We start from the raw sequence: 220,918 nt of genomic DNA, 5'->3' as shown, positions 1-220,918 counted from the left end.
AGCCCAGCGCACCCGGTCAGTGCCAGCAGCGGGACGAGGATCAGCGCTGATCCCTTGATGTTTCTTGACACGATCTTCCTTCTCTCTATGGACATCTCTTCCCGCGCGGGCCGCGAGGGGTGTGTTCGGTCGCACCGTTCGTCACGGTCATGCCGGGACGTCGCGCGCGACGAACGCCTGTTCTCCGAAGCCGGGTTCGCCCACCACCGTACCTTCGGCGAAGACCGTCTTACCGCGGACGAGTGTGCGCACGGGAAGGCCGGTGAAGGTCATGTCGGCGTACGGCGAGTAGCCGATCTTGCTCAGCACCTCGGAATTGGAGATCGTCCTCTGCGCGGTCTGGTCGACGAGGACGAGGTCTGCGTCGAAGCCGACGGCGATCGAGCCCTTCCTGGTCATGTTGAACACTCGTGCCGGGGCGGTTGAGCAGAGCTCGACAGCCCTCTCGAGCGAGATCTTGCCGTGGTGAACCGCATCCAGCATCATGCGCAGATAGAACTGGGCGGAGGGTGTTCCCGTCTGGGCCTCCCAGCCGTCCCGCCATCCCACTTCCTTCTCCTCGGCGGTGTGGGGCGCATGGTCTGTCGAGATCAGGTCGATGGTGCCGTCCGCGAGCCCCTCCCACAGTGCGGCCTGGTTCGATTCAGGTACCCAATAGGACAACGCATACGAACCCAATCGTTCGATGTTCGCCCAGTCATGGCCGAGGAAGAGGGCCCAGGGGTTCACCTCTGCACTGACCTTCTGGCCACGGGCCTTGGCGGCACGGATCAGCTCGACGCTGCCGGCGGTCTGAACGTGCAGCAGATGCAACTGCACTCCGGTCGCCTGCTGAAGCCGGAGGAGCAGCGCGATCGCGGTCTCCCAGATCACACCGTCGTGAGCGGCGTAGGCGCGTGCGTAGGCGAGCGCGTCGCGTTCTCCACGAGCCCACATGGCCGTCTCGATCTGGTGCATGAGGGATTGATCGTGAGGATGCACCATCAGCGGCACTCCCGCTCGGCTGCACGCCTCCATCGTCGCCAGCAGCTGCCCGTGATCGTGCACCCCGATTCCGGGCATGTGAGGATAATCCCTGCCCGTGTCGGTGACCATGAAGACCTTGACCGCGGCGATGCCCTTCTGGGCGAGCTTGGGGATCTCCTCGACGATCGTCCCCGCGGGATTGATGTTCCAATCGACGACTGCCGACCGCTCGTACAGGCGCATCATGTCGTCCAGGATCCGGACTGTGTTCGGCGGCGGGGACACGTTCGGCATGGCCAGTGTCGTGGTCACGCCCCCTGCGGCGCAGGCTCGAGTGGCGCTGAGAATGTCCTCCTTGTGCGTGAACCCGGGTTCGCGGTGATGGCTGTGGACATCGACGAGCCCCGGAAGGACCGTGAGCCCTGAGGCATCGATCACCTCATCTGCGGGCCAAGGCTCGCCGGGAGCGAGAAGCCCCACGATTCGACTGTCGCGAATGGCGATGTCGGCAGGTGCAGCTCCCCCGGGGGTCACTACTTTTCCTCCTGCGATCAGTGTTGTCAGTGGCACGCCCGCACCTCTTCCTTCGTTCGGCGTCGCGGTAGTGCTTCCCACCATGATGCATGGATTGCTATAACTAAAGGGATGAGTGATCCGTATTTGACATTGGCTGATCTCAGTTTGAGGGATGTGCAGGCCTTCATCGCAGTGGCGAGCACGGGGAGCTTCCGCTCCGCCGCGGGACAGCTGTTCACCTCGCAACCGGCGATCTCGCGCTCGGTGGCACGCCTCGAGGCGGACCTGGGGGTGCGACTTCTCGAAAGAGGCCCACGAGGAGCGACGGTCACACCGGCCGGAGAGGCGGCGCTGCACAGGGCTCGCGTGCTGGCCTCCGAAGTCGTCGCACTGCGGACGGAGGCACGGAACGGATCGCGGGCCACGATCCGTCTGGGAGCGGCAGCGACGGCCGCCGGTTCGTACCTGGCGCCGTTCCTGGCTCGGTGGATACCGAGCAACACGACGGTTCGGCTGCAGGTCATCGAGAACGGCTCCGCTCGTCTTCGCCATCAGCTGATCGCCGGAGAATGCGACATCGCCATCGTCGCGCCCCCGATCCCGCCGCAGTTCCATTCCCTTCCCATCGCTCGAGTGGGGATCAGGGCGTACTTCCCGGAGGGCCATGAGCTGGACGTCGACGACGGTCCCGTCTCGATCACGGACTTGGCGAAGTTCGATCTGCTCGTCAACGATCCGTCGTTCCTTTCGACACAGGAGCTGACGGCGAGTTTCGAGGCGGCTGGTCTCCACCCGCAGGTGGTCTATGAGTCCAGCAACGCGCATACGCTCGCCGCGCTCGCCGAGGCGGGTGTCGGGGTCGCCGTCTTCGCGTCTACCGTCGATGTCCGAGGCATACCGCTCGCGTCGCGCGCGATCAGGGATCGTGCATGGAACTCGCTCGGCTTCAGCTTGCGGGTCGCCTGGTCGGCGGGCCCGAGGACGCCGTCCTACATCCGAGAATTCGGCAGATTGATCTCGGAGTTCTCCCAGCAGGCGGCGGAAGGCACTGCTCCGCCTCGTGGCCAGGACTCGAATCGCGGATCGGGTGACGATACCTGATCGGGCAGCAGGATGGATGGGAGACGAAGAGACCCCGCCGTGAGGCGGGGTCTCTTCGAGGATCGCTCCCCGGCTTGGACTCGAACCAAGAACCTGCCGGTTTCAAGCCCATCGTGTCATTGAGCGCCCGCCGCGCGGCGAAGGGATCGGCAGCGTGACCGGCCGCTACGTCGTCGTCGATGAGCACGACGCCCCGGTGGTCGCGTTCGATGTGGCCTTCGACGCGGTGATGTGCCGCCGGACCAACGAGCCGGCCGTCGACGCGTGGGGCATCCTCGACACCGCAACAGGCGACGTGCACCGCTGACTTCTGCTGATGCTGGAGAGTGAGACCGATGCAGAACGATGTGATTCTGTCCCTCTTCGAGCAGTGGCTGACCGCGAGCTATCGCGCCAGCGGCACGGTCAAGTTGCGGATGCGGTACGTCCGGAAACTCGCGCGGCGGGTGCAGCTGACCCTCGCAACCGAGGATCACATCGAGCAGGCACTCGCCGAGACGCGCGAGCTATCGGCCGAGACGCGGCATTCGATCCTCGCGTCGTGGCGGCTGTTCTATCGGTGGGCGGTCGCCCGCAGGTACGTGCTCGTCAGTCCGACGCTGCTGATCGAGCAGATACCCGTCGCGGCGAGGATGCCGCGCGTCGTGCCGGATGCTGTCATCCAGCGCAGCATCCTGAACGCCACGCCGCGTGATCGGGCGCTCGTGCTGCTCGGCCGGTACGCCTGCCTGCGGCTGACCGAGATCGCCACGTTGCACATGCGGGACCGCCGCGGCGAGGTGCTGCTGATCCGCGGGAAGGGCGACAAGGAACGCTACGTCTACGTGAACGACCCGCTAGCGCTCGCGCTCGACGTGCTCGAGGAACGCCTCCCGCGCGGCCACTACTTCCCGGGCGAGACTGACGGACACCTGCACCCGCAGTCCGTCCACAAGATCATCAAGCGCGTCACCGGGTGGAATCCGCACGCGCTTCGCCACGCCGGCGCGACGGCCGCGTACCGGGGGACCGGTGACCTGCGCGCGGTGCAGGAGATGCTCGGGCACGCATCGCTGTCGACGACGCAGCGCTACCTTCACCTTGACGATGACGCCCGGCGGCGCGTCGCGGCCGCGACCGTGATCCAGCCGGGGAGTATGCTCGCGGCATGAGCACCGAAGAATCAGCCCGTCCGCAACGAGAGAACACGGGCTCGACCGGTGCAGAAGCTGTCGCATGGTGGATCGCCGGTATCGGGGCCGGCATCTTCGTGATCGCGATATTCGTGTTCTTCTCGGAGTCCTCGGACGTCTGGGGGGACACGAGCGGACCGCTAGCGTGGATGGTCATCGGCGCGACAATCGCTGGGATTGGCTTCGTCCCGGCGATCATCCTTACCGGCGTCCGGCAGCTGCTGCCCGCCGGACGCCGGTAGTTCAGCGCTGCGCGCCGGGCCGGTAGATGACGCCGACGCCGCCTCCGATGAGGCCCATGACGCCGGTGGCGACTCCGGTCGTGGCGACCACCTGCGGGGCGATGCCGGGTGTCCAGATGCCGGCGAGCCCGGATGCCAACAGCGAGGCCGCGGCGACGGCCAGGGTTGCCCAGTAGACGGCGTCGCGGACGCGCTTCGGGACATTGGGCCGGTAGGGCTCGCCGTCGAGCAGCGCGACGGGCGGGGTGTCGTCGGCGATCGCACCGGCGGCGATGAGTGCGGCGCGGCGGTCTGCACGGGTGGTGTCGGTCATGGTGTCTCTCCTATAGCTTGGTGGCGACGAGGATGATGAGGGTCGCGGCCGCGATGAGCGCAGAGGCGATGGAGGGCCACGAGGGGCGGATCGCGGCCTTAATCTCCTTGACGTCGCGCTCGACGGCGATGAGTCGCTCGTCGATGCGGGCGACGGCGGTGGCAGTGTCGTCGGTCATGCGTCGGCGTGCACGGTCTCGATGGTGAGCGCGGTGGGTGCGCACCGGGCGGATGCCGCGAGGACGGCGTCGAACAGACTCTTAGTTACCTCGATGGTGTCGCCGGTGTCGAGGCCGCGCGCGAACCTGTTCGCGTACGTCGCCCCGGACTCGGTCCACGGGACCGCCCAGGCGGTGCCGGGCACGAACAGCGCACGGCCTCCGACCGTCTTGGAGTCCTTCATCCAGTGCATCTGACGGACATCGTCCATGGTCTTTCCTTTCGGGAGGGGTGGCATCGTCGAGTCCTGACGACGCCGGTCGTTGGTCGGGACGTATTTGAAGTGCCACGGCTCGAAGTCGAACGGCCGATACCAGCCGTGCTCTGCCAGCACACCGACGATGCGCTCGTCGGTGTCGATCGCGATTCCGGTCTCGTGGGTCGAGGTTCCCGGGTAGGCGGCGCGCGGTGAGCCGTACTTGCGCCACGCTTCCCACTGCTCGGCGTTGGTGCGCCCGGCGTCCGTGATCTGGAGAGGGTGTCCGATGCGGGCGTCGACGCGGCGGATGCTCGCGGCCGCATCGGCGCGGAGCCATCCCCTGCCGTGGCCGAGGTCACTGGTCTGCATGCTGGGCCTCCAGGGTGCTGATGCGCTGGGCGAGGAGGTCGAGCCCGGTGGCGAGGATGTCGTTGTCGGCCTCCAGGGCGCGCACGCGGGCGTGGAGCTCGCCGGTGGCGGCCATGAGGTAGCTGATCATGTCGAACGAGTCGGGCCGGCCCTGGTCGTCGTAGACGACGAAGTTGGCGGTGCGGGGGTCGTCGTCGAGGTCTTCGGCTATGGGACCGTACCGGGTGACGTGCTCGGGGTCGTCGGTGAGGGTGTAGGACGTGATCGGGGCGGCGTCGAGCACGCCGGGCAGGTCCGGGTCCCGGTCGATGTCGGACTTGTACCGCTCGGACGACGCGCCCCGGGACACGCGCCCGTCGCCGTTGATATAGGCGACCGTGTACGACGAGCTCGCGGACGTCGAGTTGGGCAGGTAGAGGTTGCCGGTGACGGTGCCGCCGGAGACGGGGAGCGCGGCGACGTCGACGTATTGCTTGGTGGCGAGGTCGGTGGGCTCGACCGGATGCGAGGCGGTCAGGCGCGTGTTTTCCTTGTAGCGGACGATCGCGCCGGCGCGGATCTCGCCAGGGTCGGCGACCTCCGAGGCGGCGACGGCGCCGAGCGCTGCGCGGGCGGTGGCCGGGGTGGTCGCCCCGGTGCCGCCCTTCGCGACCGGGACCACGTCGCTCGTGCGCTCGGCGATCAGGTCGCGGGTCCGGTTGATCTCGGTGTCGAGGGTGCGGGCCTCGGTGGTCGCCCCGTCGACGATGGGCATGCCGGCCGCGACCGCGGCGTCTCCGATTGCCATGGTGTCTCCCTTATGCGAGTGGGTAGGTGGTGATGAGGGACAGCTCGTCGCCGGTGGCGATGGTGGTGCCGGGGCTGATAGCGCCGATGTAGATCCCGGCCTCGGCGACGTACCCGGTCACCAGCGGGCCGGTGTCCGCGGCCGCCGCCGGGTACCACATGCCCGGTGCCGGCGCCCACCCGGTCGAGAATGTTGCGCAGAGCGCGTTGGGGATGTTCCCGGACGCGCCGCCGCTTATCGCCGCGCCGGTGCGCTGCACCCGCACACGCGCCCATGCGACGCCGTTCTTCTTGCGGGCGCTCTGGGAGATGATGCTCCACCCGGACGCGGCAGTGAGAGCGGTGCCGGATATGTCGCCGAGCTCGTTGGAGTCCTCCAGCACGGCCAGGCGTGCACGGTCGGCGCCGACCGCGTCGGACACGGACCCCATGCCCATGTTCAGTAGGGCGCTGAAATCGTCGCGCTCGTCGGACTCGTCGTAGACGAGGATGCCGTTCTCGTCGAGGGTGCTCATTGCTCCTCCAAGGTGGGGTGCTGGTCGGCGATCATGCCGACGAGGTCGTTGATCATCACGCCGGGCGGGTACAGGTCGATCGCGCCGTCGGCGGCGTCGGCGACACCGGTGGTCGTGATTGTCATCGTCGCCGCGGCGAGGTCCCACTCGACGGCCTCGATGCGGCCGAGCTGGGTCGGGGTGGCCGGGAACGCGGCCGTGAAGGCGGCACCGGGGCGCATCGCGTAGTCGGTGACCTGGTCGACGTCGAACGATCTGCCGCGGCCGATCAGACGCTGCAGCCAGTAGCGGGCCGCGCCCGGCCCCGGGTACGGGGTCGACCGGTCGATGCGCTTGACGACGCGGGCGGTCTCCCCGGACGAGGCGATGTCGAACCGGGTGCGCCGGTCGCCGGTGTCCGGGTCGGTCCAGTCGTAGCGGACCACGACCGCGTCGGCGGTCTGCACGGTGTCGACGTCGACGTGCTCGACGACTCGTGTGGCACGGTCGAGGACGACCGTCTCGGGGCGTGTCTCGTCCCGGCGGGTGAGGGTCCACCGGCGGCGGGGATCGCACCGCACGACCAGGCCGGCGGCCTCGGCGACACCGCGCATGTAGTCCCACGCGGACACTCCCGGCTGCCAGATGATCGCCGCCGGTTCGGCGATCGGCGCGTCGACCGGGCCCGGCAGCAGCGCCGCACCGATCTTGCGGAGCGCGAAGTTCACCGTGTCACGCACGCTGAGGCTCCCCGACGTTTCGGGGGTGGTGGACAGCAGACGGTACATCACCGCGGTCGCCTCGTCCGTGTACGCGGTCAGCTGCACCGTCGCGGCCAGATGATCCACCTGCCGCGCCACGAGCGCGAGGTTCAACCGGGCGGCCGAGCCGTGCACAGTCTCGGTGTTCCAGGGGGTGAAGTAGGCGGCGGTCACGTCCGCGACCCGGCCGGCGAACGCGGCCGTCAGCGCGGCCATGCTCCCGCCATGATCCGCGGTGATCTCCGACACACGCACCGGGTCACCGACCGACTCCCGCACGTCCAGCACCAGCCGCACACCACCGCTGCGAGGGTTGAGGCGCTCGAGGTCGGCCTCGGACGCCGGACGCGGCACCGTCACCGTCGCCGTCCCGTACGGGTAGGTAGCCTCGGACAGGCGCACCCGGCCCTCGGTCGGGAAGATCGACATCGCGGCACCGCCCGAGATGACCGACGCCGAGACAGCGTGCGCACTATGCCGGGTCACGGGTCGACCTCCGTCGCCTCCACCGTCACGACCCAGATATCCCGGGTGTCCTCGTCCAGGGCGACCGTGACGACGGCGCCCTCGGCGAGCACGTACCGGCCGTTCACGAGCGCCCGCTCGTCGGAGACGAGATCCAGGTACGGGGCGGTGCGGTGCAGGTCCGCGCACCCGGCAGCATCCGCCTCGTCGGGGAAGATCAGCGTGAGCGTGAACGTGCGCGGGGCGGCGGGTCGATGCGTGACCTCGACACCACCGGCCAGCAGCTGGTGCACGACCGTGCGCGATTCCCGCTGCTGCTCCCACCCGTCGACCTGCACCGGGGCGAACGTCGACGCACCATAGCTGACCGTCGTGCTCATACGTCGCCTCCCAGCGGGGACACGTCCCAGTGACCGTGCAGAGTGAAGCTCTTGCCGTCGTTGTTGGTGATGAATTGGTTGATCTGGTTCTGTGCGTCGCGCAGCGCGGTCTTCACGATGAGGTTGATCTGCGAGCCGTCCAACTGCTCGACCACCTTGTCGGTGTCCTCCTTGAACTTGGACACGTCAGAGGACGCCTGCCCGGTCTCCGCGTCGATCACGATCTCCTGGCCGTCCGGCAGGGTCACCAGCACGTTGCCGAAGTCGTCGACGGCCCGGGTTGCGCTCGAGGCGCTGTCGATGGTGGACAGCAGGTACTCGGAGACTGCCCGGCTGGCGTCGGCGGCTTTCTCCCGGTTCTCGGCGTTGATGTCGCCGTACTCGCGCCACCGGTCGTTGATCTGCCGTAGCTCGCTCAGCTCGCGGGCGTTGTCTGCCTGCTTCGCGCCTCGGGCCTTCAGCTCGGCCTCGCTGGTGACCTTCACCTTCTCGGCCTGGTCGTCGTACAGCTGGCCGGTGCGATCGATCACCATGTTGAGCGCATCCTGATCTCCGGCGGCCGCGCGCAGCAGTGTCTGCCGGTCGAGGTCGAGACGCTTCGCGTCCTCCTGGATCCGCTTGTACTCGTCGGCACGCTCGGGGTTGAACTGGATATCGTTCATCTCGCCGATCACCGTCGCCAGGTCGATATAGTCACGACCACCCTCGACGGCGGCTTTCCACGCATCCGCGAAGTACTGGCGTAGCGCCTGCACTCGCTCGTTCTGCTTATCGAGCTCGGCGGTGATCGCGCCGAGACCGACAGCGCCGGCGGCGAGAGCGGCCGCGCCGGCAATCCCTGCGGGCCCGGACGAGGCGATGGTGGCAGCCAGACCACCGAGCGTGTCCTGTCCGACCTGGCCGAGGTCGGACAGGTCACCGCGGATGCTCGAGACTGCTTCGCCGAGGTTCTGCCCGACCTCCTGCGTGACCTCTTTCGCCGCGTCGCCCATGCCGCCGAATGCTTTGCGGCCGTGCACGTCGATGTCGTCGACGGATCGGCCGAGCTTCTCGGACTGCTGCTGCACGTCGCGCAGGTCGCCCTCGAGGTCGTTCAAGCTGCGGGACCCGTCACGGCCGGTGTCTTTGAACTCGTCGCCGACACGGCCGATCGCCCGCTCGGCGTCCTTCGCGTTGACACCGTAACCGCGCAGCGCGGCCTTGATCTCGTCGTCCGACTTGCCGGCTTTGCGGGCCGCGGCGACGAGCTTGGACGCGAACGAGTCGACCGTGTTGCCGGACTTGCGGGATTCGTCCGCGACACCACCGACCGCGTCCTCGAGGTCAGCGAACGCCATAGCGGCGTCGTTCGCGCCCTTCGCCGCGCCGGACGCGTTGACGCCGATGTCGATCTCGAACCGCTTACTTCCCGCCACGATCGATCGCTCCTTCCATGGCCTCGGCGACCGTCCGGTAGGCGGTCTGCGCGTACAGGGCCCACGCCCGCGGGATGAACTCGCGCACGGCCGGGTAGAACACCCGGCCGTCCTTGACGTAGTGCCAGAACTGCCGTTGCGTGCGGCGGGTCACCGACCCGCGGCGGGTGGTGTACGTGGCGTAGTCCTCCCGGTAGGCGCCGAAGTCCGTCTCGCGGGGGAACCTGCCGTTCTTCCCGGCGATGAGCTTCGCGCCCCGGTCGGACACGTACACGGTCGACGGGGTCACCAGCCGGTCGTGAAAGATCCGCTCACCGGGTGCCTTCTCGGCCAGCAGCTTCCGCCACTCGGGGACGATCACGGCTTTGGTCTGCGCGCGGGTCTGCTTCGCGAGCTCGCGCGGGATGGTGGCCATGACTTGCACGAGCGCCGTCAACGTCGCGCTGCGGCGCACGTCGATCTGCATGACCACCACCCCCGCTCAGACGGCCGGGACGGGACGAGGCTTGCCGACCACGCCGAGGGTCACGGTCGACGTGGCGACGGTGTTGACCTGCCCGCCGATCGACCCGGGAGCGATGAACACGTCGACCTCCCATCCGAGCCCGCCGGCCTTCGGCTCGAACAGCATCGTGACCTGCTTGCCCTCGTTGTCGTACAGGTACCGGGACAGGCTGCTCGCGGTCTCCCAGTCCTGCGCGTAGTCCAGCTGCGCACCCCAGGTCGTCGCGGTCGGGAACGTGAACGACGCATCAGGGCTGAGCCCGTTCCAGTTCACGGTGCCGCTGGACGGGGTGAACGTCACTCCCGATACATGCTTCTCGTAGTCCGCCGAGGCTTCCTCGAGCGAGATCGTCAGCTTGCAGTCCCGGAGGACGATCGGCTTGACATCGATGGTGGCCATGATGGTTACTCCTGTTCGGGGTTGGTGGTGATGACGGTGATGGACAGCCGCCAGCCGAAGTAGGCGTCCCAGAACACGGTCTTCGTGGCGGTGATCTCGTAGAACGTGTGCGAGGTCAACGCCGCCTCGTACAGGGCGGCGACCTGCTCATCGGCGTCGGCTTCGCCCTTGCGCACGTCGGTCTTGTTCGTCGCGATGCACACGTCCACGGACGCGGCGATCTTCGACGGCACCTCAGCCAGCGGCCGGAACGCCGTGTACTCGAGCCACAGCAGCGGCCGCGACAGGGTGTGCATCGACGAGGGGATGCCCTCGTCGACCTTCCACCGGGCCGGCAGGTGCGGTGCCAGCTGGTCGAGGACGTACCCGCGGACGGTCTCAGAGGGCATGAGGCTTCCGATCGACGGGGCGGATGATCTGCCGGATCGTCTTGTCCAGCGGCCGCGGCGTGAACGTGTACTGCCCGTCCACGCCGACCTCGCCGCCGGTGGATACCCGGCCGGCGTTCCATAGGTTCTTCGCCTGCTGCAGCTGCGCGAGGACGTACCGCGACGGCGGGTCGGGGACCGGCTGCCCGTCCTCGACGGGTGCCGGTGCGGGAGCGTAGGTGATGACCTGTTCGCGGGCGGCGTCGAGGATCATGCCGCACACCTCGAGGTTCTCGATTGGTGCGTCATCCCACGCGTCCAGCAGGCGTGCCTGCGCGTCCGCGTCGTCCACGGTGTACCAGGTGGTCATCGCCTACGCTCCCCGCTGCTCACGCCTCGTCGTCGTCGGCGGTGCCGATAAGCACCAGCGCCTCGGGACGCTTCACGAACGTCTGGAGGTAGCCGTGCACGGCCTTGTCGATGCCGCCTCGGGCGAGGTCGAGGGCGTCGACTTCGAGCAGGCCACCGGCGGGGCGGTCAAAGTCGATCGCGTAGGACGCGCCGACCAGGCAGGCGCCGGTGTCCTCGATGCCGACGTCGCCGTTGACGACCTGCACGTTGCCATCGACGGTGCCGGTGCCGCTGGTGGACAGGGCGATGTTCACGAACGCGGGCAGGTTCTGCTCACCGCCGGCGGCGTAGATCAGCTGCTCGTAGTCGACGTCGTTCGTGATCGCGAACGTCGGGGTGTCGCGGCGGCCGTCGCTCTTGCGCTTCTTGACGGCGAGGATGCCCTGGATCAGGTGCCCGAGCGCGGTCGGGTAGTTGTCCGGGTAGGCGGTGGTGGTCGGGGCGACAGGGTCGCCGGCGGTCGCGACCGCGTAGGCGAGGGCGGTGTCGTCCTGCCAGATCGAGTAGTCCTCCTGCTGGAGGCGCAGGAACGCGAGCACGAAGTCGAGTCCGCCGGGCAGGTCCCAGAACTCGCGACCGATGTCCTCACCCATCGCCCACCGGTCGAGGACGCTGCTGTGCTCGCTGACACGGCCCTTGTGCGACTTGATCGCGGTCTTGTTGCCGGACCAGGACCCGTCCATCGGGGCGTCGAGCGGGGCGGCGGAGGTACCGCGCAGCACCTTGTACCCCTTCTTCCCGCCGGCGGTGATCTCGTCGCCGGGGTTGAACAGGGTGATGTACTCCTGCACATAGGTGATGCCGGCGGCGATGTCGCCCATCCAGTTGGGCTGAATCGCGGCGCCCGCGTCCGAGGTCACGATGTCCTCGAGCGCGGCGAGGACCTCGACGGCCTTCTGGTCGTTGCGGTTGGCGCGCACGGCTGCGATCGCTGCGGCGATCTCCATACCGGACGGCCCGCGCGAGGCGAGCACGGCGGCGCCGCCGGCGGGTGCGATGGTGCCGGGGACGGCCCCGGCCTGGACGGTTTCCTGCTCGGCCACGATGGGCTCCTCTTCTGGGTCGGCCGAGACCTCGGTCTCGGTGGATGTGGTGACGGTGGTGGTCTTGGTGCCGCCCTCGACTTCCTCGGTCGTGGACTCTGACTCGTACACCCGCTTGTACTTGCGGCCGTCATAGTCGGTGTACGTGTACTCGGACTCGCTCTTGTCGGAGGCGATCTCGCCCTCGGCGAGCTCGGCGAGCACGCGGGCGGACGGGAACGCCCCGGCGACGACCTTCGCGGCCGCGGCGAGGATCCCGTTGCGGGCGACACGGTTCGCGTCGATGTCGGTCTTGAACTCGGCCGACAGGGCGGGGCGGGTGGTGTCGGCGAGGGCGGCGTCACCGGCCGGGGTCTTCGCGATCGTGAACGTGGCCATGATTCCCTGCGCGGTTTCCCACAGGCGGGTCGCCCGCCCGACCGGCTGGTAGCGGTCGTGGTCGATGTTCAGGCTGACCACGGACGGGTCGGCCGGTAGGGCGATCGATCCGGCCTGGACGGTGACCCGGCCAGCGTTGGTGTGCCCTTCCTCGCCGTACGGGATCAGCAGCCCGGTCATGGATCGGTCGTCGAGGTTCGCGAGAATCTCGCCGCCCTGGATGGTGATGTCGTGCATGGTCAGTCCTCGCTTGTCTGCTGCTCGGGTGGTGTCGGCACGGTCAGGAATCGGCTGGTGTCGACGCGGATGGACTCGCCCGGCGCGCACACGTCGTCGAGCGAGAGCCGGGCGGCGATCGCCGCGGCGTACTTGCGGATGCCGAAGTCCCAGACCTCGTTGCGCTGCGCGCCGTTCTGCACGCCCGTGTACCGCATCTCGGTGCCGCCGCCGGACCCGCCCTGCCGGACGCCCTCGAGCATCGACGCGGGCAGGCCGGCATGGTTGGCGAGGTCGAGGCGGTTCGCGTTGCGGCCGGTCTCGAACAGGTCGGTGGGAATCGCGCCGGACACGTCGACCTCGACGTAGGTCGGCTTCATCGCCACGGCGCCGCCCGCGGCCGACCGCGCCTCGATCCACTTCTGCCGGAACAGTTCCCGCTCGTTCCAGTCCCACTCGTCCCACACGTCCTTGTCGACGGTGAGGACGGTCTGCGCGATCGGGTTGTCGATGCGGTCACGGTAGGCGTCGGCGATGGTGCGGGCAGCTTTGATGTCACCGAGCGCGTCGACGAGCATCCCGTTCTTGCCGTAGCCGAGACGGATCGGGACGACCCGCTGCCGGTATCGCGGGTCGATCTTCGCGTTGACCCGGATGCCGCCGTCCGGGTCGAGGCTCCACAGCGCCCGGGGAATGTGCAGCGCGTCGGCGGGCAGGCCGTCCGCGCCGAGCTCGAAGCCGATCGCCGCCCACCCGGACATGAACAGGTCCGAGCAGACCGCCCAGCGCAGATCGTACGGCGGGATCCCCGTCTTCGTGTTCGTCAGCCACTCCGGCTGATCGGCCTTGCGAGTGTCGCCCTGGTAGGTGAACCAGGGCATGTCCGCGATGACGGAGCAGATCACGTCGTGCGCCCGGTCGACCGCCGGCACCCGGAACGCGGTGTCCCGGGTGACGGCGTCCGGCGCGACAGGCAGCGCGTCGGCGACGAACAGCGAGTGGATGCTGTCCTGCGGCGAGTACCAGGACAGCAGCCCACCCGTCACCGCCTGCGCGGCCGGGCCGAGGAACAGATCACGAAGGAATCCCACGCCCCGAGACTCAACCCGACATCCCACAGCTGAAAATCACACGGCGAGTCGCGCCTTCCGTTTCGCCTCCGAGAGCGCGTCCTGCGCCTGCGTAGATCCCGGGTGAGTACGCTTCTCGTGCGCGGCCGCGGCCTCCCACGCCTCGAGCTTCGTGAACGCCATGACATACCAGACCTGGCATACATCGCAGCCAACGACGATGCTCTCGCGGGTGACGTCGAGATAGATCATCAGGTGTCCTCTCAGAAGTGGAATGCGTCGGCGGGGTTGACGTGGGTCGGGGCGTCGGCGAGGAACCGCAGCGCGAGCGCGGCCGCCTCCAACGGGGTCACGTCCGCTTCGGGGTCATCCTTCGGCGGGCCGAACCGCCACGTGCCGTAGTTCCCGAACGCCTGCCGGGTCGCGATCCGCGCGGCCTTCTCCAACGCCGGGTGGTGGAAGATGATCAGGTCGTCATCCTCGAGGGCCTTCATCAGCCCGACCGCCGACCCCGGAATGTCGGCCGGTTTCGTCGCCTCGAGTTTCGGCCGCGGCGACGCCTTCGCGATCTCCTGCTCGGCGATCTGCTCCGTGTACCCGCGCTTGTCGTAGACCAGCGTCACCGGGCGCCGGCGCAACCGGACGAGCACTTCGCGGGCGAGCCCGGTCGTGCCCTGCTGCCACCACCACAGCGCGACCGCCCGCTTGCGCACGACCTCGCCAGTTGCCGCGGTCACCAGATCGCCGTCCTCTTCGTGCTCCCACGCGACCGCGAGGGATGCAGCATGCCCGAGGTGGTGCACCTTCAGCGCGGCCGCGAACCGCGCCGGCGGCTCAGGCGGGGTGCCCTTGCGCAGCGCACGCTCGAGCATCGCCGGCGGGATGATGACATCCGCCGCCCCCTCGAATCCGAACTGGCCGCCGTACTCGATCAGGAAGTCGTCCAGCGGTGCCCGGTCGAAGCTGCGCTTCGGCGCGTCGGTGAGGGTCGTGAATCCCATGCCTGGATGCGTCCGCTCGATCCACTCCCGCATCCGCCCGCCCGTCGCGCCGGTCTTCGGGTGCGGGACGTCCGGCTCCCACGAGACCAGCTCGGCACGGTCGACGTTCTCGGGGATCCCGTGCCAGGCGACCGCGGCATCCTCGTCGTGCAGGTTGTCCCACAGCAGCTGCTCCGTCCGCCACTTCGCGCCGGTCCCGGCGAGCACGAACTGCGCACCCGGCTTCGTGTCCATCGTCGGAATCACAGCCCGGATCACGTCCGCCCCCTGCTCGACGTCCGCCTCGCCGGCCTCATCCCCGAACGCCATATCGAACCCGCCGGAGCGGAACATGTCACCGTTCGGGGTGCCGACCAGCAGCAACGAACCGGTGTCACGGAACAGCAGCTGCTCACCACCCTTAGATAGTCCGATCTTGATCGGCGCCGTGCGCTCCTCGGGCCACAGCTTGAGCAGGTGCTTCACGATGTCCTCGCGGAACCGCTGCCCCGCCTTCGCGCCGGTCGTGAACATCGTCCACCCCACCGTGTAGTCCTCGCGCGACCAGCACCGCCCCAGCATCACAGCCTGCACAGCGGTCGTCTTCGTCGACCGGCGGGGCTCGAAGATCACGTTCATGAACTTCCCCGCGGCGAGCAGGTCCGCGATCATCAGCTGCATCGGCGACGGCCCGAACCCGAGATCGCCGGCGCGCTGACGTTCGTCGAGGCGCAGCAGCCGAGACCCCTGGATGAACTCGCCGCGCGCCTGCTCAGTGGTCACGAGCGCGTCGAGCCGGATCGGTGACAGGTGCTCGATCCGCGACCGCCACTCGAGCCAGTTCGCCTCCGACCACAGATCGGACAGAGTCGGGGTGACGGTCATGCGAACCTCCAGTTCAGGGGGAGAATCTGCTGATGGAGCCGAAGGCGGGGGTTGCGCCGACTCTCAAAAAAGACCGGCCCCGTCACCACGGAGCGAGCCCGTCGCCGCCGCGACGACCACCCGCCGCCGGCGGACGTGGAGTACTCGACGCCCGGCCGCGCCGCGCGTTGGTGATCGCCGCGCCCATGCGGCCGCCGTCGCGCCGGTTGCACCGCACGCACTCGGGTGCGAGGTTCGAGCGGGCATGCCCACCGGCCGGGTCGAGGTGCCCGACGTCGAACCGCATGCCCGGCTCGATCACGCATCCGCAGCGCCAGCAGCGGACCTCGGAGCCCAGCCGCCAGGCACGACGCACCTGCGCACGGACGATCCGAGCGTTGCGCAGATACTCGGGGTCCCGATGCTTGGTACTCATCGGTCCAGCCGGTCCAAGCAGTTGTCCATCTATTACCATTCACTCTCTTATGCGTAAGGGTGGAGTAGAGGTTGGACCGCTTGGACCAACCCGCTCCCCCACTGGGAACCCGCTTGGACCGCGCCTGGACCGCGGTCCTAGACCACCCGTGATATTCACGGCGAAGCTCGTCATTCTGTGGGGTGCGGGGAGCGGGACGGCGGCCGCCAGCCTGGACCACCCGCGCACGCCTGGACCGCATGACTCAGTCCTCCGTGGCCGACAGGGTGACGCTGATGCCCTGGTAGCGCCACGTGCGGGTGAAGCCGTCCCGGGGTCGGGACTTGGTCACGCCGAGCTGCTTGAGACGCATGCCCAGTGGCCCGGACGCGAGCGGGGTGTACCCGTTGCGCCGGCACCAGCCCTGGTAGCGGCGGTAGACGTCCGCGCACGCGCTGGACTCGTCCGGGCCCTGGTGCACGGCGTCGTCCTCGTCGAGCCACAGCATGAACGGGTCGGCGGCATCGTGCAGGCGGGTGGTGGCCTCACGGGCGACCTGCGGCGGGTCGAACCGGCCGCGCGCCATGAGCCGGCGCAGACCTTCCATCGCCCAGTTGAAGATCCCCGGTATGTCGTCGAACAGCACCTGCTCGTCGAACGGACCATCGCCCTCGACGCGCCGCGTGAAGTCGATGACCTCCCACCTGCGCCGCCACCCGATCGAGTTATCCGAGGTGCGGAAGAACTCGTTCGACGCGAAGATCGGCACCGCGTACGGGACGAACTCGAACGAGTGCCCGAACTTGCGGGACGCGTTGATCGAGTCACCGCCCGTGATCTCCTTGAGGATCTGCGGATCCTTGAGGAACGAGCTGGACAGGTCACCGCTGATGTTCGCGATCTTCCCGTACAGGCCCGACGTCGCGAACCGGTCCTCGACGAGCTGGTGCATGCTGATGGACGAGTAGTTGTCCTTGCCGAGCATCATGCGCAGCAGCCGCAGCAGTGTGCCCTTGCCGTTGCCGCCCTCGCCGTAGAGCAGGATGATCTTCTGCAGCGGGTTGCCGGTCATCATCGTGTACCCGATGACCTCCCACATGTGCCGGGTCAGGTCTTCGTCGTCGCCGAGCACCTGGCCGAGCCACCGGCGGAACTCGTGCGGGACCGCTGACCGGTCGTGCTCGATCGGCAGCTTGGTCACCGCGCCGAGCATCTCGTTATGCGGGGTGAGGTCGTCGTCCTGCCACCAGTAGATGCCGTTGTCGAGCACGATGTAGTCGAGATAGCCCCGCGGGAGGTCCGGGAGGCCGACCGCGGGCAAGTCGATGTTCAGCAGGTGCGCGGACGACTGCGACTCGATGTTCTTCGTGTACGTCGCGCCGAGCGCGGCCGCGCAGCGCCGGGTGATCACCCGCTCGTCGCGCACATAGACACCGTCGCGGTACTCGTAGAGTTCGCCGGCGAAGTCGCGGCCGAGCTTCGTCGGCTCATGCGCGATGTGATCCGCGAGCAGGGTCGCGTCGAAGCGGCCCGTGTCGGTGTTGATGAAGCTAGGCATCAGCACCCGCCGGGAGGCCGAACTCGCCGGGCACCAGCGTGCGCCCGTCGAAGGTCACCCCGAACGCTGCGGCGGGGATGGGCTCACGGATCCGCCACATGCTGTGGTTGCGCTCGTGGAATCCCGACGCTGCGCAGTCGTAGGCATGGTAGATGAACCCGGTGCCGCGACAGTACAGGCAGTTCGCCCCGGCCCAGTCCAGCAGCTCGTCCGTCCACGGGTCGCGGATCGACGTCCGCCCGGTCCCTATGCACGAGGAGCAGTACATGCATGCCGTCCACCTGCCCATCCCGTCGACGTACCCACCGGCGCCGACGTCGCGCCACTCCCGCGGCGCGCGACCGGACTCCCGGCATCCATGCGTCACGAGGTCACGGTCGGGATGCTTGCACCCGCGCGATATCGGTGCGTCCTCGTCGGGCAGCGCCCACTCGTCGCCGAGCAGGTCCAGCAGGTCACTCATCGCGACTCCCAACCTCGCGTACCGTGATCAGGCCGAAGTGCTCGGCGAGGTTGTGTTCGACCGAACGCCGACCAGCCTCGTCAAGGTCGGCAACGCTCGGCTGATCGGCAACGAGCTCCTGCCACCCACACTCCGAGCAGGCCGCATAGAGGCTCATCGCGTTCTCCGATCGTCGATCCAGCAGCCGAGCCTGTACGCGAGCCACGCACCGGCCGCGATGAGGATGTACACGCCGTTGATGATCATGAGCCGGCCTCATTCGCGAGGGCGTCGGCGAGGGCGCCGAGGCGGGCGCGGGCATCCATCAGCTGCACCTGCACGGCCTCGAGGTCGAGCCAGGTCGGCTTCTCGGGCGCGAAGCCGAGCAGGAACTCGGTCATGCGCACGTGCTCGAGCGCAGCGCGCACGTCGTCCCAGATCGCGACGTCGCGGTGCTCGGGGCGCGGGTACACCATCGTGTGCGTCCCGTCGTCGTTGTGCTGGATGTCGATCGCGCGTGTGATCGCCGCGACGCCGGTGTCGCACTCCCGGCAGCGCAGGAACGTCAGCGCGCTGTGGTTCTCACGCCGTCCGGCCATAGCCATGCTCCGTTCTCGTCTCGTCCTTGAGAGGCCCGCATGTGCATCTCGTGCAGTTCCTCGGGCGTGTAGTTCGCGGCCGCGTACCAGTGGTCCCGGTCGACCGTGAGCCGGTAGACCTCGGCCTCGAGCTGCTCGATCCGCCGACGCATGAACAGCCACGTCTCATAGCTGATGTGAGTGGACATGTCACGATGCCGGCTCCCACGGCTCGCGCGAGAGGATCGCCTCGACGGCAGCCGCCGAGAATCGTCTGTGGCCGGATGGGAGCCGGGAGGGGCGCAGCTTGCCGGCCTCGACGTATCGGGCAAGGGTGCTGCGGCTGATGCCGAGGGCGGCCATAGTCTCGGCAGGCGTGAGAGTTTGCACGTCGCGTATAGGAGCCATGCGAAGCACCGTAACATACACGTCGTGCATATCGTGTCATCTCGTGTCATTCATTGCGATATGACACGGTTTGACATATGATCGCGGAATGAGCAACGTCATCCAGATGCCGGAACGCCGGCCAGTGAATCAGCGCGTCGGGCTGAACGTCAGCCTGATCATGCGCATGCGCGGCAAGACGCAGGCTCAGTTGGCCGGGGTGCTCGGGATCACGCAAGCCTCCGCCAGCCGGCGCATCAGCGGAATGTCGCCATGGACCCCAGACGAGCTAGAGGCGACCGCCGCGTTTTTGAATGTCGCGATCGGTCGCCTCTTTGAAGAGCTCCCCGGCTTGGACTCGAACCAAGAACCTGCCGGTTAACAGCCGGCTGCTCTGCCAATTGAGCTACCGAGGATCATGCTCCCCGCGGGCGGGCCACTCGTTCAGCTTAGCAAATCCCACAGCGGGGGCCGAACACGGGCGACCTCCCGGGCGTGGCGCGCGTCCTGCTCAGAGGAGCTCTGCGCGCAGCGCCTCGGGGGACTTCGGGGAGAGCAGGCCGGGAGCCACGTCGAACGGCGTCTTCGCACCGTGATCGCCGGCGGACGCCAGGCGTGCGGCCGCACGGGCGTACGCCACCAGCACGCTCGCCGTGAACTCCGGGTTGGAGTCCAGCGCCAGCCGGAACTCGACGGTCTGCGTCGTGCCGGAGGAGGTCGTGCCGCTGCGGATCACGAAGCCGCCGTGCGGCGCTCCGGCGTGATCGCGGGCGAGCTCCTCGGCCGTGATGAAGTGCACGGTCGTGTCGTACGGCTCGAAGTAGTCCGGCATCGTCACGATCGCCTCGCGCACGGCGTCGGCGTCGGCACCGTCCTCCAAGACGACGAAGCACTCCCTGGTGTGCTTGTCCCTCGTGCTCAGGACGGGGCTCTCCCCGGCGCGCACGCGGGCCATCGCCTCCTCGGAGGGGATGGTGTACTGCACGCCGCCGGCGACGCCGGGGATCCGGCGGATGGCATCCGAATGCCCCTGGCTGAGGCCGCGACCCCAGAACGTGTGCGTGGCGCCCTGCGGGAGGATGGCCTCGCCGTACAGCCGCTGCAGCGAGAACAGGCCGGGGTCCCACCCCGTCGAGATGATCGCGGTGGTGCCGGCGGCTCTCGCGGACGCGTCCACCGCGGCGAAGTGCTCGGGGATGCGCGGATGCGTGTCGAAGCTGTCGACGAGGCTGTACGCGGAGGCCAGCTGCGGGCTCTGCAGGGGGAGGTCGCTCCGGGAGCCGCCGCACAGCACGAGGACGTCGATCTCGTCCTGCAGCCCGGCGAGGTCGTCGATCCCGCGCACCGTGGTGCTCTCCGACGCCGGGACGACGGAGGACGGGGCGCGCCGGGTGAACACGCCCGCCGGTCGCATGTCGGGGTTCGCTCCGATCGCGCGCTCGACGCCTCGTCCCAGGTTCCCGTAGCCGACGATGCCGACTCTGATCGGTTCTGCCATGATGTCTCAGCCCTCCAGATCGTCGACGCCGGGGACCCAGCTGCCCCCGCCGCGGGACCAGCCGCGCTTGCGCGCGATCTTCTGCACGGTCCGCCCGTCGGCCTCGGACAGGCGATCGACGTAGAGGATGCCGTCGAGGTGGTCGTACTCGTGCTGCATGATGCGGGCCCGCCACCCGTCCACCTCGATGCGTACGGGTGCGCCTTCGAGGTCCGTCCCGGTGACGAGCACGCGCTCCGAACGACGCAGCGGGAATCGCTCGCCCGGAAAGGACAGGCAGCCCTCCGACTCCTCATCCGGGTCGGGGGAGCCCGGCACGGTCGGCGCCATCCACAGCACCGGGTTGATGATCTCGCCGCGCCAGGGGCGTTCGTCGTCGTCCACGTACGAGTACACGTAGATGCGCAGCGACACGCCCACCTGGGGGGCCGCGAGTCCCACACCGGGAGCGAGATCCATGGTCTCGTACATGTCCGCGACGAGCGCGCGGACCTCATCGGTGATCTCGTCGACCTCGGCGGCGGGGGAGTGCAGCACGGGATCGCCCATGATACGGATCGGAAGAACAGCCACGCATCAACCCTACTGGGCCGCACCTGCCGGGTAGGGTGAGACAGTGCATCTAGGGGTGGAGTTCACGGCCGATATGGGCGATCAGCTGATCGGCGTCTTCCAGAACCCCGCTCTGCTGCTGGGCATCCCGCTCGCTCTCGCCGGGGCCGTCTTCATGTCCCTCGGAGCGCAGTATCAGCACCGCGGGGTGGAGAAGGTCGAGAGGATCACCGGCGCGGACGGCACGGCCGGCCTCAGCGCCGCTCAGATCAGAGGTCTCCTCACACGTCCCTCCTGGATCGTGGGCACGCTCATGCTGGGCTTCGCGATCGTCTGCCAGCTCAGCGCCATGGCCATCGCCCCGCTGATCGTCGTGCAGCCACTGGGTGCGGTGGCGCTCGTGGTGACGACGCTGCTGAACGCCCGCGTCTCCGGGCACACGCCCACCAGGAGGTCGCTGACCGCGATCGGCAGTTGCCTGGGCGGCATCTTCCTCTTCGTCGCACTCGCGGCGCTCTACGCCACCGAGCGCGAGATCAGCAACGAGGATCTGTTCATGATCCTCACGGTGCTGCTGCTGGTGATCATCGTGCTGGGGGCGTGCTGGCTGATCCTGCGTCGTCGCATGCGCGCGCTGTTCTACGTGACGGGGGCCGGCATCCTGTACGGCTTCGTCGCCACGCTCGCGAAGGCGGTGATCAGCCGCATCCAGTCCGGGAACTTCGAGTGGCTGACGGTCGTGTGCCTCATCGCGCTCATCGCCGCGGCGGCGGTCGGGGCGTACTTCGTGCAGACGGCCTACAGTTCGGGCCCGCCCGACCTCGTCATCGCGGGTCTCACGGTCATCGACCCCATCGTCGCGGTGCTCATCGGCGCTCTCGTGCTGGGCGAGGCGGATGCCGCGCCGGTGCCCGTGCTGATCATGTTCGTCGTCGCCGGCGCGATAGCCGTGTTCGGTGTGTTCGGTCTCGCCCGATATCACCCGCAGGTGCTCAGCGAGAGCCAGGAGTTGGGGATCCGGCGCGGCAGCGATGGCGCGGATGCCGGAGCCGGCGCCGCCGAGAGCGCGGCGGACCGTCACGATGCGCGGCGATGGGACGACCCGCACGGGCCGCGGTCCCCGGGGTCGGGGGGAGCGGGGCCTCAGTAGTCGCGGTCGATGAGGTCGGGGGAGACCTCGGATGCCGCCGCCTCGTCGACGAAGAACACCGTGCGACGGCGCCCTTTCGCTCCGGCGACGGGCACCGTCGCATAACTGGCTCCCGCCAGTGCGAGGCCCAGAGCGGATGCCTTGTCGGAGCCCGTCAGCACCATCCAGACCCGCTTCGAGGAGTTCAGCACGGGCCTGGTGAGGGTGATCCGCTCCGGGGGCGGCTTGGGGGAGTCGCGCACCGGCAGCGCTGCGACATCCGTCACCGTCACCTCCGGGCGGTCGGGGAAGAGCGAGGCGATATGACCGTCCGGTCCCACGCCCAGGAAGCACACGGCGAACGACGGCCACCCCTCGCCGGACTTGCTGAACCGGGCGAGCTCGGCGGCGTATGCGGCCGCTGCGTCGTCCAGGCTCAGTCCATCGGAGGGCGCAGCCGTCTCATGGATGTTCTCCGCGGGGATCGACAGCCCGTCCAGCAGCGCCCGTCGCGACTGCAGCGAGTTCCGGTCCGGGTCGTCACGTTCCACGAAGCGCTCGTCGCCCCACCAGAAGTGCACGAGCGACCAGTCGATCGTCTGGATGCGCTCGTCCTCGGCGGCTGCGGCCAGCACCGCGCCGCCCATCGATCCGCCGGTCAGGCAGATGTGCGCGATGCGGCCGTTGCGGGTCCGTGCGACCACACGGGTCAGGAACCGATCGGCGACCCGGGTGGCCAGAGCCGCCGGTGTCGACTCGACGACGACCGTTTTGACCGATCCGTCCACCGCCATGTGATCACACTCCCTTGTCCGCCGGGCCCAGCCGGGCCCAGCCCTCCGTGATGACTCGACCGTACAGCACATCGGCGTCGAGCCTGCGCAACTCCTCGGCCAGGCATTCGCGCAGGGTGCGGCGAGGCAGATGGAGGTCGTGGTCGGGCTGGCCGGGCTGGGTCAGCACGGCGACGCCCGGTGCCGGACGCTCCAGCAGGATGTCTCCGCCGGCGCGCGTCAGACGCACGGACTTGATGCCCTCCTGCCAGGTCTCCGGTGACTCGTAGGACCAGCTCACCGGGACGTCGAGGGCCATCCGCAGCCATGCGGCGAGCAGGGCCGTCGAGGGGGAGGCGGCGGAGCCGCGCACCTCGACGGCGGTGATGCGCTCGTACGGCGGCTGGTCCAGCACGGCGGCCAGCTGCTCGCGCCAGTGCGTGAGCCTGGTCCATGCCAGATCGGTGTCCCCCGGGACGTGGGTCTTGCCCAGCAGCGCGAGGCGATCGCGGACGTCGGGGGAGGTCGCCGCGTCGGTGATGCGGCGCTGCGCGATGCGGCCGAGGGGGGATGCCGCGGCATCCGTCGGCGCCTCGTCGGGCCACCATGCGACCACGGGGGCGTCGGGGAGCAGGAGCCCGGTGACCAGGCTCTCCTCGTTGCTCGCCGCTTCGCCGAACGCGCGCAGCACGACCACCTCGCTGGCACCGGCGTCCCCGCCGACGCGGATCTGCGCGTCGAGGTGGGATTCGCCCTCGCCCGTGATCAGCACGATCACGCGCATGGGGTGCTCACGGGATGCATCGTTGGCCGCGTCGATGGCGGCCTCCGCCACACCGTTGCGGGCGGCGATGAGCAGCGTCAGCACGCGCCCGAGGGCGACCGCTCCGCCCTCCTCGCGCACGTTCACCAGCTGCTTGGCGACCTGACTGACCGTGGTGTCGGGAAGGTCGATGATCATGGGCGTCTCCAGACTCGGCCGTCGCGGGCCAGCAGGGCGTCGGCGGATGCCGGGCCCCAGGAACCGGGTGAATACTGCTCGAGGGGTGTGTGCAGGGTCGACCAGTACTTCTCCACGGGGTCGAGGATCTTCCAGGAGAGCTCGACCTCCTCGTGGCGGGGGAACAGCGGCGGGTCGCCCAGGAGCACATCGAGGATGAGGCGCTCGTACGCCTCGGGGCTCGCCTCGGTGAAGGCGTGTCCGTAGCCGAAGTCCATCGTGACGTCCCGCACGTTGGCGCCGCTGCCCGGCACCTTGGACCCGAACCGGATGGTCACGCCCTCGTCGGGCTGGACGCGGATGACCAGGGCGTTCTGGCCCAGTTCGGAGGTCTGCGCGCGACCGAAGAGGTGCTCTGGCGCACGCTTGAACACGACGGCGATCTCCGTGACGCGGCGGCCCAGGCGCTTGCCCGTGCGCAGGTAGAACGGCACGCCCGCCCACCGGCGGGTGTCGATCTCCAGCTTGATGGCCGCGTAGGTCTCGGTGGACGACTGGGGGGCCATGCCGTCCTCCTCGAGGAAGCCGTTGACCTTCTCGCCGCCCTGCCAGCCGCCGGCGTACTGTCCGCGGGCGGTGGCGAGGGAGAGGTCGTCGGGAAGGCGCACGGCCTCGAGGACCTTCTCCTTCTCGGCGCGCAGGTGGTCGGCCGACATGCTGATCGGTTCCTCCATGGCCGTCAGCGCCAGCAGCTGGAGCAGGTGGTTCTGGATGACGTCGCGGGCAGCACCGATGCCGTCGTAGTAGCCGGCCCGGCCGCCGACGCCGATGTCCTCGGCCATCGTGATCTGGACGTGGTCGACGTAGTTGCGATTCCACAGCGGCTCGTACAGTTCGTTGGCGAAGCGCAGCGCGAGGATGTTCTGCACCGTCTCCTTGCCGAGGTAGTGATCGATGCGGAAGATCGAGTCGGCCGGGAACGCGTCCTCGAGCGCCTTGTTCAGCGCGCGGGCGGAGTCCAGGTCGTGTCCGAAGGGCTTCTCGATGACCACGCGCCGCCAGTGCGTGTCGTCCTCGTTCTGCGCGCCGACCAGCCCGGAGGCCCGCAGCTGCCGGGTGACCTCGGGGAAGGCCTTCGGCGGGATCGACAGGTAGTACGCGTGGTTGCCCATCGTGCCGCGTTCGACGTCGAGTCGCTCGACGGTCTCGCGGAGGCGCAGGAACGCATCGGCGTCGTCGAAGGTTCCCTGCACGAACCGGATGCCCTGCAGCAGCTGCTGCCAGGTCTCCTCGCGGAACTCGGTGCGAGCGTGCTCCTTGACCGCCTCGTAGACGACCTGGGCGAAGTCCTGATCCTCCCAGTCCCGGCGGGCGAAGCCCACCAGGGCGAAGCCCGGTGGCAGCAGGCCGCGGTTGGCGAGGTCGTAGACGGCGGGCATGAGCTTCTTGCGCGACAGATCGCCGGTCACACCGAAGATCACCAGCGCACTGGGACCTGCGATGCGATGCAGACGGCGATCATCGGGATCGCGGAGCGGGTTGTGCCCGCGTGAGATGGAAGCGGTCATCGGTGGGGTATCTCCAGATCTGGGATCACTGAGCGGCGGGCGACGGATGCCGGGCGCCGACGTGCGTCGTGAACGCGGCGCCGGGGCATCCGCTCCCCGCGGAAGGGGATCGCCGTCCGGCCACGCGCGGCGCGTCGAGTCGGGGGACGGAAGCCTCCGTCACGGCCCGCCTCGGGCGCGTCGCGCGCACCGGGACGATCATCGCGCGGCGGCCAGCCCCTCGGTGACCTGGGCGAGCAGGCCGTGCCAGGAGTCGATGAACTTGGCCACCCCTTCGTCCTCGAGCACCTGGGTGACATCGTCGAAGTCGACGCCGACGGACTTGAGGCCCGCGAACACCTCGCGGGAGGACTCGTAGGTCGAGGTCACCGTGTCGCCGGTGACGACCCCGTGGTCGTAGGTCGCCTCCATGGTCTTCTCCGGCATGGTGTTGACGACACCGGGGGCGACCAGACCGGTCACATACAGCGTGTCCGGCAGCGCGGGATCCTTGACGCCGGTGGACGCCCACAGCGGACGCTGCAGCGTGGCTCCGGCATCCAGGAGGGCCTTCGCCCGGTCACCGGCGAAGCTCTTCTCGTACAGCTCGTACGCGAGACGCGCATTGGCGAGGCCGGCCCTGCCCTTCAGCGCCAGCGCCTCCTCGGTGCCGATCGCCGCGAGGCGCTTGTCGGTCTCGGTGTCCACGCGCGACACGAAGAACGACGCCACGGAGTGGATGGTCGACAGGTCGATGCCGGCCGCCTTCGCGGTCTCCAGGCCCGTCAGGTACGCGTCGATGACCTCGGCGTAGCGCTCCAGGCTGAAGATCAGGGTGACGTTGACGCTGATGCCCGCACCGATCGCCGCGGCGATGGCGGGCAGGCCCGCCTTGGTCGCGGGGATCTTCACGAGCAGGTTGGGACGGTCCACGCGCTCCCACAGGTCCTTCGCCTGGGCGATCGTGCCGTCGGTGTCGTGCGCGAGATCGGGGGAGACCTCGATGGACACGCGACCGTCCACGTGGTTCGTGGCGTCGTACACGGGCCGGAACACGTCCAGCGCGTCCCGGACGTCCTGGGTGGTCGCCGCGAACACCGCGTCGACCGCGGATGCGCCGGACCGGGCCAACTCGTGGACCTGCGCGTCGTAGGACGTGTCGTCGGGGTTGGTCATCGAGTTCGCGAAGATCGTCGGGTTGGTGGTCACCCCGACGACGTTGCGAGTCTCGATCAGCTGCTTCAGGTTCCCGGAGTGGATCCGGGTACGCGACAGATCGTCCAGCCAGATGCTGACGCCCGCTGCCGAGAGGTCTTCGGTGGGTGTGCTCATGCGTTCTCCTTGATGCTCTCGCGAGCCGCCTCGACGACGGCCTCGGCAGTGATGCCGAACTTCTGGAACAGGGTCTTGTAGTCGGCGGATGCGCCGAAATGGTCGATGCCGATGGAGCGGCCACGGTCTCCCACGATGCCGCGCCAGCTGAGCACCGATCCCGCCTCGACGGACACACGTGCGGTGACGGACTTCGGCAGCACGGACTCCCGGTACGCCTCGTCCTGCTCCGCGAACCACTCCAGCGAGGGCGCGGAGACGACGCGGGCGTTCACGCCCTCGGCGGCGAGCGTCTCACGAGCGGCCACGGCGAGCTGGACCTCCGAGCCGGTGCCGATGAGGATCACGTCGGGCGTTCCACCCGGAGCTTCGGCCAGCACGTACGCACCCTTGGCGGTGCCGTCCGCGGATGCGAACTCGTCGCCGGATGCCGCACCCGTGCCGCGCGCGAAGTTCGGAACGTTCTGACGGGTCAGTGCGATGCCGACCGGTCCGCCGTGGCGGCGGAGGATCTCGAGCCAGGCTGCGGCTGTCTCGTTGCCGTCGGCGGGGCGCACCACCGTGAAGTTCGGGATGGCGCGCAGCGAGGCGATCTGCTCGATGGGCTGGTGGGTCGGGCCGTCCTCGCCGAGGGCGATGGAGTCGTGGGTCCAGACGAAGATGCTCGGGATGTTCATCAGCGCGGCCAGACGGACGGCCGGACGCATGTAGTCGCTGAAGATCAGGAACGTGCCGCCGTAGGCGCGCGTCCGCCCGTGCAGGGTGATGCCGTTGAGGATCGAGCCCATGGCGTGCTCACGGATGCCGAAGTGCAGCACACGACCGTAGGGACCTCCCTTCCAGTCGTGCGTCGACCACTCCTCGGGGATGAAGGACTCCGCCCCGGAGATGGTGGTGTTGTTGGAGCCGGCGAGGTCGGCCGAACCGCCCCACAGCTCGGGGAGCTCGGGCGCCAGGGCGTTGAGGATCTTGCCGGATGCGGCGCGCGTGGAGATCTCGGTGCCGCCCTCGAAGACGGGGAGCGCGCTCTCGATGCCCTCGGGCAGCGCCTCCGCCTCGAGCCGGTCCAGCAGCGCCTTGCGCTCGGGGTTCGCCGCCGCCCAGGCGTCGAACGACTTCTGCCAGTCCGCACGGGCCTCGGCCGCGCGTGCGCCGAGCTCGCGGGTGTGTGCGATGACGGCGTCCTCGACGACGAACGACTGCTCGGGGTCGAAGCCGAGGAGCCTCTTCGTGGCGGCGACCTCGTCGGCGCCCAGCGCGCTGCCGTGCACGGACTCGGAACCGGCCTTGTTGGGGGCGGGCCAGCCGATGATGGTCTTGAGGATGATGAGCGTGGGCTTCGCCGTTTCGGCGCGGCCCTGGGCGATGGCGTCGTCGAGCTCCTTCACGTCCTCGACGTACTCGCCGGTGCGACGCCAGTCGACCTCGAGCACCTGCCAGCCGTAGGACTCGTAGCGTGCGCGGACGTCCTCCGTGAAGGCGACGTTCGTGTCGCCCTCGATGGAGATCTGGTTGGAGTCGTAGATGGCGATGAGGTTGCCGAGCCTCTGGTGGCCGGCGAGCGACGACGCCTCGCTGGTCACGCCCTCCTGCAGGTCGCCGTCGCCGGCGATCACGTAGACGAAGTGGTCGAAGGGACTGGTCCCGGCTGCGGCATCCGGGTCGAACAGGCCGCGCTCGTAGCGGGATGCGTAGGCGAACCCGACCGCGGAGGCCAGCCCCTGCCCGAGCGGGCCGGTGGTGATCTCGATGCCCTTGGTGTGGTGGTACTCGGGGTGACCGGGGGTCAGCGAGCCCCACGTGCGCAGCGCCTCGAGATCGCTCAGCTCCAGACCGAAACCTCCGAGATAGAGCTGCACGTACTGGGTGAGGGAGGAGTGCCCCACGGAGAGGATGAAGCGGTCGCGTCCGAGCCAGTCGACGTCTGTCGGGTCGTGCCGCATGACCCGCTGATACAGCAGGTAGGCGACCGGCGCGAGACTCATCGCCGTCCCGGGATGGCCGTTGCCGACCTTCTGCACAGCGTCCGCCGCGAGGACCCTTGCGGTGTCAACCGCCCGACGGTCGAGGTCGTCCCACTGAAGATCTGCCACGGTCATACTCCTTCTGACACATTCGAAGGCGCCCGTATTCCTGCGCGCTCCGCGTCGTCACGGAGGAGAGATGATGCGCAAGGGGCACGCGAGTCGTTTCAGCATACAGTCGCGCAGGAGCGCGGCGGATGACCATTTCAGGTCTCGGGCACCCGGTCGGGGTGCTGCGCGGGCGACGGTCCGACACGCCGGTGCCATAGACTGGAAGGAGTGTCCGTTCGCCCGCAGAAGGAGAGGATCGCGATCTTGTCGACATCGCAGGCCGCTGTGACGGAGTACTCGTTCGGCCAGAGGATCCGCGGGTACTTCGCGCTCACCAAGCCGCGTGTCATGGAGCTGCTGCTGGTCTCCACCGTGCCGGTGATGTTCCTCGCGCAGGGTGGTCTTCCGAACCTGTGGCTCATCGTCGCGACGGTCTTCGGCGGGGCGATGAGCGCCGCGTCGGCGGCATCCTTCAACATGTATCTGGACCGCGACATCGACGTGCACATGAAGCGCACCGAGAACCGCCCGCTGGTCACCGGCGAGGTGTCCCCGCGCGGTGCGCTGGTGTTCTCGTGGGTCCTCGCGGTCGTCTCGACGGCCTGGCTGCTGGCCTTCACCAACTGGCTGGCGGCGTCGCTGTCGGCGTTCGCCATCTTCTTCTACGTCGTGATCTACACGATGATCCTCAAGCGCCGCACCGAGCAGAACATCATCTGGGGCGGCATCGCGGGCTGTTTCCCCGTGCTGATCGGCTGGACCGCCGTGACCGGTTCGCTGGACTGGCCGCCCTTCGTGCTGTTCGTCCTCATCTTCCTGTGGACCCCGCCGCACTACTGGCCGCTGTCGATGAAGTACCGCAGCGACTACGACGACGTCGACGTGCCGATGCTGGGCGTGACGCGCCCGGCATCGCAGGTGGGTCTGCAGGTGATCCTGTACGCGTGGGCGACCGTGGCCTGTTCGCTGCTGCTGGTCCCCGTGGGCGGGATGGGCATCGTCTACACGGCGTCCGCGCTGGTGTTCGGAGGATGGTTCATCTACGAGTCGCACCGGCTGTACAACCGTGCGCTGCACGGCACCGAGCCCCGCCCGATGCGCGTGTTCCACGCCTCGATCACCTACCTGACGCTGATCTTCCTCTCCGTCGCCGTCGACCCGCTGCTGCCGTTCTGACGGATACTTGCCGGCGCGCGCTGCGCGGTGGCGTCGTGATCAGCCCTCGGCGGGCCGCCGGAGCCGTGTGACGACCACCGTGTAGGCGGCGGCCGACAGCGCGGCGAGCACCATGTGGATGCCGAGCAGCACGGGCGGGAGTCCGGTGCGGGCCTGCAGCACGCCCACGGCGACCTGCACGAGGATCGCGAGGATGAGCACGAGCAGCCAGCCGCGCGGCGGCAGCCGCAGCGCCCATGCCGAGATCGTCAGCACCAGCACGAGCGCGGCGAGGAGGTAGCCGGGCCACGAGTGCACATGCGCGAGGGCGGTGGCATCGAAGCCGTCGCGCGTGATCGCCGCGTCCCCGGAGTGCGGTCCGGACCCGGTGGTGAGCACGCCCATCGCGATGGTCACCGCCAGGACGACCCCCGTCACATGGGACAGGATCGCGAACCAGCGCGGCACGGTGGCGACTCGCGCGTCCTGCGGCTGGTTCATGCGGACGAGGAACAGCGCGGTGACGCACACCAGCAGCAGCGAGGATGCGTAGTGGAACCCGATGATGAACGGGTTGAGATCGCTGATGACGGTGAAGCCGCCCATCACGGCCTGCGCCATCACGCCCACCAGCACCAGCCAGGCCAGCACCGCGAGGTCACGGCGCCGCAGGTCCTGGCGCACCGAGTCGACCGCACCCGCCAGCACCGCCAGCAGCAGCACGGCCGACATGAGGGCCGCCGCGGGCAGCGCCAGAGCGGATGCCGCGGCGTACACGCCGATGGCGACGACGACGCCGCCGAGAGCGAACCACACGGCCCGCACGACCGACCGGCGTCCGCTGACCGCGTACAGCGTCAGCATGAGCACGGCCAGCGCCAGCAGACCGACGACTCCCGTCATCGTGCGATTGCCGAACTCGATGGCACCGTGGACGCCCTGGATCTCCAGGATCGGGACGAGGGACTCGGGGGTGCACAACGGCCACTCGGAGCATCCGAGTCCGGAGCCGGTCAGGCGCACCGCGCCGCCCGTGCCGATGATGACGACCTCGGCGATGAACGACAGCCAGGCCGTGACGCGGAGGGCGCGGGGAAGGACGGGCCCTCGTACGAGTGCTGGTGATCCGGGCGTGCGGGTGTCGGTCATGGGTCCTCCGGCCCGCCGGTGCGCTCGGCGTCGACCGCCCGCTGATCCGATGGAACCTGTAGAATCGGGATGATTGCGACGGACGTGCACAGCGTCTCGCCCGTCACAGACAGTCTAGGCGCGACATGAGCGTCGAATGATGGGGCCCACCAGCGGCACCCGATCTCCGCACACTCGACGGGGATCAGGTGTGTCGGGGCGGATGACACCGTTGCGGCCCGTTTGAGGAGAGTGTGTGATGTCGGATGTGCTGATCGACCGCCCTGAACTGGATGGTCTGGGGGTGTACGAGTTCGGCTGGCACGATCCCGATGCCGCCGGAGCGAGCGCGAAACGCGGACTCAATGAGAATGTCGTCCGCGACATCTCGGCCCTCAAGGCCGAACCGGAATGGATGCTGAAGAACCGCTTGAAGGGGCTCGCGCTCTTCGATCGCAAACCGATGCCCACCTGGGGCGCCGACCTCAGCGAGATCGACTTCGACAACATCAAGTACTTCGTGCGTTCCACGGAGAAGCAGGTCACCTCCTGGGAGGAGCTCCCCGACGAGATCAAGGAGACCTACGAGCGCATCGGCATCCCCGAGGCCGAGCGTCAGCGCCTGGTCGCGGGGGTCACGGCGCAGTACGAGTCCGAGGTCGTGTACCGGCAGATCCGCGACGATCTCGAGGCACAGGGCGTCATCTTCATGGACACCGACACGGCGCTGCGCGAGCACCCCGAGTTCTTCGAGGAGTACTACGGCACCGTCATCCCCGCCGGTGACAACAAGTTCGCGGCTCTGAACACCGCCGTCTGGTCGGGCGGGTCCTTCGTGTACGTTCCCAAGGGCGTGCACGTGGAGATCCCGCTGCAAGCGTACTTCCGGATCAACACCGAGAACATGGGTCAGTTCGAGCGGACGCTCATCATCGCCGACGAGGGCAGCTACGTGCACTACATCGAGGGTTGCACGGCACCGGTGTACAAGTCGGACTCCCTGCACTCGGCGGTCGTGGAGATCATCGTGAAGAAGAACGCCCGCGTGCGTTACACGACGATCCAGAACTGGTCGAACAACGTCTACAACCTCGTGACCAAGCGCGCGATCGCGCATGAGGGCGCGACGATGGAATGGGTCGACGGCAACATCGGCTCCAAGGTGACGATGAAGTACCCGTCGATCTACCTGGTCGGCGAGCACGCCAAGGGCGAGACCCTCTCGGTGGCCTTCGCGGGCCCCGGTCAGCACCAGGACGCCGGTGCGAAGATGGTGCACCAGGCTCCGCACACGCAGTCGTCGATCGTCTCCAAGTCGATCGCGCGCGGCGGCGGCCGCTCCGGGTATCGCGGCGAGGTCCGCGTGGACCCGGGTGCGCACCACTCGTCGAACTCCGTCGTCTGCGACGCGCTGCTGGTGGACACGCAGTCCCGTTCTGACACGTATCCGACGATCGACATCCGCGTCGACGACGTCAAGCTCGGCCATGAGGCCACGGTCTCCAAGGTCAGCGCGGAGCAGCTGTTCTACCTGCAGTCGCGCGGCATCGAGGAGACCGAGGCGATGGCGATGATCGTGCGCGGGTTCATCGAGCCGATCGCGCGCGAGCTGCCGATGGAGTACGCATTGGAATTGAACAAGCTCATCGAGATGGGCATGGAAGGCAGCGTCGGCTGAGATGACGGCCCCTACACAGGCGCCCGCGGAGGCGCCGCGCACGAGTGCGCACATCGACCCTGCAGCGAAGGTCGCGGAAGCCGGTTTCGTACCGGTCCAGACCCGCTCCGAGCGTCCCAGATCCTTCGAACCCGCCGACTTCGGCGCGCCCACCGGCCGTGAGGTCAACTGGATGCACACCCCGGTCGCGCAGCTGAAGCCGCTCTTCGAGCCCGAGCCCGACGGTGCAGGAGTGACCTACTCCTTCAGCCACCGGCGGTACGTCCGTCCCGCGCTGTCGCGCGGCACGACCCCGCGCGGCGAGTTCTTCGTCCCCGAGGACGTCGTCTCCGCCGTGGCGTGGCAGGGCGCATCCGATGCGATCCACCTGTCCATCCCGGCGGAGGAGGAGGTCGCTGAGCCGATCGTCGTGACGATCGAGGGCACGGGCGGCCGCGCCGACGCGCACATCGTGATCGAGGCGCTGCCCCACAGCAGGGCGACGGTCGTGCTCCGGCATTCCGGCACCGCGCAGTACGCGCAGAACGTCGAGATCCTTGTGCGCGACGGCGCGAAGCTCACCGTGCTCAGCGTGCAGCGCTGGGAGGACGACGCCATCCATGCCGCCGCCCACCAGGCCCGCGTGGATCGCGATGCGGAGCTCACGCACTTCATCGTCAGTTTCGGCGGCGGTGTGGTGCGCGTCAACCCGAACGTCGAGCTGTCGGGCAGCGGCGCGCTGGGGCGGCTCTACGGGCTGTCCTTCGCCGACTCCGGTCAGCACCTGGAGAGCCAGGTCTACCTGCACCACAAGGGTCCGCACACCGTTGGAGACGTGCTCTACAAGGGTGCGCTGCACGGCTCGAGGGCGCGCAGCGTCTGGGTCGGTGACGTGCTCATCGGCCGGGATGCCGTCGGCACGGACTCCTACGAGGCCAACCGCAACCTCGTGCTCACCGAGGGTGCCCGGGCGGACTCGGTCCCCAATCTCGAGATCGAGACCGGAGACATCGTGGGAGCGGGCCACGCGAGCGCGACCGGTCGCTTCGACGACGAGCAGCTGTTCTATCTGCAGGCACGCGGGATCAGCGAGGAGGAGGCGCGCCGGCTCGTCGTGCTCGGCTTCCTCACGGAGATCGTGCAGCGCATCCGCATCCCCGAGCTCCAGGAGGAGCTGCTGGCCGCCATCGAGTCCGAGCTCGCGGAGCTGGACGCATGAGCGCGCAGCGCGTCTGCAGTGCTTCGGGCCTGGAGATGGACACCCCGCTGCGCGTGGAGCTCGACGGCATCGCGATCGCCGTCGTGAAGGACTCCGACGGGGAGATCCATGCCATCGGCGACCGGTGCACGCATGGCGACGTGTCGCTGTCGGAGGGCTTCGTCGAAGGCAAGACGCTGGAATGCTGGGCTCACGGCTCGGCGTTCTCGCTCGAGACCGGAGCAGCCCTCAACCTCCCCGCTTACGAGCCCGTCCCGGTCTTCGTCGTTCAGATCGACGGAGACGACGTGCTCATCGACCCCACTGTCACTAAGGAAGTCTGAATGTCTGTTCTCGAGATCCGCGACCTGCACGTGACGGTCGAGACCGATCAGGGCACGACGCCGATCCTCAACGGCGTCGATCTGACGATCAAGACCGGTGAGACGCACGCCATCATGGGCCCCAACGGCTCCGGCAAGTCGACCCTGGCGTACACGATCGCCGGCCACCCGAAGTACACCGTCACACAGGGCACCATCACGTTCGACGGTGAGGACGTGCTGTCGATGACCGTCGACGAGCGCGCTCGCGCCGGCCTCTTCCTGGCCATGCAGTACCCGGTCGAGATCCCCGGGGTGACCGTCACGAACTTCCTGCGCACCGCGAAGACGGCCCTGGACGGCCAGGCGCCCTCCATCCGGCAGTGGACCAAGGAGGTCAGGACCTCCATGACCAACCTGCGCATGGATCCGAAGTTCGCGCAGCGCAACGTCAACGAGGGCTTCTCCGGCGGGGAGAAGAAGCGCCACGAGATCCTCCAGCTCGAGGTGCTCAAGCCGAAGTTCGCCATTCTCGATGAGACCGACTCCGGTCTCGACGTCGACGCGCTGAAGATCGTGTCGGAGGGGGTGAACCGTGCGAAGGACGCGACGAACCTCGGTGTGCTGCTCATCACGCACTACACGCGCATCCTCCGCTACATCCGCCCGCAGTTCGTGCACGTCGTCGTCAAGGGCCGGATCGTCGAGGAGGGCGGTCCCGAACTGGCCGACCGTCTGGAGGAAGAGGGCTACGATCGGTTCCTCGACCCCGCCGACCCCGTTGAAGCGTAGGCTGACGTCATGACCGCAACGCTGAGCGACCAGAAGTACGACGAGGTCACCGAGGCTCTCAAGGACGTGATGGATCCCGAGCTCGGGATCAACGTTGTCGACCTGGGACTCATCTACGACCTCGCCTGGGACGACGAGAACGACGCGCTCGTCATCCACATGACCCTCACCAGCGCAGGCTGCCCCCTCACCGACGTGATCGAGGAGGAGACCGCGCAGGCGCTGGACTCGGTCGTGGACCGCTTCCGGATCAACTGGGTCTGGATGCCGCCGTGGGGTCCGGAGAAGATCACCGACGACGGGCGCGACATGATGCGCGCGCTCGGGTTCGCCATCTGATCAGACATGGGTCACGTCCGCACCGCGGACGTGACCCATGGGCATGGTGAGGGCCGCACGCGGACGCGGCGATCCACGAGACGAGACACGGGAGCACAGCCATGGCGACGCCGGTGCGGGCACTGCCGCTCGCGCAGCTGCGCGAGCGGAGCAGCGAGAAGTGGCGGGAGTACCCCGACGACGTGCTGCCCCTGTTCGTGGCCGAGACGGACTTCCCCCTGGCACCCGCGGTCACCACCGCACTCGAGCGCGCCGTGCGCATCGGCGACACCGGCTATGTGGCGTCTCGCACACCGCTCGCGGAGGCGTACGCGGGCTTCGCGCAGCGCCGCTTCGGGTGGACTGTCGACCCGAAGCGCATCCGCAGCACCGCCGACGTCAGCATGGGCGTCGTCGAGATCCTGCGTCGTGTCATCCAGCCGGGGGAGTCGGTCATCGTCACAACCCCCGTGTACCCGCCCTTCTTCGATCTGGTCGACGAGGCGGGCGGCGCGGTCGAGCGCGTGCCGCTGCTGGATGCCGGCACGGGCTGGGCCCTCGATCTGCAGCGCATCGAGCAGTCGCTCGCCGCAGGCGCCCGTGCCGTGCTGCTGTGCAATCCGCACAATCCCACCGGTTCGGTGCACTCCGCCGCAAGTCTGGACGCCCTCGCCCGCCTTGCGGAGCAGTACGGTGCAGCCGTCGTCTCGGACGAGATCCATGCGCCGCTCACCCAGCCGAGTGCATCCTTCACGCCCTTCCTCGCCAGCGGTGAGGCGGCGCAGCGCGTGGGCTATGCCGTCACGAGCGCCAGCAAGGCGTTCAACCTCGCCGGCCTCAAGTGCGCGCTGATGATCACCGCGGCGGAGGAGACGGCGTCCGTGCTGCGCCGGCTGCCCATCGAGGTGGAGTGGCGCACGGGGCAGTTCGGCATGCTGGCGGCCGTGGCGGCCTTCTCGCCGGAGAGCGATGAATGGCTCGATGGGCTGCTGGCCGCACTGGATGACAACCGGCGTCTGCTGGCCCGGCTGCTCGCGGAGCATCTCCCGGAGGCGCGTTACCGGATGCCGGATGCCGGTTACCTCGCGTGGGTGGATCTGACCGACCTGGGCTGGGGGCCCAACCCCGCCAAGCAGATCCTCCGACAGGCGCGGGTCGCCCTGCATTTCGGTCCCGCCTTCGGCGCCGAGGGCGCCGGACACGTGCGCGTGAACTTCGGCACGAGCCCGGAGATCCTCACCGAGGCGATCGAGCGCATCGGCCGAGCACGGGCCGCGATCTCCGCGGCCGCCGTGTGAGCGCCGCTCCGCCGCCGACGATCTGGGACCGCGCCCGTCTCGGCATCACCGTCGGCACGGTATCCCTGATCTTCCTCGCCGCTATCGAGGCGCTGGCCGTCACCACCGTCATGCCGGTCGTGGCCGAGGATCTGCACGGCGAGGAGCTGTTCGCCGTCGCGTTCTCGGCGACACTGGCGACGGGGGTGATCGGCATGGTGGGCGTCGGCGCGTGGAGTGATCGCTCCGGGCCCCGCGCTCCGCTGTACACCGCCGTCGCACTGTTCGCGGCGGGACTGCTGGTGTCCGGGTTCGCGCTCGACATGCACGTCTTCATCATCGGACGTCTCATCCAGGGGCTGGGCGCCGGCGGTCAGACGGTCGCCCTGTACGTGGTCGTCGCCCGCATCTACCCTCCGCAGCTCCACGGGCGCGTGTTCGCGGCGTTCGCGGCGGCGTGGGTGCTCCCCTCGATGGTCGGTCCTTTCCTCGCCGGCGCGGTGACGGAGTTCCTGCACTGGCGCTGGGCCTTCCTGGGTGTCGCGGTGCTGACCGCGACGGCGTTCGCGCTCGTGGCGACACGGCTTCGCGGTGTGCCGTTGGAAGCGGATGCCGGGGAGCAGACGGATGCCGGGCAACAGGCATCCGTGCGGACGCGGGCCGAGGGACGGTCGGCGGGGAACGAGGCCTCCTCGGCGCGGGAGGCCGGATCGGCCCGCATCGCCGTGCGGATGCTGCTGGCCGTGCTCGTGGCGTCGTGCGCGGTGGCCGTGGGGCTGGCGGCCGACGCGCCCGCGCCGACCGGCGCTCCGTTGGCCGTCGGCGCCATCGCGGTGATCGGCGTGGCCCTGCTGCCGCTGCTGCCCAAGGGGGCGCTGCGCGCGGCACCGGGGTTGCCCAGCGTCGTGCTCGTTCGAGGGCTCGCCGCAGGGGCCTTCTTCGCCGCGGAGGCGTATGTCCCGCGACTGCTCATCGACCGCTTCGAGTTCTCGCCCACCGTCGCGGGGCTGGCGCTCACGCTGTCCGCGCTCGGCTGGTCGCTCGCCTCCGCAGTGCAGGGCAGGTACGGTGACGCGCTGGGAAGCACGCGGATCATGTGGATCGCCGCGATGTGCATGCTCGCGGGCGTCGCGGCCGTGCTGTGGGTGAGCGCCGTCGGCGTCGATCCCTGGGTCGTCGTCACCTGCTGGGGCGTGGCGGGCGCGGGCATGGGACTGCTGTACCCGCGGTTGACGGTGCTGACGCTGGCCTACTCGACCACGGCGGACGAGGGCTTCAACTCCTCGGCCCTGTCGATCTCCGACTCCACGGGCTCCGCCGTCGCCATCGCCGTCGCCGGTCTGGGCTTCGTGCTCGCTCCCATCGCCGGCTCGGGGTACATCACGGTCTACCTGATCGCGGCCGCCCTCGTGCTGCTGTCTCTGCTGCCCGGGCTCAGGATGGGCGACCCTGCGCGCTGAGCACGTCGAAGGCGCGGACACCGGCATCGAAGACCCGATCGGAGTGCTCCGTGGGGTCTGCGGCATCCGCGGTGACCGCGCCGATGCTCTGCGCGTGCATACGCTGCTGGAGGAGCATCGTGTGGCCGAGGATGAACTCGAACAACGCGTCGGCGGCGGACCTGTCGTCCTGTGGGAGTGCCGCGAGCAGGGCATCCTGCGCGCGGTGCGCGCCCAGACGCAGGGCATAGGTGCTGAGCACCACCTCGGCGCCATCCCGGTACGACAGCAGCGCGTCGCGGATCGCGCCGGCCACCGCGGGCAGCGGGATGCCCGGGGCCGGTTCGGGGACCGGGCTCAGGATGCGATCGGCCACCGACGCGAGCAGCTCCTGCTTGCTGGAGAAGTGCCAGTACAGCGCGCTGGGCTGCACGTCCAGTTCGGCGGCGAGCCGTCGCATGGACAGATCAGGGAGGCCGACCTCGTCCAGCAGGTGCAGTGCGGTGCGCACCACGCTGTCGCGGTCGTGTCGTTCCGGGGGCATGGGGCAAGTATACTGAACGGTGTTCAGGTGAACAGTGTTCAGGATGCGCGTCGCGCATCCGGAAGGAGCAGCGCATGACCGAACCCACCCGCCCCCTCGGCGCCGACCTCGCGAGGATCGCGGTGTTCGCAGCCCTCGTCATCGTGCTCGGCACGGTCGTCGTCCCCGTGCCCGGAGGCGTGCCCATCACGGCCCAGACGCTGGGAGTGATGCTGGCGGGACTCATCCTCGGCGCGCGGCGCGCGCCGCTGGCGATCCTCGTCGTGCTCGTGCTCGCGGCGGCGGGGCTCCCCGTGCTCTCCGGCGGCCGCGGGGGACTGGGCGTGTTCGTGGCGCCCAGCGTCGGATACATGATCGGCTGGGTGGCCGGTGCGATCGTCATCGGCCTCATCGCCCACCACGGAAGGTTCACCTGGTGGAGGGCGGGGATCGCGGCGCTGCTGGGCGGCGTCGTCGTCGTGTACGCCTTCGGCATCCCCCTGCAGGCGCTGATCACCGGAGTGCCGCTGGGTCCGACGATCCTCTCCAGCCTGGCGTTCCTGCCGGGGGACCTCATCAAGGTGGTCGTGGCTGTGCTGCTGACGGTGGCCCTGCGCAGGGCGTACCCGCGCGCGTTCCCGGCGGCGCGGACCGTCCATGCGGGCTGACCCGACGCCGACGGGCACGGAGATCCGCTGTGAGGGCGTCGGGCTCACCGTCGACGACGCCGTTCTGCTGCACGACGTCGACCTGGCGCTGACGGCACGCAGGACCGCGATCATCGGCGCCAACGGATCCGGGAAGTCGACCTTCGCGCGCATGTTCAACGGCCTGCGTGCGCCGAACGCCGGTCGCATGCGCGTGCACGGCCTGGACCCGTCCCAGCACGCCTCGTCGCTGCGCAGGCACGTGGGCTTCGTCTTCACCAACCCGGAGGCGCAGATCCTCATGCCCACGCCCGCCGAGGACGTCGCGCTGTCCCTGCCCCACCTGTCGCGGGAGGAACGCGCACAGCGCGTCGCGGAGATCCTCGAGGAGTACGGGCTCGCCGACCGCTCCGACGTGCCGGCATCCGGACTCTCCGGCGGCCAGCGGCAGCTTCTGGCCATCGCCTCCGTGCTGGCCACCGAACCGGGCCTGGTCGTCGCGGATGAGCCGACGACGCTGCTGGACCTGCGCAACTCCCGTCGCGTCGGGGAGCTGCTGCTCTCCCTGGAGACGCCGCTCGTGGTGGTCACCCATGATCTCGACCTGGCCGCACGGTGCGATCTCGTCGTCTGGTTCGACGACGGCACGGTGCGGCAGCTCGGCGACCCCGTCGAGGTCACGGCGGCGTACCGCCGGAGCGCTGCATGATCTCGCTGTACCGCCCCGGTGCAGGACCGGCGCATCGGATGCCGGCGGGGGCGAAGCTCGCGGTGCTGGCGTTGTGCGCCCTCGTGCTGTCGTTGCTGCGATTGGGCGTCATCGTCACGCCGGTGGTGCTGCTGGTCGTGACTGCGCTGTACCCGGCGGTCGGACTCCCGCTGCGCGCGGCGGGGGAGGCATGGTGGCGGCTGCGATGGCTGATCCTCGTGCTGGGGGCGGCGCTGTGGATCTTCACCTCGACGCAGGAGGCCGTCACCAGCACGGGCCGTGTCGTCGCGCTGCTGCTGCTGGCGGAGCTGGTGACCCGCACGACGAGGATGGGCGACCTGCTCGACGTGTTCCGACGCATCGCGCTTCCGCTGCGCCGCATCGGCGTCGACCCCGAGGCACTGGCGCTCACGCTGTCACTGACCATCGCGATGATCCCCGTCATCGCCGGCCTTGCGGCGCAGGTGCGCGAGGCGCAGCGCGCGCGAGGGATCCGGCTCGGGCCTCGGGCGGTGCTCCCGCTGCTCGTGCTCACCATGCGCCACGCCGATGAGGTGGGCGAGGCGCTGGCGGCTCGGGGCCTGGCACGATGAGCATCCAGGTGGGCGGGTGGACCGTGCGCGGCGCCGTCGTCGACGCGCACACCCGCTGCGTGCACTACGGCAGTGAGCTCGACGTGGTGGCGATGAGGTCCCGGTGCTGCGGGGACTGGTACCCGTGCGTGCACTGCCACGACGAGGCGGTGTCGCATTCGCGCATGGTGTGGGAGCCGGAGGCCGTGCAGGAGCACGCCGTGCTGTGCGGGGCGTGCGGGACGACCATGTCCATCTCGCAGTACCGTGACGCTGAGGAGTGCCCGCTCTGCGGGGCGGGGTTCAACCCCGGCTGCCGGCTGCATCACGACCTGTACTTCGCCGGAGAGACGCTCCTGCAGGGCGACGAACTATACTGAGAGGCTGGCCGTTCGGCCGCCTCCCTCTCTGATGAACGGATACCGCTGTGCTCGCCGTGCATGACCTCGAGATCCGCGTCGGTGCACGTGTCCTCATGTCCGACGTGTCCTTCCGCGTCGCCGACGGCGACAAGATCGGGCTGGTGGGACGCAACGGCGCCGGCAAGACCACGCTGACCAAGGTGCTCGCCGGGGACGTCCTGCCCTCCGAGGGCAGGGTCACCACCTCCGGCGAGCTCGGGTACCTGCCGCAGGACCCGCGATCCGGCGACCCGGAGATGCTGGCGCGCACCCGCATCCTCGACGCCCGTGGCCTGGGCACGCTGCAGCTGGGCATCGCGAAGGCGTCGCACGACATGGCCTCAGACGACCCCAAGATCTCTGAGCGCGCCATGCGCAGGTTCGCCAGCCTCACCGAGCGCTTCGAGACGCTGGGCGGGTACTCGGCCGAGGCCGAGGCCGCCTCCATCGCCAACAACCTGTCGCTGCCGGATCGCATCCTCGACCAGCCGCTGAAGACCCTCTCCGGAGGTCAGCGCCGTCGCATCGAGCTCGCCCGCATCCTCTTCTCGGATGCGGGGACCATGATCCTCGACGAGCCCACCAACCACCTGGACGCCGACAGTGTCGTGTGGCTGCGCGAGTTCCTCAAGAGCTACAAGGGCGGGCTGATCGTGATCAGCCACGATGTGGAGCTGGTCGGCGAGACCGTCAATCGGGTCTTCTATCTGGATGCCAACCGTCAGGTCATCGACATCTACAACATGAACTGGAAGAACTACCAGCGCCAACGGGTGGCGGATGAGGAGCGCCGCAAGAAGGAGCGCGCCAACGCCGAGAAGAAGGCCACCCAGCTGCAGCTGCAGGCGGCGAAGTTCGGCGCGAAGGCGACCAAGGCCGCCGCCGCCCACCAGATGATGGCGCGTGCCGAGAAGCTGCTGTCGGGGCTGGAGGAGGTGCGGCAGGTCGACAGGGTCGCGAAACTGCGATTCCCGAAGCCGGCGCCCTGCGGGAAGACCCCGCTCATGGCCTCCGGACTGTCCAAGTCGTACGGGTCGCTGGAGATCTTCACCGACGTCGACCTCGCCATCGACCGCGGGTCGAAGGTCGTCGTGCTCGGCCTCAACGGTGCGGGAAAGACGACCCTGCTTCGCATCCTCGCCGGCGTCGACGAGCCGGACACCGGGGTGCTCGAACCCGGCCACGGTCTGAAGATCGGCTATTACGCGCAGGAGCACGAGAACCTCGACGTCACGCGCACGGTGCTGGAGAACATGATGTCGGCCGCGCCCGACATCACCGAGACCGAGGCGCGCAAGGTGCTGGGGTCGTTCCTGTTCACGGGAGACGATGTGCTCAAGCCCGCAGGCGTCCTCTCCGGAGGCGAGAAGACCCGGCTCTCGCTGGCGACGCTCGTGGTGTCGTCGGCGAACATGCTGCTGCTGGACGAGCCCACCAACAACCTCGACCCCGCTTCGCGCGAGGAGATCCTCGGAGCACTGGCGCACTACGAGGGGGCCGTCGTCCTCGTCTCGCACGACCCCGGTGCCGTGGAGTCCCTGAACCCCGAGCGGGTGCTGGTGCTTCCCGACGGTGTGGAGGACATCTGGAATCACGAGTATCAGGAGCTCGTCGAGCTGGCCTGACCTGCTCGCCGCGCAGCCTGCGCGACTTCGCAGGAATGCGTGCAGAACCCTGCGATGCTGTGCAGAACTGCGGAGGCGTGCGGCGTTGCGGATGTCGCTCAGCGATGCACGGCATCGAGCAGCGCGTCCTCAGCGTCGGCGTCGCGGTCGCGCCGACGGCGCGGCTCTCGCGGTGCGCGCTCCCCGGCATCCTCCTGGGCCTTCACGATCTCCGTGCGGATCGCGTAACCGATGAACGCGAAGCCCATCACGGCGAACAGGATCCACTGGATCGCGTACGACAGATGTGGGCCGGGATCCTGCGCGGGGGCGTCGAAGCCCCCCAGCGGATGCTGCGCGGCCGGTGTCTCGGAGACCAGCCACCCGTAGCCGCCGGTGATGAGACCCGGATTCACCTCATCGGCGATGGTCGGAAGGTGGATCGTGGGCACCTGACCAGCCGGCGCACTGCGACCGGATGCCGGCAGAGGCTCACCGGGGCGCATCCGGACGACGACCGTCACATCCCCCGAGGGAGCGGCGGCGACGGGCACGGGTGAGCTGTCCTCCGCGGGCGGCACCCAGCCGCGATCGACCAGCAGCACCCGCCCATCCGTGTCCTGGAACGGGACGAGCACCTCGAAGGCGCTGGTGCCTCCGTGCGGGCGGTTGCGCACGAGAATCTGCTGGTCGGCGAGATATCGGCCCTCCAGCCGCACCGGATGCCACTCGAAGGCGGGCCTGAGCAGTCCGTCGGAGTCCAGCACATCGCTGAGAGCCACCGGTGCGGCATCGTAGTTGTGCTGCACGAGATCGATCTGCGTCGCGCGCTGCTCGTTGCGATCGAACTGCCAGTTCGACAGGAAGGCGCACGTGATGGCGAACAGGATCGCCACGAGCAGGTAAGCGCTCCAGCGCAGCAGACGCTGCGTCACTCCGGAAGCCCCTCATGCACCTCGACGGGGAAGTCCCTGTTGCGCAGGTAGGCGCTGAGGAACCCGACGTGCTCATCGCACGCCAGCCAGATCTTGCGACGGTCCGCACTGTGGATGCGGGGATTGCGCCAGACGATGTGATGAGTCGCGGCAGCACGGCACCCTGCCCGTGCGCACTCGAGGGGCGCGCTCATGGCGTCGGTGTGCTCATGGTGCATCGACTCCGGTGTCCGTGCGTGGGCGCTCGTGGACGGTGATGACCTGTTGCGTGCGCTCCTGCGTCGCCATCTCGGAAGAGCTCGCCTCGACCTGAAGCACGGGTGACTCGATGGTCTGCGGCGTGCTGTCGCTGCCGGCATTGGCATACACGACGGCGATGTAGGGCAGGAAGACCGCACCCGCCGCGAACACGAACGTCCACCAGCCGACGGGCGCGACGACGGCCATCAGGATGAAGCACACCGTGCGGATGCCCATCGTGATCGCATAGTGGCGCACACGGCTCTTCGCCTCGTCCTGCGGTGATGGCGGGAGAGAGGTGACAGAGGGTGTGTTCCTGGTGCGTCTCACGGTGCCTCCAGCCTACGCCGTGTCGGGAGTGTCGGGCGACTCGCGCCCGCAGGTCGCGGTGCGTGCGGCGGAGTCGGCGATGACGGACGAATCGATAGGATGGCGGGGTCCATCATCAGAGGCAGGAGCCCCCATGAGCACTGACCGCGTCGTCCTCGTCACCGGCGGAAACCGCGGCATCGGCCGTGCGATCGCCGAGCGCTTCGTCCGCGACGGATACCGCGTCGCGGTGACCGCGCGCAGCGGCGAGGGGCCGGAGGGCACGCTGACCGTCCGTGCGGACGTGACGGATGCCACGGCCGTGGACGTCGCGTTCACCGAGGTCGAGCAGCAGCTCGGCCCCGTGGAGGTGGTCGTGGCGAACGCCGGCATCACCAAGGACACCCTGCTGATGCGCATGAGCGAGGACGACTTCGACAGCGTCGTCTCGACGAACCTCGGCGGCTCGTTCCGCGTCGTCAAGCGCGCGTCGAAGGGCATGCTGCGCGCCCGCTTCGGACGGGTCATCCTCATCTCCAGCGTGGTCGGCCTGTACGGCTCAGCGGGCCAGGTCAACTACGCGGCGTCCAAGAGCGCCCTCGTCGGATTCGCCCGGTCGCTGACCCGGGAGCTCGGCGGGCGCGGCATCACCGCGAACGTCGTGGCGCCGGGATTCATCGAGACCGATATGACGGCCGAGCTGCCCGAGGAGACGCAGAAGCAGTACAAGGCCGGCATTCCCGCCGGCCGGTTCGCCACCCCCGATGAGGTCGCGGGCGCTGTCGTCTGGCTCGCAGGCGACGACGCGGCCTACATATCCGGTGCTGTCATCCCCGTGGACGGCGGCCTGGGCATGGGGCACTGAGCCACCCTGGCCCGCCCTTGTCACTCAGGGCAGGAGGGGGATGATCGCCGAGAGGTCCTGAGGACCGACCACGAGTGCGGCGGCCTCGCGGACGGCCGGCTTGGCGTTGAACGCGAGTCCGAGGCCCGCCACCCTCATCATCTCCAGATCGTTCGCGCCGTCGCCGACAGCGATGGTCGCGTGCGCGGCGATGCCGAGATCCTCCGCCCACGCCCGCAGGGAATCGGCCTTGGCGTTCGCATCCACGATCGTGCCGTCGACCCGGCCCGTTAGCGCGCCGTCCGCCACGGACAGGCGATTGGCCCGCCAGCGGTCCACACCCAGCTCCGGTGCGATGTCATCGAGGATCTCGTGGAAACCGCCGGAGACGACGCCGACGACTCCGCCGCGCGCATGCACGGCCGACGTCAACTCGCGCACTCCCGGAGTGGGCTCGACACGAGCGAGGACACGGTCGAAGGCATCCGTCGGCACTCCCGCGAGTGCGGCGACGCGTGAGCGGAGGCTGGTGGCGAAGTCCACCTCGCCGCGCATCGCGGCCTCGGTCGAGGCCCGTACCTCGGCGCGGCGTCCGGCCTCGTCCGCGAGCAGTTCGATCACCTCGTTGCGGATCAGGGTGGAATCGGCATCGAGGACGATGAGGAAGCGAGCGGTCACCCCTCGAGCGTATCGGGCGCGCAGGATCCTGCGATCACGCGAGTCGGTCGCTGCAGGCGGTCCGCTCCCACCGGCCCGATCACCGGGCGATGAGGATCCCCTTCCCGACCACGGTGATACCGGATTCGGTGATCGTGAAGCCGCGTTCCAGGTCGCGCTCGCGATCCACGCCGACGGTGGCGCCGTCCTCGAGGACGACGTTCTTGTCGAGCACGGCGCGGTGCACCCGGGCGCCCTGCCCGACCTGCACGTGATCCAGGAGCACGGAGTCCGTGATGGTCGACCCGCCCGCGGCCATCGTCCCGACGCTGACGACGCTGCGCTCCAGGTGGGTTCCCGAGAGCACGGAGCCCACCGAGACGATGGAATCGATCGCATTGCCGATGCGGCCGACGGCGTCCCTGACGAACTTCGCGGGCGGCGTGTTCACGCTCTGGGTGCGGATGGGCCACGCCGTGTTGTACAGGTTGAAGATCGGCAGCGTCGAGATCAGGTCCATGTGCGCGTCATAGTACGAGTCGATGGTTCCCACATCGCGCCAGTACGAGCGATCGCGGGGCGAGGAGCCCGGTACTTCGTTCTGCTTCATGTCGTAGTAGCCGGCCTCACCGCGCTCGACGAAGTACGGGATGATGTCCCCGCCCATGTCGTGCCCCGAGCTGACGGACTCGCCGTCGGCCTCGACGGCGGCGATGAGCGCATCCGTGTCGAACACGTAGTTGCCCATCGACACCAGCACCTCGTTCGGAGAGTCCGCCAGCGGTGTGGGCGATGCGGGCTTCTCGAGGAAGTCGCGGATCCGACCGGTCTCGGGATCCGCATCGATGACGCCGAACTGCGACGCCAGGGCGAGCGGCTGGCGGATGCCTGCGACCGTGGCGCGCGCACCGGAGTCGATGTGCGCCTGCACCATCTGCTCGAAGTCCATCCGGTAGACGTGGTCCGCGCCGATCACCACGACGATGTCGGGCTTCTCGTCGTTGATCAGGTTCAGACTCTGCAGGATGGCATCCGCCGAGCCGGAGAACCAGCGCTTGCCCAGCCGCTGCTGAGCGGGCACCGACGCGACGTAGGAATCGAGCAGCCCCGACATCCGCCAGTTCTGCGAGACATGTCGGTCGAGGCTGTGCGACTTGTACTGCGTGAGCACGACGACCTGTCTGAGCCCCGAGTTGATGAGGTTCGAGATGGCGAAATCGATGAGCCTGTACTGACCGCCGAAGGGCACGGCCGGTTTGGCGCGGTCCGCCGTCAGGGGCATCAGACGCTTGCCCTCACCACCGGCGAGGATGATCCCGAATACCTTCTTGGGTGCGGACATGGCTCCACAATAGAGCGCACTCGGTCGGATGTACTACCGTGCACTCATGCGCGTCGACATCATCACCAAGGAGTATCCGCCGGAGACCTACGGTGGTGCGGGAGTCCACGTCGCGGAGCTCGTCCGCGCCCTGCGCGCGCGCGTCGATGTGCAGGTCCGGGCCTTCGGCGCGGACCGCTCCGAGCTCGGTGTGCACGCTTATCGCACGCCCGTCGAGCTCGCGCATGCGAACGCCGCCGTGCAGACCCTGGGCACCGATCTGACGATGGTCGGCGATGTCGCCGGCGCCGACGTCGTGCACAGCCACACCTGGTACGCGAACCTCGCAGGGCATCTCGCCGCGCAACTGCACGGCATCCCGCATGTGCTGACCGCGCACAGTCTGGAGCCGTTGCGGCCCTGGAAGGCCGAGCAGCTCGGGGGCGGGTACGCGATCTCCAGCGGCGTCGAGAGACTCGCCTACGAGAACGCCGCGGCCGTCATCGCCGTCAGCGCGGGAATGCGCGCCGACATCCTGCGCAGCTATCCGCAGGTCGACCCGGCGAGGGTGCGGGTGATCCACAACGGCATCGACGTCGAGCAGTGGCGCCCCGTGCGCGATCCGGAGCTCCTCGCGAGCATCGGCATGGACCCGGCACGACCGTCTGTGGTCTTCGTGGGGAGGATCACCCGGCAGAAGGGGCTGCCCTATCTGCTGCGGGCGGCGCGACTGCTGCCCCCGGACGTGCAGCTGGTGCTGTGCGCGGGGGCACCGGACACCCCGGAGATCATGACGGAGGTGCAGGAGCTGGTGCGCACGCTGCAGCAGACCCGCCAAGGGGTGATCTGGATCGAGCGGATGCTGCCGCGGGAGGAGCTGTCCGCCATCCTGACCGCGGCGACGACCTTCGTGTGCCCGTCGGTGTACGAGCCGCTCGGCATCGTCAACCTCGAGGCGATGGCCTGTGGCGCGGCCGTGGTCGGCACGGGCACGGGCGGGATCCCCGAGGTCGTCGAGGACGGCGTGACGGGTCGGATCGTCCCCATCGAGCAGGTGCAGGACGGCACGGGCACCCCGGTGGACCCGGATCGGTTCGTGGCCGATCTGGCAGCCGGGCTCATCGAGGTCACGGCGGACCCGCATCGTGCGGCGGAGTACGGGGTCGCGGGGCGCGAGCGCGCCAGGGACAGCTTCAGCTGGGCGAGCATCGCCGACACCACGCGCGCGCTGTACGAGGAGCTGGCGGCCTGAGCCGATAGGCTGGACGACATGTCGAGCGCCCTGGAGTTCACCGATGTCGTCGTGCGCCGTGAAGGACGTGAGATCATCGACCACGTCACCTGGCAGGTCTCGGAGGAGCAGCGCTGGGTCGTGCTCGGACCGAACGGTGCGGGCAAGACCACTCTGCTGCAACTGGCCGACACGCTCATGCATCCCACATCGGGCACGGTCGAGATCCTGGGGGAGACCCTCGGCCGCACCGACGTGTTCGAGCTGCGCCCGCGGATCGGCTTCGCCTCCACGGCGATGGCCCGTCGCATCCCGCGGGACGAGACCGTCCTGAACACCGTGATGACGGCGGCATACTCGGTGATGGGCCGCTGGAACGAGGACTACGAGGGCATCGACGAGCGACGCGCCCGCCGCGTGCTGGCCGACTGGCGGCTCGACCACCTCGCCAACCGGCTCTTCGGAACGCTCAGTGACGGGGAGCAGAAGCGCGTGCAGATCGCGCGCGCCGTGATGACGGATCCTGAGCTGCTGCTGCTGGATGAGCCGACCGCGAGTCTGGACCTCGGCTCGCGGGAGGAGCTCCTGCAGCTGCTGAGCGCATACGCTGCGTCCCCGACGACCCCGGCGATGGTCATGGTGACCCACCACGTGGAGGAGATCCCGGTCGGCTTCACCCACGTCCTGCTGCTGCGCGCCGGGGGCGTTGTGGCGATGGGCCCGCTCTCGGAGACGCTCACGGCGGAGTCGCTCACCGAGGCCTTCGGCATGCCGATCTCCCTCACCGCGGCGGGCGGGCGTTACGCCGCGCGCGCCGCGGGGTGATGCCGGGTCCGAGGCGGGTGGCGGAACTGGTAAGATAGATCCTCGGTGCGATCTGCGCCGCAGACTTCCCTCGCTCCTGGCACAATCCAGGGCACCACGTAAGGAACCCCATGAAGACTGACATCCACCCCGCATACCAGGCGGTCGTGTTCCGCGACCTCGGCTCCGGTGAGACCTTCCTCACCCGTTCCACCGTCACCAGTGACCGGACGATCGAGCTGGACGGTGTGGAGTACCCGGTGATCGACGTCGAGATCTCGTCGGCGTCGCACCCGTTCTACACGGGCAAGCAGCGCATCATGGACTCGGCCGGTCGCGTCGAGAAGTTCAACCAGCGCTTCAAGAACTTCGGCGGAGGATCCGCCAAGTAAGCAGCGTCCTCGAAGGCCCCGCCCCGGCGGGGCCTTCGCCGTGTCAGCCGCGGATCGGCCAACTGCCGTCGAGACTCTCGGCCGGGTCGAGACGACCGATGCGGACGAAGTACTCCGTGAGACTCGCCGCCTGATCCCGCGCCCAGGAGATCTGTCGGGTGTGGAGTTCGGCAGCGGTGCTCGGGAGGGAGAACGCCCTGGCCTGCGCGAGCGCCACACGACCGGCGGCGATGGCATCCGCCGATGCTTCGTGCGCGTCGTCCAGCGGCACGGCGTAATGCTCCGCGACCACGCTGAGAGTGCGCTTGCCCCGACGATACCGGTCGTAGGCCTTGTCGATCACGAGGGGGTCGATGATGGGCTGCGGGTCCTCCAGAGCGGGGATGCCGTGGCGCGCAGCCTCGTGTGCGAGCAGGGAGAAATCGTAGGAGGCGTTGTATGCCACGATCGGCATGCCCTGTGCGAACAGGGTGCGCAGCGCTTGGCTGACCTCGCCGACGACCTCTGCGGCGGGCCTGCCGTGCTCCCGTGCGTGCTCGGTCGTGACACCGTGAACGGCGGTGGCGCTGTCGGGGATGGGGACACCCGGGTCGGCCAGCCAGTCGCGCGCGGCGATCTCGCGCCCGTGCCGGTCGAGCACGCCGACGTGCGCGGTGACGATGCGGTCGGCCGCGACGTCGACCCCCGTGGTCTCGAGATCGAACACGCCCACACGTGTGAGCCAGCCGGGGAGCTGTGTAGGGGAGGTCATGTCGACCACCGTAGGGTGGGTCGCCGACATCGCGAGGAGGGCCCGCCGCGATGCCCCTACACTGTGCTGGTGACTGTGACGGTATGGCTCTCGCTCCTGCTGGCATGCACGGTGATCAGCCTGACTCCCGGGGCCGGTGCGATCAACACGATGAGCAACGCGCTCTCGCAGGGGTGGCGGCGTTCATTATGGGGCGTCCTCGGTCAGCAGGCCGCCCTCGTCGTGCACGTCGCGATCGTCGCGGCGGGGGTGGGGCTGCTGGTCGCCCGTTCGCCGCTGCTGTTCGAGATCATCAGGTACGCGGGGGCGGCGTATCTCGTGTTCCTCGGGGTCCGGCTCTTCGCGGCCGGGACGCAGGACCTCGACGCGGTCTCGGCCTCCCGTTCGCGTGAGCACGCGTGGTCGATGTTCCGACGGGGATTCTGGGTCAATCTGCTCAACCCGAAGGCGATCGTGTTCTTCCTCGCCTTCGTCCCGCAGTTCATCCGACTCGAGCACGACGCTCTGCCGCAGTACCTGGTCCTCATCGGCACCGTCGTCGCGGTGGACGTGCTCGTGATGTGGTTCTTCTTCGCCGCCGCGGCCAAGTCGTTCCGGCGCTTCACCCGGAGCACCCACGGTCGGCGCGTGCTCAATCGGATCTTCGGCGTGCTCTTCATCGCGGTGGCAGGGCTGCTGCTGTTCGTGGAATGAGGAGGATCCCGCGTCCGCTCGTTCCTCCTGCACATGTCGGCATCGCTCCGAGCTGTCCACAGGCCACGTGAACCGCGACCGTCGCGACGCGGTCGACGTGCAGGCTGTACTGATCCGGGACGGTCCCGGCGACCAAGGAGCAGGACATGAGCATCACCAACGACACCCTGACCATCGCGGGCAACATCGGCAACGATCCGGTCAGGAACGAGACGAGAACCGGCAAGCCCGTCATCAACTTCCGGGTGGGTTCCTCATCCGGATACTTCGATCAGCGCACCGGTGCGTGGGTCGACGGCGGCACCAATTGGTACGCGGTGGCCGCGTATGGGGCTCTCGCCGAGCATGCGAAGGCCTCCCTGCACCGTGGCGACCCGGTGATCGTCTCCGGCCGGCTCAAGGTGCGGGAGTGGGAGGCGAACGGCAGGAAGGGCATCGATGTGGAGATCGTCGCGGATGCCATCGGCCATGACCTCAACAGGGGCACCAGCGCCTTCGCGCGTCGTGCGCGGGCATCGGCCCCGCAGTCCCCGGCCGATGTCGGCTCGGAGAGGGGTGGCGCACCGACGGCAGCGGCACCGGAGGCGGAGGAGCCGGCCGCACAGGATGAGGATGCCTGGCGGGCGGCGGGCCTCGTCGACCCGACGACGCTCACCGGCCCGACGGATGCCCAGGCGGAGGCCGGGGAGCGGGAGGTCGACGGGGCTGAGGAGGACCTCTCCTTCGCGTGAGCGAGTGATCCGTCCCGGGGACGGCCGGTCGGAGGCCTCCGTGCGCTTAGACTTCTGAGCGTGCATCCGAGACCGTCCGTTCCCGCAGGCCGCGGGCGTGCTGTTGCGACCGCCTGCGGGATCCTGGTCGGCATCGCGCTGCTGAGCGCCTGCACGGGATCTCCCGCCCCCGGGCCCGCGGTGTCGGAACCCGCGCACACGGCGACGTCCATCCCGGCCACGCCGCCTTCGCGGGACACCGCGCCCGAACTGAAGCCGTCCGGATCGGCGACGGAGAATCTGCCGCTGTTCTCCGCGGTCGTCGCACGAGTCTGGGCCTCTGACGACCGCGACCACGGCCGCGCATATGTCGACGCACTCGTCGATGCAGGCTTCGAAAGGGATCGGATGCAGGTGACCGCCGATCAGAGCACGGTCCAGCGCGCGGCTGAGAGCATGCAGTTCTCCGTGGCCTGGGGCGACGAGGAGTGCCTGGTCGGGCAGGTGGGGCCGTCGACGGGGGAGCCCGTCACCACGGTCATGCCGCAGCTGGCCGACGGTCGGTGCCTGGTCGGAGACACGCGCCCCATCGACTGGTGATCTGCCATCCGGCACCGACCCGTGCACGACTCCGGCACCGACCCGTGCACGACTCCGGCACCGACCCGTGCACGACTCCGGCACCGACCCGCGCACGCGGAATCACCGGTCGAAGGCGGGTAGGCTGGTGAGTCGGCTCTTCGGAGCCGTTTCGCGTGCCCGCTGACTGAAGGAGACCTGCTTCGTGGCCGAGTACATCTATTCCATGGTGCGAGCCCGCAAGGCCGTGGGCGACAAGCTCATTCTCGACGACGTCACCATGGCGTTCCTGCCCGGTGCGAAGATCGGCATGGTCGGGCCCAACGGCGCGGGGAAGTCCACGATCCTCAAGATCATGGCGGGCCTGGACACGCCGTCCAACGGTGAGGCGAAGCTCACGCCCGGCTTCTCCGTGGGCATCCTCATGCAGGAACCCGAGCTCGACGAGTCCAAGACCGTGCTGGAGAACATCCAGGACGGGGTGGCCATCAAGGCGAAGGTCGACCGGTTCAACGAGATCTCGGCCCTCATGGCCGACCCCGATGCCGACTTCGACACACTGCTTGCGGAGATGGGTGTACTGCAGGAGGAGATCGACGCCGCCGATGGCTGGGACCTGGACTCCCAGCTCGAGCAGGCCATGGACGCGCTGCGCACACCGCCGGGGGATGCCGCGATCGCGCCGCTGTCCGGCGGTGAGAAGCGTCGCGTCGCATTGGCGAAGCTCCTGCTGCAGAAACCCGATCTGCTGCTGCTGGACGAGCCCACCAACCACCTGGACGCGGAGAGCGTGCTGTGGCTGGAGCAGCATCTCAAGGACTACAAGGGCGCCGTGATCGCCATCACGCACGACCGGTACTTCCTCGATCACGTCGCCGAATGGATCGCCGAGGTCGACCGCGGGCGCCTGCTGGGCTACGAGGGCAACTACTCCACCTACCTGGAGCAGAAGGCCGAGCGCCTGGAGATCCAGGGCAAGAAGGACGCCAAGCTCGCCAAGCGGCTCAAGGACGAGCTGGAGTGGGTGCGGTCCAGCGCCAAGGGGCGCCAGACCAAGTCCAAGGCGCGTCTCGCCCGATACGAGGAGATGGCGGCCGAGGCAGAGCGCACGAGGAAGCTGGACTTCGAGGAGATCCAGATCCCCGCCGGCCCACGACTGGGCTCCATCGTCATCGAAGCGAAGAATCTGCAGAAGGGCTTCGGGGATCGGAAGCTCATCGACGGTCTGAGCTTCAGCCTTCCGCCGAACGGCATCGTCGGCGTGATCGGCCCCAACGGGGTCGGCAAGACCACGCTGTTCAAGACCATCGTGGGCCTGGAACCGCTGGACGGCGGCGATCTGAAGATCGGCGAGACCGTCAAGATCAGCTACGTCGACCAGACCCGGGCCAACATCGATCCGGACAAGACGCTGTGGGAGGTCGTCTCCGACGGGCTCGACTTCATCACGGTCGGCAAGACGGAGATCCCCTCGCGCGCCTACGTGTCGAAGTTCGGCTTCAAGGGACCGGACCAGCAGAAGAAGGCCGGTGTCCTCTCCGGCGGGGAGCGCAACAGGCTGAACCTCGCCCTCACGCTCAAGGAGGGCGGCAACCTGCTGCTGTTGGACGAACCGACCAACGATCTGGACGTGGAGACGCTCAGCTCCTTGGAGAACGCTCTGCTGGAGTTCCCCGGCTGCGCCGTGGTCATCACGCACGACCGCTGGTTCCTGGACCGCATCGCCACGCATATCCTCGCCTACGAGGGCACCGACGAGAATCCCTCCCAGTGGCACTGGTTCGAGGGGAACTTCGAGGCGTACGAGAAGAACAAGATCGAGCGCCTCGGCCCGGAGGCGGCACGCCCGCACCGGACGACGCACCGCAGGCTCACCCGCGACTGATCCCTCGCTCCTCCGGGCGCCGCCGTGCGGAGCCCGGAGGAGCGAGGGCACGTCCTCACAGGAGTTCATGACGATGTCGACATCCTCATCGGAGCGCGTGCTGGCAGACGGACGCCTGCACGTGCCCATTCAGCTGCGCTGGGGCGATCTCGACGCGTTCAACCACGTCAACAACACCGCGATGCTCAAGCTCCTCGAGGAGGCGCGCGTGCGGGCGTTCTGGAAGCCCGCGCCGGGGGAGAGCGCGCCGGAGACGGCGATCCTCGACTCCGGTCTGTCCTCCGGGGTGCTCACGCTCATCTCCCGGCAGGAGATCGAGTACCTCGCCCCGGTGCCGTACCAGCGGCATCCGCTGGACATCCAGATGTGGTTCGGCAAGCTCGGCGGATCCAGCGTCGAGATCTGCTACGAAGTGCGGACGGATCCGGCCGCCGAACAGCAGGCGCTGTATGCGCGGGCGACGACGGTGATGGTGCTGGTGGATGCAGCCTCCGGAAGTCCGGTCCGGCTCACTCCGCCGATGCGGGCATCCTGGACGCCTCTTGTGGGCGAGCCGTTGCAGCACCGGCATCGCTGAGGCCTGCGGTCCTCACAGCTCCGGGACGCGCACCATGATCTCCTGTGCGACGGTGGCCAGCAGCGTGCCGTCCCGGCTGTAGACGCGGCCTTGCCCCAGACCGCGTCCGCCGCGGGCGCTGGGGGAGTGCTGCACGTACAGCATCCACTCGTCCGCGCGTCCGAACCGGTGCCACCACATCGCGTGGTCGAGACTGGCGACCTTCAGCCCCGGCGTCTGCCAGGTGATGCCGTGACGACGGAGGATGGACTCCTGGATGGTCATGTCGCTGAGGTAGGCGAGGGCGGCCCGGTGCAATCGCGGGTCGTCGGGAAGGGGGGAGCGCATGCGCATCCACACCGCCTGCTGCGGGACGCGCTCGCCCGCGACCTCGAGATGCAGCGCGCCGGTCACGTGCCGGATGTCCGCCGAGCGCTCCGCCAGCAGACGACCGGTGCCGGTGGGGACGGCGCCGATGAGCTCGTCATCGGAGGGGAGCGACTCCGGAGCGGGCACGTCGTCGGGCATCGCCTGGGCGTGCTCCACACCCGGATCCTCATCCTGGAACGATGAGATCATCGAGAAGATCGGCACGCCGCCCTGATACGCCTGCACGCGGCGCGTGGAGAACGATCGCCCGTCGTGGATGCGGTCGACCGCGAAGGTGATGCCCGCGGTGGCGTCCCCGGGGCGCAGGAAGTAGCCGTGCATGGAATGGGCGATCCGCTCCTCGGGGAGAGTGCGCTCGGCGGCGACGAGCGACTGCGCGAGCACCTGCCCGCCGTACACGCGGCCGGTGGGCATCGGATGGGAGATGCCGGTGAAGATGTCCTCGGTGGTGCGCGCCTCCGAGGCATCCAGATCCAGCACCCTGAGGAGGTTCCGGACGGATCGATCAGCGCTGTTCTGGGCGGTCACCTCATCAGTCTAGAAGCACGCCGGGGCAGAGACGGATGCACGGCGGGGGACGAGCATCCGAGCCATGCGCCTGGGAACGGGGATAGCGTGGAGGGGATGACCAGACCTCTCGTCCTCGCCGACGCCGAGACCGCGCGCGACGTGCTGACCTTCTCCGGCCGCGCCCAGCAGTCCGGGGCGGACGGCGTGCGCCTCCAGGCCGTTGACGGCGTGCTGGTGCTCACCTCCGCGGCACTCGCCCCTCAGGGCCTGTTCGACCAGACCCCCACGATCCTCGCCATGCGCATCGTGCGCGCCGATCCCGAGCTGAGCTGCGACATCGTCGTCGATGCGCTGACGGCGGGCGCCCAGGAGAACGAGCTGGTGCTTCCCGACACCGGTCGTGCGCCGGCCTGGGCGGGCGTCGCGCCCCCGCGGTCGGGCTGGCGACATGTCTCGGATCTTTCGGCCGGTGCGCTCTCCGAGCGCGCGCAGTGGGGCATCTCCGCGGTTGCACACGGCAGCCCGGAGGGCTCGGGGGAGGATGCGGTGCGCGCACTGCGCGCGAGGATCTGGGGCGAACCGGATGAGGATCTGGGCGGTCTGCCCCGAGGCGTCGCCTTCGCCGCTCACGCGTTCGGGTTCCTGTCCGGGGGAGAGCAGGTTCGCGTCACGGTGTCGGGCCGCTGGACGCGTCTCGCGCTGGCACGCGGACACGTCCTCAGCCGCGGGCCCGCGGTGGTGGGGCTCACACCCGTGCGACGCACGGGCCCTGCGCCGGATCAGGGCTGAGACGAGTCCGCCTCGCTGCCGGACGACGGCCCGCGCGGCGGGTTCTTCAACGAGGACGGCCGGTTGCGCTGGTGATGCCGGCGGCGGCGCGCCCCGCTTGCCGGCCGGAGAACAGGCATCCGCCGAGGAAGGTGCCCTCCAGAGCCCGGTAGCCGTGCACGCCGCCGCCCCCGAACCCGCTCGCCTCGCCGGCCGCGTACAGCCCTGGAACCGGTGCACCCGCCGCGTCCAGCGCCCGTCCGTCGAGGTCCGTCTGGATGCCGCCCAGCGACTTCCTGGTCAGCACGTGCAGCTTCACGGCGATCATCGGCCCCGCCGACGGGTCCTGCAGCCTGTGCGGGGCGGCGGTGCGGATGAGTCGGTCGCCCCGGTAGGCGCGCATCGAGCGCAGCATCGACAGCTGCGCGTCCTTGGTGAACTCATTGCCCACCTCCCTGTCCCGCGCCAGCACCTCCTGCCTGGCACGCTCGACATCGAGCGCGTCACCGCCGGGCATCCGCGCCATCCTCTCCAGGAGGGACTCGAGATCGTCCTCCACGATGAAGTCCTCGCCCTCGTCGAGGAACGCCTGCACGGGGCCCGTGGGGCCCTTCGCCAGTCGGGACTTCACCAGCAGCTTCACGTCCTTGCCCGTCAGATCCGGGTTCTGCTCGCTGCCGGAGAGGGCGAACTCCTTCTCCACGATCTTCAGTGAGGTGATGAACCAGGAGTGATCGTGTCCGGTGGTGCGCAGGTGGGCGAGGGTCCCCAGCGTGTCGAAGCCGGGGTACAGCGGCACGGGCAGGCGGCGTCCTGTGGCGTCCAGCCACAGCGAGGACGGCCCGGGCAGGATCCGGATGCCGTGCGCCGGCCACACCGGGTCCCAGTTCGTGATCCCCTCGACGTAGTGCCACATCCGGTCGCCGTTGATCAGACGCGCCCCCGCCGCCTCGGCGACCGCGTGCATCGAGCCGTCGACGTAGGCCGGAACACCCGTGAGCATGTGCTGGGGCGGGGTGCCCAACCGCTCCGGCCAGGCGGCGCGCACCAGATCGTGGTTGCCGCCGATCCCGCCGGAGGCCACGATCGTCGCCTCCGCCCTGATCTCGAAGTCCGCCACGACCTCTCGCGACGAGGAGCTCCCGCGGGGTTCGGCGCTGTCCGCCAGCATGTCGCCCCGGGCCCCGGTCACCGTGCCCGCGTCCACGAGCAGCTCCGTGACCCGATGCCGGGGGAGGACCGTCGCGCGGCCCTCGGACTCCGCCTGCTCGACGGCGGAGATGAACGGTGCGACGATGCCGGGACCAGTGCCCCACGTGATGTGGAAGCGCGGGACGGAGTTCCCCGGGCCGATGGCACCGCTGCCGCCGCGCTCGGCCCAGCCCACCACCGGGAAGAAGCCGACCCCGCGCTCGCGCAGCCAGCTGCGCTTCTCGCCGGCGGCGAACTCCAGGTAGGCCGTCGCCCAGCGTCGCGGCCACTCGTCCTCGGGCCGGTCGAATCCGGCGTTGCCGAACCAGTCCTGCGTCGCCAGCTCCAACGAGTCGTGGATGCCCATCCGGCGCTGCTCGGGGGAATCGACGAGGAACAGGCCCCCGAACGACCACCAGGCCTGTCCGCCGAGGTTCGAGCGCGGCTCCTGGTCGATGATCGTCACGCGTCGGCCTGCCGTCAGAGCCTCCCCGGCCGCGACGAGGCCGGACAGGCCCCAGCCGATGATGAGCACGTCCGTGTCGTGGGTGCGGGATGCCATGGTGACTCCTTCGTCGATGGGGATGGGTGATGCGTGCGGGCCGCTACGAGGTCAACCCCAGATCCGGGCGATGCGCGCGGCTCGGCCCGATCTCCGGGGTGGGCTCGAAGGTGTTCACGAGCATGTGCGCGGCGCGCTCGAGGTAGTCCCAGAACGCCGCATCGTGCATGGGGGACAGCTGCACGTCGTCCAGTGCCGTGCGCATGTGCGTGAGCCATCTGTCGCGGGCGTCGGGGTTGATGTGGAAGGCCTGATGCCGCAGCATCAGGCGCGGGTGCCCGCGCTTGTCCATGTACGTCGTCGGACCACCCCAGTACTGCTCGAGGAACATCGTCAGGCGCTCCGCTGCGGGGCCGAGGTCCTCCTCGGGGTACATGGGCTTGAGGACCGGGTCGAGGGCGACCTCCTGATAGAACACGTCGACCATGCGCTTGATGGTGTCGTGTCCGCCGATCTCGTCGTAGAACGTCATCTCTCCTCGTCTTCCTTGCTGTCGCCACCCGACCTCTTGCGCCTCCAGATGCCGTGCTCGGTGGGCCGGGGCAGTCCGGTGACCGGGTTCGGCCGGGTGCGCGGCGGGTTGGCGCCCCGCACGCGTCTGGCGCCGTCGAGGCCGGACGGGGTGACGGAGGTCATCCGCGGGATCAGCACGTCCTTGTCGGTGAGCGCGATGCGAAGCCTGCTGCGAAGCTCCTGGGCGACGTCGTCCATGGCGTTGGCGCGCGTCTTCATGACCACGCGCACGACGAGAGCATCACCGTCGATCGACTCCAGACCCCACACCTCCGGCCGCTCGATGATGCGGGTGCGCCACTTGGGGTCCGTCGCCAGCGCCTGCGCGGTCTCCATCATGGTCGACTCCACGAGCTCCAGGTCCGCGTCGGGCAGCACGCCCAGGTCTATGATGGCTCGCGCCCAGCCCTGCGACATGTTGCCGATGCGCGTCACCTCCCCGTTGCGCACATACCACAGGGTCCCGTTCACGTCGCGCACTTGCGTGATGCGGACGCTGACGTACTCGACGACCCCGGAGGCCAGTCCCAGATCGACGACGTCGCCGATGCCGATCTGATCTTCGGCGACGAGGAAGATGCCGTTGAGCACGTCCTTGACGATGTTCTGCGCGCCGAAGCCGAGGCCCGCGCCGACGGCCGCCGTGAGCAGGGTCAGCGAACCGAGCAGGCTGCTGTCGACGGTGTTGACGATGAGGATGAGCGCGACGACGACGAGCATCACGTTGATGATGTTCTGCAGGATCGAGCCGAGGGTCCGAGTGCGCTGGACGAGACGCATGTCCGCCAGCGGGGAGCGCTCCAGCGCCTGCGTGTCCTCGACGTTGGCCTTGACCTTCGCGCGGTTCACGATCCGCTGCACGATGCGGCGGACCACGATGCGCAGGACGAAGGCGATCGCCACGCACGCGACGATGATGACGGCGACGCTGATCGCCTTGCCGCCGATGGCGACGAGCACGGACAGCACGTCGCCCCACAGACCCGGGTCGGATGCGGGGCCGTCGGCCGCGGCGGGGAAGACGTTCATCACTGCGATGTTACCGAGTGGCGGGCCGCGCGGACTCGGCTCGGCCCGGTGCACTCAGTCCTCCGCGTCGCGGGACTGGGCGGCCAGAGCACGCTCGACGTCGGCGAGGTTCTCGTGCACGAGACGACGCAGCGCGGGTGCCGCTTCCTGATTGGAGGACAGCCATGCCCGCGTCGCATCCCGCAGCTCCACACTCGCGAGCGAGCGCGGGTACAGCCCCACGATCAGGTAATCGGCGATCTGGTAGGTGCGGCCCTCCCAGATCGGCACGAGCATGTCGAAGTACTTCTCGATGTACTCGCCCAGCACGTTCACGCTCGAAGGGTGCACGAAGCCGAGCGCCGTGGAGCGCACGATGGTGTTGGGGAGGTCGGCGTTGTCGATCAGCGACGCCCAGGCGAGGCGCTTCGCTTCGGCATCGGGAAGCGCGGCGCGCGCCTGCGCGGCGAACTCCGCGCCCTTGGAGGTGTTGTCGTTCACCAGGGCTGCATCGATCGCGGCGGCGTCGGTGGCGCCGGCTGCCGCGAGACCGACCAGCAGCGTCCAGGACAGGTCGGCGTCGATCTCCAGACCCGGCAGTGTCTCCTCACCGGAGCGCAGACGCCCGACGATACCCGCGTGCTCGGCGGTGACGAGCGTGTTCGCGAAGGCCGTCACGAGCTGAAGCTGACTGTCGCTGCCGGATTCGGCCTGCTGCGCGAGCGCCCACAGGCCGTCGGCGACCTTCTCCCGGGCGGCGGTGCGGTCGGCGGGGGCGACGTAGGAAGAAGCCGCCAGCAGCAGCTGGGACAGGGTCGTCCGCACGGTCGTCGACTCGGTCTCGCGCCCGATGTTGCCCAGCACGAGATCGATGTAGTCGGATGCCGCGCTCTCGGCATCGCGAGTCTGGTCCCAGGCGGCTCCCCACACGAGCGAGCGCGCCAGCGGGTCACTGATGTCGGACAGATGCTCGATGGCGGTGGCGAGCGATCGGTCGTCCAGACGGATCTTCGCGTAGGCGAGGTCCTTGTCGTTGAGCAGCACCATGTCGGGGCGCTGCAGGCCCTGCAGAGCCGGGATCTCGGTGCGATCGCCGTCCACGTCGACCTCGACATGATGCGTGCGCACCAGCGCGTCGCCGTCGAGGTTGTAGAACCCGATGCCCAGCCGGTGCGGGCGGATCGTCGGGTAGTCGGCAGGAGCGGTCTGCGTGACGGCGAAGCGGGTGATGGTGCCGGCCGTGTCCTCGGCGATGACGGGCGCGAGCGTGTTGACGCCCGCCGTCTCCAGCCACTTCCTCGCCCAGGTGCTCAGCTCGCGACCGCTGGTGGATTCGAGCTCGGTGAGCAGATCGCCGAGCTCGGTGTTGCCCCATGCGTGCTTCCGGAAGTACTGCGAGACGCCCGCGAAGAACGCATCGATGCCCACCCACGCGGCGAGCTGTTTGAGCACCGAGCCGCCCTTGGCGTACGTGATGCCGTCGAAGTTGACCTGCACGTCCTCGAGGTCGTTGATCTCGGCGACGATGGGATGGGTGGAGGGCAGCTGATCCTGACGGTACGCCCAGGTCTTCTCCATGGCGGCGAAGGTCGTCCACGCTTGGGACCATTCGGTGGCCTCGGCGGTGGCGATCGTGGAGGCCCATTCGGCGAACGACTCGTTCAACCACAGGTCGTTCCACCACTTCATCGTGACCAGGTCGCCGAACCACATGTGCGCGAGCTCGTGCAGGATCGTGACGACGCGGCGCTCCTTGACGGCGTCCGTCACCTTGCTGCGGAAGACGTAGGTCTCGGTGAACGTGACCGCGCCGGCGTTCTCCATGGCGCCGGCGTTGAACTCCGGGACGAACAGCTGGTCGTACTTGGCGAACGGGTAGGGCACGCCGAACTTCGATTCGTAGTATGCGAATCCCTCGCGCGTCTTGTCGAAGATGTAGTCGGCGTCCAGGTGCTCCCACAGACTCCTGCGGCCGTAGACGCCGAGCGGGATGATCCGTCCGGAGGCGCTCGTGAGCTCGGAGAACGTCGACTCGTACGGGCCGGCGATCAGCGCGGTGATGTACGAGGAGATGCGCGGAGTGGGCTCGAACCCCCACGTGGCGGTGTCGCCCTCGTCGTGCAGGATCGGCTCGGGCGTCGGCGAGTTCGACACGACCGTCCACCGCGCGGGTGCCGTGACGGTGAACTGGAACGTGGCCTTCAGGTCCGGCTGCTCGAACACGGCGAACATGCGGCGCGAGTCCGGAACCTCGAACTGCGAGTACAGGTAGACCTCGTCGTCCACGGGGTCGACGAAACGGTGCAGGCCCTCGCCGGTGTTGGTGTAGAGGCAGTCGGCGTCGACGATCAGGACGTTCTCGGTCTGCAGGCCGTTCAGTGCGATCCGCGAGTCGCGGAAGGCCTCGTTCGGGTCGATCTGCTCTCCGTTGAGCGAGATCTCGCGCACCTCGCGCGCGATGAGGTCGATGAAGGTCGAGCCCCCGGGCGCGGCGGAGAAGCGCACGACGCTCCGAGAGCCGAACACCTCCGGACCCTTGGTGAGGTCGAGCGAGACCTCGTAGGACTGCGTGTCGATGACGGCGCGCCGCTCCTGCGCTTCGTGACGGGTGAGGTTTTCTCCTGGCACAGCTGATTCTCCCAGTGGTGAGGGGTGTCATCCCGCGTCGGTGCGGCTGGCGCCGACGACGACCATGACAGCCTACGCCAGGCTCCGCTCCGTGTGGACGGCTCCGCGCCGGTTCATAGCCTGGGGTGGGAAAATGGGGGCCGTGACCCCGATTGACACGGATGCCGTTCCACACGCCTCTTCCGCCGCATCCGGAGGTGACGCATTCATCCTCGAACCCGTCGCGTACGACGGGATCCTGCTGGCCGGATTCGGCGGGCCCGAGGGCCAGGACGAGGTCATCCCGTTCCTGCGCAACGTCACCAGGGGCAGGGGCATCCCGGATGAGAGGCTCGAGGACGTCGCGCACCATTACCGTCATTTCGGTGGGATCAGCCCCATCAACGGGCAGAACCGTGCGCTGAAGGCGGCGCTGGAGGCCGAACTCGCCGCGCGCTCCATCGACCTGCCGGTGTACTGGGGCAACCGCAACTGGGCGCCCTATCTGGAGGACGCGGTCGCGGAGGCGGCGGCCAACGACGACACGACGCTGCTGGCCTTCGCCACGAGCGCATACAGCTCGTTCTCCAGCTGCCGCCAGTATCGCGAGGACTTCGCGCGGGTGCTGGACGGCACCCCCTACGACGGCGTGGTGACCATCGACAAGATCCGCCCCTTCTACGACCATCCCGGTTTCGTGCAGACGTTCATCGAGGGCGTCCATGACGCGGTCGCCGGGTTCATCGGAGACGGGATCCCCGCCGATGCCGTGCAGGTGCTGTTCTCCACGCACAGCATCCCGACCGCCGACGCCGAGCGGTCGGGGCCGCGGGACGTCGACTGGGGCGAGGGCGGGGCGTACGCCGCGCAGCATCGGGCCGTCGCGGCGTGGGTGATGGACCGCGTCGCGCAGCTGCTGCCTGCCGCGGCCTCCGTGCCGTGGGAGCTCGTGTACCAGTCGCGGTCCGGCCCCGCGTCGCAGCCCTGGCTGGAACCGGACGTCTGCGACGTCATCGCCGAGCTTTCCGGTCGAGGTCGTCAAGCGGTGGTCGTCGTTCCGGTCGGCTTCATGAGCGACCACATGGAGGTGCTCTGGGACCTGGACACCGAGGCGGCCGAGGCCGCCGCCGACGCCGGTCTGCGGTTCGTGCGGACGCCGACCCCGGGCGTGTCGCCCGCGTTCGTGTCCGGCATCGTCGATCTCATCCAGGAGCGCCTGGAGGGGCGACCGAACGAGGACCGGACCCGGGTCGCGTCCGTGGGCGGATCGTTCGACGTCTGCCGTCCCGGATGCTGCGAGAACGTGCGGGCCGGTTTCAAGCGCGCGGCTGCCGGTATCGCCCCGTAGCCTTCGGCATCGGCGACCGGAGCTCAAATAGGATGGGCACCATGCGCATCCATATCGCCACCGATCACGCCGGTCTCGACTTCTCCACCAGACTGCAGGAGCACCTGCGCTCCGCGGGGCACGAGGTGACCGACCACGGTCCCGTGGCGTACGACGCTCTGGACGACTACCCGGCCTTCTGCATCCGCGCAGCACAGGCCGTCGTGGCCGACCAGGCTGCCGGCATCGAGGCTCTGGGGGTCGTCTTCGGCGGCTCCGGGAACGGTGAGCAGATCGCCGCGAACAAGGTGCACGGCATCCGGGCGGCGCTGGTGTGGAACACCTCGACGGCGCAGCTCGCACGGGAGCACAACGATGCCAACGTGATCTCGATCGGTGCTCGGCAGCACACCTTCGAGGAGGTGACGTCGCTGATCGACGCGTTCATCGCGACGCCGTTCTCCGGAGAGGAGCGCCACGTGCGACGCATCGCCCAGATCGCCGATTTCGAGCGGGACGGCACGCTGCTCCCGGACCCGCGCGCCTGAGATGCCCGAGGGGCATTCCGTCCACCGCATCGCGCGGCAGTTCGATCGGAACTTCGTCGGGCGGCGAGTGAGCGCGTCCAGCCCGCAGGGGCGGTTCGCCGAGGGCGCCGCGGTGCTCGAGGGGCGCGAACTCGTGCAGGCGATGGCCGTCGGCAAGCAGATGTTCCTCGAGTTCGAGGAGGAGACCTGGCTGCGGGTGCATCTGGGACTGTACGGGGCGTGGGACTTCGCGGGGGAGATCCTCGTCGATCCGACGATCGCCTCCGCCAACGGCCGGATGGGGCAGACCAATCAGCGCGGCACGGAGCTGGCGGAGCCCATCCTCGACGGCGGTGGGGAGAACTCGTTGACCTCGATCGGGGCGCCCCGGAGAGCGCGCGTGCACGTGCGGATGTCGGAGCAGACCAAGGGGCTCGCCGATGAGGGCGCGGAGTGGCCGCCGCCCGTCGTCGGCCAGGTGCGCCTGAGGCTGCTGACGGCGTCGACCTGCGCGGATCTGCGGGGACCGACAGCCTGCACGCTGCAGACCCCCGACGAGATGGCGGCGACCGTGGCGAAGCTCGGTCCGGACCCGCTCGTCGGCGATCCCGCCGAGGGCGAAGAGCGATTCGTGCGGGTCGTGCTGCGCAAGCCCACTCCCATCGCGCTGCTGCTGATGGACCAGGCGGTCGTCAGCGGGATCGGGAACGTGTACCGGGCGGAGATGCTCTTCCGCGCACGGCTGAACCCGCACACACCGGGCCGACAGCTGCCCGAGGAGACGGCGCGGGAGCTGTGGCGCGACTGGGAGCGGCTGCTGGCGATCGGCGTCGAAACCGGTCAGATGATGACGATGGATGACCTCGCGCCCGAGCAGTACCGGGCCGCGATGGCCAACCGGGACGACCGGCACTGGGTGTACCATCGCGCCAGCCTGCCCTGTCGCGTGTGCGGCACGGAGATCGTGCTGGAGGAGATCGGCGCCCGCAAGCTGTACTGGTGCCCGTCCTGCCAGCGCTGAGGGGGCGGGAACCCATCTAATCTGGTCACATGCGCCAGAACCCGAGCTTCGCCATGACCGATCTCGTGGAGATCCGCCGCGTCATCTCGCAGAACCCGTGGGCGACGCCCGTCGCGACGGGGGGCGACGGGTCTGATCGTCTCGCACGACACGGTGCCGCTGGACCCCGTCCGAGACGACCTGACGATCGTCGGCCGGAGTCGGGCACCGTGGGGTTCCGGAGGACGCCCTCTCGCGTGTCCGCCAGGCGCAAGCTCGGTCAGAACAAGCCCGACGATGTGGTGGAGAGCGTGACCGCGGAGCTCGATGGCGGAGGGGAGTACGCGAATCCGGGCCCGGCCGCGGAGACGCGCCGCGCCCATGAGACCCGGCCGGCGCATCGCCGATGACGGGGGACCTGCTGATCCGGACGGTGCGGGTCGCGGGGCCGGGCCGGGAGCTGCTGCCCACGGCGGACCCCATCGACATCCTGATCATCGGTGGGCGGATCGCCGACATCGCCCCCGCGGGCGTGATGCGAACGACGGTCGAGGCCCTCGATGGCGACGGCCCTTGGGTGAGCCCCGGGCTGTGGGACCACCATGTGCACACCGTGCAGTGGGCGCTGCACGCGCAGCGGGTGCCGCTCGGCGGCGCCGCGAGCGCCGCCGAGGCGGTGCGGATGATGGCGGACGTCGCGCCGCTGCCGGACGGTCGCGTCATCGGAGCAGGGTTCCGCGACGGCCTGTGGCCGGATCGGCCCACCCGGGCTCTGCTGGACTCCACCACCGGCGAACGGCCCGCCTACCTCATCAACGCCGATGTGCACAGCGCGTGGCTGAACTCCGCGGCGCTGCGCAGGGAGGGCTTCGACGGGGCTGACGACGACGGCATGCTGCGGGAGGAGGACGCCTTCGAGATCTCCCGGCGTCTGAACGCCGCCGACACGTCCACGGCCGACGCCGCGGTGCGCGCCGCCGCACGGCGCGCCGCGGCGCGCGGCATCACGGGCCTGGTCGACTTCGACATGTCGTGGAACGCCGACGCCTGGCGGCGCCGAGCGGATGCCGGGTTCGATACCCACCGGGTGGAGTTCGCGATCTATCCGGACGGGCTGCAGCGCGCCGTCGACGAGGGTCTGCGCAGCGGCGCCGAGCTGCCCGGCACAGCGGGCCTCGTGCATGTCGGACCGCTCAAGCTCATCACCGACGGCTCGCTCGGCACGCGCACGGCCGCCTGCACGCAGGCGTACGCCGCGGACCCGGGGAACTTCGGTGTCCTGACCATCGAGCAGCCGCGGCTGCGGGAACTCCTCCTCCGCGCCGCCGCTGCGGGGATCGATGCGGCCGTGCACGCCATCGGCGATCGCGCCGTGGCATCCGCGCTGGACGCCTTCGCGCTCACAGGGGCGCGCGGGACCGTCGAGCATGCACAGCTCGTGCGGCACGCGGATCTCGCCCGCTTCGCGCGACTGGGGATCGCGGCCAGTGTGCAACCGGTGCATGCCGTGGATGACCGGGATCTGGCCGATGATCTCTGGCGGCATCAGCCGGCGATCGCCTACCCGCTGGCGACGCTGCTGGGAGCGGGCATCGCCGTGCGGTTCGGCTCTGATGCCCCCGTGGCGCGGCTGGATCCGTGGGAGGCGATCAGTGCCGCCGTGCACCGCAGCGACGACCGGCGCGAGCCCTGGCATCCGGAGGAGCGTATCTCGGTCGACGCGGCGCTGCGGGCCTCCAGCAGGCATGGCTCGGCATCCGTCGCAGTGGGCGCCGTCGCGGACCTCGTGCTGTGCGGTGCGAGCCCGCATACGGCGGACCCCGACACGCTGCGCCGGATGCCGGTCGTCGCGACCGTGCTCGGCGGGCGCATCACGCATGTCGGGGGATGACGGCCGTGAGGCGGGGCGCCGCGAAGGCGCCCCGGGCGCGGATCAGGCGGCGATGTGCGAGACGAGGAACCAGCGGTCCTTCTCGAGACCACGCTGGATCTCGATCGCGACGTCCTGACTGGTCAGGTCGACGGCGTCGAGGCCCTCGACGGCGGCCTTCACATCCGCGATGATTGCGTCAAGGTCGGAGATGACGGCGCGGACGAGCTCGTCGGACTGCGCGAAGCCGGCGGGGACGGCGGTGGCGCCGACCTTGTCCGCGATGGTGTCGATACGGGAGTCGACGGGCAGTCCGAGAGCGACGATGCGCTCTGCGGCGGCGTCTGCGAAGTCGGCGGCATGCGCGACGATCGTGTCCAGCAACTCGTGCACGCCCACGAAGTTCGCACCGCGCACGTGCCAGTGCGCCTGCTTGCCGTTCACGGTGAGGGCCTCCAGCCCCAGGACGACGGGGGAGAGGAACTGCGCCGTCGCGGCGGCGACGGTCGGGTCGACGGCGGTGGCGGGAACGGTCTGTGCCTTGCTCATGAAAACCTCCGGTGTGTGCTCAGCCGGATCTGCCTGTGCAGCGGGTCCGCTTGTGTCAACGCTACTGCGCGCAGGACATTCCGCAAGCAAGCGAAGGCAACGCTAACCATGTCGCGGATGCCTTCGATCCCGCTGCCCGCGATCCCGCTGGCCGGGCGGTAGTCTCGGCCGTATGAGCATCGCACAGACGGCATCCGTCATCGCCCTCCCCGGCATGTCCCCCTCCGTCGCCGAGGACGCCTTCGTCGCCGACGGGGCGCGCATCGTCGGCGACGTCGCACTGGGACCGCGTTCGAGCGTCTGGTACAACGCTGTGCTGCGCGGGGACTCGGCTCCCATCCTGCTGGGCGCCGGCAGCAATGTGCAGGACAACGTGTCCGTGCACGTCGACAGCGGGCACGGCGTGCGAATCGGCGAGCGCGTCTCGATCGGGCACAATGCGGTCGTGCACGGCTGCACCATCGGCGACGGATCCCTCATCGGGATGGGTGCCGTCGTGCTCAGCGGTGCGGTGATCGGCCGGGGTTGTCTCGTGGCCGGGGGCGCTGTCGTGCTGGGAGGTACCGAGGTTCCGGACGGGTCGCTGGTGGCGGGCGTGCCCGCCAAGGTGCGTCGGGCGCTGACGGACGAGGAGCGGGCGGGCCTCATCGAGAACGCCGAGATCTACCTCGGGCACATCGGTGCGCACGAGGCCGCGCAGACGCTCTGATCGACGGTGGGGCGGGCGGGACTTGAACCCGCGGTCGTTGGGTTATGAGCCCACTGCCTTCACCAGCTTGGCCACCGCCCCGTAGAGCATCAGCCTAGCGGGTGGCGCTTCCCGATGACATCTCAACGCACGAGTCGTCCGTGCGCGAGATCGACCAGACGCCCCAGCACGGGTCCGGCGCGCAGGCCGTTGTGCTCGTACTCGCTCGTCACCCACGGCGTCACACCGGGTAGCAGCCGAGCGGTCTCCAAGGAGAACTCCAGCGGCACGTACACGTCATTGACGTAGACGGCTGCGGCTCCCCGGGCATCCGATGCCTCGAGCGCGGCGCGGTCGTAGATCTTCGGCCAAGGGTGTTCGGCGAGCGTCAGCGTCACATCGCGCCACGGGCGGAGCGCCGGCACCGTCTCCATCCACTCCCGGCGCACATGCTCCCCGGTGAACAGCGACGTGTCCTGGGCGAAGTCGGCGGGCTCGACGCGCTCGGCCGACCAGCGAGTGGCGTGTCCGGAGGCGTAGCTGGACTCGTGGAACGCGAAGTACAGCGGGTTGCGGCCGCCGAACGGCATGGCGTCGGCGAGATCGTGGCGGAAGGCGTTGGAGTCCGGATCCAGCTCCAGCAGCGACCAGACCGTCTGCCAGCCGTCGTTCGTGCCGAGCGCCGAACCGACCGACCGCAGCCGAGAGGGCGAGACGACCTCGCCGTCCGGCAGCACGATGCCGCCGGATGCCGCGAGGTCGACCAGGCGGCGCATCCGGTCACGGTGCTCGGGGAAGCGTCGGTAGTAGCGCTCTGAGGCGTCACGCATCTTGGAATAGCACAGCGCGTACACTTCGTCGGGTGTCCGCTCGATCGTGCTGAGCCCACCGGTGAGGTACACGCGGTCCAGCGACGCGGCATCCGTCGACAGATACGCGAGCGTGGTGAAGCCGCCGAAGGACTGTCCGAGCACGTTCCACGTCGCAGCGCCCAGATGCTCGCGCAGCGCTTCCGCATCACGCACGATCGAGTCGGCGCGCAGATGCGTGAGGCGCTCGGCGACGGCATCCGATCCCCGGTCCAGATCGCGATCGCCGATGGGCGTGGAGCGACCGGTGCCGCGCTGGTCGAGCATCACGACCCGGTGGTCGCGCAGGGCGGTGTCCAGCCATGTCGGCGAGGTCGGGCTCTGGAACGCACGCGGCGCCTCATGCCCCGGTCCACCCTGCAGGAACAGCAGGTACGGCAGGTTCGTTCCACCCTCGCGGGAGACGACAGCGGCGAACACGTCGATCGTGCGGGTGTCGGCGGGATCGTCCCACACCAGCGGCACCGTGAGCGTGTGCTCCTCGACGGTGAGGGACTGCATGCGCCGGATCGTCGTCTTCGCCGGTATCACATCACGTTCCCGATGTAGGAGTACTTCACGAACACCTCTGCGGCGATGCCGGACTCCTCCAGCACCCCCTGGAGTGCGGTCATCATGTAGTTCGAGTCCCACCCCATGTAGAGATGGCAGCCCTCCGCGAGCGTGTCCCAGTGCCCCTTCCAGGCCATCGACTCGTAGAGCGGGCCGCCGTGGCGGGCGCTGTAGGCCAGCGCGGCGGGGCGATCGTCGGTCCAGGCGCGCCGGAACACGCGATTGAACAGCGCCCTGACGTCCTTCACCTCCCAGTGCTCGCCGCGGTACTCGCAGTAGTCGAACTCCCGATCCCAGCCCGCCGGCCAGCCGCGCCGACGCACGGCGTCCAGCACGGGGGTCAGCCCGTCGTCGTCGATCTCGCCGACGTCGGGGCGCGCCCAGATGCGCACCACGTCGGCCGTCAGCCGCACCGTCCGTGCGGAGATCGCCGCCGTGCTCCAGGCGTCGACGCGCGCGAGCTCGCGGTTCTCGGCGATCTCGCTGCGCGCATATGCCTGGGAGCGCTTGTCCGGGAAGGACGCCCCGAACACCCGCTCCGCCAGATCCTGCTCCAGCAGCGTGAGATTGCCCAGCGTGGGCGCCAGCGCGCGGTGGCTGTTCTGCTCGTCCTCGCTGTAGTCGCGCCAGGGGCGGACACCATCGCCGCTCCAGCCGTCCCCGGGCGATGCGGGGACGATGCTCTCCACATCGAAGCCCGCGGCGTCCTCGATGCCCTCGATCCTGCCCAGCACGTAGGCGGGGTGGGGGAGCTCGCCGTACTTGAGCACGGCGCTGACGCGTTCATCGGAGGGGGTGATGCGCGCGATCGCCCGCATGAGCTCATCGCGACCGATCGCCCGGGCCCGGCACAGCCGGGCGATCAGCCGGTGGGTCGGAAGGCCGACGATGGCGCGACGCAGGAACAGCGACTGCACCCACTCCAGCACTTCGATGAGCTCGTCGCGGCTGATCGCGCCCCGGCGGTGGTCGCGGTATGCGCTCATCACGAGGGGGTAGGCGGCGCGTCCGAAGGCGTTCACATGCTGCAGCTGCAGACGGATGACGGCATCGGCCTCTCGGCGGGGGTCGAGCAGTGTGCTGTAGATCTCGGCGGCGTCTCGCCAGGCGGCGGCGTCCGCGCGCAGCTGCTGGGCGCTCAGCCTCGGGAAGGACGCCCGGAACGCCGCGTAGACCCCGTGCTCGCCGTCCGCGTCGATCTCGCGTCCGGTCGTCATCACCAGATAATGGCGCCAGAACGCACCGATGGTCTCGCCGGTGCTCCGTTCGATCGGCAGCCAGAACTCCTCCTCGATGCGGAGCTGCTCGGTGTGCGAGAGGCCCATCAGGATGTAGTTGTGGATCAGTTCGTGATCGCGCAGCGGCTGACCGGTGGAGTTCAGACTCTCGAAGATCTGCTGGGCGTTGGCCGCCGCCCCCAGCGTGATCGAGACGTGCTCCAGGCGCTGCAGACCCCGCCAGATCCGTGCGGCCTCGTCGGCGTGCACCTGACTGCGGAAGAACGCGTAGTTGTCGTCGAACCGGGATTCGCGGTCGGCGTCGTCCCGGCGGTCCAGGACGACGGACTCGTACAGCTCGGCCCATGCGTGATGCGGGCGCAGCTTCGTGCGGGTCGGATCGTCCGCGCGCACCAGGACGCGCTCCAGCTCGGAGGCCAGGGCGGGATCCTGCTCGCGCACGGCGTGGTGGAGGGCAGCGATGAGCAGCATGATCGTCGTCACCCGCTGTTGACCGTCGATGAGGACCAGGTCGCCGCCGTCAGCGTCCTCGGCGGAGAGGATCGACCCGATGAAGTGCCGATGATCGTCTTCTTCACCGGCGACGGACCGCACGTCGGAGAGGAGCTTCTCGCACGCGCCGATGTCCCAGCGGTACTGACGCTGGTACACGGGGACGACGATGTTCGTCGTGGGATCGGCGAGCCATTCGACGGTGCCCGTTGCGGTCGCTTCGACATTGGTCGCCGTTGCCATCACTGCGTGAATCCTCCCATCGGCGCGGCGGTCGATCGCCGCCGCAGTGAAGTCTAGTCGCGGGGATCCGCGCCCTGTTCCCGCTCCCGGAATCGCCCAGGACCCCGATGTAGGCTTGCCTCAGTAGGACCTGTAAAAACGTGCTGGTCCGCTACGAAAGGACATGACTCGGATCATGGGATACATCAAGTCCGAAGCCCTCGAGGAAACCGGATTCGTCGTTCTCGACCGCTACGCCCAGGAGCTCGACCCCAAGGAGTGGTTGGACCTCGAGTACGTCGACTGGAAGTCCTCCGGCGACACCCGCTTCGCCCCGCTGGCGAGCGCCAAGGGCGACATCGAGTGCAACGGCTTCTGGAACCACAAGCCGCCGCGCACCGACAAGGACGGCGTCTGGATCGACTCGCAGGTGGAGAAGGCCCCCACCCTCGCCCGCCGGGCGCAGGAGCCGGGCGCGAACGTCGGGCGCTGTCGGGTGATCGAGCTGCAGCCGACGCCCTACGGCGACTGCCTCTACAACCTGCACCAGGATGACAACAACCGTCTCAACCCCGATGGCACCGGCTGGGTCGTGCGCGGGTTCTTCAACCTCACCGACGACAAGGACAGCTTCTTCGTGCTGCGTGAGAACCGCACCGACCCCAAGGGCGAGGTGCGCATCGCGCTTCCCGCCGGAGCACAGCTGATCATCGACACGCAGCGGCTGTGGCACGCGACGACCCACCTCGGGACGGAGCCGCGGTACAACCTCATCACCTCGTGGACCTCCGGGCCGGAGCTGGACGCGTACATCGAGAAGTACAACGGGACGAACAAGCACACGCAGGTCGAGGTCGCCCAGGACGTTCTCGAGCACGGTTACGCCGAGCAGGCTCGTAAGGATGCCGCGCGCGCGGCCTACTACGCGGCCAAGGGCCAGCAGGCCAAGCTCGCCATGAGCGAGGCCTGAACGCCGATCTCCGGTGGCGGCCCCGATGATCGGGTCGGGGCCGCCACCGGAGGTGGCTATCGGGCGGCTGGTCCCGCTGATCAGGTATCGAGCACGGCGATCGCCTCGATCTCGATCTTCAGCTCGGTTCCCACCAGTCGATCCACCCCGACATGCGATCTGCACGGGCGGTGACTGCCGAAGAACTCCGTGTAGGCCTCGTTGACCTCGTCCTGGGCATCCATGTCCGTGTTGAAGATCGTGACTTTGACGATGTCGAGGATCGTGCCTCCCGCCGTCTCGAGAGCGGTCTGGAGGTTCTTCAGACAAGCGGTCGTCTGCTCCTTCATGCTCGTCGGGACGCGAAGCTCGTCCTCGTCGTGCGGATGCTTGTGCACCAGTGGGAAAGCGGTGGCTCCTGAGAGGTAGACGGTCGTTCCGCTGACGGAGACCGCGGGACTGAACGGCATCTCGTCCGGATCCGCCCCGATCGTATGGAAGTTCTTCATGGTCATCCTCCTGAGTGCTATCCGACGATGACGCTCGAACTGCGTCCGGCCTCGTCGGAGGCGTCCTCCCCGGCGTCGTCCGTGCGGTGGCGGCTGAAGAGCTCCGGCTTGAGGAACAGGCAGATCACGGCCGCGACGATCGAGAAGACGCCCGTCTGGATGCTGCCGGCCGCAGCCCAGCCCCAGCTGGAGGCCATGGCGCCGATGATGTATCCCGCGAAGGCCGCAGGAACATACATGCTGGTCATGAACAGTCCTGAGGCGAGCCCCGAGAGCCTCTGATTGAGGGACTTCACGAACCCGCTGACGAGGTTCACGTATACGACTCCGCTGAAGGTCACGCCGAGGGCGAAGGAGAAGATGCCCTGGCTGATCGGGTCCGTCGGCCCGAGGAACATCAGGAATCCGATCACCGCGGTCGCCACATTCGAGGCCACCAGGACCCATCGCATGTTGAACCAGTCACCGAGATAGCCGCCGATGAGAGAAGCGAGCGATCCCAGCCCTGACAGGCTGAAGATGAAGCCGGCCGAGAGGGCCTCGTAACCGAGGTGCTCGCGCAGGAACGTGGGGTACATGCCGAGGAATCCGAATGTCACGAGGCCTCCGAGGGCGGTCGCCGGGATGAGGAGGTACGTGTTGTGGTTCCACAGACTGTCGGCGCCCCCGATGACCTTGGCCGACTCGTCCTCGAGGTGGAGGTGCCCGTCGATGATCCGCTTCGGCAGGAGCAACGTCCCGATGAAGGCGACGAAGCCCACCACGGCGAAGACGATCATCGGCACTCGCCAGGCACCGCTCGCCTCGAGCATCACCCCGCCGAGGTACGGACCGACGAAGGATCCGATCGCGAAGGCCGAGTTGACCGCGCCCATGGCCGCACCGCGGTAACGGCTGAACATGACGCCCGCGATGGCGAACAGCGCGGTCAGCTGCAACGACTCTCCGATGCCGCTCAGCACGCGATACGCGGCCATGTCCCAGTACTGCACCGACCAGATGGTCAGCAGCGTGCCTGCCGAGAAGATGAACAGACCGATGTTGAACAGATGCTTCTTCGAGTACCGGTGCAGCAGGTACCCGACCGGGAAGCCGGTCAGCCCCATCCCGAGGTACGAGATCGTCGAGATGAATCCCGCGTCGCTGAGCCCGAAACCGTACTCGTGCAGGATGTCCGAGATGAACACCGGGAAGGAGGTGCGGTCGATGGCGTTGATCACGTATCCGATGATCAGAACGGTGAATATGCCGAGGATGACGAGGGTGTTCTTGTCGACCAGCGTCCCATCGGACTTGTTTGCGGACGACGTTTGCGCATGCATATTGTCACATCCTTGTGTTCGTGGGGTTGCGCGACCCGACTCACCGAGTCGCGGCCACCACTGGGTTTTGGAGCTGCCCGAGGCCGACGATGTCAACGCTGACGTTGTCGCCGACTTCGAGGTATCGTGGGGCGTCCATGCCCCACGCCACTCCTTGAGGGGTTCCTGTGGCGATGATGTCTCCGGGTTCGAGGGTGATCGACCGGGAGAGATCGCTGATGAGCTCGGCGACGGAGAACAGCATGTCTCGAGTGACGCCGTTCTGCCGCTCCTCGCCGTTGACCGCGCTCGTGATGCGGAGCTTCTGAGGATCGGGAACCTCATCGGCGGTCACGATCCATGGTCCGCACGGCGCATACGTGTTCGCAGACTTGCCCAGGAACCACTGATTCCGCTGCTGCTGAATGTTCCGTGCGGTGATGTCGTTGAGCAGTGTGTATCCGAAGACATGCGACAGTGCGTCCTCGACGCTCACCCGGAAGGTCGGTCTGCCGATCACCACGGCGAGCTCGGCCTCGTAATCGAGGTGGTCCGTCAGATCGTGATCGAGGAGGATCGGCTGTCGATGACCGGTCAGCGCGGTGTGCGCCTTCGTGAACCAGATCGGATGCTCGGGCACTTTCGCGGGGACGCCTTCCGCCTTCGCGCCCTCTCGCACATGCTCCAAGTAGTTCTTCCCCACGCAGAAGATGTTCTTCGGGGGGATGACCGGGGGCAGCCACTCGATGTCCCCGAGCTCCCGTGCCTGCGCTGAGAGAAGTCGGACCTCGGCATCCTGCAAAGGATGCCGGATGATGTCCCGCACGGTGTGCGCAGCGTCTCTCCCGCGAAGCGCCGAGACCGGTGCGACACCGTGATCCGTGACGAGCGCTGCCGTCGGCTGCCCATCTTGGCTGATGGTCGCCAGTCGCATGGTCAGTCCTCTGTGAGGGCGAACAGCCGAGCAGGAGCCCCGTCACTCTGCTGCAGCTTGTAGAAGGCGGGGTACAGGAAGGCGTTCTTCCCCCTGAGAAGGTGGAAGTTCGTGCCCTGCTCGATGAGGAAGACGCCCGCGCCCAGCAGAATCCGGTGGACGATGAACTCCTCGGAGGTGAAGTCGGGCTGCCTCGCGCAGTACTCCTCGAAGAAGTCGAAGACGATCGCCTTCGGCTTCCGCGCGGCCAGCCAGTGCGCGGCCGACTCGTGCAGCCAGGGCGACTGCGTGTAGTAGTCGGGGAACTTCCCCCACATCTCATCCGACCAGCCGGTGTGCAGCACCGCGAGCTGTCCCGGTTGGAGTCCCGGGTCGGTTCGCCCGAGATCGTCCTCCGTGACGGCCTCCCCCGGCCCCTTGGTGAGCTCGAACAGCGCGGCACGTCCGCAGACGTCGTTCAGGGAGACATCGCTGGTCTTCGCGCCGTCTTCGTACACGTGCCACGGGGTGTCGAAGTGAGTGCCCGTGTGCACACTGTGACTGACGTGCGTGACCTGCCAGAATCCGGGGCCCTTGTGATGATGCTCCATCTGAAGCTGCTGATTCGTCGATGGCGGCCCGAAGGTGTCCGGCCCGATCGGCACGCTCAGATCAATCGGTTGACGATGCACCGTAGTCCTCCTCTGTCTCGTGGGTGATGTAGACGGTCGCGGCTCGGTCGATGTGATTCCGCATCCGCCCCGCGGCGAGAACCGGGTCGCCATCGCTGATGGCCCTGATGATGCTCTCGTGATGGCGATGAACCTCGCTGTCCCAGGCCTGGTCGGTGAGGTTGCTGAGACTCGCGACCGCGATACGGTCCCACACGCGGTTCAGCGCGTCGATGACGACCCAGTTGTCGCCCATCTCGGCGACCGCTTTGTGGAACCGCAGGTTCTGGAGGGCGGCGAGGCGTGCGTCCCCCTCCGCTGCTGCGGCATCCACCTCCTGGGCGAGCCGTTTGAGCTCTTGGATCTGAACCGGTGCGAGATACCCGTCTCGCATGCGCTCGGCGGCGAGGCTGGCAGCGAGGGCCTCGAAGGCGCTCCGGGCCCGATACACATCGCGCGCCTCCTTCTGTGAGAGAACGCTGACGATCTGATTCCGGCCCGATGCCTGCACGAGCCCGTCGTCCTGCAGCTTCCGAAGCGCCTCCCGCACGGGAGTGCGGCTCACCGTGTACTTCTCGCTCAGCCGGCGCTCGCTCAGGACCGCGCCAGGGGGGAACTCGCCATGGATCAGAGCATCTCGGAGCTGCAGATAGACCGAATCCGATGCGCTGAGTCCGTTGCGGTACAGGCCCGCCGATATCTTCATGGTATGCATGGTATTCGTGGTATACCACATCGTCAAGGGTAGGCTTTCCGAACAGAGGAGGACGAATGTCCCTGGCCTCAGCACTCGCGCTCGTCGCTGCGGGATTCGGTGCCGGTGTCATCAATACCGTCATCGGTTCGGGATCGTTGATCAGTTACCCGGCGATGGTGCTGCTCGGTCTGCCTCCGGTGTCCGCGAACATCGCCAACACGGTCGGACTCGTGCCGGGCTCCGTCGCCGGAGCCTGGGCGTACCGAAGGGAACTGCGGACGATACGACCGCTCTTGCTCCGACTCGGCGCGGCGTCCGCGGCGGGCGCCATGATCGGCGCGACGCTGCTCACCGTCCTGCCTCCGGCTCTGTTCCAATTCGTCGTGCCGGTGCTCATACTCGGCGCGGCCCTGCTCGTCTTCTTCCAACGCCGGATCATCGATGCCGTCAACCCCTCGCACGGCACCCGTTGGCTGCCTCTGCTCTGCGCGGTGTTCGCGGCATCCGTGTACGGGGGATACTTCTCCGCGGCACAAGGAGTGATCCTGCTCGCGGTGCTCGGTCTGTACCTCGCGGAGGACATGCAGGTGCAGAACGCGCTGAAGAACCTGCTCCAGTGCCTGGTGAACGTGGTCGCGGCGATCTACTTCGCCGCGTTCAGCCACGTCGCGTGGACCTGGGCTCTCTGGGTCGGCATCGGTGCCGTGCTCGGTGCGCTCGTCGGCTACCGGCTCGCGAGGAGGCTGCCCGCCCGGGTCTTCCGCATCTTCATCGCGGTGTTCGGAACGCTCGTCGCCGTGGTCATGGCGTATCTCGCATTCAACCCGATCGGCGGTTGAGGCCAGGCGTGGTCAACGGCTCGTTCCCCCTGGTGAGTCTCGTCGCGTGCTTGTCATTCCGTGGAATCTGAGTGATAATCGCCGTACAACCGCATAGTTCACCGTGCTCGTCGGAGCAGGATCCTCGGATCAGGTCGTAGGGGAAGACGCACCTGATGAAACGGAGAGATCATGGCGACGGGATACGCACGCGGAGTGGTGTACATCCACTCCGCACCACGCGCGCTCTGCCCGCACCTCGAATGGGCGGTGGGGCGCGCCATCGGTCGTGCGGTGAGCTTCGACTGGATCGATCAGCCGGTGCAACCCGGCACGCGCCGAGCCGAGTTCGCCTGGGACGGCCCGGTCGGCAGCGGGTCGGCGATAGCGACGGCCATCCGCGGATGGGAGCATCTGCGCTTCGAGGTCTCCGAGGACCCCAGCCCCGGCAATGACGGCGGACGCTGGCTGCACACGCCCGACCTCGGCATCCACTACGCGCAGACGGACACCGTGGGCAACGTCGTGATCGGCGAGGACCGCATCCGCTATGCGATGGAGATCGCCGCAGGGAACGTCGACGAGTTGCAGCGCGAACTCGACATCGCGCTCGGCGCAGCCTGGGACGAGGAGCTCGAGCCGTTCCGGCATGCGGGGGACGACGTGCGGGTGGTCTGGCTGCACAAGGTCGGCTGAGGCCCGGGTCGGCGCATGGCGGAGAAGACACGCGGAGGAGGCCCCGGTACCGGCATCCGGTGAATCGTCCCGGACGCGGGGAAGGCGAATCCTCCGCCGAAGACAGAAGCCCCCTGCGGGGAAGCAGGGGGCTTCGTCCTGCCCGGGATGACCGGGAGGCGATGTCAGGCGCTGCGGAACGCGACGACGGCGTTGTGCCCGCCGAAGCCGAACGAGTTGCTGATGGCCAGCAGGTCGCCGTCGCCCAGAGGCTGCGGAGACGTCGACAGCCTGAACGGCACGGCCGGGTCCGGCTCGGTCATGTTGATGGTCGGAGGGGCGACGCGGTCGCGCAGGGCCAGGACCGTGTACACCGCCTCGAGCGCACCGGTGCCGCCGAGCAGATGGCCGGTCGACGCCTTGGTCGCCGACACGGGGATCTCGGTGATGCGGTCGCCGAAGACGCGCTGGAGGGCCTCGAACTCGTTGGGGTCGCCCACCGGGGTGGATGTGGCATGCGCGTTGATGTGCGACACCTCGTGCGGTGCGGCACCCGCCTGCGCGAGGGCCGCTTCGACGGCGCGCGCCGCTCCGGCGCCCTCCGGGTCGTTCCCCGTGATGTGGTACGAGTCGGCCGAGACGCCGCCGCCGGCGAGGTACGCGTAGATCCTCGCGCCGCGGGCCTTCGCGTGCTCCTCGGTCTCCAGCACCAGTGCCGCACCGCCTTCGCCCATGACGAAGCCGTCACGGTCGATGGCACCGGGACGCGATGCCGTCGCGGGATCGTCGTTGCGACGGGAGAGCGCCTGCGCTGAGGAGAACGAGGCTATCGTGATCGGATGGATCGCGGACTCCGCACCACCGGCGATGACCACGTCGGCCAGACCGTCCTGCAGGTGCTCGTAGGCGTTGGCGATCGACTCGGTGCTGGAAGCGCAGGCACTGACGACCGTGCGGGCGAAGGCCTTCGCGTGGAAGTGCAGGGAGAGGTTCCCCGCACCCGCGTTGGGCATGAGCATCGGCACCGTCAGCGGCATGACGCGCCGGGGGCCCTTCTCCCGCAGGGTGTCCCAGGCATCCAGCAGCGTCCACACGCCGCCGATCCCGGTCGCCCAGTCCACGCCGAGGCGCTCGGGGGCCACGTCGGGGGAGCCGGCATCCTCCCAGGCCTCACGGGCCGCGATGAGTGCGAACTGCGTCGACGGGTCGAGCCGCTTCGCCTCGTGGCGGGGGAGCACCTCCTCCGGACGGACCATCGCCTCTGCGGCGAAACGGACGGGGAGCTGGTACTTCTCGACCCAGTCGTGCTGCAGCGTGCGAGTGCCGGACGTCCCCGCGAGCAGCGCGGCCCAGTTGTCGGGGGCCGTACCGCCCAGAGCGGACGTGGCGCCGATACCGGTGACGACGATGCGCTTGGTCATGAAGGTCCTTCGTGAGGATGGGTGTGGTTCAGGGAAGGAGGATGCCACGCCCCGTGCGGAACGGGGGTGGCATCCGCGGGATCACTCCTGGCCGGCGACGATGAAGTTGACGGCGTCGGCGACGGTCTTGAGGTTCTTGACCTCGTCGTCGGGGATGGTGACGCCGAACTTCTCCTCGGCGTTGACGACGATCGTCATCATCGAGATGGAGTCGATGTCGAGGTCGTCGGTGAACGACTTCTCCATCGCGACCTCGGAAGCGTCGATGCCGGTCTCGTCGGTGACCAGCTCAGCAAGACCTGCGAGGACCTCGTCGTTGGTGAGAGCCATGGTGTTTCCTCTTTCTCGGAATGGTTTCGAACCGGTGAACAGTCTAGGGAAGGCGCTCCCCTCAGGGGAGCACCACGACCTGCGCGCCGAAGACGAGCCCTGCGCCGAAGCCGATCTGCAGCGCCAGACCGCCGCTGAGCTCGGGGTGCTCTTCGAGCAGACGGTGGGTGGCCAGAGGGATGGAGGCGGCCGACGTGTTGCCCGTCGTCTCGATGTCGCGGGCGATGACGGTGGTCTCGGGGAGCTTCAGCTGCTTGGCGAACTGCTCCACGATCCGCAGGTTCGCCTGATGCGGGATGAAGGCGGCGAGGTCGGATGCCTCGATGCCGGCGCGATCGAGCGCCTCCTTGGCGACCTTGGCCATCTCCCACACGGCCCAGCGGAACACGCTCGGACCCTCCTGGCGGAGGGTCGGCCAGGGGGCTTTGCCGTCGCGGAACTCGGTGAGTGTGTGGTTCATGCCCACGAGGTCCGCCTTGGAGCCGTCGGAGCCCCACACCGTGGCGGAGATCCCGGGTGTCTCGCTGGGACCGATGACGACGGCGCCCGCACCGTCTCCGAGCAGGAACGAGATGCTGCGGTCGGTCGGGTCGACGATGTCGGACAGCTTCTCGGCTCCGATCACGACGGCGTAGTGCGCCGCCCCCGCACGGATGAGGGCGTCGGCCTGCGCGACGGCGTACGCGTAGCCGGCGCAGGCCGCATTGATGTCGTACGCCGCGGCCGGGTTCGCGCCGATCCGGTCGGCGACGATCGCCGACACCGAGGGCGTCTGCTTGGGATTGCTGATGGTCGCCACGATGACGAGGTCGATGTCGGCCGGATCGACAGCGGAGCGCTCCACGGCCTCTGCGGCTGCAGCCGAGGAGAGGTCGATCGCGGTGGTCTCGGGTACTGCACGGGTGCGTGTGATGATGCCGGTGCGCTGACGGATCCACTCGTCGCTGGAGTCGATCGGTCCGATCAGATCGTCGTTGGGGACCGCTTTCTCTCCGCGAGCCGCCCCGACCGCGTAGAGCCGGGTGTGGGCGGCGCCGGTCGCCTGCTTGAGCATGGTCATGCTGCTTCTCCGTTCAGCAGCGCTGCGGCTGCGTCGAGATCGTCCGGGGTCTTCACGGCGACGGTGGGGACGCCCTTCAGCCCGCGCTTGGCGAGGCCGACGAGGGCGCCTGCGGGAGCGACCTCGATGAAGCCGGTGATGCCGGCATCCTTCATGGAGTCCATGCACCGGTCCCAGCGCACGGGCGAGGACACCTGCGTGACGATGCGGTCCAGTGCATCGCGCCCGTCGGTCACGACGGCGCCGTCGCGGTTCGACCAGAGCGTGAGGGTCGGATCATGCGGGGTGAGGTCGTCGACGGCCGCGCGGAGCGTGTCCACGGCTGCGGCCATGTATGAAGTGTGGAACGCACCGGCGACCTGCAGCGGCATGACGCGGACTCCGCGAGGTGCGCTCTCCGCGAGCTTCGCGAGCCCCTCCAGCGCACCGGCTGCCACGACCTGCCCGGCGACGTTGTAGTTGGCGGGTGCGAGGCCGAGCTCATCGAGCAGCGCCAGCACCGCATCGGCGTCGCCACCGAGGACGGCGCTCATGCCGGTGGCGGCGTGGGCCGCAGCATCCGCCATCGCCCGACCGCGGATGCCGACCAGCCGCATCGCGTCGAGGCCGGGGATGACGCCCGCCGCCGCCAGGGCTGCGAGCTCACCGACCGAGTGCCCCGCGAGACCGTCGGGGTGTCGACCCGCGCGCAGCACGAGCTGTCCGCCCGCGATCATCGACGCGGCGACGATGAGCGGCTGGGCGATACGCGTGTCGCGGATGGTGTCGGCATCCGACCGGGTGCCGTGCAGGACCAGATCGACCTCCGCGGCTTCCGAGTAGGCCGCGAGCTGCTCGGCGACGCCGTCCAACTCGAGCCAGGGTGCGAGGAAACCGGGGGTCTGAGAGCCCTGTCCAGGGCAGGCGACGACGATCACTCATCCATCTTGCCAATGATTCCCGCGGCACGGTGGATGGATCATCACAAGAATCCTGGATCCGTTTGTGCGTGGCGCACAGTGATCGCGTGGCGGTGCGGGAGACTCAGCGGCGGCGCGCCACGGGCCGGCGACGAACCGGATCCGTCGTGCCGATCGAGCCGAGGATGAGCGCGGTCTGCAGGATCAGCGCCTCACGGGGGCCTGTCGCGTCCCATCCGATGACCTCGCTGACGCGCTTGAGCCGGTACCGCACCGTGTTGGGGTGCACGAACAGCTCCCGCGCGGTGGCCTCCAGCGAGCGGCCGTTGTCGAGGTAGCTCCACAGCGTGGTGACGAGGTCGGGGGAGTGCGTCTGCAGAGGGCGGAAGATCCGTTCGATGAGGGTGTGCTTGGCCAGCGTGTCGCCGGCGAGTGCGCGCTCGGGCAGCAGATCGTCGGCTTCGACAGGCCGCGGAGCACCGCGCCATGCCCGCGCGACGGCGAAGCCGGCGAGCGCCGCCCTGGCGCTCTGACCGGCGTCCACAAGGGCTGCGACGGGCGGACCGAGGACGATGTGCCCGGCGCCGAACGACGGTTCGAGCCGCTGGGCGATCTCGGGGAAAGGAAGCGCGTCCGTGTCGTCGGACTCCTTGCCCGGCACCCGGGCACGGCCGATGACGAGTACGAGACGGGACCCCTGCACGCCGATGAGCACGTCGACCGAGAGCCTGCGCGCCGTGCGGCGCACCTGGTCGACGTCGAACTGCGGCGGGGTCGTGCCGACCAGCACGCACACCTCGCCATGGCCGTGCCAGCCCAGCGCCGCGATGCGGCTGGGGAGCTCCTCGTCAGCCTCGCCGGTGAGGATGGAGTCCACGACGAGCGCCTCGAGCCTGGCATCCCAGAGGCCGCGGGCCTCCGCCGCGCGGGCGTACACGTCGGCCGCCGCGAAGGCGACGTCACGGGAGTACAGCAGGATCGCCTCGCGCAGCTCGTCGCCGCGACCGGCGACGCGCTCCTCCGTGACCTCGACGGTCACTCGGATCAGCTGCAGCGTCTGCTGCAGGCTGACGCTGCGCAGCAGCTCGCGCGGGGCTGTCGCGAAGATGTCCGCCGCGATCCACGGGGTCGAGGTCGGGTCCTCGTACCACTGGATGAACGAGGTGATGCCGGCCTGCGCCACCAGCCCGACGGCGGAGCGTCGGGCCGGCGGCATGTCGGCGTACCAGGGCAGCGTGTCCTCGAGACGCTTGATGGTCACCGTGGCGATGTCGCCGGATATCCGGCGCAGCCAGGCCAGGGTCGCGGTCTTGTCCATCACCGGTTTCGAGGATCCTGTCACAGGCTCAGCTCTCACCACCCGCGTTCCCGCTGGCACCCGCGTTCACATCGTGCAGCGAGTACTTGCGGATGGCCTCGGCGACCGAGGAGCGATCGACCTCGCCCTGATCGGCCAGCGCCTGCAGGGTGCGGACAGCCATGGACGGGCCGTCGATCTTGAAGAAGCGACGTGCGGCAGCACGCGTGTCGGAGAATCCGAAACCGTCCGCGCCCAGCGTGTAGTACGGGTTCGGCACCCAGGGACGGATCTGGTCCTGCACGGCGCGCATGAAGTCGCTGACCGCGATGACCGGACCCTCGGCGCCCTGCAGCTTCTGCGTCAGGTAGGCCGTGCGCGGCTCCTCCTCCGGGTGCAGGAAGTTGTGCTCGTCGGCCGCGAGTCCGTCGTGGCGCAGCTCGCCCCAGGAGGTGACCGACCACACGTCGGCGTTCACGCCCCAGTCCTTGCGCAGCAGCGCCTGGGCCTCCAGAGCCCAGGGAACGCCGACGCCGGAGGCGAACAGCTGGGCCTTGGGGCCTTCGCCGGTGCCCGCCGAGATGCGGTGCAGGCCGCGGACGATGCCGTCCACGTCGACGTCCTCGGGCTCGGCCGGCTGGACCAGAGGCTCGTTGTACACCGTGATGTAGTACATGACGTTCGGGTCCGGATGCTGACCGCCGTACATCCGCTCCAGACCCGAGCGCACGATGTGTGCGATCTCGTACCCGTACGCGGGGTCGTAGGCGACGGTGCCGGGGTTGGTGGACGCCAGCAGCGGGGAGTGGCCGTCGGCGTGCTGCAGGCCCTCGCCGGTCAGCGTGGTGCGCCCGGCCGTCGCTCCGATCACGAAGCCGCGGGACATCTGGTCGCCCGCCGCCCACAGTGCATCGCCCGTGCGCTGGTAGCCGAACATCGAGTAGAAGATGTAGATCGGGATGAGGGGCTCGCCCTGCGTGGAGTACGAGGTCGCCGCGGCGGTGAACGCGGCCACGGCACCGGCCTCGTTGATGCCGACGTGCACGATCTGGCCCTGCGGGCTCTCCTTGTACGCCAGAAGCAGCTCGCGATCGACGGAGGTGTAATGCTGACCGTTCGGGTTGTAGATCTTCGCGGTGGGGAAGTACGCGTCGATGCCGAAGGTGCGCGCCTCGTCGGGGATGATCGGCACGATGCGGTTGCCGAAGTCCTTGGAGCGCAGCAGATCCTTCAGCAGCCGCACGAACGCCATGGTCGTGGCGATCTCCTGCGTGCCGGACCCCTTCTTCGCCAGGGCGTAGGCGGAATCCTCGGGCAGGGTGATCGAGGTGTGCGCGGTCCGGCGCTCCGGGATGAAGCCGCCCAGGGCCCGGCGGCGCTCCAGCATGTACTGGATGGTCTCATCGTTCTCGCCGGGGTGGTAGTACGGCGGCAGGTAGGGGTCGGCCTCGAGCTGCGCGTCCGTGATGGGGATCTGCATGGTGTCACGGAACGTCTTGAGGTTGTCCAGCGTCATCTTCTTCATCTGATGGGTCGCGTTGCGTCCCTCGAAGTGCGGACCCAGGCCATAGCCCTTGACGGTCTTGGCGAGGATGACGGTGGGCTGGCCCTTGTGCTCCAATGCGGCCTTGTATGCGGCGTACACCTTGCGGTAGTCATGACCGCCACGCCGCAGCTGCCAGATCTGCTCGTCGGTGTAGTCCTTGACGAGGGCGGCGGCGCGCTCGTCCTTGCCGAAGAAGTGCTCGCGGATGTACGCGCCGGACTCGGCCTTGTACGTCTGGTAGTCCCCGTCGGGGGTGGTGTTCATGATGTTCAGCAGCGCGCCCTCGGTGTCGCGGGCGAGCAGGTCGTCCCACTCACGGCCCCAGATCACCTTGATGACGTTCCAGCCCGCGCCGCGGAAGAACGACTCCAGCTCCTGGATGATCTTGCCGTTGCCGCGGACCGGGCCGTCCAGGCGCTGCAGGTTGCAGTTGATGACGAAGGTCAGGTTGTCCAGACCCTCGTTGGCGGCCACCTGCAGCTGACCACGGCTCTCGACCTCGTCCATCTCGCCGTCGCCGAGGAAGGCCCAGACGTGCTGGTCACCGGTGTCCTTGATGCCGCGGTTGGCGAGGTACTTGTTGGCCTGGGCCTGATAGATCGCGTTGATCGGGCCGATGCCCATCGACACGGTCGGGAACTGCCAGTAGTCCGGCATCGAGCGCGGGTGCGGGTACGACGGAAGAGCATGCCCGAGGTGGGACTTCTCCTGACGGAATCCGTCCATGTCGGCCTCGGTCAGCCGGCCCTCGAGGAAGGAGCGGGCGTAGATGCCCGGGGAGGCGTGGCCCTGGATGAAGATCTGGTCGCCGCCGCCGGGGGCGTCCTGGCCGCGGAAGAAGTGGTTGAAGCCGACCTCGTACAGCGAGGCCGCGCCGGCGTAGGTGGAGATGTGCCCGCCGACGCCGATGCCGGGGCGCTGCGCGCGGTGCACGGTGATGGCGGCGTTCCATCGGATCCAGTGCCGGTAGCGGCGCTCGATCTCCTCGTCGCCGCCGAACTCGGGTTCGTTCTCGGGGGCGATCGTGTTGATGTAGTCGGTGGTCGGGACCATCGGGACGCCGAGGTGCAGATCCTTCGAGCGCTTGAGCAGGCTGAGCATGATCTCTCGCCCGCGGCCGTGGCCCTTCGCATCGACGAGCTCGTCGAGCGACTGCTGCCACTCGCCGGTCTCCTCCGGATCGCTGTCGAGCGGGCCCTGGGAGTACGGATCCTGATCGTGAACAGTCACGTGGAGCCTTTCGTCTTACTGGCAGGTCTTGCCAAGGAAACGGGATGCGACGTGGGGGAGCCTTGTCAGCTCGGCACAGCACGTCCTGTGCTCAGCCTATATCCGTTCACGATCGCCGTGCCGCATTCGGGGCAGCGCCCCGCCCCGGTAGACTCGGAGGCCTGGGGCCTTTAGCTCAGCTGGTAGAGCGCCACGTTTACACCGCTGGTGTAGGCACTTCAGGCCCGGGTGCGTCCGTCGCCAGCCAGGGCAGTACGCCGTCTTCGAGCCACTCAAGACGCGTCCCCGTCGCCCACGCGATGCTGATCAGCGCAGACCGCTTCGCCTTGCCGCCGTCTTCGTACTTAGCCAGGGTGTCGCGGTGCAGTCCAACCGTCGCCGCGAACGTCTGCCGGTCCTGACCGATGTGCTCGCGCGCCTTGCGGATGCGGTCTCCCGAGTGAAACGGGTTCTCGTACGCGGGCGTCTGTTCGATTGCGTGCTTGCTCATGATTCCCCCTGCCGGTCGGCGACCTCCCTAGGTCGACATGTGTCGATGCTACGACAACTTTGGAGATACCGCAATAGCGAGATTATGCGGCAGAAAGCGTCATAAGCCAGACATGTCGGGGAACCGACACTTGCGGATATTCGACTTCCCGCTAGTCTCAACACATGCCGAAAAACCGACAGAAGCTGATTTCTACGAATCAGGCCGCCAGTCTGCTCATCGAGCATCCGCGCACTGTGCAGCGGAAGGCCGAGCGCGGCGAGTACCCGGCCCAGAAGATGCCCGGCCAGCGGGGCGCGTATGTCTTCCGTGAAGCAGACATCGTCGCGATCATCTCGAAGCGACTCCGTGAAGCGGCGAAGCACACGGAGCACAGCGAGGCTGCATCGTGATCTCGCTACAGGAGACTCGCCACGGCTTCCGGGTCAGGAAGCCACAGCAGAACCCAGCGGGCGCGACCATCCGGGGTGAGTCGGACTTCACCCTCGACGGTAAAGCGTCGCCGGCCGATGCTCTGGCACAGCGGACTCCACGCTGGCGCGATGCCAGCCGGAAGGTAGCCGACTGGCTTCTTCGCCACCACCTGCACGGCGTTCGGATCCGCGCGGTTGAGGGGTTCGGCTTCGAGCACGAACCAGTACGTGCCGACCGGGGGGACGTGCTTCTGACGGAAGTTCGTGCCCTTGACGGCGACATCGTTCGTGCCGCCGTGGAGTTCGAGGTAGCGGGCCATGTGGCTGAGCCTACCGAGGGGGCGATGATCTCCCGGGTTGGGGAGCCCGGGCAGCGGACTGGGGAGTTCCGCGTCCGTGCGCAGGGGACTGATGGGGATCAGCCCCTGCGCACCGGATCGGCCCTAGTCGTCATCCAGTACGCGTCGCTCTTGCTGACCGTGCTGTGCCTCGTCGTCGTGTGGGTGTCGATGAGGGCGAACGGTGTTCTGCTGCTCGCCACGATCTTCTGCGCGGTGTTCGCGTGGTCATGCAGTGGGCGCCGGGCTCGGCGCTGACGTTTCGAGGGATGGGGATCCTGATGGTGAAAACGATGGTGGCCAAGAGTGGCCGGACGGTGACGCAGTACGAGGACGGGTCGATCTCGATCGGTCAGAAGCGCGGCTACTTGTCGCGTGAGGCGGCGTTCGACGCTGCCGAGTTCTTCGAGATGCTGCGCGACGAAGAGCGTGGGTGGTGGCGGTCACCGGCTGATCCGCACATGGTCTGCGTCGAGGGTCCGGCGGGCCGGGATGGTCGACGCACGGTGAAGGTGGTCGACGAAGACACGTTCGTGGCGGACCACCTCAACGACCGGGTGCTCGACATCACCCGCCCCACCGCGATGCAGCGCGCGGCGCGTGACTTCCTGCTCGCGCACCCGGTGCCCAAGCCGTGGCACGAGGCCGAGCCCGGCCAGTTCTGGCGGGTCGAGCACATGGGCCTGGTGGAGACGTGCCGTGTCGATGACGTCAACGAGCGGTACCGGTTCCGCGGTGTGGACGGTGGGGGCACGCACGTGGATATGCCGGTCACGCACCCGTCGATTACAGGCGCCGTGCAACTGGTCGTCTCGGAGCCGTCGTCGCAGGCGGGCCTCGCATCCATCAGGGGTGCGCTGTGAACGCCGAGACGACACCGGTCGCTGTCGTACTCGAAACCCGTGAGGGTGTCCCGCACCTGGGCGGGCGTCGGCGACTGGTCGATGACTTCACCGACGCCGCCGACGTCGTCGACGAGTTCGACGACGGGAAGGTGTTCGCGATCGAGGAGGTCGTGACGGACCCGCCGTTCCCTCCGGTGGACGCGATGACCGGGCCGGTCCCGGCATTGCTGCCTGGCTCCCGGATCGTGTTCTCGGGGTGGGGTCTGGTGGCGACGATCACCGGTGTGACCGCGCTCGGCGCGCTGATCTTCGGGGCGACGCTGTGACCGCCGTGCTGGGTGTCGACCCGTCGCTGACGGTGTCCGGCGTCGCGCTGGTGTCGTGGCACCCGGGGACGGACTTCCCGGAGCCCTCGTGGGACACGTGGCGGGGCCGGGGCGTGAAGCCGGAGGTCGAGTCAGCCGAGACGAATCGGGGCCGCATCCGGCTGATGCTGACCGAGATCCTCGCTTTCGTCCCGGCACGGCTCGCCCTGTCGGTCGTGGAGGGCCCGTCGATGGGATCCAAGTACACGCCCCTGGCTGATGAGCGGGCGGGGCTGCGGTGGATGCTCATCGACCAGCTGATGGCGCGTGGCCCGGTGGTGCTCGTCGCACCGACATCACGGCAGGTGCTCGCGCACTCCGACCCCGTCCCGCGTGGCACGACGTCGACGGTGCGGAAGCGTCTGGTGCTCACGTCGGTGCAGGCGATGGTGCCGGGCGCGAACGTGCCCGATCACAACGTGGCGGATGCCGTCGCGCTGGCCGCGGCTGGCGCGCACCGCCTGGGGCTGCGGATGCCCTACACGGCGAAGCAGGAGGCGGCTCACGCGAGGGTCGCGTGGCCGGTGGACAGCGGGCGGTCGCCCGCAGGAATGGGGATCTGACATGGAGATCAAGGCGACGGCGTTCAAGCGGGGGAATCCGCCGGAGGAGCGCAACGGCTTCTACGGTCTCGAGGAAGACCTGATCGAGAACGCTCAGGACGCGGCCCCGATCGTCGCGATCGTGACGTACCGACTGGACGAGGTCGTGTCGAAGGCGATCGCGGGGGAGACGTACCCGGTGGTCGAGACGTTCAGCATCGAGCCCCTGCACACGCCGGAGGCGATCGCCGCCGCGGTGAAGCTGCGGGACGCGGCGCTGAAGGCGCGCACTGGTATGGAGCAGCTGGACCTTCCGGAAGTCGAAGGCTGATCCGTGGGCGCGCAGGCAGAGATGAAGGGCATCGCCGCTGGTAGGTTCCGCCGCCGGCAGTTCGGGCGCGGTCACGCCTACTACCTCGACGGGGAGAAGCTTGACGGCGTCACGACGATGCTCGGCGACGGCGTCCGGAAGAAGGCCCTCGAGGAGTGGGCGGGGAACGTCACCGCCGACTACGCGGTCGACCACTGGGACGAGCTCGCTCAGATGCCGTTCTCGCAGCGTCTGGCAACGCTGAAGAAGGCCCGTTACGAGGTTCGCGATGCGGCTGCCCGCCGTGGCACGGAGGTGCACCGGTTGGCTGAGCTCACCGTGCAGGGGGACGAGGTCGCGGTCCCGGATGAGCTCGCCGGGCATGTCGAGTCCGCGGTCCGGTTCATGGACGAGTGGCAGGTCGAGCACATCGTCACCGAGGCGTCGTGCTGCAACATCGACGAGCGACTCGGCGGGACCTTGGATCTCATCTTCCGGTCGCCGCTGTTCCCGGGTCGTGTGTTCCTCGCGGACTGGAAGACGTCGAAGGACATCTACGGTGAGGTCGCGTTCCAGCTGGAGTGCTACGGCCGGTCGGACTTCTATCTCGACGCGGACGGCAACGAGCAGTCGATGGCGGCGCTCGGGATCACCGATCATGTCGCGATCCATATCCGTTCGGACGGCTACACCGTGTACCCGATGGAGCGGGGCGAGCAGGTCTGGAGGATCGCGAAGACGATCATCCAGAATGCGCGGAACACGCGGGACTCGGATCGGATCAGGTCGCTGCGCGGCGACGCGATGTACCTGCCGGGGGTGGCGGCATGAACGCCGAAGAGGCCCCGGAGCAGCCGGGAACCGATGTCGAGATCTCGACGCAGGCGACGGAGATCGCACCTGCACATCCGACCGGTGACGACGGTCAGGAGTGGGGCTCGGAGAGCCTGCTGCGGTTCGTTCGTGATCTGAAGCTGGCGTACCAGGCGGCGACGATGCTCGTCGGCACGTCATTCGTCCCGGCTTCGTACAACGGGAAGCCGACCGAAGCGGCAGCCGCGATCGTCACCGGGCAGGGCCTTGGCCTTGACCCTCTCGCGTCGCTGCGGTCGATGGACGTCATCCAGGGGACGCCGGCGTTCCGGGCGATCACGATCCGGGCCGTCGTGCAGTCGCATGGTCACGAGATCTGGGTGGAGGAGTCGACCCAGCAGCGCGCGATCGTGAAGGGCAGGCGTCGGGGTGACGCGAATGTGGTCACGTCGATGTGGGACATGGACCGTGCGCGGCGTCTTGGCCTCACGAACAAGACGAACTGGAAGGCGCAGCCGGAGGCGATGCTCGTCGCCCGCGCGACGGCGGAGGTCGGCCGGTTGATCGCGGCGGATGCGTTGCTCGGCATGGCGTACTCGATCGAGGAGCTCGAGGACGGCGTCGTGCCGGAGTCGACGTCGGCGCCGGTGGAAAAGCCGAAGGCGACGCGGACGGTCGCGCGGAAGTCGCGCACGTCGGCGCCGGTCGACGCACCTGAGCCGGAGCCCACGCCGGAGGAGCGGGAGGTTCTGCCGGACAACCCGATGCGGCTGACGCCGGAGGAGATCGCCGAGTACGGCATGGATGGCGGTGAGCAGGCATGATCACCGAGCGAGATCTTCCGATTCAGCACCGGATCCCGGCCGCTGTCAAGGCACGCACTCCGCTGGTCTACGGCTCTAGCGGTGAGGTCCTCGGGATCGACTACCGGCAATCACCGTTGGCGGCGCCCGAGGTGCGGGTGCCGGGCCGGATCCCGGTGCACGCCGTGCTCCCCGGGGACGGGATCCGTGCTGGTCGGGAGGTGGTGACCGTGCTGCGCATTCGTGGCGGCGCGGCCCCCACCGCCTCCGGGCATCTGATCTGCCGCACCGCGGCGGGCTGCGAGATCGCGTTCGAGGTCCGTCCGTTCGACCGGGTCGAGGTCGTCAGCGTGGGCGCGTTCACTCCGGCGGGTGTGCTGTGACCGGGCAGGAGATCATGACCTGGCCGAACGGTGAGGTCGTCGATGTCGAGTCGATCGAGGCGTACGCGGAGGAGGCGCGCTTGGTCGCGCACCCGCTCGATGACGGCACGATCCGCACGCCCGACTGGGTGATTGCGTCCCTTGCGGACGTGTCCCGGTGGGCGTCGCGGATGGTGCTGATCATCGAGAACGCGGAGACGTTGAAGCGGCAGGCGTCCGCCGATCTCGCGGATGCACGCGCTCAGGCGGTGTTGGACGCGGCGGGGTTTCCCGTCCGGGAGCAGGCGTCGAGGGTGCGGCTCGCGACGATGGAGCAGCGGAAAGCGTACGACCGGGCGGTCGTCGCGTTCGAGAAGGCCCGCCGTGTGGGGAACCTCCTCTCGGACTACACCGGCCGGGTGCAGTCGATCGGGAAGCAGGTCGAGCTGACGTACCGGCATGGGGGTGTGTCGTGAGCACGCTGCTGGACGAGGAGACGGTGGTCCTCGACGCGCTCGACTTCGAGATCCCGTGCGCGCGCGGCGGTCATGACGCCGAGTTCTTCGTCAAGTGCCGCGGGTGCGACCTGAACGCCGGGAACCTCTGCGCCCGTCACCTGGCCAACGTCCGCCGCAGGGTGGAGGACATCGTTCGGGCGGGGATATTCATCCCGCGGTGCGCGTTCTGCGGCCGGCCTGCGATGTCGTTCGACGAGGCGTACAAGGTGGTGCCGCTGTGAGGGCGGGGGAGTTCGCCGCGAAGACCGTCCGGCATGCGTTCTTCGAACGAGAGCGGGAGGCGTGCTTCCGATGCCGGCGCCCGCTCCGGTTCGAGGACCGCGGCATCGGGTGGTCCGCCCATCACCGGATCCCGCGCGGGTCTGGCGGGATCGGGGCCAAGAAGGGCAGCCCGTACGAGCTGCTCATCTCGGGGATCGCGAACTGCCTGATCCTCTGCGGGTCCGGGACGACCGGATGCCACGGGTGGGTCGAGGCGCACAGGGAACTCGCCCGGGATCACGGGCTGCTGATCCTCCGCCTGGGGATCGAACGGAGCCCGGCGGGGATCCGGGTCAAGAGGTTGGACGGCACGTGGTGGCTGCTCACGAGCGGCGGCCTGGCCGTGGAGTGCGAAGAAGGGATGGGGCGATGAGTAGGGCTGAGGGGTTCGCGGCCGTGCCGAACTGGATGATCCGCGACAAGCGGGTGCCGCGGAACGCCGTCCTCGTGTACGCGTCGCTGGCGTCGCGGTCGGGGCTGGGCGGCATCCACCCTTCGCAGGCGACGATCGCGGCGGAGTCGGGGCTGAGCGAGCGCACGGTGCGCAGCATGCTCCGTGAGCTCGAGGACTTCGGGGTCATCCAGAGGATGCGCCGCACCACCGGTAGCCGGGGTCGCGGGAACAGGCTTCCGGATGGGTACACGCTGCATCCGAATGGCCGTATCGACCTGGCGGCAGATTCTGCCGGTAGCAACTTCCAACCGGAAGACGAGGACGTGCAACCGGCAACCGAAGGGCATGCAACCGGCAAGGAGCTGCAAGGCACTCTTCTTATAGAGGTAGAACCCGTAGAGGTAGAACCCGGTGAGGTAGCGCCGCGCAAGCGCGGCTCCCGCATCCCGGAACCCTTCATGCTCACAGCCGAGATGAGGGCGTGGGCGGCAGCCGAAGTGCCCGGTCTCGACGTCGACGCGCACACCCGCGAGTTCGTGGACTATTGGCGTGCCGAGTCGGGCGCGAAGGCCACGAAGCTCGACTGGCTCGGCACGTGGCGGAACTGGATGCGCAAGGCGCACCGGTGGAGCCTGCCGAGGCAGGGCCGGCCGAGTCCGGATGACCGGGTTCGGGATGGCATCGATCGTGGTGCGCGTCTGGCCGCGATGGTCGGGCAGGAGGCCCTCGGATGAACATCCAGGAGACGAACCAGCTGCTCATCCGGATCCAGGTGATCGACAACCGGCAGATCGGGGATTCGACGGTCATCGCTTGGCATGAGCTCGTCGGGGACCTCGACTACGGCATGGCTGTGGAGGCGGTGAAGCTGCACCAGCGGGAGAGCACGGCGTATCTGACGCCGGCGCATGTCCGGGCGGGTGTGGAGCGGATGCTGCTCGCCAGCCTGGGTGAGCGGGAGGACGAGTGGGGGAACCGGATCGAACCGGATGCCGTCGCCCTCGCGGCGTATCGGTGTGCGGTCTCGGGGCGGAAGGAGATCGGATCGTGATGTCCGAGTACGTCGACGAGGCCCCGCCCGAGGACCCCTACGCGACGACACCGGCGCCGGTCGACACGGCCGTGTTGATCGAGCAGCGTGTGATCGGGGCGGCGATGCGGCACCCGCACCAGATCCCCGACATGCAGCGCGCGGTCACAGGCGGCGACTTCCACGACCTGCGGCTCGGCGCGATCTTCAACGGGCTGATCGGCCTGCACGCGACCGGCGCGCCGACCGACTACCTCGCCGTGTACGACCGCCTGCAGTCGTGGGACGTGCGCGGCATCGAACTCAACGACCTGTCCCGCTGGCAGGACGACACCACAGGCGACGGCGTGTACTGGGCCGGGCTCGTCCGTGAAGCATCCGTCCGGCGCCTGCTCGCCGACGTGGGCCAGCGCCTGCAGCACCCCGACACCGACCCGGGAGTCGCACTCGCCCGTGCACAGCAGGACCTCCGCACGATCACCGACATGCAGTCCGCCGGCGGGAAGTCGGTCCGATGGCTGCGAGACGTGCTCGACGTGCCGGAGGAGGCCGACGCGTACGACTGGGTGATCCCGGACCTCCTGGAACGGCAGGACCGGCTCATGCTGTCGGCGGCCGAGGGATCGGGGAAGTCGACGATGCTGCGGCAGATCGCGATCCTCGCGGCCGCTGGGATTCACCCGTTCCAGTTCAACCAGATCGACCCGGTCAACGTGCTCGTCGTCGACGCGGAGAACTCGGAGCGGCAGTGGCGGCGGGCAGCCCGAGGCCTGGCTGACACTGCAGCGCAGCGCGGCCGCCGTGATCCACGCAATCACCTGGCCCTGCACTGCGTGCCTGTGATGGACGTGACCCGGGCGAACGACCTGGGCCAGCTGCACAGGTGGATCGACGAGTGCGAGCCCGCCCTAATGCTGCTGGGCCCGCTCTACAGGGTCGCGGGCGGGTCGTCGCTGAACACGGACGAGGACGTCGCCCCGCTGCTGGCCGCACTGGACAGCATCCGTGAACGGGGCGTGGCGATGCTCCTCGAGGTCCACGCCGGTCATGCACGTTCGACGTCGGGTGAGCGTGAACTGCGGCCGCGTGGATCGTCCGCGCTGCTCGGCTGGCCCGAGTTCGGTCTTGGCCTGCGCCGCGACAAGAAGGTCGAGGGCCGGCATCCGACTTTCTCGCTGGTGCGTTGGCGTGGGGACCGTGACCGGCGCGACTGGCCGGACCGTCTGGTCCGCGGGCAGATCTTCCCGTGGGAACCGAGCTTCTGAGGAATGGGGATGGATATGGGACAGGAAGGGCAGGAGCGCACGCTGAGCGCTCCGAATGACATGGGTGTGGTTCGCACCGCTCCGAACGATTCGGGGCCGTCAGCGGCGCGCAGGGCGCGTCTGATCGATGGGGACGCAGCGGAGGCGTTCTGCCGGGAGCGGGCGGAGCGCATGAAATCGCCGATGGGTGCGGCGATCTATGCCGGTCTGGCGGATCGGATCAAGCGGGGCTTCTTCGCCCCAGAGGGGAGCGGGAAGTGATCGAGCGTGAGGAGATCAAGTTCCTGGCCGCGGCGGACTTCACGGACGACTGCCGGGTGTCGGTGCAGCTGCGCAAGCGCCGCACCACGATGACCGTCCCGGAGGCACGTGCGTTCCGCCGTGAACTGGACGTCGCGATCGGGGAAGCATCCCGCGCGGCGGACGACCTCCTGCACCGTGACGTGCCGCCGGCCGGGTTCGACATGCTGCTGGGGCCGGAGCCGACCGACGTGGAGGAACCATGAGCACCAAGTCATGCGCGGTCGATGGGTGCCGCCTCGCGTACCGGAGCGGCGGCTTCTGCTGGAAGCACCTGGCCGAAGCTCACGCTAACGGGTCGGTGGTTCGCGACCTGCGCTTCTCCGAGAACCGTCCCGAGCTTGAGCCAGTTGCGTGCGGGGTCGAGGGCTGTGAGAGTCCTGCGAAGTACCGGAAGAAGCGGCTGTGCAATGCGCACTACCTGCGGATCTGGAATCACGGGGATACGGCGCTACCGGCGCCGCTCACGCTGGCGGAACGTCTCGACGAGGGGATCGCCTCACGAGACGGCTGCTGGCTCTGGGGTGGTCCGATCTCGACAGCGGGGTATGGCCGCATCGGTAGTGAGTACGCGCATCGCATCTCCCACGAGGTCTACATCGGACCCATCCCTGATGGCTACCAGGTCGATCATCTGTGCTTCGTTCGCCGTTGCGTGAACCCCGCACATCTTGAAGCCGTGACCCAGGCCGAGAACCTGCGCCGGGAACGGTTGCGGATGTCGCGGCGCACCGATGGCACGTGGGAGAAGGCGTCATGAGCAAGCAGATCGCGGTGAAGGACCGCGTCCACGCCCCATCCGCGTACCCGAACCGTGGGTACTGCGGGACGACCGACCTGTTGAACGTCACCGAGGACTGGCGTTTCGTGACGTGCCCGAACTGTGCTGCTGCACGACGAGCAGACGAGGAGGCACGCTGATGCCGCTCTCATACCCACCCATCCGCCCGGTCGTCATCGACGGTGTGAAGCGCTGGACCGCCACCTGCCGCACCTGCGGGCAGGACGTCGTCCGCACACCGCAACTCACGAAGACTGCCGTCGAGGAGATGCGCCGCGTGCACGGCTTCGAGGCCGACTGCACCCGCCGGATGCCCTGCCGGGTCATCGGCTGCACCGCCGCGATCAGCCACCACCACCACACCGCCGCCGGCGTCGTCCTCGTCGACTGGTGCACATGCGAGGAGATGTCATGACCGGTAAGCCGCAAGTCTGCACGCATCACGGATGCGACCGGAAGCCCGTCGCCCGTCGCCTGTGCCGCAAGCACTACCAGGCCGCATGGAAGGCCGACGAGCTCGGCGTGCACAAGAAGTTGCCACCGCGCGTGAAGGACCCGAAGGTCTGCCCGCCGGAGCACAAACACGCCGGGTCGCTGGTCTGCTACAACCTACACCAGTGCAGGTGCGTGCCGTGCGTTGAGCACCGCGGTGAGGCTGACCAGCGGCGGAAGAAGGACAAGGCGTACGGCCGGTACGACAACGGCCTCGTCGACGTGACCCCGGTTCGGGAGCACGTTCTCATGCTGGGCGAGTACGGCATCGGCTACAAGCGTGTCGCGCAGCTCGCCGGGTTCAAGTCCTCCACGCCCGTGCGGACCATCATCTGGGGCCGGATGGACCCGGGCCCGAGGTTCGGGGAGATGCAGAAGCGGGTGAAGCGGGAGACGGCGGAGAAGATCCTTGCCATCCAGCCGGTGATCGAGAACCTCGCACCCGGGCAGAAGGTCGCATCTGTCGGCGCGATCCGCCGTCTGCAGGCGCTCGTTCATGCCGGATGGTCGATGTCGAAGCTCGCACAGCGTCTGGACCTGTCGCCGTCGAACTTCGGGTCGCTCATGGAGCGGGATGAAGTGCTCGTGTCGACGTGGATTGCGGTGCGTGACCTGTTCGTCGAGCTGTGGGATCAGGAGCCGCCGCACGCCGACTGGCACGACAAGACCGCCTACTCACGCTCGAAGCGCTACGCGCAGGCCCGCGGGTGGCTTCCCGCACTCGCGTGGGACGACATCGACACCGACCCGGCACCCGCCGTGGTCGAGGCGGACGAGACAACGAAGGGCGAACGGGTGCTGGAGGACGTCGAGTGGCTGCTGGATGCCGGGGAGCCGGTGACGCAGATAGCGCAGGCGGTGGGTCGGCGGCTCGACGCGATCGCGAAGCTCGCGGAACGTCACGGGAGGGTAGACCTCGCCCGTCACTTCTGGGGGAAGGCAGCATGACCCACCCGATTCCAGTGTTCACAGAGACTCTGCTCCATCCGGAGCCGTGGATGCAGTGGGCGTCGTGTGCCGACGTCGACCCGGACGCGTTCTTCCCGGAGAAGGGCGGATCCACGAAGGACGCGAAGAGCATCTGCGCCGGGTGCGCTGTGCAGGCCGAGTGCTTGGAGTACGCGCTGCAACACGATGAGCGCTTCGGCATCTGGGGTGGCCTGTCGGAGAGGGAACGCCGACGACTGAAGGGGAAAGCAGCATGACCGATATCAGCATGGCGATCGACCCGGACGCCGCACGCCGCCATTGGGAGCGCCGCCTGGAGTACCACCTGGGTGTGGTGCCGAAGCTGCTGGGTGCGATGCTGGCCCTCGCGGCCCCGTCCGTGGGGGTGTCGAGGGGCGGTTCACAGTTCGACCGGCCGCAGATCACCGGCGGCGGGTACTACGACAGCACCCCGACAGCGAACGTCGACGACCGGGCCGCGGCGGATGCCGTGTACCTGTGGTCACTGCTCGCCGAGTACGCCGAGTCCGTGTCGGAATGGCTCGGCGCTGGCACCCGCATCCCGGGCAAGTGCCCGGGGTCGTCGCAGGCCGCGCACGACACGGCCCTGCTGATCGTGGGGGTGCTGATCGACCATGCGACCGAGATCTGGGAGCACAGGGTGCTCGAGGACTTCGAGCAGGAGATGTTCCGTGAGGTGCGGCGGCAGCAGTACCGGTATCTGCCGTCGTGGGACGGGCTTCCGCAGCATGCCCGGGACTGCCTTGGCGATGCTGAATACCCGGGGTGTGCGGCTGAACGACGAGTCCGCGCGAGGTGGATTGACGACCCCGCAGGAGGCCTCAGGCCGATCCAGATCGTCACGTGTGGTGCATGCGGATATGTCTACAGATCAGAGTCGGAGGAGTCATGACCAGGCCATCGTGCACAGTCGAAGGATGCGGCAGAGCGCATGAAGCACGAGGCCTCTGCCACGCCCACTACCTACGCTTTCGCCGCCACGACGACGTCCAGGCGGATCGCCCAATCGGTGACGGAACGCAGGGATGCAGATTCCCCGGCTGCGACCGTCCGCACGACAGTCAGGGGATGTGCAGATCTCACCGCGCCCAGAGCGACCGGGGCGCGGAGCTGTCGCCCATCCGGAGATTTGTGTTTGGCACAGCGCGCGAGCGCTTCGAAGCGAGGATCGTCCGAGGTCCAGGGTGCTGGGAGTGGTCAGGGACCATCAGCAGCACGGGCTATGGCCAGGTAAAGATCGACGGCAGGCACGTGGCGGTTCACCGACTGTCGTACGAATTGCACGTGGGCCCCATCCCGGACGGGCTTGTGATCGACCATCTGTGCAGCAATCGCAAGTGCGCCAACCCCGCGCATCTCGAAGCCGTGACCCAAGCGGAGAACGTTCGAAGGGCACGTGCATGAGGGCTTCTGAGCGGGCTGTGAGGGTGCGGTGGGTGGATGACCCGAAGGGTGGTCCGAGGCCGCGGCAGGTGGCGGCGTGCCGGGTGTGTGGGCAGGTGTATGGAAGCGAAGGAGTCAATTCATGAGTGAGGACGCTATGGAGATCGCGCTGCCCCGCACCCGTGCGCATTTCAAGGCCGTAAGTGGTCCCTGCGGCTGCGGTTCCGCACGAACCCGAAGATCAAGGTGCCGACGAACAGGATCACACCGATGATCGCAAGCCAGAGGAGGCCATTGATGGCGAACCCAGTGACCGCCAGCACGGCCCACACCACGAGCAAGATGACGAGGACTGTCCACATGTTGGTCACGCTACGCGCATCCGCCGCGGATAGATACCGGTTCGCCGAAGGTCACCTGGCGCTGCCGTTCACCCGCGAGGGTCGGGGCTCTGGGAGGGGATATCGCGTGGCTTCAACGCCCGTGCACGCTTCACCTCAGCAGCACGGTCCTGGGTGGCCTGAGTGGGCGCGTATGGATGCCAGTGCCTCGCGACTGCTCGCACCCAGCTCGTGGACGGTTCCGGCGGGATCACGGCGAACGCCGGGGTTCCCCCGTCGTCAGCCCACCGGTCTGTTGCGCGTCTGTCCGAGTCATCATCGGACGGGGAGTGTCTGTTCATCTCCTGATCGTACGCGCCGAACATGTGTGCGTTCACAGTCGGGATTCGGTCGACGTCCTGCACGTATCTGGGCGACGTGCATCAACGGCGAGAACGGGAGCGAAAGATGTCGATGATGCTCCCGACACCCGACCCCGCGGCGAGACCGATTCCCACACCCAGCATCCGTCGTGCGACGGAGATTGCATGCGCACTGTCCACCACAGGGGCCCGAACGGAGTGGGGGTCTCACATCCCCCGATCGTGAGACCCCCTGGGGTCTGGACCCCCCATCTGCCAACCCTCCGGAGGCAGGAACATCAGGATGCGTCAGAGCCCGGCATCCAGCAAGCCTCAAGGCAGCATCTTGAGCAAATCTTGCGGAATACCGCACCCGCTCACGAACAGGAGCCTCCAGATGGCTGAGTACCTCACCTACCGGGAAGCCGCGAAGGTCACACGCCGATCGGTCGTCACCATCAAACGCTGGCGCCGCAACGGCATGCCGATGGGCTGGGAGATGCGGGACGGCCAACGACACCGCGTCGTCGACGAACGCATCCTCAAGACGTGGTGGCGTGAGCGGATGACCGCGGACCCCGTCTGGCAGGCACGACTACGCAAGATGCGGCGAGAACGCGAGGAAGCGACACGCCGGAACCACGATTTGCCAAGCTCCCGTTGAACCCCCGTACCTTGATGATCAGACAGGAATGACAGAAGCGCCCAGGTCACGCGACCGGGCGCTTCTTCAGTTCTAACGAGAAACTCCCGCACCTGCTGGTAACAGGCCGGGAGCATGACCGACTCGGGAAGGAGTCGATGTGATGAACGATAGCGCACTGAATAGGTGGCGTTCGAAGATCGAGAAGAACGACGACGGCTGTTGGATCTGGGCGGCATCGCTCGGGGGCGGCGGCTACGGCAAGTTCTTCTTCGATGGCGCGTACCGCTCCGCCCACAGGTGGGGATGGGAAGCGCTCGTCGGCCCCATACCGACTGGGCTGGATCTCGATCACCTCTGCCGGAATCGTCGCTGCGTGAACCCGGATCATCTGGAGCCGGTTACCCACCGCGAGAACATTCGTCGCGGCATGCAGTCGCGCGGCCGAGGTGATGTCGAGTCCAAGTGCCCATCAGGGCACGTTCGAACGTCCGCGAACACCAGGGTGGACAAGCGGTTCAAGTCGCTCGTCTGTCGGGATTGCGCGCGCGAGGCATTGCGTCGACACCGTGCTCGAGTCGGCTCTCGTTAGATCGTCGTTTCCTGTGGGTCCCCACCCCTCGGGCGGCCGGTTCCCAGTCCGGCCGCCCCACAGGCTCAACCCTCGGCGAGGATCTCGTTTACCCGCGCTCGCACACGCTCAACATCCAGATGAACATCGTCAGAGTCCGTCGACAGATCGAGCTCGACCGCGTCTGCTGTATCGAGTCCCTGCTCACGCAGCTGCTCGGCTACCGCTTGCGCTGTTTCCTCGTAAGTCGTCTCCATGAACATGTTCTTCAGGTCCTTGGCGAAGTCCCCAAACCCACTTGCGCTCATCTCCACTCCCATCTCGTCGGTCGTCCTGCTGAATGCAGGACGTGCCTATCGAGAATACGAGGGGCCGCCGACGTGGGAGCGAGCGCGGGTGTATCAACCCTGGTAGTCGGGGTTCGTCTTCCGGAACGTCACCGTCGACGCCCGCGACAACGCGTTCTTGTGCTCAGCGACAACCTCGTACTCGTCGTTCAGCATCTTCGCCATGTACTTCCGGCCTCGCCGGTCGGAGACCACGAAGTTCTTCGTGACGATCAGGTACGGGTCGCGCATGTTCTTGCCCATGCCCGCACACTATCGGCACCCACCGACGTTGACCAGGGGAGGACCGCATGGCCGCGATCACCAACCCACGAACCGGGCTCACCGTGCACGTCCCCGACGACGTCGCCGACTCCTACACGGGCCGCGGCTGGTCCCGCCCAGGCACCCCAGCACCCACGCTCGAGACGCTCACCATCCGCGAGCTACGGGCACTCGCAGACCAGCGTGGCGTCGACCTCACCGGCGTCCGACGCAAGACCGACATCCTCTCCCGCCTGTCATGAGCACCCAACGCGTCAACACCAGGGCATGGGCGAAGTTCAAGCGCGAGTTCTTCCAGCAAGGGAAGACGCTCGACGAGGCCGGAGATCCAGCCGCGAACTGCTGGCTCTGTGGGCAGCGCGTGGACTACACCGTCCCACCGAACTCGACGCCCGACTCCCACAACCTCGACCACTTCTACCCGGTCGCCTCCCACCCCAACCTGCAGCACGACCCCGCGAACGCCCGACACAGCCATCAGGACTGTAATGTGCGGCGAGGCAAGGATGCGCCGATGCCAGGCATCGGGATTCTGAGCCGTGATTGGTAGAATGAGAACGGCCCCAAACCAGGTGGTGGAACACCTGCCGGGGCCTGACCCTGAATCGAACTGAACTCGATTGGAGGGCTGCGATGCAGTCTACCGAACCCACCATCTGCACCATCGACGGATGCGAAAAGCCGGTGAAGCGCAAGGCGCTCTGCTACGGCCACTACATGAAGCAGTGGCGCTACGGCGATCCGCTCCACGTGCCGTTCAAGCCGAAGCATGATCTCCTGGGGGAGAGGTTCGGCGCATTGGTAGTGGCCGAGTACATCCCCGCTAAGCGGTCCGAAGGCGGGAGCTTGTGGCTTTGCCGATGCGACTGCGGAAGAGTCACGCGGGTGCGTACCGGCGACCTTCGGCGCGGCTCGGCGCAGTCCTGCGGCGGCGCGCATCACCGGTACCAAGACGTCATCGGGATCGGTGGTGCGCACGACCGCGTGAAGCGGATGCATGGTAGTGCGAGCCAGCACCGATGCGTCGACTGCGGCGGCCTTGCAGCGCACTGGTCGTACGACCACCGAGACGAGAACGAGCGGATCGACGACAAGCGCGGTCCGTACAGTCTCGACCCGGCTCACTACGAAGCGCGCTGCGTGCCGTGTCACAAGCGCTTCGACCTCGACTACCTGGCTCGCATCGCGTAGCCAGCCTCACCTCCGAAAGACCCCGTGTCGCCTTGTGCACCGGGGTCTTTCGCATGCTCGGGCAGGAGAGACGACATGGCCACTCCCGCATGGGTCCGCAAGCGCCGCCAGCGCGAGAGAGCGGAAACCGCCATCGGCCGCGCCGAGCTGCACCTCCAAGCCCTCGAACGCATCGAGAAGGAAGACGCCGAGGCAGCGAAGGAATGGACACCACGCCGTGGCATGAGCTTCGCCAGCGAGGGGTCATCATGAACCGCCTCGAACTATGGATAGCCGATGCCCCCGCGTGGGTCGTCGTGCCTACCCTCGTCGCCTCCGCTGCGCTCATCGCCTGCGCGGTGGGTATCCCGGTCGGTCTCTGGCTCGCAACCGCGCTCTGAGGCACGCACAGAGCCTTCCAGCACCACCCCACGAGGGGGAGGGGCGTCAACATCGCCAGAAGGCCCAACACACGGCACACCTCCCGCCCGGCCTCTTCCTCTCCCCCCGATTGTGGGGGCCTGAAACTACCAGGGGGTGACCCGTCATGGCGAAGGCCTCGCCGCGGCCGCACAGGGCCGCGTTGACGCGGATGTTGCGGGCTACTGGGCTCGCGCATGTGCCGGAGGAAGCTCCCCTCGTCGAGCTTCTCCGGTCGCTTGCTGACGAGCTGGACAACGGGGGCGGTTCGCGTCCTCGGATCGAGTACCGGAATGCGCTGCGGGACGCGCGCGCGGTTCTGAACTCGACGGTTCGTTCTCCTGTGCGGAAGGCGCCGGATGTGTCAGAGCCGGAGATGGACGAGAAGCCGGATCCGGAGCCTAAGCCGAATGACCTGGCCGCGTTCAAGCAGCGGAAGGGCATCAGCGCGTAGCCGAGGAGGGTCATGTCTCTCGTCCTCGAAGCGCCGGCGGTGGAGTCGTGGCAGACGCCCGAGTATCTGGCGGTCGTGAACACCGTGGCGCCGCTCAAGGGTGCGAAGCATGTCGGGTGCACGGAGCCCCGGATCGGGACTCCCCCGTTGCGCCCGTTGACGCCGGAGACGTCGCTCGGGTTCGAGGTGATCGAGTTCGCCGAGCAGATCCTGAAGGTGATCTTGTACCCGTGGCAGCGGGCGCTGCTGATCCGTGCACTCGAGCTGCTCCCGAACGGTGAGTACCGGTTCCGGCGGATCGTGGTGCTCGTCGCCCGGCAGCAGGGCAAGACGACGCTCGCCGGGGTGCTGGCTGCGTGGTGGCTGTTCGTCGACTCGGCTCGTCACCCTGACCGGGTGCCTCCGATGAAGTTCAAGGTCGTCGGTGTCGCGCAGACGCTCGACATCGCCCGTGAACCGTGGGATGTCGTGAAGCTGTGGTGCGACCCGAAGCCGGAGACGGCGGAGGATGCCGAGCTCGCGATCGAGTCGCTGCAGGACGCGACCGCGAAGGTCACGGACACGAACGGTAAGGAGCGGATCACCGCCCGGTCCCGCGCCCACTATGAGATCCGGGCGGCGAAGAACGCACGCGGTAAGCCGGCCGCGAAGGTCCTCATGGATGAGGGCCGGGAGCAGAAGGACTGGTCGGGCTGGAACGCAGTCTCGCAGACGACGAAAAGCTTCTGGAACGGTCAGCTGTGGCTGGTGTCGAACGCTGGCGACTCGACGGCTGTGGTGCTGCGGCAGCAGCGTGACGCGGGGATCGCTGACCGTGACGCGTGGAAAGAGTACGTTGAGAAGGGCTTCGTTTCCGCTGAGGAGTACGCGAACTCGCATGACGTGTCGTTGGGCCTGTTCGAGTGGTCGGCACCGGACGGGTGCGAGAAGGACGACGTCGCCGGGATCCTGCAGGCGAACCCTTCGATCGGGTACGGGGCGATGACTGTCGCGTCAGCGCTCGCTGACATTCGCGGGATGACGGATGCCGGGTACCGCACGGAGGTGCTGTGCCAGTGGGTCACGTCCCGGGTGGCTCCGTTCATGGATCCGAAGTGGGGCGACCTCGCGGATGCACCGAAGGTCGACGGACGTGGCGTCCTCGTCGCGGCCGGGTCGCAGATCAGCGAGGACTCGCACATGGTGATCGGTATCGACACGTCGTGGAACCGGTCAATGACCTACGTGTCCGTCGCCGGGTACCGGGATGACGGGCTGATCCATGTGGAGATCATCCGCATGCGTGCGGGCATGCTGTGGGTGGTCCCCGAGGTGAAGCGGATCGCCGAGGCGCAGGGCATCCGGCACGTCGCCGTCCAATCGCGAGGCTGCCCGGCGGCGGACTTCGTACAACCGTTGAAAGAGGCCGGGCTCGAGGTCGTCGAGATCTTCGGCACGACCATGCTCAACTCCGCGGGCCGGTTGAAGGACCGGGTACGGGACGAGCTGCTGCGGCACAGGGGGCAGCCGATCCTCGACATGGCCATGGCGAACGGTGTCGCGAAGCAACTGTCCGGGATGGACGTGTGGGACCGTGCCGGGTCCGTCGTGGATGTGGCACCGGCGGTCGCGGTGACGAACGCTGTCCTCGCATTGGAAACCACCGAGAAGCCCGAACCCCAGGCGAGCGCGTACGAGGACCACGACCTGCTCGTCCTGTGACCACATGGAGGTGAGCATGCGCGAGCTGAAGACGCTCACCGGGCGACCGGTGGTCGTGTGCACGGACGGTGCGACGCTGCGAGGCGTCGTCGAGTCCGCCACGCGGGCGTTCGTCACCCTCGTCGACGTCGAGGACGTTGACCGTCCGATCCCGGCGCCGATCGCTGGTGCTGTCCTCATCCCCGCCCGGCGGGTCAAGTACGTGCAGGTGGTGATCTGATGGCCTACTTCGAGACGCTCGCCGACCTGTCGGAAGGGCTCGGCGGCCGAGGTATCGAGGTCGTGGACCCGCCGGTTGACCTGCTGAACTGGGATGACCGGCTTGAGTACGGGCCGGCGTGGCGGAACCAGCCGTCCGTCCGTAAGGTCGTCGGGTTCATCGCCCGCAACGTCGCGTCGACACCGCTGCACCTGTTCCAGTTCAATGCCCAGTTCGATCGGGAGCGCATCCGAGAGGGCGAGCTCGCACAGCTGCTACGTCGCCCGTCGCGCGCACCGGCGATGACTGCGATGCGTTTTTGGGAACGGCTGATCATCGACGGGCTGCTGCACGACAAGTGGTGCGCACAGATCGTCCAGCATGAGGACGGGTGGGAGCTCGTCCGCATCCCCGCATCGCGCGTGAGCTTCGAGGGTGACTGGCTCGGCCGGATCGAGAAGGTGAAGATCACTCGGAAGGATGGCTCCACGTGGGATGCCGACCCGAAGAACTTCATCCTCGATGTCGGCTACTCGGAGCGGGGCACGAACGGCACATCGCCACTGCGCACGCTGCAGGCGATCCTCGACGAGTCACGAGAGGCAGTCGAGTACCGCCGGTCGATCTGGAAGAACGGCGCCCGCGTCCCGATGGTCATCGAACGCCCAGTCGCTGCCGGGAAGTTCGAGGAGTCCGCGTTCCTGCGGTTCAAGAACTCCTGGCGCAAGTTCATCAAGGGCGGCGGGGAAGAAGGCGGTACCCCGATACTCGAGGACGGGATGACGGTCAAGGAAGTGACTGCGTTCCGGCCCCGGGACACGCTCGATCTGGAAGGCCGGAAGCTGACCGACATCGAGGTGTGCTCGGCGTACTACATCGCCCCCGAGCTGATCGGCGCGCGGGAGGGCACGTTCTCGAACATCAAGGCGTTCAAGGACATGCTGTACGGTCCGAACCTCGGCCCGTACTTCACGGCGTGGGAGCAGGCACTGAACGCGTCGTTGCCTCCGCTACTCGCTCCGAAGGATGAGGTCTATATCGAGGCGAACATCGAGGCGAAGATGCGCGGCTCGTTCGAGGAGCAGATCGACTACATCTCGACAGCTGTCGGTGCCCCGGTGCTCACCAGGAACGAGGCGCGCAGCCGACTCAACCTGGCGCACATCGAGGGCGGCGACGAGCTGGTGACGCCGCTGAACGTTCTCATCGGTGGGCAGGCGTCCCCGCAGGACGGCAAGGCGCTCGACGATGTGCTGCTCAAATTCCAGCAGCGGCAGCGCGACGTTGTGCGGCGGCAGAAGCTGGCCGGCTCCACGGAATGGTGGGACCGGGAGCGCTGGGACAGGGAGCTGGTAGACGACCTCACGAAGGCCGGGATGGATGCCGAGCTCGCCGCAGAAGTGGCTCGCCGACAGAACGACAACGCGGAGGCGGAGTTCTCCGCAGGAGGGAGCGCGTCATGACGATGCTCACGAAGACGATCGACGTTGAGGTGAAGGCGATCGGAGACGAGGACTCCGGACTGTTCCAGGCGTACGCGTCCGTGTTCAACAACGTCGACTCGTACGGCGACATGGTCGTCCCCGGCGCGTTCATCGACGCGCTGAAGGAGTATGGCGCGAAGGGCGAGGGTATCCCGCTGTACTGGCGGCACCGCATGGACGACCCGTTCATGAACCTTGGCGCGACCACCGAGGCCCGGGAAGACGAGCACGGACTCTGGACGGAGTCGCAGCTCGATCTGACGAACGAGGCATCGAAGTACGCGTACAAGCTCCTTCTCGAGGGGCGGGTCCGGCAGATGTCGTTCGCGTACGACATCCTCGAGGCTTCATGGGTCGAGCGGAAGCCCGAAGACGGCGGGTCGTACTACGAGCTGCGCAAGCTCCTCATCCACGAGATCTCCATCGTGCCGGTCGGTGCGAACCAGGAGACCGAGATCCTCGCCGTGAAGTCCGCACGTGATGCGGCTGTCGCGGCGCTCATAGACGCCCGCCAGAAGGCGGACGACGCGGCACTGACCCCGGATGGGTCGGTGTCTGTGGACGACCAGGGAACGGCAGACGAGCCGACCGACGCCAACGCTGAGGAGCCCGACGGGGCCAACGCCGAGGAGCAGAAGTCCGGACCGTCCGCGCAGCACCTGGGGCTCATCAACATCTACGCGGCCCAGTAGGACCGCAGAAAGCGAGAGATCGATGAATCTCAAGGAACAGCTCGCGGCGCTCCAGAAGGAGCTCCTCGGCATGCAGGCGAAGGCGAAGTCGGAGAGCCGCGAGTTCACTGACGAGGAGCTGACCGAGATCGAAGCCAAGGGTGCCGAGATCACCGCGCTGAAGACCCGCATCGAGCGGATCGAAGCGTCGGAGAAGGCGCTCAAGGACCTCGTCGAGTTCGGCAAGTCCGACGACTCCGCCGAGGACAACCCGGCGGACTTCAAGGACGTGCCGCTCGGTGAGCGGTTCATGAAGTCCGCCCCGTACCAGGAGTTCGTGAAGGCGCACCCCTCCGGTGTCGGGCAGGGCACGCCGATCAACATCGGCACGGTCCGCATCGGCACGATGAAGGACTTCTTCGTCAACCGCAAGGCGCTCACGTCGCCGCAGGCCCACGTGCAGGACATCCGTGTCCCGATGGTCGACCTCGTCGACCGTCCCGCGCTGAGCCTGCTCGACCTGATCAGCCGTGGTCAGACCGGGGGCAACTTCGAGTACGTGCAGGTCGTCGGGGTCACCCGCAACGCTGCGATCGTGCCCGAGGCGACCGATGGTGACGACGACGACGCACTGAAGCCGGTGTCGGAGCTGTCGACGGCGCTCGCTGACGCGAAGGTCTTCACCTACGCGGACGGCTACGACGTCACCAACCAGCTGCTGTCCGACGCGCCCGCGTTCGCGACCTACATGGACCAGGAGCTTCGCTACTCGCTCGACGCGGTCATCGAGGACATCCTCCTCAACGGCACCGGCACGAACGGGCAGCCGAAGGGCCTCCTGAACACCACCGGTGTGCTCGAGACCGAGTACACCGAGACGGGCGCCATGGGCCTCGTGAAGGCGTCGCGCCGGTCGATCACGAAGGTCACCCGTCAGCAGGGCGGCACCGTGCAGGCGATCCTCGTCAGCCCGGAGGACGACGAAGAGATCGACCTCATGCAGGACGACAACGGTCGCTTCTACGGTGCTGGTCCGTTCAACTCTGGTCCGTCCACGCTGTGGGGTCGCCCGCGCGTCGTGTCGGAGCAGCTCGAGTCGGGTCAGTTCATCCTGGGTGACTTCCGTCAGATCGCGCTCCTCGACCGTGAGGGCCTGTCCGTGCAGGCATTCAACCAGCACAAGGACTACGCCCAGCGGAACATGACCTACGTGCGTGCCGAGCTGCGCGCCGCCCAGGTCATCTGGAAGCCGTCGCGCCTCGTCATCGGCACCAAGGGCACCGTCGAGGGCGGCACCGGCGAGGGTGACGACTGATCGTGGCTGGCGTGATGGTTACGGTCAACGGAGTCCGCTATCGGCGTGAGGACGCTGATCGGCTCGGTCTTCTGAAGAAGCAGGCGGCAACTCCTGTGACGAAGAAGCCCGCGGCGGTCAAGCAGCCGAAGTCGAAGGCGGTAACGCCGGCAACGAAGTAGGAGGTGGTGGGCGTGGCGATCGAACCCATCGTCAGCGAGACAACCCAGGTTGATCCTGGGTTCTGGCTCAAGGCGGCGAACCGGGCTGTCCGGGCCGAGTGCGGGTGGCACGTCGCGCCCATCATCACCGAAGAACTCGTTCTGGACGGCCCGGGCGGCACCACGCTGCTCGTGCCGTCCAAACGGGTCCGCGGCATCATCAGCGCGACCAGTGACGGGCGGGACGTCACCGACAAGGTGCGGTTCTCCCGCCGTGCCGGTGTGCTCACGTTGGAGTCGGGATGGTCGTGCGAGGTCGGCAGCATCGAGCTGAAGATCCAGCACGGGTACGACCTCGACGAGGTCCCGGACGTTGCGGCCCTGATCGTCACGCTGACGAAGCGTGCCGCATCCGGTGGGCCGGTCGTGCAGCAGGCGGTCGGGCCCGCGTCCGTGCGGCTCGCGACGGGCCGGGACGGTGCCGCCCTGGGTGTTCCACTGTTGGAGTCCGAGAAGGACGTCCTGGCACCGTACAAGCTCAACTGGGGGCCGTGATGTCGTGGCTCGACAACCTCGCCGGCGGGCCCACCATGGAGTTCCCCTTTGGGGAGTCTGTGTTCAGGGACAGGCGGCGGCCGGTGCCGAACCCGGCGAACCCTGACCGGCCCCTGCCAGGTTCTTGGGACGACGTCGATACGATCACGGTCGATGGGGCGTTCGTCGCGTCGTCGTCATCGATGGGGAGTGCGGATGCGACCCGGTCGGATGTGCTGACGGCGAAGAGTCTCTACTGCCACCCGGCATCCGATGTGAAGGTCGGTGACCGCATCCGGCGTGGCTCGGAGACCTACTACGTGCATGCTCGGCCGGAGGCTGATGTGAACCCGTTCACGGGGTGGCATCCGGTCGTGGAGATCCCGCTCGAGATGTCGGAGGGCTGAATCGTGGCGAAGGTCAACAACACGTTCTTCGAGGAGCTTGGCCGGTCGCCGAAGGTCGTCGCGTTGGTGAATCAGGTGCGTGACCAGGTCGCGGCGGCTGCTCGCGCGTCAGCGCCGGTCGATTCGGGCGACTACAAGCGGGGCATCATCGCGACAGGGAAGGTCGAGAAGAAGCGGTACGTCGGTCTCGTCGTCGCGACGGATCCGAAGTCGCTGCTGATCGAGTCGAAGATGGGCGTACTCGCGCGTGCATTGAGGAGCGTGGGTCATGGCCGCCGGTGACCCCATCGTCGCCTATGACGACCTTGAGCTGTTCCTGTGCTCCTGGTACCGGTCGCGGATTCTGACGCGTCCTGAGCCCGTCTGTACGGGCGTGCAAGTCGATCGTGTCGAGTTCGAGCCGCTACCGGAGAAGCTGATCGTCATCCGTGACGACGGCGGCCCGGAAACATCCGTCCTGACCGGTGAACGGTCGGTCGGCGTGTCGGTTCTCGCAGGCACCAGAGAGAATCCGTACCCGGCGAAGGAGCTCGCACGGATCGCGTATGCGCTGAGGTCGCAGATCCCGTCCACGGACCCGGGGAACCCGGTGTCGGCGGTGCTCGACTCCACCGCCCCGGTGATGGTCCCGGAAGCGCAGGAGCGTGCCCGGGTCTACTTCACCCTCACTCTTGCGGTCGCTGGTCGGCCGCTCTGAAACCCACCCACAACCATCCCAGGCCCTGCCTCACGGCGGGGCCTTTGTCGTGAAGGAGCAATCATGGTGGCAGACGCCGCTGGAAATGACATTCTCGCCGTTGGCGTCCCCGTCACCGGCTCGATCGGGTTCGCCCCGTTCGGAACCACGATCCCGACGCCGGAGGAAGGCGCAGACCCGGATCTGACGCTCGATTCCTCGTTCGTGAAGATCGGGCTCCTCAAGGAGGACGGTGGCCCGCAGTTCGCGTGGGCTGCTGACGGTGACCCGATCACGTTCTGGCAGGAGGGCTATTCGATCCCGTCCGGTCTCGCGAACGTCACTCTGACGATCACCGCCGCCGAGACACTGTCCGACCGGGTCCGGGAGATCATCGCGGGAATCGCGCCCGACTCGCACGGCTACTTGGAGATCGACGGTGGTGGGCACGCGACCCAGTGGGTCGTGTTCTCGGAGGAGATCTTCAAGAACGGTGCGATCCGTCGCCGTGTCGCCGCGAATGTGACCCTGGCGTCCTCGGAGGAGGACCAGAACACCCGTGGCGAGGTCATGGGCAACGCGTTGACGTTCAACATCCACACCTCGCCGGTGCTGCACAACAAGCACTTCGGTGAGTGGGTGCTGCCCCCGGAGGAGCCCGGCAACGGCGGCGGCACCGATCCCGGCGACGACGACTGACCCCGACTGCGGGGCGCTGTGACCGTGGGTGGCACGGCGCCCCGCTTCACCCACATCCCACCCACACCACCCACGAAAGGACACCCACATGAGCACCGAAGACGAGACCGCAGAGGTTGAGCCGATCCCCGTCCATGCGAAGGCACCGGCGCGGAAGCCGAAGCACATGGTCGTCGGCGACACGTTCTACACGCAGACCCCGGACGGGGAACTGCGGATCCCGCTCCGGTTCAAGACGAAGCTGCTGCGCGTGATCCGTGACCTGCCCGACGAGATCGACCAGCTGTTCGCGCTGCTCGACGGCCTGGGCGACAAGGCCACGTCCGAGGCTCTGGACGAGCTCGACATCTTCGACACGACCGAGGTCGCGGAGAAGTACTTCCAGGCGTGGCAGGAGAAGAACGAGGCACGCCTGGGGGAAGCGCAGCGCTCCTCGCGTTCATAGAGGAGCACCGGTCGGCGATCCGCTGGGACTTCCGACACCTGCTTCACCTATCCGTCGATGACATCGGTGGGCCGGTCACCTGGGGTGAAGCGATCGAACTGATCGTCGAACTCATGAAGGAGACCGGCTCCCACCTCGTGATGGAGCTCTCCGGCCTCACACGCGCCCTGTCCTGGGCGGATATGGCGATGGTTGTGCTCGCCGAGTCGTACCTGAACGCGAACCGAGACCAGAAGAAGCACCCGAAACCGGTGACGCTCTTCGAGATGTGGGAGAAACGCGACACGAACGCGGATGTGACGCCTGAGCGTCGCGCCGAGCTCGAGGCGCAGTTGGAGCGCCGCAGCGCGTTCCGGTAGAGGGGGTGGTCCTGTGGCCTCTGAGGTCGGCAACGGTCAGGTCGCGATCTTCCCCACGTTCAAGGGCTTCCGCCGCGGCGTGATGAAGGAGATCGAGGGGGCCGAGAAGGACGGATCTGCCCGGTTCCGTAAGGGCTTCTCGAAGTCATCCACGACCGCGGGCCGTGACGCCGGTGTCGGGTTCCGTAAGGGCTTCCAAACGGCGAACGCTGACCTCGGCAAGCAGGTGCAGGCAGACGTCACGAAAGCGGCCCGCGCCGTGTCCTCCGCCCGGTTGAAGGAGCAGGACGCAGCGGGGCGGGTGCGTGTCGCTGAGGCGCAGCTCGCGGAGGCACGCAAGAAGCATGCGGCGGACTCGTCGCAGGTGATCCGGGCGGAGGAGCGTCTCGCGTCCGAGGTCCGGAAGTTGGAGGCCGCGCAGGACGCTACCCGTTCCGCTTCTGACAGGCTGGCGGCCGCGCAGCAGCGCCTCGCCGGGACAGCGCCGGCGGTGGGCCGCGGGTTCGCGGCCGTGCGGAAGAACCTCGCCGATCTCATGGCCCCGGTGACGGCCCTCTCGAAGGGTCTCGGTGGGCTGGCGTCGAAGGCGTTCACACCGGTCCTGCGCAGTGTCGGTGAGTTCGCGAAGCGTGTGACCGGGCCGATGCGGTCCGCGATCGGCACCGCGGTGTCGGGGTTGCGTGACTTCGGTTTGAACGTCGCCAACCGGGTTGTGTCGCCGTTGGCGAACGCGGAGAACGTTCTGCGGGCGAAGTTTGGTCCGCAGATTCAGAAGCTGAAGGGTGCTCTCGCGCCGGTCGGCCGTGCGTTCAAGGGCGCGTTCGGTCTCGCGGGGCAGGCGATCAGCGGGATCGGGGCTGTGATGGGCCCGGTCGCGTCCGGTATCGGGCGTGTGTTCTCGACCGCGATGGACGGGGTGAAGCGTGTCGCCGGTGACGCGGCACAGTTCGTCGGGTCAACGTTCAAGGCCGCGGGTGCCGCGGTCGCCGCGACCCTGGGCATTGCTCTGACGAAGGGGTTCGGACGTCTTGAGAAGATCGATACTGCCCGGACGAAGCTGACCGCGCTGGGGAACAATGTCGAGGACGTTGACAAGCTGATGACTGCGGCGACCGACTCGGTCGATGGGACCGCGTTCGGCCTGGATGAGGCGGCGAACGCCGCGGCGGCTTTCGCTGCGGCGAAGGTTCCGATCGACAAGGTCGGTGCCGCGCTGAACTCCACTGCTGCTACTGCGGCGGTGGCGGGCACGGACATGCAGACGATGGGCGACATCTTCGCGAAGGTCGCCGCGACCGGCAAGCTCGACGGCGCGACGTTGATGCAGTTGCAGAAGCACCAGGTCGCGATCCTGCCGATGATCGCCGAGCACTACAAGGTGACCGGTGAAGAAGCCCGGAAGATGGTCTCCGAAGGCAAGGTGTCCTTCGAGGACTTCGTCGCGATCACGGGGCAGCTCGGTGATGCCGCGAAGGTCATGGGCACGTCGTTCAAGGGCATGGCATCCAACGTGGGTGCCGCGCTCAGCCGTATCGGTGCGGTGATCCTCGGGCCTGCGTTCGAGGGGCTGAAGACTGTGATGCCGGGCGTGATCAACGCCTTGAAGCAGGTGCAGCACGCTATCGAGCCGTTGTTCGCGACGTTGGGGGAGAAGGTCGCCCCGGTGTTCGAGCGGATCGGTGCCGCACTGTCGGGGTGGAAGTTCGACGGTTCGGGTCTGAAGGACATCGGCGCCGTGTTCGCACCACTGCTGCCCGTGATCGGTGCTGTGGCTGGTGCGCTCGGCGGGATGATGGCGCGGCTCCCCATCATCGGGAAGCTGTTCGCGGGCCTCAGTGGCCCCCTGGGGCTCGTGATCGGCCTGCTGGGGTCACTGACCCTGTTCAGCCCGGACACCCTGTCGAACGGGATCCAGTCGCTGGTCGACGGGGTCACCACGATGCTCCCGAAGCTGATCGAGGGCATCGCAGACACCGTCAGCCGGGTCGTCCCGGTGATCGCCGAGAGGCTCACGGAGAACCTGCCAGTCCTGGTGCAGGGCGCCGCCGACCTCGTGCTGGCTCTCGTGGACGCGATCGTCGCGTCCCTGCCGGCACTGCTCGACGCGCTCGTCGGGATCATCCCCGGCCTCGTCGGCGCGCTGTTGGCCGCGATCCCCGCGCTGCTCGACGCGGGCCTGCAGATGATGCAGGGGCTGATCCAGGGCATCGTGACCGCGGTGCCGATGATCATCACGGCGATCACCGACCTGCTGCCGACCCTGTTGACCACGATCCTCGGGTTCCTGCCGCAGATCATCGAATCCGGCATCAACCTGTTCCTCGGCCTGGTCACGGCACTGGTGGCCGCGATACCGCAGATCATCACGGCACTGCTCGAGGCGCTGCCTCTGATCTTCGAAGCGATCGTCGGCGCGATCCCGTTGCTGCTCGACGCAGGAATCCAGCTGTTCCTGGGCCTGGTCGACGCGGTGACGACGATCCTGCCGGATCTGCTGACCGCTATCGTCGACCTGCTGCCAGCGATCGTCGAGTCGCTGGTCTCGATGATCCCGACGCTGCTCGCGGCCGCGGTGGACCTGTTCACCCGGCTCGTACTGGCGATCCCGGTGATCCTGCCGCAGTTGTTGACTGCGATCGTGGGTATGCTGCCGCAGATCGTGTCGGCGCTGATCAGCCTCATCCCGACATTGCTCGTCGCAGCGATCGAGTTGTTCACCGCGCTGATCAAGGCGATCCCGGAGATCATCCCGAAGCTCATCGCGGCGGTCAAAGAGATGGGTCCGCGGATCGTCGATGCGGTGAAGTCCATCGGGCCGAAGCTGCTCGACGCGGGCAAGGCGATCATTCGGAACCTGATCGACGGTGTGAAGTCCATGTTCGGGAAGGTGGGCGAAGCCTTCGGCGGTCTCATGGACTTCGTGAAGGGATTCTTCCCGCACAGCCCGGCGAAGCGTGGCCCGTTCTCTGGGGCCGGGTGGACCCGGGTCCGTGAGGGTGGCGAGTCCCTGGTCGATCAGTTCCAGTCGGGTGTGGACGCGGCGAAACGGTCACTGCAGGTGCCGTTCTCGGCGGCGATGTCTGCGTCCGCGGGCGGATCACTAGGGGCGTCTACGGCGAGTGGTGGACCGGGGGTTCTCATCACGGGTGACGTGTACACGCGGGATGAGGACGAGCTGGTCCGGAAGTTGCAGCGCGCTCAGCGGGCCGCGTACTTCAGGTCGGGTGCTCTTGTGAGGGTGGGGTGATCGGATGCCGATCGTGCTTGCGGCGCCACCGGTCGCCCCGCCCCCTGGTGGGGTGTCGACCGGGTTGCGTATGCGGTGGACTGGTCATGATGGTTCCGTCTGGGATCTGAACGACTGGCGCGCTGGGGTCTGCCTGATGGTCGACGGGGTGACGGGCCTGCATTTCCCGACGATCGACAAGTTCACGTCGACGTCGCGCGCGGTGCCTGGTTTCCGGAACCGGGGGTGGCGGACCGCATCCCGTGACGTGTTCTGGCCGTTGTACGTGTACGGTGACGGGTCCGAGCTGTGGCGGGACGTCTACACGCGCTTCTTCAACACGATCCACCCGCAGAAGGCGGGCGTCTGGGAGGTCACCGCGGGGACGCAGACGCGGACTCTCCGTCTGACGGGCGTGTTCGGGGAGGAGCACCAGTTCCCCCGGGACCCGTACGCGGCCGGGTGGGCTGTGATCCCCGTGCAGATGGAACCGGAACAGCCGTACTGGGAAGGGAAGACGGTCCGGAGGGGCCCGTACTCGGCGCCGACCGGGTCGGACTTCATTCCTCCAGGGCTGGCGCCCACGTTCCATCTGTCCCCTGCGGCGACGTTCGCGTCGGCGACAGTCCCGAACGTGGGCGATGTGGACGCCTGGTTGACGTGGACGGTTGAAGGGCCGCTCACGGATGTGGTCCTCGGTGTCGGGAACGTGACCGCCACCGTGCCGTTCGAGATCGCTGCCGGGCAGACGCTGCGCATCGACACCGACCCCCGGAACGTGTCCGCACGCCTGGACGGGGTCGACGTGACCGAGCAGCTTGGGCTGCTGGAGTTCGCCGCGGTGCCGTCCGGTGGGTCCGTCCCGCTGACCGTGTCGGCGTCCGGTGCTGGTGGGATCACCGCCGAGCTCACACCACTGTTCTTCCGAGCGTTCTAGGGGGTGTCGTGGACGACGTCGTAGAGTTCGTGATCTTCGACCAGTCGGACGGGTTCAAGCGGCGGCTGGTGGCGTTGGAGTCGACGGCGGAGATCCCCGCGAACGGTGTCCCGTGGGCGGAGTTCACCCTCGATGATGACCATGAGGCGTTGCCGGCGATCAGCGTGGAGGGTGCGCGGTGCGCGTACAGGTTCCGTGGCGTCGAGTGGTTCCGGGGCCGGGTCGCGACGATGCAGGGGACCGGTCCTGTGGGGCAGACGACCGTCCGTGTGGAGGGCGACTTCCGGAAGCTGTGGGACTGGCAGGGGTGGCCGAAACCCACCGCTGCGGTCACTGGGCAGGACGTCGATTATGCCCGCTACACGGGCACTTCGGAGGATGTGTTCAAGGCGGCCCTGGCGGCGAACTTCACCCGTTTGGGCGTGCCGTGGACGGTCGCACCGTCGCAGGGGCGGGGGAGTGCGGCGAGGGCGGAGTTTCGGTTCCACCCGCTCGCGGAGAAGACACTCCCCGCCCTGGATGCGGACGACCTGATCGTCACCATCACCTACAGTCCCGACCCGGTCGTGGACGTGCGGGCTGCCGTGGTTGTTCCGGGGCTTCTGTCGGATCTGACGGGTGTGCTCGAGAACTACGACTGGTCCCGCACCGCGCCCGCCACCACACGGGTGGTGGTCGGCGGTGAAGGTGAGAAGGAGAACCGCCGGCTGTACCAGAAGATCGACGCGGCGCTCGAGGCGTCCTGGGGCGACATTGTGGAGACGTTCAAGGACTCCCGCATGTCTGACGAGGGCGCGGACCTGTCGATTGACGCGGACGAGACGCTCGCCGAGGGTGCACCGACAGCGAGCGTGTCTATGTCGCTGCTCGAGTCGGAACGGTTCCGGTTCGGGAGCACGTTCCTGGCCGGTGACCGGGTGCGGGTGGTCGTCGGCCCGCTGGATGTGACGGAGCGGATCACGCTCGTCAAGGTGACTGAGTCGCCGGGTGAGGGCGTGCTGGTGACCCCGGTGTTGGGGTCGGTGGATGACTCCCCGGACGCGGAGATCGGTGTGCAGGTCGCTGGGCTTGCACGTGGCTTGAGAGACGCTGGGAGGCGCTGATGATCACTTCGACGGGCTTCGAGGGCACGGTCGACTATGCGGAGTGGGCGACGCTCACCTCGCACATGGGCGCCCAGTACGGTGTCACCGGCAAGGACAGCTTCGCGGTATCGGCCGGGTCGGGTGACCGGGTGGTGAGTGTGCAGCCGGGCACGGCGGCGGGGCAGGGCATCCTGGACACGTCGGATGCGGTCGAGTCGCTGACGGGTGCCCCTGTCGCGTCGGGGAACCGGTGGGATCTGGTGGCGCTGCGGCGGGACTGGTCCACGTCGACGTCCACACTGGTGCTGATCCAGGGCGGGTCGTCGGCGTCGATCCCGGCCCGGTCGACATCGCCTGGGGTGGAGGATGATCAGCCGATCGCGCTGGTGCGGTTCTCGGCTGGGCAGACGGGCGTGCAGGAGGTCATCGACCTGCGGGTCTGGCACGGTGACGGCGGGTTGGCCGCACGGCACCCGCTGGTGCGCGACTACCTGACCAGGATCGGCACCCGCATCTGGATCAACGGTGTCACCTGGGTGATCGGGTTCGACGCGTCCGGGAACCAGACCTGGGTGCCTGACAGCGTGTATGTGGGGTCCACGCAGCCGCCGGTGGCGGAGAACCTCGTCTGGGTGAAGAAGCCGTAGGGGGTGGGTCGTGGCGACGAACAGGATCACTAGCAGCCAGGGCCCGTCTCCGTACGCGACGTTCTACCTCGACTGTGACATTGCGCAGACGGACACCACGAACCGGCGGTGGCTGCTGCGCGCCTACCTGCGCATGTCGAAGGCCTCCGGGTCGTCATATGGTGGCGGCGGGTATCAGACGGTGCGGGGCAACAACGCGGAGAAGGGCCGATTCACGCGGGACCCGTTCCTGCCGTCCGGGATCACGGGCTGGAACGAGGGCCCGTACGACTTCTGGGTGAACGCGAACGATGACGGCTACTGGGCTGGCACGTCAACGACCTACCCGCTGCGCATGGAACTGTCCTATGGGAACGTCCAGACCCTGCCGTCCGGGTCGATCACGATCCCGAAGATGCCGGCGAAGAACATCCCCCCGGGGAAGACCCCGGAACCTTCCGTGTCGGCGGTCACCGCGTCGTCGGTGTACCTGACCTGGTCGGCACCGTCCGCGGGGACGGCGGCGATCAGCGGGTACGACGTGCAGTGGAACACGTCGGCGTCGGAGTCGGGGGCGACCACCCAGTCGCAGGGCACGACACGGTCGAAGAGCATCAGCGGTCTGACGGCAGACACCGGCTACTTCTTCCGGGTGCGGGCGAAGTCGTCTGCGGGGACGGGTGCGTGGTCCGATTGGGCGGACGCTCGCACCCTGCCCGGTGTGCGGGTCGGTAAGGGCGGCCAGTTTGTGACCGGGGCCGCATCGGTCGGCAAGGCCGGGCAGTTCCCGGCGGCGCAGGTTTTCGTCGGCAAGGGCGGCGCGTTCGTGTCGCCAGCATAAGAGGAGCATCATGGTCGAGTTTCAGGACTACTTCGGCACCCCGATCGCATACGACCCCACCCAGGACCGCCTCGTCGCCGGTGCCGTGTTCACGGTCCACGCGGTCGACGACAAGAGCATGTCCACCCCGCTGGCCGTGTTCGAGCCGGGGTCTGGTGCGGCGATCACCGAGCTGCGTTCGTCGAGCGTGGGTGTGCTGCCCGACTTCCGTGTCGCCGGTGACCCGCCGCAGGTGCTGATCAAGTCGGGCACCTTCGTGACCTCGCTCACGTCCGTGTACGGGGCGGTGCTGCAGGCCGGCCTGGGGCCGGAGCAGGTGCAGGCTGCGATCGACGCGGGGACCGTGGCATCAGACGCCGCTGGACTCGCGACGACCGCCGCTGATGAGGCGACTGCGGCCGCAGCGGCAGCGCAGGCGGTGGGCGACACGAACGACTCCATCATGGCCGAAGTGGCGTCCGACCAGACCTCGGCGTTCTCCTCGCAGCTGTCCGCGACGTTCGTGGCGCGTGGGGAGAACTGGATCGACCCTCGCGACTTCGGGGCAAAGCTCGATGGGGTCGCCGACGACACCGCTGCGATGAACGCGGCGCTCGCGCACGCCGAGTCGGTCGTCACCGGGTACCGGAAGAACTACTGGTCTGGGAATGAGGGGGGTCCATGGCCGGATCTGCCGCTGCACCCCAGCGTGTACATCCCTCAGGGCACGCTCCGGGTCACCTCGACGATCGACGTCCCTGAGCGGGTGACGATCGTGATGGGCGCGAACGCAGTTATCAAGGCGGGTGCGGTGATCGCCGGGCCTGTGGTCCGCGCGCCGAATCTGGAAGAGCGCACCCAGTACCACACGGTCATCGTGGGTGAAGCCGAATCGGCCATGATCGACTGTGCGGGCCTCGCGGATGTCGGCGTGTACGTCCCGTACGCGATCGCCGCCCGGGTTGGGAATCTGACCGTTCGTGACTTCCGCGCGAACGGTGGCGGGTTCTGGTTCGGACGCGATAGCACGGCCGGTGCTGACCGTTCCTGGGAGATCATGTCTTGGAACTTGAACACCTGGAAGACCCGGAACACTGGCCCTGGCGAAGGCCAGCCGGCGGACGGGTCGGTCGGTGTCTGGTACCGCAGCGTCTCTGATTCCCACTTCCACAAGGCGCTCATCAACGGGGCTGCGACTGGTGTGCGCGTAGACGGCGAGAACAACGACATCGCATTCGTGCACGTGTGGAACACGGCAGATCAGCCTCTGGCTATCGCCTTCCAGGGCGGGCACCGCAACCGGTGGTCCCACTGCTTCGCGGATTCCGCCACACAGGCCGGGTTCGACTTCTCCAACGTGCTGTGCTCCGGAACGGTCATGGTCGCCTGCCACGTGCTCGGCGGGTATCCCTCCGATGGCACGTGTGTGGGAGTGAAGGTGCCTTCCGGGCAGACGTTCGTCGCGATCGGGACGACGATGAAAGGCGGACCGACGACCCGCCTCGCGAAGGCGTTCGAGGGCGACACGTCGCAGGCAACGATCTTCGGGTCTTACCTGTCGAGGTCCACAATCATCGACCAGACCTCTTTTGTCGAGTCGTTCGGGCAGTGGGAAGCGGTCACTCACATGCACGGCTTAGGGTACGACGTCGTAGAGGGCACTAAGCCTGCCTGGCCGTCAGGGTTCCGTGGGGTTCGGATCACCGGGCCGGTAGGCTCTCCGCTGTCGTCAGGGCTGTTGCTTGGGGGCGAAGACCCTACGCAGTACACCCTCCCTCCATCTACCCGCAGAATCGCCTGGTTCACCCCATCCAGCATCTCCGCAGCTCCAACCGGAGTGGCTGTGGGGCTCTACGCCAGGGGAGACGGGACTATGGCGGTCGCCAACAAGGACGGCATCCACCAGGTTCTGCAGCACCGGCGCAACAAGGTCGCCACGGGGAACATCACAGTGGGTGTCCTCGACGAGACGGTCTTGTGCGACGGCACGTTCACTGTCACCCTTCCGGCCCCGGCGACCCTGGGCGGTATCCCTCACACGATCCGTGTCCTCAACCGTGGCACCGGTGTGATCACTATCGCTACGGCTGGCGGGTCTGTGAAGGGCAAGACGTCGGTCTCGGCCGATGAGTGGGCCGAAGTACTCAACGACGGCGCGAACTGGTACTCGAGGTAGGTCAGTAGCCGCTGTCACGGATGACCCTGGCGGGGGCGCCGGCAACGGTGACTCCGCCAGGGAAGTCGTCTCCGACGACGCTGTTCGCGCCGACTGCGATGTGGTCGCCCAGGGTGATAGCCCCGTAGAGCACCGCACCGGGGCCGAGCCATGCGTCGTCTCCGATGACCGGGGCTGCGTCCTTGACGCTCCCGATGGTCACGTTCTGGTGGATGCGGCACCCTGCACCGATCCGTGTGTGCGGGTTGACGACGATCCCGCCCGGGTGGGCGATGCTCAACCCAGGGCCGAAGCATCCCGGGTGGATGCTCACCCCGATGACCTCACCGAGCCGACGCAGACGGACGACGCTGATCTTCGCCCACACTCGGCCCAGCAGTGTCCGCCGGTGCGCGAGGCGGTACTCCGTGAGTCTCAGTAGCCGTTCGAAGTATGCGGTGCGGTCCGTCACGCGGAAGTACCAGCGGTAGCGGGGAATCCCGAGCGCCTGAAGATCTGCTTGAAGGTACTGCGAAAGGTCACCCCTTGTGGCTATCGGCATGCCCGAAGCATATCGACGCACCCCACCCTGATTTCAGCCCCGCCATGTGTGGGGCTTTCTCGTACCCCAGGAATGGAGGCCCGACATGGCCCGATATCCGAACGGGCGTATCCCGTCGAGCATGCTCGTCACGGTCGGCCCGGAACAGGTGTTGACCCGGGCGACGGCGGCACGCTGGGCGGCGATGGTGAAGGAAGGGAAACGCCGACACGGGGTGACCCTCCGCATATCCAGCGGGGCGAACGGGTACCGCACCATCCAGAACCAGCAACAGGCTCGTGACTACTGGTGCGCCCGGGGGAACTGTGGGATGGCCGCATGGCCGGGCACGTCCTCGCACGGCGGGGAGTACAAGGGCCGCGACTGTCTCGCGATCGACGTCGCCAACTGGTCGGCCATCGGCTGGTCGAACTTCACCCGCCTATGCAAGGACTACGGGTTCCAGGCCGGGTATTTCGACGGCAACGGGAAGCCATACGAGCCCTGGCACATCATCGACTGGTCCCCGTACAGCATGCCCGCCACGGCAGGCAACGCAAGACCTATCAGCACTGATCCGGGAGACCCGGAGGAAGAAGACGACGACATGGCACGCAACGTGATCTACAAGACCACCGACCCGAAGTACAAGTTCCGTGCGGCGGTCACCAACGACGTCTCCGGGCTGTGGGTCGAGTTCGTGGACAACCAGGCCGGGACCATGAACGAACTCGCCCGCGCCTACCAGACCGGGGATGCGATCGAGGTCACCCCGTCCATGTTCGCCGCGGCACGTGACGCCGCCGCCGCAGTACGGCCCCGCTGATGCTCATCGTGGCAATCATTGTCGGCGGGCTCGCGGTCATCCTCGCCGGAATCCAGTTGCAGGCCGAGATCCGGGGGCACCTATGACAGAAGGCATCATCGTCGCGATCATCGGCGGGGCGGTCACCATCGTCGGCGGGCTCGTCATGTGGTGGCTGCGGCAACTCTCCCAAGAGATCGCCGCCCAGAAAACCCGCATCGAGAAGTTGGAGCACCGGGACAAACTCTCCTGGCTGTACATCCGGCGTCTCATCGACCACGCCTACCGTCACGGCGCGGTCCCCCTACCTGAACCACCTGCCGGGTGGCTCGAAGACGAATAGGAGACACCATGTCTACCCCCACACCTGACCAGCTCGGGTCCATCATCACCAGTGCACGGGCACGCAGAACCATTTACGCCGTGTACGTGCTGGGAATCATCATCATCGGTGCGGTGCAGGTTGGGTTCGCCGCCGCGCAGGTCGGTCAACCCGACTGGCTGACCGTGGCACTCGCTGTCGCTGCATACCTTGGCGTCCCTGTCGGTGGACTCGCCGCCGCAAACGCTGTCACTGTTAGTGCGCCGTCGCGTGACCAGATCCTCGCAGACTTCGCGCAACTCGACCTGGACGAGCAGAACGCCGACATTCAGGCCGCAATCGCCCGCGTCAACCACTAGACCCACCACACGCGTTCTGGCGCGATAAAACCCCCACCATGCCCAATGAGGCGTGGTGGGGGTTTTCGTGCGTTGTAGGCGATCCTGTGGCCGGTACCGGGATCGAACCGGTGACCTTCTCCGTGTAAAGGAGCTGCGCTACCGCTGCGCCAACCGGCCACCCGAGAGCCTACTACGCCGCCCGGCGACCCGAATGCTGAGGGATAGGCCGCGACGGTAGGGCGATGATCCCGGCGGTCTTCATCCGGTCCGACACGCGCGTGTAGATCTGCGTGGTGGAAAGATCCTCGTGCGTCATCAGCTCCTGCACGACCCTGATGTCGACGCCGTGCTCGACAAGCTCGGTCCCGAAACTGTGCCGTAGGGAGTGCGGTGTCAGGTGCGGGTCGGTGATCCCGGCACGCAGCTTCGCCTTCGTGATCAGGCCCGTCACCGAAGACGGCTGCATGTGCCTGGTCGGGTCCTTCCTCGCGGGGAACCACCACGAGTGTGGGGGCATCGATGCGGACAGTTCCGCGATCACCGGATGGAGCGGCAGCCGGCGTTCCTTCCTGCCCTTCCCGATCGTGACGATCGTCATCGAGAGCAGGTCGAGGTCGTCGCCGTGGACGCGTGCGATCTGTGACACGCGGAACCCTTGACGGTAACCGAGGAGGATCATCGCCCGCGTGCGCTTGTAGGCGCCGCTCGTGAGCATCGCATCCACCTGGTCGGGGGTGAAGGGGCGAGCCTCACCGCGCGGCACCTGGATCATCGGCAGCCGCGTGGACGGGTCGTCATCCCGCAGGCCCTCCTCTTGCAGGAAGCGGTAGAAGGCACGGATCGCGACCCGGTAGGTTCGCTTCGTGGCTTTCGAGATCCCCTCCTGTCCCATGAAGCGGCGCAGTGAGAACACGTCTGCTTCATGAAGCGTGGACGGGAGAGTCTTCGCGAGGCTGGTCAACACTGACCGGCGGTTCCGGATCGTGTTCTCGGACAAGTCCTGCGACCGCTGGTACTCGGTGAAAAGGGTCAGCAAATCGTCATTACTGTGCATGGTGACTCCAAGAAGGTGGGCGCCGGCTTCGGGTGATCGGCGCCTGATGCATCCGAACGTATATATCGGTTCGGATGCTGGTCGATGACCGACCCGCCCAGATTCCGCCCTACGAATGAGTGCGAGTCGTTCACGCGGCGGCGAGCGCGGCATGCGCTAAATGGCGGTGAGCGAGCACGGCTTCGGTGGCCGCTTCGGACTCCGCGAGCGTCGGCCTGTTGTCGCGGTCCTTCGCAAGCTCGGTAGCGAACTCGCGCGCGATGTCGATGCGGCCTCTCATGACCCAGTAGGCGATCCTCTCGTTGAGCACCTTGGTCGTGTCGATGGTGGGCATTATGCGGCCTTTCCGGTCCGACGCTGGCGGGCCTCACTGAGAGATACGATGGGGCTCGTGAAGCGCCCGGACTTCACCGTGGATGTCGTCGGTTCGAACCCGGCAGGGCCCACCGCCGCTCCGAGCGCGCCGTCAGCACTGCCGCGCGGGCCACATCCGCCGGGGCAGCTCGAAGAGCAGGCTCACCGGCATCCGTCGCCCCAAGAGCGCGAACACGGTCGCGATGCCGACGGTCGCGACGAAGATCACCGGGAGGCCGAGCGCGGCGCTCGTGATCCCCGCCTTCAGGGCCAGCCACCCCAGTGCCGCGAAGACGGGGTAGTGCGCGACGTAGTAGATGAGCGAATACTGGCCCACGAAGCGCACCGGCGCCAGCCAGCGAGCATCCGGGGCGATGGCCGTCAGCCGCACGAGGATCATGATCCCGAGCATGGCAGGCAACGCCGAGAGCGGTTCGTACCACAGCGGCTGGACTAGACCGGAGTACAGCGCGACGGCGATGGGGATGACCGAGAGCCCGGCCGCCAGCGGCACGCTCAGGCGGGATGCGTAATGGTCCCAGTGCTTCTCGATGAACGCGCCGAGGAAGAAGAACGGCATGAGGTAGAAGAACCGCTGCAACAGCTCGAGCTCGGCGGGGATGACGAACATGAGTACGAACGGCACCGCGACCAGTATCCACACCGGCACCCATCGCATCAGCAGCGCGAGGATGTAGTACGCGAAGATGAACTGCATGAACCACAGGTAGGTGTTCCAGAATCCCAGTTCCCAGGGCATGTACTCGCCCTGCCCGACGATGCGCTCGGAGACGGCGTAGATCACCGTCCACACGATGATGGGCCACACGATGCGGCGCACCTTGCCCCACACGTACTTGCCCGTCGGTGCATGCAGGGAGCCGGCGACCAGCAGGCCGGAGAGGAACATCAGCATCGGCATCCGGTACGGCGCGAAGAACGAGCTGAGGAACTCGAAGAAGCCCGGCACCTCACCGATGCGGTAGACGACGATCTGCGTGCTGTGATGCAGGATCACCAGGAGGATCGACAGGCCCCGAAGAAGATCCATCCAGCCGATGCGGCGGTCGTGTCGGTCCAGCGCCCGACTGATGTCGACGCCGTCGCGTCGAGCTGCGGCGGAGCGTCGTGCCCCGGCGCGTGTGGCGGGCCCCGTGGACGGTGCGGATTCGGTGTGCTCGGGCATCCGGGTCAGTATACGAGAGGGTCCCGAGCGGAACCGGAGGGGCGTCGGCGCGGTCGCCGCGGGATCCAGCACGACACGCGCTCACGGTACGCCTCGTAGGAGCTGCCGAACCGTGCGACGAGATCCTCCTCCTCCCACGGCCGGATGAGGTCGTTCCACACCAGCGAGCCGCACAGCGCGTACACGACGACGAGCCACGACCCGCACACGAGGCCCACCGCCACGCCCTGGGCGATGCCGGCCACGGCCATCGGGTTGCGCACCAGCCGGTACGGTCCGCTCACCACGAGCAGACGCGCGGTGGCGATCGGCAGCGGGGTGCCGTCGCCGCGGCCCGCCATTGCGACCGCCGCCCACAGGCCGAGCGCCGAGGCGGCGATCAGCAGCACGATCCCGACGATCGTCACGGCGGTCGGGAACGAGAGGCGCAGCCCCCAGCGCAGCTCGAGGAGAGCGATCACGGCGGGGAGGATGACGAGACAGACACCCCAGAACACCACGATCTGCGCACCTGTGCGCAGCAGGTGCGTGCGGGCGGGCGCGGATTCCGCCTCCCTGGCCCGGAACGGACCGATCAGCAGCCACTCCGAGGGGATCCTGTTCAGGTGGATCAGCAGCAGTGCGCCCACGGAGCACACCGATGCCGCGATCATGAGCACCGCGCCCCATCCGGCCAGTCCCGACGCCGTCGCATACAGGGCGGTCGCGGCCGTCGCGAGAACGGTCCACCCGGCCGCCACCCCGGTGGCGAAGCGGACGCGGCACGCGGCGAGAGCGGAGGCGATCACGAACAGCGGCACATCGAGCACGGCGACCGTTCCCACGGGGAGAGCGCCGAGGGTCGAGAAGCGGATGCCGGGGGAGAGCGCCACGCCCGCCCACCAGAACGCTCCCGCAGCAGCCTGCACAGCGAAGTACGCCCGCCCCCATCGGGCATTCAGCCGTGCGGTGAGGGTCACATCTCCTCGTGGGTGGCGGGGTTCCCGTCGAAGAGCCTACCGTCCGGGCGTCCCAGGGCGGTGATCGCCTCGACCTCGGCCGGGTCCAGCACGACCGATGCCGCGGCGAGGTTCTCGCGCTGGTGCTCCGCGGAGGACGCCTTCGGGATCGACACGACGCCCCGTGCGACGTGCCAGGCGATCACGACCTGCGCGGGGGTGATGCCGTGCGCGGCGGCGGTCCGGGTGATGACCGGCTCCTGCAGAACCTCCCGGGCGCGTCCCAGCGGGCTCCACGCGACGGTGAGGATGCCGCGCTCGGCGTGCAGGGCGAGGGCCTCCTCCTGCGGGAAGTACGGATGCACCTCGATCTGGTTGACGGCGGGACGGACACCCGTCTCGCCCTCGATGCGATCCAGGTGCTCGGCCAGGAAGTTGGAGACGCCGATCTGACGCACGGTGCCGCGCTGCTGCGCCTGGACGAGCGCCTCCCATGCCTCGACGTACCGGTCCACGCTCGGATTCGGCCAGTGGATCAGGTGCAGGCCGGTCGCCGGGGCGCCGAGCCGGAATCTGCTCTCCTCGATGCTCGTGCGCGCCTTCGCCGAGGAATGGTGCCGTCCGGGGATCTTCGTCGTCACGATGAGATCACCGGCGTCGATCCCGGATGCCGCCGCACCGGCGCCGACCGCCCCCTCGTTCTCGTAGTTGACAGCCGAATCGATGAGTCGGTATCCCAACCGGATGCCCTCGGCGACGGCTTTCGCGCCCGCTTCTCCGTGCAGACGGTACGTCCCCAGACCGATGGGCGGCAGGGTGAAGCCGTTGTGCGCTGTGAAGCGGATGGAATCGGTCGCGGAATCGGTCATGGCTCTCCTCGTTGCGGTCCTCCGACAAGCCTACGCGGCGACGCCTGCGACGATGGGAGCATGCAGCCCATCGCCTCGCCGGATGGCGACAGCCGGTGCCCGTGCACGAGCGGTGACGTGTTCGGCTCCTGCTGCCGCCCTGTCCTCACCACCGGTATCGCCCCGACCGCGCAGCGCCTGATGCGCTCCCGGTTCACGGCTTTCGCTCTGGGGGATGCCGCGCACCTGCTGCGCACCTGGCACCCCACGACGAGGCCCGCCGTGCTCGACCCGGACGGCGGGATCGAATGGCGCAGGCTGGATGTCCTGGACGTTCGGCGCGGCGGGCCGTTCGATGTCGAGGGGATCGTCGAGTTCGTGGCGCTGTACCGGCAGGACGGCGTGCGCGGGACTCTCCACGAGCGGAGCAGATTCCTGCGGGAGGGTCGGGCCTGGTTGTACGTCGACGGCGTCATCGTCAACCAGTAGGTTGGAGAGCGTGAAAGCCTCTCCCGAGAACCAGCGCACCCTGCTCGCGATCGCCGACCTCGATCGTCGGATTCAGCAGGCCGAGCGCGCTCGCACGCAGCCCCCTCAGGGCGCGCGGATCAATGAGCTCGCTGATGCGCGAAAGCAGCAGCTGAACGAGCTGACCGTGCTGGCGGGGGCCCTGGACGATGCACGGGCCGAGCTCGGCCGGGTGGAATCCGATGTGGCGCTGGCGACGCAGCGGCGCGACCGCGACGCGGAGCGCCTGACGTCCTCGACCGACCCGAAGCAGGCCCAGGCTCTGGAGAACGAGATCGATGCCCTGAGTCGACGGATCGACATGCTCGAAGACACGCAGCTGGAGGTCATGGCACGGGTCGAGGACGCGCAGTCCGCCGTCGACACGCAGCAGGCGCTGATCGACCAGACGCAGGCCGAGGGCGCCGCGTTGACGGCCCGGGCGAAGGCGGAGATGGCTGCCGCCGCAGAGGAGAGCACACGTCTCGCACGCGACCGGGCTGCGCTGGCCGGGACGGTCGCGGCGGAGCTGCTCGTCGAGTTCGAGAGGCGCTCGGCGCGCGACGGGATCGGCGTGGGACTGCTGCGCGCCGGCGTGTGCGAGGGATGCCGGATGGTGCTGCCCGGCACCGATCTGACGCGGATCCGCAAAGCCGCGCCCGATGATGTCGTCTCGTGCCCGGAGTGCGGTGCGATCCTCGTGCGCACGGAGGAGTCCGGGCTGTGACCGGCACCCGGAGCATCGTCGTCGCGCCATGACGCCGCCGGAGCCGCCTCCGCATGCCGTCGTCGGGCGTGCGGGGGATGGGCGGGGCTGGTCGATCGCACGGGTCGAGGATCCCGACGCGGACATCGTCGCGGAGCATGTCCCGGACGACGTGCTGGCAGTGCGCATTCGCGACCTCGAGGAGCGGTATGCGCCGCGCTGGATCGTGCGGAGTCTGCGCAGCTTCTATCCGCCGCTGCTCGAGCGAGGCATCCGGCTGCGTCGGGCGTGGGATCTCCTGCTGTGTCATGCGATCCTTCGTGACACCGACGCTCTGGACACGCCGCTGACGGCATCCGCCTCCTGGATGCGTGCCGATGCGATCCCTGAGGCGGGGGAGCAGCCCGGGCTGTTCGACGTGGTGCCGGCCGACGGCCGGCACGGTGACGGGTTCGACGACGCGGTCGCGCAGTGGCGCGCCCAGCGTGCCGCGCTCCGGCGCGCTCGCGATGGGCGACTCGCGCTGCTGTGCACGGCGGAGTCGACCGGGGCCCTGGTCGCCGAGGAGATGACGGCGGCCGGTGTGCCGTGGAGCAGGCGCATCCATGAGCGCATCCTCGAGGAGGAGCTCGGCCCCCGTCCGCTGCGCGGGGCGCGGCCGGCGAGGATGGCGGAGCTGGCGACGCTGATCGCCGCGCACCTGAACGACGAGTCCGTGAACGTGGACAGCCCGCCCCGGCTGCTGCGCGCGCTGCACCGTGTCGGCGTGTTCGTCGAGTCCACCTCCAAGCGGAGTCTTGCGGAGGTCGATCACCCCGTCATCGCGCCCCTGCTGGAGTACAAGCGGCTCGCGCGGCTGCACGCCGCCAACGGGTGGGCGTGGCTGGACGACTGGGTGCACGGCGACCGGTTCCGTCCGGTGTATCTGACCGGCGGGGTCGTCACGGGACGATGGGCGTCGTCCGGGGGCGGGGCGCTGCAGATCCCGCGGCTGCTGCGCGCCGCCGTCCACGCCGATCCGGGATGGACCCTCGTGAGCGCCGACGTGGCGCAGCTGGAGCCGCGGGTGCTGGCCGCGATGGCGCGGGATGACGCGATGGCGGATGCCGCGCGCGGCGCCGACCTGTACGAGGGCGTCGTGCGGTCGGGAGCGGTCGCCACCCGACGGGAGGCGAAGTACGCGGTGCTCGGTGCGATGTACGGGGCGACGACGGGGGAGAGCGGCCGGCTCGCACCCCGCCTGCGTTCGGTATTCCCTCGGGCCATGGGACTCGTCGACGCCGCCGCGCGCGTCGGAGAGGCCGGTGGGGTCGTCAGCACACTGCTGGGGCGCAGTTCTCCCCGCCCCGCTTCGTCACGGGTGGACGGCGCGCCGCGGGACGGCTCGCAGAGCATCGGGGAGGGGACGCCGGGCGACGAGTCTCGGGCCCGTGCGCGGGACCGAGGGCGATTCACGCGGAACTTCATCGTGCAGGGCACCGCGGCCGAGTGGGCGCTGGTGTGGCTCGCCGAGATCCGGCACCGGCTGATGGCGCTGCCGCCCGCATCCGTCCCCGCCCCGGCCTCGGGACCCGTGTTCGCGACACGACCGCATCTGTCGCTCTTCCTGCATGACGAGGTGGTCGTGCACTGCCCGGCCGAGCAGGCCGATGCCGTCGCGCAGATCGTGCGCGACGCGGCCGCGGCGGCGACCGCACGCCTGTTCCCCGGATTCGCCGTCGACGTGCCGCTGGATGTGCATATCGGCGACGATGCGGGGAAGTGACGCGACGGCGGTAGACTCGGCACACGAGCGGGTCGGCCGGACGGTCGCGTGGCGCGAGAGCGCACCGAGGAACGTCCGGGCTCCGCAGGGCAGGGCGGTGGGCAACACCCACCCGGAGTGATCCGCGAGACAGTGCCACAGAGAGAAGACCGCCGCCGCCTCCGGGCGGCGGTAAGGGTGAAAGGGTGGTGTAAGAGACCACCGGGGGACATGGTGACATGCCCCGCCAGGTAAACCTCGCCCGGAGCAAGACCAGACAGAGGATGTTGACGCGGCCCGCCGAGTCCTCGGGTAGGTCGCTGGAGCGGCACGGCAACGTGCCGCCGAGAGAGATGGCCGTCAAGGGAGCGCAGGCTCCTGAACAGAACCCGGCGTACAGGCCGGCCCGCTCGCCTCAGCCCTCCTGACCAGGTGTTCCCCGGTCAGGAGGGCTTTGTGGCGGGTGTCCGGCGTCGCGGTGACGGACTTGTGCCGGAGCCGGCTCTGAACGGTCCTCACCCACTCACCGCAGGGCTCTGCCGAAGGTGCGGCACGATGGTGACTCTTCCGGCACGGTTCCACCCCGGGAGTCGCACCGTCATGGACTCGGAGGGAGCGTCGACAGGCCGCCGCCCGAGATCGGACGGGCTCAGGAGCGCAGTGCGCGTCCCCAGGGCTCGGCCGGATCGTGGATCGCGACGGCGAGCGTCGTGTCCGACTGTCCGTAGTAGGCGAACCACTTCCCGTGGAACTTCACCAGGCCCTCCACGAACGTGACGTTCGAGACCAGACCGTTGAAGTCCTCGAACGTCTGCGGACGCAGCCACGGCTCCTGCAGACGGGCGATGACCTTCGTCGGGTCGTCGGGGTCGATGGCGATCTGGCCGCAGCGGTAGTCGACATCCACCGAACCGTCCGCGTTCACGGTCCTCGTCGCGCCGTTGGTGAGCATCACGAGCAGGCCGTTGTCGGTGAGGACCGGCGAGGTGCCGATCTCCACCAGCGACTCATCCCACGTGCCCGGCGTCGGCGAGTACATCGGCTCGGTGTCCGGCGTGCCCGGCGTCCAGTGGATGAGATCGTCGCTGGTGGCCCAGTAGATGCCGCCCTCGCCGAAGTACATCCACCACTTGCCGTGCAGCCGCACGGGAACGATGACGCCCGCCTTCGACCAGTTGAATCCGCGCGGATCCATGGTCTTGAACGTGTCGAAGTCGTCGAACAGCGGGCCGTGGCGGGTCCAGGTGCGCAGATCCGTCGAGGTCGCGAGGCACAGCTGCGCGCTGTGCCGGTCCCACCCGGTGTAGGTGAGGTAGTAGGTCCCGTCGATCTTCGCGATGCGCGGGTCCTCGACGCCGAAGCGCTCATAGTCCTCCTCGGGCGAGAAGATCGGGGCATCCTCCCGGGTGAAGTTCACCCCGTCGCCGGAGCGGGCCAGACCGATGTGCGAGACGATGTCGTCGGCGTGGGCGCGATACAGCAGCAGCACCTCGTCGCCCTCCACGAGGGCGGCGGGGTTGTAGAGGTTGGCGGATTCCCAGCTGTCGCCGCGCGGTCGCAGGATCGGGTTGTTCTCATACGGCGTGAACGGGCCGAGGGGGAAGGATGCACCGGTGAACATGCAGGCGCCTTTCGTGTTTTCAGGGGTGGATCAGCCCTTGACCGCAGCACCGAGATCGGTGGCGGTGAAGAACCGTTGGAAGACGATGAACAGCACGACCACGGGCAGCGCGAGCGCCGTCGCACCGGCGAGGATCGCGCCGTTCGGGTTCGCGGTGGACTGCGCCACATTCGAGATGTAGTTCGCCAGCGAGACCGCCAGCGGCTGCAGCGCGGCATCCTTGGTGATCAGGAACGGCCACAGGAACTCGTTCCACGGGCCGATGAACGTGATCAGCACGACCGTGACCAGAACCGGGCGGATCAGGGGCACCGCGACCGACACGAGCAGGCGGATCTCGCCGGCGCCGTCGATGCGCGCGGCCTCGAAGATCTCGTTCGGCAGCGCCTTGAAGAACTGCAGGAAGATGAACACCGCCGTGGTGTTGATCACGAACGGGAGGATCATGCCCAGATACGAGTCGCCCAGACCGTAGCCGCTCGTGATCTGCACGTACAGCGGGATCATCAGCAACTGGAACGGCACCATCTGCACGAGCAGCATGAGGACCCAGAGCACACCGCGGCCGCGGAAGCTCATCCGCGCTATGGCGTATCCGGCCAGCATCCCGAACACCACAGTGCCCAGCAGCACGCCGACGGTGAAGATCAGCGAGTTCAGCAGGGAGCCGAACAGGTCGATGCGCGAGTCGATGTTCGCGAAGTTGTCGAACGTCCAGCCACCGACCGGGAACAGGCGGTCGGGCGAGTTCGTCGGGTTCTGCTGGAACGCGCCGACGATCATGAAGTAGAACGGGAACACGAACGCCAGCGCGGCGATCGTGAGGGCGACCGCGCTCAGCACGCGCGGCAGTCTTCTGCGGGTGCGCATCATCGCTCCTGGGTTGCTCGGTTGGCGATCAGCGACAGGGCGCCGACGATGATGACGAGGATCATGCCGATCGCGGATGCCGTGTCGGGGTTCTGCTGCTGGATGCCCTGCTGATAGATCAGCAGCACGGGCGTCACGGAGGCGCCGTCCGGACCGCCGCCGTTGGTGAGCAGGTAGGGCTCGGTGAACAGGTTCGCTCCGGTGATGATCGAGAGGATCAGAACGAGTGCGGTCGCGTTGCGGACGCCGGGCACGGTGACGTTCATGAAGCGGGCGAACGCACCGGCGCCGTCCGTCTCGGCGGACTCGTACAGCTCTTTGGGCACGTTCTGCAGGGCCGCGAGGTACAGCAGGATGTAGAAGCCGAGCTGTTTCCAGGTCACGTAGAGCGCGATCATCGGCATGGCCAGGCCGCTGTTGACCAGCCATGACGGATCGGGGGCCAGCGGCCCCAGGAGGCTGTTGATCAGACCACCGCTGGAGAACAGCAGCATCCAGACACCGACCAGCGAGACGCTGGCGGTCAGGTACGGGACGTAGAACGCGACCCGGTAGGCCGCCACCCAGCGGATGCCGGTGTTCAGCGCGGCTGCGAGGACCAGCGAGAGCACGACGGTCAGCGGCACGTTGATGACGAGGAACACGAGGGTGTTGCGGAAGGCGCCGAGCACCTTCGGATCCGTGAGCACCTCGACGAAGTTGTCGAAGCCGACGAACGGCCGGTCGACCTGCACGCCCGGAGCGGTGAAGAAATAGTCGTGGAACGCGATGTAGATCGCGAAGAGCAGCGGGTAGGCGAAGATCGCGATGATGAAGATGAAGTACGGCAGGGCGAAAAGCCCGCCGAGCGGCTGCGCCCCGAGAATCCGGGTGCGCAGCCGCGTGCGGTTGGTCATCGGTTCACTCCGCGACGATGCCGTCGACCTTCTCGGCCGCGTTGCTGAGGAAGTCGGCGGTGGACTCCTTGCCGAAGATCACGGCCGCCGAGTACTCATCGCGGAACGCCTGCCAGGCCTCCACCGAGTTCGGGATGCTGGGGACGTCGGCGACGCGCTCCGCCTGGTCGGCGAAGGCGACGTAGTCCGGGTTGGCGGCGAAGTAATCCGCGTACGTGTCGACGAGGTCGGTGCGCATCGGCATCTGGCCGGTCGCCTCCAACAGCGCGCCGTCGTTCTCCTCACTCGTGGAGAACTTCAGGAAGTCCCACGCCGTGCCCTTGTTCTCGCATGTGGTGAACATCGAGACGCTCTTCGAGTCCGCGAAGGTGATGGGGGCGTCGCGGCCGTCGGACGTGGGGACCGGCATGAACCCGACGTTCACACTGTCGGCGTAGGAGGGGATCGCCCACGGACCGGCCAGCTGCATCGCCGTGGTGCCGGCGGACATCGCATCGTCGGTGGACTTCTCGTTCGGAGCGAGCTTCTCCTTGTAGACGGTGGCCCAGAAATCGGCGACTTTCGCGCCGGCGTCCGAATCGAACGTCGCCGCACCGTCCTCGACGAGGAGGGTTCCGTCGGTCTCAGCCAGGTAGAACGGGTAGAAGTCGAACCACGGCTGGAAGAACTCGCTGGTCGGCGCGGGCCAGATCGCGCTGTCCACACCCGAGTCCACGATCGCCCGGGCACCGTCGAGGAAGGCGTCGTAGGTGTTCATCTTCGGGTCGTCCGGATCGAGCCCGGCCTTGGCGAAGAGATCCTTGTTGTACATGACCATGACCGGGTTCGATTTCCACGGCAGCTGGTAGAACGACCCGTCGGTCTGGTACGACGAGACATCGCCGCCGCGAGCGGTGATGTAGTCGGTTCCACCGTCCATGGTGCTCAAATCGACGAGACCGCCCTGCTTGACCCAGCCGGAGACCGCGGCGGGGGCGATGTTGTAGACCAGGCACGGCGCGGTCCCGGCGGTGATGGCAGCCGTGATGGCCTCCTCCGAGGAGGATGCGGCCGGGATCTCCTGCGCCGTCACCTGCTGATCGGGGTGCTCGTCGTTCCAGGCGGCGACGACCGACTTGCCCCAGGCGAGCTCCTGCTCGTTGTTGGAGAGCCAGATCGTGATGTCACCGGTGCCGTCGGCGGAACTGGTGTCGGCCCCTCCCGACGAACAGCCCGCGAGGGCAGCCGTTGCCAGCAGCGTCACCGCTCCGAAGGCAGCGGTGGTGCGGATCCTCTTCATGATTTCCTCCTTGATGCGTCAGGGTTCGCGGGTGCCGAGGTGCTCGCCCTGAAGTGCACGACATTGCAGTCGATGAGCTCGGTCCTCGGCCGCGCGCCGAGGATGTCGGCGCGAAGCAGTCTGGCGGCGGCGCGACCGCGCGCCGCCGGATCGGATGACACGCTCGTCAGCGCGGGTGACATGTGTGCGGCGAGGTGGTCGTCGTCGAAGCCGGCGATCGCCAGCTCGCGGGGCACGGCCACGCCCTGCGACCGCGCGTAGGACAGTCCGGCGATGGCCATCGTGTCGTTGGAGTAGACGATGGCGGTCGGCGGTTGCGGCAGAGCGAGCAGCTCTGCGGTGCGGTCCCGGCCGCTGCCTGCCGTGAAGTCGCCCTCGCGGAGCAGCGAAGCGTCGCCGATCGCGTCGACGTAGGCATCCGCTCTGGCCTTGGAGTGCACGTAGTCCAGCGGGCCCGACACGTGGGCGATCCTCGTGTGGCCCTGTTCGTGCAGGTGTGCGATGATCTCGCGGACGGGGGCGCCGTCGTCGGTGCGCACGCAGGAGAAGTCGTGCTCCTGGTCGTAGGCGCCGACGATCACGGTGGGCACGCCGAGCTCCGTGAGCAACGGGACCCGCCAGTCTTCGACGCGCAGATCCAGCAGGATCGCACCGTCGGCGCGACCGTGCGACATGGCCCGGTACGCGCGTTCCTCGGCATCACGGTCGGCGACGACCTGCAGCAGAAGCGCAGTGTCCGTCTCGGCGAGCACTGATTCGACGCCGGCGATGAAAGCGGGGAAGAAGGAGTCGTTGGCGATGACCTGCGGATCCCGCGCGAGGACGACACCGACGGCGTTCGCGCGGCTGGTCGCCAACGAGCGCGCGCTCTGGCTGGGAACCCAGTTCAGCCGCTCGACGGCCGCGAGCACGCGCGCCCTGGTCGCCTCGGAGACCGGTCGGTTGCCGCTGAGGGCATGCGAGACCGTGGCCTTGGTGACGCCCGCTTCACGAGCGACATCGGCGATCGTCGGACGGGACATCGCACCTCCTGCGACCGGTGCATCGGATCTGTTGAACCGGTTTGAGCCTTAAGAATAAACCGGTTTGATCACGGTGTCAAAACAGCCGGGCCGCGGCGTCCCGTCTCCGATATCCGGTCGCCCGAACGGCGGACGCGGAAGGGGCCCGCTCAGTTTCTCGAACGGGCCCCTTCCGCGTCGGTGCGACGACCGCTGCTTAGTCCGCGGCCAGGGAGGCCGCGCCGATGATCCCGGAGGCGTTGCGGTGCACCGCTGCGACGATGGGGGTCTTCAGCTCCAGCAGGGGAAGGAATTTCTCCGGATGCTTGGAGACCCCGCCGCCGACGACGAACAGGTCCGGGCTGAAGAGGAACTCGACATGGCTGTAGAACTCCTGCAGACGCGCGGACCAGTCCTCCCAGGACAGGTCCTCGCGGTCCATCGCCGAGTACGCCGTCCAGCGTTCTATGGATTCGCCCTTGCGGTTGAGATGACCGAGCTCGGTGTTGGGGATCAGCACACCGTCGTACAGGAAGGCCGATCCGATGCCGGTGCCGAGCGTGGTGAGGATGGTCAGTCCCCTGGCATCCCTCGCCGCACCGTGGCGGGCCTCGGCGACGCCGGCCGCGTCCGCGTCGTTGACGAACGCGATGTGACGGCCCAGCCCGTCCTCGAAGAACTTCTCCGCCTCGAAGTCCACCCAGTCCTTGGCGACGTTCGCGGCGGACAGAGTCCTGCCGTGCTTGACGATCGCGGGGAAGGCCACACCGAGGGGCAGCTCGGAATCGGTCACGCCGAGGGTGCCCAGCACCTCCCGCACGGTATCCAGCACATCCGCCGGGCGAGCACCCTTCGGCGTGTCCACCCGGATGCGCTCGGAGTCGAGCGTGCCGTGCTCGAGGTTGACGATTGCTGCCTTGATGCCGGTGCCGCCGATGTCGACGCCGATTGCCTGCTGTGCCATGCGGAATAGCCTATCCAGGTCCCCATGCACGATTAGGATCGTGACAGATCGCGACGAAGGAGCGAGCATGTCCGACGGTGACGGGAAGTACTGGTTCAACCTCAGCACCCGAGAGGTGGAGTTCGGCATGCAGTCGCCGGCGGTGGATCGCGTCGGACCGTTCGACAGCGCCGAGGAGGCGGCGAATGCTCCGGAGCTGCTGCGCGAGCGCTCGCGCGCGTGGGCCGCCGATGATGCCGCAGAGGACTCCTGGGGCGCGCAGAGCACACCGAAGAGCGGAGACGAGGAGTGAGCATGGACAAGCAGCGCGACTTCGTTCTGCGCACCATCGAGGAGCGCGGCGTGAAGTTCGTCCGCCTCTGGTTCACGGACGTCATCGGCACGCTCAAGTCCGTCGCGATCGCTCCGGCCGAGGTGGAGGGGGCCTTCGCAGAGGGCATCGGCTTCGACGGGTCGGCGATCGAGGGTCTGACCCGCACGTTCGAATCCGACCTGCTCGCGCGTCCGGACCCGTCGACGTTCCAGATCCTGCCGTGGCGGGGCGAGGTCGATCCCACCGCGCGCATGTTCTGCGATCTGACCACGCCGGACGGGCGCCCCGCGGTGTCGGACCCGCGCAATGTCCTCCGCCGTGCACTCGCGAAGGCGGCGGACGCCGGATTCACGTTCTACACGCATCCCGAGATCGAGTTCTATCTGCTCAAGTCCGCGCAGTTCGGTGCGGACGGGCCCGTGCCGGTGGACTCCGCGGGCTACTTCGACAACGTCCCCGGCGGCACCGCGCACGACTTCCGCCGCAGCGCCGTGCGGATGCTGGAGGACCTCGGCATCTCCGTGGAGTACAGCCACCACGAAGGCGGCCCGGGCCAGAACGAGATCGACCTGCGGTACGCCGACGCCCTCACCATGGCGGACAACATCATGACCTTCCGCACGGTCGTCAAGGAGGTGGCGATCGAGCAGGGCGTCTACGCGACGTTCATGCCCAAGCCACTGAACAACCACCCCGGCAGCGGCATGCACACGCACCTGTCGCTGTTCGAGGGAGATGTGAACGCGTTCTTCGAGGCGGGCGCCGAGTACCAGCTGTCCCTCACCGGGCGGAGGTTCATCGCGGGCCTGCTTCGTCATGCCAACGAGATCGCCGCCGTGACCAATCAGTTCGTGAACTCCTACAAGAGGCTGTGGGGCGGCGACGAGGCGCCCAGCTTCGTGACCTGGGGGCACGCCAACCGTTCCGCCCTCGTGCGTGTGCCGATGTACAAGCCCAACAAGGGCCAGTCGACCCGCATCGAATACCGCGCGCTGGACTCCGCCGCCAACCCGTATCTCGCATACGCGCTCATGCTGGCAGCGGGTCTGAAGGGCATCGAGGAGGAGTACGAGCTGCCGCCGGAGGCCGAGGACAACGTGTGGTCGCTCAGCGACTCGGAGCGTCGCGCGCTGGGCTATGCCCCGTTGCCGGCGAGCCTGGACCACGCCCTGGAGTACATGCAGGACTCGGAGCTGGTCGCCGAGACCCTCGGGGAGCAGGTGTTCAACTACGTGCTGCTGAACAAGCGCAAGGACTGGGAGGCGTATCGCGGTCAGGTCACGCCGTTCGAGCTGCAGAACGATCTCGGGCTGCTCTGAGCGGCGGCCATGGCACGACCTGAAGCGTCCGTCTCGCTGTCGGCGCTGGCCCGGCTCGGCTTCGTCGAGCTGACGGCCGCGTCGGCGGCGCTGACCGAGCTGTCCGCACTGACCGGCATGGAGCGCTCCGACCTGGTCACCGGTCCGGCTCCGGCGGATCCGGACGGCGCGCTCGCCGGACTCCTGCGCATCGCCCGCCGGGACACCGCGCGCGTGCAGGCCGTGATGCAGGATCCGGATGCCCGCGTCGCGGCGTGGCGCGTGCTGGGCGTCTCCTCGGGACTCGCGGACTTCTTCGCCCGCAGACCTGACCAGTTCGAAGCGGCGGCCCTGCTGCGCACCGACGTGCCGACTCCGCAGGAGCTCGTGGCGCGTCTGCAGGCATCCGTCGACGCCGTGGAGGGCTTCGCCCGCGCAGCGCGTCCGGAGACGGCGCTGCGGGTCGCATACCGGAGATGCCTGGCCGAGATCGTCGCCGCCGATACGGCGTCCGCCGAGCCCGCAGCGGCGATCGACGCCGTTTCCGCAGCACTGGCCGATGCGGCGGCGGCGGCACTGGAGGCCGCCCTCGCCGTCGCACGCACCGCGGTGGCGGAGGCCTCCGGCAACCGGGACGAGGTCGTCGCCACCCGACTGGCGATCATCGGCATGGGCAAGGCCGGGGCGCGCGAGCTGAACTACGTCAGCGACGTCGACGTGATCTTCGTGGCCGGCAGCTCCGACGAGGACGTGCTCGGCGAACCCCGCGCCATCGACATCGCCACCCGGCTCGCTCGCGAGACCATGCGGGTGCTCTCCGGCATCGACGCCGAACCGCCGCTGTGGGAGGTGGACGCCGCCCTGCGGCCGGAGGGGAAGCAGGGCGCGCTGGTGCGCTCCCTCGCCTCGCACGTCGCCTACTACGACCGCTGGGCGAAGAGCTGGGAGTTCCAGGCGCTGCTCAAGGCGCATCCGATCGCCGGGGACGCGGAGCTCGGAGCCGCGTACATCGAGGCCGTGCAGCCGAAGGTGTGGCACAGCGCCGAGCGGGAGGACTTCGTCGAGAGCGTGCAGGCCATGCGCGAGCGCGTCACCGACAACATCCCCGCGGAGGACATCCCGTACCAGCTCAAGCTCGGGCCCGGTGGTCTGCGCGACATCGAGTTCACCGTGCAGCTGCTGCAGCTCGTCCACGGGGTCGACGACGGGAGCCTGCGCACCCGCGGCACCCTGACCTCGCTGGACGCCCTCGTGGCGGGCGGCTACATCGGACGCGCGGAGGGCGCGGCGTTCGCCGAGCAGTACCGCACCCTCAGGCTGCTCGAGCATCGACTGCAGTTGCACGAGCTCACCCGGACCCACCTCATGCCGCGCGACGCGGACGGGCTGCGGCGTCTCGCCCGCGCGACCGGGCTGGCTGAATCCGCCACCGCGCTGCAGACGCTGTGGGATGAGCTGCGGCGTGATGTGCGGGAGCAGCACGTGCGCCTGTTCTACCGTCCCCTGCTCGCCGCCGTCGCCTCGTTGCCGGCGGAGGAGCGCGTGCTCACCGCAGGCCAGGCGGAGTCCCGACTGGCGGCCATCGGCTTCCGCGACCCGGCGGGTGCGCTGCAGCACATCGCCGCCCTGACCTCCGGTCTCAGCCGCAAGTCCACCATCCAGCGGCATCTCATGCCGGTCATGCTGCGGTGGTTCGCCGAGGGCACCGACCCCGACTACGGCCTCGTCTCGTTCCGGCGCATCAGCGAGCGGCTCGGCGACACCCACTGGTTCCTGAGGATGCTGCGGGACTCCTCGGGGGCAGCGGAACGGCTCACGCGCGTGCTGTCGAGCTCGCGGTACGTCGGTGAGCTGATGGAGTGGATCCCGGAGTCCGTTGCATGGCTGGACAGCCAGAGCTCACTGCGGCCGCGAGGAGCGTCGGCCCTCGACGAGGAGGCGCGCGCCATCCAGACCAGGCACACCACGACCGGGGCCGCACTGCGCGCCGTCCGCGCGCTGCGACGCAGGGAACTGCTGCGCACCGCGATGGGAGCCGTGCTCGACCACATCGGGGTGGATGAGATGGCTCGGGCGCTCACCGACATCACCGACGCCGCGATCCAGGCGGCGCTGCGCGCGGTCCGCCGCGAGGTCGTCGCCCCCGAGGACGACGCACTGGATTTCTCGATCATCGCGATGGGTCGATTCGGCGGTGCGGAGCTGGGCTTCGGCTCGGATGCCGATGTGCTCTTCGTCTACGACCCGAACGGCGTGGAGCCGCAGAGGGCCCATCAGCTGGCATCCCGGATCGTCGCGGGGCTCCGCGAGCATCTCACCGACCACCGCGTGCCACTGGAGCTGGACGCCGGTCTTCGGCCGGAAGGCCGCAACGGACCGATCGTGCGGACCCTGGAGGCATACACGCAGTACTACCGGCGCTGGTCGCTGTCGTGGGAGGCGCAGGCCCTGCTGCGTGCGCGGGGGGTCGCCGGCAGCGCGAAGCTCATCGGCCGATTCATGGAGCTCGCCGACGGCATCCGCTTCCCCGAGCACATCTCCGCGCAGGACGTCCGTGAGATCAAGCGCATCAAGGCCCGGGTGGAGGGGGAGAGGCTGCCGCAGGGCGCGGACCCGCGTCGGCATCTCAAGCTCGGACCCGGCACGCTCAGCGATGTCGAGTGGATGGTGCAGGTGCTGCAGCTGCAGCACGGGCACAGGGTGCCCGATCTGCGCACAACCTCCACGCTGCAGGCTCTGGACGCCGCAGTGCTCGCGGACCTGCTGCCCGCGACGTCCGCGGAGCGGCTGCGCGAGGCATGGGTGCTCTCCAGCAGGCTGCGCTCGGCCATGACGCTGCTGACGGGGCGCACCCGTGACGTGCTGCCGACGGATCATCGTGAACTCGATGGCGTGGGCAGGCTGCTGGGGTATCCGGACAGAGGGGCGGTGCTGCTGGAGGAGGACTACCTGCGGATCACACGACGTGCCCGCCGGGTCTTCGAGAAGCAGTTCTACGGCTGACGCGCGGGAGCAGGGACAGGGCCCGTCGTCGCGAGCACGCGCCGTTCCCCTCCCTCGCAACGGGAGGCGCCTTCATACCCTCCCCGTCCTCGGCGCTCGGCGAGCTCGGGAGGAAGCGGTCTCCCGGTGACCGGGACGCTCAGACCCCGTAGTAGAGCTCGTACTCGAACGGATGCGGGCGCTGGGCCATCGGAAGGATCTCGTTGTCGTACTTGTACTGGATCCAGGTCTGGATGAGCTCCTCGGTGAAGACGCCGCCGTCGAGCAGGAAGGCATGGTCGGCACGCAGCGCCTCCAGGGAGTCCAGCAGCGAGTTGGGCACCTGAGGGATGTTCGCGGCCTCCTCGGGAGGAAGCTCGTACAGGTCCTTGTCGATGGGCTCCATCGGCTCGATGCGGTTCTTGATGCCGTCCAGGCCCGCCATCAGTTGCGCGGCGAAGGCCAGGTACGGGTTGCCGGACGCATCCGGCACGCGGAACTCGATGCGCTTGGCCTTGGGGTTCGAGCCGGTCAGCGGGATGCGGATGGCCGCTGAGCGGTTGCCGGCGGAGTACGCCAGGTTCACCGGCGCTTCGAAGTGCTTGACCAGACGGTGGTAGCTGTTGAGGGTCGGGTTCGTGAAGGCGAGCACGGCGTCGGCGTGCTTGAGCAGCCCGCCGATGTACCAGCGGGCGATGTCGCTGAGCTGCCCGTAGCCGGCCTCGTCGAAGAACAGCGGCTCGCCGTCCAGCCACAGCGACTGGTGGGTGTGCATGCCCGAGCCGTTGTCGCCGTACAGCGGCTTGGGCATGAAGGTGACGGTCTTGCCCCACTCCTCCGCGGTGTTCTTGATGATGTACTTGAACTTCAGCACGTCATCCGCCGCGCGGACCATGGTGTCGAAGCGGTAGTTGATCTCCTGCTGGCCCGCGGTTCCGACCTCATGGTGCGATCTCTCGAGGTGGAAGCCGGCATCGATGAGGCGCAGCGTCATGTCATCGCGCAGATCCGCCGTCTTGTCCACGGGGGAGACGGGGAAGTAACCGCCCTTGAACGGGGTCTTGTTGCCGAGGTTGCCACCCTCCTCCTCGCGGCCGGAGTTCCACGCGGCCTCCTCGGAGTCGATGCGGTAGAAGCTCTCCCCGGCGGTCACCGAGTAGCGCACGTCGTCGAAGATGTAGAACTCCGCCTCGGGCGCGAAGAACGCCGTGTCGGCGATGCCCGTCGCGGCGAGGTGCTTCTCGGCCTTCTTGGCGACCTGACGCGGATCCTTCGCGTAGATCTCGCCCGTGCGGGGGTTGTAGATGTCGAAGACCATGATGAGGGTCTTCGCCTCGCGGAACGGGTCGAGGTACGCCGTGGTGACATCGGGGATCAGCTGCATGTCCGACTCGTGGATGCTGGCGAAGCCCCGGATCGAGGAGCCGTCGAACAGCTGGCCGTCTCGGAAGAAGTCCTCGTCGACCGTGGACGCCGGGATGTTGAAGTGCTGCTGCACGCCGGGCAGGTCGGTGAAGCGGACGTCGAGGAACTTGACGTCGTGCTCCTCGATGAAGCGAAGGACCTCTGCGGCCTCTGTGAACATGTACGACTCCTGATCGGGTATCGGCTGGATCAACCTTACGCAGGTTATGCACTCGGAGTTTCTCAGCCGTGTCTGTCGTGTTTCGGGCATGTTACGTGTCCTCGGTAGGCTGGAGCGGTGAACGACTACCCCGGCGAACGCCTCGGACTGCCCGCGAGCGGACCGCGCAGCATCGCCCGCGTCGGGCGCCGGATCGGTGCGCTGGCGATCGACTACTTCGCCGCGACCGTCATCGCGATCGGCTTCCTGGGGTACGACCAGTTCGCCCTGCCTGCCGATGCGGGCTGGCGGCAGTTCGCGCCCATGATGGTCTTCGCGGTGCTGCAGATCCTGTTCATCCCGACGGCCGGAGGCAGCCCGGGGCATCGGATCCTGGGCATGCGGGTCGTGCGTTTCGGCGGAGGCTGGGTGGGACTGTGGCGACCTCTCGTGCGCACACTGCTGCTGGTGGTGGTCATCCCCGCGGTGATCTGGGACGCCGATCAGCGGGGTCTGCACGACAAGCTGGCCGGAACCGTGCTGATCCGCTCCTGAGGCGGCTCAGGTCCTTCCACGATTGCGGCGGCGAGTCTCGCGCGGGGCGCGGCCGCCCAGGAAGGACTTGGCCGGATCCACGACGAACCCGCGCCTCAGCACCTGGCGGCCGATCAGCATCCGGAAGCCCATCTCGTCCCGGTTGGTGAGAGTCACCTCGCCCTGCACATCGTGACCGACCAGCCGCATCCTCAGGACGACCACGATCCGGTGCTCGGCGTGGCCCGATGAGCTGCGCACGGCGCGACGGTCGTGAACCGGGCACTCGTGCGCCACGGCATCCGCCCTCGTCTCCTGCCAGGGGTGCACGGCGAACCGCACCCACTCCTCGCCGTCCCGAGTGAACTCGGTCACGTCGAACGCGTGCAACGACGAGGTCCGGGCGCCGGTGTCGATCTTCGCCTTGATCCAGTCGACGCCCAGATCGGGCAGGCTCACCCATTCACGCCATCCCGTGGTCGTGTTTGAATGGGAGGACCGGTTCACCCCTACATCCTGGCAGGAAGCATCTGTGAAGATCGCCGTCCTCTCGCGGGCACCGCAGTCGTACTCCACGCAGCGTCTTCGCGCGGCCGCGCAGCAGCGCGGGCATGCCGTGAAAGTGCTGAACACCCTGAAGTTCGCGATCGATCTGACCGCCGACGCGCCGGACCTGTTCTTCCGCGGGAGGCAGCTCAGCGACTATGACGCGATCCTGCCGCGGATCGGCAGCTCCATCACCTACTTCGGCACCGCGGTGGTGCGGCAGTTCGAGCAGATGGACGTCTACACGCCCAACACGGCCGACGGCATCTCCAGCGCCCGCGACAAGCTGCGTGCGAACCAGATCCTGTCCCGCCACAGCATCGCCATGCCGCCGACGGCATTCGTGCGCAATCGTGCGGATGTGCGTCCCGCCATCGAGCGGGTCGGCGGTGCTCCCGTCGTCATCAAGCTGCTCGAGGGCACGCAGGGGATCGGAGTGATCCTCGCGCCGCAGGTGAAGGTCGCCGAGGCCATCATCGAGACGCTGCACTCCACCAAGCAGAACGTGCTCATCCAGAAGTTCATCGCCGAGAGCCGAGGTCGTGACATCCGTGCGCTGGTGGTGGGCGATCGAGTCGTCGCCGCGATGCGGCGCGTCGCCGACGGAGACGAGTTCCGCTCCAACGTGCACCGCGGCGGTCGAGTGGAGCCGGTCAGCCTCGACCCGGCGTACGAGCAGACGGCCGTGCGCTCCGCGCAGATCATGGGACTGCGCGTGGCCGGTGTCGACATGCTCGAGAGCGATGACGGGCCGCTGGTGATGGAGGTCAACTCGTCGCCGGGCCTGCAGGGCATCGAGGCCGCCACCGAGCTGGACGTCGCCGGCGCCATCATCGACTACATCGCCGGTCAGGTGGCCTTCCCCGACATCGACATCCGTCAGAGGCTCAGCGTGTCCACGGGCTACGGCGTCGCCGAACTGGTCATCCACGCCGGTGCGGGACAGGTCGGAAAGCAGCTCGGGGACCTCGGCCTGTGGGATCGGGACATCACCGTCCTCACTCTGCACCGCGGCGTCGGGGCGATCCCCAATCCGCGCAAGCATGTGGTGCTGGAGGCGGAGGATCGGCTGCTGTGCTTCGGGAGGCTCGAGGAGATGCGCACGATGATCCCGGAGCGCCGACGTCGTCGGCCCCGTGTCCGACGCCTGCCGAAGGAGCCGCTGGGGGACTGAACGCCCTCCTGCTCCGGCCGGGTGCTCAGCGGGGGCGCGGTGCGCGCGCCTTCGCAGGGTCGATGCCCTTCGGAATGGGGAGGGAGGACAGCGACTGCGACACGGACTCGATCCGGCGGATGACGGCGGCCATCGTCGACTTGTCGATCGCCTTGGGAAGCTTCTTGATGGTCTTGGCCAGCTCCGAGATGTGCACATCGTCCTCACCGTGTCCGACGTACAGCACGGTCACCGGTACGCCGTGTGCGACGCGCTGCGCCTTCTGCCGCTCCTCGTTGACCAGACGCGTCAGACGGCCGCGGGAGCCCTCGCCGACGACGACGATGCCGCCGCGCCCGATCGCCCGGTAGACGGCCTCCTGCGTCTTCGGGTTGATGCCGACCGGGGTGTCCGAGGACTGCCAGTTGCGTCCCAGGCTGGTGCTGAGCACGTGACCGCCGGCCCCCGGCATCCCGTCGATCTTGGCGTACATGGCCTTCGTCGACAGCCGGGTCATGAGGAACATCGCTCCGAGGACGCCGAACATGAGGCCGGTGATGGCCCACAGCACCAGGGAGAGCACGGCACCGCCGCCGAAGACGTAGCCGAGGATCAGGCCGACCAGCACGCCGGCGATGAGGATGGCAAGCTGTGCCCAGGGCAGCCAGCCGTAGACCTCCCGGGTGAACCGGAACAGCGAACGGATCTGCGAGAAGAAGCCAGGGCGCTTCTCCGCTGCGGGAGCACTTTTTGCCATGCTCACAGCCTACCGAGTGAACGCCGTTCGTTCTCTCTGCACAACCGCGCCCCTGAGACGGGCTGTCCACAACCGCCGGGATGACGCTGTTCCGGTGTGATCGCACGCGCTGTCATGGACGCATGGACGACGCAGGGGAGTTCCCGGTGCCGGGGCTCGGATCGAGCACGAGCCCGGATTCCGATCCGGATGCCGACCGCGATCCGAATCCGGATGCGAGGGGGCCCTCCCGCATCGAGCTCGTGCCGGGGGCCCATCGGGTCATTCGTCTGCTGTACGGCACGGAGTCGCCGTACCCGGGAGCCCTCGTCCGCGACGGGGACGGGCAGCGGGTATGCGTCGATGCGGCGGCGGCCGAGACGGGGCTGTGGGACTTCGCGTCCGCGGAGCACGTCGTGGGAGTGCGCGACGTGCTGCGCACGGCCGACGGGCACGGAGCGCTGCTGCCGTGGTGCATCGAGCCCGTGGCGGTGTTCCTCGCCAGGCGGGAGGCCGCGGGGCGTCCGCTGAGCTCCGGGGAGGTGACGACGCTGGTGGGGAGCCTGCTGCGGGGGACGACCGAGGTCGGCGCTACGCCGCTTCGCGGACGCTGGTGGCTCGATGACCGCGCGCGACCGCTGTTCGCGCCGGGGGAGGGCGTGACGTGCGGGGAGGCCGCCGCGGGACTGGTCGAGAGGATCGGCGCCACCTGCTCGGACCGGGCGCTGCAGCGGGTGCTCACGAGGATTCGAGACGGGCTCGCCGATCATCGGGTGGTGCAGCGTGCCCTCGACGGCTGGGAGCGGGAGCTCATGGATCTGGCCGCGCCTCGTGCTCTGGAGCAGCGGGTGTACGCCCCGGAGAGGGTTCAGGAGATTCCGCTGCACCGTGCGCGAGGTCCGCAGGACCCGCGTGCGGGAGAACGCGGGTCTCCGCGGGAGCATCGGATGGGCGAGCGGCTCGCGCGGGCGGCGGAGGGAGTGCGAAGAGCGGTGTCCGCGCTCCGCGAACGAATGCTCGGACGCGGACGGCCGGTGGTGGGTTCCTTCTACGCGACGGAGCGACCCACCGCCGCGGATGCGCCCAGGACCCCGAGGAGGCGGATGCTCCTGGTCGCGGGAGCCGCTGCCGCTGCGGTGCTCCTGGGCGGTCTGCTGTGGCCGGCCGGCGGTGGGCAATCGTCCCCGTCTCCCGCTGCGGTGGCCGAGACGACGCGGCTCCACGCGCCTGCGGAGGGCGGGGCGGATCCTGAAGGGCGTGGATCGGCCCGAACGCCGTCGCCGACCGCTTCCATACCGACGGACCTCGCGCAGACCGCGCGGGCGCTGCTGAAGGAGGCCGCGCGGTGCACGCACGAGGGTGATCCGCAGTGCGCGAGGGCCGTTGTGGCCGGCAGCGCTCCGACGGTCTTGGAGCGAGTGGGGCCGGATGCCGACGGTCGGGATGCCGCGGTCATCGAGGACTACGGGGATGTGGCCGTGATACGACTGGCCGAGACGTCCGCGCGCAGCGAGCAGATGCTCGTCCTTGAGCGCGCAGAAGACGGATGGCTGGTCCGCGACGTGTACGACGTCGCCGACCAGCCATCCGAAGGAGGCTGAACGCGCTCAGATCCCGAGGTCTGCGGCGAACTGCGCGGACTCCAGACGGTTCTTGATCGCGGCGAGGAAGCGGGCGGCATCCGCGCCGTCGATGATTCGGTGATCGTAGGAGATCGCCAGGTACACGTAGGAGCGGACCGCGATGGCGTCCACGCCGTCGACCGTGACCACGCCCGGGCGCTTGAACACCACGCCCGTGCCGAGGATCGCCGACTGCGGCAGGAACACCAGCGGCGTGTCGAACAGCGCGCCGCGCGAGCCGGTGTTCGTCACCGTGAACGTGCCGCCGGCCAGCTCGTCGGGCTTCAGCTTGTTGTCGCGCGTGCGAGCGGCGAGGTCTGCGATCTCATGTGCGAGCTGTGCGATGTTCTTCGACGCCGCGTCCCGGACCACCGGAGTGAGCAGGCCTCGCTCGGTGTCCACCGCGATCGAGATGTTCTCCGAGGCGGGGTAGACGATGCTGTCGCCGTCGACGGTGGAGTTGATGATCGGGTAGGCCTGCAGCGCCTCCGCGGCGGCGAGGGTGAAGAACGGCAGGAAGGAGAGCTTGTCGCCCGTCTTCTGCAGGAACTCGTCCTTCTTGGCCGTGCGGTACGCGGCGAGCGCGGTGACGTCCACCTCGACGAAGGTGGTCAGCTGGGCGGTCTGCTGCATCGAGGCGACGGCGCGCTCCGCCACGACCTTCCGGAGTCGCGACATCTTCTGGGTCGTACCGCGCAGCGGCGACACCTCGAGAGGCGCCGGTGCCGGCGCGGGCGCGGCGGCACCGGCGGCGGGTGCCTGCGCCTTCGCCTCGGCGGCCTTGAGCACGTCCTCCTTGCGGATGCGGCCTCCGACGCCGGTGCCGGTGACTGTGGCGAGGTCGATGCCCTGCTGGGCGGCCAGGCGGCGCACGAGCGGTGTCACGTACAGCGTCTCGGAGGGCGCCGCCGCTGGTGCGGCGGGTGCGGGTGCCGCCGCCGGAGCGGTGGGGGTGGGGGCGGGAGCCGCCGGGGCGGGAGCAGCAGGCGCGGGAGCGGGAGCAGCAGGCGCGGGGGCGGGAGCAGCAGGCGCCGGGGCGGCGGCAGCGGCCGCAGGAGCGCCCGAGCCGATCCGTGCGAGCACGGCTCCGACGGCGACTGTCTCGTCCTCGGCGGCGAGGATCTCCTGCAGAGTGCCGGCGACGGGCGAGGGGATCTCGGTGTCGACCTTGTCCGTGGAGATCTCCAGCAGCGCCTCGTCGACGGCGACGTCGTCGCCGACAGCCTTCAGCCAGCGGGTGACGGTGCCCTCGGTCACGGACTCGCCCAGCTCCGGAAGCACGACATCGGTCGCACCACCGGACGCCGCCGGTGCGGGTGCCGTGGCAGCAGGAGCGGGGGCGGGCTCCGCGACGGGCGCGGGCGCCGTCTCCGCAGCGGGTGCGGCTGCGGCCGGTGCATCCCCTGTCACGGGGGCGCTCGTCCCGTCGCCGATGCGGGCGAGCAGCGCGCCGACCTCGACGGTCTCGTCCTCGGCAACGAGGATCTCCTCGATGATGCCGCTGACGGGCGAGGGGATCTCGGTGTCGACCTTGTCTGTCGAGATCTCGAGCAGGCCCTCATCCGCCTGCACCGATTCGCCGACCTGTTTCAGCCAGCGGGTGACCGTACCCTCGGTGACACTCTCCCCGAGTGCGGGAAGGACCACGGGTGTGCTCATGACGGAGTCTCCTTCAGAAATCTGTGACGCCCCAAGCTTAGTGACCCGGGCGTCCTGTTGGCGGTTCAGAGTGCGTGGAGCGGTTTTCCGGCCAGGGCGAGGAAGGCCTCGCCGAGCGCCTCGCTCTGGGTCGGGTGCGCGTGGATGAGAGAGGCGAAGTCCTCGGGATGCGCCTCCCAGGCGACGGCCAGCTGCCCCTCCGTGATGAGTTCGCCGACGCGGTCGCCCAGCAGATGCATGCCGAGCACCGGGCCGTCCTTGAGGCGCACCACCTTGACGGTGCCCGTCGTGCCGATGATCTCGCTCTTGCCGTTGCCGGCGAGACTGTACTCGTAGGCGATGACGGAGTCCCGTCCATGGGCGGCGACCGCGGCGTCCTCCGTGATGCCGACGGATGCGACCTCCGGGCTGCAGTAGGTGACGCGCGGGATCCGCGTCTCCGGGGCGGCGGGGACGTCCATCCCCGCGATGCGCTCGGCCACGGCGATGCCCTGCAGGAATCCGCGGTGCGCGAGCTGGAGTCCGGGAACGATGTCGCCGACGGCCCAGAGCCCGGGGACGCCGGTTCGCAGCTGGTCGTCGACGATGACGAATCCGCGGTCGAGCCTGACGCCCGCCTCGGCGAAGCCGAGGCCCGAGGTGGCGGGGCCGCGGCCCACGGCCACCAGCAGGTAGTCGGCGGTGAAGGCCTTGCCGTCCTCCAGCGTCACGGTGACCTGCTTCTCGTCCTGCTCGGCCTTCTGGAAGCGGGTCCCCAGGTTGTAGGAGATGCCCTTGCGACGGAACGCGCGCTCGAGACCCTTGCTGAGGGCGACGTCCTCGTTGGGGACGAGGTGCGGCAGCGCCTCGACGATCGTCACTTCGGCGCCGAAGGAGTGCCAGACACTGGCGAACTCGACGCCGATGACACCGCCGCCGAGGACGACGACGCTCGACGGGATCTCCTCGAGAGCGAGTGCCTGCTCGCTGGTGAGGATGCGCCCTCCGATCTCCAGCCCCGGCAGGGACCGGCTGTACGAACCCGTGGCGAGCACCACATCCGTGCCGACGTAGCGATCCGCACCGACGCGCACGGCGCGATCCGGCTCGAGGAATCCCTCTCCGTCGACGACGGTGATCCCGCGTGCCTTGATCAGGCCCTGCAGCCCCTTGTACTTCTTGGCGACGATGCCGTCGCGGTAGGCGGTCACGCCCGCCGCGTCGATCCCGTCGAGCTGGGCGGTCACCCCGACGGATGCCGCGGTGCGGACGTGATCGGCGACCTCGGCGGCATGCAGCAGCGCCTTGGTGGGGATGCATCCGCGGTGCAGGCAGGTGCCCCCGACCCTGTCCTTCTCGATCAGCGCAACCTTCTTCCCGAGCTCGGCGGCGCGCAGCGCGGCCGCGTAGCCGCCGCTGCCTGCGCCGAGGATGACGAGGTCGAACCCGTGGTCGCTCATCATGCCTCCTCGACGGATGCGCGCGCGAACGCGATGAGGGAGCGCACCGTCGCGCCGGTGGCGCCCTTCTCGGTGAAGCCGTAGGCCGCGCCCTTGTGCTCGGCGGATCCGGCGACGTCCAGATGCACCCAGGGGATGCGCGGCGCGTCCGGGTCCTCCCCGGTGCGTCCCACGAAGCGCTGCAGGAACAGCCCCGCGAACATCGAACCGCCGGAGCGATCGGACATGTTGGCGTTGACCATGTCGGCGATGGGCGACTCGAGCAGCTCCTCCATGTATTCCGGCAGCGGCAGTCGCCACGCGGGTTCGCCGACCTCCTCCGCGGCGGCGAGGTATTCGGCGACGGCGGCGTCCTCGCCCATCACTCCGGTATGGCGCATGCCGAGCGCCGTGATGATGGCACCGGTCAGAGTCGCCACGTCGAAGATCACGTCCGGCTTCTCACGGCTCGCGGCGACCAGGCCGTCGGCCATCACCAGACGCCCCTCCGCGTCCGTGTTGAGCACCTCGACGGTCTGTCCGTCCGCCATCCGCAGCACGTCCCCGGGGCGTATCGCGCGGCCGGAGGGCATGTTGTCGGCGATGCACATCCATGCGGTCACGCGCACGGCCAGACCCAGCGTCGCGATCGCGCGGATGACGGCGAGCACCGTCGCGGCACCCGTCATGTCGAATTTCATGCCCAGCATGCCGGCCGCGGGTTTGAGCGAGAGTCCGCCGGTGTCGAAGGTGATGCCCTTGCCGACCAGGGCGATGTGGCGTCCGGCGTCAGAGGGGGAGTAGCTGAGTCTGACGAGGCGGGGCGGGCGGTCCGAGCCGCGCCCGACGCCGAGGATCCCGCCGAAGCCGGCCTTCTCGAGCTGCTTCTCGTCGAGGATCTCCACCTGCACGGGCAGCGAGGCGACGGCATCCAGTGCGGACTGCGCGAGCTGAGCGGGGCTCTGCCATTCGGCGGGGACGGTGACGAGGTCCTTCACGAGGGCCACTGCCTCAGCCACCGTCCGGGCGGAGTCCAGCGCCGTCTCGTCGAGCGACACGGTGTGCAGGACGAGTCGGTCCGGACGGGTGGGCTTCTTCTCCGAGCGGTAGTCGTCGAAGCGGTAGCCGCCCAGAAGCGCGCCCTCGGCCGCGGCCTCCGAGAATGCGTCGAGGCCCGGGCCGAAACCGATGGACACCGTGGAGAAGCCCGTGAGGCTGCGCGCGGCGGTCGCCACGGCATCGCGCACGGTGGCCGCGCTGGGCGTCGGGCCGGCGCTGACGACGGCCAGTGGCACGTCGCTGAAGCCCGGCAGATGCACGCGGGTGAAGCTGGAGGGTCTGCCCTTGTACCCGATGCCGGAGAGTGCGGCGGCGAGACCCTCGTACTCGGCGAGCGCCTCCTGGGCGCTGTCGGGATCGGGGATGACGAGCACTGCGGCGTCTGCAGCACTTCCGGGGAACGGATCGGCGGTGGTCGAGATCGCGGGAAGCGTCATGGTCCCATCCTAGATAGCCCGTCTGCGCGGGCGCTGGCTCCGGCATGTCCGTGTTCGCTGTCAGCATGAGAAGGTCCCGTCCCGACGTCGCACCGGCTCGTAGCATTGAGTCATGCCCTTCTCCGATGAGCTGTACGAGTCGATCTCCGGTGCGCCCGACGTGCCCACCGGTCTTCCCCTGGTGATGCTGCTGACCGGATTCACGGATGCGGGGAGCGCCGTCTCCGGGCTGATCGACCACCTGCACGGGAGCACGGCGCCGCAGCCGCTGATCGTCTTCGACAACGATGTGCTGCTGGATTACCGGGCGCGCCGACCCGTCATCGTCTTCGACCAGGATCATCTGACGGAGTTCCGGCCCGCGAAGCTGGAGCTCGCCCTGGCCCACGACGCGCTGGGTCAGCCCTTCCTGCTGTTGTCCGGCTACGAGCCGGACTTCGCGTGGAACGCGTTCACGGACGCCGTCGTCAGCTTCGCCGCCGGGTTCCAGGTCTCCTCCGTCACCTGGGTGCACTCCATCGCCATGCCGGTTCCGCACACGCGGCCGCTGGGCACGACGGTCAGCGGCAACCGTCGGGATCTCATCGCCGCGCACTCCGTGTGGAAGCCGCGCACGCAGGTCCCCGCCACGGTGGGTCACCTGCTCGAGTACCGCCTGATCCAGCACGACGTGCGCGTGGCGGGATTCGTGCTGCTGGTGCCGCATTACCTGGCGGACACGGAGTATCCGGACACCGTGGTCGCCGCCGCGGATCGACTGATGATCGCCACGGGCCTCGTGCTGCGCATGGACGAAGTGCAGGAACGGCGCGAGGAGTACCTCCAGCGCGTCGAGTCGCAGGTGCGCGGCAACGAGGAGCTCACGCACATGGTGCACACGCTCGAGCGCCGCCACGACGCGTACATGGCCGGTCGCGAGGACGGCGAGGACGTGGAGGACGCCTTCGACGAGCACGACCTGCCCAGTGCCGATGAGCTCGCCGCCGAGCTGGAGCGCTACCTCGCCGACCGCCGTCCGGGCGATGAAGACAAGCACAGTTGACCCGGCGCGCGGGACTTCCCGCCGACGACGCGCCGACCGTACAGGTGTGTGATAATGGACGTCCGACCCGTTGTCAACCGTCGATCTCCACGATCGCACTTGACAAGGGTCTTACTAGTGTCCGAAATGGCCCGGAGCGCCCGCTGCGCTCCGTGAAAGGCGAAACGTGACTCCTGCCACGACCAAGAAGACCCGGACGACCACGAAGAACACGGCCGTGAAGGCCGGGAACGCGGAGACGGAGGTCGTCGAGGAGACGGCGCCGGCCCCGGCGGAGAAGACCGCTGCGAAGAAGTCTTCGGCTGCGAAGAAGGCCGCAGCCGGCAAGGCGTCGGCGAAGCGCGCGACGCGGAAGAAGAAGGACGACGCCGAGGTCGACGACGAGGTCGTCGAGACGGTCGAGGCCGAGGACGAGGAGGGCGAGAAGAAGCCGGAGTTCACCGAGCCGCTGCCCACCGGCGCGATCGTCCTGAGCTCCAAGGACGAGGACGACGTCCCCGTCTACTCCGCGCAGATCACCGGCGCCACGGCCGACCCGGTCAAGGACTATCTGAAGCAGATCGGAAAGGTCGCGCTGCTGAACGCGGCCGAAGAGGTCGAACTGGCGATGCGCATCGAGGCGGGCCTGTTCGCCGAGGAGAAGCTGTCGGCCATGTCCGCGACCGAGAAGTCCAGTCAGCTCGGGCTCGACCTGCAGTGGGTCGCTCGCGACGGGCAGCGCGCCAAGAGCCACCTGCTGGGCGCCAACCTGCGTCTGGTCGTCTCGCTGGCCAAGCGCTACACCGGGCGCGGCATGCAGTTCCTGGATCTCATCCAGGAGGGCAACCTCGGTCTCATCCGCGCCGTCGAGAAGTTCGATTACACCAAGGGCTTCAAGTTCTCCACCTACGCCACGTGGTGGATCCGTCAGGCGATCACCCGCGCCATGGCGGATCAGGCTCGCACCATCCGCATCCCCGTCCACATGGTCGAGGTCATCAACAAGCTCGCCCGCGTGCAGCGGCAGATGCTGCAGGACCTGGGCCGTGAGCCCACCCCCGAGGAGCTCAGCCGCGAGCTGGACATGACGCCCGAGAAGGTCATCGAGGTGCAGAAGTACGGCCGCGAGCCGATCTCGCTGCACACGCCCCTCGGCGAGGACGGCGACAGCGAGTTCGGAGACCTCATCGAGGACACCGAGGCCGTCGTGCCCGCCGACGCCGTCGGATTCACGATGCTGCAGCGCCAGCTCGAACAGCTGCTGGATTCCCTCTCCGAGCGCGAGGCCGGGGTCATCCGGATGCGCTTCGGCCTGGGCGACGGACAGCCCAAGACCCTCGACCAGATCGGCGACACCTTCGGCGTGACGCGCGAGCGCATCCGTCAGATCGAGTCGAAGACCATGGCCAAGCTGCGTCACCCGAGCCGTTCGCAGTCGCTGCGGGACTACCTCGAATGATGTCGACCGCACCTCGGGCGCGCTCGGCCGGCCTGCGGTACGTCGTCCCCGTGCTGGCGGGAAAGCTCGCACGCTTCGCGACTCGTCTGCGCGGGGGAGGCTCGGCGTTCCCCGGATACCTTACCAACAGGATGGCTCCGACGCTGCTGCCGACGCTCGCGGGACAGTTCCGTCACGGCGTGGTGTTCGTCCTCGGCTCCAACGGGAAGACGACGACCACGCACATGATCAGCGAGGTCCTTCGCGCGCACGGCCTGACGGTGTTCACCAACCCCACCGGGGCGAACCTCCCGCAGGGCGTGACCAGTGCGCTGCTGGCGGACGCCACTCTCACGGGGCGGATCCGGGCCGATGTCGCGGTGCTCGAAGTCGACGAGGGCTATGCGGCGGATCTCGCCGATCAGCTCTCCCCGTCGGTCATCCTCTCGCTGAACGTCCAGGTCGACCAGCTGTACCGGTTCTACGAGACCGAGCGCGTCGCCGACATGATGCTGGACGCGTCCACGCGTGCGCACTCGCATGTCGTGGTCAACCGCGACGACCCGTACCTCAGCAAGATCGACACGGACGCGATGGCCGCGCCCGTGTCGTTCTTCGGGGTGGCGCCGGAGATCGTCGCCGCTTCCGCGCACGGACTGGCCAACGCCCTCGACACCCGGAGCGGCAATGCCGGGACCCGGGCGCGGGACGCCTACTCCGAGGTGCGCGTGGTCGACGGCCGTGACGTCGCGATCCGCATCGGTGAGGCGGATGCGTCGGTGCGCCTGCCCGCCCGTGGTCTGCACTACGCGGCCGACGCCGCCGCCGCTCTCGCCGTCGCCTCCCGCGTGCTCGGCGACGGATTCTCGACGGACGCCGCTGCGCAGGGCTTCTCTCGGATGGCACCGGCCTACGGCCGCGGCGAGGTCATCCCGCTGCACAGCGACCCGCAGGGCGAGCAGGTCGAGTTCGTCATGTTCAAGAACGCGCCCAGCCTGCAGATGAACCTGGACGCGCTGGAGGGCGCGCCCGAGCGCGCGCTCATCGCCATCGACGAGGGCACGCCCGACGTGTCCTGGCTGTACGACGTGGACTTCCAGGCGCTCGAGGGCGTCGACGTCGTCACCGGTGAGAAGGCGTACCAGCTGGCGCTGGCGCTCGAGCACGCGGGCGTGCGCATCGGAACCGTCGAGCCCGACATGGAGAAGGCCGTCGCGATGATGCGCGAGTTCCCGTCGACCTCGGCCGGACGCCAGACCTGGTTCGTCAACTACGAGCTCATGATGATCGGCCGGAGGATCCTCGGCCACGGCGACCAGGAGGTGGCCCGCCGATGACGCGGATCACGATCGCGCAGCTGTACCCGGATCTTCTCGGCGTCACAGGCGACCGCGGGAATGTGCGCGCGCTGGAGGCCCGGCTCGAACTCGCCGACGTCAACCGGGTGACTCACCGGATCGCCGTCGGCGAGGAGTTGCCGGACGAGGTCGACATCCTCGTGATCGGAAACGGTCCGCTCTCCGCGATGCGGGCCGTGCACGCCGATCTGACGGCGCGAGCGGACCGCATCAGGTCGCACGTCGAAGACGGCGGCGCACTGCTGGCCGTCGGCGGCGGTGCGGAGCTGCTCAGCCGCGGCGTGACGACGCTGGACGGCGAGAGACTCGACGGGCTCGGTGTTCTCGATGCGACCGTCGCGCGCACCAGGACGCGCAAGGTCGGCTACATCATCGCCGACACCGAGATCGGACGGGTGATCGGCTTCGAGGATCACGCCAGCGAGTGGACGCTCGCCGACCACGCGCTCGGATACGGCCGCGTGGCTTTCGGCCAGGGCGGCTTCGCGCTGCCGGCGGAGGCGGACGGTCACCCCGTGCGCGGCGAGATGCTCCGCGTCGGGAACGCGTTCGCGACGACCATCCAGGGGCCCGTGCTGCCGCTGAATCCCGGCCTCACCCGTGAGATCCTCACTGCCGTGTGCGCGCGCCGCGGTACGGATGTCGATCTCACGGCGGGGGCGGAGACACTGGATGCGTACGCCGCCGGCGCGCGCACCGCCATCGAGGCGCTCGTGCACGGCAAGGGCTTCAACACCATCCAGCTCTGAACCGGGAGGCGACATGTCAGGCAGTGCTGCGCCCCGGGTGCTGCTGTCCCGCAGCGCGCTCGCACGCAACGCGAAGGCTCTGAACGTGCGAGGGCGGGTCGTGGATCTGCGCCATGACGCGTACGGGCACGGTCTCGACGAGGCGGCGCGGATCGTCGTGGACGCCGGTGCGAGCCGCATCCTCACCGGAACGGGCGACGAGGCGGCGCGGCTGCGAGATGCGGGTGTTCCCGCGCAGGCGGACGCGCTGGTCCCCGCCACCGCATCGGACCTGACCGCCGCATCGGCGCTGTTCGGCATCCCCGACGCCGCGACACCGGCGGATGCCCTGCCCGTGATGATGCTGGAGGGGCGTGTGCTGGCCGTCAAACCGCTCTTGAAGGGCGAGGCCGTCTCCTACGGCTACACGCACCGCGCGAGCAGGGACACGCGCATCGCCCTCGTGACAGGAGGCTACGCGCAGGGCATCGTGCGGGCGCTCGGCAATCGTGCACACGTGCAGATCGGTGAGCGCACCCATCCCGTCATCGGACGCATCGCGATGGACGTGTGCGTCGTGGACCTGGAGGACGTCCACGCCGAGGTCGGGGATCCGGTCACCTATTTCGGCGGTACCGGCAGCGTGCGACGCGGCCTGGCGGAATGGGCGGATGCCACCGGCCTGAGCGCACTGGAGATGGCCGTCGTGATCGGTCGGAGCACCGAACGGAGCTGGGTCGCATGAGCACGCCGGTCCTGGAGATCTCCCGCAGCGCGTTCCGCGCCGATCTGGACGCCGTTCGCGCACGACTGGGCGAGTCGCGACTGCTCCTGGTGATGAAGGACGACGCCTACGGCCACGGCATCGGCTGGGCGGTGCCCGAGGCGGAATCGGCCGGCGTGGACTGGTTCGGCAGTTATGACATCCCCAGCGCGCTGCGCATCCGTCCGCTGACCACCGGTCGGGTGTATGCCTGGGCGACCTCCAGCACGGATGAGGTCGAGGCCGCGCTGAACGCGGATGTCGAGTTGGGTGTCGGCTCCGCCGACTATCTGGCCGACGTCATCGCCGCGGCCGAGCGTCTGGGCATCGGGGCGGGCGTGCATCTGAAGATCGACACCGGACTGCATCGCAACGGCTTCCGGCCGGAGCAGTGGCGAGAGGCGATCGAGACATCGCTCGCCGCGCAGCGGCGCGGTCTGATCCGCGTCGTCGGGGTGTGGAGCCATCTCGCCGAGGCCAGCGACGAGGAGGACGATGCCGCACAGCGCGTGTTCCGCGGCGCCGTGCACGAGCTCGAGCAGGCCGGAGGAGCGCCGGAGGTGCTGCACCTGACCGCGTCGGCGGCGGCGTGGTGGCGGCCGGAGCTGCGCGGGACGCTGAGTCGCGTCGGCGCGTTCTGCTACGGCATCCGCTCCGCCGGCGGTCCGCAGCCGGATGGGCTGACGCTCATCTCCCGGCTCATCGCGACCGTCGACGCCGTCGATGACGGCGAGGTGCGCTTGGGGATCGGTTCGTTCCACGGACTGCCGTCGATCCTCTCCGGTGTGGAGGTGGGCACTCCCGGCGGTCCGCGCCGCATCATCCGCATCGACGGCGACCGTACGCTGCTCGAGCCCTGGCCGGGCGCGCGGAAGGGGGATCGTGTGACCGTGTTCGGGCCCGGTCGCGATGGCGAGCAGGACGCCACGGCGCTCGCGGAGCGGATCGGCAGCGTGGGCGAGGAGATCCTCACCCGGCTCACCCCCGAGGTGCGCCGGGTGCTGATCGACTGAGGGGTCTCAGGCCTCGATGAGGCGTGCGGTCTCGTCGTGCCAGCTGGTGGCCACGGCGCGCAGCTTCTCCTCGTACTTGCGCCCGTGGTGAGCGCAGAACAGCATCTCGGTGCCGTTGACCTCGGCGGCGATGTACGCCTGTGCGCCGCAGGAATCGCAGCGGTCCAGCGCAGTGAGGCGGAACTGGACGGTCTCTCGCTCTGTCGTAGCGTTCATCTCGGTGCCTCCTCAGGATCCGACGTTTCCCGGTCGTGCTCAATACAACCATGCGCGGCGGGCCTGCATGCCCGCATCCCGGCGTGTTTCGCTGTGCGCGTACGCGCACAGCGGGGGCTCGTCCGCCGGGGGAGTGTCGCGGCCTTCGCGGGTGCGGTCGCCGAATAGACTCGACCATTGTGACCGCCGAGTATTCCGCCCATCACCTCCAAGTGCTCGAGGGGCTCGAGGCCGTCCGGAAGCGGCCCGGCATGTACATCGGATCCAACGGATCCCCGGGGCTCATGCACTGCCTGTGGGAGATCATCGACAATTCGGTCGATGAGGCCGTGGCGGGCAACGGATCCAGCATCCGGATCGTCCTGCACGCGGACGGCAGCGTGCAGGTCTCCGACCGCGGACGCGGAGTGCCTGTCGACATCGAGCCCCGTACGGGGCTCACGGGCGTCGAGGTGGTGTACACCAAGCTGCACGCCGGCGGGAAGTTCGGCGGCGGTTCGTACGCCGCGTCCGGTGGTCTGCACGGCGTGGGGGCCTCGGTCGTCAACGCGCTCTCGGAGCGTCTCGACGTCGAGGTCGATCGCGACGGGAAGACCTATGCGATGTCCTTCCGGCGGGGCGAGCCCGGGGTGTTCGCGGACGACGGCGAGCCGCGCCCGGATTCGCCGTTCACGCCGTTCGAGAAGCGCAGCGAGCTGCGTGTGGTGGGCAAGGTCCCCAAGGGCGTCAGCGGCACGAGGGTACGCTACTGGGCCGACCGCCAGATCTTCACCGCGGATGCCGCGTTCCAGCTCGGCGAGCTGGAGAACCGCGTCCGGCAGACCGCATTCCTCGTCCCCGGGCTCGAGCTCGTCGTGCGCGACGAGCGCCCCGCGGCGGATGCCGAAGGCCGGGCTCTCCCACCGGTTGAGACGTCGTACCTGTATGAAGGCGGAATCTCGGAGTTCGTGGACTATCTGGCCGCTGATGCGCCCATCACCGACACCTGGCGCATCCAGGGCTCGGGATCGTTCACCGAGACCGTGCCGGTGCTTCAGCCCGACGGCCACATGAAGCCCACGGAGGTGCAGCGCGAGTGCGAGGTCGACATCGCGCTGCGCTGGGGCACGGGCTACGAGACCGTCACCCGCTCCTTCGTGAACATCATCGCCACGCCCAAGGGCGGCACGCATCAGCAGGGCTTCGAGCAGGAGCTGCTGAAGTTCCTGCGCGGCCAGGTCGAGCAGAACGCCCGCCGTCTCAAGGTCGGCAACGACAAGCTGGAGAAGGACGACGTGCTGGCGGGGCTGACCGCGGTGCTGACGGTCACCGTCCCCGAGCCGCAGTTCGAGGGACAGACCAAGGAGGTGCTCGGCACCCCCGCTGTGCGCTCCATCGTCGCGAAGGTGATGCGCCAGGAGCTGGCCGCACGATTCTCATCCACCAAGCGGGACGACAAGAACCAGGTGTCCATGCTCCTGGACAAGATCGTCTCCGAGATGAAGGCGCGCGTCTCGGCGCGGGCGCACAAGGAGACCCAGCGCCGCAAGTCCGCGCTGGAGTCCTCGTCGTTGCCGGCGAAGCTCGTCGACTGCCGCTCGGACGACGTCGCCAACAGCGAGCTGTTCATCGTCGAGGGGGATTCCGCCCTCGGAACCGCGCGGCATGCGCGCAACAGCGAGTTTCAGGCGCTGCTGCCCATCCGGGGGAAGATCCTCAACGTGCAGAAGGCCTCGATCAGCGACATGCTCGGCAACGCGGAGTGCGCGGCGATCATCACGACCATCGGGGCGGGATCGGGGCGCTCCTTCGAGCTCGCCCAGGCGAGGTACGGCAAGATCATCCTGATGAGCGATGCCGACGTCGACGGCGCGCACATCCGCACTCTGCTGCTGACGCTGTTCTTCCGGTACATGCGACCGCTGCTGGAGGCCGGCAGGGTGTTCTCGGCCGTGCCCCCACTGCATCGGGTGATCGTCATGAATCCCGGGTCCAAGCCGAATGAGACCATCTACACGTACTCGGAGCAGGAGCTGCACGCACTGCTCGCCAAGCTGCAGAAGGCGGGCAAGCGCTGGCAGGACCCGATTCAGCGTTACAAGGGCCTCGGTGAGATGGACGCCGACCAGCTGGCGACGACGACGATGGACAAACACGGTCGACTGCTGCGGCGCGTCACGATCGACGACGCCGAGGCGGCGGATGCGGCAGTGCGCACCTTCGAGCTGCTGATGGGCAGCGAGGTCGCGCCGCGCCGGGAGTTCATCATGACCTCCAGCGACCGCCTCAGCCGGGAGGCCATCGACGCCTGATCCGGTCGGCGGACGCCTCGCGGGTCAACCGATGGCGGTGCCGATCGTGCCGACCACGGCGTCCAGCGGCTGACCGGAGCCGTCGCGCTTCGCACCGGCATCCGGCAGCAGCCGGGTCGCGCCGTCGGCGCCCACCGCACGCGGTCGCGCCCCCGCCCAGGCGAGGGTCAGACGGTCCTCTCCCTTCAGGAAGGCATGCGCGCGCACACCGCCCGTGGCGCGTCCCTTGCCGGGGAACTCCTCGAACGCGGACACCTTCGCGCGTCCGGCATCCGCGCCGGCGAGCATCCCGGCGGAGCCGGAGATCGTCACGACCACGGCGTCGTCCTGGGATGAGACCACGGTGAACGAGACCACGTCGGCATCCGACGCGAGTTTGATCCCCGCCATGCCGGCGGCCGGAGCCCCCTGCGGACGCACCGCGGAGGCGGAGAAGTGCAGCAGGTGAGCGCTGGAGGTCACGAAGACGAGTTCTGCCTCGTCGGGAGCGGAACCGGCACCCACGACGAGATCCTTCGGTTTGAGCGCGATGATCTCCAGGTCGGGCTTGGCTGCGAGTGCGGACGGGATGATGCGCTTGACCACGCCGTTCCTCGTGCCGAGCGCCAGCGGTGTGTCATCGTCGAAGCGGATGAGGGCGAGCACGCGTTCGCTCCGGTCGGTGATGCCCAGGTAGTCGGAGATGCGCACGCCCGCGCCGAGCCCGACGGACGAGGCCGGTACGGCGGGAACGTCGACAGGAGTGAATCGCAGCACGCGTCCGGCGGTGGTGACGGCGCCGATCTCACTGCGCGTCGTGGTCTCCAGCCTCGCCTGGATCGCGTCGTGCTTGCTGCGGCGAGCGGGCTCCGGGATGGGAGTGCCGGGTTCGGCGTCGACGCGCACCGCGCGCCCCGTGGTGGACAGCAGCAGGGTCGTCGGGGCGTCGGCGATCTGCAGGTCCGCAGCGGACTTGGTCGTCCGGGACCGCGGGGGAGCGGCGTTGAGCAGGAGGGTGCGCCGGGGGGTTCCGAAGGTCTCGGCGACCTGATCGAGCTCGGCGGCGACCTGCGACCGCACGAGGGCGGGGTCCCTGAGGAGCTTCTCGAGCTCGGCGATCTCGGCGAGCAGCCGGTCGCGCTCGGCCTCCAGCTCGAGCCTCGAGAACTTCGTGAGTCGCCGCAGCCGGAGCTCGAGGATGTACTCGGCCTGCACCTCGTCGAGGTCGAACACCTGCTGGAGGCGGGCGCGGGCCGTCTCGGAGTCGTCGGAGGAGCGGATGACCTGGATGACCTCGTCGATGTCGAGGATCGCCAGCAGCAGACCCCGCACGAGGTGCAGCCGTTCGTTGCGACGGGCCAGGCGATAGCGGCTGCGCCGTTCGACGACCTCGATGCGATGCTGCAGGTACACCCGCAGCAGCTCTTTGAGCCCGAGCGTGCGGGGCTGTCCGTCCACGAGAGCGACGTTGTTGATCGAGAAGGATTCCTCGAGGGGCGTGTAGCGGAACAGCTGCTCGAGTACCGCTGCGGCGTCGAAGCCGGTCTTCACGGTGATGACCAGGCGCAGGCCGTTGGTGCGATCGGTGAGATCCTGCACATCGCTGACGCCGACGAGCTTCTTGGCGTTGACCGCGTCCTTGAGCTTCTCGATGACGCGCTCGGGACCGACCTGGTACGGCAGTTCGGTGACGATGATGCCGGTGCGCCGCGGTCCCAGCGGCTCGATGGACGTCTTGGCGCGGAGCTTGAAGGCGCCGCGGCCGTTCTCGTAGGCGTCCTTGACGCCGTCGAGCCCCATCAGGATGCCGCCGGAGGGGAAGTCCGGACCGGGGACGAACTCCATGAGCTCGGCGGTGGTGGCCTCGGGGTGCTCCAGCAGATGCGTCGCGGCGGCGACCACCTCGATGAGGTTGTGCGGGGCCATGTTCGTGGCCATGCCCACGGCGATGCCGCTCGCGCCGTTGACGAGCAGGTTCGGGAACGCGGCCGACAGCACGGCGGGCTGCTGGAACTGGCCGTCGTAGTTGGGGATGAAGTCGACGACGTCCTCGTCGAGGTTCTCCGTCATCGCCAGAGCGGGTGCCGCCAGCCGGGCCTCCGTGTACCGCGACGCCGCAGGGCCGTCGTCGAGGGACCCGAAGTTGCCGTGCCCGTCGACGAGCGGCACACGCAGAGCGAAGTCCTGAGCCAGACGCACCAAGGCGTCGTAGATGGCGGAATCGCCGTGCGGGTGGAGCTTTCCCATCACCTCGCCGACGACACGGGCGCTTTTGACATGTCCGCGGTCCGGGCGCAGTCCCATCTCGGCCATCTGGTACAGGATGCGGCGCTGCACGGGCTTGAGACCGTCACGGGCATCGGGCAGTGCGCGCGAGTAGATGACCGAGTACGCGTACTCGAGGAACGAGCCCTGCATCTCCTGGGACAGGTCGATGTCCTGGATGCGCTCGATGACGGGCTCGGATGACGAGGGCTTTGGCATGGACTTCCTGCTGGACGCTCGGGGGCGGACTCGCGACAGCACCCGGGTGCGGTGCGGCGGGACGCCTGTGAAAGACTGACCCTGATGCCTCTCATGCTACCGTCCACCCCCGGCCCGACGCGGAACGCCGCCGGGGTGGCGTCGCAGCTGATCGCCGCGCTCCAAGGCATCGACGGCGGCCTCCCGCCCGCGCGCTCGGCGGTGCTGGTCGTCGTGGACGGCCTCGGAGCGCTTCCCCTGCGTGCCCACGCCGGACACGCCCGCACGCTGTCCTCGATGACCGCCAGGCGGGATGTCGCAGGGTCGGTCTTCCCGACCACGACCGCAGCCGCGCTGACGAGTCTGCTCACCGGCGCCGCACCGGGCACGCACGGCATGGTCGGATACCGGGTGCTGGACCCCGATGCGGACAGACTCGTCAACCAGCTCACCGACTGGGAGCGCGTCGGCATCGACCCGCGCATCTGGCAGCCCGCGCCGACCGTGTTCGAACAGGTCGCGGCGCACGGGCGTCCCGCGTTCGCCGTGGGGATCCCCGAGCACACGGACAGCGGGTTCAGCCGCGCGATCCTCCGCGGTGCGCAGATCCATGGGCAGCGCACGGCCGCCGAGCGCGTGGAGCTGGCCTGGGAGCTCGCCGACGCCCATGACGGAGCGCTGGTGTACTGCTACCTGCCCGAGGTCGACAAGGCCGGTCATCGGCACGGTATCGACTCGGCGGAATGGGTGCACGCCCTCGAGGAGGTCGATGCCGCCGTCGCACGACGGATCCCGTCAGGTGTCGGCGTGCTGGTCACCGCCGATCACGGAATGGTCGACGTTCCGGCACGCAGGCAGCTGATCCTCGACGCCGCCGGCGGGTGGCACGACGGGGTGCGGCACATCGGCGGGGAGCCGAGGATGCTGCACGTGTACCTCGAGCCGGATGCCGATCATGCGCGGATCCTGGAGCGCTGGCGCCGGGACCTCGAGGGCGGTGCCGTCGTCCTCAGCCGCGGAGCCGCGATCGGGGCCGGCCTGTTCGGCGGCGAGGTGACGGTTGCCGCCCGCGCTCGCATCGGTGACCTCCTGGTCGTGGCGACGGGGACCCATGCGCTGTATGACGGAGAGGCCGCTGACCAGCGAGGGCGCGGCATGATCGGCCAGCACGGCGCACTGACGGATGAGGAGTGGCGCGTGCCGTTCATCCGTATGGGGGCGTTCCGACGCTGACCGCTCAGCGTCGGCGGCTGCGCCCGCCGTGTCACTCGTCGGTGCGGGCGCCGAAGACGATCTCGTCCCAGCTGGGCATCGCGTTGCGGCGCTTGCGCCGTCCGGAGGACTGCTCAGCGGGTGCGGGCCGCGGTGCAGGAGTGGGTTCGGGCTCCTCCTCCACTGCGTCGAACAGGGCGATGGGCGCGGCCTCGTCCTGCTCGTCGTCGTCGAAAGACGGTGCGGGCTCGCGCTGACCGCGGCGTCGGCGCAGAGCCTCCAGCAGGTCGGCGGTCTCCGCTCCGGGCCGGTTGTCCTCCGGCGCGTGGCGAGCCGCCGCCTCCTGGACAGCGGCGCTGGAGTGCTCAGGAGCGACGGACTGCTCCTGGTCCCTCTCCGGCGGGTCGGGCAGCAGACGAGGACCGAACGCGCCCGAATCGAAACGGCTCTCATCCTTGTAGGGCGACACCCGATCGGAGTCCACCGCGCGCAGACGCGGGATGAGGCCCTCCGGCAGTGAGCCCTGACGGGACAGCTGGACGGCGTCCGGGTTCTGCGGAGCGAGCGTGCTGCGGCGCGGGTCGAAGGACCAGCGTGCGTCATGCTCGATCTCGTCGGCGGTGAACTCCAGCTTGACCGTCCAGCCGGACTCGTCCTTCCAACTCGTCCAGCGCTCGTCGGCGGCCTTCAGATCGGCGAGCTTGGCGCGGACCGCGTCGCCGAAGGTCGGCTGCGCGTCGGGCTCGACCTCACTGCCGATGAGCACAGGAACGGCGAGAGCCTGGTCGACGATGTGCTCGCGCTCCGCGAGGACGGGACCTTCGAACCGGGCGACGTCGTGTTCGCTGACGCCCAGCAGCGCGGCGACCTCGGATGTCGAGAGTCCCGCGCGGATCTGAGCCTGGATGTCCCGGGGACTCGCGGCCAGGCGCGCAGCCGCGGGTTCGGCTTCCCGGGTCGCCCGACGCACCTCGCGATGCAGCACGTCGTCGATGGGGAGCGCGAAGCGCTGCCCGGATTCCGTGGCGAGGACGAGAACGCCCGCCTCTGTTCCGACGATGGTGACGTTTTCCATGCCAATGCCCCTCTGATGGGTGTGCGTTCATGGTGTCATGACCACCTCCCGGGGGCCGGGAATACTCCGGGCGCGCCGCGAGTTTCCCCGTCGAAGGCAACAGCATTTGCTAAATGCGCCGCGGTCGTGCAAACTGTCGCCCGCTGAACACCCGAATCAGTTCCCCCCCCCCGAACCCACTCGCACCACGGAAGTGGAGATCAACCACATGGCAACCGACTACGACGCCCCACGGAAGAGCGAAGACGACTCAGAGTCGATCGAAGCACTCAAGGAGCGTGTGCCGCGCAACCAATCCGGTGCCGGCGATGTCGAGGATTCCGACAACCCCACACCGTTCGAGCTCCCCGGAGCAGACCTGTCCGACGTCGAGGACGTCATCGTGGTCCTCCCCGCCCAGCAGGATGAGTTCACCTGTATGAGCTGCTTCCTCGTGAAGCACCGGTCGCAGCTCGATCACGAGGGTCCGGAAGGCCCCATCTGCAAGGAGTGCGCCGCCTGACGCATTCCCGTCCTCGCGCCCCGGCCGCCTTTCGGCTCGGGGCGCGTCGTGCTCTTCTCCCTCGTGCGTGTCCTGTCGGGGACCGGGTGTCAGCGCCCCGCACGCGCCGTGAGGATGGCGGCGCGCAGCCGGTCCGGCGTACGGGTGGAGATGGACCAGCTGGACACCGGGTCCGCAGGATCGATGACAGGCACGACAACGAGCCCGTCGATACCGCCGCGGATGAGATGCCAGCCATCGCGAGCGATGTCCCGGGTGCGCCGATCGTGCGCATCCTGTCCTGTGAAGCCCTCCGGCTCTCCCAGCCAGCGCACGTCGATGTGCGCCCTGCCGGCATGGAGCACCCCCCCGCGCACGCGGACCACGGGGGCCAGCACGACGGCCAGCACGACCAGGAGCAGGGAGACCCCGGCGCCCGCGATGGCGGCGGCATCGGCGGCGACCGGTGCGAACACCAGCGCGACCATCGGCCCGGCCAGGGCGATGACGACGAGCATCCACAGACTCGGAGAGAGACGCTCGCGGTAGGTCTCTCGGGTATCCTGCGCGGGGTTCTGCATTAGCCTCATGGGGTGACTCATTCCGTTGCCGTACCCATTATCGCCGCGAACCTGCCCTCGTACGCCAATCCCGGTGACGCGGGAGCGGACCTCGTCGCCACGGAATCCGTGCGGCTGGCACCGGGGGAGAGGGCGCTGATCGGGACAGGAGTGCGGATCGCGCTCCCTGAGGGCCACGCGGCGTTCGTCGTCCCCCGCAGCGGCCTGGCGGCGAAGCACGGCATCACGGTGGTCAACTCGCCGGGCACCGTCGATGCAGGCTATCGAGGCGAGATCAAGGTGTGCCTGCTGAACACCGACAGCACGCACGCGTACGATGTGGCGGTCGGCGATCGCATCGCGCAGCTGATCGTGATGCCCGTGATCCGGGCGCGCTTCGAGCCCGTCGAGGAGCTGCCGGAGAGCGTTCGCGGCGAAGGCGGCTTCGGATCCACCGGCTATACCCAGGGAAAGAGCGAATGACTGAAGAGACCGAACCCACGTTGAAGTCGGCACCCGACGACCGCGCGACGGCGGGGCCGTTCGACGAGGCCGAGGTGAACCCGGTGCGTCCGTACATCGACCTCGGCGGCATCAAGGTGCTGCCCCGTGAGGGACTCAACCTTCGTCTGGAGGTGGAGGAGCAGACCAAGCGCATCGTCGCCGTGGGGCTGGATTATGCGAACTCGTCGCTGCAGGTCCAGCCGTTCGCGGCCCCGCGCTCCCGCGGCCTGTGGCACGAGACCCGTGTGCAGCTGCGCGACCAGATCCGCACCCAGGGCGGTCGTGTCGAGGAGCGCGAGGGCCCGCTGGGCAAGGAGCTGCTCGCCGAGGTCCCCGGGACGGCAGCCGAGGGCTCCCGTATGCGCCTCGCGCGCTTCATCGGCGTCGACGGCCCACGCTGGTTCCTGCGTGGGGTGATCGGCGGTGAGGCCGCCTCCGACCCGACCGCCGCGGAGCAGGTCGAGGACCTCTTCCGCTCGATCGTCGTCGTGCGGGGCGGATCGCCGATGCCGCCGCGCGACCTCATCCCGCTGAAGATGCCCGCCACCCCGGGTTCGGCGTGACGAGCCCGGGCGAGGAACGGCCGGAGTCCGGCACGGAGCCGACTGCTGCGGACATCCTGGGCGCCGCCCTCGGCAATGCTGCACGACGCGTCGGACTGGGCGCCGACGGCGACGAGAGCACCCAGAAGGTCGTCTGGGGCGCGATGGGCGGGTGGCGCGGCATCCTGGAGTCGGTGCTGCCGAGTCTCGCCTTCGTGGTGATCTTCACCGTGCGTCCGGAACCGCTGCTGCTGTCACTGGGTGTCTCCGTGGGTCTCGCCGCTGTGTTCACACTCGTGCGACTGCTGCAGAAGTCTCCGCCGTCCGCGGCGATCGGCGGGCTGCTGGCGGCCGGGGCAGCGGCAGGCCTGGCGCTGTGGACGGGACGCGGTGCGGACAACTTCGTGCCGGGACTGATCACCAACGCCCTGTACGGCACGGCGATGATCGTCGCGGCGTTGATCGGCTGGTCACTGATCGGACTGGCCGTCGGGTTCCTGATGGGGGAGGGCACGGCCTGGCGCGGCGACCGGCGCAAACGCCGGGTCTACTTCTGGCTCGGCATCGCCTGGGGTGCGCTGTTCCTCATCCGTCTGTCGGTGCAGCTTCCGCTCTACCTCGCCGACGAGGTCACGCTGCTGGGCACGCTCAAACTCGTGATGGGCCTGCCGCTGTTCGCTCCCATGGTGGCGGTCACCTGGCTGGCCGTGCGTACGCTCTACCCGCGCGCCGAATGACCTTCCGACACCGATCTCTGCTAGATTTATCTTGACATCAAGATAAATATCAGGCTTCTGTCGAAGAGCAGGACGGCGCACACTGGTAAGGACAGCCTTGCTAGCCGCAGCGCTTCGGCGACGAGCAAGATGGAGTCGACTGTCGCTCCCATCAGATCAGAAGGAGACGGATACGTGTCCACGGTGAACAGCTTCGGTGCCAAGAGCACCCTGACGGTCGGCAGCACCGACTATGAGATCTTCCGCATCGACAAGGTCGCGGGGAGCGAGAAGCTCCCCTTCAGTCTGAAGGTCCTGCTCGAGAACCAGCTGCGCACCGAGGACGGCAAGAACGTCACGCGATCGCAGATCGAGGCGCTCGGATCGTGGGATGCCACGGCTGAGCCCGACACCGAGATCCAGTTCACACCTGCCCGCGTCCTCATGCAGGACTTCACGGGTGTTCCCTGCATCGTCGACCTCGCGACCATGCGCGAGGCCGTGACGGAACTGGGCGGCGACCCGAACAGGATCAACCCGCTCTCTCCGGCCGAGATGGTCATAGACCACTCCGTCATCGCCGATCTGTTCGGGGTCGAGAACGCTCTGCAGCGCAATGTCGAGATCGAGTACCAGCGCAACGGCGAGCGCTACCAGTTCCTGCGCTGGGGTCAGACCGCCTTCGACGACTTCAAGGTCGTGCCCCCGGGGACCGGCATCGTGCACCAGGTGAACATCGAGCACCTGGCCAAGGTCGTCTACGATCGCACCGTCGACGGCGTGCTGCGCGCCTACCCCGACACCCTCGTCGGCACCGACTCGCACACGACCATGGTCAACGGACTGGGTGTGCTGGGCTGGGGTGTCGGCGGCATCGAGGCCGAGGCCGCGATGCTCGGACAGCCGGTGTCCATGCTGATCCCCCGAGTCGTGGGCTTCAAGCTGACGGGCGAGATCCCCGCCGGCGTCACCGCGACCGACGTCGTGCTGACGATCACCGACATGCTGCGCCAGCACGGCGTGGTGGGCAAGTTCGTGGAGTTCTACGGCGCCGGCGTCGCATCCGTGCCACTGGCCAACCGTGCCACGATCGGCAACATGTCGCCGGAGTTCGGTTCCACGGCCGCGATCTTCCCCGTCGACGACGTCACCCTCGACTACCTGCGCCTGACCGGCCGCAGTGACGAGACCGTCGCCCTCGTCGAGGCCTACGCCAAAGCGCAGGGCATGTGGCACGACCCCGAGAACGAGCCGGTGTACAGCGAGTACCTGGAGCTGGATCTGGGCACGGTCGTCCCCTCCATCGCGGGCCCCAAGCGTCCGCAGGATCGCATTCTGCTGTCGGAGGCGAAGACCCAGTTCGAGAAGGACATCCTGAACTACGCGACGCCGTCCACCTCGGACGAGCTCGTCGACCTCGAGTCCAAGCACTCGTTCCCGGCATCCGACCCCGCCCAGGTTCCCGGAGAGGAGGAGGGGCACACGCGGCCCGTCCACATCAACAGCGGTGCTCCGGCCAACGCCTCCAAGCCCGTCCCGGTGACCACACCGGCCGGTGAGAGCTACATCCTCGACAACGGCGCCGTCACCCTCGCGGCGATCACGTCCTGCACCAACACCTCGAACCCGTCGGTGATGGTCGCGGCGGGCCTGGTCGCCCGCAAGGCGCTGCAGAAGGGCCTCAAGCAGAAGCCGTGGGTGAAGACCACGCTGGCCCCCGGATCGAAGGTCGTCACGGATTACTACGAGAAGTCGGGCCTGGACAAGGATCTCGAGGGCCTGGGCTTCTACACCGTCGGCTACGGCTGCACCGTGTGCATCGGAAACTCCGGACCTCTCATCGACGAGGTCTCGGCGGCCGTCAACGACCACGACCTGGCCGTCACCGCGGTGCTGTCGGGCAACCGCAACTTCGAGGGCCGGATCAGCCCGGACGTCAAGATGAACTACCTGGCCTCCCCGCCGCTGGTGATCGCCTACGCGCTGGCCGGTTCGATGCACTTCGACTTCGACACCGACCCGCTCGGTCAGGACGCCGAGGGCAACGACGTGTTCCTGAAGGACATCTGGCCCACCCCGGAGGAGGTGGAGGAGATCATCGGCTCCTCGATCTCCCGCGAGCAGTTCATCAAGCAGTACGCCACCGTCTTCGACGGCGACGAGCGCTGGACGAGCCTGCCGACGCCGACCGGACCCATCTTCGAGTGGGATGACGACTCGACCTACGTGCGCAAGGCGCCGTACTTCGACGGCATGACCATGGAGCTGACCCCGGTCGAGGACATCTCGGGCGCGCGGGTCATGGCCGCTCTCGGTGACTCCGTCACGACCGACCACATCTCGCCGGCGGGCGCGATCAAGGCGGGCACTCCTGCCGCGCAGTACCTGCAGGAGCACGGTGTCGAGCGGAAGGACTTCAACTCCTTCGGTTCGCGTCGCGGCAACCACGAGGTCATGATCCGCGGGACCTTCGCGAACATCCGCCTGAAGAACACGCTGGTCAAGGCCGTCAACGACGGTCAGCAGATCGAGGGCGGCTACACTCGCGACTTCACGCAGCCCGGTGGCCCGCAGGCGTTCATCTACGACGCCTGCATGAACTATCAGGCGCAGGGCGTGCCGCTGGTCGTCTTCGGTGGCAAGGAGTACGGCTCCGGGTCGTCTCGCGACTGGGCCGCGAAGGGCACCACGCTGCTGGGTGTCAAGGCCGTCATCGCCGAGAGCTTCGAGCGCATCCATCGCTCGAACCTGATCGGCATGGGCGTCGTCCCGCTGCAGTTCCCCGAGGGACGGTCCTGGGAGTCGCTGGGTCTGGACGGCACCGAGATCATCTCGATCGAGGGGCTGACCGAGCTCAACAACGGCTCCACCCCGAAGACCGTGAAGGTCACCGCCACCCCGAGCGAGTTCTCGGCCGAGGGCCGTCAGCCCGTGACGTTCGACGCGGTCGTGCGCATCGACACCCCCGGCGAGGCGGACTACTACCGGCACGGCGGCATTCTGCAGTACGTGCTGCGCGGACTTGCCGGTAGTTGAGGCAAGTCAATCTCGTGAGCACCCTGCTCAAGGAACAGAGGATTCGCTCCCGCGGCGCTAGAGGGTGTGGCGCCAATCACATCATCGCGATGACAGTTTAGGCGTTGCAGCTGTTGGTTGCAGTACTGAATCCCGCACCTGGATAGGGCGCGGGGTTCAGTATTGTCCGCTGGACGTTCCCCTCGGCATCCTCACGGTCGTCACCGGCGTGGCGGGGTCCGGCAAGAGCTCGCTGATCCACGGGTATCTTCCGCATTGGTCCGACGTCATCGTGGCGGATCAATCGCCCATCCGCGGCTCGCGGCGCAGCAATCCGGCCACCTACACGGGCCTGCTCGACGCCATCCGTTCGGCGTTCGCGAAGGCGAACGGCGTCAAGCCTTCGCTGTTCAATGCGAACTCCGAGAGCGCCTGCCCGAACTGCAACGGCGTCGGGGTGATCTACTCCGACCTCGTCATGATGGCGGGCGTGCCCACCGTGTGCGAGGAATGCGACGGCAAGCGGTTCAAGGCCGAAGTGCTCGCGTACACCCTCCACGGTAAGAACATCGCGGAGGTGCTCGCTCTAACAGTTGCGGACGCCCACGAGTTCTTCACCACGGGGAAGGCGCGCGCGGTCCTCTCCCGGTTGCACGAGGTGGGCCTGGAGTACCTCACACTCGGCCAGCCGCTCAACACGCTCTCGGGCGGCGAGCGCCAGCGGCTGAGGCTCGCGACGAGCATGACGGGCACCGCATCGGTGTACGTGCTCGACGAGCCGACCACCGGCCTGCACCTGGCCGACGTGGACCGGCTGCTCGGGCTCCTCGACCGCTTGGTCGAGGCGGGCAACTCGGTCATCGTCATCAAGCACCACCAGGCGGTCATGGCCCATGCCGGCTGGATCATCGACCTCGGTCCCGAAGCAGGGCAGGACGGCGGAACCGTCGTGTTCGAGGGCACGCCGGCAGCCCTGTGCTCCAGCTCGGACACGCTCACCGCGCAGCACCTGCGAAGTTACCTCGGCCTCGCGCGGCCCTGAGCGTTGCATCGGCACTCGAGGGCGCGGGAGTGGGCTCCTCGTCGCTGAACGTCTCTCCGAGCTCGGCGACCTCCGGCCCGCAGGATCCGGCCGCGTGGGTCGCCGCTGCTGGCGTCCCCGGCATCGGACGCCGCGCGGGGAAGAAGCTCGTGCAGGCTATGCAGGACCGGCACCTCTCCCCGACCGGGCCGACGGACACGACCACCGCGATGGCCTCCCCGCTCGGGCTGTTCCGGCTTCTGAGCCGCGAACAGCTGCTCGCCGTCGAAGGGTTCGGCGAGTCGATGGCTGATGCTGTAATCGACGCGGAAGCGACCTGGGACACCTGGGCGCAGAAGCTCGCCGGCATCGTCGCCTGGGACTGGACTGAGCCCCTGCTCGAAGGCGCGTGTCACCCGCAGTTAGGCCTGCTCCGCGACGCGTCGGGCGAGTTCGTGGGCAGCGATGTGCAAGGACTGGTGTACGACCCGCTCGCCGGTCTCCCGCTGGCAAGCGCGTGCTCGTCACCGGCATGCTGCCCTCGCTCACACGGAAGCAGGCCGAGGCACGCATCGAGGAGCTCGGAGGCATCGTCGTGCAACCCTTCTCGAAGAACCTCGACCTGCTGGTTGCCGGTGAAAAGGCCGGGTCGAAGCTCGCGAAGGCGGAAGCGCTCGGTGTCGAGGTCATGGACGGCGAGACGTTTGAGGAGCTGGGGCGATGAGCAAAGTCGAATTTCCCCTGAGCCTCATGGGGAGCCTTGCAGGAAGTGTGCTGGGTCAGGCCGGTTCGGCACCTACCGCGACCTCGGCACATGCTTCGAGTGCAACGGTACCGGAGGCGGCACCGCAGGTGCGGCGCGGCGGGCGTGGGATCAGTGGCGTACCCTGCTGCGCGGCCTCAGGCAGGGAGACGAGACCATCGTCGGCGGCCGCGCTCTCGTTATCTCTGAGAACCGCATCAGTACAGCGCACGATGAAGGGGACGGTTATAGTATATATTACTGTAATATAGTTAGTAAGTGCGCGCTTTGCGGGTACATTAGGGTATGTTGCCGATAAGCCGCAGCGTGGCGTGAGGAGTAGTCGATGAAGATCTTCGTTCTGGTCAAAGAGGTGCCCGACACCTATGGCGACCGAAAGCTCAACCTGGAGACCGGCCTCGCCGACCGCACGGCGAGCGAGGCGGTGCTCGACGAGATCGGGGAGCGCGCCCTCGAGGTGGCCCTCTCCTACGCCGACGCGCACGAGGGCACCGAGGTGACTGTGCTGTCGCTCGCTCCCGAGAGCGCGGCGGCCACCGTGCGCAAGGGCCTCGCGATGGGAGCGGCGAACGCGGTCCACGTCGTCGACGACGGGCTCGTGGGCGCGGATATCATACTGACCGCCGAGGCCCTCGCCGCGGCCATACGACGCGCGGAGTTCGACCTCGTGATCACCGGCAACGTGTCGACGGACGGATCGGGCGGCATGCTCCCGGCCGCGCTCGCCGAGCTGCTCGACGTCCCGCACCTCACGGGCTTGAACGCGGTCGAGATCGGGGAGTCCGAGGCGGCCGGGGTGCGTCCGGTGGACGGCGGCGTGCAGCGCGTCTCGGCGTCGCTGCCCACCGTCGTCTCCATCACGGAGGCGCTTCCCGACGCGCGGTTCCCGAACTTCAAGGGGATCATGGCGGCCAAGAAGAAGCCGCTCGAGACGGTCTCCCTCGCCGACCTCGGGGTGCGGGCCGACGATCCGGACGCCGCGCGGTCGATCATGCTGAGCGTTGCCGAGAGGCCCCCGCGCGAGGCGGGGATCAAGATCACGGATGAGGGAAACGCCGGCGAGCAGCTGGCCGACTTCCTCATCGAGAACAGGCTGGTATAGGAGTACGACATGTCTGAGACCTCACACGAAGCGATCCTGGTGTTTGTGGAGACCTCGCCGGGCGGCGCCCTCGAATCGGCCGCGGCCGGACTTCTGGGAGCCGCCGCGGAGATCGGCACGCCCGTGGCCGTGGTGCTCACCGAGGCCGGCGATGCGGCCGCAGCCGCGGAGGCCGCGGCCGGCCTCGGCGCCGCACGGGTGCTGATCGCCGAGAACAGCGCGCCCGACGCGCTGGGAGTGCCCGCGGTCGACGCGCTCTTCGCCGGGGCGGAACAGGTGCGGCCGGCCGCGATCCTGATCTCCCACTCCGTCGCGGGCCGCGATCTCGCGGGCCGCTTCGCCGCGCGCACCCGCTCCGCCGTCGCCGTCGACGCGATCGGCGTGTCCCGCGACGACGAGGGTGTCGTGGCGCATCACTCGGTATACGGCGGCAGCTACAACGTGACGTCCACGGCGACGTTCGGGGCCCCGGTGATCACGATCCGGCAGGGCGCGATCGACGTTCGCGCCGAGAGCCGGCCCGTCGTGGCCGAACCCCTCGCGGTCACCGCATCGGGCAAGCGCGCGGCTCGGATCGACTCCTTCGAGCCGGTCACGGAGGTGTCCTCGCGGCCCGAGCTGCGCGGTGCCGGCAAGGTGGTTTCGGGCGGCCGCGGCCTGGGCTCGGCCGAGCAGTTCGCGCTCGTCGAGCAGCTCGCCGACGCGTTGAACGCCGCGGTGGGCGCGTCTCGCGCTGCGGTCGACGCCGGGTACATTCCGCAGGCGCATCAGGTCGGGCAGACCGGGGTATCGGTCTCGCCGCAGCTGTACGTCGCACTCGGGATCTCGGGCGCGATCCAGCACCGGGCCGGGATGCAGACGTCGAAGACGATCGTCGCGATCAACAAGGACCCGGACGCGCCGATCTTCGACGTCGCCGATTTCGGCGTGGTGGGCGACCTGTTCAAGGTCGTGCCGCAGACGATCAGCGCGCTCGAGGCGCGGAAGCGCTAGGTACGATGATGTCTCAATCTCTCCGTCGAGGGCTGCCGCGCGTGTCGGGCGGCGAGCCGTGGCCGCCGGCCGGCGAGGTTCCGGAGTGGGCCGTCGCGCCGGAGTCCACGACGCCGGATCCGGCCGTGGCGCCGTCCGCTTCGGGCCCCGCGCACGCGGCGCCGGCCGCAGAACGTTCGGTGGAGACGGAGGCCGCGGCCGTCCCGGGCGCTCCGACCTCGGGCGCGCCCGAGGTCCCGGCGGTATCCGCGCCCGCGGGAAGCGGCGGTGCGCCGGCCGTGATGACGACCCGCAGCCTCCGCCGGGGCCTGCCGCGCGTGACGGGGGAGCAGCCCTGGCCGCCGGCCGGCGAGGTCTCGGTTCCCGCGGTCGGTTCGGTCGCGGTGGGCGACGCGCCTGGCGAACCGATCGCGGCACACGCGCCGGAGATGCGCGAGCCGGACGAAGCGCACACAGCTGCCGAGGCCGGGCGCGCGGCGGCTCCGGCCGCGTCCGGCGGCACGAGCGACACGCCGCTGCGTCGGGGCCTGCCCCGGGTGGCCGGTGGCGAGCCGTGGCCCGCCGCGGGCTTTGCGCCGGCGTCCCCGGCCGCCGAGCCGGCTCCGGCCGCGTCGGCTCCGTCCGCGGAGTCGGCCCCGGCGGTCCCGGCCGCGCCGCCGGCGGGGTCTCCCGCCCCGCGGGGCCGGGTCCGGACCGGCCTGCCCGCGACCCCGCGCGGGTCCGCGCCCGAGGCTCCTGCGCAGAAGGCCGCGGAGCCCCCCGCACCGCGCGAAGCGGTAGCGGCGGCCCCGGCGCGGGCGACCACTCCGGAGAAGGCCCCTGCCGAGGCGCCTCGAGCGGTCGCCGCCCCGGCGCCCGCTTCCGCCCAAGCGGCCGGGCCCGCCAAGCCGAAGCGGGAGCCGGTGATGATCGGGTCGCGCACGCTGGCGCAGTGGGTGAAGCTCGGCGTCCTCTGCGTGGTCGGCGCGGTGGTCGCGGCCGCGATCATCGTGCTCGCCGCTCGCGGTGTCACGACGCTGCCGGGCGTACCAGAGTTCCTGAAGCGGTTCCCGGGTGAGTACGAACTGCCGGAGACCACGGAACCGGGGTTCCCCGCGTGGGCCCGGTGGACGCACTTCCTGAACTTCTTCCTGATGATTCTGATCATCCGGACCGGTCTGCAGGTGCGTAACCAGCAGAAGCCCCCGGCGTTCTGGACGTCGAAGCGCGGCGGCAAGAAGATCAGCATCAATCTGTGGCTGCACACCTCCCTCGACGTGCTGTGGCTCGTCAACGGCGTCGTGTTCGTGGTGCTCCTGTTCGCGTCGGGTCACTGGGCCCGGATCGTGCCGACCAGCTGGGAGGTGTTCCCGAACGCGGCGTCCGCGCTCCTGCAGTACCTGACGCTGGACTGGCCGACCGAGAACGGGTGGGTGAATTACAACAGCCTGCAGCAGATCATGTACTTCCTCGTCGTGTTCGTGGCGGCGCCGCTGGCGGCGATCACCGGGGTGCGGATGAGCGAGTGGTGGCCGAAGAACGCGGAGAAGCTCAACAAGATCTATCCCGCTACGGTGGCGCGTGCGCTTCACTTCCCCACGATGATCTTCTTCGTGCTGTTCATCATCATTCACGTGTTCCTCGTCTTCGCGACCGGTGCGCTCAGAAACCTGAACCACATGTACGCGGGAACGGACGTGGTGAACTGGACGGGCTTCTGGCTGTTCGCGGCGGCGATCGCGGTCACCGTGGGCGCCTGGTTCGCGGCGCGGCCGCTCATCCTCGCACCCATCGCGGGGCTGTTCGGGAAGGTCAGCAACCGGTAGGCTCGCGCTCCGGGGCGGGAGCGTCCCGGCCCACCCAGTGGAAGGATCAGCGATGAGCGAGTACACGTCCATTCTCACCGAGGAGCGGGGCCGCGTCGCCACGATCACGCTCCACCGGTCGGAAGCGCTCAACGCGCTGAACTCGGCGCTTGCACGCGAACTCCTCGACGCCGCTCTCGGCTTCGACGCCGACCCGGGGTCGGCGCGATCGTCATCACCGGCTCGGAGAAGGCGTTCGCGGCGGGCACCGACATCAAAGAGATGGCCGAGCTCGGTTACGCCGATATGTATCTCGACGGCCGTTCCCCGGCGGGGGCGGTTTCAAGCGGATGCGCACCCCGGTGATCGCGGCCGTGGCGGGCTTCGCGCTCGGCGGCGGCTGCGAGCTAGCGATGATGTGCGACAGCATCGCCGCCGACGCGGCGAGGTTCGGCCAGCCCGAGATCAACCTCGGCGTCCTGCCCGGCTTCGGCGGATCCCAGCGCCTGCCGCGCGCGATCGGGAAGTACAAGGCCGCTGAGATGGTGCTTACCGGGCGTCAGATGGGCGCCGAGGAGGCCGAGCGGTCGGGGCGCTCGTCTCCCGCGTCGTCCCCGCCGACGCGCTGCTCGACGAGGCGCGCAAGACAGCGGAGACGATCGCATCCAGGTCGCTGCCGGCCGTGTACGCGGCGAAGGATGCGCTGCAGGCCGCGCAGGAGATGCCGCTCGCGGAGGGACTGCGCTTCGAGCCCCAGGCCTTCGCCGCCGCGTTCGCGACTGAGGACCAGAAGGAGGACATGCGCGCCTTCGCCGAGAAGCGCGCCCCCGAGTTCAGGAACCGCTAACGCGATCGGCCGCGGCGCTGTCCTCGACGGGTCGCGCCGCGCCGGTCAGGATCCCGCACCTGCGCGATGCTGCTCCCGTTGCAGGTCGATGAACGCCGCGATGAGGGCGCGGTAGGTCCGCTCGACGACGTCGGTCGAGCCGCCGCGATCGGCCGCGATCCCGCGCACCTTCTCAACCACCGCCTCGACGTGGGCCGGCGCTCGCCCGCCCGCCCGCCTCGTCCTTCTTCAGCGCTCCCGCAGCCAGCACGCACCTCTCAGGCTCGGCGATGAGCGTCACGATCCTCCGGTCCAGCGCGTCGATCTGCTCGCGCATCTCGGCGAGTCGGGCGTCATTCGATTCAGACATGCATCTCAGCCTACGGTGCGTGACCGGTCCCGGCGGGTGCCAGAATAGGGAGGTCTTCAGTAAGCGAGAAAGTATGACCTACATCGTTGCCGTCGCCGGCGCGAGTGGATACGCGGGTGGCGAGCTGCTGCGGCTGCTCGCGGCGCACCCCGAGTTCGAGATCCGCACCGTCAGCGCTCATTCCAGCTTGAACCGTCTGCTCGTCGAGTCGCAGCCGTAGCTGCGACCCCTCGCGCATCTCACGCTCCTCGAGACAACGCCCGAGCACCTCGACGGTCGTGGCGCAGTCTTTGCGCTGTCGCACGGCGCTTCCGGGACGCTCACCGCGCAACTCGCCGACGTACGTCTTTTGGTCGCCTGCGGGGCGGATCCTCGCCTGACGAGCGGCGAGGACTTCAACTGTGGGGAAGATCACGAGCCGTGGACGTACGGGGTGCCCGAGCTCATCGTCGCAAATACTTGGGACTGCGGGGCGCAGCCCGACACCTGACTGCGACGACGAGGATCACCGCCCCGGCTGCAACACCTCCACGATCGCGTTGTCGCTCGCGCCCGGGATGGCCTCCGGTACGATCGAGGCGCAGGATCTCGTCTCCGTACTGGCGGTCGGCCCGGCCGTCGCGAGCAATGCCGCGAATACGCACCTGCTCGGCGCCGAGCTCATGGGCAACGCGAACCTCTGCGCGGCCGGCGAGGTGCACCGGCACATCCCGGAGATCCGGCAGGCGCTGAGGAACGCGAGCGCCCGTGACGAGCTCACCATCAGTTTCATCCCAGTGCTCGTGCCGATGGGCCGCGGGATCCTCGCGACGTCGCTCACGTCGCTCGCGTGGGGCGCGACTGCTACGAGCGTGCGCGAGACCTGGGAGGCGGCGTACGCGGAGGAGCCGTTCGCGCATCTGCTGCTCAAGGGCGTGCTCCCGCGTACGGACGACACGATCGGCGCGAACATCTGCCTCATGATCGCGGTCGTTGACGAGGCGTGGCCCGCGTCGTCGTCGTTGCGGCGCTGGACAACCTCGCCAAGGGCACCGCAGGCGCCGCAATCCAGTCTGCCAACATCGCGCTCGGGGTCCCCGAGACGACCGGCCTCTCGACGAACGGATTCGCACCGTAACCGTGACCACACCCCGGGGCGGGGTGTGGCACTTGGGGTAGACAGTCGTTACCAGGAAGTTGAATGTACGACATGACCATGAAGAAACCCCGCCGTCAGTTCACTGACGAGTTCAAGGCCGACGCTGTGCAACTCGTCATCCAGGGACAGCGGCCGATCGCGCAGGTCGCCCGGGAGCTCGAGATTACCGAGTCTTCTCTCGGGTACTGGGTGAAGAACTACCGGCAAGCCGACCCGGACCCGCAGACGGCGCCTGCCCCGGTCGACGCCGCGCGATATGCGAGGCTCGAGGCGGAGAACCGTCGTCTGGCAGAGGAGAACGCGTTCCTGAAAAAGCCGCGGCCTTCTTCGCGAAGGAACAGCGGTGAGCGTGAAGTTCCAGCTGATCCACGAGGAGAAGGCCCACCACACGATTGGCCTGATGACACGCCTCCTGAAGGTGTCTCGGGCCGGCTACTACGCCTGGGCGAGGAGGATGCTCCACGAGCTTGCCCGCAGGGGTGTCACGGCCTCGGCGGGCCTGGTGCGGAAGCTGATGCGCCAGCTCGGTGTGCACGGGGTGCAGCCGCGTGCGTCGAAGCGGACCACGATTCCCGCACTCGACGCCCAGGACCGTCCGGACTGGTTGCGCCGCGACTTCACCGCCGAGCAGCCAGGGCAGCGGTCCGTCGGTGACATCACGTATCTGCGCACCAGGGAGGGATGGCTGTATCTCGCGACCGTGATTGATCTGTACAACCGTGAAGTGGTGGGGTGGTCGATGGCTGATCACATGCGCGTCGAGCTCGTCAGCGATGTGAATCGGCCTGGGTTTGTCGGAGGTCATGATCTGACACGAAAGTGAGAATTGAGATCATGCCAGCACCACGGAAGTACGATGAGGGAACCCGTGCCCGCGCGATCCGGATGTGCGAGGACCGCATCACCGAGGGGGGCACCTCGAAGGCTGCCGCGTATCGCGAGGTCGGTGAACTTCTTGGGATCAGCGCTGAGACCCTTCGCGGGTGGGTCGACCGGGCACTCGCTGATGGGCAGCCTCGGCAACCGGCAGCCGAGGTGCCGAGTGAGGAGATCAGCCGGCTGCGGCGTGAGAACGCGCAACTGCGTCGAGCGAACGAGATCCTGAAGACCGCGTCAGCGTTTTTCGCGGCAGCGGAGCTCGACCGCAAACTCGGACAGTGATCGACTACGTCCGCGCCTATGCGGACAGGTTCGGGGTCGAGCCGATCCTGACCGTGCTCGCCGAGCACGGTATCGGGGTCGCCCCATCCACTTACTACGCCTACCAGGCTCGTGGTTTCGGCCCGAGCGATCGTGAGCTCGAGGACGCCTACGCGGCGAACAAGATCTCCGACATTTGGAAGCGGAACCGTCGCTTGTATGGGCGACGAAAGCTCTGGAAAGCTGCGCTGCGCGCCGGAATACAGATCGGCCGGGACCGGGTCGAGCGACTCATGAAACTCGCCGGGATCAGCGGAGTGAAGCGTGGCTGGCGGAAGACCGTCACCACAGAGTCTGATCCGAAAGCTGCCCGTCATCCCGATCATGTGAAACGGCAGTGGGCGTGGCCATCACGCCCGGATCAGTGGTGGGTGGCGGACTTCACCTACGTGTGGACCATCGCCGGGTTCTGCTACGTCAGCTTCATCACCGCTGTGTTCTCGCGTCGGATCCTCGGGTGGCGAGTCATGACGAGCAAGACCACCACCTTGGTGCTCTCGGCGCTTGAGCAGTCGCTGTTCACGAGACGCCGAACGAATGTCGAGTTCACTACGACCGGCCTTTTGCATCACAGCGATGCCGGCAGCCAGTACACGTCATTGGCGTTCACCGAGGAGTTACAGGAGGCGGGGATTGCCGGGTCGATTGGTTCCGTGGGTGATGTGCTGGATAACGCGCTGATGGAGTCCACGATGGGTCTGATGCAGGAACAGGTGACATCAAACGTGGCTAGCCGAGAGAGCTGGCCTGGAAGGATGTCATCATGCCCAAGCCGTTTCCTAAGGAGTTCCGCGACGATGTGATCCGCGTCGCCCAGAACCGTGATCCAGACGTCACTCTCGCGCAGATCGCGAGAGATTTCGGCGTCCATGTTGGAACGCTCGACAAGTGGATGCGTCAGGCACGTGTCGAGGCCGGCGAACAGCCGGGTGAGACGAAGTCGGAGTCCGCCGAGCTGCGTGAGCTCCGCAAACGCAATCGCCTCCTCGAACAAGAGAATGAGGTGCTGCGTCGCGCAGCGGCGTATCTGTCGCAGGCTCATCTGCCGGGAAAAGGCTCTACCCGCTCGTGAGCGAGCTCGCCGCTGACGGGATTCCCGTCGTGGTGTCGTGCCGGGTATTGAAGCTCGCCCGCCAGCCCTACTACCGCTGGTTGAAGACGCCAGTCACCAGCCGGGAGTTGGGCGAGGCGTATCGCGCGAACGCGCTGTTCGACGCACATCGTGACGACCCCGAATTCGGGTATCGGCTCCTCGCCGACGAAGCCCGCGACAAGGGACAAGCGATGTCGGACCGGACGGCGTGGCGGATCGCATCGGTGAACGGCTGGTGGAGTGTGTTCGGGAAGAAGCGAAGCAAGAATGGGAAGAAGCCTGGCCCTGCTGTTCACGACGATCTCTGTGTCGTTATCGACGAGCACGGGCGTGAGCGTCACCAGTTCACAGCTTCCCGACCGAACCAGCTCTGGCTGACAGACATCACGGAACACAAAACGAGTGAAGGCCGACTCTATCTTTGCGCGGTCAAGGACGCTTTCAGTGGTCGGATCGTGGGCTACTCGATCGACTCGAGAATGAAAGCATCACTCGCGGTCCGCGCTGTCCGAAACGCGGTCCGGATGCGCCAAGACGTGAACGGCTGCATCGTGCATTCCGACCGTGGATCGCAATTTCGAAGCAGGAAACTGCGTCGAGAACTCGCCGCGCACAACCTCGTCGGCTCGATGGGCAGGGTCGCGTCCTGCGGCGATAACGCGGCAATGGAGTCGTTCTTCAGCCTGCTGCAGAAGAACGTCCTGAACCGGCGCTCCTGGGCGTCACGTGAGGAACTGCGGATCGCGATCGTGACCTGGATCGAGCGGACCTACCACCGGCGACGCAGGCAGGTCCGCTTGGGCCGTTTGACGCCGATCGAGTTCGAGACCATCATGAACAACGACCTGGCCCTCGCGGCCTAACCAGAACTGTCACCTGTTCCTACATCAGACCCGACCGGCGGAAAGACGCCGTTTCCGCTCTCTCAGTGTGAATTGCGATGACGTTACCGTATGCCTTTCGATTATGTGGTAAGTTCTCCAGGTAGGCACCAATCGGTACGCATCTTCGATGAGGAGGAAGACTTACTATGGCGATTAAAGTAGGCAGTCAACTGCGCTCGACGGCCACCAGCGCACAGGTCGTGGTCGTGCGCGGCTCGGACGCCGACGGGGTTCTCAAGGCCGCGGGTGCGGAGTTGACCGTCGATGCCGTTTCGAACAGCGCCGCGAGCGCGTCGGCCGGCGAAGTCTTGCCGGTGGGGAAGCGCTACGTGGATCAACCCTCGGGAATCGAGCTGCTCGTCATCTCCGCGGGTCCCGGCCCGCTCACTTTCGACGGTCGTGAGCTGACGTTGAAAGAGTCCAAGCCGCTCCCCGCATCGGACTAAGGTCCCCGAAGGTTCAACGATGAATATCACTTCTTTGCTCGACATGTCGGCAACGGCGATGAGTGACCGCATTCTCATCGGTACCAAGGCGGAGGGGCTGACCCCGGCAGAGTTGCGCCGTCGTGCCCTCGCGGGCGCGGCGCACATCCGCAAGAGCGGCGCCCTGGTCGTCGGATATCTTGGCGGTAACGGCCCCGAGTTCCCGGTCGCGCTCTTCGCGGCCGCATACGCGGGTGTGCCGTTCCTGCCCCTCAACTTCCGGCTGAGCGACGAGCAACTGGACGAGATCCTCGAACGGCAGGAGGGTCTTTTGCTGCTGACCCGGGACGCCAAGCGCATCGGGACCGGGGCCTTTTCGCTCGACGAGTTCGAGCGAATCGCCCGGGAGGGGGTGGGGGAGGAGGCGACGCCGACGGAGCCGGACGAAGTCGCCGTGATCCTGATGACCAGCGGCACGACAGCCGCGCCGAAGAGCGCGTTGCTGCGGCACCAGAACCTGACCTCGTACATTTTCTCGTCCGTCGACTTTGCCTCGACGGAGCCTAAAGCGGCCACGATCGTCAGCGTCCCGCCGTACCACATCGCGGCGGTCGCGAACATGCTCTCGAACCTGTTCGCGGGTCGGCGCGTCGTGTATCTCGATCACTTCAGCGCCGAGGAGTGGCTCGACGTGGTGCACCGGGAGGGCATCACCAACGCGATGGTCGTGCCCACGATGCTCTCCCGTATAGTGCACGCGCTCGAGGAGAGCGGACAGGATGCGCCGCCGACGCTGCGGGGCATCTCCTACGGCGGCGCGAAGGTCCCCGCAACCGTGCTGCAGCGCGCGCTCGAGGTCTTCCCGGAGGTCGGCTTCGTGAACGCGTACGGTCTCACCGAAACCGCCTCGTCGATCGCGATTCTCGGCCCCGACGACCATCGTGAGGCGATCGCCAGCGAGGATCCGCTGGTGCGAGCTCGTCTGGGCTCGGTCGGTCGCGCGCTCCCGGGGGTGGAGATCCAGGTCCAGGACAAGAACGGCAATCCCTGCCCTCCCGGCGTCGAGGGGGACATCGTGGTTCGCGGTCCCCAGGTCGCCGGCGAGTACCGGGAATCGGGGTCCCTCGTGAACGAGGACGGATGGTTCCGCACCCGCGACCTCGGCTACATCGACGCCGACGGCTACATCTTCGTCAACGGTCGTGCCGACGACACCATCATCCGCGGCGGCGAGAACATCGCGCCGGCGGAGATCGAAGAGGTCCTGTTCAGGCACGAGGCCGTCCAGGACGTCGCGGTGGCCGGCGTGCCGAACGAGGAGTGGGGCAGCGTCATCGCCGCGTTCATCGTGCTGAAGCCGGGACGAAGCCTCGACCGCGACGAGGTGCGGGACTATGCCCGTCAGCACCTGCGCAGCTCGAAGACGCCGGACGAGGTGTACTTCGTCGAGGAGATCCCGACGACCCCCACGGGCAAGGTGCTGCGACGTCATCTCGTCGAGGGCCTGCTCGAAGGAGCCGCTCGCTGATCGAGGACGGCCCCGCCCGCGCGGCCGGGGCCGTCCTCGAGCGGTGATCGTGGGAGAGAGGAACCGCCGACGTGGGGTTCGCGAAACCGTTGCACATCTCCGTGGAGGATCTGGCCGCGGGCCGCGTCGATCGCCTTCTCGGCGATTACGATCCCGACGATCGTGACGTCGTCACGATCGTCTCGCTCGATCAGCCCGTCGACGACGCGACGTGGACCCGTGCCGCGGTGCGGGCCTCATCCACCGACCGGATCCTCGTCGGCACGGCAAACCTCCTGCCGTCACCGGACCCCGCGTCCGACGGTCTGCTGGAGGCGCTCGCCACGACCTTCGCCGTCGGCGGCGCCGAGCGCCGCTCGGCAGTGTTCGTCGACGACGCCGACGCCCACGCGCTCGGGCTCGCGGAGGCGGTCGCACAGCACCCGCAGAGTTCGGCCGTCTTTCTCGACACGCTGCGGGCGACCGCCTCGCTCGCGGTGCCGGAGGCCCTCACGGTCGAGTCGCTCGCCTATTCGACGCTGCTCGGCGGGCGGGAGTTCGAAGCCTGGCTCGGCGATCGGACGCCCTCGTCTCCGCCGCACGTGACGGAACCGGTGCGCCTGCGACGGGACGGCGACACGCTGCGCATCACCCTGAATCGCCCCGAACGGAGAAACGCCTACGGGGCGCAGCTGCGCAACGAGTTCGTCGGCGCGCTGACCGTGGCCGAGGCGGACCCCGGCATCGAGCTCGTCGTCGTCGACGGCGCCGGCCCGAGCTTCTGCGCCGGCGGCGACCTCGCCGAGTTCGGGCTGGCCTCGGACCTCGGCGAAGCGCACTTGATTCGCACTCGCGGGGGCGCGGGCAGGCTGGTCGGGTCTCTGAGGGAGCGGATCAGGTTCGAGGTTCACGGACCATGCGTCGGCGCCGGCGTGGAGATACCGGCGCTCGCCGGGCACACCACGGCCGACCCCTCGACGACGTTCCTGCTCCCCGAGATCTCGATGGGCCTCATTCCCGGCGCGGGGGGAACCGTGAGCCTGCCGCGGCGCATCGGTCGCTGGCGCGCCTTCGCGCTCTGCGTGACCGGCCGGCGCATCGACGCCGAGGCCGCGCTCGCCTGGGGGCTCGTCGACGAGCTGCGCGAGACGGGCGGCGCGGCCGCCGAAGCGGGGTAGCGGCACCCTTCCGCACGCGGCGCGGGCGCGCCGTCAGCTCGTCGTGCCCTCGAGAACGCGGGCGGCCTGGTCCAGCGCAAGGCGAACCCCGAACTCGAAGCTCTCATCGTCGGCCATGTCGAGCATCGCCGAGTGATGGGTGATCAGCTCCGTGAGGATCGGCATCGTGTCCACGTCGATAAGTGACAACTGCGGGCTGCCGAGGGGCGGGGTCTGGTTGACGCGTCGCGTCCGCTCCGTGATGATGAAACCGCGCGTGTAGAGGGACAGCGCCGAGAACACCTGCCAGGCCTGTCGCGGAGCGAACCCCACCTCGACGAGATACGCCAGCACGCGCTCGACGCTCCGATAGACGCGATGCGTCGACGGGATGCTGTAGCTGGAGGTCCGCATGAGCACGAGGTCGGTGAGGACGTTGGCGTCCTGGTGTGAGGCGCGCTCGGTCGAGAAGTAGGCCAGCAGGAACTCCTGCCACTCCTCCGGCTTCCAGTCCGTCGGCGTCGGCAGCCTGTCCTGCAGCAGCGTCGTCGCCTGGTCGGTCATCTTGCGCAGCAGATCGTCCTTGCTGCGGAAATACCAGTAGATGCTGGTCACGCCGATTCCGAGGTGGCTCGCGAGCTCCGGCATACTCAGGTTGTCGAGGCCGTCCCGCTCCGCGACGGCGAAGGCGCCTGCGAGGATATCCTCGGGGACGATGGACCCTCGTTCGCGGCGCTTGCGCGTACCGCTTGACGCCATGGTTCCTTCCTCCTGTTCCTCGCTCGATGACCGCATTCGCCTTCGAAGGCCGGCCGGATCGCGCTTCTCGTGAGAGCGAAAGTTCCGTTTCACCGGCCTGACGCGACATGCAGACGCTAGCACACCCGCATACACTCTAGTGCAGATGCGAACGACGGGTGCGATGGCGGTGCCGCTCTCGGCGTTCAGCGGGCGTCGAGATCGCGCGCGGTCATTCCGTGCCGACGGCGCCCTCGACCGCTCGGTCGGGGCGCGTGTTGCGACGTCCGATCCGTTCGGGATCGAGCGCCGCCGCGATCGCCGCTCGGACCTCCGGCACCGTCTCCGGCAGCGCGGCGTCGGCGAAGCCGAAGGCGACGAGCTGAGCGGGCAGCGGCTGGATGGCCTCGGCGAATTCCCGCGCACGCTCGGGATCGCGATAGATGACGGCGGCCCCCGCTTCGGGGCCGATGACGGGGAACGCGGATCCCTCGAGCATGTAGAGCGTGTCGGTGTGGGCGAAGGCGACGGCGCCCCCGCTTCCGGCCTCGCCGACGACCAGCGACACGCTGACGCTGCGCAGGTCCGCGAGCGCCACCAGCAGCTCCGCGATCTCGTTCGCGATGCCTCCCGCTTCCGAGGACGGCGACGGGTCGGCGCCGGGGGTGTCGATGATGGTGAGGACGGGGAGCCGCAGCCGGTCGGCGAGGCCCACGGCGCGCCGGGCCAGGCGATAGTCCTCCGGTCGCGGGAGCGAGAGCGTACCGCCGCTGCGGTCGCGGTCGAGCGCGATCACGATGAGGCGCTGGTCGCCGATCTCGGCGATGCCCGCGCGAAGGCGCTCGCCCGGTCCGCGGAGCTCGATCCAGCTGTCGGTGATCCAGGACGCCCAGTCGGCGCCGGAGGGGCGTTCGGGCGCCCGGCTCGCGAGTATGGCGTCCCAGGCCGTCGCGGCGGCCCCGGCGAATGCTGGGCCGGCGTGGTCGGTGGCGAGCGCGGGCGCTCCGGCGCGAACGCCGATGGCGCGCTCGAGCCAGGCGAGCTGCTCCTCTTCGGGGACGATGGCATCGATGAGGCCGTTCGCCAGCGCCGATTCCGCGGTGTGCGACGTGGCGGGAGGGAAGGCGCCGGTCACGGTCTGGACGACGCGAGGCCCGGCGAAACCGAGTGTGGCGCCGGGACTCGCGGCGCGGACTTCGGCGGTGTTGCCCCACGAGGCGAAGATTCCGCCGGCGGTCGGGGAGCGGAAGGCCGAGGCGGTCATGAGACCGGCTGCGCGGTGCGCCGCGGCCGCCGATGCGGTGCGGGTCATCTGCGTGAGGGCGAAGTAGCCCTCCTGAAGCCGCGCGCCGCCGCTGCTGATGATCTGGGCGATCGGCAGGCCGCGTTCGGTGGCGCGGCGGTAGGCGCGCACCATCCGTTCTCCGGTGACGGCGCCGAGCGTGCCGCCTTCGCGGGCGAAGTCGACCTCGATCAGCACGTAGTCGCCGAGCGGCGCGTGGACGAGGCCGGCGCGCAGCGATTCGTCGCGGGCGCTCACGGCCTCGAAGCCGGGGAAGTCGAGCGGATCGCGCGATCCGAGGTCCGCATCCCACATATCCGCGAAGGGGAGGTCGGTGATGGTGTTTCGCTCGAGCGTGAGTGCGGGTTCCTGTGTCACTACCGGTCCAATCGTCCGAGTCGCGGCTGTGCGATCCTCTTCCGGTCTATTCTACCGTAATGCGAACGATAAGTCATTCGGTTATTTCGAGATGGACGGAGCCCGAGGTCCGAAGCCACGCTCCGGACCCCGGGCTCGGAGTCTGCGACGGGTCAGCGGCCGAGCGGCGGCCGCGCGTCCCTCACGACGACGGGAAGAGCAGTGTGGCGCTTCCCGGAGCGAGCTTGTCGCCCGCCTCGTCCTCCGTCCACACGTCGAGGTGCACCACGGCGCCGTCGGACGTGTCCTCGACGGCCGTCACGGTTCCCCGCACGGTCACCCGGCCGCCGAGATTCGGCTTGCGGAACTGGCAGGACACCGACGTGATGCGCGCGTCCTCGGGCGCCCAGTCGCGGAGCGCGTTGTGCAGGTACGCGAACTGCAGGTTTCCCATGCCGAAGGCGCCGTCGTAGCCGGCCCGCTTCCCCGCCTCGTCATCCATGTGGATCGGCACGAATTCGTCATTGACCGCCGCGTACCGGTTCCACGTCGCGAAGCCGGTTTCGCGGGAGTACGGGGCGATCTCGGCGCCGACCGCGATGGCCGAGCCCGCGCGGTCGACCGGAGCAGTGTTCGTCATTCTTCTCTTCTCTCTTCCGGGTCTAGTACCGCAGCAGCGTGGTTTCCACGCGCTTGACCACGTCGCCGCGCTGATTGGTCCACTCGTCGCTGAGCACGGTGATGAGCATCTGACCGAGCCGGCTCGTGCGCTCGGTGTAGCCGCCGAGCCGGCTGACGCTCGTGATCGTGTCGCCGGGGCGAATGGCGCCCGTGTAGTTCGCCACCATCCCGCCGTTGAGCATGAACTTCAGGCCGGGGCCCGCGATGCCGATCTGCTTCTCCGTGCTGTCCGGATCGTTCTGATCCGCGTCCACGGCGTCGGGATGCCGGTGCGATTCGACGACGGCCCAGGCGAAGGGGTTGAAGTCCTCCGGCGCCACGATGGTGTCGGTGTCGGTCGAGAGGAATCGCGCCGGAGGCGAATCGGGCCAGTACGTCGCGAGCGCCCAGCGTCGGATATCCGAGTCCGACACGGGATAGCTCACGCGCCGGCTGATCTCCGTGCCGACGGCGTTCCGCATCGCCTCGGAAATGTGTGTTGAGGTGTCGGTTCCCATGGGGTCCTTTCCTGTCGTGGGAAGTGTTACGCGAGCGCGGAGACGAAGCGCTCGAGCTCGCGAATCGTGCGGCACTCGAATGCGCCGGTGCAGTGTTCGGCGTACTCGTCCGCGACGGAGTCGCCCTCGTTCCACAGGCCCTTCGCCTCCGGGTTCAGGAAGTAGACGCTCGCGGCGCGCTGCCGAATCGCGTCGAGCGCGTCCAGGCGCGGGTCGCGATAGTTGTTGCGGGCATCGCCCAGGATGAGCACCGTCGTCCGCGCGTCGACGGTGGAGAGCCGATCCTCCGCGAAGAGACGAAGCGCGTTGCCGTAGTCCGAGTGCCCCTCGGGGCCGTAGCCGCGGCGTTCGTCGTTGATGCGCCGAGTGGTCTCCACGATGGTGGAGGCGGTCGACACCAGATCCGTCACCTCGGAGAGCCCGTCGACGAAGACGAAGGACCGCACCGAGGAGAAGTGCGAGCGCAAGGCGTACGTCAGCTGGAGGGCGAACGCGGCGAAGCTCGCCACGGATCCCGAGATGTCCGCCAGCACGACGAGTTTCGGCTTCGGCGGCCGGCTCGCGCGGAATCGGAGCTCGACGGGCGCGCCCCCGGTAGAGATCGAGCGCCGGATGGTCGCGCGGATATCGAGGTACCGGGGGGCGTGCGCGCGCTGCTTCGTCGCGAGCGCGAAGCCCAGCGCACGGCCGAGAGGTTCCAGGACCCCTTCCATACGGTCGATGACCTCGCCCGACGCGGTGAGGAAGCCCGTGTCTTCGGGCAGCGGGTTCCGCAGCGTCGCCGCAACGGCGTCCGCCCCGCGATCCTCGACCAGCCGTCGGCGGACCTCGCTCTGGAGTATCCGTTCGAAGTCGAGCGCTGCCCGGTCGGCCCTGGCCTCGGCGGCCCGCAGCGCCATCCGCCCGACACCGTCGTGCGGCGAGAGCTCCTCGAGGCGCAGCAGGTCGGCCGGCAGCTCTTCGGCCCGCACCGCGCGCTGCGTGCGCATGATGTAGATCGTGCCGGCGACGGCCCGCCCCGGCACGATCTTGGCGTGGCGCTCGATGAGTTCGCCGGCGATCTGGCGCACCATCTGGCGGTTTCCGTGATGGAGGCTGCGCAGCAGGAAGTCGCGGAGCTCCTCATCCTTGAGGAGGGAGAGCGCCGGGTCCGTCCCGGGCGTTCCCGGACCGAAGTAGAGGTCGAAGAGGAGATCGTACGCGTCCCGGTGAGCGTGCGACTTGACGAGGCAGGCGGCGAGCGACTCCCGCACCCCCTCGCGGTCGCAGAGGTCCACCGCGTCGAGCGCGAGAGAGGCGTCGATGAGATCCGACGTGGCCACCGGGATCCGTATCCGCCGGAGTTCGTCGGCCAGGGCGTGGACCGCGGCGATCATGAGGCCGGCGCGAGCTCGTTGCGGATGAGGTCGATGTCGGCCTGATGCTTGAGGAGGATGTTGGCGTGGCTCACCACGGTCTCGTCGGTGATCTCCGGCACGCCAAGGAGGGCCAGGGTCCGCGCCCAGTCGAGCGTCTCAGAGACCGAGGGATTCTTCTTCAGGTCCATGCTCCGCACCGCGGCGACGGTCTCGGACACGCGGCCGGCGAGCCGATCCGAGAGCCCGGGCACGCGAGCCTTGATGATCTCCCGCTCTCGCTCCGGCGCCGGGTAGTCCACGTGCAGGAAGAGGCAGCGGCGGCGCAGGGCCTCCGACAGCTCGCGGTTGTTGTTCGAGGTGAGGAATACGAGGGGGGCGCGAGTCGCACGCACAGTTCCGAGCTCGGGGACGGAGACCTGATAGCTGGAGAGGAACTCGAGCAGGAGCGCTTCCGCCTCGACGTCGAGCTGATCCACCTCGTCGATGAGGAGGACGACGGGCTCCTCGGAGCGCACGGCGTCGAGGAGCGGGCGCGAGATGAGGAACTCCTCGGAGAAGACGTCGGAGACGTCGTCGTCCTCGCTGCGCTGGATGGCGAGGAGCTGCTTGCGGTAGTCCCACTCGTAGAGCGCGCGCGCTTCGTCGATCCCCTGGTAGCACTGGAGACGGATCAGCCGCGATCCCGTCAGCTCGGCGACCGACAGCGCGAGCTGCGTCTTTCCCGTCCCGGCGGGACCCTCCAGCAGGAGCGGCTTCGAGAGCGCGTCGGCGAGGAAGGTCGTCTGCGCGGTCGCGTCGTCCGCGAGGTATCGGACGCCGGCGAGCTCTTCGGCTACCTGCTCGGCGCTCGCGAAGTGCCTGACGTGCGCCGTCTCTACGGTGAGTTGCTGAGCCATGCTGGGAACCTCCGATGGTGCCGCCGTGTTTCTCTAGATGAGCTTACCGTAAGGCATTTGACAATAGTCAAGCGCGAGTGCCATCCTGTCTTCCGGGGGGCTCGGCCCAGTGGCCGGTCGCTCGAGATGAAGCTCGGCTCCTGCAACGACGGTGTCGACAGTCAAAGGAGATGAGGCCATGACAGCCGCCGCACCGTCAGCCGCAGGTCGGCACCAGCACGAGGCCTGGCGCGAGCGCCGGGTGCCGCCGGTGGAGCGCATCCGCCCGGGGCTCTGGTCGCTCCCCATCGTCATCCCCGACAGCCCGCTGCGCTACGTGATCGTGTACGCCATCGAGCTTCCGGACGGGGTGGCCCTCGTCGACAGCGGGTGGCCGCACGACGAGTCGTGGCGCGCGCTGGAGAGCGGGCTCGAAAGCACCGGCTTCGCCGTCGAGGACGTCCGCTACGTGCTCATCACGCACTCGCACACGGACCACCACGGACTCACGCAGCGCATCAAGGAACGCAGCGGCGCAGTCGTCGCGATGCACGCGGTCGAACGAGAGGTGATCCGCGAGATCGACGCGGGACTGCCCGGCGCTGCGGCAGCCGGCACCGCATGGCTCCGCGACCGCGGGGCGAGCCCCGGACAGCTGGCCACCATGCACGAGCAGATGGCGCACGGCAGCACCCCCGACTTCGACGCCGTGCTGCCCGACGTCGTGATCCAGGACGGCGACCGGCCGCTGCCCGGAAGGCCCGACGTCGTCGCGCTGTGGACGCCCGGCCACACCCGGGGACACCTCTGCTTCCTCCTGGAGAACGACCGGATCCTGCTCTCCGGCGACCACGTGCTGCCCCGCATCACCCCCCACGTGACGCGGCCCGCGTTCGTGCCGCTCGACCCGGCGCTCACGACGTATCTCGACTCGCTCCGGCGCATGCTCGAACTCGACGTCGACGAGGTGCTCCCGGCGCACGAGTACCGCTTCTCCGATCTCCCCTCGCGCATCGGCACCATGCTCGACCATCACGAGGAGCGCTTCCTCGAGATCCTCGACGCCGTGCGGGCCGGCGCCCGCACCACCTGGGAGGTCGCCGAACGCATCTCCTGGTCGCGCGGCTGGGAGGCGACGAGCGGCTTCATGCGCCAGACCGCGCTCGCAGAGACCTACACCCACCTCAAGCATCTCGAAGCCGAGGGACGGGTGAGACAGGCATCGAGCCACCCGGATGCCTGGGTGATCGACGACGGCGCGCGCCCAGTCGAACACCTGAGAACAATGAGACAACAACTACTGAGAGGCTGATCAAGGCTTATGGATCCTAACGAACTCAGGCGTATTGACTTCTCGCTCAGCGAGGAGCAAGAGGCCATCCGCGAACTCTTCGCGGACTTCTTCGAGAAACAATCCCCGACGACCACCGTGCGCGCGGCCGAACCCACGGGATTCGATCCGCAGCTCTGGGAGCAGCTGCTCGAGCTCGGCGTCACGCAGATGGGGGTGCCGGAGGAACAGGGCGGGGACGGCGTCGGGATCTCCGAGCTCGTCATCATCGCCGAGGAGTTCGGTCGGGCACTCGCGCCGGTCCCGCTGCTCGAGCACGTCGTCGCGACCCGGCTGCTCGCCGCGGCCGGGGACGACTCGGTCGGCGAGCTGCTCGCCGCGGCCATGGCGGGCGAGCGGATCCTCGGGCTTGCGATCGATCCGCTCACCGGCCGCCAGCTCGTCTCCTCGGCGGCCGCGGCGTCCGACGTCGTCGCCTTCGACGGCGAGTCGCTCGTCGTCGTGAGCGCCGAGGGCCGCGCGCACGTGCCCAACCAGGCGTCGCTGCCCTACGCGTGGGTCGATCCCTCGACCGAGCGCCTGACGCGGGTGGCAGCGGCCGACCCGGCGGGACTGTTCGACGTCGCGCTGCGCGAGTTCAAGACGCTGACCGCGGCCGGGCTCGTCGGGCTCACCGACGCCGCCCTCCAGCTCTCGCTCGAGTTCGTGAAGTCGCGCGAGACGATGGGCGTCGCCCTCGGCGTTCTGCAGGGCGTCGCCTTCCCGCTCGCCGACGTCGCCATCGCCATCGCGGGATCGCGCAATCTCGCCTACCGGGCCGCCTGGTTCATGGACCACGAGCCCGACACCGAGCCCTGGCTGCAGGCTTCGGCCCTCGTCGAGGCCACGAAGACCGCGACCGTCGGAGCGACGACCTCGCAGCACATGCAGGGAGGCCTCGGGTTCACCGTCGAGGCCGACGCCAGCCTCTACTTCCTTCGTGCCAAGGGTTGGGCGCTCGCAGCCGGCAATCCGCGCGACGACAGCCGCCGCATCGGCGAGCTGCGCATCGGCTCGGCTGCGTAGTAGCAATCACAAGCGTAAGGACAGATACTCATGGATTTCAGCAAGATCGAGCTCAGCCCGGAGCATGAACGGCTCCGGACGGAGATTCGCGACTTCGTGCGCGAGTACTTCACGCCGGATGCGTACGAGCACGAGCACGAGACCGGCGACGCGTTCAACGAAAGGATCCACCTGGCGCTCGGCGAGCGGGGCTGGATTCAGCCCACGTGGCCCAAGGAGCGCGGCGGGGCCGGCCTGGACCGTCTCGGGGCGAAGATCCTCGACCTCGAACTCAAGAAGACGCGGCTGCCGATGATCGCGCTCGGCACCACCAACCTCGTCTCGAAGGCGGTGGAGCGCTACGGCAACCCGAAAATCCGCGCCGAGGTCCTCGCCGGCGTGGCGAAGGGCACGGTCCGGTTTAGCCTGGGGTACACCGAGCCGGACGGCGGCTCGGACATCGCGGGCGCGAAGACCAAGGCCGTCCGCGACGGCGACGAGTGGATCATCAACGGCTCGAAGATGTTCACCACGGGCGCCCACACGACGCAGTACACCTTCCTGATCACCAGGACCGACCCGACGCAGCCCAAGCACAAGGGCCTGACGATGTTCCTGCTGCCGCTGGATCTTCCCGGGGTCGAGATCCAGGGGATCTGGGCGTACAGCGGCGAGCGCACCAACATCGTCTACTACGACGACGTGCACGTGAGCGACGACTACCGGCTCGGCGAGGTCAACGGCGGCTGGAGCGTGCTCCACGGTCCCCTGGACGAGGAGCACAGCATCGGCGGGGGAGAGGACGACGGGCTCGACGAGCCGTCGATCGGCACGAACTTCATCCGCGACCTCTCCTACGCGCTCGACGACACGGCGGAGTGGGCGCGAACCGCGCGCGCCGACGGCTCGCGCCCGGCCGACGAGGACGGTGTGCTCGAACGGATCGGCGCGCTCACCGCCCGCTACGAGGCGGCCGTGATCACGCCGGGGCCGGCCGGACGCATCGCCGGTGCGGAGACCCTCGTCGAGGGCTCGGCCGAGCTGCTCGATCTGATCGGGCGGGAAGCGCTGATCTCCCGGAACGGGGACGGCGCGATCGGCAACGGGCAGATCGACTACGCCCACCGTTACGCGCAGGGGACCGCGACCTACGCCGGGACCGTCGAGGTGTTCCGCACGATCATCGCGCAGCACGTCCTGGGGCTGCCCAGGCCGAACTATCCGGGGTCGCGCGACTTCGGGGTGTCGGCATCCACCAAGCTCTCCTGAGCAGCCGCACCGTTCACCCGAGACCATCAACGAAGGAGTACTCATGGCGATTGGACGCCTCTTCCACATCATCCACCTGACGGACGACCTGCCCGCGCTCGAAGCCTGGTACGACGACGTGTTCAGCGTTCGCCGCGGCTTCCTCGACCACCACTACATGGAGGGCGAGCGGCGCGACGCCTCCCTCGTGCTGCTCGGCGACTCGGTCATCGAACCGCTCGCGCCCGCGTTCCGCGTCGACGACTGGGCGGAGTATCCGCTCGGGCGCTTCTACAACCGCTTCGGCACGCACTGGCACTCGATCGCCTGGTACACGGACGACGCCGGCGAGATCTGGCAGCGGCTGACGGACGCGGGCGTGCGCGTGTACATCGAGGGAGGCAAGCTCACGGACACGCGCCCGGGCCCGGACTCCGCGATCATGACGCACCCGAAGGACACCCTCACCCAGCTCGAGTTCATGCGCCCGAACGGCGTCGTCGAGGAGAACGACCCGAGGCTGAAGCCGGATTGGGATCCGAACTGGTGGATCAACAACCATCCGATCCAGACGCCCGGCCTCGCCTACACGACCGTGCTGACGAAGGATCTGGATCGCGCCGAGCAGGTGTACGGCGAACTGCTCGGCGGCACGGTGCTCCACAAGGGATCCTCCGAGCTCACCGGCACCGACGACGTCTACGTGCAGGTGGGCGACACGGTGGTGCAGCTGTCGAAGCCGAACACGGACGGCACGATCGCCGCGGCCGACTTCGAGAAGAACCGCGAGATCCATCACGCGGCCGCCTTCAAGGTGCTCGACCTCGACAAGACGAAGGAGTACCTGGAGGAGAAGGGGATCAAGACGGTCGCCCGCGACGACCAGACGCTCATCAGCGATCCGGCGACGACGCACGGCGTTCCTTTCCGCTGGACCACGTGGGACGTGCCGGGCGGCCCGCGCGACGGCAAGTAGCAGTTTTCGTCGCTCCGACATGGCGGGCGGGCGCTTCGGCGCCCGCCCGCTTCGTGTTCGCGGGCGCCGGCGTCAGGACCGGCGCGGCGATCCCGCGCGGATCACCTCCCCGCGGCGACGCGGCCGTCGACGAGGGTGAGGATCACGGGATCGCGCCGGCCCTGCGCTATGGCGTCGAGCGCCGGCGTCTCGGTCAGGATGAGGTCCGCCCGCATTCCCGGGCGGATGAGGGCGGAGCGGCCCCGCGGAGCGAGGAGCGCCGCGGCGATTCCGAGGACCGCGCCGAGATCGTCGGCGGGGCTCAGGTATCCCGCGAGGGCTTGCGCCGCCGTCACCCGATCGCGCGGCCCGAGGACGGCGCCACCGGGCGCGCGGCGGTGCACCGCATCGTGCATCACGGTCCACGGGTTGACGGGGCCGTAGGGCGCGTCGCTGGACGCGACGACCGGGATCCCGGCGTCGAGGAGCGTCCGGTGCCGGTACAGGTGCGGGGTGTCGTCCGCGTCGACCTCGGCGAGATACCGGTCGCCCCGGTGCCAGAGGAAACCGGGCTGGGTGACCACGGCGAGGCCGAGGTCGCGGATCATCGGGATGAGCTCGGGAGGCACGACGGCGGCGTGCTCGACGCGGTCGCCCGGCCGTGCCCCGATGCGCGCGAGCGCGGCCAGGAGGAGCACGAGCGCCTCCCGGGTCACGCAGTGCACGGCGACCGCGCGGCGGGCGGCCCGTGCTCGCGCGATCTCCGCGACCAGCTCGTCGACGGCGGGGAGGCCCGAGTCTCCGAGCACGATCTTGCGCGGGCCCAGGCGGACCTCCGGGGGCACCTCTCCGGGCTCCCCGAGCAGCGTCACCCGTTGCGGGAGCGCGCCGCTCGCGCGAGCGCGCGCGATGAGGCCCGCGTCGCGCGCGCCCGGGGTGGCATCGGTCACCTCGGTCACGCCGAGGCGGGCGAGTTCCGCGCCGACTCGCGCGAGCGGCAGGCGTTCGGAGCGGGGGAGCTGCGAGCGGAGCCACTCGTCGCCGCGCCAGATGCGCCCGGTGGGCGCGCCGGCCGGATCGCGCTCGACGACGCCGGCGGGCGCCCGATCCGGGTCGAGCCGCGTCAGCGCCGCCGAGTTGAGGATCCAGAGGGCTCCGCTGCGGTGCTGCAGGCGCACCGGGCCGCGCGGCCCGAACCGGTCGAGGGCGCGGGCGTCGAGGGATCCCGCCGTGGACTCGTCGTATCCGACGCCCCGGATCCAGCCGTGCGCGTCTGGCGCGGCCGCGCGAAGGGCCCGGCCGAGGGATGCCGGGTCGGGCGCGGCGCGGGGCGAGCAGTCGACGGACTCGAGCGCCGCGGCGAGGGCGAGGAGGTGGATGTGGTGGTCGATCAGCCCGGGAAGCAGGTGCGCCCCGCCGCACTCGATTACGGCCCCGGCGGTTCCGGCGGTCCTCACGGTTCCGGGGGTCCCGGAGCTGGGCGCGGCGGTGCCGGCGGTGCCGGGGCGGGGCGCGGCGGTCGCGGGGCGGGGCGGGGCGGTTGCGGCGGTCCGGGGGCGGGGCGAGGCGGGGCGTATCGAGCGGATGCGCCCCGCCTGCAACTCGACGTCGGCGAGGCGCCCGTCGGGCATCCGCGCCTCGCGAAGCACCCGGACGTCGGCGGTCTCATTCATGGGGATATTCTGCCCTCGACTCCGCCGTCAACCCCGTCAACCCCCTCAACCTCCGTCGCGACACGCCGTAACACCCCCGTCAACCCGGCCAACCTCCGTCGCGACACGCCGTAACGCCGACCGGCGTAGCGGCGTGTCGCGACGGAAAAGGAGGGGCGACGTAGGTCGACGCGACGAGGGAAGGGGGACGCGACGGGGGAGGGGTGCGGGCGGTGCGCGACCGCGGTCCTGACATGAGGAGCGTCAGCGCAGCGCGTAGGAGATCGTCGCGACGCCGGCGAGCTTGCCGTCGAGCCGGCGCGACTCCGACCGCACGACCGCGAGCGAGCGACCGGAGTGGACGCGGGTCGCGGTCACGGTGAGCTCGTCGTCGACGGGGATACCCCGCAGGAACGCGACGCGTATCGACGCCGGACGCCACGGCTCGTCGCCGATCGCCTCGCGCGCCACGCGCTCGAGCGCGATGGTGTGGATGCCGCCGTGCATGATGCCCCGCGGATTGGCGAGCCATCGCGGCGACGCGAGCGTGCCGATGACGCCGTCGCCGGTGGCTTCCAGCGGCATCGGCAGCATCGCGGAGAGCGGCACCGTCTCCTCCGGGGCGCGAGGCATCTCGAAGTATCCCCCTTCGGGGACGGGGAGGTATCGGCCGCTGAGCGACGCGGTTGCGATCACGGCGCCCGCCGCGTCGCGTACCTGCCCCGTCGACAGCCCGCCCGCGGGGCTCGTGCCGACGACGTGCGTGTCCAGGTCGAATGCGCCGTCCGCGGGCTCGATCCCCGGGGCGAAGTCGATCGACAGCTCCGTGGTGACCATGCCGTTCATGCCCGGCGGATGACCGTCGAGGAGCACCATGCTGAGGCCGTGATCCACGAGCATCCCGAGGGAGGCCCAGGCGAAGTCGCCGCGGTCGCTCCGGAACCAGGGCCCCGGACGCTGCACGTACGCTCCCGGACGTGCAGCGTCCATCGGGACCCCGGTGAGCGACCACGGGTTGTGCCGGGCCAGGAGGGCCTTGTCGGCCGTGTCGACCAGAGCCGCGCGAGGGCTCGCGTCGCCTGGCGTCAAGACTGCACCTCGATGACGAGGGCTCCCGCCTGGCCGCCGCCGGCGCACATCGCGGCGACGCCGATGCCGCCGCCGCGCCGCTGCAGATCGCGGATCAGGGTGTTGACCATCCGCGCGCCGGAGGCGGCGACCGGATGGCCGATCGAGCAGCCGCTGCCGTGGATGTTCACGATCTCCTCGTCGATGCCGAGGAGCTTGCAGGCCGCCGCTGGCACGGAGGCGAACGCCTCGTTGATCTCCCAGACGGCGACGTCGGGCACCTCGATGCCGGCCTTGCCGAGCACGCGCGTGATGGCGTGCAGTGCGCCGACCCCCATGAGCGCCGGATCGATGCCGACCGCGGTCCACGCCCGGATCGTCGCCAGCGGCGTGAGGCCCTCGCTGGCCGCGAGATCCGAACTGGTCACCGCGACCGCGGCCGCCGCGTCGTTGACTCCGCTCGCGTTGCCGGCGGTAATCGAGAAGCCCTCGATTTCGGGGTGGATGACGCGAAGCGACGCGAGGCGTTCCAGCGTCGTGTCGCGGCGGGGGTGCTCGTCGACGGAGAACTCGACGGTGTCGCCGCTCCAATTCTTCACCGAGATGGGAAAGATCTCGTCCTCGAACAGGCCCCGGTCGATCGCGTCGACGGCGCGCTGGTGGCTGCGGAACGCCCACGCGTCCATCTCTTCGCGGGACAGCTCGGCGTACTTCGCCGTGTTCCAGCCGACGGAGATCGACATGTCGTTGTTCGGCGCGTCCGCCCGGTTCGGGTGGGTCGGCGGCATCCACGGATCCTGATAGACGCCGCGGAGGCCGGGGACGCGCTGCTTGAGCACGGGGCCGAGGGACGTCGCCTGCACGCCTCCGGCGACGATCGCGTCCTCCATGCCCGACTTGATCTGCGCGGCCGCGAGGCCGATCGTGCTGAGGCTGCCCGCGCAGTGCCGGTTCAGGGCGGCGCCGGGCACGGTCAGCATCCCCGCTTGGACCGCGGCGTGGCGGGCGACGGCTCCGCCGCCGTAGAGGGATTCCGCAAAGAGGACGTCATCGAAGCGCTCCGGATCCAACCCGCTCCGCGCGACGGTCTCGGTGAGGACCGCGAGGCCGAGCTCCTCGGCCGTCGTGTTCGCGAGTGTTCCCTTGTTGGCCGTACCGACTGCGGTGCGGGCCCCGGCGACGATGACAGGATCGGTCATGATGTTCGTGCTCAACTTTCTCCGGGAGGTGCAGCCACCCTGAGAAATGCGCCGCTGCACCGCCATATTGTATGGTTCTACTGAATCTTATACCGTAAAGTCGTGTAGTAGGGAATTCCCCGGTACCAGGACACAAAGACGTGAGGAGACGTTCATGAAACTAGCAGGTGGCTCGGCGCTCGTGACCGGCGGGGTCGGCGGCTTCGGAGAGGCGACCGTCCGCCGGCTCGTCGACGCCGGCGCGAAGGTGGTCATCGCCGACCTCGACGAGCAGCGCGGCAACGACCTCGTCGCGCAGCTCGGCGCCGACAAGGCGAAGTTCGTGAAGACCGACGCGACGAGCGAGGAGTCGGTGGGGGCCGCGGTCGCCGCCGCCCAGGAGTTCGGCCCGCTCCGCTTCGCCGTGATCGCTCATGGCGGGCCGGCCGCGGGCGCGCGGATCGTCAACCGTCAGGGGGAGCCCTACCCCGTGGAGACCTTCCGCCGCACCGTGGAGATCTTCCTCGTCGCGACCTATAACATCCTGAGCCAGGCGGCGGCGGCGATGTCGCAGAACGAGCCGCTCGAATCGGGTCAGCGCGGCCTCGTCATCATGACGGCTTCGATCGCCGGATTCGAAGGCCAGGTGGGCCAGACCGACTACTCCGCGGCGAAGGGCGGCGTCATCGGCCTCACGCTGACCGCCGCGCGCGACCTCGCTCCCGCGGGCGTGCGCGTGATGACGATCGCGCCCGGCACCTTCTTCACGCGGGCGTACGGCGACGTTCCGCGCGAGGCCATCGAGGAGCGCTTTGGCAAGATCGTCCCGAACCCGAAGCGGCTCGGCGAGGCTGATGAGTACGCGCAGCTCGCGCTGCACATCGCCGAGAACGACTACCTCAACGGAACGGTGATCCGCATCGACGGAGCCCAGCGCTTCAACATGTGAGCGGAAAGGTGGAACGGCGCCCCCGAGGGGGCGCCGTTCCACGTGAATGCGGCTCGCGCCGCTACGCGTCGCCCGCGGGGCTGAGCACGACGTCGTTGAGGAACGCGTCCACGGCGCTCGCGAAGCTCTTGTTGTCGTCGCCGGCGATCATGTGGCGCGCATCGTTCACGACGGTGCTGTAGGGCCTTCTGAGCACGCCCTCGAGCTCTTTCACGCCCGCCTCGTCGATGACGTCGGACTTGCCGCCGCGCACGATGAGGGTCGGCACCTCGATGCGCGACGCGCGTTCGAGGAGGGCGTCCGCGTCGGGGGCCCGGCCCTCGCTCTGCGGACCGGGCTGCATCATCCGCGGGTCCCAGTGCCAGTACCAGCGGCCGTCCGCGCGCAGCCTCACGTTCTTCTGCAGGCCCTCCGGGTTGAGCCGGCGCTCGCGACCCGTGTATTCCGCGATGGCGTCGGCGACCTCCTCGAGGTTCGCGAAGCCGTCGCTGTGGCCCACCATGAACTGGGTGATCCGCTTCACGCCCTCCGTGGAGGTGCGCGGCACGATGTCGACGAGCACGAGGGCGCGCGCGAGGTCGGGATGGTCGGACTGCGCCGTGAGGGAGGCGAGGCCGCCCATCGAGGCGCCGACGAGGACGGGGCGGGCGGCGCCGAGCGAGCGCATGAGCGCCACGGTATCGGCCGCGTAGTCCTCGATGGCGTAGGTGCCGTCCTCCGACCAGCCCGAGTCCCCGTGTCCGCGCAGATCGACGGTGTAGGAGCTCCACCCCTGCTGCGCGAGGCTGCCCGCGGTGCTGTCCCAGGAGTGCCGCGTCTGACCGCCCCCGTGGAGGAAAATGAGGGTCGGCCGCGAGGCGTCGCCGTTGCCGGCCCAGTAGTCTCCCGTCAGCGAGAGTCCGTTGCCCTGAAGCGTGAGGGTTTCGGGTGAGTGTGTTGTTGCCATTGAGGTAGCACCGCCGTGTGTCGTCGAAATGAGCGCGTGTCGCCGCTCCTGGACGGCACCGTCTGCTCGCTGGATGTGCCGGGCAGATCGTGAGATCCCGGACGACACGCACGTTACCGCAAAGTTTTCAGTATGGCGAGGAGCTTCTCCCTCGAAATGACCCGACGCACGAATTGACAGGGATCCACCATCTGCGTAACGTCGGCGACGGCGTTACGGTAAGTTATACCGTAATCGGATACCATGTCCCGTGAATGACAGAGAGGTCATGCATATTCTCAGTGGCGCGAAGCCGTTCGCCTGCACGAGCCCTGCGTATCCCGTCAGGGGCATCTTCTCCCGGATCGCCGTCCGGCCTCCCGATCTCGCCGCAGCAGCGGCCGGACGTCCGCCCACCCCGCGGGGCATTGACACGGTGCATCAGCCGGCGGGACACACTATGGAAGGAAACACATGAAAGAGAAACTCAACGGACGTCGGCGCAGGCTGATCTCCTCGGTCGGCCTGATGGCGGCGGCGACGCTGCTGCTCGCCTCCTGCGCCGGCGCGGACAGCGGCAAGGGAGACGACGACACCGGCGCGCTGGCGGACTTCGATCCGGTGACGCTCTCGTACGCGGACGTCGGGGCGGAATCGACGAACGGCCCCCCGTTCCAGGCGTTCGCGGACGAGGTGGCGGAGGCCACCGACGACAAGGTGACGTTCGAGGGCTTCTTCAGCGGCTCGCTGCTCGGCGCCGCGGACTCCCTCGGCGGCGTGCAGAGCGGCACGGCCGACCTCAGCTACGTCGGCGCGGGTTCGTTCCCGACGGAAATCCCGATCGCGCACTGGAACAACGCGATGGGTTCGGTTTCGAGCTCCGCCTACCCGCTCTCGATCCTGCAGGGCTTCATCGCGCAGCAGGAGTGGGCTTTGAGCGACGAGGAGCTGACGGCTGAGCTGGACGCGAACAACGTCATGGTGATCTGGAACTCGCTGCCCGACACGCGCACGAGCCTCATCTGCACCACCCCCGTGCGGACGGCGGAGGAGGCGAAGGGGAAGCGCCTCGGCACCTTCGGGACGCCGCCGAGCCTCCCCGAGATGGAGAAGCTCGGCTTCACCATCGTGCAGCTGAGCCCGGTGGAGTACTACGAGGGACTCCAGCGCGGCGTGGTCGACTGCGTTGCGGGCACCCCGACCGCGGCGATCACCTACAGCCTCTTCGAGGTCGCCAAGTACTGGACCTTCGCGGACTTCAACGGCGCGGCCGGCACGTACACGATGGCGAACAAGGAGAAGTTCGAGTCGCTGCCGGCCGAGGCGCAGGACGCGATCTGGGACGCCATTCCCACCTGGCTCGTCGAGCGAGGCAAGGAATGGGTGAAGAACTACGGCGCGCTCGTCACCGCCCAGAAGGAGAACGGCATCACGTTCTACGATCCGGACGAGGCGTTCCGCGACATCGTGACCGAGGAGCAGGCGAAGGCCTACGAGGCGCTCGCCGATTCCGCCCCCGACACGGTCGCTGATCCGAAGGCGTTCCTCGAGAACTACCGCTCGATCTACGACAAGTGGGAGGATCGCCTCTCGAAGGATCTCGACCTGCCGACCGAGCACGACGGCGAGACCCTCGACCAGATCGCGAACTGGGACGCCGACGCGATCGACTGGGACGCGTACCACGACATGCTCGTCGAGGTCTTCGACGCGCACCGCCCGACCGCGTAACCCGCGCGCCGGAAGTGCGGTGTCCTCCCGGTTTCGGGGGGCACCGCACCGCGGGGATCCGGGCGTCGAACCGCCGCTCGTCGGGGAGAATGCGCCCGCGGCCTCCGGCGTTCGACGCAGATCGGCAACGATTCCGAAAATCGAATTGACACGGACTCGCCACCTGCGTAGAGTCGGCTCCTACATTACGGTAAGCAATACGGTAACCGTGTGGCGCGCCGGAGCGATTTTGAATGACAGAGAGGTCATGCACATTCCCGATGCCGACATTTCCCACCTGAGTTCTCGTCAGTAGACCGGCCACCCGCCCGGCCTCCGAACGCTTCACTCCCTCCCACCTCAACGCGATGGCGAGCGCTGTTGCTCGCGGCGCATCGCAGTACCGAATCGATAAGGCACTCATATGACAACAACGTCGTTGCAGCATCCCGAGAACACCGGGGATGTGGAAGAGGACATCGCCGTCGGCGAGTCCGATGCACTCCTGCGGGAAGACACCGAAGAAGAGACCGCGCCCCTGTGGGAGCGGTTCATCACGAAGATCTCGTCGGTCTCCGCGATCGCCGCGGGCATCGCCATCGTGATCCTCGGCCTCCAGATCGTCGCCGACGCGAGCGGCCGGACGTTCTTCAACGTGCCGCTGCCGGGCACGCTGGAGCTCGTATCCAACTGGTGGATGGTGCTCGCGGTGTTCCTCGGATTCGGGTTCACCCAGTTCAAGGGCGAGCACATCCGCGTCACGCTCCTGGTCGAGAAGCTCCCCGTGACGTGGCGCACCGCCGTCGAGACGGTGATCCTCGCGGCGAGCCTCGGGATCGTGGGCCTCTTGGCCTACTACCTGACGGTCGACGCCATCGACTCCGTCGAGGCCCGCGAGATGCTCGCCGGCTCCTTCCCGCTCCCCATCTGGCCGATCGCGGTGTTCATGGCGCTCGGCACGTGGCTCTACGCCGCCCAGCTCCTCGTCTCGCTCACCAGCTCGCTGCGCGCCGCGAAGCGCGAGCGGCGTTCGGGCGTCGCGCAGCCCGCGCTGCTGTCGGCGCAGAACGTGCTGCTCGCCATCGCCGTGGTCGCCTCGCTCGTCATCGTGGTCCTCCTGCTCTCGGTCGAGATGTCGCGGGTGGCGGCGGGCGGGCTTCTCATCGCCCTCATGGTGCTGCTGCTGCTGTGCGGCCTGACCACGGCGCTCGCGATGATCGCGGCGGGCGGGCTCGGGCTCTGGAAGCTGGCGGGGACGTCCGTCGTCGCCGATGCCTTCGAATCGGTCCCGATGCACTCCGCGGCGAACTGGAGCCTCAGCGTCGTCCCGATGTTCGTGCTCATGGGCATCGTGCTCTGGCGCACCGGCCTCACCGGCAAGGTGTTCTACGCCGCGCGCCTCTGGCTCGGCTGGATGCCCGGCGGCCTCGCCGTCGCGACGAACTTCTCCGGCGCCGGCCTCGCCGCCGCCAGCGGCAGCACGATCGGCATCTCCTACGCGCTCGGCCGCATGGCCATTCCGGAGATGCTGCGGGCGGGCTACAAGCCCAGCCTCGCCACCGGCGTCGTCGCGACGGCCGGGACGCTCGGCCAGCTCATCCCGCCGAGCGTGCTGCTCGTGATCTACGCCGGCGTCGCCCAGGTGGCGGTCGGCCCGCAGCTGCTCGCCGCGATCATCCCGGGCATCATCGTCGCGGTGCTCTACGCGCTGGTCATCATCATCCAGGGCCTCGTACGGCCCGACATCGCGCCGCGATCCAAGGCCACGGGTGTGCCGATGGCGGAGAAGCTGCGCGCCCTCGTCGGCATCATCCCCCTCGTCGTCGTCATCTTCATCGTCATCTTCGGCATGCTCTCCGGCATCTTCACCCCCACCGAGGCCGGCGCCTTCGGCGCGCTGGCGGCCATCGTCGTCGGTTCGGCCTTCGGCGAGGAGCGCAAGAACCCCAAGCAGCTCTTCAAGACCCTGGGACGCTCGCTGCAGGAGACCGTCACGGCGACCGCGGGCATCTTCCTGCTGCTGATCGGCGTGAACCTGCTCGGACGCGCGATGACGATGAGCGGCGTGCTCCGCGCCCTCACCGACTGGGTGGTGGGGATCGGCATGCCGACCCCGGTCTTCCTGATCGCCATCATGGTGCTGTTCCTCATCCTCGGCATGTTCATGGAGTCGATGTCGATCATCCTGCTCTCGGTGCCGATCCTGGCGCCGGTGCTGATGGCGGTGGGCGTGGACATGACCTGGTTCGGCGTCTTCGTGGTGATGCTCATCGAGCTCGCCCTGGTCACGCCGCCGGTCGGCATGCTCACGTTCATCGTGCACCGGCTCGCGCAGGACAAGGAAGTGAACCTCGGCCACAAGATCAGCCTGATCGACGTGTTCAAGGGCGTGACGCCGTTCGTCCTCATGAGCATCGCGTTCCTGATCGTGCTCATCTTCCTGCCGGACATCGTCACCTGGCTTCCCAGCATCTCCGCCGTGAAGTAGGGCCTCCCGGCCATACCCCTCGGACGGCGCGCCCGCGCCGGCCGTCGGAGTTCGACCTCGCTCCGGTGGGACGTCCCCTCGGCATCCCACCGGAGCATCCAAGCGGCGCACGACCGTCGGCCGCGCACACTATGGAAGGAAACACATGAAAGAGAAACTCAACGGACGTCGGCGCAGGCTGATCTCCTCGGTCGGCCTGATGGCGGCGGCGACGCTGCTGCTCGCCTCCTGCGCCGGCGCGGACAGCGGCAAGGGAGACGACGACACCGGCGCGCTGGCGGACTTCGATCCGGTGACGCTCTCGTACGCGGACGTCGGGGCGGAATCGACGAACGGCCCCCCGTTCCAGGCGTTCGCGGACGAGGTGGCGGAGGCCACCGACGACAAGGTGACGTTCGAGGGCTTCTTCAGCGGCTCGCTGCTCGGCGCCGCGGACTCCCTCGGCGGCGTGCAGAGCGGCACGGCCGACCTCAGCTACGTCGGCGCGGGTTCGTTCCCGACGGAAATCCCGATCGCGCACTGGAACAACGCGATGGGTTCGGTTTCGAGCTCCGCCTACCCGCTCTCGATCCTGCAGGGCTTCATCGCGCAGCAGGAGTGGGCTTTGAGCGACGAGGAGCTGACGGCTGAGCTGGACGCGAACAACGTCATGGTGATCTGGAACTCGCTGCCCGACACGCGCACGAGCCTCATCTGCACCACCCCCGTGCGGACGGCGGAGGAGGCGAAGGGGAAGCGCCTCGGCACCTTCGGGACGCCGCCGAGCCTCCCCGAGATGGAGAAGCTCGGCTTCACCATCGTGCAGCTGAGCCCGGTGGAGTACTACGAGGGACTCCAGCGCGGCGTGGTCGACTGCGTTGCGGGCACCCCGACCGCGGCGATCACCTACAGCCTCTTCGAGGTCGCCAAGTACTGGACCTTCGCGGACTTCAACGGCGCGGCCGGCACGTACACGATGGCGAACAAGGAGAAGTTCGAGTCGCTGCCGGCCGAGGCGCAGGACGCGATCTGGGACGCCATTCCCACCTGGCTCGTCGAGCGAGGCAAGGAATGGGTGAAGAACTACGGCGCGCTCGTCACCGCCCAGAAGGAGAACGGCATCACGTTCTACGATCCGGACGAGGCGTTCCGCGACATCGTGACCGAGGAGCAGGCGAAGGCCTACGAGGCGCTCGCCGATTCCGCCCCCGACACGGTCGCTGATCCGAAGGCGTTCCTCGAGAACTACCGCTCGATCTACGACAAGTGGGAGGATCGCCTCTCGAAGGATCTCGACCTGCCGACCGAGCACGACGGCGAGACCCTCGACCAGATCGCGAACTGGGACGCCGACGCGATCGACTGGGACGCGTACCACGACATGCTCGTCGAGGTCTTCGACGCGCACCGCCCGACCGCGTAACCCGCGCGCGCACGGCACGGCGCCCTCCCGGTTTCCGGGAGGGCGCCGTTTGCGTGGGGAGCCGCCGCGTCCGCCGAGACGACTGGACAGCACGCACAGCAAAAGAGCATCGCCCCCGCGCTCTGCGGGGGCGATGCTCTCTCTCGAAAAGGGGTCAGTCGGTCAGGAGCACCAGGGAGGCGCACTGGGGACCGAACGCGTTCGTCACCACGGCGACGTCCGCGCCCTCGACCTGCCGCTCGCCGAGCTGGCCGCGCAGCTGCTGCGTCGCCTCGGCGAGGAAACCGAGCCCGTGGAGGCGGCCCTCCGCGAGCTGCCCGCCGCTGGTGTTCATGGGGAGCGATCCGCCGGGGCCGATCGTCTTGCCGCCGTCGACCCAGTCGCCGAACTCGCCGATGTCGCAGAAGCCGAGCGCCTCGATCCAGGACATCGCGATGTGCGTGAAGCCGTCGTAGATCTCCGCGACGTCGACGTCGTCAACGGTGACGCTCGAACGCTCCCAGAGCCGCCGGGCGCTGTCGCGGGTGCCGCCGAACACGAGATCGTCGGGGAACGTCCAGTCCGGCCGGGATCCCGTGCCGTGCGAGGTCGCATCGATGATGACCGGCTTCTGCCTGAGATCCTTCGCGCGCTCCTCGGTGGTGATCAGCACGGCGACGGCGCCGCTGCCCGGGTAGTCGCAGTCGAGGAGCCGAAGCGGCTCGGCGACGTAGCGGGCCGAGAGGTAGTCGTCCATTGTGATCGGGTCGCGCAGCATCGCGCGCTCGTTCATCGCGGACCATTTGCGCGCGTTGACCGCGATCGCGCCGTAGTCCTCCTCGCGCGTGCCGAACTCGAACTCGCGACGCCGTTTGCGCATGCCCATGACCGGGAGCACGGCGCCCGCGGCGCCGTAGGGGAGCAGGTACTGCGCGGCGCCCTCGGCGGGCGGGAACTGCGTCTGGCCGCTCATCTGCCCCCACTCGCGCGTGATCGCGCGGATGACGAGGGCCACCTCGCAGTGGCCGCTCGCGACCGCCATCTCGGCGTGGATGACGGCGGAGAGCGCCGAGGCCCCCGTGGCCGCGAAGTCGCCGAAGTCCGAGAGGCTCTCGATGCCTAGGAGCCGCTGGAAGTCGACGGCTGCCTCGCCGGTCGTACCGGGGTACTCGTAGATGCCGTCGATGTCCTGAATGTCGATCCCGGAGTCCGCCACGGCGGCCTTGACGGCGTCTACCGCGAGCGACCGCGCCTGCAGTCCGAGTGCTCGGCTGATGGCCGAATAGCCGACGCCGACGACCGCTGTCTTACGACCGATACTCATGCTGCGACCTCCTGCTGGGTGGGACGGAATTGGGGCAGGGTGTATTCCCCGCGGTCCTCGAAGACCACTTCGACCGGCATGCCGATCGACACCTCCTCCGGCTTCGCCTCGAGAATGTTGGTGAGGATCCGGATCCCCGGATGATCGTCGAGCTCCACGAGCGCGAGCACGAGGGGGAGGTCCTCCGCGAAGGCCGGGTGAAAGGCCTGATGCAGCACCGAGAACGAATAGATGGTGCCGTTGCCCGAGACGCGAACCGGCACGGCCTCGGAGTCGATGTCGAAGCGCTCGGCGCGGTCGTTCGGGGGGAACTGCACGAAGTCGGTGCCCTCGAACCCTTGAATGACGAGTTCGCCCTTTCGGGCGTGTTCCCAATAGAAGGCACTGGCCTTGCTCGGAACGGGTGCTGGTTTTTCCATTGCTCACCTCAGTGTGATCGATCTACCTACCGTACAGACTGGAGAAACGCCGAAATCTTCTTAACCGACTCGACTCTCGTAAGCCTTATGGTATACCCTACGGATGAAAGCTTTTCAGTGCTCTTTGGTGATTATCAGCGGGCTCGAGGGCCACAAACACAGTGAGGTGGATTGATGGTAAACATTCTTGATGGCGTGAAGGTCGTGGAGCTTGCTTCATGGACGTTCGTGCCGAGCGCGGGCGTCGCACTCTCGGACTGGGGCGCCGACGTCGTAAAGGTGGAGGATACCAGAGGCGGTGATCCCGGCCGGTCGCTCGTGGTCGGAGGCCTCGTCAAGGAGAACTCGCGCACCGGGCAAGACTTCATGCTGGAGCTCGGCAACCGCGGCAAACGCAGCATCGGCCTCAACCTGAAGAGCGAGCAGGGCCTCGAGATCTTCAAGAAGCTCGTCTCCGAAGCCGACGTGTTCCTGACGAACTGGCTCCCCGCCGCGCTCGAGCGGTTGAAGATCGACCTCGACGAACTGCGGGCCGCGAATCCGAAGCTGATCGTCGCCCAGGGCACGGGCCAGGGCACCGAGGGCCCCGACGCCAGCGCGGCCGGGTACGACTCGACGTCCTACTTCGCGCGGAGCGGCTACTCGTACTCGCTCAGCGCGCCCGACTCGATCGTGCCCTTCCGTCAGACGCCGGCGCTCGGCGATCTCCCCGCCGGGCTGACGCTCGCGGGCGGCGTCCTCGGCGCCCTCTACCACCGCGAGCGCACGGGAGAGGCGCTTCCCGTGGAGGTGTCGCTGCTGGCGCAGGCCCTGTGGACGATCGCCCCCGACGTGACCGCGGCGGACTTCTTCGACGTCGAGGTCGTGCCGAAGCCCGAACTCGGCGCCTCCTTCAACGCGCTGGTCAACCCCTATAAGACGTCTGACGGGCGATGGATACAGCTGACGTTCCTGCAGCCCGACAAGAACTGGGCAGCGTTCGCGCGCCGGGTGGGGCTCCCCGAGCTGGCGGAGGACGAACGCTTCACGCCGGCGCAGAACCTCTTTAAGAACAACGCGGAGCTCACCGAGATCCTCAGCTCGCATTTCGCCTCGCAGCCGTACGCCCACTGGGTCGAGGTGCTCAAGGACGAGACCGGCGCGTGGAGCCCGATCAAGTCTCCGAAGGAGGCCTTGGACGACCCGCAGACGGACGCGAACGGCTATTTCATCCGGAACAAGGCCGAGAACGGCGTGGAGTATCGTCAGGTCGCGCCGCCCATCCGCTTCAACAAGGAGACGCCGGCGCCGTCGAGCGCTCCCGAGTATGCGGAGCACACGGAGCAGGTGCTGTTGGAACTCGGATACGAGTGGCCGCAGATCATCGAGGCGAAGGACGGCGGGATCGTGTCCTGAGCATCCAGTCCGAGTGCGAAGGCCGGGGCGCGAGCCTCGGCCATCGCACGTCTCACGGCGCCGGCCTGGCACGGGCGGGTGAGAAGGTGGTACCTGATGCGCGACACAAGGACGAGCACCGTGAAGAGAGGCGTACGTTGAAACCGAATCCCGCACACGTTCTGGCCGACGACCCGAGCGGCCGCCGAGATCCCCGGCTCGAGGGCTACACGCCCTGGGCGATCTTCGGAATGGCGCGGCGGGACTCTCCATACCAGCCGCACGAACGCGGGATGGTCGGCCCCGAGAGTCTCGACCTCGACGGCGTCGCCCGGGCCGGCGCCCTCGGCGTGTTCGCGGACACCTCGCTGGCGCATCCCGTCATGCGCGGCCGCCCGTCGCCGACGCTCGGGCTCGTGACCTCGGAGCTGTCGATGAGCTTTCCGACGTCTCCGCCGCGGGCGGGGGAGGAGTTCTCGTTGCGGGAGGACGTGGTCGAGCTGAACGACATCGGCGGGAGCGTCGCCGGCGCCATCCTCGGGGAGGGCGGTCGCGTGCTCGCCGAGGCCCAGTTCGCCTCGCGGTTCGTGGACCGCGGGCGCAGATACGATCCTCGGCCGTCGCCCGAGATGGACCCCCCGGGGATATCGCTGGCCGAACTGCTCGGGGTGCCCGAGGCGCAGGCCGGGGCGGCCGCGCTGCGCGGAGCAGTGTCGGCGCACCTGGCGAACCCGGCGGGCGCGCTGCACGGCGGCGTCGCGGTGACCATCCTCGAATACGCCGCCTCGCGAGCCGTTCCCGGGGATCCCTTCGCGTGGGAGTGCGAGAGCCTGCGCGTCAACTATCTGCGACCCGCTCCGCTCGGCGACGAGATCGTCACCTCCGCCCGCCCGGTGCACGTCGGAAGGACCATCTGCGTCGTCGACGCGGAGATCATGCTTCCCACCGGGAAGCCGTCGAACATCGCCAGGCTCAGCTACCGGCGTCGGGGCCGCTAGTGGCCGGCGGAGCGCGCCAGCGGCGCCCGACGTGGCTCGTGAGCGGAACACTCAGCCTGAGCGGGCTCGCGGCCTCGCTCAACCAGACCCTGGTCATTCCGCTGCTCCCCATCTTTCCGCGTGAACTCGACGTCTCCGCCGATGCCGCGACCTGGCTGGTCACCATCACCCTCTTGATCGGCGCGATCAGCGTGCCGACGCTCTCGCGTCTCGCCGACATGTACGGGAAGCGTCCGCTGCTGTACGTCTGCCTCGCGATCATGGCCGCCGGCGCGCTGGTGTCCGCGGCGGCCGGAGGGTACGCGGCGCTCTTCATCGGCCGCGCGCTCGCGGGCTTCGGGATGGCCCTCATCCCCATCGGGATGAGCATCCTCCGCGACACGCTCCCCCCGGAGCGCGTCGGTTCCGCAGTGGCCCTCATGAGCGCCACGCTCGGTTTCGGGGGCGCCCTCGGCCTGCCGCTGTCCGGCCTGATCTACGACGCCGTGGGATGGCGCTGGGTCTTCTGGCTCATGCTCGCGGTGACGCTGCTGCTGATCGTCGCGGTCGCCGTCGTGGTGCGCGACCCGAGCGTCAGATCGGGAGGGAGCTTCGACTTCGTCGGCGCGACCGCGCTCTCGGTCATCATCGCCGGCGTGCTCCTGGTCGTCTCGCGGGGGTCCATCTGGGGGTGGAGCTCGTTCCCGACGATCGGCCTGACCGTCCTCTCCCTCGCGGTGCTCGCCGGGTGGATCCCGTTCCAGTTGCGCCTGCGCGACCCGATCCTGCAACTGCGCACCATGGCTGCTCGCACGGTCGCCCTCACGAACATCACGGCGGTCTTCGTCGGCTTCGCGCTGTTCGTCAGCATGCTGGTCGATGCAGCAGCTGCAGGCGCCGACGGAGACCGGGTACGGGCTCGGGCTGTCGGTGACCGAGGCGGGCCTGTGGATGGTGCCGTCGGGGCTCGCGATGGTGGTGCTGTCGCCCGTGAACGGATACCTGCTCAACCGCATCGGCGGCAAGGTCGTGCTCATCGCCGGCACGGTGATCATCGCGATCGGGTACATCGTGCGCAACTTCCTCTATCACTCGGCGCTCGAGGTGTCGCTGTCGGCGGCGCTGGTCGGCATCGGCACGGCGTTCGCCTACGCCGCGATGCCCGCCCTCATCATGTCGGCGGTGCCCCTGGCGCAGACCGCCTCGGCGAACGGACTGAACACGGTGCTGCGGCAGGTGGGGACCTCGACATCCAGCGCCGTGGTGGCCGCCGTGCTGTCGGTGTCATTCGTCGTGATCGACGGCGGCTCCTATCCCACCTGGAGCGGCATCGTGGTCCTCGACGTGGTCGCCGCGGCCGTCGCCCTGATCGCCGGGGCGATCGCGCTGGCGATCCCGCGCCATCGGGTCCTCGACCTCAGCTGAGTCGTGTCAGCTCTTCTCGAGCTGACGCTCGAAGCCGTCGAGAAGCGCCGCGAGCCCGGTCTCGAAGTCCTCGTCCGAGACCATGGCGAGCTGGATCTTCTCGGTGCGCACCAGGTCGGTGAGCGCCGGCATCTCGTCGGTGATGAGGAGCGTCTGCCGTTCGTCGAGCGTGACGGCGTCGTTCATCGTCGCCGTCCGGGCGGCGAGGATCATGCCGTTCGTGAACGTGGTGACGGCGCTCAACAGCCGCCAGGCCTGCAGCGGGGCGAAGCCCGCGTCGATGAGGGCCTGCAGATTCCGGTCGACGCTCCTGAAGGCGTTGATGCCGGCCGCGAGCGAGTAGGAGTTCTGCCGAACGAGGATGAGGTCCGCCAGGGCGGGATCCTGGGTCAGGATCTCCCGCGTCGTGCGCTGGTAGGTCTCGATGAAGGTCCGCCAGTCGCCGAAGTCGGCCGGATCGGGCAGCTGCGTGTACAGTATCGCGAGCGCGCGATCGCTCATCGCGCGGAGCAGATCCTCCTTCCTGCGGAAGTACCAGTAGATGCTGGTGACGCCGACGTCGAGCCTCCGTGCGAGCTCGGGCATGCTGAGGCTCTCGACGGAGGAATCCTTGATGACGGCGAAGGCTCCCTCGATGATCTGATCGGAGGAGATGGAGCCGCGTTCTCGACGCTGGCGGGTTTTCGGTTTCTGGGCGGGCATGCGGTTCGCATTCTGTGGATCGGGTTCGGTCATGAGAATATGGTGGGCCTGGAGTCGCCTTTGAACGGCTCACTTGTTCTGCAGTCCGTGAAGGAGGACGTGATCCCCATCGTACGAAGCTCGGCCCTCGGATGAGCGCTGACGCACCGGGCGAGGCGATACTGACCCGCTGGGCGGAGTCCGGGCTGATGTCGCTGACGGGCGAACCCGAGGGTCCCGTCGACGCGAGCCCGGCCTTCGCGTACGCGGCGTTCGCGGACGAGCTCGGTCGCCTGGTGGGGCGGCTCGGCCTGCCTCCCGGGGACGCATTGCGCGACCCGGCGATCGTCCTCGCCGGACGCGCCCGGGAGAACGGCTTCGCGCGCGGAGGGCGGGTGTCGGCCGGCGGAGCGACCCGCCTGATCCGGGGGCGTGACGGCTGGGGGGCGCTGAGCCTCGCTCGGGACTCGGATCGAGAACTCGTCCCGGCGCTCCTCGGCGCCGAACTCGGGGAGCGAGAGCCGTGGCTCGCGGTGGCGGCGGCGGCCCGTCGCTCGGTCGGAGAGCTGGTGGAGCGCGCCGCGATGCTGGGGCTGCCCGCCGCGACCCTCGGCGAGGCCGGGCCGCCGGCCGTCCGGACCAAGCCGATCGCCCCGGCGGAGACGCGGAGCCTGCGGGGAGCGCTCGTGGTCGATCTGTCGGCGCTCTGGGCGGGACCGCTGAGCACCGCGCTGCTGGCGGCGGGCGGCGCACGGGTGGTGAAGGTCGAGTTCGCCGGCCGTCCGGACGGCGCGCGGCGCGGGAACGCGCGGTTCTTCGATTGGCTCGGGCACGGCAAACTCGCGTGCGAGATCTCCGGCGACGCCGACGGGGAAGCGCTCCTCGCGCGACTGATCGACGCGGCCGACATCGTCATCGAGGCCTCGCGCCCGCGCGCGCTGCGTCAGCGGGGGCTGGCGTTCGACCAGCGTCGGAACCGCGCCGGGAAGATCTGGGTGCGCATCACCGGGCACGGGGCGGAAGGACCGGCGCAGCATCGCGTGGCCTTCGGGGACGATGCCGCGGTGGCGGGCGGTCTGGTCGGGCGCGGGGCGGCCGGCGACCCGGTGTTCGCGGGGGACGCGATCGCGGATCCGCTCACCGGCGTGAGGGTCGCGGGCGAGGTCGTCGCCGCGCTCGACGCGGGCGGCGGCACGCTCGTCGATGTGTCGCTGAGCGGGGTCGCCGCCGAGTACGCCGCCCGGGCTCGCGAGGAGGCTCCGCCCCACTCGGTCGAGCGCTCGGACGGGGGATGGCGTCTGAGGTTCCCGGGCGGTGCCGCGGTGGCGGTCGCGGATCCGCCGCGCATTCCGGTGTCGCCGCCGGCGCGCCCGGTCGGCGCGGATACCGCGACGATCCGCGCTCTGCTGGACGCGCCCGAGCCGTAGCGGCACGGGCGCGGTGGCGCTACCGGGCGAAGAAGTCGAGGACTGCGCTCATCGCCTCCGGCGAGGACGGTGCGCGATAGTGGTCCGTGCGCGGAAGGGACGTGAGGGTCGCGCGCGGCAGCGCCGACACGAGCGCGTCGGCCGGGCCCACCGTGTCCTCGTCCCCGAGGATCACGAGGACGTCGGCGTCGAGACGCTGCAGGCTCGGCAACGGCGGCGGCGGCGCCGCGGACCTCGCGTAGGCGGCGATCGATTCGAGGGAATTGCCCGCGCGCTCGGCGAGCTGGCGCAGCAGGGCGGTCGAGGCGTCCGGTTCGTCGGCCGTCAGGGTGTCGGCGAGCGAGGAGAAGCCGGACGGGTCGGCCCACATCCCGTCGCCGATGCCGATGAGGACGAGCCGTTCGAAGGCGCCGGGATCGCGGACGGCGGCGCGCAGCAGCAAGAGGGAGCCGGCCGAGAAACCGACCGCGGAGACGGCCCCTTCGCGCCGGGCGACCCCGAGCAGCTCGTCGAGGGTGTCGTCGTCCGTGCCCCCGGGCACGGGGGTGTCACCGTGCCCGGGCAGGCCGAACGGAACGACGCGGTAGCCGATGTCCTCCATCAGCTCGGGCCAGCCCGGCACGCCCCAGGTGGCGTCGTGCGTCGAGCCGAAGCCGTGCACGAACACCACCGCTTCGCTCTTCCGGTCGGGGGCCGTGCGGGGCCCGTCGTGGCGCGGCACCGTCAGTTGGCGCCGGCGCTGTCGGCGAAGGTGAGGACGGAGGCGTGCTCCCCCTCGGTGATCATCGGCCCGGCGGTGAAGGTGGGAACCGCCGCGCCGAGCTTCGCCGCAGCTTCGGCGGCCGAGAGGCCGTCGACCTCGTAGACGGCGATGTAGCGCGCGGGACCGTCCTGATCCGCCTTCCAGGTCCGGTAGCGGGAGACCGCGGTGACCTCGGGGATCGCGGAACGAACCTCGGGGATGTGCGTCGTCGTGTACCAGTCGTTGAACTCGTCTTCGCGGTCCGGGCTGGCGGGGCTGGCCTCTGCGATGAACACTGAAGTCGTCATGGGGTTCTCCTTCGTGCGGGTGCGTGCGAACTGGACAGGGAAGGCGTGTGTGTGGAAAATGGTACCGTAAGGATCACCGTAGTGCACGGGATGTGTGCGTTTATCCGCCCGTTTACGATCAAACTAGCGCAGAGTCGCGCCGCAGGGTACGACGAAGTGCGATGAAGCGAGGGAAAGCATGAACCAGCCAGCAACGACGATTTTCATCAACGGCGAATGGCGCGAAGCCATCGGCGGCGGCAGCTTCGAGGTGACGGATCCCAGCACCGGGGAAGTGATCGGTCACGCCTCGGACGGGGGGCGCGCCGACGCCGATGCTGCGATCGCCGCGGCGGCCGAGGCCTTCCCCGCGTGGTCGTCGACGACGGTGTATCAGCGGGCCGAGATCCTCCAGCGCGCACACGACCTGATGCGCGAGCGGCAGGAAGAACTGGCGCAGCTCATGACGAAGGAGCAGGGGAAGCCACTGAAGGCGTCCCGCAACGAGGTCGGGTACGCGGCCGACTTCCTGCGCTGGTTCGCCGGCGAGGCCCTCCGCATCGGCGGGTCGACGATCGCGTCCGCCCGCGCCGATCAGCGCTTCGTAACCATTCATCAGCCGGTCGGCGTGATCGCGGCCATCACGCCCTGGAACTACCCCATCTCCATGATCACCCGCAAGATCGGTCCGGCACTGGCGGCGGGCTGCACCTCGGTGCTGAAGCCGGCGGCGCTGACGCCCCTGTGTGCGGCCGCCACGCTGGAGATCTTCCGCGAGGCCGGCGTGCCCGACGGTGTCATCAACCAGGTCACCTCGAGCCGCGCGTCCGAGGTGGGCGACGCCTTCATCGAGTCCCGCGACGTGCGCAAGATCACGTTCACGGGTTCGACCGCGGTGGGTCGCAAGATCGCGGGTCAGGCGAGCGAGGCCATGAAGCGGGTATCGGTTGAGCTCGGCGGTCACGCCCCGTTCATCGTCTTCCCGGACGCGGATCCGGTGCACGCGGCGAAGGGCGCCGCGCTCGTCAAGTTTCTCAACATGGGTCAGGCGTGCATCAGCCCGAACCGCATCTACGTGCATCGGTCGATCTACGACACCTTCCTGGAAACGCTGCAGAAGCGGGTCGCCGCGCTGAAGATCGGGCGCGGCACGGAGCCCGGCGTGTCGATCGGCCCGCTCATCGACGACCGGGCGACCGCGAAGATGGTCGAGCAGGTCGAGGACGCCCGGGGGAAGGGCGCCCGCGTCCTCGCCGGCGGCGAGCGGGTGTCGGTCGACGGCCTGGCCGGCGAGAACTTCTACAGCCCGACGGTGCTCGCGGACGTGACTCCCGAGATGCTGATCTCCTCCGAGGAGACGTTCGGCCCGATCGCCGCGGTGACGCCCTTCGACACCGAGGAAGAGGTGATCGAGTGGGCGAACGACACCGAGTACGGTCTCGCCGCCTACGTCTACACCAACAATCTCTCCACGGCGATCAGGGCCACCGAGAAGTTGCGTTTCGGGATGGTCGGCGTGAACGACATCAACCCGACCTCCGCCGCCGCGCCGTTCGGCGGGGTGAAGGACAGCGGGCTCGGCCGCGAAGGCGGCGCCGAGGGGATCTTCGAGTACCTGGACGTGAAGCTGATCGGCCTCTCCGTCTAGCCGTTCCGGTGGGTGTGCGGGCGGCGGGGCGCCTCCCGCACACCCACCGCACGATCGGGCGGGAGACGCACCCGTCCGCCGTCGCTCGGCGCCGCCTCGCGCGGTGTCCCGGGCGCCGCGGATGCAGTTACCGAAAGAGGTACGGTAATGGTAAGCTGACGAGCGGTCAGGCTCCTGCAACGGCCGCACCTTCGAACACTTCGAGCACAATGATGTGGAGACACCCATGGCACTGCCAATCACCGAAGAACACCAGGATCTCGCGCAGTCGGTCCGCGCCCTGCTTGAAGCCGAAGATGCGCTGTCGACCGTTCGCGCAACGTACGACGGGGACCTCTCCGGAGAGGCTCGCCTCTGGACCCGCTTCGGCGAGCAGTTCCTGCTCGGCCTGCACCTCTCGGAGGAGAACGGCGGCGAGGGCTTCAGCCTGGCGGAGTCGGCCGTCGTCCTCGAGGAGCTCGGCCGCGGGCTGAGCGGCGCGGGGGTGGCGGCGTCGGTCGCAGTGACGCAGGCGATCCTCGAGGATGCCACGGACGAGGTGAAGGAGCGTTTCCTCCCGAAGCTCGCCAGCGGGGAATCGCGCGTGGGCCTGGGCCTCTCCGCAGATCTCTCCGCCGGTTCGCGCGGACTCACCGGCAGCACGGGACCGGTCATCGCGGGGCTCACGGCCGACCTCCTGGCCGTCGTCAACGGCGAGGACCTCCTGCTCATCGAGCCCTCCGCGGCGGGGGTGACGCTCAACCCGCTCGAGAACAGTCTCGACCCCTCGCTCCAGCTGGGAGAGGCGGCGCTCGACCTCGCAGCCGACCAGGTCGTCGTCGTCGCCGGTGCCGGGTGGACCGCCCAGCACGTGGCCCGCCTGGCGTTCGCCGCCGAGGCCATCGGCGCCTCCGCGGCGGTGCTCGAGCAGGCGCTCGAGTATTCCAAGGTGCGCGAGCAGTTCGGCCGCACCATCGGTTCGTTCCAGGCCATCAAGCATCATCTCGCGAACATGCTCGTCGCGAACGAGCAGGCCGTCGCCGCCGTGTGGGATGCCGCGCGGACGAGCGTCGACAATTCGCAGTTCGCCATCGCGGCCGATGTCGCGATCTCTCAGGCGCTTCGCGCGTTCATCGAGAACGCGCAGCAGAACGTCCAGATCCACGGCGGCATCGGCTTCACCTGGGAGCACAACGCTCACCTGTACATCCGTCGGGCGCGGGCGCTCGCCGCGCTGGTCGCCCCGGAGGGGGAGGTGCTCGACGAGATCTACGGCTGGGCCGCCGCGGGCCACACCCGGAAGTACACGATCGACCTGCCCGAAGAGGCGGAGGCCTACCGCGCTGAGGCCCGGGAGTTCCGGAAGCAGTTCGAGGCGACGAGCGGTGACGCGAAGCGCCGGCTCTGGGCGGATTCCGGCTACATGTTCCCGCACTATCCGAAGCCCTACGGTCGCGGTGCCGACCCCGTGGAGCAGCTCATCATCGAGGAGGAGCTCGGCGACCTCGAACTGCCGTTCATGGGCATCACGTGGGTGCTGATCACCCTCATCCAGGAGGCGACGCAGGAACAGGTCGAACGCTGGGTCATGCCGACGCTCTACGGGGACTACAGCTGGTGCCAGCTGTTCAGCGAGCCGGGGGCGGGATCCGACGCGGCGGCCGTGTCGACTCGCGCGGTGAAGGTCGACGGCGGTTGGCGCCTGACCGGCCAGAAGGTGTGGACGAGCGGGGCGCAGAACAGCAACCGCGGCCTGATCACGGTGCGGACCGATACGAGCGCCCCCAAGCACAAGGGCATCACCGCGATGGTCGTGGACATGCAGTCCGAGGGCGTCGAGGTCAGGCCGCTGCGCGAGATGAGCGGGGACGCGCTCTTCAACGAGGTCTTCTTCGACGACGTGTTCGTCCCCGATGCGGACGTGGTCGGCGCGGTCAACGACGGCTGGAAGGTCGCGCGCGCGACGCTCGGGAACGAGCGCGTCTCGATCGGCGCCGGGAACAGCGCGCGCTTCGAGGCGGGCGACCTCCCGTCGGTCATCGCGGACTCGGGCGTCGAGAAGGACACCTGGTTCACGCGGGCCGCCGCCGAGATGCTCGTCGAGGAGCACACCATGCGCCTGCTCAATCTTCGCAGCGTCGCTCGCGCGGTGCAGGCCTCCGGCCCGGGCGTCGAGGGGAACATCGGGAAGCTGCTCTCGGCCGAGCACTCCCAGAACGTCACCGAGCTCGGAATGCGGATCGCCGGCACCGCGGGCGTGACGGGGCTCCGGCCGACGCTGTCGTACGAGTACCTCTTCGCGCGCTGCTACAGCATCGCCGGCGGAACCTCCGAGGTCACGCGGAACGTCATCGCGGAGCGCATCCTCGGCCTGCCTCGGGATCCGCTCAACAAGTAGCTGCCTCGCCGCACGCGGTCATGTTTGGAGGAACGAAGCCGCATAACTGAATACGAAAGCTTCAATGCTGATGTCATCTATCTTCGGAGAAAGCGATCAACAATGAACACGTCCATTGCAATGGAGCAAGGATTAGAAAAGCCGCTCGCGGGCGTTCGCGTGCTCGAGTTCAGCTATTCCCGACCGGCGCGCATCGCGGGTCAGTTGCTCGCGGACTTCGGTGCCGACGTCGTACGAGCCGTGTCGACGGGCGCGGAGCGCCCCGAGATCCGGGAGCCGGGAGACGTGAGCTGGGACAGGGGCAAGCGTCTCGTCGATGTCGATGAATCCGAGATCGCCTCCCTCGTGGAGGGCGCGGACATCTTCATCGTCGATCGCGCGCCTTCGAAACTCGCCGAGCTCGGGATTCGCGAGCAGGACCTGGACCCCAAGAGGCGCGGGATCGTCTACGTGTGGCTGCCGCCGTACGGTCCCCGCGGGGAATGGGCGGAACTCGCCGAAGACCCGCTCCTGCTCGCCGCAGTCGGCGGCGTCGCCTGCCAGTACCCGGGGACTCGGCCAGGCATTCCCGTGGCGCCCGTGGTGTCGAACATCACGCAGGTGCACGGGGCGCTCGGCGCGGCCGCGGCGCTCGCGGGACTGCAGGGGCTCGAAGCGAACGGGTACGGCTACGGCGTGACCGGCAGCGGGCTGCAGGCCTCCACGGCCGTGCTGACCGCCATGACACTCGATACCCTCGACGCGCCGATGGTGCGACCGTCTCGTCATCGCCGCGGACCGAACTGGCGTTTCTATCAGGGCAGCGACGGCCGCTGGTTCTTCCTCGCGACGCTCACGCCGGATCTGCTCCTTCGTGCGCTCACGGTGATCGGACGCGCCGACGTGCTCGCCTTTCTCGAGATCGATGGCGATTTCTATAAGGTCCTGGGCGACGAAGCCGCCGGCCGCGTGGTCAACGCGGCGCTCGAAGCTCACTTCGCGGCCGAGCCGACCCAGCACTGGCTCGACCTGTTCGCCGAGAACAATGTCGCCGCGGCCGCGATTCAGACGCGGCAGGAGTGGACCGAGGGGGAGATTATCGCCGCGAACGGCGGCTTCGTCACCCGCATCGACGAGGAGCTCGGCGAGGTCTCGATGCCCGGTGTTCCGGTTCACTACGAAAAGCGTCGTACTCATGCTGGTCCTGATGTTCCTGAAAATACCGGTCGCGTTTG

Annotated in this window: 239 protein-coding genes, 3 tRNA genes, 1 other RNA gene, 6 pseudogenes and 1 other annotated feature (2 of these 250 only partly in view); of the genes and pseudogenes, 143 read left to right on the top strand and 106 right to left on the bottom strand. The window is 68.4% G+C overall.

Annotated elements, in window-relative coordinates; all coding sequences use genetic code 11:
• Together ABD770_RS14435 and ABD770_RS14430 are read right to left on the bottom strand one after the other, a co-directional pair.
• On the bottom strand, positions 1–95 hold the 5' end (the start) of the coding sequence (locus ABD770_RS14435; RefSeq protein WP_344820379.1) for an extracellular solute-binding protein. The gene continues 985 nt to the left of window position 1, outside the view; only the first 95 of its 1,080 coding nucleotides appear in the window; it begins with the start codon at positions 93–95; the stop codon falls past the left edge of the window.
• 52 nt (positions 96–147) lie between these two features.
• Complete coding sequence (locus ABD770_RS14430) at positions 148–1,446, bottom strand: dihydroorotase (RefSeq protein WP_344820378.1); 1,299 nt, start codon at positions 1,444–1,446, stop codon at positions 148–150.
• Between the two features lie 165 nt (positions 1,447–1,611).
• Here ABD770_RS14430 and ABD770_RS14425 point away from each other — a divergent pair, with 165 nt between their 5' ends.
• The 4 genes from ABD770_RS14425 (at position 1,612) to ABD770_RS14410 (ending at position 3,997) form a co-directional block, all read left to right on the top strand.
• Complete coding sequence (locus ABD770_RS14425; protein WP_344820377.1) at positions 1,612–2,583, top strand: LysR family transcriptional regulator; 972 nt, start codon at positions 1,612–1,614, stop codon at positions 2,581–2,583.
• Positions 2,584–2,737: 154 nt separating this feature from the next.
• Positions 2,738–2,890, top strand: coding sequence for a hypothetical protein (locus ABD770_RS14420; protein WP_344820376.1), 153 nt, complete (start codon positions 2,738–2,740; stop codon positions 2,888–2,890).
• A 28-nt stretch (positions 2,891–2,918) separates the two neighbouring features.
• A complete protein-coding gene (locus tag ABD770_RS14415; RefSeq protein WP_344820374.1) occupies positions 2,919–3,734 on the top strand; it encodes a tyrosine-type recombinase/integrase in 816 nt (271 codons plus the stop codon).
• Positions 3,731–3,997 (top strand): hypothetical protein, encoded by a 267-nt coding sequence (locus ABD770_RS14410; protein WP_344820373.1) that lies wholly within the window; start codon positions 3,731–3,733, stop codon positions 3,995–3,997. The genes ABD770_RS14415 and ABD770_RS14410 overlap by 4 nt, the downstream gene beginning before the upstream one ends.
• 1 nt (position 3,998) lies before the next feature.
• Here ABD770_RS14410 and ABD770_RS14405 read toward each other — a convergent pair whose 3' ends face one another.
• The 23 genes from ABD770_RS14405 to ABD770_RS14295 all read right to left on the bottom strand — a co-directional run bounded on the left by ABD770_RS14405 (position 3,999) and on the right by ABD770_RS14295 (position 19,014).
• A complete protein-coding gene (locus ABD770_RS14405) occupies positions 3,999–4,310 on the bottom strand; it encodes a hypothetical protein (protein ID WP_344820372.1) in 312 nt (103 codons plus the stop codon).
• Positions 4,311–4,320: 10 nt separating this feature from the next.
• On the bottom strand, positions 4,321–4,488 hold the full coding sequence (locus ABD770_RS14400) for a hypothetical protein (RefSeq protein ID WP_344820371.1): 168 nt from the start codon (positions 4,486–4,488) through the stop codon (positions 4,321–4,323).
• Positions 4,485–5,096 (bottom strand): M15 family metallopeptidase, encoded by a 612-nt coding sequence (locus ABD770_RS14395; protein WP_344820370.1) that lies wholly within the window; start codon positions 5,094–5,096, stop codon positions 4,485–4,487. The genes ABD770_RS14400 and ABD770_RS14395 overlap by 4 nt, the downstream gene beginning before the upstream one ends.
• Complete coding sequence (locus ABD770_RS14390) at positions 5,083–5,883, bottom strand: hypothetical protein (protein WP_344820369.1); 801 nt, start codon at positions 5,881–5,883, stop codon at positions 5,083–5,085. Before ABD770_RS14390 ends, ABD770_RS14395 begins: the two co-directional genes overlap by 14 nt.
• A 10-nt stretch (positions 5,884–5,893) precedes the next feature.
• Positions 5,894–6,397 carry a hypothetical protein gene (locus ABD770_RS14385; RefSeq protein ID WP_344820368.1) on the bottom strand — a complete coding sequence of 168 codons (504 nt, stop codon included), beginning with the start codon at positions 6,395–6,397 and terminating at the stop codon, positions 5,894–5,896.
• A complete protein-coding gene (locus tag ABD770_RS14380; protein ID WP_344820367.1) occupies positions 6,394–7,566 on the bottom strand; it encodes a hypothetical protein in 1,173 nt (390 codons plus the stop codon). Before ABD770_RS14380 ends, ABD770_RS14385 begins: the two co-directional genes overlap by 4 nt.
• Before the next feature lie 53 nt (positions 7,567–7,619).
• Positions 7,620–7,982 (bottom strand): hypothetical protein, encoded by a 363-nt coding sequence (locus ABD770_RS14375; RefSeq protein ID WP_344820366.1) that lies wholly within the window; start codon positions 7,980–7,982, stop codon positions 7,620–7,622.
• A complete protein-coding gene (locus ABD770_RS14370) occupies positions 7,979–9,397 on the bottom strand; it encodes a coiled-coil domain-containing protein (RefSeq protein WP_344820365.1) in 1,419 nt (472 codons plus the stop codon). The genes ABD770_RS14375 and ABD770_RS14370 overlap by 4 nt, the downstream gene beginning before the upstream one ends.
• Positions 9,384–9,863, bottom strand: a complete 480-nt coding sequence (locus ABD770_RS14365; RefSeq protein ID WP_344820364.1) for a hypothetical protein — start codon at positions 9,861–9,863, stop codon at positions 9,384–9,386. Before ABD770_RS14365 ends, ABD770_RS14370 begins: the two co-directional genes overlap by 14 nt.
• A 15-nt stretch (positions 9,864–9,878) precedes the next feature.
• Positions 9,879–10,301 carry a hypothetical protein gene (locus ABD770_RS14360; protein ID WP_344820363.1) on the bottom strand — a complete coding sequence of 141 codons (423 nt, stop codon included), beginning with the start codon at positions 10,299–10,301 and terminating at the stop codon, positions 9,879–9,881.
• Between the two features lie 5 nt (positions 10,302–10,306).
• Positions 10,307–10,690, bottom strand: a complete 384-nt coding sequence (locus tag ABD770_RS14355; RefSeq protein WP_344820362.1) for a hypothetical protein — start codon at positions 10,688–10,690, stop codon at positions 10,307–10,309.
• Positions 10,680–11,039 carry a hypothetical protein gene (locus ABD770_RS14350; protein ID WP_344820361.1) on the bottom strand — a complete coding sequence of 120 codons (360 nt, stop codon included), beginning with the start codon at positions 11,037–11,039 and terminating at the stop codon, positions 10,680–10,682. Before ABD770_RS14350 ends, ABD770_RS14355 begins: the two co-directional genes overlap by 11 nt.
• Before the next feature lie 19 nt (positions 11,040–11,058).
• Positions 11,059–12,738: a hypothetical protein gene (locus ABD770_RS14345; RefSeq protein ID WP_344820359.1), complete on the bottom strand. Its 1,680-nt coding sequence runs from the start codon at positions 12,736–12,738 to the stop codon at positions 11,059–11,061.
• 2 nt (positions 12,739–12,740) lie between these two features.
• Positions 12,741–13,808, bottom strand: a complete 1,068-nt coding sequence (locus ABD770_RS14340) for a hypothetical protein (RefSeq protein WP_344820358.1) — start codon at positions 13,806–13,808, stop codon at positions 12,741–12,743.
• A 36-nt stretch (positions 13,809–13,844) separates the two neighbouring features.
• Complete coding sequence (locus tag ABD770_RS14335; protein WP_344820357.1) at positions 13,845–14,039, bottom strand: hypothetical protein; 195 nt, start codon at positions 14,037–14,039, stop codon at positions 13,845–13,847.
• A gap of 11 nt (positions 14,040–14,050) precedes the next feature.
• Positions 14,051–15,652: a hypothetical protein gene (locus ABD770_RS14330; RefSeq protein ID WP_344820356.1), complete on the bottom strand. Its 1,602-nt coding sequence runs from the start codon at positions 15,650–15,652 to the stop codon at positions 14,051–14,053.
• 82 nt (positions 15,653–15,734) lie between these two features.
• Complete coding sequence (locus ABD770_RS14325) at positions 15,735–16,067, bottom strand: hypothetical protein (protein ID WP_344820355.1); 333 nt, start codon at positions 16,065–16,067, stop codon at positions 15,735–15,737.
• A gap of 244 nt (positions 16,068–16,311) precedes the next feature.
• Positions 16,312–17,604 (bottom strand): DNA primase family protein, encoded by a 1,293-nt coding sequence (locus ABD770_RS14320; protein WP_344820354.1) that lies wholly within the window; start codon positions 17,602–17,604, stop codon positions 16,312–16,314.
• Complete coding sequence (locus tag ABD770_RS14315) at positions 17,597–18,067, bottom strand: hypothetical protein (protein WP_344820353.1); 471 nt, start codon at positions 18,065–18,067, stop codon at positions 17,597–17,599. The genes ABD770_RS14320 and ABD770_RS14315 overlap by 8 nt, the downstream gene beginning before the upstream one ends.
• Positions 18,060–18,224, bottom strand: coding sequence for a hypothetical protein (locus ABD770_RS14310; RefSeq protein ID WP_344820352.1), 165 nt, complete (start codon positions 18,222–18,224; stop codon positions 18,060–18,062). The genes ABD770_RS14315 and ABD770_RS14310 overlap by 8 nt, the downstream gene beginning before the upstream one ends.
• A gap of 85 nt (positions 18,225–18,309) precedes the next feature.
• Positions 18,310–18,645: a hypothetical protein gene (locus tag ABD770_RS14305; RefSeq protein WP_344820351.1), complete on the bottom strand. Its 336-nt coding sequence runs from the start codon at positions 18,643–18,645 to the stop codon at positions 18,310–18,312.
• Positions 18,612–18,833, bottom strand: a complete 222-nt coding sequence (locus ABD770_RS14300) for a hypothetical protein (RefSeq protein ID WP_344820350.1) — start codon at positions 18,831–18,833, stop codon at positions 18,612–18,614. The genes ABD770_RS14305 and ABD770_RS14300 overlap by 34 nt, the downstream gene beginning before the upstream one ends.
• 1 nt (position 18,834) lies before the next feature.
• A complete protein-coding gene (locus ABD770_RS14295) occupies positions 18,835–19,014 on the bottom strand; it encodes a helix-turn-helix domain-containing protein (protein WP_344820349.1) in 180 nt (59 codons plus the stop codon).
• Between the two features lie 106 nt (positions 19,015–19,120).
• On the opposite strand from ABD770_RS14295, the gene ABD770_RS14980 reads away from it, so the two are divergent.
• The gene (locus tag ABD770_RS14980; RefSeq protein ID WP_425562782.1) at positions 19,121–19,393 is read left to right on the top strand and encodes a helix-turn-helix domain-containing protein; all 273 of its coding nucleotides are present in this window, start codon (positions 19,121–19,123) and stop codon (positions 19,391–19,393) included.
• Here ABD770_RS14980 and ABD770_RS14290 read toward each other — a convergent pair.
• The 3 genes from ABD770_RS14290 to def form a co-directional block, all read right to left on the bottom strand.
• Positions 19,355–19,427 (bottom strand) — tRNA-Asn (locus ABD770_RS14290). The genes ABD770_RS14980 and ABD770_RS14290 overlap by 39 nt on opposite strands.
• 95 nt (positions 19,428–19,522) lie before the next feature.
• Positions 19,523–20,509, bottom strand: a complete 987-nt coding sequence (locus ABD770_RS14285; RefSeq protein ID WP_344820348.1) for a diaminopimelate dehydrogenase — start codon at positions 20,507–20,509, stop codon at positions 19,523–19,525.
• Between the two features lie 6 nt (positions 20,510–20,515).
• Positions 20,516–21,082 (bottom strand): peptide deformylase, encoded by a 567-nt coding sequence (gene def / locus ABD770_RS14280; RefSeq protein ID WP_344820347.1) that lies wholly within the window; start codon positions 21,080–21,082, stop codon positions 20,516–20,518.
• A 73-nt stretch (positions 21,083–21,155) separates the two neighbouring features.
• Between def and ABD770_RS14275 the strand changes: the two genes are divergently transcribed.
• On the top strand, positions 21,156–22,211 hold the full coding sequence (locus ABD770_RS14275; protein ID WP_344820449.1) for a DMT family transporter: 1,056 nt from the start codon (positions 21,156–21,158) through the stop codon (positions 22,209–22,211).
• Here ABD770_RS14275 and pgl read toward each other — a convergent pair.
• From pgl to tkt, 5 genes are all read right to left on the bottom strand, one after another.
• Positions 22,205–22,984 carry a 6-phosphogluconolactonase gene (gene pgl, locus ABD770_RS14270; protein WP_344820346.1) on the bottom strand — a complete coding sequence of 260 codons (780 nt, stop codon included), beginning with the start codon at positions 22,982–22,984 and terminating at the stop codon, positions 22,205–22,207. The genes ABD770_RS14275 and pgl overlap by 7 nt on opposite strands.
• 4 nt (positions 22,985–22,988) lie before the next feature.
• Positions 22,989–23,924 carry a glucose-6-phosphate dehydrogenase assembly protein OpcA gene (locus ABD770_RS14265; protein WP_344820345.1) on the bottom strand — a complete coding sequence of 312 codons (936 nt, stop codon included), beginning with the start codon at positions 23,922–23,924 and terminating at the stop codon, positions 22,989–22,991.
• A complete protein-coding gene (gene zwf / locus ABD770_RS14260; RefSeq protein WP_344820344.1) occupies positions 23,921–25,471 on the bottom strand; it encodes a glucose-6-phosphate dehydrogenase in 1,551 nt (516 codons plus the stop codon). The genes ABD770_RS14265 and zwf overlap by 4 nt, the downstream gene beginning before the upstream one ends.
• 198 nt (positions 25,472–25,669) lie before the next feature.
• Positions 25,670–26,782 (bottom strand): transaldolase, encoded by a 1,113-nt coding sequence (gene tal, locus ABD770_RS14255; protein ID WP_344820342.1) that lies wholly within the window; start codon positions 26,780–26,782, stop codon positions 25,670–25,672.
• Positions 26,779–28,875 (bottom strand): transketolase, encoded by a 2,097-nt coding sequence (tkt, locus tag ABD770_RS14250; protein ID WP_344820341.1) that lies wholly within the window; start codon positions 28,873–28,875, stop codon positions 26,779–26,781. The genes tal and tkt overlap by 4 nt, the downstream gene beginning before the upstream one ends.
• A 246-nt stretch (positions 28,876–29,121) precedes the next feature.
• Here tkt and ABD770_RS14245 point away from each other — a divergent pair, with 246 nt between their 5' ends.
• Positions 29,122–30,033 (top strand): heme o synthase, encoded by a 912-nt coding sequence (locus ABD770_RS14245; RefSeq protein ID WP_425562778.1) that lies wholly within the window; start codon positions 29,122–29,124, stop codon positions 30,031–30,033.
• Positions 30,034–30,072: 39 nt separating this feature from the next.
• On the opposite strand, the gene ABD770_RS14240 is transcribed toward ABD770_RS14245, so the two are convergent.
• On the bottom strand, positions 30,073–31,161 hold the full coding sequence (locus tag ABD770_RS14240) for a COX15/CtaA family protein (protein WP_344820340.1): 1,089 nt from the start codon (positions 31,159–31,161) through the stop codon (positions 30,073–30,075).
• Positions 31,162–31,399: 238 nt separating this feature from the next.
• On the opposite strand from ABD770_RS14240, the gene sufB reads away from it, so the two are divergent.
• The 7 genes from sufB (at position 31,400) to ABD770_RS14205 (ending at position 38,165) form a co-directional block, all read left to right on the top strand.
• Positions 31,400–32,818 (top strand): Fe-S cluster assembly protein SufB, encoded by a 1,419-nt coding sequence (sufB, locus tag ABD770_RS14235; RefSeq protein WP_344820339.1) that lies wholly within the window; start codon positions 31,400–31,402, stop codon positions 32,816–32,818.
• A 1-nt stretch (position 32,819) separates the two neighbouring features.
• Entirely contained in the window at positions 32,820–34,016 is a 1,197-nt protein-coding gene (sufD, locus tag ABD770_RS14230; RefSeq protein ID WP_344820338.1) for a Fe-S cluster assembly protein SufD, read from the top strand.
• Positions 34,013–34,339, top strand: a complete 327-nt coding sequence (locus tag ABD770_RS14225) for a non-heme iron oxygenase ferredoxin subunit (protein WP_344820337.1) — start codon at positions 34,013–34,015, stop codon at positions 34,337–34,339. Before sufD ends, ABD770_RS14225 begins: the two co-directional genes overlap by 4 nt.
• The gene (gene sufC, locus ABD770_RS14220) at positions 34,340–35,110 is read left to right on the top strand and encodes a Fe-S cluster assembly ATPase SufC (protein ID WP_344820335.1); all 771 of its coding nucleotides are present in this window, start codon (positions 34,340–34,342) and stop codon (positions 35,108–35,110) included. It begins immediately after the preceding gene.
• 9 nt (positions 35,111–35,119) lie between these two features.
• A complete protein-coding gene (locus tag ABD770_RS14215; RefSeq protein WP_344820334.1) occupies positions 35,120–35,449 on the top strand; it encodes a metal-sulfur cluster assembly factor in 330 nt (109 codons plus the stop codon).
• A 101-nt stretch (positions 35,450–35,550) separates the two neighbouring features.
• The gene (locus ABD770_RS14210; protein ID WP_344820332.1) at positions 35,551–36,726 is read left to right on the top strand and encodes a MalY/PatB family protein; all 1,176 of its coding nucleotides are present in this window, start codon (positions 35,551–35,553) and stop codon (positions 36,724–36,726) included.
• Positions 36,723–38,165, top strand: coding sequence for an MFS transporter (locus ABD770_RS14205; protein ID WP_344820331.1), 1,443 nt, complete (start codon positions 36,723–36,725; stop codon positions 38,163–38,165). The genes ABD770_RS14210 and ABD770_RS14205 overlap by 4 nt, the downstream gene beginning before the upstream one ends.
• Here ABD770_RS14205 and ABD770_RS14200 read toward each other — a convergent pair.
• Positions 38,140–38,688 (bottom strand): TetR family transcriptional regulator, encoded by a 549-nt coding sequence (locus ABD770_RS14200; protein ID WP_344820330.1) that lies wholly within the window; start codon positions 38,686–38,688, stop codon positions 38,140–38,142. The genes ABD770_RS14205 and ABD770_RS14200 overlap by 26 nt on opposite strands.
• A 74-nt stretch (positions 38,689–38,762) precedes the next feature.
• Between ABD770_RS14200 and ABD770_RS14195 the strand changes: the two genes are divergently transcribed.
• From ABD770_RS14195 to abc-f, 5 genes are read left to right on the top strand one after another with little or no spacing between them, the layout of a single operon-like run.
• Positions 38,763–39,335 (top strand): biotin transporter BioY, encoded by a 573-nt coding sequence (locus ABD770_RS14195; RefSeq protein WP_344820329.1) that lies wholly within the window; start codon positions 38,763–38,765, stop codon positions 39,333–39,335.
• Positions 39,325–40,023 (top strand): energy-coupling factor ABC transporter ATP-binding protein, encoded by a 699-nt coding sequence (locus ABD770_RS14190; protein WP_344820328.1) that lies wholly within the window; start codon positions 39,325–39,327, stop codon positions 40,021–40,023. Before ABD770_RS14195 ends, ABD770_RS14190 begins: the two co-directional genes overlap by 11 nt.
• The gene (locus tag ABD770_RS14185; RefSeq protein WP_344820327.1) at positions 40,020–40,616 is read left to right on the top strand and encodes an energy-coupling factor transporter transmembrane component T family protein; all 597 of its coding nucleotides are present in this window, start codon (positions 40,020–40,022) and stop codon (positions 40,614–40,616) included. Before ABD770_RS14190 ends, ABD770_RS14185 begins: the two co-directional genes overlap by 4 nt.
• Complete coding sequence (locus ABD770_RS14180) at positions 40,613–40,975, top strand: CHY zinc finger protein (RefSeq protein WP_344820326.1); 363 nt, start codon at positions 40,613–40,615, stop codon at positions 40,973–40,975. Before ABD770_RS14185 ends, ABD770_RS14180 begins: the two co-directional genes overlap by 4 nt.
• A 47-nt stretch (positions 40,976–41,022) precedes the next feature.
• The gene (gene abc-f / locus ABD770_RS14175; RefSeq protein ID WP_344820325.1) at positions 41,023–42,621 is read left to right on the top strand and encodes a ribosomal protection-like ABC-F family protein; all 1,599 of its coding nucleotides are present in this window, start codon (positions 41,023–41,025) and stop codon (positions 42,619–42,621) included.
• A gap of 98 nt (positions 42,622–42,719) precedes the next feature.
• Here abc-f and ABD770_RS14170 read toward each other — a convergent pair whose 3' ends face one another.
• From ABD770_RS14170 to ABD770_RS14160, 3 genes are read right to left on the bottom strand one after another with little or no spacing between them, the layout of a single operon-like run.
• Entirely contained in the window at positions 42,720–43,535 is an 816-nt protein-coding gene (locus ABD770_RS14170) for an SURF1 family cytochrome oxidase biogenesis protein (protein ID WP_344820324.1), read from the bottom strand.
• A complete protein-coding gene (locus tag ABD770_RS14165) occupies positions 43,532–43,729 on the bottom strand; it encodes a hypothetical protein (RefSeq protein WP_344820323.1) in 198 nt (65 codons plus the stop codon). Before ABD770_RS14165 ends, ABD770_RS14170 begins: the two co-directional genes overlap by 4 nt.
• Before the next feature lie 13 nt (positions 43,730–43,742).
• Complete coding sequence (locus ABD770_RS14160; protein ID WP_344820322.1) at positions 43,743–44,105, bottom strand: DUF3099 domain-containing protein; 363 nt, start codon at positions 44,103–44,105, stop codon at positions 43,743–43,745.
• A gap of 133 nt (positions 44,106–44,238) precedes the next feature.
• On the opposite strand from ABD770_RS14160, the gene ABD770_RS14155 reads away from it, so the two are divergent.
• Positions 44,239–44,949 (top strand): beta-ketoacyl-ACP reductase, encoded by a 711-nt coding sequence (locus tag ABD770_RS14155; RefSeq protein ID WP_344820321.1) that lies wholly within the window; start codon positions 44,239–44,241, stop codon positions 44,947–44,949.
• Positions 44,950–44,973: 24 nt separating this feature from the next.
• Here ABD770_RS14155 and serB read toward each other — a convergent pair whose 3' ends face one another.
• The gene (gene serB / locus ABD770_RS14150; RefSeq protein ID WP_344820320.1) at positions 44,974–45,606 is read right to left on the bottom strand and encodes a phosphoserine phosphatase SerB; all 633 of its coding nucleotides are present in this window, start codon (positions 45,604–45,606) and stop codon (positions 44,974–44,976) included.
• Positions 45,607–45,685: 79 nt separating this feature from the next.
• A complete protein-coding gene (gene glgC / locus ABD770_RS14145; RefSeq protein WP_344820319.1) occupies positions 45,686–46,927 on the bottom strand; it encodes a glucose-1-phosphate adenylyltransferase in 1,242 nt (413 codons plus the stop codon).
• 46 nt (positions 46,928–46,973) lie between these two features.
• Between glgC and glgA the strand changes: the two genes are divergently transcribed.
• The 3 genes from glgA (at position 46,974) to ABD770_RS14130 (ending at position 49,333) form a co-directional block, all read left to right on the top strand.
• Positions 46,974–48,158 (top strand): glycogen synthase, encoded by a 1,185-nt coding sequence (gene glgA, locus ABD770_RS14140; RefSeq protein ID WP_344820318.1) that lies wholly within the window; start codon positions 46,974–46,976, stop codon positions 48,156–48,158.
• An 18-nt stretch (positions 48,159–48,176) separates the two neighbouring features.
• Positions 48,177–48,962 carry an ABC transporter ATP-binding protein gene (locus ABD770_RS14135; protein ID WP_344820317.1) on the top strand — a complete coding sequence of 262 codons (786 nt, stop codon included), beginning with the start codon at positions 48,177–48,179 and terminating at the stop codon, positions 48,960–48,962.
• A gap of 110 nt (positions 48,963–49,072) precedes the next feature.
• Entirely contained in the window at positions 49,073–49,333 is a 261-nt protein-coding gene (locus tag ABD770_RS14130) for a type B 50S ribosomal protein L31 (RefSeq protein ID WP_344820316.1), read from the top strand.
• A 43-nt stretch (positions 49,334–49,376) separates the two neighbouring features.
• Here the strand turns inward: ABD770_RS14130 and ABD770_RS14125 are convergent, their stop codons facing one another.
• Positions 49,377–50,084, bottom strand: a complete 708-nt coding sequence (locus ABD770_RS14125; RefSeq protein ID WP_344820315.1) for a 3'-5' exonuclease — start codon at positions 50,082–50,084, stop codon at positions 49,377–49,379.
• Positions 50,085–50,153: 69 nt separating this feature from the next.
• Here ABD770_RS14125 and ABD770_RS14120 point away from each other — a divergent pair, with 69 nt between their 5' ends.
• From ABD770_RS14120 to ABD770_RS14100, 5 genes are all read left to right on the top strand, one after another.
• Positions 50,154–50,777, top strand: coding sequence for a LysE family transporter (locus ABD770_RS14120; RefSeq protein ID WP_344820314.1), 624 nt, complete (start codon positions 50,154–50,156; stop codon positions 50,775–50,777).
• 146 nt (positions 50,778–50,923) lie between these two features.
• On the top strand, positions 50,924–51,508 hold the full coding sequence (locus tag ABD770_RS14115; protein WP_344820313.1) for a single-stranded DNA-binding protein: 585 nt from the start codon (positions 50,924–50,926) through the stop codon (positions 51,506–51,508).
• A 60-nt stretch (positions 51,509–51,568) separates the two neighbouring features.
• Positions 51,569–52,087, top strand: coding sequence for a DUF6993 domain-containing protein (locus ABD770_RS14110; RefSeq protein WP_344820312.1), 519 nt, complete (start codon positions 51,569–51,571; stop codon positions 52,085–52,087).
• 184 nt (positions 52,088–52,271) lie between these two features.
• Complete coding sequence (gene ettA, locus ABD770_RS14105) at positions 52,272–53,951, top strand: energy-dependent translational throttle protein EttA (RefSeq protein WP_344820311.1); 1,680 nt, start codon at positions 52,272–52,274, stop codon at positions 53,949–53,951.
• Positions 53,952–54,018: 67 nt separating this feature from the next.
• Entirely contained in the window at positions 54,019–54,528 is a 510-nt protein-coding gene (locus ABD770_RS14100; protein ID WP_425562777.1) for an acyl-CoA thioesterase, read from the top strand.
• Positions 54,529–54,540: 12 nt separating this feature from the next.
• On the opposite strand, the gene ABD770_RS14095 is transcribed toward ABD770_RS14100, so the two are convergent.
• A complete protein-coding gene (locus tag ABD770_RS14095) occupies positions 54,541–55,425 on the bottom strand; it encodes an acyl-CoA thioesterase (protein ID WP_344820309.1) in 885 nt (294 codons plus the stop codon).
• Between the two features lie 96 nt (positions 55,426–55,521).
• Here ABD770_RS14095 and ABD770_RS14090 point away from each other — a divergent pair, with 96 nt between their 5' ends.
• A complete protein-coding gene (locus ABD770_RS14090; protein WP_344820308.1) occupies positions 55,522–56,196 on the top strand; it encodes a DUF8185 domain-containing protein in 675 nt (224 codons plus the stop codon).
• 46 nt (positions 56,197–56,242) lie between these two features.
• Here the strand turns inward: ABD770_RS14090 and ABD770_RS14085 are convergent, their stop codons facing one another.
• The 4 genes from ABD770_RS14085 to pepN are packed head-to-tail and all read right to left on the bottom strand — an operon-like array spanning position 56,243 to position 62,077.
• Positions 56,243–57,928, bottom strand: coding sequence for an FAD-binding dehydrogenase (locus ABD770_RS14085; protein ID WP_344820307.1), 1,686 nt, complete (start codon positions 57,926–57,928; stop codon positions 56,243–56,245).
• A 43-nt stretch (positions 57,929–57,971) separates the two neighbouring features.
• Positions 57,972–58,400, bottom strand: coding sequence for a globin (locus ABD770_RS14080; protein ID WP_344820306.1), 429 nt, complete (start codon positions 58,398–58,400; stop codon positions 57,972–57,974).
• On the bottom strand, positions 58,397–59,470 hold the full coding sequence (locus ABD770_RS14075) for a mechanosensitive ion channel family protein (RefSeq protein ID WP_344820305.1): 1,074 nt from the start codon (positions 59,468–59,470) through the stop codon (positions 58,397–58,399). The genes ABD770_RS14080 and ABD770_RS14075 overlap by 4 nt, the downstream gene beginning before the upstream one ends.
• A gap of 54 nt (positions 59,471–59,524) precedes the next feature.
• On the bottom strand, positions 59,525–62,077 hold the full coding sequence (gene pepN / locus ABD770_RS14070) for an aminopeptidase N (RefSeq protein ID WP_344820304.1): 2,553 nt from the start codon (positions 62,075–62,077) through the stop codon (positions 59,525–59,527).
• Between the two features lie 133 nt (positions 62,078–62,210).
• On the opposite strand from pepN, the gene ABD770_RS14065 reads away from it, so the two are divergent.
• The 5 genes from ABD770_RS14065 to ABD770_RS14045 are packed head-to-tail and all read left to right on the top strand — an operon-like array spanning position 62,211 to position 66,801.
• The gene (locus ABD770_RS14065; RefSeq protein WP_425562776.1) at positions 62,211–63,404 is read left to right on the top strand and encodes a ferrochelatase; all 1,194 of its coding nucleotides are present in this window, start codon (positions 62,211–62,213) and stop codon (positions 63,402–63,404) included.
• Positions 63,405–63,445: 41 nt separating this feature from the next.
• Complete coding sequence (locus ABD770_RS14060) at positions 63,446–63,931, top strand: ribose-5-phosphate isomerase (protein ID WP_344820302.1); 486 nt, start codon at positions 63,446–63,448, stop codon at positions 63,929–63,931.
• A gap of 1 nt (position 63,932) precedes the next feature.
• The gene (locus ABD770_RS14055; RefSeq protein ID WP_344820301.1) at positions 63,933–64,931 is read left to right on the top strand and encodes an Fpg/Nei family DNA glycosylase; all 999 of its coding nucleotides are present in this window, start codon (positions 63,933–63,935) and stop codon (positions 64,929–64,931) included.
• A gap of 29 nt (positions 64,932–64,960) precedes the next feature.
• On the top strand, positions 64,961–65,320 hold the full coding sequence (locus ABD770_RS14050; protein WP_344820300.1) for a hypothetical protein: 360 nt from the start codon (positions 64,961–64,963) through the stop codon (positions 65,318–65,320).
• A complete protein-coding gene (locus ABD770_RS14045; protein WP_344820299.1) occupies positions 65,317–66,801 on the top strand; it encodes an amidohydrolase in 1,485 nt (494 codons plus the stop codon). Before ABD770_RS14050 ends, ABD770_RS14045 begins: the two co-directional genes overlap by 4 nt.
• Before the next feature lie 42 nt (positions 66,802–66,843).
• Here ABD770_RS14045 and ABD770_RS14040 read toward each other — a convergent pair whose 3' ends face one another.
• Positions 66,844–67,329: a Dps family protein gene (locus ABD770_RS14040; protein WP_344820298.1), complete on the bottom strand. Its 486-nt coding sequence runs from the start codon at positions 67,327–67,329 to the stop codon at positions 66,844–66,846.
• A gap of 172 nt (positions 67,330–67,501) precedes the next feature.
• On the opposite strand from ABD770_RS14040, the gene ABD770_RS14035 reads away from it, so the two are divergent.
• A complete protein-coding gene (locus tag ABD770_RS14035; RefSeq protein WP_344820296.1) occupies positions 67,502–68,038 on the top strand; it encodes a gamma carbonic anhydrase family protein in 537 nt (178 codons plus the stop codon).
• A 7-nt stretch (positions 68,039–68,045) separates the two neighbouring features.
• Here the strand turns inward: ABD770_RS14035 and ABD770_RS14030 are convergent.
• The 3 genes from ABD770_RS14030 to ABD770_RS14020 all read right to left on the bottom strand — a co-directional run bounded on the left by ABD770_RS14030 (position 68,046) and on the right by ABD770_RS14020 (position 71,411).
• Positions 68,046–68,119, bottom strand: a tRNA-Ile gene (locus ABD770_RS14030).
• 41 nt (positions 68,120–68,160) lie between these two features.
• Entirely contained in the window at positions 68,161–69,387 is a 1,227-nt protein-coding gene (locus tag ABD770_RS14025) for an alpha/beta fold hydrolase (protein WP_344820295.1), read from the bottom strand.
• 26 nt (positions 69,388–69,413) lie between these two features.
• On the bottom strand, positions 69,414–71,411 hold the full coding sequence (locus ABD770_RS14020; RefSeq protein ID WP_344820447.1) for a DUF262 domain-containing protein: 1,998 nt from the start codon (positions 71,409–71,411) through the stop codon (positions 69,414–69,416).
• A gap of 175 nt (positions 71,412–71,586) precedes the next feature.
• Here ABD770_RS14020 and ABD770_RS14015 point away from each other — a divergent pair, with 175 nt between their 5' ends.
• Positions 71,587–72,360 carry a hypothetical protein gene (locus ABD770_RS14015; protein ID WP_344820446.1) on the top strand — a complete coding sequence of 258 codons (774 nt, stop codon included), beginning with the start codon at positions 71,587–71,589 and terminating at the stop codon, positions 72,358–72,360.
• A gap of 80 nt (positions 72,361–72,440) precedes the next feature.
• On the opposite strand, the gene ABD770_RS14010 is transcribed toward ABD770_RS14015, so the two are convergent.
• The 5 genes from ABD770_RS14010 to ABD770_RS13990 are packed head-to-tail and all read right to left on the bottom strand — an operon-like array spanning position 72,441 to position 76,439.
• Positions 72,441–72,848 carry a RidA family protein gene (locus tag ABD770_RS14010; protein WP_344820294.1) on the bottom strand — a complete coding sequence of 136 codons (408 nt, stop codon included), beginning with the start codon at positions 72,846–72,848 and terminating at the stop codon, positions 72,441–72,443.
• A gap of 17 nt (positions 72,849–72,865) precedes the next feature.
• Positions 72,866–74,170, bottom strand: coding sequence for an MFS transporter (locus tag ABD770_RS14005; protein ID WP_344820293.1), 1,305 nt, complete (start codon positions 74,168–74,170; stop codon positions 72,866–72,868).
• A gap of 40 nt (positions 74,171–74,210) precedes the next feature.
• A complete protein-coding gene (locus ABD770_RS14000; RefSeq protein WP_344820292.1) occupies positions 74,211–75,083 on the bottom strand; it encodes a fumarylacetoacetate hydrolase family protein in 873 nt (290 codons plus the stop codon).
• Between the two features lie 2 nt (positions 75,084–75,085).
• Positions 75,086–75,754, bottom strand: coding sequence for a cyclase family protein (locus ABD770_RS13995; RefSeq protein ID WP_344820291.1), 669 nt, complete (start codon positions 75,752–75,754; stop codon positions 75,086–75,088).
• Positions 75,735–76,439, bottom strand: coding sequence for a GntR family transcriptional regulator (locus ABD770_RS13990; protein ID WP_344820290.1), 705 nt, complete (start codon positions 76,437–76,439; stop codon positions 75,735–75,737). The genes ABD770_RS13995 and ABD770_RS13990 overlap by 20 nt, the downstream gene beginning before the upstream one ends.
• 65 nt (positions 76,440–76,504) lie before the next feature.
• Here ABD770_RS13990 and ABD770_RS13985 point away from each other — a divergent pair, with 65 nt between their 5' ends.
• On the top strand, positions 76,505–77,269 hold the full coding sequence (locus ABD770_RS13985; protein WP_344820289.1) for a sulfite exporter TauE/SafE family protein: 765 nt from the start codon (positions 76,505–76,507) through the stop codon (positions 77,267–77,269).
• Positions 77,270–77,440: 171 nt separating this feature from the next.
• Positions 77,441–77,944 carry a DUF3145 domain-containing protein gene (locus tag ABD770_RS13980; RefSeq protein WP_344820288.1) on the top strand — a complete coding sequence of 168 codons (504 nt, stop codon included), beginning with the start codon at positions 77,441–77,443 and terminating at the stop codon, positions 77,942–77,944.
• 164 nt (positions 77,945–78,108) lie between these two features.
• On the opposite strand, the gene ABD770_RS13975 is transcribed toward ABD770_RS13980, so the two are convergent.
• The 7 genes from ABD770_RS13975 to ABD770_RS13945 form a co-directional block, all read right to left on the bottom strand.
• Entirely contained in the window at positions 78,109–79,344 is a 1,236-nt protein-coding gene (locus tag ABD770_RS13975; protein WP_344820287.1) for a beta-ketoacyl-[acyl-carrier-protein] synthase family protein, read from the bottom strand.
• Between the two features lie 81 nt (positions 79,345–79,425).
• Positions 79,426–79,674 carry an acyl carrier protein gene (locus tag ABD770_RS13970; protein ID WP_087130211.1) on the bottom strand — a complete coding sequence of 83 codons (249 nt, stop codon included), beginning with the start codon at positions 79,672–79,674 and terminating at the stop codon, positions 79,426–79,428.
• Positions 79,675–79,735: 61 nt separating this feature from the next.
• Complete coding sequence (locus ABD770_RS13965; protein WP_344820286.1) at positions 79,736–80,734, bottom strand: beta-ketoacyl-ACP synthase III; 999 nt, start codon at positions 80,732–80,734, stop codon at positions 79,736–79,738.
• Positions 80,731–81,651 (bottom strand): ACP S-malonyltransferase, encoded by a 921-nt coding sequence (locus ABD770_RS13960; protein ID WP_344820285.1) that lies wholly within the window; start codon positions 81,649–81,651, stop codon positions 80,731–80,733. Before ABD770_RS13960 ends, ABD770_RS13965 begins: the two co-directional genes overlap by 4 nt.
• 106 nt (positions 81,652–81,757) lie before the next feature.
• Entirely contained in the window at positions 81,758–82,951 is a 1,194-nt protein-coding gene (locus tag ABD770_RS13955) for a PucR family transcriptional regulator (RefSeq protein ID WP_344820284.1), read from the bottom strand.
• Positions 82,952–82,979: 28 nt separating this feature from the next.
• Positions 82,980–85,706, bottom strand: coding sequence for a pyruvate dehydrogenase (acetyl-transferring), homodimeric type (aceE, locus tag ABD770_RS13950; protein ID WP_344820283.1), 2,727 nt, complete (start codon positions 85,704–85,706; stop codon positions 82,980–82,982).
• A gap of 196 nt (positions 85,707–85,902) precedes the next feature.
• Positions 85,903–86,196 carry a helix-turn-helix domain-containing protein gene (locus ABD770_RS13945; RefSeq protein WP_344820282.1) on the bottom strand — a complete coding sequence of 98 codons (294 nt, stop codon included), beginning with the start codon at positions 86,194–86,196 and terminating at the stop codon, positions 85,903–85,905.
• 164 nt (positions 86,197–86,360) lie between these two features.
• Between ABD770_RS13945 and ABD770_RS13940 the strand changes: the two genes are divergently transcribed.
• A complete protein-coding gene (locus ABD770_RS13940) occupies positions 86,361–86,588 on the top strand; it encodes a helix-turn-helix domain-containing protein (protein ID WP_344820281.1) in 228 nt (75 codons plus the stop codon).
• Positions 86,589–86,593: 5 nt separating this feature from the next.
• On the opposite strand, the gene ABD770_RS13935 is transcribed toward ABD770_RS13940, so the two are convergent.
• Positions 86,594–86,929, bottom strand: coding sequence for a hypothetical protein (locus ABD770_RS13935; RefSeq protein WP_344820280.1), 336 nt, complete (start codon positions 86,927–86,929; stop codon positions 86,594–86,596).
• 179 nt (positions 86,930–87,108) lie between these two features.
• On the opposite strand from ABD770_RS13935, the gene ABD770_RS13930 reads away from it, so the two are divergent.
• From ABD770_RS13930 to ABD770_RS14975, 22 genes are read left to right on the top strand one after another with little or no spacing between them, the layout of a single operon-like run.
• Complete coding sequence (locus ABD770_RS13930; RefSeq protein WP_344820279.1) at positions 87,109–87,810, top strand: hypothetical protein; 702 nt, start codon at positions 87,109–87,111, stop codon at positions 87,808–87,810.
• Complete coding sequence (locus tag ABD770_RS13925; RefSeq protein WP_344820277.1) at positions 87,807–88,118, top strand: hypothetical protein; 312 nt, start codon at positions 87,807–87,809, stop codon at positions 88,116–88,118. The genes ABD770_RS13930 and ABD770_RS13925 overlap by 4 nt, the downstream gene beginning before the upstream one ends.
• On the top strand, positions 88,115–88,720 hold the full coding sequence (locus ABD770_RS13920) for a hypothetical protein (protein WP_344820276.1): 606 nt from the start codon (positions 88,115–88,117) through the stop codon (positions 88,718–88,720). The genes ABD770_RS13925 and ABD770_RS13920 overlap by 4 nt, the downstream gene beginning before the upstream one ends.
• Before the next feature lies 1 nt (position 88,721).
• Complete coding sequence (locus ABD770_RS13915; protein ID WP_344820275.1) at positions 88,722–89,030, top strand: hypothetical protein; 309 nt, start codon at positions 88,722–88,724, stop codon at positions 89,028–89,030.
• A gap of 3 nt (positions 89,031–89,033) precedes the next feature.
• Entirely contained in the window at positions 89,034–89,840 is an 807-nt protein-coding gene (locus ABD770_RS13910; RefSeq protein ID WP_344820273.1) for a hypothetical protein, read from the top strand.
• A complete protein-coding gene (locus tag ABD770_RS13905; protein ID WP_344820272.1) occupies positions 89,837–90,646 on the top strand; it encodes a hypothetical protein in 810 nt (269 codons plus the stop codon). Before ABD770_RS13910 ends, ABD770_RS13905 begins: the two co-directional genes overlap by 4 nt.
• Positions 90,643–91,008 carry a hypothetical protein gene (locus ABD770_RS13900; protein ID WP_344820271.1) on the top strand — a complete coding sequence of 122 codons (366 nt, stop codon included), beginning with the start codon at positions 90,643–90,645 and terminating at the stop codon, positions 91,006–91,008. The genes ABD770_RS13905 and ABD770_RS13900 overlap by 4 nt, the downstream gene beginning before the upstream one ends.
• Before the next feature lie 14 nt (positions 91,009–91,022).
• Complete coding sequence (locus ABD770_RS13895) at positions 91,023–91,463, top strand: hypothetical protein (protein WP_344820269.1); 441 nt, start codon at positions 91,023–91,025, stop codon at positions 91,461–91,463.
• Positions 91,460–91,726, top strand: coding sequence for a hypothetical protein (locus tag ABD770_RS13890; RefSeq protein WP_344820268.1), 267 nt, complete (start codon positions 91,460–91,462; stop codon positions 91,724–91,726). Before ABD770_RS13895 ends, ABD770_RS13890 begins: the two co-directional genes overlap by 4 nt.
• Entirely contained in the window at positions 91,723–92,139 is a 417-nt protein-coding gene (locus tag ABD770_RS13885; protein WP_344820267.1) for a hypothetical protein, read from the top strand. The genes ABD770_RS13890 and ABD770_RS13885 overlap by 4 nt, the downstream gene beginning before the upstream one ends.
• The gene (locus ABD770_RS13880; RefSeq protein WP_344820266.1) at positions 92,136–92,894 is read left to right on the top strand and encodes a helix-turn-helix domain-containing protein; all 759 of its coding nucleotides are present in this window, start codon (positions 92,136–92,138) and stop codon (positions 92,892–92,894) included. The genes ABD770_RS13885 and ABD770_RS13880 overlap by 4 nt, the downstream gene beginning before the upstream one ends.
• Positions 92,891–93,211, top strand: coding sequence for a hypothetical protein (locus tag ABD770_RS13875; RefSeq protein WP_344820265.1), 321 nt, complete (start codon positions 92,891–92,893; stop codon positions 93,209–93,211). Before ABD770_RS13880 ends, ABD770_RS13875 begins: the two co-directional genes overlap by 4 nt.
• Positions 93,211–94,455, top strand: a complete 1,245-nt coding sequence (locus ABD770_RS13870) for an AAA family ATPase (RefSeq protein ID WP_344820445.1) — start codon at positions 93,211–93,213, stop codon at positions 94,453–94,455. The genes ABD770_RS13875 and ABD770_RS13870 overlap by 1 nt, the downstream gene beginning before the upstream one ends.
• A 9-nt stretch (positions 94,456–94,464) precedes the next feature.
• The gene (locus ABD770_RS13865) at positions 94,465–94,716 is read left to right on the top strand and encodes a hypothetical protein (protein ID WP_344820264.1); all 252 of its coding nucleotides are present in this window, start codon (positions 94,465–94,467) and stop codon (positions 94,714–94,716) included.
• Positions 94,713–94,961, top strand: coding sequence for a hypothetical protein (locus ABD770_RS13860; protein WP_344820263.1), 249 nt, complete (start codon positions 94,713–94,715; stop codon positions 94,959–94,961). Before ABD770_RS13865 ends, ABD770_RS13860 begins: the two co-directional genes overlap by 4 nt.
• Positions 94,958–95,515, top strand: coding sequence for an HNH endonuclease signature motif containing protein (locus ABD770_RS13855; RefSeq protein ID WP_344820262.1), 558 nt, complete (start codon positions 94,958–94,960; stop codon positions 95,513–95,515). Before ABD770_RS13860 ends, ABD770_RS13855 begins: the two co-directional genes overlap by 4 nt.
• Entirely contained in the window at positions 95,512–95,676 is a 165-nt protein-coding gene (locus tag ABD770_RS13850; RefSeq protein ID WP_344820261.1) for a hypothetical protein, read from the top strand. The genes ABD770_RS13855 and ABD770_RS13850 overlap by 4 nt, the downstream gene beginning before the upstream one ends.
• On the top strand, positions 95,676–95,951 hold the full coding sequence (locus ABD770_RS13845; RefSeq protein ID WP_344820260.1) for a hypothetical protein: 276 nt from the start codon (positions 95,676–95,678) through the stop codon (positions 95,949–95,951). The genes ABD770_RS13850 and ABD770_RS13845 overlap by 1 nt, the downstream gene beginning before the upstream one ends.
• Positions 95,948–96,976, top strand: coding sequence for a hypothetical protein (locus tag ABD770_RS13840; RefSeq protein WP_344820258.1), 1,029 nt, complete (start codon positions 95,948–95,950; stop codon positions 96,974–96,976). Before ABD770_RS13845 ends, ABD770_RS13840 begins: the two co-directional genes overlap by 4 nt.
• Positions 96,973–97,233: a WhiB family transcriptional regulator gene (locus ABD770_RS13835; RefSeq protein WP_425562775.1), complete on the top strand. Its 261-nt coding sequence runs from the start codon at positions 96,973–96,975 to the stop codon at positions 97,231–97,233. The genes ABD770_RS13840 and ABD770_RS13835 overlap by 4 nt, the downstream gene beginning before the upstream one ends.
• Entirely contained in the window at positions 97,230–97,889 is a 660-nt protein-coding gene (locus ABD770_RS13830) for a hypothetical protein (protein WP_344820257.1), read from the top strand. Before ABD770_RS13835 ends, ABD770_RS13830 begins: the two co-directional genes overlap by 4 nt.
• Positions 97,850–98,401, top strand: a complete 552-nt coding sequence (locus tag ABD770_RS14975) for an HNH endonuclease signature motif containing protein (protein WP_425562774.1) — start codon at positions 97,850–97,852, stop codon at positions 98,399–98,401. The genes ABD770_RS13830 and ABD770_RS14975 overlap by 40 nt, the downstream gene beginning before the upstream one ends.
• 170 nt (positions 98,402–98,571) lie before the next feature.
• On the opposite strand, the gene ABD770_RS13825 is transcribed toward ABD770_RS14975, so the two are convergent.
• On the bottom strand, positions 98,572–98,751 hold the full coding sequence (locus tag ABD770_RS13825; RefSeq protein WP_344820452.1) for a hypothetical protein: 180 nt from the start codon (positions 98,749–98,751) through the stop codon (positions 98,572–98,574).
• Positions 98,752–99,459: 708 nt separating this feature from the next.
• On the opposite strand from ABD770_RS13825, the gene ABD770_RS13820 reads away from it, so the two are divergent.
• Together ABD770_RS13820 and ABD770_RS13815 are read left to right on the top strand one after the other, a co-directional pair.
• Positions 99,460–99,726: a hypothetical protein gene (locus ABD770_RS13820; protein WP_344820256.1), complete on the top strand. Its 267-nt coding sequence runs from the start codon at positions 99,460–99,462 to the stop codon at positions 99,724–99,726.
• Between the two features lie 142 nt (positions 99,727–99,868).
• On the top strand, positions 99,869–100,297 hold the full coding sequence (locus ABD770_RS13815; protein ID WP_344820255.1) for an HNH endonuclease signature motif containing protein: 429 nt from the start codon (positions 99,869–99,871) through the stop codon (positions 100,295–100,297).
• Positions 100,298–100,362: 65 nt separating this feature from the next.
• Here ABD770_RS13815 and ABD770_RS13810 read toward each other — a convergent pair whose 3' ends face one another.
• Positions 100,363–100,590, bottom strand: coding sequence for a hypothetical protein (locus tag ABD770_RS13810; RefSeq protein WP_344820253.1), 228 nt, complete (start codon positions 100,588–100,590; stop codon positions 100,363–100,365).
• An 87-nt stretch (positions 100,591–100,677) separates the two neighbouring features.
• The gene (locus ABD770_RS13805; protein ID WP_344820252.1) at positions 100,678–100,866 is read right to left on the bottom strand and encodes a hypothetical protein; all 189 of its coding nucleotides are present in this window, start codon (positions 100,864–100,866) and stop codon (positions 100,678–100,680) included.
• A gap of 47 nt (positions 100,867–100,913) precedes the next feature.
• Between ABD770_RS13805 and ABD770_RS13800 the strand changes: the two genes are divergently transcribed.
• The 23 genes from ABD770_RS13800 (at position 100,914) to ABD770_RS13690 (ending at position 120,431) form a co-directional block, all read left to right on the top strand.
• A complete protein-coding gene (locus ABD770_RS13800) occupies positions 100,914–101,129 on the top strand; it encodes a hypothetical protein (RefSeq protein WP_344820251.1) in 216 nt (71 codons plus the stop codon).
• Positions 101,126–101,437: a hypothetical protein gene (locus tag ABD770_RS13795; RefSeq protein WP_344820250.1), complete on the top strand. Its 312-nt coding sequence runs from the start codon at positions 101,126–101,128 to the stop codon at positions 101,435–101,437. The genes ABD770_RS13800 and ABD770_RS13795 overlap by 4 nt, the downstream gene beginning before the upstream one ends.
• Before the next feature lie 83 nt (positions 101,438–101,520).
• Positions 101,521–102,078 carry a hypothetical protein gene (locus ABD770_RS13790; protein WP_344820249.1) on the top strand — a complete coding sequence of 186 codons (558 nt, stop codon included), beginning with the start codon at positions 101,521–101,523 and terminating at the stop codon, positions 102,076–102,078.
• A 75-nt stretch (positions 102,079–102,153) separates the two neighbouring features.
• Positions 102,154–102,330 (top strand): hypothetical protein, encoded by a 177-nt coding sequence (locus ABD770_RS13785; protein ID WP_344820248.1) that lies wholly within the window; start codon positions 102,154–102,156, stop codon positions 102,328–102,330.
• Between the two features lie 274 nt (positions 102,331–102,604).
• On the top strand, positions 102,605–102,931 hold the full coding sequence (locus tag ABD770_RS13780) for a hypothetical protein (protein WP_344820246.1): 327 nt from the start codon (positions 102,605–102,607) through the stop codon (positions 102,929–102,931).
• A 12-nt stretch (positions 102,932–102,943) separates the two neighbouring features.
• Positions 102,944–104,632, top strand: a complete 1,689-nt coding sequence (locus ABD770_RS13775) for a hypothetical protein (protein ID WP_344820245.1) — start codon at positions 102,944–102,946, stop codon at positions 104,630–104,632.
• A 16-nt stretch (positions 104,633–104,648) separates the two neighbouring features.
• Positions 104,649–104,852, top strand: a complete 204-nt coding sequence (locus ABD770_RS13770; RefSeq protein WP_344820244.1) for a hypothetical protein — start codon at positions 104,649–104,651, stop codon at positions 104,850–104,852.
• Entirely contained in the window at positions 104,852–106,294 is a 1,443-nt protein-coding gene (locus ABD770_RS13765) for a phage portal protein (protein WP_344820243.1), read from the top strand. Before ABD770_RS13770 ends, ABD770_RS13765 begins: the two co-directional genes overlap by 1 nt.
• Positions 106,291–107,007, top strand: a complete 717-nt coding sequence (locus ABD770_RS13760; RefSeq protein WP_344820241.1) for an HK97 family phage prohead protease — start codon at positions 106,291–106,293, stop codon at positions 107,005–107,007. Before ABD770_RS13765 ends, ABD770_RS13760 begins: the two co-directional genes overlap by 4 nt.
• Before the next feature lie 22 nt (positions 107,008–107,029).
• Positions 107,030–108,301 carry a phage major capsid protein gene (locus tag ABD770_RS13755; RefSeq protein ID WP_344820240.1) on the top strand — a complete coding sequence of 424 codons (1,272 nt, stop codon included), beginning with the start codon at positions 107,030–107,032 and terminating at the stop codon, positions 108,299–108,301.
• A gap of 173 nt (positions 108,302–108,474) precedes the next feature.
• Positions 108,475–108,996 (top strand): hypothetical protein, encoded by a 522-nt coding sequence (locus ABD770_RS13750; protein WP_344820239.1) that lies wholly within the window; start codon positions 108,475–108,477, stop codon positions 108,994–108,996.
• Positions 108,993–109,382 (top strand): hypothetical protein, encoded by a 390-nt coding sequence (locus ABD770_RS13745; protein WP_344820238.1) that lies wholly within the window; start codon positions 108,993–108,995, stop codon positions 109,380–109,382. Before ABD770_RS13750 ends, ABD770_RS13745 begins: the two co-directional genes overlap by 4 nt.
• 3 nt (positions 109,383–109,385) lie before the next feature.
• Positions 109,386–109,664 carry a hypothetical protein gene (locus tag ABD770_RS13740; protein WP_344820237.1) on the top strand — a complete coding sequence of 93 codons (279 nt, stop codon included), beginning with the start codon at positions 109,386–109,388 and terminating at the stop codon, positions 109,662–109,664.
• On the top strand, positions 109,651–110,079 hold the full coding sequence (locus ABD770_RS13735) for a hypothetical protein (protein WP_344820236.1): 429 nt from the start codon (positions 109,651–109,653) through the stop codon (positions 110,077–110,079). The genes ABD770_RS13740 and ABD770_RS13735 overlap by 14 nt, the downstream gene beginning before the upstream one ends.
• Before the next feature lie 63 nt (positions 110,080–110,142).
• On the top strand, positions 110,143–110,757 hold the full coding sequence (locus ABD770_RS13730; RefSeq protein WP_344820235.1) for a hypothetical protein: 615 nt from the start codon (positions 110,143–110,145) through the stop codon (positions 110,755–110,757).
• 88 nt (positions 110,758–110,845) lie between these two features.
• Positions 110,846–111,202 carry a hypothetical protein gene (locus ABD770_RS13725; RefSeq protein WP_344820234.1) on the top strand — a complete coding sequence of 119 codons (357 nt, stop codon included), beginning with the start codon at positions 110,846–110,848 and terminating at the stop codon, positions 111,200–111,202.
• A 113-nt stretch (positions 111,203–111,315) separates the two neighbouring features.
• A complete protein-coding gene (locus ABD770_RS13720; protein WP_344820233.1) occupies positions 111,316–111,561 on the top strand; it encodes a hypothetical protein in 246 nt (81 codons plus the stop codon).
• 13 nt (positions 111,562–111,574) lie between these two features.
• Positions 111,575–114,808 (top strand): tape measure protein, encoded by a 3,234-nt coding sequence (locus tag ABD770_RS13715; protein WP_344820232.1) that lies wholly within the window; start codon positions 111,575–111,577, stop codon positions 114,806–114,808.
• A 136-nt stretch (positions 114,809–114,944) separates the two neighbouring features.
• On the top strand, positions 114,945–115,724 hold the full coding sequence (locus tag ABD770_RS13710) for a hypothetical protein (protein ID WP_344820231.1): 780 nt from the start codon (positions 114,945–114,947) through the stop codon (positions 115,722–115,724).
• Positions 115,725–115,732: 8 nt separating this feature from the next.
• A complete protein-coding gene (locus ABD770_RS13705) occupies positions 115,733–116,827 on the top strand; it encodes a Gp37-like protein (protein ID WP_344820230.1) in 1,095 nt (364 codons plus the stop codon).
• On the top strand, positions 116,827–117,456 hold the full coding sequence (locus tag ABD770_RS13700) for a hypothetical protein (protein ID WP_344820229.1): 630 nt from the start codon (positions 116,827–116,829) through the stop codon (positions 117,454–117,456). Before ABD770_RS13705 ends, ABD770_RS13700 begins: the two co-directional genes overlap by 1 nt.
• A 10-nt stretch (positions 117,457–117,466) precedes the next feature.
• Entirely contained in the window at positions 117,467–118,276 is an 810-nt protein-coding gene (locus ABD770_RS13695) for a fibronectin type III domain-containing protein (RefSeq protein ID WP_344820228.1), read from the top strand.
• A 118-nt stretch (positions 118,277–118,394) separates the two neighbouring features.
• Complete coding sequence (locus ABD770_RS13690; RefSeq protein ID WP_344820227.1) at positions 118,395–120,431, top strand: glycosyl hydrolase family 28-related protein; 2,037 nt, start codon at positions 118,395–118,397, stop codon at positions 120,429–120,431.
• Position 120,432: 1 nt separating this feature from the next.
• On the opposite strand, the gene ABD770_RS13685 is transcribed toward ABD770_RS13690, so the two are convergent.
• A complete protein-coding gene (locus ABD770_RS13685; protein ID WP_344820226.1) occupies positions 120,433–120,972 on the bottom strand; it encodes a serine O-acetyltransferase in 540 nt (179 codons plus the stop codon).
• Positions 120,973–121,057: 85 nt separating this feature from the next.
• Between ABD770_RS13685 and ABD770_RS13680 the strand changes: the two genes are divergently transcribed.
• The 3 genes from ABD770_RS13680 to ABD770_RS13670 all read left to right on the top strand — a co-directional run bounded on the left by ABD770_RS13680 (position 121,058) and on the right by ABD770_RS13670 (position 122,437).
• Positions 121,058–121,777 (top strand): M15 family metallopeptidase domain-containing protein, encoded by a 720-nt coding sequence (locus tag ABD770_RS13680; RefSeq protein WP_344820225.1) that lies wholly within the window; start codon positions 121,058–121,060, stop codon positions 121,775–121,777.
• An 82-nt stretch (positions 121,778–121,859) separates the two neighbouring features.
• Entirely contained in the window at positions 121,860–122,099 is a 240-nt protein-coding gene (locus tag ABD770_RS13675) for a hypothetical protein (RefSeq protein WP_344820224.1), read from the top strand.
• Between the two features lie 8 nt (positions 122,100–122,107).
• Positions 122,108–122,437, top strand: a complete 330-nt coding sequence (locus tag ABD770_RS13670) for a hypothetical protein (RefSeq protein ID WP_344820223.1) — start codon at positions 122,108–122,110, stop codon at positions 122,435–122,437.
• A gap of 87 nt (positions 122,438–122,524) precedes the next feature.
• On the opposite strand, the gene ABD770_RS13665 is transcribed toward ABD770_RS13670, so the two are convergent.
• The 6 genes from ABD770_RS13665 to ABD770_RS13640 form a co-directional block, all read right to left on the bottom strand.
• Positions 122,525–122,596 (bottom strand) — tRNA-Val (locus ABD770_RS13665).
• Positions 122,597–122,609: 13 nt separating this feature from the next.
• Complete coding sequence (locus ABD770_RS13660; RefSeq protein WP_344820222.1) at positions 122,610–123,473, bottom strand: tyrosine-type recombinase/integrase; 864 nt, start codon at positions 123,471–123,473, stop codon at positions 122,610–122,612.
• A gap of 130 nt (positions 123,474–123,603) precedes the next feature.
• Positions 123,604–123,807, bottom strand: a complete 204-nt coding sequence (locus tag ABD770_RS13655) for a hypothetical protein (protein ID WP_344820221.1) — start codon at positions 123,805–123,807, stop codon at positions 123,604–123,606.
• 132 nt (positions 123,808–123,939) lie between these two features.
• Positions 123,940–125,013, bottom strand: a complete 1,074-nt coding sequence (locus ABD770_RS13650) for an acyltransferase family protein (RefSeq protein WP_344820220.1) — start codon at positions 125,011–125,013, stop codon at positions 123,940–123,942.
• Positions 125,014–125,018: 5 nt separating this feature from the next.
• On the bottom strand, positions 125,019–125,972 hold the full coding sequence (locus tag ABD770_RS13645; RefSeq protein ID WP_344820219.1) for a methyltransferase family protein: 954 nt from the start codon (positions 125,970–125,972) through the stop codon (positions 125,019–125,021).
• Entirely contained in the window at positions 125,969–126,820 is an 852-nt protein-coding gene (locus ABD770_RS13640; RefSeq protein WP_344820218.1) for an aldo/keto reductase, read from the bottom strand. Before ABD770_RS13640 ends, ABD770_RS13645 begins: the two co-directional genes overlap by 4 nt.
• A 60-nt stretch (positions 126,821–126,880) precedes the next feature.
• On the opposite strand from ABD770_RS13640, the gene ABD770_RS13635 reads away from it, so the two are divergent.
• The 4 genes from ABD770_RS13635 to rnpB all read left to right on the top strand — a co-directional run bounded on the left by ABD770_RS13635 (position 126,881) and on the right by rnpB (position 130,169).
• Positions 126,881–127,288, top strand: coding sequence for a YchJ family protein (locus tag ABD770_RS13635; RefSeq protein ID WP_344820217.1), 408 nt, complete (start codon positions 126,881–126,883; stop codon positions 127,286–127,288).
• 10 nt (positions 127,289–127,298) lie between these two features.
• Positions 127,299–128,033 carry a zinc ribbon domain-containing protein gene (locus ABD770_RS13630; protein ID WP_344820216.1) on the top strand — a complete coding sequence of 245 codons (735 nt, stop codon included), beginning with the start codon at positions 127,299–127,301 and terminating at the stop codon, positions 128,031–128,033.
• Positions 128,034–128,061: 28 nt separating this feature from the next.
• A complete protein-coding gene (locus tag ABD770_RS13625) occupies positions 128,062–129,777 on the top strand; it encodes a bifunctional 3'-5' exonuclease/DNA polymerase (protein ID WP_344820215.1) in 1,716 nt (571 codons plus the stop codon).
• Between the two features lie 28 nt (positions 129,778–129,805).
• An RNA gene (gene rnpB, locus ABD770_RS13620) (RNase P RNA component class A) lies at positions 129,806–130,169 on the top strand.
• A 236-nt stretch (positions 130,170–130,405) separates the two neighbouring features.
• Here rnpB and ABD770_RS13615 read toward each other — a convergent pair.
• The 6 genes from ABD770_RS13615 to ppgK form a co-directional block, all read right to left on the bottom strand.
• Complete coding sequence (locus tag ABD770_RS13615) at positions 130,406–131,377, bottom strand: glycoside hydrolase family 130 protein (protein WP_344820213.1); 972 nt, start codon at positions 131,375–131,377, stop codon at positions 130,406–130,408.
• Positions 131,378–131,407: 30 nt separating this feature from the next.
• Positions 131,408–132,250, bottom strand: a complete 843-nt coding sequence (locus ABD770_RS13610) for a carbohydrate ABC transporter permease (protein WP_344820212.1) — start codon at positions 132,248–132,250, stop codon at positions 131,408–131,410.
• Positions 132,247–133,143, bottom strand: a complete 897-nt coding sequence (locus ABD770_RS13605) for a carbohydrate ABC transporter permease (protein WP_344820211.1) — start codon at positions 133,141–133,143, stop codon at positions 132,247–132,249. Before ABD770_RS13605 ends, ABD770_RS13610 begins: the two co-directional genes overlap by 4 nt.
• 4 nt (positions 133,144–133,147) lie before the next feature.
• Entirely contained in the window at positions 133,148–134,422 is a 1,275-nt protein-coding gene (locus ABD770_RS13600) for an ABC transporter substrate-binding protein (RefSeq protein WP_344820210.1), read from the bottom strand.
• A complete protein-coding gene (locus ABD770_RS13595; RefSeq protein WP_344820208.1) occupies positions 134,419–135,444 on the bottom strand; it encodes a LacI family DNA-binding transcriptional regulator in 1,026 nt (341 codons plus the stop codon). The genes ABD770_RS13600 and ABD770_RS13595 overlap by 4 nt, the downstream gene beginning before the upstream one ends.
• 196 nt (positions 135,445–135,640) lie before the next feature.
• Positions 135,641–136,387 carry a polyphosphate--glucose phosphotransferase gene (ppgK, locus tag ABD770_RS13590; RefSeq protein ID WP_344820207.1) on the bottom strand — a complete coding sequence of 249 codons (747 nt, stop codon included), beginning with the start codon at positions 136,385–136,387 and terminating at the stop codon, positions 135,641–135,643.
• Positions 136,388–136,454: 67 nt separating this feature from the next.
• On the opposite strand from ppgK, the gene ABD770_RS13585 reads away from it, so the two are divergent.
• The 3 genes from ABD770_RS13585 to ABD770_RS13575 are packed head-to-tail and all read left to right on the top strand — an operon-like array spanning position 136,455 to position 141,001.
• A complete protein-coding gene (locus tag ABD770_RS13585; RefSeq protein ID WP_344820206.1) occupies positions 136,455–136,679 on the top strand; it encodes an SPOR domain-containing protein in 225 nt (74 codons plus the stop codon).
• A gap of 2 nt (positions 136,680–136,681) precedes the next feature.
• On the top strand, positions 136,682–138,019 hold the full coding sequence (locus tag ABD770_RS13580) for a glutamine synthetase family protein (protein WP_344820205.1): 1,338 nt from the start codon (positions 136,682–136,684) through the stop codon (positions 138,017–138,019).
• 9 nt (positions 138,020–138,028) lie between these two features.
• On the top strand, positions 138,029–141,001 hold the full coding sequence (locus ABD770_RS13575; RefSeq protein ID WP_344820204.1) for a bifunctional [glutamine synthetase] adenylyltransferase/[glutamine synthetase]-adenylyl-L-tyrosine phosphorylase: 2,973 nt from the start codon (positions 138,029–138,031) through the stop codon (positions 140,999–141,001).
• 139 nt (positions 141,002–141,140) lie between these two features.
• On the opposite strand, the gene glnA is transcribed toward ABD770_RS13575, so the two are convergent.
• Positions 141,141–142,565 carry a type I glutamate--ammonia ligase gene (glnA, locus tag ABD770_RS13570; protein ID WP_344820203.1) on the bottom strand — a complete coding sequence of 475 codons (1,425 nt, stop codon included), beginning with the start codon at positions 142,563–142,565 and terminating at the stop codon, positions 141,141–141,143.
• A gap of 117 nt (positions 142,566–142,682) precedes the next feature.
• Here glnA and ABD770_RS13565 point away from each other — a divergent pair, with 117 nt between their 5' ends.
• Positions 142,683–143,099, top strand: a complete 417-nt coding sequence (locus ABD770_RS13565; protein WP_344820202.1) for an RDD family protein — start codon at positions 142,683–142,685, stop codon at positions 143,097–143,099.
• A 6-nt stretch (positions 143,100–143,105) separates the two neighbouring features.
• On the opposite strand, the gene ABD770_RS13560 is transcribed toward ABD770_RS13565, so the two are convergent.
• Complete coding sequence (locus ABD770_RS13560) at positions 143,106–143,585, bottom strand: ATP-dependent zinc protease family protein (RefSeq protein ID WP_344820201.1); 480 nt, start codon at positions 143,583–143,585, stop codon at positions 143,106–143,108.
• 25 nt (positions 143,586–143,610) lie between these two features.
• Here ABD770_RS13560 and ABD770_RS13555 point away from each other — a divergent pair, with 25 nt between their 5' ends.
• A complete protein-coding gene (locus tag ABD770_RS13555) occupies positions 143,611–144,798 on the top strand; it encodes a RimK family alpha-L-glutamate ligase (protein ID WP_344820200.1) in 1,188 nt (395 codons plus the stop codon).
• Between the two features lie 25 nt (positions 144,799–144,823).
• Here ABD770_RS13555 and ABD770_RS13550 read toward each other — a convergent pair whose 3' ends face one another.
• A complete protein-coding gene (locus ABD770_RS13550; RefSeq protein WP_344820199.1) occupies positions 144,824–145,534 on the bottom strand; it encodes a DUF4191 domain-containing protein in 711 nt (236 codons plus the stop codon).
• Between the two features lie 122 nt (positions 145,535–145,656).
• On the opposite strand from ABD770_RS13550, the gene ABD770_RS13545 reads away from it, so the two are divergent.
• Complete coding sequence (locus ABD770_RS13545; RefSeq protein WP_344820198.1) at positions 145,657–147,114, top strand: hypothetical protein; 1,458 nt, start codon at positions 145,657–145,659, stop codon at positions 147,112–147,114.
• Between the two features lie 6 nt (positions 147,115–147,120).
• On the opposite strand, the gene sucB is transcribed toward ABD770_RS13545, so the two are convergent.
• The 3 genes from sucB to ABD770_RS13530 form a co-directional block, all read right to left on the bottom strand.
• Complete coding sequence (sucB, locus tag ABD770_RS13540; RefSeq protein WP_344820197.1) at positions 147,121–148,794, bottom strand: 2-oxoglutarate dehydrogenase, E2 component, dihydrolipoamide succinyltransferase; 1,674 nt, start codon at positions 148,792–148,794, stop codon at positions 147,121–147,123.
• Between the two features lie 65 nt (positions 148,795–148,859).
• Positions 148,860–150,233: a dihydrolipoyl dehydrogenase gene (lpdA, locus tag ABD770_RS13535; RefSeq protein ID WP_344820196.1), complete on the bottom strand. Its 1,374-nt coding sequence runs from the start codon at positions 150,231–150,233 to the stop codon at positions 148,860–148,862.
• Positions 150,233–151,708: a leucyl aminopeptidase gene (locus tag ABD770_RS13530; RefSeq protein WP_344820195.1), complete on the bottom strand. Its 1,476-nt coding sequence runs from the start codon at positions 151,706–151,708 to the stop codon at positions 150,233–150,235. Before ABD770_RS13530 ends, lpdA begins: the two co-directional genes overlap by 1 nt.
• Before the next feature lie 112 nt (positions 151,709–151,820).
• Here ABD770_RS13530 and ABD770_RS13525 point away from each other — a divergent pair, with 112 nt between their 5' ends.
• The 6 genes from ABD770_RS13525 to ABD770_RS13500 all read left to right on the top strand — a co-directional run bounded on the left by ABD770_RS13525 (position 151,821) and on the right by ABD770_RS13500 (position 158,029).
• A complete protein-coding gene (locus ABD770_RS13525; protein WP_344820194.1) occupies positions 151,821–152,750 on the top strand; it encodes a proteasome assembly chaperone family protein in 930 nt (309 codons plus the stop codon).
• Between the two features lie 166 nt (positions 152,751–152,916).
• The gene (locus ABD770_RS13520; protein WP_344820193.1) at positions 152,917–154,188 is read left to right on the top strand and encodes an RNA polymerase sigma factor; all 1,272 of its coding nucleotides are present in this window, start codon (positions 152,917–152,919) and stop codon (positions 154,186–154,188) included.
• Complete coding sequence (locus ABD770_RS13515; protein ID WP_344820192.1) at positions 154,188–155,504, top strand: MurT ligase domain-containing protein; 1,317 nt, start codon at positions 154,188–154,190, stop codon at positions 155,502–155,504. The genes ABD770_RS13520 and ABD770_RS13515 overlap by 1 nt, the downstream gene beginning before the upstream one ends.
• Positions 155,501–156,274: a glutamine amidotransferase gene (locus ABD770_RS13510; RefSeq protein WP_344820191.1), complete on the top strand. Its 774-nt coding sequence runs from the start codon at positions 155,501–155,503 to the stop codon at positions 156,272–156,274. Before ABD770_RS13515 ends, ABD770_RS13510 begins: the two co-directional genes overlap by 4 nt.
• 13 nt (positions 156,275–156,287) lie before the next feature.
• Positions 156,288–156,998, top strand: a complete 711-nt coding sequence (locus ABD770_RS13505) for an alanine racemase C-terminal domain-containing protein (RefSeq protein ID WP_344820190.1) — start codon at positions 156,288–156,290, stop codon at positions 156,996–156,998.
• Positions 156,995–158,029: an alanine racemase gene (locus ABD770_RS13500; RefSeq protein ID WP_344820189.1), complete on the top strand. Its 1,035-nt coding sequence runs from the start codon at positions 156,995–156,997 to the stop codon at positions 158,027–158,029. The genes ABD770_RS13505 and ABD770_RS13500 overlap by 4 nt, the downstream gene beginning before the upstream one ends.
• A 6-nt stretch (positions 158,030–158,035) precedes the next feature.
• Here the strand turns inward: ABD770_RS13500 and ABD770_RS13495 are convergent, their stop codons facing one another.
• Positions 158,036–158,245 (bottom strand): DUF7455 domain-containing protein, encoded by a 210-nt coding sequence (locus ABD770_RS13495; RefSeq protein WP_344820188.1) that lies wholly within the window; start codon positions 158,243–158,245, stop codon positions 158,036–158,038.
• Positions 158,246–158,424: 179 nt separating this feature from the next.
• On the opposite strand from ABD770_RS13495, the gene ABD770_RS13490 reads away from it, so the two are divergent.
• Positions 158,425–160,536, top strand: coding sequence for a DNA gyrase/topoisomerase IV subunit B (locus ABD770_RS13490; RefSeq protein WP_344820187.1), 2,112 nt, complete (start codon positions 158,425–158,427; stop codon positions 160,534–160,536).
• A 24-nt stretch (positions 160,537–160,560) separates the two neighbouring features.
• Here the strand turns inward: ABD770_RS13490 and ABD770_RS13485 are convergent, their stop codons facing one another.
• Positions 160,561–162,999: a DNA gyrase/topoisomerase IV subunit A gene (locus ABD770_RS13485; protein ID WP_344820186.1), complete on the bottom strand. Its 2,439-nt coding sequence runs from the start codon at positions 162,997–162,999 to the stop codon at positions 160,561–160,563.
• An 84-nt stretch (positions 163,000–163,083) separates the two neighbouring features.
• Between ABD770_RS13485 and ABD770_RS13480 the strand changes: the two genes are divergently transcribed.
• Positions 163,084–164,211: an alkaline phosphatase family protein gene (locus ABD770_RS13480; RefSeq protein WP_344820185.1), complete on the top strand. Its 1,128-nt coding sequence runs from the start codon at positions 163,084–163,086 to the stop codon at positions 164,209–164,211.
• 31 nt (positions 164,212–164,242) lie between these two features.
• On the opposite strand, the gene sepH is transcribed toward ABD770_RS13480, so the two are convergent.
• Positions 164,243–165,265 (bottom strand): septation protein SepH, encoded by a 1,023-nt coding sequence (sepH, locus tag ABD770_RS13475; RefSeq protein ID WP_344820184.1) that lies wholly within the window; start codon positions 165,263–165,265, stop codon positions 164,243–164,245.
• Positions 165,266–165,473: 208 nt separating this feature from the next.
• Between sepH and ABD770_RS13470 the strand changes: the two genes are divergently transcribed.
• Positions 165,474–165,767, top strand: a complete 294-nt coding sequence (locus ABD770_RS13470; protein WP_344820183.1) for a DUF4193 domain-containing protein — start codon at positions 165,474–165,476, stop codon at positions 165,765–165,767.
• Positions 165,768–165,856: 89 nt separating this feature from the next.
• Here ABD770_RS13470 and ABD770_RS13465 read toward each other — a convergent pair whose 3' ends face one another.
• Complete coding sequence (locus ABD770_RS13465; protein ID WP_344820182.1) at positions 165,857–166,336, bottom strand: DUF3093 family protein; 480 nt, start codon at positions 166,334–166,336, stop codon at positions 165,857–165,859.
• A 3-nt stretch (positions 166,337–166,339) separates the two neighbouring features.
• Here ABD770_RS13465 and dut point away from each other — a divergent pair, with 3 nt between their 5' ends.
• The 10 genes and pseudogenes from dut to ABD770_RS13415 all read left to right on the top strand — a co-directional run bounded on the left by dut (position 166,340) and on the right by ABD770_RS13415 (position 177,593).
• Entirely contained in the window at positions 166,340–166,789 is a 450-nt protein-coding gene (gene dut, locus ABD770_RS13460; RefSeq protein ID WP_344820181.1) for a dUTP diphosphatase, read from the top strand.
• Positions 166,786–167,373: a DUF3710 domain-containing protein gene (locus ABD770_RS13455; RefSeq protein WP_344820180.1), complete on the top strand. Its 588-nt coding sequence runs from the start codon at positions 166,786–166,788 to the stop codon at positions 167,371–167,373. The genes dut and ABD770_RS13455 overlap by 4 nt, the downstream gene beginning before the upstream one ends.
• A complete protein-coding gene (locus ABD770_RS13450) occupies positions 167,370–168,089 on the top strand; it encodes a DUF3159 domain-containing protein (RefSeq protein ID WP_344820179.1) in 720 nt (239 codons plus the stop codon). The genes ABD770_RS13455 and ABD770_RS13450 overlap by 4 nt, the downstream gene beginning before the upstream one ends.
• Before the next feature lie 129 nt (positions 168,090–168,218).
• A complete protein-coding gene (gene acnA, locus ABD770_RS13445) occupies positions 168,219–171,104 on the top strand; it encodes an aconitate hydratase AcnA (protein ID WP_344820178.1) in 2,886 nt (961 codons plus the stop codon).
• 154 nt (positions 171,105–171,258) lie between these two features.
• Positions 171,259–172,125, top strand: a pseudogene (locus ABD770_RS13440) (ATP-binding cassette domain-containing protein); the annotation flags it as partial.
• A gap of 496 nt (positions 172,126–172,621) precedes the next feature.
• A complete protein-coding gene (locus ABD770_RS13435; protein WP_344820176.1) occupies positions 172,622–172,828 on the top strand; it encodes a BRCT domain-containing protein in 207 nt (68 codons plus the stop codon).
• Between the two features lie 364 nt (positions 172,829–173,192).
• Entirely contained in the window at positions 173,193–173,969 is a 777-nt protein-coding gene (locus ABD770_RS13430; protein ID WP_344820175.1) for an electron transfer flavoprotein subunit beta/FixA family protein, read from the top strand.
• 9 nt (positions 173,970–173,978) lie between these two features.
• Positions 173,979–174,962, top strand: coding sequence for an electron transfer flavoprotein subunit alpha/FixB family protein (locus ABD770_RS13425; RefSeq protein WP_344820173.1), 984 nt, complete (start codon positions 173,979–173,981; stop codon positions 174,960–174,962).
• An 8-nt stretch (positions 174,963–174,970) separates the two neighbouring features.
• Complete coding sequence (locus tag ABD770_RS13420) at positions 174,971–176,767, top strand: cytochrome b/b6 domain-containing protein (RefSeq protein ID WP_344820172.1); 1,797 nt, start codon at positions 174,971–174,973, stop codon at positions 176,765–176,767.
• A gap of 52 nt (positions 176,768–176,819) precedes the next feature.
• Positions 176,820–177,593: pseudogene (locus tag ABD770_RS13415) on the top strand (enoyl-CoA hydratase-related protein).
• A 45-nt stretch (positions 177,594–177,638) separates the two neighbouring features.
• Here the strand turns inward: ABD770_RS13415 and ABD770_RS13410 are convergent.
• On the bottom strand, positions 177,639–177,773 hold the full coding sequence (locus ABD770_RS13410) for a hypothetical protein (RefSeq protein WP_344820171.1): 135 nt from the start codon (positions 177,771–177,773) through the stop codon (positions 177,639–177,641).
• Complete coding sequence (locus ABD770_RS13405; protein WP_344820170.1) at positions 177,766–177,942, bottom strand: hypothetical protein; 177 nt, start codon at positions 177,940–177,942, stop codon at positions 177,766–177,768. The genes ABD770_RS13410 and ABD770_RS13405 overlap by 8 nt, the downstream gene beginning before the upstream one ends.
• Positions 177,943–178,015: 73 nt before the next feature.
• On the opposite strand from ABD770_RS13405, the pseudogene ABD770_RS13400 reads away from it, so the two are divergent.
• The 8 genes and pseudogenes from ABD770_RS13400 to ABD770_RS13370 all read left to right on the top strand — a co-directional run bounded on the left by ABD770_RS13400 (position 178,016) and on the right by ABD770_RS13370 (position 185,367).
• Positions 178,016–179,059, top strand: a pseudogene (locus ABD770_RS13400) (Asd/ArgC dimerization domain-containing protein).
• Between the two features lie 78 nt (positions 179,060–179,137).
• Positions 179,138–179,855: pseudogene (locus ABD770_RS13395) on the top strand (transposase); the annotation flags it as partial.
• 59 nt (positions 179,856–179,914) lie between these two features.
• Positions 179,915–180,241 (top strand): transposase, encoded by a 327-nt coding sequence (locus ABD770_RS14970; RefSeq protein WP_425562773.1) that lies wholly within the window; start codon positions 179,915–179,917, stop codon positions 180,239–180,241.
• Positions 180,196–180,327 (top strand) — a sequence feature (AL1L pseudoknot). (Overlaps the previous gene by 46 nt.)
• Positions 180,238–181,083 carry an IS3 family transposase gene (locus tag ABD770_RS14965; protein ID WP_425562772.1) on the top strand — a complete coding sequence of 282 codons (846 nt, stop codon included), beginning with the start codon at positions 180,238–180,240 and terminating at the stop codon, positions 181,081–181,083. It overlaps the preceding feature by 90 nt. The genes ABD770_RS14970 and ABD770_RS14965 overlap by 4 nt, the downstream gene beginning before the upstream one ends.
• A protein-coding gene (locus tag ABD770_RS13385; protein ID WP_344820169.1) for an IS3 family transposase occupies positions 181,044–182,236 on the top strand; the annotation gives its coding sequence in 2 pieces (ribosomal slippage) (positions 181,044–181,328 and positions 181,331–182,236; 1,191 coding nt in all). The genes ABD770_RS14965 and ABD770_RS13385 overlap by 40 nt, the downstream gene beginning before the upstream one ends.
• Before the next feature lie 167 nt (positions 182,237–182,403).
• Entirely contained in the window at positions 182,404–182,703 is a 300-nt protein-coding gene (locus tag ABD770_RS13380; protein WP_344820168.1) for a hypothetical protein, read from the top strand.
• A gap of 58 nt (positions 182,704–182,761) precedes the next feature.
• On the top strand, positions 182,762–184,210 hold the full coding sequence (locus ABD770_RS13375) for a class I adenylate-forming enzyme family protein (RefSeq protein ID WP_344820166.1): 1,449 nt from the start codon (positions 182,762–182,764) through the stop codon (positions 184,208–184,210).
• Between the two features lie 71 nt (positions 184,211–184,281).
• A complete protein-coding gene (locus ABD770_RS13370; RefSeq protein ID WP_344820165.1) occupies positions 184,282–185,367 on the top strand; it encodes an enoyl-CoA hydratase/isomerase family protein in 1,086 nt (361 codons plus the stop codon).
• Positions 185,368–185,400: 33 nt separating this feature from the next.
• Here the strand turns inward: ABD770_RS13370 and ABD770_RS13365 are convergent, their stop codons facing one another.
• The 6 genes from ABD770_RS13365 to ABD770_RS13340 form a co-directional block, all read right to left on the bottom strand.
• Positions 185,401–186,105: a TetR/AcrR family transcriptional regulator gene (locus ABD770_RS13365; RefSeq protein WP_344820164.1), complete on the bottom strand. Its 705-nt coding sequence runs from the start codon at positions 186,103–186,105 to the stop codon at positions 185,401–185,403.
• Between the two features lie 211 nt (positions 186,106–186,316).
• Complete coding sequence (locus tag ABD770_RS13360) at positions 186,317–187,744, bottom strand: carboxyl transferase domain-containing protein (protein WP_344820163.1); 1,428 nt, start codon at positions 187,742–187,744, stop codon at positions 186,317–186,319.
• Positions 187,745–187,925: 181 nt separating this feature from the next.
• Positions 187,926–188,363 (bottom strand): MaoC/PaaZ C-terminal domain-containing protein, encoded by a 438-nt coding sequence (locus ABD770_RS13355; protein ID WP_344820162.1) that lies wholly within the window; start codon positions 188,361–188,363, stop codon positions 187,926–187,928.
• Positions 188,364–188,385: 22 nt separating this feature from the next.
• Positions 188,386–188,865, bottom strand: coding sequence for an FAS1-like dehydratase domain-containing protein (locus tag ABD770_RS13350; RefSeq protein ID WP_344820161.1), 480 nt, complete (start codon positions 188,863–188,865; stop codon positions 188,386–188,388).
• A gap of 62 nt (positions 188,866–188,927) precedes the next feature.
• Positions 188,928–190,223, bottom strand: coding sequence for a VWA domain-containing protein (locus ABD770_RS13345; protein WP_344820160.1), 1,296 nt, complete (start codon positions 190,221–190,223; stop codon positions 188,928–188,930).
• Between the two features lie 50 nt (positions 190,224–190,273).
• Positions 190,274–191,155 carry an AAA family ATPase gene (locus tag ABD770_RS13340; RefSeq protein ID WP_344820159.1) on the bottom strand — a complete coding sequence of 294 codons (882 nt, stop codon included), beginning with the start codon at positions 191,153–191,155 and terminating at the stop codon, positions 190,274–190,276.
• Positions 191,156–191,333: 178 nt separating this feature from the next.
• Between ABD770_RS13340 and ABD770_RS13335 the strand changes: the two genes are divergently transcribed.
• From ABD770_RS13335 to ABD770_RS13320, 4 genes are read left to right on the top strand one after another with little or no spacing between them, the layout of a single operon-like run.
• Positions 191,334–192,446: an MBL fold metallo-hydrolase gene (locus ABD770_RS13335; RefSeq protein WP_344820158.1), complete on the top strand. Its 1,113-nt coding sequence runs from the start codon at positions 191,334–191,336 to the stop codon at positions 192,444–192,446.
• Positions 192,447–192,455: 9 nt separating this feature from the next.
• Positions 192,456–193,490 carry an acyl-CoA dehydrogenase family protein gene (locus ABD770_RS13330; protein WP_344820157.1) on the top strand — a complete coding sequence of 345 codons (1,035 nt, stop codon included), beginning with the start codon at positions 192,456–192,458 and terminating at the stop codon, positions 193,488–193,490.
• Positions 193,491–193,520: 30 nt separating this feature from the next.
• On the top strand, positions 193,521–194,738 hold the full coding sequence (locus ABD770_RS13325) for an acyl-CoA dehydrogenase family protein (protein ID WP_344820156.1): 1,218 nt from the start codon (positions 193,521–193,523) through the stop codon (positions 194,736–194,738).
• 43 nt (positions 194,739–194,781) lie between these two features.
• Positions 194,782–195,693 carry a VOC family protein gene (locus tag ABD770_RS13320; RefSeq protein WP_344820155.1) on the top strand — a complete coding sequence of 304 codons (912 nt, stop codon included), beginning with the start codon at positions 194,782–194,784 and terminating at the stop codon, positions 195,691–195,693.
• 101 nt (positions 195,694–195,794) lie between these two features.
• Here the strand turns inward: ABD770_RS13320 and ABD770_RS13315 are convergent, their stop codons facing one another.
• From ABD770_RS13315 to ABD770_RS13305, 3 genes are all read right to left on the bottom strand, one after another.
• Positions 195,795–197,345 (bottom strand): amidohydrolase family protein, encoded by a 1,551-nt coding sequence (locus tag ABD770_RS13315; RefSeq protein ID WP_344820154.1) that lies wholly within the window; start codon positions 197,343–197,345, stop codon positions 195,795–195,797.
• A gap of 243 nt (positions 197,346–197,588) precedes the next feature.
• Positions 197,589–198,413, bottom strand: coding sequence for a PaaI family thioesterase (locus tag ABD770_RS13310; protein WP_344820153.1), 825 nt, complete (start codon positions 198,411–198,413; stop codon positions 197,589–197,591).
• Complete coding sequence (locus tag ABD770_RS13305) at positions 198,410–199,591, bottom strand: thiolase family protein (RefSeq protein WP_344820152.1); 1,182 nt, start codon at positions 199,589–199,591, stop codon at positions 198,410–198,412. Before ABD770_RS13305 ends, ABD770_RS13310 begins: the two co-directional genes overlap by 4 nt.
• Positions 199,592–199,745: 154 nt before the next feature.
• Here ABD770_RS13305 and ABD770_RS13300 point away from each other — a divergent pair, with 154 nt between their 5' ends.
• Positions 199,746–200,519 (top strand): SDR family NAD(P)-dependent oxidoreductase, encoded by a 774-nt coding sequence (locus ABD770_RS13300; RefSeq protein WP_344820151.1) that lies wholly within the window; start codon positions 199,746–199,748, stop codon positions 200,517–200,519.
• A 61-nt stretch (positions 200,520–200,580) separates the two neighbouring features.
• On the opposite strand, the gene ABD770_RS13295 is transcribed toward ABD770_RS13300, so the two are convergent.
• The gene (locus ABD770_RS13295) at positions 200,581–201,465 is read right to left on the bottom strand and encodes an alpha/beta fold hydrolase (RefSeq protein WP_344820150.1); all 885 of its coding nucleotides are present in this window, start codon (positions 201,463–201,465) and stop codon (positions 200,581–200,583) included.
• 453 nt (positions 201,466–201,918) lie between these two features.
• Here ABD770_RS13295 and dctP (ABD770_RS13290) point away from each other — a divergent pair, with 453 nt between their 5' ends.
• The 3 genes from dctP (ABD770_RS13290) (at position 201,919) to dctP (ABD770_RS13280) (ending at position 207,044) form a co-directional block, all read left to right on the top strand.
• Positions 201,919–203,175 carry a TRAP transporter substrate-binding protein DctP gene (dctP, locus tag ABD770_RS13290; RefSeq protein WP_344820148.1) on the top strand — a complete coding sequence of 419 codons (1,257 nt, stop codon included), beginning with the start codon at positions 201,919–201,921 and terminating at the stop codon, positions 203,173–203,175.
• A gap of 403 nt (positions 203,176–203,578) precedes the next feature.
• A complete protein-coding gene (locus tag ABD770_RS13285; protein ID WP_344820149.1) occupies positions 203,579–205,642 on the top strand; it encodes a TRAP transporter large permease subunit in 2,064 nt (687 codons plus the stop codon).
• 145 nt (positions 205,643–205,787) lie between these two features.
• The gene (gene dctP / locus ABD770_RS13280) at positions 205,788–207,044 is read left to right on the top strand and encodes a TRAP transporter substrate-binding protein DctP (protein WP_344820148.1); all 1,257 of its coding nucleotides are present in this window, start codon (positions 205,788–205,790) and stop codon (positions 207,042–207,044) included.
• Positions 207,045–207,198: 154 nt separating this feature from the next.
• Here the strand turns inward: dctP (ABD770_RS13280) and ABD770_RS13275 are convergent, their stop codons facing one another.
• Both ABD770_RS13275 and ABD770_RS13270 read right to left on the bottom strand, forming a co-directional pair.
• A complete protein-coding gene (locus tag ABD770_RS13275; RefSeq protein WP_344820147.1) occupies positions 207,199–208,347 on the bottom strand; it encodes a thiolase family protein in 1,149 nt (382 codons plus the stop codon).
• The gene (locus ABD770_RS13270; protein WP_344820146.1) at positions 208,344–208,766 is read right to left on the bottom strand and encodes a Zn-ribbon domain-containing OB-fold protein; all 423 of its coding nucleotides are present in this window, start codon (positions 208,764–208,766) and stop codon (positions 208,344–208,346) included. Before ABD770_RS13270 ends, ABD770_RS13275 begins: the two co-directional genes overlap by 4 nt.
• A 174-nt stretch (positions 208,767–208,940) precedes the next feature.
• Between ABD770_RS13270 and ABD770_RS13265 the strand changes: the two genes are divergently transcribed.
• The 4 genes and pseudogenes from ABD770_RS13265 to ABD770_RS13245 all read left to right on the top strand — a co-directional run bounded on the left by ABD770_RS13265 (position 208,941) and on the right by ABD770_RS13245 (position 212,542).
• Positions 208,941–210,161 carry a CaiB/BaiF CoA transferase family protein gene (locus ABD770_RS13265; protein WP_344820145.1) on the top strand — a complete coding sequence of 407 codons (1,221 nt, stop codon included), beginning with the start codon at positions 208,941–208,943 and terminating at the stop codon, positions 210,159–210,161.
• Positions 210,162–210,298: 137 nt separating this feature from the next.
• Positions 210,299–211,138, top strand: coding sequence for a PaaI family thioesterase (locus tag ABD770_RS13260; protein WP_344820144.1), 840 nt, complete (start codon positions 210,299–210,301; stop codon positions 211,136–211,138).
• A pseudogene (locus tag ABD770_RS14960) lies at positions 211,138–211,932 on the top strand (MFS transporter); the annotation flags it as partial. The gene ABD770_RS13260 and the pseudogene ABD770_RS14960, both read left to right, overlap by 1 nt.
• A 64-nt stretch (positions 211,933–211,996) precedes the next feature.
• On the top strand, positions 211,997–212,542 hold the full coding sequence (locus ABD770_RS13245; RefSeq protein WP_344820141.1) for an MFS transporter: 546 nt from the start codon (positions 211,997–211,999) through the stop codon (positions 212,540–212,542).
• A gap of 6 nt (positions 212,543–212,548) precedes the next feature.
• Here ABD770_RS13245 and ABD770_RS13240 read toward each other — a convergent pair whose 3' ends face one another.
• Positions 212,549–213,244 (bottom strand): TetR/AcrR family transcriptional regulator C-terminal domain-containing protein, encoded by a 696-nt coding sequence (locus ABD770_RS13240; protein WP_344820140.1) that lies wholly within the window; start codon positions 213,242–213,244, stop codon positions 212,549–212,551.
• A gap of 131 nt (positions 213,245–213,375) precedes the next feature.
• Here ABD770_RS13240 and ABD770_RS13235 point away from each other — a divergent pair, with 131 nt between their 5' ends.
• Positions 213,376–214,650 (top strand): CoA transferase, encoded by a 1,275-nt coding sequence (locus ABD770_RS13235; protein ID WP_344820139.1) that lies wholly within the window; start codon positions 213,376–213,378, stop codon positions 214,648–214,650.
• Between the two features lie 19 nt (positions 214,651–214,669).
• Here ABD770_RS13235 and ABD770_RS13230 read toward each other — a convergent pair whose 3' ends face one another.
• Together ABD770_RS13230 and ABD770_RS13225 are read right to left on the bottom strand one after the other, a co-directional pair.
• Positions 214,670–215,320 (bottom strand): alpha/beta fold hydrolase, encoded by a 651-nt coding sequence (locus tag ABD770_RS13230; protein ID WP_344820138.1) that lies wholly within the window; start codon positions 215,318–215,320, stop codon positions 214,670–214,672.
• 53 nt (positions 215,321–215,373) lie between these two features.
• Entirely contained in the window at positions 215,374–215,700 is a 327-nt protein-coding gene (locus ABD770_RS13225; protein WP_344820137.1) for a hypothetical protein, read from the bottom strand.
• Between the two features lie 178 nt (positions 215,701–215,878).
• On the opposite strand from ABD770_RS13225, the gene ABD770_RS13220 reads away from it, so the two are divergent.
• The 4 genes and pseudogenes from ABD770_RS13220 to ABD770_RS13205 form a co-directional block, all read left to right on the top strand.
• Positions 215,879–217,327 carry an NAD-dependent succinate-semialdehyde dehydrogenase gene (locus tag ABD770_RS13220; RefSeq protein ID WP_344820136.1) on the top strand — a complete coding sequence of 483 codons (1,449 nt, stop codon included), beginning with the start codon at positions 215,879–215,881 and terminating at the stop codon, positions 217,325–217,327.
• A 226-nt stretch (positions 217,328–217,553) separates the two neighbouring features.
• The gene (locus tag ABD770_RS13215) at positions 217,554–219,704 is read left to right on the top strand and encodes an acyl-CoA dehydrogenase family protein (RefSeq protein WP_344820135.1); all 2,151 of its coding nucleotides are present in this window, start codon (positions 217,554–217,556) and stop codon (positions 219,702–219,704) included.
• A gap of 102 nt (positions 219,705–219,806) precedes the next feature.
• A pseudogene (locus ABD770_RS13210) lies at positions 219,807–220,880 on the top strand (CoA transferase); the annotation flags it as partial.
• Positions 220,879–220,918 carry the 5' portion of a TRAP transporter large permease gene (locus ABD770_RS13205; protein ID WP_344820134.1) on the top strand. Its footprint extends 1,268 nt past the window's final position, so the window shows 40 of its 1,308 coding nt (coding positions 1–40); it begins with the start codon at positions 220,879–220,881; its stop codon lies beyond the right edge, outside the window. The pseudogene ABD770_RS13210 and the gene ABD770_RS13205, both read left to right, overlap by 2 nt.

The sequence above is a fragment of the Microbacterium soli genome, from assembly GCF_039539005.1.
Lineage (GTDB): Bacteria > Actinomycetota > Actinomycetes > Actinomycetales > Microbacteriaceae > Microbacterium > Microbacterium soli.
Note: the sequence above shows the minus strand (reverse complement) of the source record. Positions and strands in the feature narration are given on the sequence as shown.

Coding starts and splice junctions, on each gene's coding strand:
- ABD770_RS13315 (WP_344820154.1), bottom strand. CDS start 197,345: ATGAATGAGACCGCCGACGTCCGGGTGCTTCGCGAGGCGCGGATGCCC.
- ABD770_RS13480 (WP_344820185.1), top strand. CDS start 163,084: ATGCCTCTCATGCTACCGTCCACCCCCGGCCCGACGCGGAACGCCGCC.
- ABD770_RS13300 (WP_344820151.1), top strand. CDS start 199,746: ATGAAACTAGCAGGTGGCTCGGCGCTCGTGACCGGCGGGGTCGGCGGC.
- ABD770_RS13525 (WP_344820194.1), top strand. CDS start 151,821: ATGCCCTTCTCCGATGAGCTGTACGAGTCGATCTCCGGTGCGCCCGAC.
- ABD770_RS14240 (WP_344820340.1), bottom strand. CDS start 31,161: ATGACCGACACCCGCACGCCCGGATCACCAGCACTCGTACGAGGGCCC.
- ABD770_RS13510 (WP_344820191.1), top strand. CDS start 155,501: ATGACGCGGATCACGATCGCGCAGCTGTACCCGGATCTTCTCGGCGTC.
- ABD770_RS13690 (WP_344820227.1), top strand. CDS start 118,395: ATGTCCACCCCGCTGGCCGTGTTCGAGCCGGGGTCTGGTGCGGCGATC.
- ABD770_RS13515 (WP_344820192.1), top strand. CDS start 154,188: ATGTCGACCGCACCTCGGGCGCGCTCGGCCGGCCTGCGGTACGTCGTC.
- zwf (WP_344820344.1), bottom strand. CDS start 25,471: ATGACCGCTTCCATCTCACGCGGGCACAACCCGCTCCGCGATCCCGAT.
- ABD770_RS14980 (WP_425562782.1), top strand. CDS start 19,121: ATGAGCAACGTCATCCAGATGCCGGAACGCCGGCCAGTGAATCAGCGC.
- ABD770_RS13855 (WP_344820262.1), top strand. CDS start 94,958: ATGAGCACCAAGTCATGCGCGGTCGATGGGTGCCGCCTCGCGTACCGG.
- ABD770_RS13985 (WP_344820289.1), top strand. CDS start 76,505: ATGTCCCTGGCCTCAGCACTCGCGCTCGTCGCTGCGGGATTCGGTGCC.
- ABD770_RS14185 (WP_344820327.1), top strand. CDS start 40,020: ATGATCTCGCTGTACCGCCCCGGTGCAGGACCGGCGCATCGGATGCCG.
- ABD770_RS14405 (WP_344820372.1), bottom strand. CDS start 4,310: ATGACCGACACCACCCGTGCAGACCGCCGCGCCGCACTCATCGCCGCC.
- ABD770_RS13945 (WP_344820282.1), bottom strand. CDS start 86,196: ATGAGCAAGCACGCAATCGAACAGACGCCCGCGTACGAGAACCCGTTT.
- ABD770_RS13600 (WP_344820210.1), bottom strand. CDS start 134,422: ATGAAGAGGATCCGCACCACCGCTGCCTTCGGAGCGGTGACGCTGCTG.
- ABD770_RS13340 (WP_344820159.1), bottom strand. CDS start 191,155: ATGGCTCAGCAACTCACCGTAGAGACGGCGCACGTCAGGCACTTCGCG.
- ABD770_RS14215 (WP_344820334.1), top strand. CDS start 35,120: ATGACCGCAACGCTGAGCGACCAGAAGTACGACGAGGTCACCGAGGCT.
- ABD770_RS13990 (WP_344820290.1), bottom strand. CDS start 76,439: ATGAAGATATCGGCGGGCCTGTACCGCAACGGACTCAGCGCATCGGAT.
- ABD770_RS13275 (WP_344820147.1), bottom strand. CDS start 208,347: ATGAGTATCGGTCGTAAGACAGCGGTCGTCGGCGTCGGCTATTCGGCC.
- ABD770_RS13420 (WP_344820172.1), top strand. CDS start 174,971: ATGTCTCAATCTCTCCGTCGAGGGCTGCCGCGCGTGTCGGGCGGCGAG.
- ABD770_RS13835 (WP_425562775.1), top strand. CDS start 96,973: ATGACCCACCCGATTCCAGTGTTCACAGAGACTCTGCTCCATCCGGAG.
- ABD770_RS13330 (WP_344820157.1), top strand. CDS start 192,456: ATGGATCCTAACGAACTCAGGCGTATTGACTTCTCGCTCAGCGAGGAG.
- acnA (WP_344820178.1), top strand. CDS start 168,219: ATGGAGTCGACTGTCGCTCCCATCAGATCAGAAGGAGACGGATACGTG.
- ABD770_RS13670 (WP_344820223.1), top strand. CDS start 122,108: ATGTCTACCCCCACACCTGACCAGCTCGGGTCCATCATCACCAGTGCA.
- ABD770_RS14010 (WP_344820294.1), bottom strand. CDS start 72,848: ATGAAGAACTTCCATACGATCGGGGCGGATCCGGACGAGATGCCGTTC.
- ABD770_RS14025 (WP_344820295.1), bottom strand. CDS start 69,387: ATGCAGTCCCTCACCGTCGAGGAGCACACGCTCACGGTGCCGCTGGTG.
- ABD770_RS13380 (WP_344820168.1), top strand. CDS start 182,404: ATGGCGATTAAAGTAGGCAGTCAACTGCGCTCGACGGCCACCAGCGCA.
- ABD770_RS13605 (WP_344820211.1), bottom strand. CDS start 133,143: ATGACCAACCGCACGCGGCTGCGCACCCGGATTCTCGGGGCGCAGCCG.
- ABD770_RS13815 (WP_344820255.1), top strand. CDS start 99,869: ATGAACGATAGCGCACTGAATAGGTGGCGTTCGAAGATCGAGAAGAAC.
- ABD770_RS13660 (WP_344820222.1), bottom strand. CDS start 123,473: ATGCACAGTAATGACGATTTGCTGACCCTTTTCACCGAGTACCAGCGG.
- ABD770_RS13805 (WP_344820252.1), bottom strand. CDS start 100,866: ATGGGCAAGAACATGCGCGACCCGTACCTGATCGTCACGAAGAACTTC.
- ABD770_RS13850 (WP_344820261.1), top strand. CDS start 95,512: ATGAGCAAGCAGATCGCGGTGAAGGACCGCGTCCACGCCCCATCCGCG.
- ABD770_RS13975 (WP_344820287.1), bottom strand. CDS start 79,344: ATGACCAAGCGCATCGTCGTCACCGGTATCGGCGCCACGTCCGCTCTG.
- ABD770_RS13880 (WP_344820266.1), top strand. CDS start 92,136: ATGAGTAGGGCTGAGGGGTTCGCGGCCGTGCCGAACTGGATGATCCGC.
- ABD770_RS13365 (WP_344820164.1), bottom strand. CDS start 186,105: ATGGCGTCAAGCGGTACGCGCAAGCGCCGCGAACGAGGGTCCATCGTC.
- ABD770_RS14335 (WP_344820357.1), bottom strand. CDS start 14,039: ATGATCTATCTCGACGTCACCCGCGAGAGCATCGTCGTTGGCTGCGAT.
- ABD770_RS13725 (WP_344820234.1), top strand. CDS start 110,846: ATGAGCACCGAAGACGAGACCGCAGAGGTTGAGCCGATCCCCGTCCAT.
- pgl (WP_344820346.1), bottom strand. CDS start 22,984: ATGGCGGTGGACGGATCGGTCAAAACGGTCGTCGTCGAGTCGACACCG.
- ABD770_RS13650 (WP_344820220.1), bottom strand. CDS start 125,013: ATGCCCGAGCACACCGAATCCGCACCGTCCACGGGGCCCGCCACACGC.
- ABD770_RS13905 (WP_344820272.1), top strand. CDS start 89,837: ATGAACGCCGAAGAGGCCCCGGAGCAGCCGGGAACCGATGTCGAGATC.
- ABD770_RS14310 (WP_344820352.1), bottom strand. CDS start 18,224: ATGAGCCTCTATGCGGCCTGCTCGGAGTGTGGGTGGCAGGAGCTCGTT.
- ABD770_RS14330 (WP_344820356.1), bottom strand. CDS start 15,652: ATGACCGTCACCCCGACTCTGTCCGATCTGTGGTCGGAGGCGAACTGG.
- ABD770_RS14000 (WP_344820292.1), bottom strand. CDS start 75,083: ATGCGACTGGCGACCATCAGCCAAGATGGGCAGCCGACGGCAGCGCTC.
- ABD770_RS13770 (WP_344820244.1), top strand. CDS start 104,649: ATGCGCGAGCTGAAGACGCTCACCGGGCGACCGGTGGTCGTGTGCACG.
- ABD770_RS13225 (WP_344820137.1), bottom strand. CDS start 215,700: ATGACGACTTCAGTGTTCATCGCAGAGGCCAGCCCCGCCAGCCCGGAC.
- ABD770_RS13640 (WP_344820218.1), bottom strand. CDS start 126,820: ATGACCGATTCCGCGACCGATTCCATCCGCTTCACAGCGCACAACGGC.
- ABD770_RS13755 (WP_344820240.1), top strand. CDS start 107,030: ATGAATCTCAAGGAACAGCTCGCGGCGCTCCAGAAGGAGCTCCTCGGC.
- ABD770_RS14165 (WP_344820323.1), bottom strand. CDS start 43,729: ATGAGCGCGCCCCTCGAGTGCGCACGGGCAGGGTGCCGTGCTGCCGCG.
- ABD770_RS13580 (WP_344820205.1), top strand. CDS start 136,682: ATGGACAAGCAGCGCGACTTCGTTCTGCGCACCATCGAGGAGCGCGGC.
- ABD770_RS13790 (WP_344820249.1), top strand. CDS start 101,521: ATGCAGTCTACCGAACCCACCATCTGCACCATCGACGGATGCGAAAAG.
- ABD770_RS14315 (WP_344820353.1), bottom strand. CDS start 18,067: ATGAGTGACCTGCTGGACCTGCTCGGCGACGAGTGGGCGCTGCCCGAC.
- ABD770_RS13215 (WP_344820135.1), top strand. CDS start 217,554: ATGGCACTGCCAATCACCGAAGAACACCAGGATCTCGCGCAGTCGGTC.
- ABD770_RS14060 (WP_344820302.1), top strand. CDS start 63,446: ATGCGCATCCATATCGCCACCGATCACGCCGGTCTCGACTTCTCCACC.
- ABD770_RS14375 (WP_344820366.1), bottom strand. CDS start 7,982: ATGAGCACGACGGTCAGCTATGGTGCGTCGACGTTCGCCCCGGTGCAG.
- ABD770_RS13785 (WP_344820248.1), top strand. CDS start 102,154: ATGGCCACTCCCGCATGGGTCCGCAAGCGCCGCCAGCGCGAGAGAGCG.
- ABD770_RS13325 (WP_344820156.1), top strand. CDS start 193,521: ATGGATTTCAGCAAGATCGAGCTCAGCCCGGAGCATGAACGGCTCCGG.
- ABD770_RS13840 (WP_344820258.1), top strand. CDS start 95,948: ATGACCGGTAAGCCGCAAGTCTGCACGCATCACGGATGCGACCGGAAG.
- dctP (WP_344820148.1), top strand. CDS start 201,919: ATGAAAGAGAAACTCAACGGACGTCGGCGCAGGCTGATCTCCTCGGTC.
- ABD770_RS13730 (WP_344820235.1), top strand. CDS start 110,143: ATGGTGGCAGACGCCGCTGGAAATGACATTCTCGCCGTTGGCGTCCCC.
- ABD770_RS13285 (WP_344820149.1), top strand. CDS start 203,579: ATGACAACAACGTCGTTGCAGCATCCCGAGAACACCGGGGATGTGGAA.
- ABD770_RS13955 (WP_344820284.1), bottom strand. CDS start 82,951: ATGGACAAGACCGCGACCCTGGCCTGGCTGCGCCGGATATCCGGCGAC.
- ABD770_RS13530 (WP_344820195.1), bottom strand. CDS start 151,708: ATGACGCTTCCCGCGATCTCGACCACCGCCGATCCGTTCCCCGGAAGT.
- ABD770_RS13350 (WP_344820161.1), bottom strand. CDS start 188,865: ATGCGGAACGCCGTCGGCACGGAGATCAGCCGGCGCGTGAGCTATCCC.
- ABD770_RS14345 (WP_344820359.1), bottom strand. CDS start 12,738: ATGCACGACATCACCATCCAGGGCGGCGAGATTCTCGCGAACCTCGAC.
- ABD770_RS14360 (WP_344820363.1), bottom strand. CDS start 10,301: ATGGCCACCATCGATGTCAAGCCGATCGTCCTCCGGGACTGCAAGCTG.
- ABD770_RS13505 (WP_344820190.1), top strand. CDS start 156,288: ATGTCAGGCAGTGCTGCGCCCCGGGTGCTGCTGTCCCGCAGCGCGCTC.
- ABD770_RS14020 (WP_344820447.1), bottom strand. CDS start 71,411: ATGGCAACGGCGACCAATGTCGAAGCGACCGCAACGGGCACCGTCGAA.
- ABD770_RS14045 (WP_344820299.1), top strand. CDS start 65,317: ATGACGGGGGACCTGCTGATCCGGACGGTGCGGGTCGCGGGGCCGGGC.
- ABD770_RS13295 (WP_344820150.1), bottom strand. CDS start 201,465: ATGGCAACAACACACTCACCCGAAACCCTCACGCTTCAGGGCAACGGA.
- ABD770_RS13430 (WP_344820175.1), top strand. CDS start 173,193: ATGAAGATCTTCGTTCTGGTCAAAGAGGTGCCCGACACCTATGGCGAC.
- ABD770_RS13425 (WP_344820173.1), top strand. CDS start 173,979: ATGTCTGAGACCTCACACGAAGCGATCCTGGTGTTTGTGGAGACCTCG.
- ABD770_RS13235 (WP_344820139.1), top strand. CDS start 213,376: ATGAGCGCTGACGCACCGGGCGAGGCGATACTGACCCGCTGGGCGGAG.
- ABD770_RS13735 (WP_344820236.1), top strand. CDS start 109,651: ATGGCCGCCGGTGACCCCATCGTCGCCTATGACGACCTTGAGCTGTTC.
- ABD770_RS13800 (WP_344820251.1), top strand. CDS start 100,914: ATGGCCGCGATCACCAACCCACGAACCGGGCTCACCGTGCACGTCCCC.
- ABD770_RS14395 (WP_344820370.1), bottom strand. CDS start 5,096: ATGCAGACCAGTGACCTCGGCCACGGCAGGGGATGGCTCCGCGCCGAT.
- ABD770_RS13470 (WP_344820183.1), top strand. CDS start 165,474: ATGGCAACCGACTACGACGCCCCACGGAAGAGCGAAGACGACTCAGAG.
- glgC (WP_344820319.1), bottom strand. CDS start 46,927: ATGTCCGCACCCAAGAAGGTATTCGGGATCATCCTCGCCGGTGGTGAG.
- ABD770_RS14085 (WP_344820307.1), bottom strand. CDS start 57,928: ATGGCATCCCGCACCCACGACACGGACGTGCTCATCATCGGCTGGGGC.
- ABD770_RS14210 (WP_344820332.1), top strand. CDS start 35,551: ATGGCGACGCCGGTGCGGGCACTGCCGCTCGCGCAGCTGCGCGAGCGG.
- ABD770_RS13320 (WP_344820155.1), top strand. CDS start 194,782: ATGGCGATTGGACGCCTCTTCCACATCATCCACCTGACGGACGACCTG.
- dctP (WP_344820148.1), top strand. CDS start 205,788: ATGAAAGAGAAACTCAACGGACGTCGGCGCAGGCTGATCTCCTCGGTC.
- ABD770_RS13355 (WP_344820162.1), bottom strand. CDS start 188,363: ATGACGAACACTGCTCCGGTCGACCGCGCGGGCTCGGCCATCGCGGTC.
- ABD770_RS14410 (WP_344820373.1), top strand. CDS start 3,731: ATGAGCACCGAAGAATCAGCCCGTCCGCAACGAGAGAACACGGGCTCG.
- ABD770_RS14320 (WP_344820354.1), bottom strand. CDS start 17,604: ATGCCTAGCTTCATCAACACCGACACGGGCCGCTTCGACGCGACCCTG.
- ABD770_RS14075 (WP_344820305.1), bottom strand. CDS start 59,470: ATGAACGTCTTCCCCGCCGCGGCCGACGGCCCCGCATCCGACCCGGGT.
- ABD770_RS14130 (WP_344820316.1), top strand. CDS start 49,073: ATGAAGACTGACATCCACCCCGCATACCAGGCGGTCGTGTTCCGCGAC.
- ABD770_RS13625 (WP_344820215.1), top strand. CDS start 128,062: ATGACGCCGCCGGAGCCGCCTCCGCATGCCGTCGTCGGGCGTGCGGGG.
- ABD770_RS13700 (WP_344820229.1), top strand. CDS start 116,827: ATGATCACTTCGACGGGCTTCGAGGGCACGGTCGACTATGCGGAGTGG.
- ABD770_RS14305 (WP_344820351.1), bottom strand. CDS start 18,645: ATGGCCGGACGGCGTGAGAACCACAGCGCGCTGACGTTCCTGCGCTGC.
- ABD770_RS14225 (WP_344820337.1), top strand. CDS start 34,013: ATGAGCGCGCAGCGCGTCTGCAGTGCTTCGGGCCTGGAGATGGACACC.
- ABD770_RS14155 (WP_344820321.1), top strand. CDS start 44,239: ATGAGCACTGACCGCGTCGTCCTCGTCACCGGCGGAAACCGCGGCATC.
- ABD770_RS14275 (WP_344820449.1), top strand. CDS start 21,156: ATGGGCGATCAGCTGATCGGCGTCTTCCAGAACCCCGCTCTGCTGCTG.
- ABD770_RS14265 (WP_344820345.1), bottom strand. CDS start 23,924: ATGATCATCGACCTTCCCGACACCACGGTCAGTCAGGTCGCCAAGCAG.
- ABD770_RS14065 (WP_425562776.1), top strand. CDS start 62,211: ATGGGGGCCGTGACCCCGATTGACACGGATGCCGTTCCACACGCCTCT.
- ABD770_RS14425 (WP_344820377.1), top strand. CDS start 1,612: ATGAGTGATCCGTATTTGACATTGGCTGATCTCAGTTTGAGGGATGTG.
- ABD770_RS13780 (WP_344820246.1), top strand. CDS start 102,605: ATGGCGAAGGCCTCGCCGCGGCCGCACAGGGCCGCGTTGACGCGGATG.
- ABD770_RS13870 (WP_344820445.1), top strand. CDS start 93,211: ATGTCCGAGTACGTCGACGAGGCCCCGCCCGAGGACCCCTACGCGACG.
- sufD (WP_344820338.1), top strand. CDS start 32,820: ATGACGGCCCCTACACAGGCGCCCGCGGAGGCGCCGCGCACGAGTGCG.
- ABD770_RS14050 (WP_344820300.1), top strand. CDS start 64,961: ATGCGCCAGAACCCGAGCTTCGCCATGACCGATCTCGTGGAGATCCGC.
- ABD770_RS14970 (WP_425562773.1), top strand. CDS start 179,915: ATGCCAGCACCACGGAAGTACGATGAGGGAACCCGTGCCCGCGCGATC.
- ABD770_RS14975 (WP_425562774.1), top strand. CDS start 97,850: ATGCGGATATGTCTACAGATCAGAGTCGGAGGAGTCATGACCAGGCCA.
- ABD770_RS14125 (WP_344820315.1), bottom strand. CDS start 50,084: ATGACCTCCCCTACACAGCTCCCCGGCTGGCTCACACGTGTGGGCGTG.
- ABD770_RS13915 (WP_344820275.1), top strand. CDS start 88,722: ATGGAGATCAAGGCGACGGCGTTCAAGCGGGGGAATCCGCCGGAGGAG.
- ABD770_RS13900 (WP_344820271.1), top strand. CDS start 90,643: ATGATCACCGAGCGAGATCTTCCGATTCAGCACCGGATCCCGGCCGCT.
- ABD770_RS14415 (WP_344820374.1), top strand. CDS start 2,919: ATGCAGAACGATGTGATTCTGTCCCTCTTCGAGCAGTGGCTGACCGCG.
- ABD770_RS14090 (WP_344820308.1), top strand. CDS start 55,522: ATGACCAGACCTCTCGTCCTCGCCGACGCCGAGACCGCGCGCGACGTG.
- ABD770_RS14390 (WP_344820369.1), bottom strand. CDS start 5,883: ATGGCAATCGGAGACGCCGCGGTCGCGGCCGGCATGCCCATCGTCGAC.
- ABD770_RS14300 (WP_344820350.1), bottom strand. CDS start 18,833: ATGTCCACTCACATCAGCTATGAGACGTGGCTGTTCATGCGTCGGCGG.
- lpdA (WP_344820196.1), bottom strand. CDS start 150,233: ATGAGCGACCACGGGTTCGACCTCGTCATCCTCGGCGCAGGCAGCGGC.
- ABD770_RS13710 (WP_344820231.1), top strand. CDS start 114,945: ATGGTCGACGGGGTGACGGGCCTGCATTTCCCGACGATCGACAAGTTC.
- ABD770_RS13610 (WP_344820212.1), bottom strand. CDS start 132,250: ATGATGCGCACCCGCAGAAGACTGCCGCGCGTGCTGAGCGCGGTCGCC.
- ABD770_RS13655 (WP_344820221.1), bottom strand. CDS start 123,807: ATGCCCACCATCGACACGACCAAGGTGCTCAACGAGAGGATCGCCTAC.
- ABD770_RS14180 (WP_344820326.1), top strand. CDS start 40,613: ATGAGCATCCAGGTGGGCGGGTGGACCGTGCGCGGCGCCGTCGTCGAC.
- ABD770_RS13895 (WP_344820269.1), top strand. CDS start 91,023: ATGACCTGGCCGAACGGTGAGGTCGTCGATGTCGAGTCGATCGAGGCG.
- ABD770_RS13335 (WP_344820158.1), top strand. CDS start 191,334: ATGACAGCCGCCGCACCGTCAGCCGCAGGTCGGCACCAGCACGAGGCC.
- ABD770_RS14040 (WP_344820298.1), bottom strand. CDS start 67,329: ATGAGCAAGGCACAGACCGTTCCCGCCACCGCCGTCGACCCGACCGTC.
- ABD770_RS13485 (WP_344820186.1), bottom strand. CDS start 162,999: ATGCCAAAGCCCTCGTCATCCGAGCCCGTCATCGAGCGCATCCAGGAC.
- ABD770_RS14100 (WP_425562777.1), top strand. CDS start 54,019: ATGACGATGTCGACATCCTCATCGGAGCGCGTGCTGGCAGACGGACGC.
- ABD770_RS13965 (WP_344820286.1), bottom strand. CDS start 80,734: ATGACCATGCTCAAGCAGGCGACCGGCGCCGCCCACACCCGGCTCTAC.
- ABD770_RS13455 (WP_344820180.1), top strand. CDS start 166,786: ATGACTGAAGAGACCGAACCCACGTTGAAGTCGGCACCCGACGACCGC.
- ABD770_RS14115 (WP_344820313.1), top strand. CDS start 50,924: ATGAGCATCACCAACGACACCCTGACCATCGCGGGCAACATCGGCAAC.
- ABD770_RS13720 (WP_344820233.1), top strand. CDS start 111,316: ATGAAGGAGACCGGCTCCCACCTCGTGATGGAGCTCTCCGGCCTCACA.
- ABD770_RS14200 (WP_344820330.1), bottom strand. CDS start 38,688: ATGCCCCCGGAACGACACGACCGCGACAGCGTGGTGCGCACCGCACTG.
- ABD770_RS13500 (WP_344820189.1), top strand. CDS start 156,995: ATGAGCACGCCGGTCCTGGAGATCTCCCGCAGCGCGTTCCGCGCCGAT.
- ABD770_RS13550 (WP_344820199.1), bottom strand. CDS start 145,534: ATGGCAAAAAGTGCTCCCGCAGCGGAGAAGCGCCCTGGCTTCTTCTCG.
- ABD770_RS13940 (WP_344820281.1), top strand. CDS start 86,361: ATGCCGAAAAACCGACAGAAGCTGATTTCTACGAATCAGGCCGCCAGT.
- ABD770_RS13875 (WP_344820265.1), top strand. CDS start 92,891: ATGAACATCCAGGAGACGAACCAGCTGCTCATCCGGATCCAGGTGATC.
- ABD770_RS14005 (WP_344820293.1), bottom strand. CDS start 74,170: ATGCATGCGCAAACGTCGTCCGCAAACAAGTCCGATGGGACGCTGGTC.
- ABD770_RS14015 (WP_344820446.1), top strand. CDS start 71,587: ATGGGATACATCAAGTCCGAAGCCCTCGAGGAAACCGGATTCGTCGTT.
- sepH (WP_344820184.1), bottom strand. CDS start 165,265: ATGGAAAACGTCACCATCGTCGGAACAGAGGCGGGCGTTCTCGTCCTC.
- glgA (WP_344820318.1), top strand. CDS start 46,974: ATGCGCGTCGACATCATCACCAAGGAGTATCCGCCGGAGACCTACGGT.
- ABD770_RS13245 (WP_344820141.1), top strand. CDS start 211,997: ATGCAGCAGCTGCAGGCGCCGACGGAGACCGGGTACGGGCTCGGGCTG.
- ABD770_RS13980 (WP_344820288.1), top strand. CDS start 77,441: ATGGCGACGGGATACGCACGCGGAGTGGTGTACATCCACTCCGCACCA.
- ABD770_RS13495 (WP_344820188.1), bottom strand. CDS start 158,245: ATGAACGCTACGACAGAGCGAGAGACCGTCCAGTTCCGCCTCACTGCG.
- ABD770_RS14365 (WP_344820364.1), bottom strand. CDS start 9,863: ATGCAGATCGACGTGCGCCGCAGCGCGACGTTGACGGCGCTCGTGCAA.
- ABD770_RS13240 (WP_344820140.1), bottom strand. CDS start 213,244: ATGCCCGCCCAGAAACCGAAAACCCGCCAGCGTCGAGAACGCGGCTCC.
- ABD770_RS14055 (WP_344820301.1), top strand. CDS start 63,933: ATGCCCGAGGGGCATTCCGTCCACCGCATCGCGCGGCAGTTCGATCGG.
- ABD770_RS13675 (WP_344820224.1), top strand. CDS start 121,860: ATGACAGAAGGCATCATCGTCGCGATCATCGGCGGGGCGGTCACCATC.
- ABD770_RS13680 (WP_344820225.1), top strand. CDS start 121,058: ATGGCCCGATATCCGAACGGGCGTATCCCGTCGAGCATGCTCGTCACG.
- ABD770_RS13775 (WP_344820245.1), top strand. CDS start 102,944: ATGTCTCTCGTCCTCGAAGCGCCGGCGGTGGAGTCGTGGCAGACGCCC.
- ABD770_RS13970 (WP_087130211.1), bottom strand. CDS start 79,674: ATGGCTCTCACCAACGACGAGGTCCTCGCAGGTCTTGCTGAGCTGGTC.
- ABD770_RS14080 (WP_344820306.1), bottom strand. CDS start 58,400: ATGACGTTCTACGACGAGATCGGCGGACACGACACCATCAAGCGCATG.
- sucB (WP_344820197.1), bottom strand. CDS start 148,794: ATGAGCACACCCGTGGTCCTTCCCGCACTCGGGGAGAGTGTCACCGAG.
- ABD770_RS14355 (WP_344820362.1), bottom strand. CDS start 10,690: ATGCCCTCTGAGACCGTCCGCGGGTACGTCCTCGACCAGCTGGCACCG.
- ABD770_RS13465 (WP_344820182.1), bottom strand. CDS start 166,336: ATGAGGCTAATGCAGAACCCCGCGCAGGATACCCGAGAGACCTACCGC.
- ABD770_RS13595 (WP_344820208.1), bottom strand. CDS start 135,444: ATGTCCCGTCCGACGATCGCCGATGTCGCTCGTGAAGCGGGCGTCACC.
- ABD770_RS13270 (WP_344820146.1), bottom strand. CDS start 208,766: ATGGAAAAACCAGCACCCGTTCCGAGCAAGGCCAGTGCCTTCTATTGG.
- ABD770_RS13685 (WP_344820226.1), bottom strand. CDS start 120,972: ATGCCGATAGCCACAAGGGGTGACCTTTCGCAGTACCTTCAAGCAGAT.
- ABD770_RS13405 (WP_344820170.1), bottom strand. CDS start 177,942: ATGTCTGAATCGAATGACGCCCGACTCGCCGAGATGCGCGAGCAGATC.
- ABD770_RS13265 (WP_344820145.1), top strand. CDS start 208,941: ATGGTAAACATTCTTGATGGCGTGAAGGTCGTGGAGCTTGCTTCATGG.
- sufC (WP_344820335.1), top strand. CDS start 34,340: ATGTCTGTTCTCGAGATCCGCGACCTGCACGTGACGGTCGAGACCGAT.
- ABD770_RS14350 (WP_344820361.1), bottom strand. CDS start 11,039: ATGACCACCTGGTACACCGTGGACGACGCGGACGCGCAGGCACGCCTG.
- ABD770_RS13795 (WP_344820250.1), top strand. CDS start 101,126: ATGAGCACCCAACGCGTCAACACCAGGGCATGGGCGAAGTTCAAGCGC.
- ABD770_RS13575 (WP_344820204.1), top strand. CDS start 138,029: ATGGCACGACCTGAAGCGTCCGTCTCGCTGTCGGCGCTGGCCCGGCTC.
- tal (WP_344820342.1), bottom strand. CDS start 26,782: ATGAGCACACCCACCGAAGACCTCTCGGCAGCGGGCGTCAGCATCTGG.
- ABD770_RS13935 (WP_344820280.1), bottom strand. CDS start 86,929: ATGGCCCGCTACCTCGAACTCCACGGCGGCACGAACGATGTCGCCGTC.
- ABD770_RS14135 (WP_344820317.1), top strand. CDS start 48,177: ATGTCGAGCGCCCTGGAGTTCACCGATGTCGTCGTGCGCCGTGAAGGA.
- ABD770_RS14195 (WP_344820329.1), top strand. CDS start 38,763: ATGACCGAACCCACCCGCCCCCTCGGCGCCGACCTCGCGAGGATCGCG.
- ABD770_RS13375 (WP_344820166.1), top strand. CDS start 182,762: ATGAGTGACCGCATTCTCATCGGTACCAAGGCGGAGGGGCTGACCCCG.
- ABD770_RS13820 (WP_344820256.1), top strand. CDS start 99,460: ATGGCTGAGTACCTCACCTACCGGGAAGCCGCGAAGGTCACACGCCGA.
- ABD770_RS13545 (WP_344820198.1), top strand. CDS start 145,657: ATGGACGACGCAGGGGAGTTCCCGGTGCCGGGGCTCGGATCGAGCACG.
- ppgK (WP_344820207.1), bottom strand. CDS start 136,387: ATGGCACAGCAGGCAATCGGCGTCGACATCGGCGGCACCGGCATCAAG.
- ABD770_RS14400 (WP_344820371.1), bottom strand. CDS start 4,488: ATGACCGACGACACTGCCACCGCCGTCGCCCGCATCGACGAGCGACTC.
- ABD770_RS14325 (WP_344820355.1), bottom strand. CDS start 16,067: ATGAGTACCAAGCATCGGGACCCCGAGTATCTGCGCAACGCTCGGATC.
- ABD770_RS14190 (WP_344820328.1), top strand. CDS start 39,325: ATGCGGGCTGACCCGACGCCGACGGGCACGGAGATCCGCTGTGAGGGC.
- ABD770_RS13765 (WP_344820243.1), top strand. CDS start 104,852: ATGGCCTACTTCGAGACGCTCGCCGACCTGTCGGAAGGGCTCGGCGGC.
- ABD770_RS14380 (WP_344820367.1), bottom strand. CDS start 7,566: ATGTCGATCTTCCCGACCGAGGGCCGGGTGCGCCTGTCCGAGGCTACC.
- ABD770_RS13635 (WP_344820217.1), top strand. CDS start 126,881: ATGCAGCCCATCGCCTCGCCGGATGGCGACAGCCGGTGCCCGTGCACG.
- ABD770_RS13845 (WP_344820260.1), top strand. CDS start 95,676: ATGCCGCTCTCATACCCACCCATCCGCCCGGTCGTCATCGACGGTGTG.
- ABD770_RS13615 (WP_344820213.1), bottom strand. CDS start 131,377: ATGTTCACCGGTGCATCCTTCCCCCTCGGCCCGTTCACGCCGTATGAG.
- glnA (WP_344820203.1), bottom strand. CDS start 142,565: ATGTTCACAGAGGCCGCAGAGGTCCTTCGCTTCATCGAGGAGCACGAC.
- ABD770_RS13760 (WP_344820241.1), top strand. CDS start 106,291: ATGACGATGCTCACGAAGACGATCGACGTTGAGGTGAAGGCGATCGGA.
- ABD770_RS13585 (WP_344820206.1), top strand. CDS start 136,455: ATGTCCGACGGTGACGGGAAGTACTGGTTCAACCTCAGCACCCGAGAG.
- ABD770_RS13305 (WP_344820152.1), bottom strand. CDS start 199,591: ATGACCGATCCTGTCATCGTCGCCGGGGCCCGCACCGCAGTCGGTACG.
- ABD770_RS13220 (WP_344820136.1), top strand. CDS start 215,879: ATGAACCAGCCAGCAACGACGATTTTCATCAACGGCGAATGGCGCGAA.
- ABD770_RS13830 (WP_344820257.1), top strand. CDS start 97,230: ATGACCGATATCAGCATGGCGATCGACCCGGACGCCGCACGCCGCCAT.
- ABD770_RS13865 (WP_344820264.1), top strand. CDS start 94,465: ATGGATATGGGACAGGAAGGGCAGGAGCGCACGCTGAGCGCTCCGAAT.
- ABD770_RS14385 (WP_344820368.1), bottom strand. CDS start 6,397: ATGAGCACCCTCGACGAGAACGGCATCCTCGTCTACGACGAGTCCGAC.
- sufB (WP_344820339.1), top strand. CDS start 31,400: ATGTCGGATGTGCTGATCGACCGCCCTGAACTGGATGGTCTGGGGGTG.
- ABD770_RS14035 (WP_344820296.1), top strand. CDS start 67,502: ATGAGCATCGCACAGACGGCATCCGTCATCGCCCTCCCCGGCATGTCC.
- ABD770_RS14285 (WP_344820348.1), bottom strand. CDS start 20,509: ATGGCAGAACCGATCAGAGTCGGCATCGTCGGCTACGGGAACCTGGGA.